This window comes from Streptomyces kronopolitis, assembly GCF_050953795.1.
Lineage (GTDB): Bacteria > Actinomycetota > Actinomycetes > Streptomycetales > Streptomycetaceae > Streptomyces > Streptomyces kronopolitis_A.
The window spans coordinates 6,158,496-6,387,257 of the sequence record NZ_CP191850.1; the positions used below are offsets into that span (position 1 = coordinate 6,158,496).

A 228,762-nucleotide genomic window follows, 5' to 3' on the forward strand; every position below is an offset into this window, starting at 1 on the left:
GGTGCGTACGGCCGCCAGCGCCGCCACCAGACGCTCCGGGTCCCGCGTCGACAGATAGGCGTAGGGCGTGGGGTCCCCGGGGTCGGTGATCTCCACCCGCACCGCGGTGCGGACATAGCTGCGCAGCAGCATGAACGCGCGGGCATCCGCCTTGTACGTACGCCAGGCCAGCGCCTCGTCCGCGTCCAGCGCCCGCGCCTCGCCCAGCGCCGACCCGGGGATCTTCGCCTCGCCGGCGATCAGCGCGCCGCCCACCACCCGGATCCGCGCCGAGCCGTACGTGCTCACCGCCACCGCGGACAGCGCCGCCCCGCCGATCAGCCCGCCGAGCATCGGCAGGGTCCCCACGGGGAGCAGCATCAGGGCGCAGGCGACGCCGATCAGCGCGGCGATCACCCACCAGGAGCGGGGCGCGGTGAGACGTTCTTCGTACGACTGCATGGCTCCAGCTTGGCACGGCGGCGCGGGCCCGTGACGTGCGCGGGTAGGGTCTGCACTCGTGAGTGGAACTGACAGAACGAGGGCGGAGCTGACGCGGCTGACGCCACCGAAGGACGCCGTCGCTCCGGTCCGGCACCCCGACGCGCCGGCGCCCGGAGAGCTCCTCGGCGCGCACTACGACCGGTGCTTCGGCTGCGGCACGGGCCAGCCCCACGGCCTGCACCTCGAGGCGCGGGCCGGCGAGGGCGTGAGTGTACGGGCGGAGTTCACCGTCAAGGAGGCCCACCAGGGTGCGCCCGGCCTGGCGCACGGCGGGGTGCTGGCCACCGCGCTGGACGAGACGCTCGGCTCGCTGAACTGGCTGCTGCGGGTGATCGCGGTGACCGGCCGGCTGGAGACCGACTTCGTACGGCCGGTGCCGCTGGGCACGGTGCTGCATCTGGACGCGCGGGTCACCGCGGTCCACCGGCGCAAGATCTACTCGTCGGCCGTGGGCCGCATAGGCGGTCCGGACGGCCCGGTCGCGGTGCGCGCCGAGGCCGTCTTCATCGAGGTGAAGGTCGACCACTTCATCGACAACGGAAGGGCCGAGGAGATCCAGGCGGCGATGGCCGACCCGGACCAGGCCAAGCGCGCGCGTGCTTTCGAGGTGAACCCGTGAGTCAGGGACGTGAACCCGTCGGGGTGCTGCTGCGGCGACTGGACCCGGAGGTGCCCGTTCCGTCGTACGGGCATCCCGGCGACGCCGGCGCGGACCTGGTGACCACCGAGGCAGCCGAGCTGGCGCCGGGGGAGCGCACCGTGCTGCCCACCGGGGTGTCGATCGCCCTTCCCGAGGGCTATGCGGCGTTCGTGCACCCGCGGTCCGGGCTGGCCGCCCGGTGCGGACTGGCACTGGTGAATGCCCCCGGGACGGTCGATGCCGGGTACCGTGGAGAGATCAAGGTGATCGTGGTCAATCTGGACCCGCGCGAGAGCGTGCGGTTCGAACGATTCGACCGGATCGCCCAATTGGTCGTCCAGCAGGTCGAGAAGGTGCGCTTCCACGAGGTGGCGGAACTTCCCGGCTCGGCGCGGGCCGAGGGGGGATTCGGTTCCACCGGCGGTCATGCGGCGGTGGACGGCTCCACGGGCGGGAATGAATACGCATCGGTCGGTGCCGACCGGGAAGGACAGTGACGTGTTCGGACGTCGCAAGAAGAACGAGGCTCCTGAAGAGTCGGCCAGGGACACCACGCTCGCCGACGGGCAAGCGGTGAGCGACGCCGACGAGGACGAGGCGGCGGCACAGCAGCGGCTCAGTCTTCCGCCCGCGCCGCGGCCCGACGGCCCCTGGGACGCGGCGGAGGTCTCCGAGCCCGGTGAGGGCCGGGTGGACCTCGGCGGCCTGTTCGTGCCCGGTGTCGAGGGCATGGAGCTTCGGGTGGAGGTCGCCGGTGACGCCATCGTCGCCGCGACCGTGGTGCTGCAGGACAGCGCCGTGCAGCTGCAGGCCTTCGCCGCCCCCAAGAACGAGGGGATCTGGGGCGAGGTCCGCGAGGAGATCGCCTCCGGCATCACCCAGCAGGGCGGCGTCATCGACGAGGTCGAGGGCCCGCTGGGCTGGGAGCTGCGCGCCCAGGTACCCGTGCAGCTGCCGGACGGCACGAACGGGGTGCAGGTCGTGCGCTTCGTCGGTGTCGACGGCCCCCGCTGGTTCCTGCGCGGCGTGATCTCCGGCCAGGGCGCGGTGCAGCCGCAGGCCGCGGGCGTGCTGGAGCACATCTTCCGGGACACCGTCGTCATCCGCGGTGAGTCCCCGATGGCGCCGCGTGACCCGATCGTCCTGAAGCTGCCGGACGACGCCCAGATGGTGCCGGACGGTGTGCAGCAGGAGCCGGTCGAGCAGTCGCGCTTCGGCGGCGGTGTGGAGCGTCTGGAACGCGGGCCGGAGATCACCGAGATCCGCTGACACGGACGGCGGCCGGGCGGCGCGAGGGCGCCCCGGTAGCGGCTGGATCCTGACGGTCACATGGGCCCGTACTCCCCGACAGGGGGTACGGGCCCTTGTCGTCCGCCCAGGTCAGGCCGCAGGGCGTAGAGATTGCGTCAACGGGGCGCCAATGGCCGTAAGGGAGGCGTCAACGGCGGTCGCGGGCGGCGGGAAGGGCGCTTTGCTCTAGGAGTCCCTACCTCCTCCTCCCTCTAGGAGCGCCCGATGGCCGACGTGGCCTTCGTCGTCGTCACCCTCGCGGTCTTCGCCCTGGTGGCTCTCGTCGCCAAGGGGGTGGCGAAGCTGTGACCGTCGAGAACACCGTCGGGCTGCTCGTGGCCGTCGCCCTGCTCGGCTACCTGGTCCTCGCCCTCGTCTTCCCGGAGAGGTTCTGAGGTGTCCACCGCTGTTGTCGCGGCGGGCCCGATGAGCCCCGCCCTCGCCGGCGTGCTCCAGCTGACCGCGCTCGCCGCGGCGCTGGCCCTGGCGTACCGCCCCCTCGGCGACTACATGGCCGCCGTCTACAGTGCGCCCCGGCACCTGCGCGTCGAGAAGGTCCTCTACCGCTGCATCGGCGCCAACCCGGACGCCGGGATGCGCTGGCCGGCGTATCTGCGCGGCGTCCTGGCCTTCTCCGCGGCGGGCGTGCTCCTCCTGTACCTGCTCCAGCGCGTCCAGGGCGGGCTGCCGCTGTCCCTCGGCTTCGCGTCGATCAGCCCGGACCAAGCGTTCAACACCGCGGCGTCGTTCGTCACCAACACCAACTGGCAGTCCTACAGCGGCGAGCAGGCCATGGGCCACGTCGTACAGACCGCCGGCCTCGCGGTGCAGACCTTCGTGTCCGCCGCCACCGGCATGGCCGTCGCCGTCGCACTGGTCCGCGGCTTCGCCCGGTCCCGCACCGGCGAACTCGGCAACTTCTGGGCCGACCTGGTCCGCGGCACGGTGCGGGTGCTCGTCCCGATCGCGGTCGTCGGCGCCCTCGTCCTGGTCGCCTGCGGTGCCCTGCAGAACTTCTCCGGCATCCACGAGGTCGGCCAGTTCATGGGCGGCGCCCAGCAGACCAACGGCGGCGCGGTCGCCTCCCAGGAGGCCATCAAGGAACTGGGCACCAACGGGGGCGGCTACTTCAACGCCAACTCCGCCCACCCCTTCGAGAACCCGAACGCCTTCAGCAACCTCTTCGAGATCTTCCTGATCCTGGTCATCCCGTTCGCGCTGACCCGCACCTTCGGCAAGATGGTCGGGAACGTGAAGCAGGGGTACGCGATCCTCGCCACCACCGTCGTCATCTGGCTCGGTTTCACCGCGCTGATGATGTGGAGCGAATTCACCCACGGCGGCCCCGCCCTGCAGGCCGCGGGCGCCGCCATGGAGGGCAAGGAGACCCGCTTCGGTGTCGGCTCCTCCGCGATCTTCTCGGTGGCCACCACCCTGACCTCCACCGGCGCGGTCGACGCCTTCCACTCCTCGTTCACCGCCTTCGGCGGCGGCCTCCAGCTGCTCGGCATGATGCTGGGCGAGATCGCCCCCGGCGGGGTGGGCTCCGGGCTCTACGGCATGCTCGTCATGGCGGTCATCGCGGTGTTCCTCGCCGGCCTGATGGTGGGCCGCACGCCCGAATACCTCGGCAAGAAGATCGGCACCCGCGAGATCAAGCTCGCCGCCTGCTACCTCCTCATCACCCCGACGCTGGTCCTCGGCTTCACCGCGGCATCGATGGTGCTGCCGGACGCGCTGGGCTCGATGCTCAACACCAAGGCGCTGGGCGCCGGTTCGCACGGCTTCTCCGAGGTCCTCTACGCGTTCACCTCCGGCGCCAACAACAACGGCTCGGCCTTCGCCGGACTGAACGCCAACACGCCCTGGTACAACACCACGATCGGCCTGGCCGTGCTGCTCGGCCGCTTCCTGCCCATGGTGTTCGTGCTCGCCCTCGCCGGCTCGCTCGCCGAACAGCAGCCGGTCCCCGAGACCGCGGGCACCCTGCGTACCGAAAAGCCGCTCTTCGCCGGGCTGCTCGTCGGCACGATCCTGATCGTCACCGGTCTGACCTACTTCCCGGCGCTGGCCCTCGGCCCGCTGGCGGAGGGGCTGTCATGACCGTCCCCGTGAAACCGGAGGAGCCCGGCACCATGGCCTCCCGCTCGACACTCACCCCGGCCCGCGCGCCGCACCAGGACGCCCCCGGCGGGCAGCAGCCCGGCGGCGGCCGCGTGGGCGGTGGACTCTTCGACCCCCGGCAGCTGATCACCTCCCTGCCGGACGCGCTGCGCAAACTCGACCCGCGGGTGATGATCAAGTCCCCCGTGATGTTCGTGGTCGAGGTCGGCTCCGTGCTGACCACCGTCTTCGCCTGCACCTCCCCGGCGGACTGGTTCGGCTGGGCGATCGCCGCCTGGCTGTGGCTGACCGTGCTGTTCGCCAACCTCGCCGAGGCGGTCGCCGAAGGCCGCGGCAAGGCGCAGGCCGACACCCTGCGCAAGGCCAAGACCGATACCGTGGCGCGCCGCCTCACCGACGGGAGCGAGGAGCACGTACCCGGCACCGCTCTGCGCATCGGCGACCTGGTGGTCTGTGAGGCCGGCGACATCATCCCCGGTGACGGCGATGTCGTGGACGGCGTGGCCTCCGTCGACGAGTCGGCCATCACCGGTGAATCGGCCCCGGTCATCCGGGAGTCCGGCGGCGACCGCTGCGCGGTGACCGGCGGGACGAAGGTGCTCTCCGACCGCATCGTCATCAAGATCACGACGCGGCCCGGTGAGACCTTCATCGACCGGATGATCAACCTCGTCGAGGGCGCCGCACGGCAGAAGACCCCCAACGAGGTCGCGCTGAACATCCTGCTCGCCTCGCTCACCATCATCTTCCTGCTGGCCGTCGTCACCCTCCAGCCGTTCGCGATCTACGCGGGCGCCGAGCAGCCCATGATCGTGCTGCTCGCCCTGCTGGTCTGCCTGATCCCGACGACGATCGGCGCGCTGCTCTCGGCCATCGGCATCGCCGGCATGGACCGGCTCGTGCAGCGCAACGTCCTGGCCATGTCCGGCCGCGCCGTCGAAGCCGCGGGCGATGTATCGACATTGCTGCTCGACAAGACCGGCACCATCACCCTCGGCAACCGACGGGCAGCCGAGTTCGTCCCGGTACGCGGCACCACCGCGGCCGAGGTCGCCGACGCGGCCCAGCTGTCGTCACTGGCCGACGAGACCCCCGAGGGCCGCTCCGTCGTCGTCCTCGCCAAGGAGACGTACGGACTGCGCGAACGCCACCAGGGTGAGTTGACGGGCGCCGAGTGGATCCCGTTCACCGCCCAGACCCGGATGTCGGGCGTGGACGTCGACGGGCGCAAGGTCCGCAAGGGCGCGTCCGGCGCGGTCATCGCCTGGGTCCGGGAACGCGGCGGCCCCGTCGCCGAGGACGCCCGCCGGCTCACCGACGCCATCGCCGAGGCCGGCGGCACCCCGCTGCTGGTCGCCCTGGAGGACGAGAGCGGTCCGCGGGTCCTGGGCGTCATCCACCTCAAGGACGTCGTCAAGGAGGGCATGCGCGAACGCTTCGTCGAACTGCGGCGGATGGGCATCAAGACCGTCATGATCACGGGCGACAACCCGCTGACGGCCAAGGCCATCGCCGAGGAGGCGGGCGTGGACGACTTCCTCGCGGAAGCCACCCCCGAGGACAAGATGGCGCTCATCAAGCGCGAACAGGCCGGCGGCAAGCTGGTCGCGATGACCGGTGACGGCACCAACGACGCGCCCGCGCTCGCACAGGCGGACGTCGGTGTGGCGATGAACACCGGCACCTCGGCCGCCAAGGAGGCCGGGAACATGGTGGATCTGGACTCCGACCCGACCAAGCTCATCGAGATCGTCGAGATCGGCAAGCAACTGCTCATCACCCGGGGCGCGCTGACGACCTTCTCGATCGCCAACGACGTCGCGAAGTACTTCGCGATCATCCCGGCGATGTTCGCGGTGGCCTACCCGGGCCTGGACACCCTCAACATCATGCGGCTCTCCAGCCCCAACTCCGCGATCCTCTCGGCGATCATCTTCAACGCGCTGGTCATCGTCGCCCTGGTGCCGCTCGCCCTCCGGGGCGTGCGGTACCGGCCGGTCAGCGCCGACCGGATGCTGCGGCGCAACCTCGCCGTCTACGGACTCGGCGGCCTGATCGCCCCGTTCCTCGGCATCAAACTCATCGACCTGCTCCTCTCCCTCATCCCCGGAATCGGGTGACCGCCGTGAACCACCCCGTACGCAACACCGCCCGCTTGATGGGGGCGGGCCTGCGCGCCCTGCTCGTACTGACCGTGGTCTGCGGGGTCCTCTACCCGCTGGTGGTCACCGGCGTGGCCCAGGCGGCGTTCCCCGGCCGGGCCAACGGCTCCGAGGTGAGCTCCCAGGGGAAGGTCGTCGGCTCCTCGCTGATCGGCCAGCGCTACGACAAGGGCAAGGACAAGCAGGGCAATCCCGTCCCGGACCTGAAGTTCTTCCAGCCGCGCCCCTCGGCGGGACTGGGCAGCAACCGGACCAACGGCGTCAATACGCGGTACGACCTCCAGGTCTCCGGCGCGTCCAACCTGGGCGCGACCAACACCGACCTGGTGAAGGCGGTCAAGGAGCGCAAGCAGTGGGTCGCCGAGACGTACGGGGTGCCCGCCTCGGAGGTCCCGGCCGACGCCGTCACCTCCTCGGGCTCCGGCCTCGACCCGGACATCTCCCCGGCCTACGCCCAGCTCCAGGCCGACCGCGTCGCCAAGGAGAACCACCTCCCCGCCGACCGGGTCCACCGGCTGGTCACGGACCATACGGACGGCCGCACCCTGGGCTTCATGGGCGAACCCCGGGTGAACGTACTGGAGTTGAATGCCGCGCTGAGGGAGCTGGCGCGGGGGCGGGGGGCCTGACGGGGAAGGGTGTGGTGCTTGCGGCGGGGGTGGGGCGCTGGACCTTGCGGGGCCCAGTCGCCGCAGGTGTGGCCTCCCGCTGTTGCGGCCCTTGTGGCCGGCGCGGCGGGAGGCTGAAGTGCGCCTGCATCACGGGTCGTTGCGGGAGTTGTCCACAGGCGTTGCCCGCCGTGTCGCGCCGTACGCAATACTGACGCGACCGGCAGTATGGCCGGCCCCAGCCCCAGCCCCGCCCCAAGGCCAGCCCCCCCTGCTTCCTGCCCCCGCGCCCTCCACCCCGCCCAAGGCCCCCTGCCGTCCCCCTGTGTCTCCCGCCCGCCTCGATCTACCAGACGTCCCCGTCACGCCAGTCGCAGGTGAGGTCGGTGTCGAGGTCGAGTGCCGTGGTGGCGGTCGGCAGGACGTAGATGCAGCCGTCCTCGTCGGCGGTGCGCCGGATGCCGTACGGGGTCAGCGCCCAGGAGTGGCCGCGCCACAGTTGCCAGCCGCGGGCCGCGTAGAAGGAGGCGGCCTCGTCGGAGGCACCGAGTGCGCCGAGGTCGTAGCCGCCGCGGACCACCCGCTCCAGCGCGTCCATCATGGCCGCGCCGTGGCCGCGTCCGCGCCGGTCCGCACGGACGCCCACGCCCTCCACGTACCCGCAGCGCAGCGCCCGGCCGCCGTGCAGCAGACGCCGCTGGATCACGGAGGCGTGCCCGATCACCTCGCCGTCCTCCTGGACCAGGGCGTGCAGACCGCCGAGCGCGTGTTCCCAGTCCTCCGCGGTCATGTCGTCGAAGACGTCGTAGAGGAGGGCGCGGACCGCCTTGAGGGTGGCGGTGTCCAGGCCGGAGGTGTGGGCGATCCGTACGCCGGGGATGCGGGGCGTGGTCAGCTGTGCCTCGGTCATGCCGGTCATCGTTGCAGCCGTGCGGTGGCCGGGCGACGGCTTTTCCCGTCCGTCCGCGGTTCCTCACCGCCCGGTCGGCGCGGTCGTGTGCCGTCCACCTTCCGCGGTCCGTCCGCGTCCCGCCCCGGGACCGACCGACCGGACGTCCCGCCCCTCCCGAGCCCCCCATCAGAGTCCCGTCAAGACCTGTCGTGAAGTCGTCCGCGGAGGCTTTTGTGCCCTTGTCGGGTCGTAGGGTCGCAGCAGGGTCAGCCCGGTGGGGGCGGCCTTCACGTAAGACAATGGGGCCATGGCACGCGGCAAGCTACGGATATATCTCGGCGCGGCACCGGGCGTCGGCAAGACGTACGCGATGCTGTCCGAGGCGCACCGGCGTGTGGAGCGGGGCACGGACCTCGTGGTGGCGTTCGTCGAGCATCACGGCAGGCCCCGTACGGAGGTCATGCTGCACGGACTGGAGCAGATCCGGCGCCGGGAGCTGGAGTACCGCGGCGCGCTTTTCACCGAAATGGACGTGGACGCGGTGCGGGCCCGCGGGCCGGCCGTGGCGCTGGTCGACGAGCTGGCGCACACCAACGTCCCCGGGTCGCGCAACGGCAAGCGGTGGCAGGACGTCGAGGAGCTGCTGGAGGCCGGGATCGATGTGATCTCGACGGTGAACATCCAGCATCTGGAGTCGCTCGGGGACGTCGTCGAGGCCATAACGGGGGTGCGGCAGCGCGAGACCGTACCGGACGAGGTGGTCCGCCGGGCCGACCAGATCGAGCTTGTCGACATGTCACCCCAGGCGATCCGCCGGCGGATGGCGCACGGCAACATCTACCAGTCCGACAAGGTGGACGCCGCCCTGTCCAACTACTTCCGGCCGGGCAACCTCACGGCGCTGCGCGAGCTGGCGCTGCTGTGGGTCGCCGACCGGGTGGACGAGTATCTGCAGGAGTACCGCGCGGAGCACTCGATCCGCTCCACCTGGCAGGCGCGCGAGCGCATCGTGGTCGGGCTCACCGGCGGGCCGGAGGGGCGGACGCTGATCCGCCGTGCGGCCCGGATGGCCGCCAAGGGGTCGGGCAGCGAGGTGCTCGCCGTCTACATCGCCCGCAGTGACGGGCTGACCTCGGCCTCGCCCAAGGAACTCGCCGTCCAGCGCACGCTGGTGGAGGACCTGGGAGGAACGTTCCATCACGTCATCGGCGACGACATCTCCGGTGCCCTGCTGGAGTTCGCGCGGGGGGTCAACGCCACCCAGATCGTGCTGGGGTCCAGTCGCCGCAAGGCCTGGCAGTACGTGTTCGGGCCCGGTGTGGGCGCGAGCGTGGCCCGGGATTCCGGACCCGATCTCGATGTGCACATCGTCACCCACGAGGAGGCCGCCAAGGGCCGGGGGCTTCCGGTGGTGCGCGGGGCACGGCTGGGGCGGGCCCGGATCATCGCCGGCTGGCTCGTCGGTGTCGTCGGCCCGGTGCTGCTCTCGCTGCTGCTGACCGGCATCGCCAACGGACCCGGGCTGGCCAACGACGTGCTGCTGTTCCTCTTCCTGACCGTCGTGGCCGCGCTGCTCGGCGGGCAGCTGCCGGCGCTGGCGTCGGCCGCGGCCGGATCGCTGCTGCTGAACTTCTACTTCACCCCGCCGACGCACACCCTCACGGTCAGCGACCCGGAGAACCTCGTCGCGATCGTGATCTTCTTCGCGGTCGCGGTGTCGGTCGCCTCCGTGGTGGATCTCGCCGCCCGGCGCACCCACCAGGCCGCCAGGCTGCGTGCCGAGTCGGAGATCCTCTCCTTCCTGGCGGGCAGCGTGCTGCGCGGTGAGACGACGCTGGACGCGCTGCTGGAGCGGGTGCGCGAGACCTTCGGCATGGAGACGGTGGCGCTGCTGGAGCGGGCCGGCGACGTCGAGCCGTGGACCTGCGCGGGCCGGGCCGGCACCGACCACGGCGCGCCGCTGCTGCGCCCCGAGGACGCCGATGTCGACATGCCGGTGGGCGACCACATGGCGCTGGCGCTGCGGGGCCGGGTGCTGCCCGCGGAGGACCGCCGGGTGCTGGCCGCGTTCGCCGCCCAGGCCGCCGTCGTACTGGACCGGCAGCGGCTGGTGGGCGAGGCGGAGCGGGCCCGGGAGCTGGCCGAGGGCAACCGGATCCGCACGGCGCTGCTGGCCGCCGTCAGCCACGATCTGCGCACCCCCCTGGCGAGCATCAAGGCCTCCGTGACCTCCCTGCGCTCCGACGATGTCGCCTGGTCCCGGGAGGACGAGGCGGAGCTGCTGGCCGGCATCGAGGCGGGCGCCGACCGGCTGGATCATCTCGTCGGCAATCTCCTGGACATGTCCCGGCTGCAGACCGGCACCGTCACCCCGCTGATCCGCGACATCGACCTCGACGAGGTGGTGCCGATGGCGCTGGGCGGCGTCCCGGAGGGCAGCGTCACCCTCGACATCCCCGAGGAGCTGCCGATCGTCGCGGTCGACCCGGGGCTGCTGGAGCGTTCGGTCGCCAACCTCGTCGAGAACGCCGTCAAATACAGCCCGGACGGGCGGGCGGTGCTGGTCTCGGCCAGCGCGCTCGGCGACCGGGTGGAGCTGCGGATCGCCGACCGCGGTCCGGGGGTGCCGGACGGCGCCAAGGACCGGATCTTCGAGCCCTTCCAGCGCTACGGTGACGCGCCGCGCGGCGCCGGCGTGGGGCTGGGACTGGCCGTGGCGCGCGGCTTCGCGGAGGCGATGGGCGGCACCCTCGCCGCCGAGGACACCCCCGGCGGCGGGATGACCATGGTGCTCACCCTCCGGGCCGCCCCCGGCGGGCCGCCCGCCAGGCCCGGTCTCCCGGCGCGGGCCACGACATGATCCCGGCCGCCGGGATCACCCCCACCCCACCTCCGGCGGGCCCGGCCCGCCGGGGGACGACACCGCGAGGAGAACGCCAGTGAACCGGGTGCTTGTGGTCGATGACGAGCCGCAGATCGTCCGCGCCCTCGTGATCAACCTGAAGGCGCGCAAGTACGAGGTCGACGCCGCCCCCGACGGGGCCACCGCGCTGAAGCTCGCGGCCGCCCGTCACCCCGATGTGATCGTCCTCGACCTCGGCCTGCCCGACATGGACGGCGTCGAGGTGATCAAGGGCCTGCGGGGCTGGACGCGGGTGCCGATCCTGGTGCTCTCGGCGCGGCAGACCTCCGACGAGAAGGTGGAGGCGCTGGACGCCGGCGCGGACGACTACGTCACCAAGCCGTTCGGCATGGACGAGCTGCTGGCCCGGCTGCGGGCGGCGGTGCGCCGGGCCGAGCCGACCGGGCCGGCAGACGACGAGGTGATCGTCGAGACCGCGGGGTTCACCGTCGACCTCGCCGCGAAGAAGGTCAACCGCGGCGGGCGGGACATCCGGCTGACCCCCACCGAGTGGCACCTCCTGGAGGTCCTGGTCCGCAACGCGGGCCGGCTGGTCAGCCAGAAGCAGCTGCTCCAGGAGGTCTGGGGCCCCTCGTACGGCACGGAGACCAACTATCTGCGGGTGTACATGGCCCAGCTCCGCCGCAAGCTGGAGGGCGACCCCTCGCACCCGGAGCACTTCATCACCGAGCCGGGCATGGGATACCGCTTCGAGCAGTAGTGCCCGCGGCGGCCCACCCGGCCGGGCGCGGCTTTGTCAGGCGGGGACGAAGTCCCTCTGCGGGCCGTGATCCGCCGCCCCGGCCACCGGTACGCTGGGCGCATGAGTGCTGGGACCCGATCCGAGAAACCGGCCGGTCGCTTCCGCCGGATGCTCGACCGGCTGTCCTCCTCCGAGGAGGAGCTGCAGTCCGCCGAGCTGCAACAGGATGCGCAGAACGCGGGGTGCACCCGTATCTGCGACTGCGACGACCGCCAGATAGTCAAGGTCACCGGCACCCTGCGGCATGTCACGCTGCGGCCGCGCGCCGGAGTGCCCGCGCTCGAGGCGGAGCTGTTCGACGGCTCCGCGGCGCTCGACGTGGTGTGGCTGGGACGCCGCTCCATCGTCGGGATCGAGCCGGGCCGCAAGCTCATCGCCTCGGGCCGGGTCTCGCTGAGCCACGGACGCCGGGTGCTCTTCAATCCGAAGTACGAACTCCGACCGCTCGGACAGGAGTAGCCGGTGACGTCTTACGACCGACCGACCACTGACGCGCATGCCCATCCCGATCCCTCCGCAGGCCCCTCGCCCGCTCCGTCCGGCCAGGGCGCCGAGGACGCCCCCGACGGCAGGCAGCTGACCGAGGCCGCGCTGTTCGAGGCGTTCGGCGGCGTGCGCGGCATGGTGGAGACCGTGGTCCCCGGCCTGCTGTTCGTCACGATCTTCACGATCAACAAGGATCTGCACGTCTCGGCGATCGCCGCGCTGGTGGTCTCGCTGGTGCTGGCGGCCGTGCGCCTGGTCCGCAGGGACACCGTCAAGCACGCGTTCAGTGGTGTCCTCGGGGTGGCCTTCGGCGTGGCCTTCGCGATGATGACCGGCAACGCCAAGGACTTCTACCTGCCGGGCATGCTCTACACCCTCGGGCTGGCCGCCGCCTACCTCGGCACCACGCTCGCCGGCGTTCCGCTGATCGGGCTGATGCTGGGGCCGGTGTTCAAGGAGAACCTCTCCTGGCGCACCCGCAACCCCGGCCGCAAGAAGGCGTACGCCAAGTCCAGCTGGGCCTGGGGGCTGATCCTGCTCGCCAAGTGCGCGATCCTCTTCCCGCTGTACTGGTGGGCCGACACCACCCAGCTCGGCTGGGTGCTGATCGCGCTGAAGATCCCGCCGTTCCTGCTCGCCGTCTACCTCACCTGGATCTTCCTGGCGAAGGCCCCGCCGCCGATCGACGTCTTCGCCGAGATGGAGGCGAAGGAGAAGGCCGAGGAGGAGGCCGCCGAGCGCCGCCGCGGCGAGCGCGCCGCCGCGGACCGGGGGGCCGGCGAGCCGTACGGGGACCTCGCGGCGCCGGCCGCCCCCGAGCGCCCGCAGGGGCCGCGGCACCGCCGCTGACTCCGCCGACGCACCGAACGCTGTGGCCCGGGAACCGTACGGTTCCCGGGCCACAACGTTCAGCGGGCCGAAGCGGCCGGCGCTAGGAGCCCTCGTGCCGCACCGACAGCAGGTCCTCCAGCTGCTCCTCGCGCGACTGCGCCGCGACGAACAGCAGCTCGTCACCGGCCTCCAGCGCGTCCTCCTTGTTGGGCGTCAGCACCCGCGTGCCGCGGATGATCGTGACGAGGGAGGTGTCCTGGGGCCACTCCACGTCGCCGACCCGGGTGCCGGCCAGCGCGGCCTCCGGCGGCAGCGTCAGCTCGACGAGGTTGGCGTCGCCGTGGCTGAAGCGCAGCAGCCGCACCAGGTCACCGACGCTGACGGCCTCCTCGACCAGCGCCGACATCAGACGCGGTGTGGAGACCGCGACATCGACGCCCCAGGACTCGTTGAACAGCCACTCGTTCTTGGGGTTGTTGACCCGCGCGACCACCCGCGGCACGCCGTACTCGGTCTTGGCGAGCAGCGAGACGACGAGGTTGACCTTGTCGTCACCGGTCGCCGCGATGACGACGTTGCACCGCTGCAGCGCCGCCTCGTCCAGCGAGGTGATCTCACAGGCGTCGGCCAGCAGCCACTCGGCCAGCGGCACCCGCTCCACCGAGATGGCGGTCGGCGCCTTGTCGATGAGCAGGATCTCGTGACCGTTCTCCAGGAGCTCGCCGGCGATGGAACGGCCCACCGCGCCCGCGCCCGCAATCGCGACCCTCATGACTGCGCCCCCTCGGGACCCGTGGCGAATGCCGCCTCGACCTTCTCGACCTCGTCGGTGCGCATCATCACGTGCACCAGGTCGCCTTCCTGCAGCACCGTCTGCGAGGTCGGCAGCATCGCCTCGCCCAGCCGGGTGAGGAACGCGACGCGGACGCCGGTCTCCTCCTGCAGCGTGCTGATCTTGTGTCCGACCCAGGACGGGTCGGTGTGGACCTCGGCGAGCTGGACGCCGCCGCTCGGGTCCCGCCACAGCGGCTCCGCGCCCGAGGGCAGCAGCCGGCGCAGCATCTGGTCGGCCGTCCAGCGGACGGTGGCGACGGTGGGGATGCCCAGGCGCTGGTAGACCTCGGCGCGGCGCGGGTCGTAGATACGGGCCGCGACGTTCTCGACGCCGAACATCTCGCGGGCCACCCGGGCGGCGATGATGTTGGAGTTGTCACCGCTGGAGACGGCGGCGAAGGCGCCCGCCTCCTCGATGCCGGCCTCGCGCAGGGTGTCCTGGTCGAAGCCGACGCCGGTCACCCGGCGGCCGCCGAAGGACGACCCCAGGCGACGGAACGCGGTCGGGTCCTGATCGACCACCGCGATGGTGTGACCCTTGCTCTCCAGGGTCTGCGCGAGCGCGGAGCCCACGCGCCCGCACCCCATGATGACGATGTGCATGCTGATTACCCCGTGCCCTGTACTAGCGCGATGACCTGCACAAACACCCTGCTCACTACTTCCTTCTCCCAGTACCGGCGACACGAGGCCACGGCTCGCGACACGGACCCGGCGGGGTTGGCGGGAGCGCCGCCCGCGCCGTGGTCCGGTACAACCGTAGCCGCAATGCCCACCCCGGTAGGGGGCGCGGTGGGCGCCATTCGGATGGGGCCCCGCCCGGCGGCGTGAGCGCCTCCCGCACCGGGCTGCGCCGCGCCGCTCCCGTAGGGCACGCTGGGCGATGTGCCCAACCTGCCTCTCCAGCCCCAACAGGGCTCCTACACCTCGCACATGGTGGTCTGCGGCGACGACGCGCTCGCGCGCCGGCTGGCCGCCGAGCTCCGGGACGTCTACGGCGAACGGGTGACGCTGGTCGTCCCCTCCGCCCGGGAGCCGCACCGCCCCCGCATCCCGCCGCCGGCCCGTGCGCTCGACCGGGCGACCGCGCTCCTGGGCCGGGTGTCCGCGGCGGTCGCCCGTACCCCGCCGGCGCCGTCCGAGGCCCTCGGGGACGGCACGGAACCCCCGGAGGAGGCCGTCCGGATCGTGGAGGCGGCGCAGCCGGACGACCTGGCGCTGGCCGAGGCGGGCGTCGCCACGGCGGGCGCGCTGGCACTCGTCTATGACGACGACGAGCTCAACATCCACGCCGCGCTGCGTGCCCGCCGGCTCAACCCCCGCCTGCGGCTGGTCATCCGGCTCTACAACCGCAAACTCGGCCAGCACCTGGAGGAGTTGCTCGACCAGGCCGCGGCGGTCGCCGCCCTGGACACCGCCGGCGGCGGGGACGCGGGGGCTTCCGACGCCGCCGATGCCTCAACGACGGTGCTGTCCGACGCCGACACGGTGGCCCCCGCGCTCGTGGCCACCGCGGTCGCCGGGACCAGCAAGGTCATCGAGGCGGACGGGCTGCTGCTGCGGGCGGTGGAGCGGATGCCGGTGCCGCCCGGCCGGCCCGGTGACCCCGGCCTGTGCACCCTGGCGCTGTTGCCCGCCGCCGCCAACGACCCCGGCCAGGAGCCGGGTTCGGGCCACGGCGGCGACGAGGGGCCGCTGCTGCTGCCCGACGACGCCGCGGTCGCGGGGGCCGCCGGCTGCGGCACCGTCGTCCTGGAGACCGTCTCCTATACGGGGCGGCCGGTACGCCCCGCGCGGCTGCGCGGCCGGGGCGCGCCGCTCGCCTCGCTCTTCTCCCGGCGGCTGCGCTGGTCCCTGGCCGGCGTCGTCGGCGCGGTGCTGGCGCTGGCCGTCGCCTCCTGGCTCACCACGGGGCTGGACCCGGTGCACGGCGCCTACCTCACGCTGCTGGACCTCTTCGCGATCAACGATCCGGCGCTCGGCCAGCCGCTGCCCCGCAAGATCCTGCAGCTGCTGTCCGGGCTGACCGGGCTGTTGCTGCTGCCGGTGCTGGTCGCGGCGGCGTTCGAGGGGCTGGGCACCTTCCGCAGCGCCTCCGCGCTGCGCCGCCCGCCGCGCGGCCTGTCGGGGCACGTGGTGCTGCTCGGCCTCGGCAAGGTCGGCACCCGCGTCCTGGCCAGGCTGCACGAGAGGGGCATCCCCGTGGTGTGCATCGAGGCGGACCCCGAGGCGCGGGGCATCGCACTGGCCCGCCGGCTGCGGGTGCCCACCGTCCTGGGTGACGTCACCCAGGAAGGGGTCCTGGAGGCGGCGATGATCGGCCGGGCGGCCTCCCTGCTCGCCCTCAGCAGCGCGGACACCACGAATCTGGAGGCCGCCCTCTATGCCCGCAGCGTCACCCCGGGGCTGCGGGTCACCCTGCGGCTGTTCGACGACCGGTTCGCCACCGCCGTCTACCGCACCCTGCGCGCCGCCCACCCGGGGGCGCTCACCCGCAGCCGCAGCACCTCCTTCCTGGCCGCGCCCGCCTTCGCCGGCGCGATGATGGGGCGTCAGATCCTGGGGGCCATCCCCGTGGAGCGCCGGGTGCTGCTGGTCGCCCGGGTCGGGGTGCGCGGCAATCCCGCGCTGGAGGGCCGCACCGTCGCCGAGGTGACGCGGCCCGGGCGGCTGCGGGTGCTGGCCGTCGACACCTCCGCGCCCGACGAAGCGCAACCGCAGGCCGCGGCCGCCGCGCCACCCCCGGACACCGAGCGCGAACCGGCCCGCCTGGTACACGAACTCGGCGACGACTACGTCCTGCGGCCGCAGGACCGGGTGCTGTTGGCGGCCACCCGGCAGGGGCTCGGTGATCTGCACGTCCGGCGGCCGCGCACCCCAGGAGCCGGAGCCGCGGCCCGGCAGGGCTGACCCCGGGGCGGGGGAGCGGGCGGAGCCCTGACCGCTTCCCCGCCCCGGGGCCGCACCGTGACCCCCGCGTCGCACCACGTCACCGGTGTGATCACTGTGTGACGGCTCCACTCGTTCCCGTGACGACTGCCGGCGGTGCGTGACGAACGACACAGGCCGGGCCGCCGTGTCCGGCCCGTGCGTGCGACGTGCGGATCCTGTGCGGGCACCGCCTCGTGGAACGCCCGTCAGCAGGCCGGATGTGCCCCACGGGGCCCGGCGCGCTCCCGGGGGTGGGCACCGGTGCGGGGAGCGGGTGGGCGCGGGCCTTGACGAAGGCTTAGCATCCTCTGCGTGTCCAAACTGACCGACGTGCCCAAACGGATCTTGATCGGGCGCGCACTGCGCAGCGACAAGCTCGGGGAGACCCTGCTTCCCAAGCGCATCGCACTCCCCGTCTTCGCCTCCGACCCGCTCTCCTCGGTGGCCTATGCGCCCGGCGAGGTGCTCCTCGTCCTGTCCGTCGCGGGTGTCTCTGCGTACCACTTCAGCCCCTGGATCGCGGTCGCGGTCGTGGTGCTGATGTTCACGGTCGTGGCGTCGTACCGGCAGAACGTGCACGCCTACCCGAGCGGCGGCGGCGACTACGAGGTCGCCACCACCAACCTCGGCCCCAAGGCGGGTCTCACGGTCGCCAGCGCCCTGCTCGTCGACTACGTGCTGACCGTCGCGGTCTCCATCGCCTCCGGTGTGGAGAACCTGGGCTCCGCGATCCCCTTCGTCGTCCAGCACAAGACCCTCTGCGCGATCGCCATCATCGTGCTGCTGACGCTGATGAACCTGCGCGGCGTCAAGGAGTCCGGCAAGCTCTTCGCGATCCCGACGTACGTCTTCGTGGCCGGCGTCTTCATCATGATCGCCTGGGGTGTGATCCGCGCCGTCGTCATGGGCGACACGATGCAGGCCCCCACCGCGGGCTTCACCATCCACGCCGAACAGGGCGGACTGGCCGGCTTCGCACTGGTCTTCCTGCTGCTGCGCGCCTTCTCCTCCGGCTGTGCCGCGCTCACCGGCGTCGAGGCGATCTCCAACGGCGTCCCGGCCTTCCGCAAGCCGAAGTCCAAGAATGCCGCGACCACCCTGGCCCTCATGGGCGGCCTGGCCGTCACCATGTTCTGCGGCATCATCGGCCTGGCCATGGCCACCCACGTCCGGATGGCCGAGAACCCGGCCACCGACCTGCTCCAGAACGGCAAGCCGATCGGCTCCGGCTACACCCAGAACCCGGTCATCTCGCAGGTGGCCGAGGCGGTCTTCGGCAAGGGCAGCTTCCTCTTCGTCATCCTGGCCGCCGCCACCGCGCTGGTGCTGTTCCTCGCCGCCAACACCGCCTACAACGGCTTCCCGCTGCTCGGCTCGATCCTCGCCCAGGACCGCTATCTGCCGCGCCAGCTGCACACCCGCGGCGACCGCCTGGCGTTCTCCAACGGCATCGTCCTGCTGGCCGGCGCCGCCGCGATCCTCGTCTACCTCTACGGCGCGGACTCCACCCGGCTCATCCAGCTCTACATCGTCGGTGTCTTCGTCTCCTTCACGCTCAGCCAGATCGGCATGGTCCGTCACTGGAACCGTCATCTGCGCTCGGAGACCGACCCCGCCAAGCGCCGCCGGATGCACCGCTCGCGCGCCATCAACGCCTTCGGCGCCTTCTTCACGGGCCTGGTCCTGGTCGTCGTCCTCCTGACGAAGTTCACCCACGGCGCCTGGGTCGCACTGCTCGGCATGGTCATCTTCTTCGTGACGATGTCCGCGATCCGACGCCACTACGACCGGGTCGCCGACGAGATCGCCGCCGAGGAGACCCCCGACGACGAGGTGGTCCGCCCCTCCCGGGTGCACTCCCTCGTCCTGGTCTCCAAGGTCCACAAGCCCACCCTGCGCGCCCTGAACTACGCCAAGCTGATGCGCTCCGACAGCCTCGAAGCGGTCAGCGTGGACGTGGACCAGGCCGACACCAAGGCCCTGCGCGAGGAGTGGGAGCGGCGCGGCATCGAGGTGCCGCTGAAGGTCCTGGCCTCCCCGTACCGCGAGATCACCCGGCCGATCATCGACTACGTCAAGTCGCTTCGTAAGGAGAGCCCGCGCGACGCCGTCTCCGTCTACATCCCCGAGTACGTCGTCGGCCACTGGTACGAGCACCTCCTCCACAACCAGTCCGCGCTGCGCCTCAAGGGCCGCCTCCTGTTCACCCCCGGCGTCATGGTCACGTCCGTGCCCTGGCAGCTGGACTCCTCCGAGGCCGCCAAGCTGCGCGCCCGCAAGCGCGCCGAGTGGAACGCGCCCGGCGCCGTCCGCCGCGGACCGGTCAGCCAGCCGAAGAAGGAAAAGTCGGCCACCAAGAAGTAGCCGCCGGCCCCCGGACCCGCGCCACGGCCGGGTCCGGGCGGCACGGCCGCCCAGACGCCCGGGGAGGACGGGGCGCCGGGCACCGCACGCCGGGCCGTAGACTTGACGGTCGGCGTCCCGCCGCACCGCCCCGGCACCACCCCATCTCAGGAGCCCTCCCGCCATGCAGGCAGAACCGAAGAAGTCGCTGGTCGGCGAGGAGTACGAGGTCGAGGTCGGCCCGGTCGCGCACGGCGGTCACTGCATCGCCCGCACCGGCGAGGGCCAGGTCCTCTTCGTCCGGCACGCCCTCCCCGGTGAGCGCGTCGTCGCCCGCGTCACCGACGGCGAAGAAGGCGCCCGCTTCCTGCGCGCCGACGCCGTCTCCGTCCTCGACGCCTCCAAGGACCGCGTCGAGGCCCCCTGCCCCTTCTCCGGCCCCGGCCGCTGCGGCGGCTGCGACTGGCAGCACGCCGCGCCCGGCGCCCAGCGCCGTCTGAAGGCCGCGGTGATCACCGAGCAGCTCCAGCGCCTGGCCGGGCTCACCCCCGAGGACGCCTGCTGGGACGGCACCGTCGAGCCCGCACCCGGCGACAAGGTCGCCAAGGGCGAGGTGCCGGCCTGGCGCACCCGCGTCCAGTACGCCGTCGACGCCGAGGGCCGCGCGGGCCTGCGCAAGCACCGCTCCCACGACATCGAGCCGGTCGACCACTGCATGATCGCCGCCCCCGGCGTCTCCGAACTCGGCATCGAGCAACGTGAGTGGCCGCAGATCGCCACCGTCGAGGCGATCGCCGCCACCGGCTCGCACGACCGCCAGGTCGTCCTCACCCCCCGCCCCGGCGGCCGCCTGCCGATCGTCGAACTCGACAAGCCGGTCTCCGTCCTGCGCGTCCACGAGAAGGACGGCGGCGTGCACCGCGTCCACGGCCGCCCCTTCGTCCGCGAACGCGCCGCCGACCGCACCTGGCGCGTCGGCAACGGCGGCTTCTGGCAGGTCCACCCGAAGGCCGCCGACCTCCTCGTCGAGGCCGTCATGCAGGGCCTGATGCCCAAGAAGGGCGACATGGCCCTCGACCTGTACTGCGGCGTCGGCCTCTTCGCCGGCGCCCTTGCCGAACGCGTCGGCGACAAGGGCGCGGTCCTCGGCATCGAATCCGGTAAGCGCGCCGCCGAGGACGCCCGCCACAACCTCGCCGACCTCGACCGCGTACGCATCGAACACGGCAAGGTCGAGGCCGTCCTCCCCCGCACCGGCATCACCGACGTCGACCTCGTCGTCCTCGACCCGCCCCGCGCCGGCGCCGGCAAACAAACCGTCACCCACCTCGCCTCCCTCACCCCCCGCCGCCTCGCCTACGTGGCCTGCGACCCCGCCGCCCTCTCCCGCGACCTCAAGTACTTCGCCGAGGCGGGGTACGTACCGCGGCGGATGCGGGCGTTCGATCTGTTTCCGGTTACGCATCATGTGGAGTGCGTGGTCATCCTGGAGAAGGCGGTTAAGGGCGCCTGAGCTGGCCGCGTCGGAGGCGTGCGTGGCTTATGGCTTATGGGCGACGCCGCCGGCGATGCAGCGCTGGGCTGCGTTCTTCTCCTTGAGTTGAGGGCCGTCCGGCCGCCAGTCGCCGCACGGAACCAGGTATGGGGGGACCATCTCCAGGCCGTTGAAGAGCTCCTGCAGTTCGGCCCTGGTGGAGAAGGTGCCACTTCCCATCCTGCTCTGCAGGAACTTCTCCTCCATCTTCCGGGCGGCCTGGCTGTGCTCGTCCTCCGGATCGAGGAAGTGACTGATCGCCACGTAGGAGCCCGACGGCAGCGCGTCGATGTAGGCGCGCATGATGTCCTTGCGGGAGCGCGTGACCTCGTTCTTGTAGTGGTGCAGCGTTCCGATGTGCAGCAGCGCGATGGGCTCGTTCCAGTCCAGCCTGGACCGCACGATGTCATTGTGTAGCAGCTGTTCCGGTTCGAAGATGTCCTCGGAGACGAGGACGGTGTGCTCGTTCTCCTCCAGCAGTGCGCGGCCGTGGGCCAGCACCGCCGGGTCGTTGTCCACGTAGACGACCCGCGAGTCCGGGTCGACCCGCTGCACCACGTGATGGGTGTTTTCTGCGGTCGGTAGGCCCGAGCCGCAGTCCAGGTACTGGGTGATGCCTGCCCGGCCTGCCAGGAACCGGCAGGCGCGGATCAGGAAGGCGCGGTTCTCGACTGCCAGGTCCTGGACCTCCGGAACGGCCTTCTGCACACTCCGAACTACCTCGCGGTCCACCTCGTAGTTGTCGTTGCCGTTGAGGAAAGCGTCGTACACCCGCGCGATACTGGGTCGTGTCGTATCGATGTATGCAGGCGCGGAGTTATCAGACGTGGCGCTGGACATCGGGCACCTCATAGGAAGTCTCTTGGACGGGACGGGCATTGCGCAGCGCGATGCTGCCACCGTCTGGCGGACGGGGCCGGTCGGTCAACGGATTCCGCCCGCCGTAAGTACTGAGCACTTCCATGATTGCCGGTAAAGGCCGTACCCATCCCTTCGCGTGGTCTGGAGCAACACACGGCGGCCGCTCGGGTTGTGAGATCGGAAGCAGGCCATGCGTGCGTCGCCTCCTCGGCCACTGGACATTTCCGCACGGGGCGGTGCTCGGCCCGGGCACCGTCACCGGGTCGAGACTCTCGGGGACGACCTCACGAGCGCCATCCCCGACGTTCGCGCAGGGCATCGATCAGCTCAACTGCCGCAGATTCAGATGCTCCTGAGCGAACGGGACCTCCAACATGCTCGATGGTGGCCGATGGATGCCGTAGCCGTTCAGCGGCCGTACGCGGCCCGTGCGATCTCGGCGAACGAGTGGATCAACGGGTTGGTGTCGCCGGTGTTCCATGCCGCGACCACTTGGCTCGGTGTCATGTCGGTCAGCGGTACGGCGGTCAGGTTCGCGGGGAGGTCGTGGCCGAGGGGGGCCAGGCCGACGGTGCCGTTCCAGAGCACGGCGTGCAGGCATTCGTGGACGACGCGTACGACCGGGCCCTCGCGTGGTGTGCCGCCGTTCCAGTACGACTGCCAGGCCGGGTCGGTGCCTTCCGGGAACTGGAACCAGCGGCGGTCGGCCAGGTCGGCCAGTGTCAGGTGGTCGCGACGGGCCAGCGGATCGTCGGCGCGCAGGACCGCGCCGACCGGATCCGTACGCAACTGACGCACCGTCAAGGCGGTGTCGTCGAACGGTGCGCGGGTCAGGGCGATGTCGACCAGTCCGGCGCGCAGCCCGCAGGTCGGGTCGGTCAGGTCGGTGTCGCGGATGCGGATGTCGACACCGGGGTGCTTGCGGCGGAAGGCGGCCGCCAGCCTGGTGACGCCGGGGTCGGTGCCGTCGCCCAGGATGCCGAGGGTGAGGGTCGCGGTGCCGGCCGCCGCGCGGACGCGGGTGCGAACGCGTTCGGCCCGGTCGAGCAGGGGCCGCGCTTCGTCGAGCAGCACGGCTCCGACCGGGGTGAGGGAGACGCCGGCGGGCGAGCGGGCGAACAGCAGGGCACCGATCTCCGTCTCCAGCTGCTTGATCGCCCGGCTCAGCGGCGGCTGGCTCATGTGCAGTCGGGCGGCGGCCCGGCCGAAGTGGAGTTCCTCGGCGACCGCCACGAAATAGCGCAGGGTACGTAGCTCCACGCTGCCACGATACCCACGAGGTATCGGGGTGCGAGAACCGGTCTTGGACACGCGCAGGGTCCCGGCGGTGCACTCAAGACATGACCGAAGACATGACCGAAGACATGACCGATGAAGCGAAGAGCAGTGCATCGCAGGCCAGTGAACCGCAGGCCGTGCCCGCCGTGTCGGTGGTGGGGCCCGATGACGGCGAGCGGATCGTTCTGGGCACCACGCGCATGCGCGTCCTCGAGGACGGCAGCCACACCGGGCACCGGCTGGGGGTCACCGAGTCCGTCCTCGCCCCGTACACCCCCGGACCGCCGCAGCACCGTCACGCCGAGCACGACGAGGGTTTCTACATCGTCTCCGGCACGGTGCGGTTCACCGTTGGGGACAAGAACCACGACGCGACCGCGGGCACGTTCGTGACGGTCCCGCCCGGAGCCCCGCACACCTTCGCCAACGTGACGGACCGACCCGCCGTCATGCTCAGCGTGTTCACCCCCGACCTGTACGTGCAGTACTTCCGGGACCTGCAGAGCATGACCGCCGACGGCAGGCCGCTGACACCCGAGGAGGGCATGCACGTGATGAGTCGTTACGCCACCGAGCCCGCCGCTGACTTCGGCTGAGTCGACGGGGTGCCCCCGCCCGGCGGCCCGCCCGGTTGTTCGCCCCGGACCAGCACCGCCGAGGCGCTCCCGTCACTCGGCACGCGGGGCCGCTCACGCGCTGCGGTGCACCCGAGCAGTGAGGACCGTCAGGTGCGTCCTGTTCAACGTCGCCTCCTCGCCACGGCGAAGGTGACCGTCTGGTCGGCCATTCCGTGAATCAGATCCCACCCGCGCCGGTGTGACACAGCGCCATGGATCAGTGCGTGGCCGTGGCCGTGTCGCTGTCCGGGTGGAGGGTGAAGATCTGGTCGAGTCCCACGATCCGCAGGACGCGGCGGGTGTTGGCGGGCACGGCGGCGAGTGTGATGTCCGCCTGGGCGGCTTGGGCGTGGCTGCGGGCCGCGATCAGGGCGGTGATGCCGCTGGAGTCGCAGAAGTCCATGCCGCCCAGGTCCAGGACGAGGCGCTGGCCAGGGCTGAGGGCGATGGTGGGGATGAGGGCACGCAGGTCGGCGGCGGTGGCGTGGTCGAGGGCGCCGAAAATCTCCACGACGGGACCGGTCGCGGCGTCTCGGGTAGTGATCTTCAGCGGGTTCATCGTTCGTTTCTCGTTCGGGGGTCAGGGGTCGGGGCGCCCAGTGCGAGCAGTGCGGTGTCGTCGTCGAGGCCGTCTCCGAGGCTGTCCAGCAGGCCGGTCAGGGCCTGGATGACGGCGTGTGCGGGTTTGCCGGCGTGTTCGGCGGCGAAGGCGCGCAGCGCGTCGTCCCCGTACAGGTCGGCGCGGTCGGTACCGGTGCGCGCCTCGGTGAGGCCGTCGGTGTAGAGCAGGAGGGTGTCGCCGGGGGAGAGGACGGTGGTGGCGGTGGTGAAGCGCGCGTCGGGCAGGACGCCGACGAGGAGGCCGCCGGGGGTGGGCAGGTAGTCGGCGGTGCCGTCGGCGCGCAGGACGAGGACCGGCGGATGGCCCCCGGACGCGAGATGGATCGTGAGCTGTCCGGTGGCGGCGTCCGGTGCGAGGGTGCCGAAGACGGCGGTGCAGTAGCGCGGGTCGCCGGTTCCGGAGTAGCGCGCGTGGAGGACCTTGTTGAGGGTGGTCAGGGCGGAGACGGGGTCGGGGTCGTGCAGGGCGGCGGCGCGCAGGGTGTAGCGGGTCAGTGAGGTGACCGCGGCGGCCCGTGGGCCCTTGCCGCACACGTCCCCGAGGAAGAAGCCGAAGCGATCGCCGTGGAGGGGGAAGACGTCGTAGAAGTCGCCGCCGAGCCGGTCGGGCGAGGCGGTGTGGTAGTGGGCGGCCGTCTCCACTCCCGGTATCGCCGGCAGGGCGTCGGGCAGCAGCGACTGCTGGAGCACGGCGAGGGCGTCCTGGAGCCGGGCGCGGTCGGCCTCCGCCTGTACGCGGGCTTCCTCGGCCGCCTGCCGGCCACGCAGCAGTTCTTCCTCGTAGGCGCGGCGTTCGCGGGCGTCGAAGACGGTGGTGCGGATCAGCAACGGCTCGCCGCCGTCACCGTGCTTGACCACGGAGGAGGCCAGCACCGGCAGTCGGCCGGCGCCGGACGACTTGATCTCCAGGGCGATGCCGCTGATCTCGCCCTGCATGCGCAGCAGCGGCGCGAAGTGCGTCTCGTGGTACAGCTTGCCGCCCATGGTCAGCAGGTCGGGGAACCGCAGCCGGCCCACCACCGCCGCCCGCTCCAGGCCGAGCCAGCCCAGCAGCGTGGTGTTGATCTTCGCGATGGTGCCGTCCATCAGCGTGGAGAGGTAGCCGCACGGCGCGCTCTCGTACAGCTCCTCGGCGCTGTCCTCCAGCAGGGCGGCGAAGTCGGCGTTCGCCGTCTTCTCGTCGTCGGCGTCCTGCGGGTCGGGCTGCTGCCCGGTACGGCACATCACCGCAGCCCTGCCAGGAAGCTGGTCAGCGCCTCGTTGGTGGCCTCGGGCGCGGAGAGGTGCGGGCAGTGCCCGATCGCGTCGAGGGTGACCAGTGTCGAGCCGGCGATCGCCTGGTGGACGAACGCGCCGACCTCCCTGGGGGCGATGACGTCCTGGCTGCATTCCAGCACCAGCGTCGGCACCGTCACCTTCTTGAGGTCGTCCCGGGAATCCGACAGGAACGTGGTCCGGGCGAAGACGCGCGCCATGTCCGGGTCGGTCGCGCAGAAACTGTTCTTCAGCTCCTCGCCGAGCTCCGGCCGCTCCGGATTGCCCATGATCACCGGTGCCATCGCCGCCGACCAGCCGAGATAGTTCGACTCCAGCGACGCCAGCAGCTCGTCGATGTCCTCGCCGGTGAACCCGCCCCGGTAGCCGTCGTCGTCGATGTACCGCGGGGACGGGGCGACCATCGCCAGCGCCCCGATCCGCTCCGGAGCCATGGCGGCGGCCAGCACGCCGATCATCGCGCTGACCGAGTGCCCCACGAACACCGCGTCGCGCAGGTCGAGCGCCGTGCACACCTCCACCACGTCCCGGGCATAGCCGTCGAGAGAGGCGTAACGCTCCTCCGAGAACGCCGACGGGTCCGCCCGGCCCGCACCCACGTAGTCGAACAGCACCACCCGGTACTCCTCGATCAGGGCAGGCACGGTCAGCCGCCACATGTTCTGGTCACAGCCGAACCCGTGCGCCAGCACCACTGTCGGCCCCTGCGCATTGCCGGTGACGGTGACGTTGTTCCTGCGAGCGATGTCCATACCGGTCAGTCTCTCAAGTGCTGGCGGCCGGGCCGCCCGGGCCACGATGCCCGCTGGCCACGATCATCCGGAGGCGCTCGGCCTGCGGAGGGGATGTGACATGCCGTCAGTCGGCGTAATGGCCCGACGGGGTCGTCCGGCCGCGACAGGCTGTGGGTCTTGATCACGGTCGTGTCGGGAGCCCGTGTGGACAGGTCGGGTCAGTGGATCTTCGAGCGGATCGGCCGCGACCGCCGGCCGGACCGGGGTCGTGCGGGCGGGCGGCTCACGGCGATCGTCGACGACAGCGGCTTCGAGGTGCCCCGTCCGCCCGCGTGGATGCGCTGGCTGCCGCTGGCGTATGTCGTGTGGGTTCTGCTGCTGGAATTCGTGACCCCCACGCCTTGGGCGGTGAGTTTCCTGCTCATCGCGCTGCCGGTCACCGCCGCGTACACCCTCGGCCCCCTCGCGGTCGCGGCGATCACCGTCTTCGCGATGGTGCTGGAGGGCGTGCTGGCCGGCACGCCGTGCTGCACGGGACACAACGTGCACCAGCTGTGGGAGAACCATCATGTCGCCGCCTATATCGCCACCGGCCTGGTCGGCATCGTCGGTGTGGCACTCGCCGCCCACCGCCGGCGCCAGGAGCAGCAGTTGGTCCGTGCCCATTCGGTGGCCGAGGCGCTGATGCGCACACTGCTGCGGCCGGTGCCGCACCAGGTCGGGCAGGTGCGGGCGGCCGGTCTCTACCGGTCCGGCGAGGTCGGCAGCATGGTCGGCGGCGACCTCTTCGACATCCGCGCCACCCCGGCCGGGGAGCGCGCGCTCATCGGCGACGTCCGCGGCAAGGGGCTCCAGGCCGTCCGTACGGTGGCCGACCTCCTCGGCAGCTTCCGCGAGGCCGCCTACGACCAGGTGGACCTGAAGGCGGTCGCCGCCCGGATGGAGCGATGCCTGACCCGCGAGGCCGAAGAGGTCCCCGACGACGAACTGTTCGTCACCGCCGCCCTGGTCGAGTACGACGCCATCGCCCAGCAGGTGACCATCGTCAACCACGGGCACATCGAGCCGGTGCTGATCTCCGGGGGTGAGGTGACCGCGCTCACCGGGCCCCCTGCGCTGCCGCTCGGTCTGGGCAACCTGGACGACGAGGACCCCGTCGCCTACACCCATCCCTTCACCCACGGCGACGTCCTGCTCCTGTGCACCGACGGCCTGATCGAGGCCCGCGACCAGAACGGGGCCTTCTACCCGCTCCTCGACCGCCTCCGGTACCGCTTCGCCGGCCGTCCCGCTCCCGGCCCCGTCGACGTCATCGACTTCCTCAACACCGACCTGCCGCGCCACACCCGGGTCTTCCATGACGATGTCGCCCTGTTGGCGCTGGGGCCGTCTGACGTCGGTGAACCGTAGGTCTCCCGGAGCCCGTCCCGTCCGCGGCGTCCCCCGGCTCATGCGTCAGACGCCCGTCCGGCCGTCGAGCCGCTCGCGGAGGAAGTCGGCGTGGCCGCAGTGGCGGGCGTATTCGGCGATCATGTGGGTGTAGATCCAGCGCAGGGTGACCTGTCCGCCCAGGAAGGGGCTGGTGTCGTCGAGGGAGTGGACGGCGCAGCGGGCCCGGGCGCGGTCGATCTCGGACTGCCAGAGCGGGAGCGCCTGTGCGTAGGTGGCCCCCTCGGGGAGGTCGAAACCGCCGTCGGTGCCCTCGGTGACATCGGGTCTCCCGCTGTCGGCGCCGGGCGGGAAGACCGGCGGGGTGTCCTGCTGGGCCAGCACCCGGCAGAACCAGTTCCGTTCGACCTCGGCCATGTGCCGGACGAGGCCGAGCAGCGTGAGCGGTGAGGGTGCCACCGCCGCCTCGCGGAGCTGATGTTCCTCCAGGCCGTCACATTTCTGCGCGAGGGTGGCGCGGTAGAAGTCCAGCCAACTCTCCAAGGAGGCGCGCTCATCGGCGTCCGGAGGCGGCATGACACGTTCGGGAGTGCTCATGTCGTCATCGTGGCAGGGGGGTCTGACAATGCCCGGTGACCAGCGGAAAGGCGAGCTGGAGGGCGAGCGGGGGGAGGGGGCCGGTCGAGCCGGCGGGTCGAGCCGATGGTCTCGACCGTCCCGGGCGGGCTTCGCGTCACTCCTGCTGGTGGGCCGAGCGCGCCGCCTCCACGAAGTCCTCCAGCGCCGCCCAGAACGGGCGGAAGGCGGCGTCGAATGCGAGCAGGTCGGTGGAGTCGTGACGGTCGCCGGCGTCGTGGGACAGGGCCGAGGTCACGGCCGTGTAGAAGGGGCCGGTTGCCTGCTGGAGGGCGAGCGCCGCGGCCGCCGCCGAGGGCGGGCCCTCCAGCTCGACGACGCGTGCGCAGCGCCGGATCCTGGCGTACTCGGCGACCTCGCGCTCCCGCAGCTCGCCGAGGGTGGCCGTACGGTCCGGGGAGCCGGGCTGCCGCAGCGTGGCGGAGATCTCCCAGAGCAACTCGCCCATGTGATGGGTCTGTTCGATGAGATCCAGGTAGGCCGCGCGCCGGCTCTCCCGCAGGCGTTCGGCCCGCTGGGCGCGGGCGGCGATCTCGGCCTGGACCCTGGCGGCCTGGGTGCTGCCGCGGCCGGTGACCCAGCCGGCGAGCACCGCCGTGCCGCCGGTCACCGCCGCGATCGCCAGAGTCCATACCGTGCTGTCGCCCACGTGTCGCCACGATACCGAGCCGTGACGGAGCCTCGTCAGCCGACCGCAATGCCGGCCTCGGCGGCCGGCCACAATGCCCGCCCTCAGCGGCCGACCACTACGGACGGCCTCGACCGTTGCCCCGCCGCGACCGCCACCCCGTCACGAGGGGAATTCGGCCGGTGGCACCGTGCTCGTGGTCGCATTGCCGCCGACGACCTTGTTGAGGGTGAAGGTCAGCACCGTGTACTGCGTCCCGCCGGTCACCCGCACCGTCTTGAAGTGCGCCTGGTCGTCGAACTTCTCGAAGCTGCACTCGCGGGTGAAGGACCTCTTCCGGCTGTTCCAGTCCTCGCCGGTGGTGAAGTACACGGTGTAGAAGCCGTTGTTGACGCTCCGTATGGTCGCGTGCGACCCGTGGCGTACATAGACGGAGAACGCGGTGTGCTTGCCGCGGGTGAGCGCCACGACCGCATCGCGGGCCGTGCCGTTCCTGACGGTCAGCCGTCCCAGGCCGGCTCGGCTGCCGTCGCGGACCAGGGCACCGTTGGCGAGCCGCCGGTGCTCGGCCCGTTCCGTACGCGGCAGGTGCAGCGAGGCGTCGTAGCCGAGGGCGGTGAGGGCGCGCCCGGCGGACGTGACGCTCTGCGGGCTCTGCGCCCGCCCGAGTTCGACGCGGGGGGCCGTGGCGCAGCGGCCGCCGTCACCGCGGGCGCTCTTGAGGTCCTACCCCAAGGCCCTTAGCGCGGAGACGAGTTGACTGTTGACGGATGAGGCGTCGTCGGGTGCTGCGGTCATTTGCAGGGTGTCGGCCGCCCTGTCGGCGCGGGACGACGCCGTGTCCAGGGCGGCGTTCAGGGCGCTGCCCTCGTGTGCCTTGTCCACCGCGCGCAGTGCCCGGTCGAGCGGTTCGAGGGCGCCGGTCAGCGTGTGGCGGTAGGTGGCCCGGTCGACGGAGGGCGCCGGGTTGGGGGACGAGCCGGCCGCCGAGCCGGCCGTGACGTCCGACGGGGCCCCGCTCGCGCCGTCCGGGGAGCAGGCCGACAGGGGTAGCGCGAGGGCGAGGGCCGCGGCGGCGAGGCCCGCCGCCCGGTGCGTGGTGCGCAGGCGGCGCCCCGGGCGCGGCAGCGATGCGGGCGCGCTGCGAGCCGCGTCGTGCGCCGGGCCCCTGACCTCGTCGTACGGGGGACTCCCGCCCTCGTCGCGGGTCGGAATCCCGCCGTCGTGGATTGGTCTCCCGTTCCTGGCCGGCGGTGTCCCGCCCGTCGCGCGCGCAGACGTGTACGCCCTCATGAGTCCCCCGATTCCCCCGGTATCCCCCGACATCCGGCAACCGCCGGAAGAACCAGGTTTCTCCGACCGTCAGGGACTGTCAAGGTCGTTGAGGGGGGCGGTAGTTGTGCGACGGGACCGCCGATTTTCCGCTTCCGTGGGTGGGATCCGGTCAGGCGCGTCTTCGGCGGAGCCTCCAGGCATTGATCGCCCCGGGTGACCCTCTCCCGGGGGTGGCTGCATCGCTCGACGTCCCGTAGGTGGCCCTCCGCAGGGGGTGCCGAGCCGTCCGTCTTACCGGCCATGGGGCCCGTGCGGCAGGCGGGACCCCGGGTACGCCGTTAGAGCCCCCATCCGGCGTGCGTCCTCCCACTACCTCTCACTCAGAGCTAAAATTGGGGCATGGCTGCAGGGGAGTTCCCCGACTCGCTCGTCGAGGTGCTGGCCGGTGTCCAGCGGCTGATCAGGCGCCGGCTGCGGGCCGGGCTGACCGCACCCCGGCTGCGCGGCGCCGAGGTGGAGCTGCTGCGGCTGGTCGCGGACCGGCCCGGGATACGGGTGTCCGCCGCGGCCAGGGAACTCTGTCTCGCCGGGAATTCGGTCTCCACGCTGGTCAATCAGCTCGGCCGGGCCGGATTTCTGCGCCGTGAGACCGCCGCCGACGACCGGCGCTCGGCCCTGCTCTACCCCACCCCCGAGGCCCGGTCCCGGCTGCGTGACTGGGAGACCCGCCGCAGCGCCCTGGTGAGCGAGCAGCTCGCGCGCCTCCCCGAGGCCGACCGGGCGGCGCTGGCCGCGGCCCTCCCGGCGCTGCGCCGGCTCGCCCACAACCTGCACGAGGAGGCGGCGGGTCCATGACCACCGACGACGGCGGACGGCCGGGAGCCGGGCTGCCCGGTACCGGCGGCCCGGACCGCGCGCCGCGCACGCCCGCTGCGCCCGCCCCTGGCGCCCCCGGCCCGTCCGCGCCCCCTCCCGACGCGGTGACCTGCCGTGGTCTGCGGTACGCCTTCGGCGAGACCCGGGCCGTGGACGGCGTCGACCTGGCCGTCCGCCCCGGGGAGGTCTTCGGGCTGCTGGGGCCGAACGGAGCGGGCAAGACCACCGCGATCCGCTGCATCACCACCCTGCTGCCCGTACCGGACGGCATGGTGCGGGTCTTCGGGCATGACGCGTCCCGGGAGCGGATGGCGGTGCGCCGGCTGCTGGGGTACGTGCCGCAGCAGCTGTCCGCGGACGCCGGACTGACCGGCCGCGAGAACGTCGCGCTCTTCGCCCGGGTCTTCGATGTCGCACGCCGTGAACGAGCCGCCCGCGTCAGCCAGGCGCTGGCGGCGGTCGGCCTCGCCGACGCGGCGGGCCGGCTGGCCAAGACGTACTCCGGCGGCATGATCCGCCGCCTCGAACTCGCCCAGGCGCTGGTCAGCGCGCCCCGTCTGCTGATGCTCGACGAGCCGACGATCGGCCTCGACCCGATCGCCCGTACCAGCGTGTGGGAACACATCAACGCCGTACGGGCCGCCACCGGCATGACCGTCCTGGTGACCACGCACTACATGGACGAGGCCGACCAATACTGCGACCGTCTCGCGCTGATGCACCATGGCAGGATCCGCGCCCTAGGCACACCGGACGAGCTCCGCGCGGCCCTGAGCGCCCGCCGCCGCGCGGCCCGCACACCGGCCCCGCCCACCGCCACCGCCTCACCGGGCACCCCCGCCACTTCTCCTGCCTCTCCCGCCCCTTCCTCATCGGCCCCATCGCGCCCGTCCGAGACCGCACCGACACTGGAGGACGTCTTCCGGGACGTCGCCGGCAGTGGCCTCGACGAGCAGTCTGGAGACTTCCGCGATGTCCGAAGCACCCGCCGCACCGCCAACCGAGTCGGCTGAGCCGGCCGCCGTCACCGGACGGCTGGACATGCTGCTGACCCCGCCGCGCGCCCGCCCCGGCTGGCAGGTGCTGCCCGCCAGGGTCGTCGCGATGTGCGTGGTCGAGCTGCAAAAGCTGCGCCACGACCGGACCGAGCTGTACACCCGCGCGGTCCAGCCCGCCCTGTGGCTCCTGATCTTCGGTGAGACCTTCACCCACATCAAAGCCATTCCGACCGGCGGCATTCCGTACATCGACTTCCTGGCGCCCGGCATCATCGCCCAGTCGGCCATGTTCATCGCGATCTTCTACGGCATCATGATCATCTGGGAACGGGATGCCGGCATCCTCACCAAGCTGCTGGTCACGCCGACCCCGCGGTCCGCTCTGATCGCCGGCAAGTCCTTCGCCGCCGGGGTCAAGGCGCTGATCCAGGCCGTCGTGGTGATCGTGATCGCCGCGCTGCTCGGTGTGGCGATGACCTGGAACCCGCTGCGGCTGCTCGCCGTCGCCGTCGCGGTGGTCCTCGGCTCGGCGTTCTTCTCCTGCCTGTCCATGACGATCGCCGGCATCGTGCTCACCCGCGACCGGCTGATGGGCATCGGCCAGGCCATCACCATGCCGCTCTTCTTCGCCTCCAACGCCCTCTACCCGGTGGCGGTCATGCCGGGCTGGCTCCAGGCGGTCAGCAAGGTCAACCCCCTGAGCTACCAGGTCGATGCCCTGCGCGGACTGCTCCTGGGCACCCACGCACATCTGGCCCTGGACTTCACGGTCCTGACCCTGGCCGCCGCCGTGGGCATCGCCGCCGCGGCCTCACTCCTGGGACGCCTGGCACGCTGAGCGGGACGTGCGGGACGAGCGCGTTGAGCCGGACGCCGGGGTGGGACCGGTCCGTTCGCGTACCTGACCGCACCCCCACCTCGCGACCGAATCCCCGCCACTCACCCGCGCTTCCGAAGCCAAGCCACCAGCGCCACCAGCCCCACGGTCAGCGCGACGGCCGCCTTGGCTGCCAGAGGCGGACTATAGAGGCGCCTTCACGAACTACCTCGTTCAGCATCGTTCATCGCCGACGGCCAATGAGCCCTCAAGGGCCACTCAGCAGAGGCCACTTCACCTGCCGGAACCACCGTGGCGACAGTCCGACCGCCGCCGCTCCGATACACGCACCAGGGCAGGAAGAACTGCGTGATCGGGCCGACCGTGAGGGCGTAGAGGACGGTGCCGATGCCGGCGGTGCCGCCCAGCAGCCCGCCCACGGCGAGTACGGCGATCTCGACAGCCGTGCGGACGAGCCGCAGGGAACGTCCGGTCGCGCGGGACGCACCGGTCATCAGCCCGTCCCGGGGGCCGGGGCCGAAGCGGGCGCCGACATAGACCGCGACCGACAGCCCGTTGAGGAGGACACCGCCGACGAGCAGGCCAATTCGGGCGGTCAGGCCGAGATGGGCGGGGAGGAGCGCAAGTCCCAGGTCGGAGGAGCAGGCGAGGACGACGATGTTGGCGAAGGTGCCGAACGTCGGCCGCTGCTTGAGGGGGATCCACAGCAGGAGCACGAGGACACCCAGGAGGGCGCTGACCGTGCCGAAGCTCAGGTCGGTGCGGCGCTCCAGGCCCTCGGTGAGCACGCTCCAGGGGTTGACCCCCAACGACGCCCGGACCAGCAGCGACAGGCTCCATCCGTACAGCGCGAGACCGGTGAACAACTGGGGCAGGCGTCTTCGCGGATGCTCGCCCAGGGGCAGGTAGGTGAGCGGTGGCGGTGACGGGCGCGTCACGGAGGGCCTCCGAGCTGTTGGGGTGCACGGCGAGCTGTGCCGGGCAGCTGACGGACGCGAGTCTGTACAGTGATTGGCCCGGCCGGCATGGCCAATTCCGGGGGAGTGGTATGGCCGACTCGCATGCATCGCGGCCCATGGACGGGGCCGCCCGCGCCGGGCGCACGCTGGGGAGCCGGCAACTCGCCGCGCTGCTGCCCGACCCGGCAGGGATGCGGCCCGCCTATCGTCATCTGGCCCAGGCGATCAGCGCGTTGATCCTGGACGGGCGGATCGCGTTGCATGTCAGACTGCCTGCCGAGCGGGAGCTGGCCACCGCTCTGCGTACCAGCCGAGCCACCATCACGGCCGTGTACGACCTGCTGCGCGAAAGCGGCTATGCGCACAGCCGGCAGGGCTCCGGCACCTGGACGGCCCTTCCGGAAGGCCGCACTCCGAAGGCGGTCAGCCGGCTTCTCGGACCCCAGGACACCGCGATCGACCTGGCCAGGGCGGCTCCCGGGCTGCCGGAACAGGTACTCACCGAGACGCTCTTGCAGGTCGCCCCTCAACTGGGGGAGCACGCGCACACCCCCGGCTACCACCCGTACGGCCTGCCGGAGCTGCGCGCCGCCCTCTCCGAACGGTTCACCCGGCGCGGATTGGCCACGCTGCCCGAACAGATCCTGGTGACCTCCGGCGCTCAGCACGCACTCACGCTGGTCCTGGGCCTGCTGTGCCGCCCTGGTGACCGGGTCGTGGTGGAGGCCCCGTCGTACCCCAACGCACTGGAGGCCATGCGGCGTGCCCAGCTCCGCACGGTGTCGGTTCCGGTGACCGATGCCGGCTGGGACATCGAGATCATCGAATCGACGTTTCGCCAGGCCGTGCCGCAACTGGCCTACCTGATACCCGACTTCCACAATCCGACCGGCTGCCTCATGCCGGAGGAGGAGCGGGCGCGCACCCTGCGGGCCGCGCGGCGTTCCGGCAGCTGGCTGGTCATCGACGAGACCATGACCGACCTCGCCCTCGACGTGCCCGCCCCGCCACCCTTCGCCGCCCGCGCCGCACCCGACACCACCGGGCGGCTCATCACCCTCGGTTCGATGAGCAAGACCCACTGGGGCGGCCTGCGCATCGGCTGGCTGCGCGCCCCCTCGCAGCTGGTCACCGAACTCGCCGGGCAGCGGGTCGCCACCGACATGGGCGGCTCGGTCCTGGACCAGCTGCTGGCCCTCGCGCTCCTGGACCGGGCCGGGGAACTGCTGCCGCCCCGACTGACGCAACTGCGCGAGCAGCGCGCCGCCCTGACCGCTGCCTTGTGCGAACACGCTCCGGCCTGGACCTGGAAACTGCCGTCCGGAGGGTTGTCGTTGTGGGTGGACCTGGGGCAACCCGTCGCCTCCGCGCTGGCCGAACGGGTCCTGGACTACGGAGTGCGGATCGAGGGGGGCGCCTACTTCGGGGCCGACCCCGGCCTCTTCGAGCAGCGCCTGCGCATCCCGTACACCACGACCCCCGACACCCTGCGCGAAGCCGTGCGTCGCATGGCCCTCGCGCTCGCCGACGGGCTTCCGCGCTCGTCCGCCACCCGGCGACCTCACTGGGTCGTCTGAACGTGTTCCGGTTTCGGTTGCCGACATAGCAGCACGGCCGGGGCGCGGGGTTCCGAGGTAACGCTCGTCAACGGAGCCGGGCGCGGATCGCATTCACCGCCGCAGGACCGGACGGCGGGTAAATGACGAATAAGAACAACACTCGCTTCTTGAACTCCCTTACAGTGAAATGAGTATGGCGTATGGGGAATCACCTAGCCGCCCCTCTGGCAGGGTGAAGGGAGCATCGGCGCGCCAGAAGAGCGCCGGTGTCGCTCCACGGACTTTCGTGGCCTTCCCTGAAAACAGGGTGCCCTCGTGTGTCCGCCCAACCTTGCCTTCGGGTACGGCCGCCGGTCAATCGGCGGCGGAATCCACGGAGGCGAAGTATGCGCCTACCTGCGCTCTGCCACCGGAGGGGTTAGTGAGGTCGACCGGACCGCGGCTCGCGGTTCAGCCGGGCCGCCACCGCAGCGATTTGCGGCTCCTCGGCGCCCGGAGGGGCCTTTCCTCCCGGCATTTAATACCGCCTGGGCGCGCGGGACGGCGCGTCATCGCGCGCTTACGGGGCCGACCGCCCGGCGCCCGCTCCAGAGCTCCACCGGACCCGCCGCCGCCCGTGAGACTGCCGGGCGTGTGCCCCTTCCGCCCTGTCGTGTGACCGAGACGCGACTTCCGCCGGTGTCCCAGGAGTTTGACAATGCAACGAGCCGACGAATCCGCCACGGTGGCCCTTCGGCCCTACATCAAGGCCCACTATCACTTCCAGTTCTTGAGCGCAGCCTTTCGCTTCGGCCTCTTCGAGATCCTCGAAAAGGACCCGGGGCTCACGGTCAAGGACATCGCCCTGCGACTGGATTTGAACGAGCAGCCCACCCGCATCCTGCTGCTCGGCTGTACCGCGACCGGTCTTCTGCACAAGGATGGCGACGGCTATCACAACACCGCGCTCACCCGCCCCCTCGCGGAGAACCTCGACCAGGCGCCCGCGGCGTACATTCCCTGGGAGAGCCAGGGGATCTACCGCGCCATCAGCTGGTTCGCCGAGGCGCTCGACGAGGACTCGAATGTCGGCCTGCAACGGGAAATCCCCGGCACCGCACCGACCCTCTACGGACGGCTCGCCGAAAACCCGGAGCTGGAATCCGCCTTCCACACCATGATGGGTTCGGTGAGCCAGCTGGTCGCCGAGGAGATCGTGGAAAAGGTCGACCTCTCGGGCCATCGGCATCTGCTCGACGTCGGCGGTGGCACGGCCGTCAACGCGGCGAACCTGGCCAGGAAGTGGCCCCACCTGCGGATCACCATCGGTGACCTGCCCTCGATCGCGACGCTCGCCGAGGAGAAGATCGCGGACCTGGGCCTGGCCGACCGGGTGGACGCGGTCAGCCTCGACGCCTTTCACGACGAGTTCCCCTCCGGCCCCGACGCGGTGCTCTTCGCCCACTTCCTCGAAATCTGGTCGGCCGACCGCATCCGCGACCTGCTGGCCCGCGCCTCCCGCCGGCTTCCGCCCGGGGGCGGTCTGTTCGTCGTCACTCCCTACCAGAACGACGACGAGACCGGCCCGGAGCGCTCCGCCTACCTCTCCGCGTACTTCCACACCATCGCGTCCGGCGAGGGCATGGTCTACACGCCCAAGGAGTACGAACAGTGGTTCACCGAAGCGGGCTTCGCCCCCACCCGGCGGGTGCTGCTCGGCCCGGACGCCGTGGTGATCTGCGGCCGTAAGCTCTGAGCCCCTCCGCCTGCCGGGGCCGGGGCCTCCGGTGCGGGAGACCCCACAAGGTCACCGCGCCGGAGGTCTTCCCCGCACCGGGTCGGGCCGGCCTCCCCGGAGCGGGCGGGTGGCCCGATCGCTCAGAGCCAGCCCCGCCGTTTGAAGACGATGTACAGGCCCGTGCAGACCATCGCCATGAGCACCACAGCGAACGGGTAGCCGAGCGCCCAGTGCAGCTCCGGCATGCTGTGGAAGTTCATGCCGTAGATCGTGCCGACGAGTGTCGGTGCGAAGAGGATGGCGGCCCATGCCGAGATCTTCTTGATTTCCTCGTTCTGCTCGAAGCCGGCTTCGGCCAGCGCCCGCATCTCCGCGTTCTGCTGCTGGTTCACCAGGGTCGCGTTGACGGTGAGGATGTCCTGCAGGGCCTGCCGGAAGCCGTCCACGCGCTCGGTGGTGTGCAGTGCGTGGTCGGCCACGTCGCGCAGATAGCGGCGCAGCTCCTCGTCGATGGCGTACTTCTCGAAGCCCGCGGTCAGGTTCTCCAGCATGCCGTTGAGCGGGCGGGTGGCGCGCTGGAACTCGACCACCTCGCGGGAGAGTTCGTAGATCCGGCGGGAGACGCCGGGGTCGCCGCCGAAGACCTCGGTCTCGATCTCGTCGATGTCGTTCTGCACCCCGTCGACGACCGGTGCGTAGCCGTCCACGACGGCGTCGAGGATCGCGTAGAGGACCGCTTCGGGGCCGCGCTTGAGCAGTTCGGGGGTGTCCTCCATGCGGTGGCGTACCGCCGAGAGGTCGGGGGCGCCGCCGTGCCGCACGGTGATCACGAAGTCGCGGCCGACGAAGACGTGCAGCTCGGCGAAGTCGACCTCTTCGGCGTCGTCGAGATAGCGCGCGGCGCGCAGCACGACGAACAGGGTCCCGCCGTAGCGCTCCAGCTTGGGACGCTGATGGGCCTCGAGGGCGTCCTCGACGGCGAGCGGGTGGAGGTCGAACTCCGATGCCAGGGTGACCAGTTCGGCCGGGGTGGGCCGGTGCAGGCCGATCCAGGCGAGGGTGCCGGCGGCGGCGCGCTGCTGTTGGAAGGTGTCGGCGAGCGTGTCGTGGGTGCTGACGCGGTGTCCGTCGCGGTAGAGCGCGGCGTGGATGACGCTGTCGCCGGTCTCTGCCGGGGGTTCGGGGGTGCGGGAGTCGTCCGGGGCGGTGGCGGGCGGGGGACCGGCGGGCCGCTTCTTCGCGGGTTTGCGCAGGCCGCGCAGGCCACGCAGCCGACGGCCGGGAGGCTCAGAACTCACGGCAGAACCGACCTCCGTCACAATGGGGATGAACAGGCACACAGAATCTCGACGCAGGATATCTGCCGCGGATGTCAGCACAGGTCAGGGGCCATGGTGCAGGATGGAAGGAGCGGGGACGCGGCGTGTGTCGCGTCCGCCGAGCTTTGTATGTTTATCTCTAGAATTGTGCGATGCAGATACCGCAGACAGCCAGCGCTCCCCTGGGTGAGGTGATTCGGTGAACGGCCCCGATGCCACCGACGAGCAGTGGGAAGGGCTCGCCGAGGTCGTCCCGCTCCGCAGCAGCCACGAATGGCCTTCCTGGCCCGACCACCGGGCCCTGCCCGAGGACGAACCGGCGGAGCAGCTGCGGCGCTTCATCGTCATCCGCGTCCAGACCTTCGCCGACGCCCGCGAGGTCGCCGAGTATTTGATGTCGCAGATCCCCGTCCTGCTGGATCTCAGCAGTGCCGACGCCGATGTCGCCAAGCGCATCCTGGACTTCTCCAGCGGCGTCGTCTTCGGGCTGGGCAGCGGGATGCACCGCGTCGACACCAACGTCTTCCTGCTGGCCCCCGTCGGCACCGAGGTCGAGGAAGAAGCGGCGGGCGCCATCCCCCGTTCGTAGGAAGAGCTGTTGGGCGTAACGGTTCTCCGCTCGGAGTACTGCTTAGCGTCCGTATATGAATACCGACAGTGTGCGGCCGGCGGTCACCGAGTTACGGCTGTCCGCGTTCAAGACCCATCGAGGCGTCACCCTGCCGCTCGGCCCGCTGACGCTGCTGAGCGGCGGGAGCGGCAGCGGCAAATCCAGTGCGCTGCAGGCGTATGCGATCCTCGCCCGGCTCGGCAGCGGGGAGTCGCTCGCGCGGGCCCTGGCGGAGGTGGCCGGCGGCCCCTCGGCGTGCGTGCCGGCGGGGGCGCGGCCTGACGAGCAGGGGCGGCGCGGCTTCCGTATCGGGTGCACGGTCGACGGCCCGGCCGGCCCCGTCTGCCTCGACCTCGCCGTACAGGCCGAGCCCGAACTGCGCATCGTCGGTGAGCGGTTGACCGGCTGCGGCGAGACCTTGCTGACCACTGCCCTCACCGACCCCACCCGCCCCGCGGTCCAGGCGGCCTGGCACACCGCGGGGGCGACCCCGGTGACCCGAGCGCCGCTTCCGGACGACCGGCTGGGCACCTCTCTGCTGCCGCTGCGTGTCGCCGGTAAGACGGCGGGCCAGCGGCTGGTTCTCGCCGCCGCGGAACAGGTGGTGGTCGCGCTGCGGTCGGCGTTCGTGTGCGATCCGCGGCCGGAGGTCATGCGCTCCGTGGGGGCGGTCGGTGCGGCGGAAGGGCCTGGTGGGGGTGGCGGTGGTGGTGCGGCCGGGCGTGGGGGCGGTGCCGGGGCACGGCGGAGTGGGCGTGCGCGGAGCGGGGCCGCGGGTGGCCCTGCCGGTAAGGCCGCGGGCGCACCCGGAGGGACCGGTGGGGCTGGGGCCGCCGGTGCCTGGGGCGTCCGGGGGCGCAAGGGGAGCACGGGAAGTGGTGCGGCGGGCGGCTGGGGCGACGGCGCACCGGAGCGGCACGACGAGGGACGGCTGCGCTCCGCCTGCGACAACCTGCCCACGGTGCTGGCGCGTACCGGCCGGGAGTGCGCGCGGCGGCATGCCGTGCTGGTGGCGGCGGTACGGGAGGCCTGCGTCGGCCCCGTGGAAGGGCTGCGTACGGTGCCGCACCCGCCGGGCGGAGCGGGAGCGTCCGTTGCCGGAGCGGTGGCGGGAGGCGGTGACGGCGCGGGCTCGCCGGATGTGTGGGCCACACCGGGTGCGGGGGGTGTGGAGCGGGTGCGGGCCGTCCTCGACCGGGGCGAGCTGGGAGAGCTGCCGGTCGAGCAGCTCGGCGACGGTGAGCTGCGGTTCCTCGCGCTGGCCCTGGTGTTGCTCACCGGGCCGGACGTGCTGGCCATGGATCCGGTCGGGGAGGTGCCGTCGGCCCATCAGCAGATGACGGTGCTGGCGGACGGGATGGACCGCTGCATGGACCCCCGGCAGGCCCGTGAGCTGGTGTCGCTGGCCGTGCGGATGACCGAGCGCGGCCACGTGCGGCTGCTGGGGACGGTACGTGATCCGGCGGTCGCCGACGGACTGCCCGGCGTGCAGGTGCTACACCTGGGGGCATGAGTGAGGATCTTCAAGCGCTGCAGCGACGGCTGGCCGAGTTCGCGGCCGCGCGGGACTGGCAGCAGTACCACACCCCCAAGAACCTGGCGGCGGCGCTCAGCGTCGAGGCCGCCGAACTCGTCGAGATCTTCCAGTGGTTGACGCCGGAGGAGTCGGCGGCGGTGATGTCCGAACCGCGCAAGGCCGGCCGGGTCGAGGACGAGGTCGCTGACGTCCTGGCCTATCTGCTTCAGTTCTGTGAGGCGCTGGGGATCGATCCCCTGACGGCGCTCGCGGCGAAGATCGAGCGTAATGAGTCGCGCTTCCCGGCGGTCCGCCAGGCGCGCCCGGACCGGGCGCGGGAGGACGAGGGGGAGTAGGAAGAGGAACTGAGGGGCGGGCTGCGACGGGCCCGGCGGGCCGGGTCGGCCGGCCGGGCGCCGGGTCAGTTGGTCTGCGGCGGGGGCGTGGGTCCCCGCCCCGCTGCGCGAGGTGAGCCCCGGCGCGGCGCGTACCGCCGTTCTCTGGGGCCGGCCCAGGGGCCCGTATCCGCCCGGACATGCCGGTCTTGAGGCCTCTCCGCCCCGACCCTCGCTCCTCTCTGCCCGCTCCCTCAACGCCCCTCCCGGCGTTCCCTTCGGCGTCCCTCCCGGCGTTCACCTCGCCGTTCATTTCGGGCATCTTGCGTGACATGTGCCGGTGGTGTGAGGCGTGGGGAGGTCGTGGCGCGTGAGGAAGGCGCGCGGACGAAACGGTCCTTCCTCACTCTATGGAGTCATGGATCTTTCCACATCGCCTTGGTTGTCCACAGATTTGCGAATTCCCCTAGCTTTTTTGGGTGTTGGCCCTCACTCTGGGTAGTGAAAAGAGTGCAAGGTGCATGCGATTGATGAGGGGAGGAGGGAGCGGATGGACGCGGTGCGGATCATCGAGACGAGCCGACGCGGTGTGGCGGAGGCCCACACGGTTCAGGGAGTGATCGTCGAAGCCTGGCAGGCGCAGACCCTGGCGGAGGCGATAGGCAGCCACCTCGCGATATTCGGGCCGTACGAAGTGCGGTCCAGGGCCAGGGGGCTGGGCGATGCGGGCGGGCGGTTCAGCGGGGGACTGCTGTGCCCGGCATCGGCCACCGGCGGGCCGCGGGCGGGTCAGCTGTCCGAAGTGCGCGACGTCAAGGAGGCATTAACCGGGCTGTGCCGATTGCTGCGGGAGGTGTGTGAAGCGTTGGTGGCCGTGGTGCTGCTGGCGGACGAGGACAGCATGTACTGGACGTGTGTCGAGGCGATGGACACCGTCGACGAATCCAGGGACCGCGTCGCCGGAATACTGGAGAAGCTGGAGGTGCGCGACCGGAACCCCGCCTGATGCGGGGCCGCCCCACCACGACCGCGTCCCCGCGGAATGCGCCCCGAGCGGCACGTCACCGCCACCGGGAGGCACTGCCCCCACGCCGATGAGCCACAGCCTGCCCGGCCGTCGTGCCCACCTGCCCCTGGGCCGGCCGGCTCCCGTCCCCCGTCACCGTTCGACTGTCTCCCTGTCACCGCTGCTCGCCACCCGGCCGCGCGCCCGGCCCGGGCCCGGGCCGACTCAACCGGTCCGACATCCCCCGACTCCCTCCGCGAAGGCGTCGGAGCGGCCAAGATGGGTGGATGGGATTCCAAGTCGACTCCGAGGCCGGGCGGCTGCGCCGGGTCATCCTGCATCGCCCCGATCTGGAGCTGAAGCGGCTCACGCCCTCGAACAAGGACGCCTTGCTCTTCGACGACGTGCTGTGGGTGCGCCGTGCGCGGGCCGAGCACGACGGGTTCGCCGATGTGCTCCGGGACCGTGGGGTGGAGGTGCACCTCTTCGGGGATCTGCTGGCCGAGAGCATGCAGATTCCCGAGGCGCGCAAGCTCGTCCTGGACCGGGTCTTCGACGAGAAGGAATACGGACCGCTGGCCACCGACCATCTGCGGGCGGCGTTCGACGAGCTCGCCGTCCCGGAGCTGGTCGAGGCGCTGGTCGGCGGCATGACCAAACGGGAGTTCCTGGAGCGCCACCCCGAACCGACCTCGGTGCGCTTCCATGTGATGGATCTGGACGACTTCCTGCTCGGACCGCTGCCCAACCACCTTTTCACCCGTGACACCTCCGCCTGGATCTACGACGGGGTGTCGATCAACTCCATGCGCTGGCCCGCCCGGCAGCGCGAGACCATGCACTATGAGGCGATCTACCGGTACCACCCGCTGTTCCGCGGTGAGGACTTCCACGTCTGGTCGGAGGGGCAGGCGGACTTCCCCTCGACGATCGAGGGCGGGGACGTCCTGGTGCTCGGCAGCGGCGCGGTCCTGATCGGGATGAGCGAACGCACCACGCCCCAGGCCGTGGAGCTGCTGGCGCGGGGGCTGTTCGCGGCGGGATCCGCCCGCACGATCGTGGCGCTGGACATGCCCAAGCGCCGGGCGTTCATGCATCTGGACACCGTCATGACCATGATCGACGGGGACACCTTCACCCAGTACGAGGGCCTGGGGATGCTCCGCTCGTACACCATCGAGCCGGGGTCGGGTGACCAGGACCTCAAGGTCACCGACCATCCGCCGGAGCACATGCACCGGGCCATAGCGGCCGCGCTGGGCCTGTCCGACATCCGGGTGCTGACCGCGACCCAGGACGTGCACTCCGCCGAGCGGGAGCAGTGGGACGACGGCTGCAATGTGCTGGCGGTGGAGCCCGGCGTGGTGGTGGCCTACGAGCGGAACGTCACCACCAACACCTTCCTGCGCAAGCGCGGCATCGAGGTGATCACGATTCCGGGGAGCGAGCTGGGGCGCGGTCGCGGCGGGCCGCGCTGCATGAGCTGTCCGGTGGCGAGGGACGCGGTGGCGGGGTCAGCCTGAGGTGATCCGTACCCTTCGGTGGCGGGGAGTGGTCCCCGCGCGGACAGGGGCTCCGTATAGGGATACGAGCGTTCGTATACAATTCCAATATTCGAGTCCGTCCCGACTGCCGCGAACCAGGAGCCCACCCATGGCGATAGACCTCAGGGGCCGACATTTCCTCAAGGAGCTGGACTTCAGCGCCGAGGAATTCTGCCGACTGACCGACCTGGCGGCCGAGCTGAAGGCGGCCAAGCGCGCCGGCACCGAGGTCCCCCGCCTCCAGGGCAGGAACATCGCCCTGATCTTCGAGAAGACCTCGACCCGGACCCGCTGCTCCTTCGAGATCGCGGCCGCCGATCAGGGCGCCTCCACCACCTACCTCGACCCGTCCGGCTCGCAGATCGGGCACAAGGAGTCGGTGAAGGACACCGCCCGGGTGCTCGGCCGGATGTTCGACGGCATCGAGTTCCGGGGCAGCCGCCAGTCCGACGTCGAGGAGCTGGCGGCCCATGCCGGGGTGCCCGTCTTCAACGGGCTGACCGACGAATGGCACCCCACGCAGATGCTCGCCGACGTGCTGACCATGATCGAGCACGGCGGGGGACGTCCGCCGGCGGAGACCGCCTTCGCCTACCTCGGCGACGCCCGGAACAACATGGGCAACTCCTACCTCGTCACCGGCGCCCTGCTCGGCATGGACGTGCGGATCGTGGCGCCCCAGCAGCTGTGGCCCGAGGAGTCGGTCGTCACGCGGGCACGCGCGCTCGCCGCGGAGAGCGGCGCCCGGCTCACGCTCACCGACGACGTCGCCGAGGGCGTGCGCGGCGCGGACTTCGTCACCACCGATGTCTGGGTCTCCATGGGCGAGCCGAAGGAGGTGTGGGACGAGCGGATCACGCTGCTGGCGCCGTACGCGGTGACGATGGACGTGCTGCGCGCCACCGGCAAGCCGGACGTGAAGTTCCTGCACTGCCTGCCCGCGTACCACGACCTCGGCACGGCGCTCGGCCGGGAGATCCACGACCGGCACGGACTGTCGTCGCTGGAGGTCACCGACGAGGTCTTCGAGTCCGCGCACTCCGTCGTCTTCGACGAGGCGGAGAACCGGATGCACACCATCAAGGCGGTGCTGGTCGCCACACTCGCGCGCTAGGCGGTGGGTGCGGCACGGCCTCGCCCGTGCCGCACGGCGCTTCGCCGCGAAGGGCGATCATGCAGGTCAAGCGGTTACCATCGAGCCGCTCGCGGGGTTCGGACCCACCGGTCCGGACCCCGCCTTCGTGTGTGGCCCACCCGCGCCGCGCGCACCGCACCACCAGAGAGAGAACCGCCCCATGCGCCCGCCCGTCTCCCGCCGCCGCCCCCCGGAGGCGCTGCGCGCCGCACCTCCCGCGGCCTTGTCCGGACCGCGGATCAAGTCCCCCGACCTGCTCATCGCCGAGTCGGGTGCGGACCTCGAAGGCCACGGCCTCCGCCGCAGCATGGGGCTCTTCCAGCTCATCTGCTTCGGCATCGGCGCGATCGTCGGCACCGGCATCTTCGTCGGCCTGTCCGACACCGTCGCCGCGGCCGGTCCCGCCGTCCTCGTCTCCTTCCTGCTGGCGGCCGTCACCTGCGTCTTCACCGCCTTCTCCTTCGCCGAGCTGGGCGGCGCGATACCGGTGTCCGGCAGCTCGTACTCCTACGCCTACGCCACCCTCGGCGAGCGCACCGCCTTCCTCGTCGGCTGGTGCCTGCTGCTCGAATACGGCATCTCGATCTCGGCGGTCGCCGTCGGCTGGGGCCAGTACCTCAACGAACTGCTCGGCAGCCTGACCGGCTGGCAGCTGCCCGCCGCGCTCTCCAGCCCGCCCGGTGACGGCGGCATCGTCAACGTCCCGGCCGTCGTCGTGATGCTGCTCGCCGCCCTGCTGCTGGTCCGCGGCGTCCGGGAGAGCGCCCGGGCGACCGCCGCGATGGCCGTCCTCAAGCTCGCGGTTCTGGTCGTGTTCTGCGCGATCGGGCTCAGCGCCTTCCGGGCCGGCAACCTCACGCCGTTCGCCCCGGAGGGCATCGCCGGCATCACCTCCGGCGCCTCGGTCGCCTTCTTCTCCTACATCGGCTTCGACGCGATCACCACGGCCGGTGAGGAGGTCAGGAACCCGCGGCGCAACATCCCCCTCGCGATCATGATCTGCATCGGCCTGGTCACCGTCCTGTACTGCCTGGTCGCGGCCTCCGCCATCGGCGCGCTCTCCGCCGGCGACGTCGCCGGCCGGCCCGCCGCGCTGTCGCTGATCGTCAACCGGGTCACCGACTCGGCCCTCGGCGGCGGGGTGATCGCCTTCGGCGCCGTCGTCGCCATCGCCTCGGTCGTCCTCGCGGTGATGTACGGCCAGACCCGCATCCTGATGTCGATGGCGCGCGACGGGCTGGTCCCGCGGATCTTCGAGCGGGTCTCGCCCCGGACGTCCACCCCCGTCGCCAACACCTGGATCGTGGCGGCGGTCTTCGCCGTGCCGGCCGCGGTCGTGCCGCTGGACGCGGTGATGAACCTGTCGACCATCGGGACGCTGGCGGTCATGGTGGCGGTCAACCTCAGTGTGATGGTGCTGCGCCGCACCCGCCCCGATCTGCCGCGTCGCTTCCGTGTGCCGCTCTTCCCGCTCAGCCCGCTCCTGGGCATCGCCTTCTGCCTGTACCTGGGCTACGGCACCGGCCCGGCGACCTGGCTCCAGTTCGCCGCGTTCCTGCTGGCCGGGGCGCTGCTCTACACCTGCTACGGGCGGCGCCGTTCGCGGCTGGCGTCCTGACCGCTCAGGGGCGGCGGGGCGGTCCGGTCACCGGAGAACGGGTCGCCCCGCTCCCCGCCGGCCTCATCGCGGGCGCCGGTGGGGCAGGTCGGGAAGGGTGAACCAGACGGCCTTGCCGCACGCGGTCGGGCGGCAGCCCGCGTCGGAACTCAGCGAACGGAGCAGCAGCAGGCCGCGGCCCTGCTCACCGTGGCCGTGCGCGTCCCGGGCGGCCGCCTCGGCCGCTTCGGCGGCCGCCGCGGCGTCGATGAACGAGGTGCCGGGGGCCCGCGCCTCCGTGGTCAGGGCGCCCGCCCCCGTGCGCTCCCCGGCGTCGTCGCCGACCTCGTTCCCCTCCCCGTTCCCGACCTCGGTGCCGTCCCCGGCCTCGTCGCTGATCCCGGTGCCCCCCGCGCGCTGCCCCGGAACCCGGTCATCGGCTGCCCGCTGAGCGCCCGCCGCCGCGCCCCGCGGCGCCTGCCCGGAGCCGTCCGCCGCTACCGCCGCCCGCGCCTCGACCGGCCCGGTACCGCCCGCCGCGACCGCCGCCGCGGCATCGACCGGCTCCGCCTCGTCCGCCTCGGTCTCCGGCGCCCCGGCCGCTCCCGCCTCGTCCGGTGTTCCCGGAGCCGGGGCCGGGCCGTCGAGCAGGTCGTCGATGAGCATCGGATCGCTGTCGTGCACCTCGATCCGGCAGCCCTGCTTCGCGCGCTCGACCACCAGCCCGATGGGGTGCGTACCGCAGGTGTGCTTGAGGGCGTTGCTCACCAGCTCGCCGGTGAGCAGCTCCGCGGTCGTCCGGTCGGCCGTTACCTGGAGGTCCTGCAGGGCGGTACGGACCATCGCACGGGCGACGGGGACGGCCGTCTCGCCGCGCGGCAGCGTGACGCGCCAGATCGTAGGGGGCGGGGATTCCAGCATGGGCCGTTGTTCCGTTCGCAAGAAGCCAGGTCGGCCGTCCGAGAGGTCGATCCGTACGTCGCCCCAGCTTAGGAAGCACGGGGGCGCCGGGGGAGGGGCCTGCGACGGGGACCGGGCGTGCCGGAGGTCGTGCCCGGTCGGGACTTTCGTCCCGTTCCCGTGCGCCTCCGGGGCGGCGGACGGCGACGGCCGTGGGACGTTTATCGCGTCCTCGTGACGACAGTCATGAACAGGTGATAGCTTCGAGGGGCATCCGGAACAGCATCCACCGGCCGACCGGTCAAAGGGGGCAGGCAGCCCGATGAGCCCGTTCGCAGGATCCGCCCGCAGTACCGAGCCCTGGCAGCACCTCCGCGTGACCAGGAAGAACGGGATCGCCACCGTCACCCTCGCGCGCCCGGACAAGCTCAACGCCCTCACCTTCGAGGCCTACGCCGACCTCCGCGACCTGCTCGCGGAACTCTCCCGGGAACGCTCGGTGCGCGCCCTCGTCCTCGCCGGGGAGGGGCGCGGGTTCTGCTCGGGTGGCGACGTCGAGGAGATCATCGGCGCCACCCTGGGCATGGACACCGCGCAGCTGCTGGACTTCAACCGGATGACCGGGCAGGTCGTCAGGGCGCTGCGGGAGTGTCCGTTCCCGGTGATCGCGGCCGTGCACGGGGTCGCGGCCGGGGCAGGTGCGGTCCTCGCGCTGGCCGCGGACTTCCGCGTCGCCGACCCCTCCGCCCGCTTCGCCTTCCTCTTCACCCGGGTCGGGCTGTCCGGCGGTGACATGGGCGCGGCCTATCTCCTGCCGCGCGTCATCGGACTCGGCCATGCCACCCGGCTGCTGATGCTCGGCGACGCCGTCCGCGCCCCGGAGGCCGAACGGCTCGGGCTGATCAGCGAGCTGGCCGAGGAAGGACGGGCCGACGAGGCGGCCGCGGCCCTGGCCAAGCGGCTCGCCGAGGGCCCGGCCCTGGCCCACGCCCAGACCAAGGCACTGCTCACCGCGGAGCTGGACATGCCGCTGGCCGCCGCCGTCGAGATGGACGCGGCCACCCAGGCGCTGCTGATGAACAGCGAGGACTACGCGGAATTCCACGCCGCCTTCACCGAGAAGCGGACGCCCAAGTGGCAGGGGAAATAGCCATGCGGGTCGCCGTCGTCGGCGGGGGGCCGGGCGGGCTGTACGCCGCGGTCCTCCTCAAGCGCCTCGATCCCGCCCGGCAGATCACCGTATGGGAGCGCAACGCGCCCGAGGACACCTTCGGATTCGGGGTGGTGCTCTCCGACGAGACCCTCGGCGGCATCGAGCACGCCGACCCGGAGGTCTACCGCGCCCTCCAGGCGGAGTTCGTCCGCTGGGACGACATCGACATCGTGCACCGCGGCCGCACCCTGACGTCCGGCGGGCACGGCTTCGCCGCGCTCAGCCGGCGCCGGCTGCTGGCCGTCCTCCACCGCCGCTGCCGCGACCTCGGCGTCGAGCTGCGCTTTCGCAGCGAGGCCCCGCCCGCCGCCGAACTCGCGCGTACCCACGACCTGGTGATCGCCGCCGACGGGGTGCACAGCGCGACCCGCACCGCGCACGCCGAGGTCTTCGGCCCGCGGCTGACCACCCACCGCTGCCGCTACATCTGGCTCGCCGCCGACTTCGCCCTCGACGCCTTCCGCTTCGAGATCGCCGAGACCGAGCACGGCGTCGCACAGCTCCACGCCTACCCCTACTCCCGGCCGACGCCCGGCGGGACCGCGCCGGGGCCCGCCGGGGCGGAGGGGTCCCCGGGCGCCAGCACCGTCATCGTCGAGATGCGGGAGGAGGTCTGGCGTGCGGCCGGGCTCGACCGCTGCGACGAGCGCGAGTCGGCGCAGTGGTGCGCCAAGGTCTTCGCGGACGCGCTGGGCGGCCGGTCGCTGCGCGCCAACAACTCCAGCTGGATCGCCTTCCGCACGGTCGTCAACGACCGCTGGTCGCACGGCAACACGGTGCTGCTGGGCGACGCCGCGCACACCGCGCACTTCTCCATCGGCTCCGGCACCAAGCTCGCCGTCGAGGACGCGCTGGCGCTGGCCGCCTGTCTCCAGGAGCAGCCCGACACCGCCTCCGCGCTGGCCGCCTACGAGGAGGAGCGCCGCCCCGTCGTCGCCTCCACCCAGCGCGCCGCCCGCGCCAGCCTCGCCTGGTTCGAGGAACTGGCCACCTACCTGGACCAGCCGCCTCACCAGTTCGCCTTCAACCTCCTGACCCGCAGCCGCCGGGTCACCCACGACAACCTGCGGCTGCGCGACCCGGGCTTCGTCGCGGCGGTCGAGCGCGAGGCGGGCATCGAGGCCACCACGCCGCCCATGTTCACCGCGTTCCGGCTGGGCGGGCTGACCCTGCGCAACCGCGTCGTGGTCTCCCCGATGGACATGTACTCCGCCGCGGACGGCGAGGGCACCCCGGGCGACTTCCACCTCGTCCACCTCGGCGCCCGGGCCCTGGGCGGCGCCGGGCTGGTGATGACGGAGATGGTGTGCGTCAGCCCCGAGGGGCGGATCACGCCGGGCTGTACGGGGCTGTACGCACCGGGCCACGAGACGGCCTGGCGCCGGGTCACCGACTTCGTCCACACCTCCGCGCCCGGCACCGCCATCGGCGTGCAGCTCGGGCACTCCGGCCGCAAGGGCTCGACCCGGCTGATGTGGGAGGGCATCGACCAGCCGCTCCCGGAGGGCAACTGGCCCGTCGTGGCGGCCTCCCCGCTGCCCTACCGCCCCGGCGTCAACCAGTCCCCGCACGCCCTGACGGAGCCCGAACTCGCCACCGTACGCGAGCAGTTCGTGGCCTCCGCCGAGTCCGCCGCGCGTGCCGGCTTCGATCTGCTCGAACTGCACTGCGCGCACGGCTATCTGCTCTCCGGCTTCCTCTCCCCGCTCACCAACCGGCGCACCGACGCCTACGGCGGCGATCTCACCGCCCGGCTGCGCTTCCCGCTGGAGGTCTTCGACGCGGTCCGTGCCGTCTGGCCGGCCGAGCGCCCGATGACGGTCCGGATCTCCGCGACCGACTGGGCGGACGGCGGCACCACGGCCGACGACGCGGTGGCCATCGCCGAGGCCTTCACCCGGCACGGAGCCGACGCCATCGACGTCTCCACCGGGCAGGTGGTCCCGGACGAACGCCCCGACTTCGGCCGCTCCTACCAGACCCCGTTCGCCGACCGGATCCGCAACACCCTGGGGGTGCCGGTGATCGCGGTGGGCGCGCTGTCCTCCTGGGACGACGTCAACTCCCTGGTGCTGGCCGGGCGCGCGGACCTGTGCGCGCTGGCGAGGCCGCATCTGTACGACCCGCACTGGACGCTGCACGCCGCCGCGGACCAGGAATACAGCGGGCCCGGCGCGCCCTGGCCGCTGCCGTACCGGGCGGGCAGCCGCACCCCGCCCACGGGGCGCACCGACGCACCGAAGCCCCGCCTCACACTGCGGTGACGGGGAGGCCGGGGCAGTGGGGCGGGGCCGTATCGGGGCCGGGCCGGCGAACGGCCGGGCGGCCGACGCGGGAGCGGTGCGCTCTCAGCGGGCCGAAGGGCCGGCGAAGCGGCCGGTCAGGGCGTCGGCACGCTGGTGATCCGGGCCGAGACGACGGGCTTGTCGTGCTGTTCGACGGTGACGGTGGACTGCCGGCTGCCGTCGTCGGCCCGCTCGGAGGTCCGTGCCTGCACCCAGGACGGCGCATCGAGTTCGGCATAGCGCGCGAACGTGCACTCCAGCGAGGCGGGGAGGGTGTCGTCGGGCGTCACGGCCCGCGCGGCCTGCCGGGCGGCCTCGATCATCAGCATCCCGGGCGCGTGGTCCACGGGGTGGTCGAAGAGCACCGGGTGCGAGGTGTCCACCCGCAGCTGCCAGCGGTCGGCGTGGTCGGTGGGGGAGAGCACCACGTCACGGTCGTGCTCCCGGGCGACCAGCCGCGGCTCGACGGCCTGCGGCACGGGCAGCTTCCGGGAGTTGGCGAGGTCGAGGTCGCAGTACTCTCCGCGGAGCCGGCGGTAGACCGCCGGGCTGTGACAGGAGTAGTCGAGGGCCGCCGTGGCCAGCTCGGCGCCGTCGCACAGGATCCGGAATTCCTGGCGGGCGGTGGCCAGCCGCTTGCCGCGGAAGACCATGTCGTGGTCGGTGACGTGCAGTTCGATCTCGGCGGGGCGGCCGGTGGTGCGCAGTGCCTCCGGTAAGAGGTCGTAGCGCACCCGTTGCCAGATGATGGGGTGGTCGAGCGGCACCTGGTGGGCGACATGGCTGAGTAATATCCCGGCCTGCCGCATGGTCTCTATCAGCAGGATCGGATCGTGCAGACCGTCGCGCGGGCCGTAGAAGGTGTGGGCGCGCGGCCACTGGGCGCTGATCACCCAACTGTCGGAGGTGCCGGGGCGCCAGTCGGTCAGGAACACCTCGGAGATGGCGGTGCGGTGCACGTACTCCCGCGGCACCGTCGTGGTGAGAGCGGACGGTCGGCTTCCGTTGTCGGCCTCGCCTCCGATGTCAGGGCGCTCATCGCGCACCTGCGGCGCGAGCGTGGCGCTGGCCATAGATGTTCCTCTCTGAAGTGCGGCTCCTCGCGCTCCGGCGGGCTGAGCCTCTGTCACCGTCCTGGCACCCTAAGATACGGACCATGTGGTTTGTTTTCCAGTCCCGTACGGGCCCCGGCTGCGAGCGGGGCGGTGAACGGTGGGGTCATACCGGGATCGTCACACAGCGGCCGTGCGGATCCAGATGGCTCAGCGCGCCGGGCGACGCCAGACCCGGCAGGGTGTGCTTCCACAGCGCCGTGACGCGCTCCGGGAGGTCGGCCCGGTTGGTGGCGGCCCGGGAGAACAACTGGACGCCCATGTAGGCCGCGACGAAGAACTCGGCCGCCCGGTCCGGGGCCACGCCGGGCAGTAATTCCCCGTTGTCCCGGGCCTCGGTGAACATCGTGGTGATGATGTCGGTCCAGGCCTGGTAGGGCACCAGCGGGTTCTCGCTGAAGGTCGTCTCCACCGCGATGCGGGTGCCGGCCTGCAACAACGGATCGCTGCGCAGGGCCAGCGCCACCTGGTGGGTGAAGTCGATGGCGTCCTGCAGCCGAGACTCGCTGACCTGTGGCAGAAAAGGATCGGTCTGCTCCGTGATGACCGCGCGGGCCAGTGCGTCCTTGGACGTGAAATGGAAGTACACGGCGCCCTTGGTGACCCCGGCGCGCTGGATGATCTCTGCCATCGTGGCGGCCTGGTACCCGCGGGTGCCGATGACATGAGCCGCCGCTTCGAGGACGGCCCGTCGGGTGCGCACTGCGCGTTCCTGCTTGACCACCGATCATCCTCCGTATGCTCTCTTGGAGTTGTTGTGCCTGAGTGCGACCCGCCGCCCGTGGCCGCGCAGTCTATTTCCGCATCATAAAGAAGCCAACCATGCGGTATTGATTCGCGCCCGCTCCGGTGGCGCGATCCCGCGTCGTGGTCCGGTACGGCACCGAAGAGTGATACGAGCGCGAGGAGCTGTCCGATGTCCCCCACCGTCGTCCCCGCCATACCGGCCGTCCACCGCGAAGTCCGCCTCGCCGACCAGGCCGGAGGCGAAGTGACGACAGGTCACTTCACGATCGCCGAGGTCCCGGTGCCGGTTCCCGGGCCGGGGCAGGTACTGGTGCGTACCCGGGTGATGGCGGTGACCGCTGCGATGCGGACGCAGATGACCAAAGTGCCGCTGCCGATGCCGTCATTCGTCCCGGGGGAGGCGCTGTGGGGCGCCGCGGTCGGCGAGGTCGTGAGCGCGTCCGACGGGCGCTTCACCCCCGGGGAACTGGTCCACCACCCCTACGGCTGGCGGGAGTTCGCGGTGGTCGAGGAGTCGCGTGTGCGACGGCTCGACCCGGACGCCCTGCCGACCGCCGCCGCGCACCTGTCGCAGGGGGCGACGGCCTGGGGCGCGCTGCGCCGGGCCGCGGAGGTGCGGCCGGGGGACACCGTCTTCGTCACCGGCGCCGCCGGCGGCGTGGGCAGCCTGGCCGGGCAGCTCGCGCGCCGGATGGGCGCCGGCCGCGTCGTGGGCAGCACCGGCTCGGAGCGCAAGGCGGCCCGGCTGCGCGCCGAGTTGGGGTACGACGACACCATCGTGCGCGGCGCCGGGCCGATCGAACGCCAGCTGCGCCGAGCCGCGCCGGGCGGGATCGACGTGCTGCTGGACACCGTGGGCGGCGAGCAGCTCCCGGCGGCGCTGGCGGTGGCCCGCCCCGACGCCCGCTTCGCCCTCGTCGGCGCGCTCTCCAGCCAGTTGGGCGGCAGCGGTGGCGCCCTCACCCCGCTGGAGCTGGACACCGGGCTGATCATCACGCGCCGGGTGACGCTGCGCGGCTTCGGGCTGCACGCGCACCCGGATCTGCCGCAGGAGTGGACCGAGGAGTTCGGGCAGGGCCTGCGGGACGGCTCGCTGATTTTCCCGCACACCCTTCTCCAGGGGATCGAGCAGGCGCCACAGGCGCTGTGCGAACTCACGCAGGGGCGTCACATCGGGGCCGTGCTGGTCGAGTTGTGAGGGCGCGGAGCGGAGTCCGGGGCGCTGCCGGCCGGGCCGGCGGCACGGCTCCCGGTCAGCCGGCCGCCGGGAGCTGGGCCGGCTCCGGGATGCCGGCGGCCGCGATCCGGGCCGGCGCGGCCGGCAGCAGCCCCCACATGCCGGTGATCGACTCCTCCTCCCACCACGTCCCGTCCTCGCTTCCCAGGTGCAGCAGACCCACCACGAGCGAGGTCAACAGCTGGGCCGTGCGGCGCGGTTCGGCGTCCGGTGCGTGCGAGCCGGCCGGGCCGCACGGTCCGCAGGTCACCGCCTTGTCGAGGAAGAGCGCGTACCAGCGCTGCTCCAGGGCGTAGATGCCGAGTCCCGGCGCGGTCTCCGGCCGCAGCCGCAGTCCGGCGCGCAGTACGGCGTCCGTGCGCACCCGGCCGAAGAGTTCGACGGTGAATTCCCGTACTGCGGTGGTCAGGGGCTGCGGGGAGCGGGTGAAGGCGTCCTCCACCTCCTGGAGGGTGGCGAGCGCGGCGTCCCGCACCGCGAGGGTGAGGTCGTCCTTGGACGTGAAGTGGAAGTAGAGGGCACCTTTGCTCAGCCGGGCCCGCCGGCTGATCTCGACCATGCCCGCTGCGGGAACCCCCTTCTCCAGGAAGGTCTCTGCGGCCGAGCGGATGAGTGCCTGGCGACTCTGGATGGCGCGATGCTGGGTGGGCACGGTGTCCGTCCCGTCTCTAGTACGGCTGCGAGCTCAGTGCAGTCTACATAGAAAACCAACCATGCGGTTCGGTATGATTCCCCGGATTGGCCGGAACTGGCGCTCGCTGACGCGAAGCTGACGCCCGGTCGTCAGTTCGGATCTTTGCGGGCCCAAGGGGCGCGATGCGTACCCAGTCTGGCCGTGCCCCGGAGCGTTGTCGACCCATCAGGAGCGACAACGATGCATTGACAAACAGCGCAGGCGGTTTTTAAATCTCCGAAGGCGGTAAACGGGACGAGGTCTTCCGACGCAGCCGCCGCGACGGTCGCGTACCGCTGGACGGTGGTGCGCCATGGCGAGACCGCCTCTGCCCTCATCAGTCGTCGACCGCAGGCCGCCCGACCAGCCGAGCCAGCAACGTCACCCGAGCCCCTGCACCCCATAGGAATCCGGAAAGGTCTCAGCCATGCGCGTAGCAACGGAAGTCGGCGAACGTCCCGTGAGAGGCGCGCGGGGCGCCGGCGGTGAAACCATCAGGGCCGCGGTCTTCGATCTGGACGGCACCCTCGCCAACACTCTCCCCGCGATCAGCAAACTTCTCGTCAAGGTCGCTTCGGAGCAGGGCTGTGCGGTGACCCCGCGACAGGCCGCCGCCGCGATCGGCAAGCCCCCCGGCCCCGCGTTCGGCCGGCTGCTGGGTCTGCCCGAGGAGGACGGCCGGGTACAGACCGCCATCTCCCGCTACCGCGAGCTGTTCTCCTACGAGGTCCTGTGCCAGGGGCCGCAGCTGCTCTTCCCCGGCGTGACCGCGGGGCTGTCCGCGCTGCGCGCCCACGGCGTCGAACTCGCCGTCGCCACGTCCAAGACGACCCGCAGCGCCGAGGCGCTCCTCGACGTCATGGGCATCCGTGACCTGGTCGGCCCGGTCATCGGCCAGGACATGGTCCGGCGCGGCAAGCCGCACCCGGAGATGGTGCTGCGCGCCGCCGGCCGGCTCGGCGTCGCGACGTGGCAGAGCGCGTACGTGGGGGACACCGTGGGGGACATGCGGATGGCCGTCACCGCGCGCATGGAGCCGGTCGCGGTGACCTACGGGGTCGGCAAGTTCGGCGAGCTGGCGGGGGTCGCCGGCACCCGGATGTGCAGCTCCTTCAAGGACGTGGTCTCCGTGATCGCCGCCGCCAGGCCGCGGACGGGCGTGCCGGTGGGGGCCCAGCAGCGCCGTCGCTGAGACCCGGGGGGAGGGGGCGCTAGACCCCGGTCGTCAGCTCGTGTGCGTAACGGGCCCCGGCGGTGTGCAGTTTGGCGTGCAGCAGGCCGAACACCTCCGCCGCGCGGCCGCCCGGCCAGTCCTCGGGCAGGAGGGGAGAGGGCAGTCCGGGATCCGCATAGGGCAGCTGACGCCAGGCGTCCAGCGCCAGCAGGTAGTCACGGTAGGCCGCCTCGGGGGGAACCGGGCGGCGCGGTGACCATCGGCGCAGGACGGGCTCCTGCGCGGCGAGGAAGGCGCGGTGCGCCGCGGCCACGGCATCGAGGTCCCACCACCGCGCCACCGCGTCGGCCGTGGGGGCGAAGCCGGCGTGGGTGCCGGTGAACAGGTCGACGTACGGGTCCAGTTGCAGTCGCCGGAGGGTGTGCCGGGTCTCCTCGTAGAGCTGGGCGGGGGCGATCCACACCCCCGGCGCCGCGGTGCCGAAGCCCAGCCGCGCCAGCCGGGAGCGCAGCAGATGCCGTTTGTGCCGCTCTTCCTCGGGGACGGAGAAGACGGCCAGCACCCAGCCGTCGGACAGCCGCGCGGCCGGCCGGCCGAAGATCCGGCGGTCGCCGTCCTCCAGGAGCTGGCGGGCGTCGTCGGACAGTCCGTAGGCCGCCGCCCCGGTGTCCGTGCGGGCGGGGACCAGCAGCCCGCGCCGCTTGAGCCGGGAGACCGCGGAGCGCACCGACGGCGGATCCACCCCGAGCGCGCCGAGCAGCCGGATCAGCGCGGCGACCGGCACCGGAGCGGCCCCGCCCGCGTCGCCGGGCCCGCCGCGGCCGTAGGCCCCGTAGAACGTCACGATCAGGGACCGTGGGGTGCGCTGCGTCTGCTGGTCGTTCACCGGGTCACTCTAGGGCGCCCCGGCGGGGGTCGCGCAGCCGGAAGCGCTGGAGCTTGCCGGTCGGGGTGCGCGGCAGGGAGGGGTGGAAGACGATCTCGCGCGGGCACTTGTAGGGCGCGATCCGGGTCTTGGTGAAGGCGCGCAGGGCCGCCACGGTCCCGTCGTCGGGGGCGACTCCGGCCCGCAGGACGACATGGGCGACGACCACCTGTCCGCGGTGCTCGTCGGCCCGGCCGACCACCGCCGCCTCGGTCACATCGGGGTGCCGCAGCAGCGCGTCCTCCACCTCCGGCCCCGCGATGTTGTAGCCGGCCGAGATGATCATGTCGTCTGCGCGGGCGACATAGCGGAAGTAGCCGTCGGGTTCGCGGACGTAGGTGTCGCCGGTGATGTTCCAGCCGTCGCGGACGTACTCGGTCTGCCGGGCGTCCGCGAGGTAGCGGCAGCCGGTCGGCCCGCGGACGGCCAGCAGTCCCGGCTCGCCGTCCGGCAACGGGGTGCCGGCCGCGTCCACCACCCGGGCCTGGAAGCCGGGGACCGGCAAGCCGGTCGTGCCGGGACGGATCGCCTCGTCGGCGGCCGAGATGAAGATGTGCAGCAGCTCCGTGGCGCCGATGCCGTTGATGATCCGCAGGCCGGTCGCCTCGTGCCAGGCCTGCCAGGTCGCGGCGGAGAGGTTCTCGCCGGCCGAGACGCAGCGGCGCAGGGAGGAGACGTCGTGCCCGGCGAGCTTGGGGAGCATCGCGCGATAGGCGGTCGGCGCGGTGAACAGTACCGAGATGCGGTGCGCGGCGATGTCGCCGAGCAGCCGCTCCGGGCCGCCCCAGTCGGCGAGATAGGCCGAGGCGCCGGCCCGCAGCGGGAAGATGACCAGCCCGCCGAGGCCGAAGGTGAAGCCGAGCGGCGGGCTGCCGGCGAACACGTCGTCCGGCTCGGGGCGCAGCACCTGTGCCGAGAAGGTGTCCGCGATGGCGAGCACATCGCGGTGGAAGTGCATACAGCCCTTGGGGCGCCCGGTGGTGCCCGAGGTGAAGGCGATCAGCGCGACGTCGTCGGCCGCGGTCGGCACCGCCGGATACGGCGCCCCGCCCGGCCGGGCGAGCTGCCGCAGGTCGTCCGGGCCGTCCCCGCCGAAGGGGGTGATCCGCAGCTCCGGGACGCCTGCCTCGGCGAGATCGTCGACCGCGCGGACGTCGCACAGCGCGAACCGCACCCGGGCGAGGTCGCAGATCGTGGCCAGCTCCTCGGGGCGCTGCGCGGCCAGCACGGTCACCGCCACCGCCCCCGCCTTCATCACGGCGAGCCAGCAGGCGGCCAGCCACGGTGTGGTGGGGCCGCGCAGCAGTACGCGGTTGCCGGGCCGTACGCCCAGCGGGCCGGTGAGGGCGTGGGCGATGGCGTCGACCCGGTCCCGCAGCCCGCCGTACGTCCATACCGGCCCGTCGGCGTCACGGATCGCGGGGCGGTCGGGGCCGAGCCGGGCGATGGTGCCGTCCAGCAGCTCGGCGCCGCAGTTCAGGCGGTCGGGGTAGCCCAGATCGGTGAGGTGTGGCCACTGCTCGGGCGGTGGCAGCCGGTCGCGCGCGAAGGTGTCGGCGTGCGCCGAGGGCCGTAGCTCCATGGCGGGTGCCCCCTTGGGCGGGTGGCCGACGGGCGGCCGGGGGTGGGAGGGGGGACTGTGGAGGCCGGTACGGAACCGGTGGGAAGGCTCGGGTGACCGCTCGTTCCGCGGTCGGGTACTGCCGTTCGGATCCTTCGTCAGCGTAACGTGTTCGTGACGGCAGTCAACAGACCGCGATAGAGGACCGTTACCAGGGAGCCGCCTCGTGACCGTATTCGCGCTGGGACCGGATGAGCGCACGTGGTGTGCCGAACTGCGGGCGCTCACCGCCGAACGGCTGCGGCCGCTGGCGGAGAAGGGCACCGAGGGCCGGGTCAACCGCCCGCTCGTCGCCGCCCTCGGCGAACTGGGCCTGCTGCGGCGCCTGTTCCCCGCCGACGGCGCCCTGCGCGCCCTGGACCTGTGCCTGCTGCGGGAATCCCTCGCGCAGGAGTGCACGGAGGCGGAGACCGCGCTGGCGCTCCAGGGGCTGGGGGCCTATCCGGTCGTGCAGTCGGGGACGGCGGCGCAGCGTGCGCGCTGGCTGCCGGAGGTCGGCGCGGGCCGGGCGGTCGCGGCCTTCGCGCTCAGCGAGCCGGGCGCCGGCTCGGACGCCGCGGCGCTGTCGCTGGCCGCCGAGCCGGACGGGCCGGACGGTTGGCGGCTGACCGGCGAGAAGTGCTGGATCTCCAACGCCCCCGAGGCCGACTTCGCCACCGTCTTCGCCCGCACGGGCGGCGGCGCCGGCGCCCGCGGCGTCACCGCCTTCCTCGTCCCCGCCGACCGCCCCGGACTGACCGGCGAGCGCCTGGACATGCTCAGCCCGCACCCCATCGGCACCCTCGTCTTCGACGGCACACCGGTGACCAGGGCCGACGTCCTGGGGGAGGTGGACGCGGGGTTCGCCGTGGCGATGGGCACGCTGAATCTCTTCCGGCCCAGCGTGGGCGCCTTCGCGGTCGGCATGGCGCAGGCCGCCCTGGACGCGGCACTGGCACACGCCGGCGCGCGCACCGCGTTCGGCGGCCCGCTGAAGGACCTCCAGTCCGTCGGCCACCAGCTCGCCGAGATGGCCACCCGGGTCGAGTCCGCCCGGCTCCTGGTGTACGCGGCGGCCTCCGCGTACGACACCGGGGCCCCGGACATCGCGCGCCGTTCGGCCATGGCCAAACTGCTGGCGACCGAGACCGCCCAGTACGTCGTCGACGCGGCCGTGCAGATCCACGGCGCCCGCGCGCTGCGCCGCGGCCACCTGCTGGAACACCTCTACCGGGAGGTCCGTGCGCCGCGCATCTACGAAGGTGCCACGGAGGTGCAGCGCTCGATCATCGCCAAGGAGCTGTACCGGGAGCGGAGCTGAACCACGCTCCGGCCCCCTTCTCGACCTTGTGCCGACCCGGTGAGCGGGACCGGGGCCCGGCCCGGCCGACGGGCGGGTGTCAGTGCCGGATGTCAGGCTGAACAGCAGAGAGGATCCGCGAAGGGAATCGCCATGATCACTACCGACCCCGTCCCCGGCTCCCCCTGCTGGCTCGATCTCGGCGCCCCCGACGTCGAGGTCGCCGCGGCGTTCTACCGCGCCGTGTTCGGCTGGCAGTCCGCGTCGCGGGGCGGCCAGGAGGCCGGCGGCTACACCCTCTTCCGGCTCGACGGCAGCGCCGTCGGCGCGGTGGGTCCCCTCACCGAGGACGGCGCCCGCTCCGCCTGGACGCTCTACTTCCACACCCCCGACGCGGACGCCACGGCCAGGGCGGTGGAGCGGGCCGGCGGCGCCGTGCGGGTGGCCCCCGTCGAAGTCGGCGCGGACGACGGATGGTTCGCCCTGTTCACCGACCCGCAGGGGGCCCGATTCGCCGTCTGGCAGCCCCTGAAGGACCCGGGCCTACAAGCCGCTGACCTCCCCGGCACGCTGTGCTGGACCGAGTTGTACACCACCGACGCGGCCGCCGCGCAGACCTTCTACTCCACGGTGTTCGGCTGGTCCACCCGGGACATGCCGCTCCCCGGCGGTGGCGGCACCTACACCCTGCTCACCCCGGCGAACCGCGGCGAGGACCGGACGCACGGCGGCCTCATGGAGGTGGCGGCCGATTTCCTCGGCCGCGGCGGAACGCCGTATTGGCACCCGGTGTTCGCCTCGCGGGACTGCGATGCCACCGCCGGCCTGGTGACGGGCAACGGCGGCGTCCTGTCGATGGGCCCACAGACCGTCGAGGGCGTCGGCCGCCTCGCCGTCTGCACGGACCCCGCGGGCGCGGAGTTCGTGGTGCTGACACCGGAGGAGGAGACGACGGGGTGAGGGGGAGGCGCGGGGGGTGCGGCCACTGAGCGCCTGACGTTGCGGCGCCCCCCGGCTCAGCCGTCGGTGTGCTCCGCGTCGGGAATGTGCCGCGCCGAGCGGTCGGCGACGTCCTGCAGGGCCGCGAGGTGGGCCTGCAGGGCGAGATGACCGGTGCGGCTGAGGTTCAGCCAGGTGCGCGGGACCTTGCCCACGTGGCCCTTCTTGACCTCGACGTACTCGCGCTTGCTCAGCGTGCTGATCTGCTTGGACAGGGCCGAATCCGACAGGCTCAACGCGTCGCGGACGAACTTGAACTCGGCCCACCGGGTGGCGGCCAGCAGCGCCGTGATCGACAGCCGGGTGGGGTCGAGCAGCAAGGCGTCGAACTCGCCAGTGGTCACGCGTGGGCGCCGTTCCTGCTCAGCCGCTGGAGCCAGTCGAACCGGCGGGGCGACGGGAACGCCACCGACAGCCCCAGCGCCAGCCCCAACAGCAGCCGCCAGCCGGGAACGTACGACAGCAGCCAGGCGCTCACCAGACTCGCGACGCCCACCGCGCCCACCACGAGGAGGAATCCGGTCCAGGGGGAGCCCTGCCCGGGCGCCGGCTTCCCCACGGGCAGGAAGCCCCGGGGCCGCAGCTCCGGCGGCAGACCGAACAGGGTGCGTCCCCGGCGGGTGAACCGGCCGAGGAGCAGCACCGCGGTCAAGGGCCCGAGGATCCCCATCCACCAGGCGGCCCACCGCTCCAGGTGGAGCAGGGGCAGCAACTCCGGTGTGGCGAAGGTCAAGAAGAGGTCGGCACCCCAGACGAGCGCGAACCACCGGGGCGGGCGCTGGGCCGCAATCGCCTGGCTGCGCCGGTGCTGGACGTCCGCCAGCGCGCGGGCCGCCTGCTCGGCGTCGGGTTCCTGGGGCATGGGCCACCTCCGGGACGTGGGGGAGGGCAAGCGGAAGCACTTGCCTGAGAAGAAAGTACTCAGCGTTTTCCGCCCAGGCAAGTGCTTGCCTGCCGGGGAAGGTGATCGGGCGCCGGGCCGGTCCGCAGCCTCCGGCGGGCGCGGTGCCGGGGCGCGTTGATCGTCCGGTAAGTGATTGTTGATCGCCTTCAGGCACTCTGCGGCTATCTGCCAGAGGGGGACGAGATGAGGAACGCCCATGCCCCAGAAACGTGTCACGGTGACCGTGTACGCCTCCGACCCGATCAGCCGGGCCGGCGTGGTCAGTCATCTGCAACTGGAGCCCTCCGTCGAGGTCGTCCCGTACCAGGGCGGCCTGACGGACGGGGAACGGGGTGACGGGGCGAGAGGGGAGACGGCCGGGGCCGTGGCCGTCACGCTCGTCGACCGGTTCGACGAGTCCGCCGCGGCCGAGCTGCGGCGCCTGGTGCGCGGTGGCGAACAGCGGGTGGTGCTGATCGCGCGTGAGCTGCGCGAGCAGGACCTGCTGACCGCCGTAGAGTACGGCGTACGGGCCATTCTCTGGCACCACCAGGCCACCCCGCGGCGGCTGTTACGGGCGGTGCAGAGCGCGGCACGCGGTGAGGGCCATCTGCCGCCGGACCTGATCAGCACGCTGCTCGCCCAGATGGGCCGGCTCCGGCGGTCCGCGGTGGCCTCCACCTCGGTCGGGCTGATGCCGGCGCTCGGCATGGCCGCGCGCGAGGTCGATGTGCTGCGGCTCATCGCCGAGGGGCTGGACACCCGGCAGATTTCCGAGAAGCTCGCCTACTCCGAACGTACCGTCAAGAACGTGCTGCACGGCCTGATGACGCGGCTGCACCTGCGCAATCGCGCGCACGCCGTCGCCTACGCACTACGAGAGGGATACATCTGATGCGCTCCGGAGCGGCTGCGGAAGCAGGGAAGACGGCAGGCGTCGCGCACGCCCGCCCGCGGACGGGGGAGCGGGCATGATGCACGAGGTCGACGAGGCGCTGCGGCGGGTGCTGCGCCGCGGTGCGCTGCCGGACGGGGCGGGGGACGTCGCGTTCGAGGCGCCGAGCCGGGACTGGGCGGCGCGGCGCAACACCCCCACGCTCAACGCATATCTCTACGACATACGCGAGGACGTGGCCCGCCGCGAGCGCGGGGCGATCGCGGAGCGGGACGCCCGCGGCGTGGTGGTGCGCAGACGTCAGCCGCCGCGCTGGTTCCGGCTGTCCTACCTGGTCACGGCCTGGACCAGCCGCCCCGAGGACGAGCACCGGCTGCTGTCGGCCGCGCTGGGCTGCCTGCTCGGGCAGGAAACTCTGCCCCCGGAGGCACTGACGGAGGCACTGCGGGCACTGGAGGCGACACTCCCGCTCACGGTCGCGGTGCCGCCTCCCGAGTCACGCTCGATCGCCGACATCTGGTCCGCGCTCGGCGGCGAACTCAAGCCGTCCCTGGACGTGGTGATCACCGTGCCCTTCCCGGTCACGCCCACGTACGAGGTGGCGCCCCCGGTCACACAGGGAGCGGCGGTGGTCGTCCGCGGCGTGGACGGCACGCCGGACGACTCCCGACTCCGCATGCTCCGGCCGGCCACGGAGGCCGAGCCGTCCGGGACGCGTCCCCGTGCGGGTGAGCGGTGAGCGAGACGACGCTGCGGGCCGGCACCGCGGTGGGCGAGGACCCGAGCGGTGCGCTGCTCGGGCGGCTGGCGCGGCTGCGGGAGCGGGTGGCCGGACTCGTCGAGCGGCGCAGCGCCGGCGACCCCACGGCCTCGGATCCGCTGCGGGGGCTGTACGTGACCCCTGAGACGGCCCGGCAACTGGCCGCGCGGCCCGTGGAGTTCGCCACGCCGAAGGAGCCCGACGACGAGGCGGGTGCGGGACCGGCGGACGAGGGGACGCCGGACCGGTCCGGGCTGCTCGCCCGGCAGTTCGGGCTGTCCGCCCTGGACCTCGCCCTCCTCCTGGCCGCGCTCGCCCCCGATGTGGACCGCAGCTTCGAGCCGCTCTACGGCTACCTCAACGACGATGTCGGGCGCCGCCGCGCCACCGTCGCCCTGGCGCTGGACCTGGCCGGCACCGGCCCGCACGAGCCGTCGGCGCGCGCCCGCTTCCACCCCGCCGCGCCCCTGCGCGCCGGTGGGCTGCTCGTCGTCGAGGACGAGGACCGGCCGCTGCCCGGCCGAGCGCTGCGGGTGCCGGAGCGGGTGGTGGCCCATCTGCTGGGGGACGAGGGGATCGACCCGGAACTGGCCGTCGAAGGCGTGGAGTTGCTGCCGCCCGGCGAGGGGTCCGGTCAGGGCAGGGACGGCGACGGGCAGGCGTTCTTCGGGCGGCTGGCGGCCCTCGCGGGGCAGCGGCCGCTCGCCGCGTATCTGCGGGAGCGCCGTCCCGGTACCGCCGCCGGGCCGGTGTGCGACGCGCTGCGGGGCACCGGCCTGCCCGTGCTGCGGTACCGGCCGGAGAGCGGCCCGGACGGTGGTGCGGGGCCGCCGGTCGCGCTGCTGCGGGAGGCACGGTTGCGGTGCGCGGCGCTCGTCGTGGGACCGCTGCCGGAGCGGCCCGGAGGGCTCGTCCGCGCACTGGCGGGCCGGGAGGCGCCGGTGGTGTTCCTGGGGAGCGAGCCGTACGACCCCGGATGGGCGCCCGAGGCGGGGCTGCTCGCGCTGGACGCGCCGCACGGCGCGGTGGCACCGTCCGAGGTGTGGCGCCGCGAACTCGGGTCCGTGGAAGCCGCATTCGACCTCGGCGCGGCCGTGGCGCCCTACCGGCTGGGCGCCGGGCAGATCCGCCGCGCGGCCCGCGCGGCCACCGCCCTCGCCGCCTTCGACGGGACGCCGCTGACCGCCGCCCACGTCCAGCGCAGCGCGCGCCAGCAGTCCGCCCCGCTGCTGGACCGGCACGCCCGGCGGGTGCGGCCCGCCGTCGGCTTCGACGGGCTGGTCCTGCCGCCCGAACCCCTGGAGCTGCTGCACGAGCTGGTGCAGCGGGCCCGCCACCGTGAGCAGGTGCTCGGCGCGTGGGGGTTGCGCACCGGCGGCGGGCGCGGCAGGGGCGTGGTGGGCCTGTTCGCCGGGGAGTCCGGCACCGGAAAGACGCTCTCCGCCGAGGTCGTGGCCGGGGAACTGGGCCTGGACCTCTACGTGGTGGAGCTGTCCGCGGTGGTGGACAAGTATGTGGGGGAGACGGAGAAGAACCTGGAGCGGATCTTCTCCGAGGCGGACCGCACGGACGCCCTGCTGCTTTTCGACGAGGCCGACGCCGTCTTCGGCAAGCGCTCGGAGGTCAAGAGCTCTCACGACCGCTACGCGAACCTGGAGAGCGCGTATCTGCTCCAGCGGCTGGAGGCGTTCGACGGGATCGCCGTGCTCACCACCAACCTGCGGGCCAACATCGATGATGCCTTCAACCGGCGGCTGGACCTGGTGGTCGACTTCCCGTTCCCGGACGCCGAGCAGCGGATCGCGCTGTGGCGGTCCTGCCTGACGGCCACCCCGTGCGCGGACGACCTCGGGCTGGAGGCCTGCGCCGAGGAGTTCGAGCTGTCCGGCGGGGCGATCCGGTCGGCGGCGGTGACCGCGGGATATCTCGCCGCGGGCCGTGGCGCGCCGGTGTCGGCCGAGGACATCCGGGCCGGCGCGCGGCGCGAGTACCGCAAGATGGGGCGGCTGGTGCCGGACGCGTCGCCGTTGTGGGACTGAGGCGCGGGGGAGGGGCGAGTCGGCCGGGCCGGGAATGTTTCGGCCGGGCGGCTCGTTGGCCCTGAGCCCGTTCACGCCGACGCCCCTGGGAGCATCGTGCACGAGTCCACGCCCACCGCCACCCCCGCCGCTCTCCCCGCCCTCCCGGCACTGCGCACGCAGGCCGCGCTCCTGGTCGAGCGGGGAGTGCACACGATAGCCGGACTGTCCGCCGCCGACCTGCACGCTTTCGCCGAGGCAGCCGAGGCAGCCGAGGCAGCCGAGGCAGCCGAGCCAACTGAGACAGCCGATACCGCCGGGGCCGCCGAGGCTCCCGCGGGCGGCGGGCGCGCCGGCGCCCTGCTCGCCGTCCACCCGGACCGCGCCCCGGCCTCCGCCCTCGCGCCGCTGCTGCGCCGCGAGGGCACACCGGGCTTCGTCGTCACCGACATGCAGGACGTCGACCGCTTCGCGCCGCTCGACACCCTCGCGCTGCCGGACACGCCGCTCTACCTCGTCACCGGCCCCGACCGCGGCGACGAGCTGGCCAACCGGAGCCCGAACGAGGCGCTGCCCGTCCTCACCGCCCGGGCCCGTACCCCGCTGCTGCTCACCGAGGGCATCCACTGGGTGCTGCAACAGCCCGCCGTCCTGGCCCGCAACCACTGCTTCATGACCATCGGCTCACGCCTGCGCAAGGCAGACGGCGCCCTCGACGCCCGCACCCCGGCGGTCTGGATCAGCAACGGCACCGGACGGGACGGCCGCGTGCGCCGAGGCGCCCCCAAGGTCGGCTGGTGCTGGGCCGGCAACCGGCACACCTGGCTGGGCTTCGCCTCCGCGACGGGCCGCCGCGGAGGGAGCTGAGCGCACGCGCTCACTGCCCGTCGGCGATCTTCCAGTCCTGCCGCTCGTCGGGACCGTCGCTGCACGCCCAGGTGATCGCGCCCTTGTCGTTCTGCATATCGGTGAGGCACTCGTTGTTGGCCGTGTTGATGACGCGGGTGCGGCCGTCGTTCGTGTCCTCCAGCCGCCACTTCTGGTTCGGGGGCAGCTTGCCCGAACCGAGGTCCTCCGCGGAGACCGCCTCGATCTGGACCTCGTTGGTGTTGTCCTTCACGTCGACGACGCTGCCCGGGGCGCCGGCCGCCTCCAGGGCGACGGTGTTGTTCTCGGGGAAGTGATGGAGGACCCACCACTGGTTGCGGCCGAACTCGTCACCCGTCCACTTGGGGTTCTGGCCGACCTGCGTGCCGTCGGCCTGATTCCCCTGGTTGACCTGGAGGTACCAGCCGCCGCCCGCGGCGCTGCGGAGCGTCTGCGCCTGCGGACCCTCGTCCTTCTTCTCGTCGCCGCCCTCGGGCGCCTTGTTCTCGGGCTCCTGCGTGGGCGACGCGGCCTGTGAGGGCTGCTCGGACGGCGCCGGGGGCGCAGGCTTCTTGGGAGGTTCGATCGGGCGGGCGGCCTGGCCGGCCTTCTCCTTCGCGGCGGTGGTCACCGAGGGCTGGGCCGTGAACCACAGCACCACGAACGCCAGCACCGCCGCCATCAGCAGCGAACACAACGCCATCGCCCAGCGCGGCAGCACGGACAGCTGGAGGTAGGTGCCGTGCAGCTCCGTGGGCTCCGGCACGCCCGCGCGCAGCGCGGAGACGGTGAAGGGGTGCTTGTTGCTGCCGCCGATCCAGCTGACCGTACCGGGGCGGATCCGCAGCTGCGCGAAGGCGGCGCGGCCCGGGGCGACCTGCACCGAGCTCGGCTGCGCCTCGACGCTGAGGGCGTCACCGTTCTCCCGGCCGGACAGCGAGACCGTCAGCGGCTGGTTGCCGAGGTTGTCGACGGCGACCGCCGCCTTGGCGCGCCACCGGCCGCGCACGGCCAACGGGACCAGCTCGCAGCGGAGTTCGGTGAACGGACCGACCGTGACCTGGCCCTCGACCACATCGCGGAGCTCCGGATGCTCGGCCGGCTCGACGCGGATGCCGAACGGCGTCGGCCCGGCCACCGCGTCCGGGGTCCGCGGGGGCTCGAACGTGACCTGCGCGGTGCCCTCGGCCCCCGGGTACAGCCGCAGCACCTCCGGCTCCACCCGCGTCCACCCCGCGGGGTCGCCCACCGGCCGCAGCCGGTACTCCTCGACGGTGTCGCCCGTGTTGCGGATGCGCAGCCGTACGCTCGCGGCGGCACCCGGGTCAACGGTGATCCCGGCCGGTTCCAGTGAAGTCCACATACTCACCCGGGCAGTCAACCCGCCCGGCGGGCACGGGGCAGTGTCCGCGAGGGCAGAACGGGGGGCAGAGCCCGGTGTCCTGACGGTCGGCCAAGGGGGCGGGGACTCTTGGGCCGGAGCGGCGAAACGCCACCCCGGCACCCGGGACATCGCAGCTCAGGCCGCCTTCGGGCGGGACCCCGCCGGCCCCGGCCACCGGCCCGACGGCCCCTTGGTGACCGAACGGGCAGCCCGCTCTGCCCCCGCCGGCGCCCGTTCGTCTCTACACCGGGGCCCGCCCGGGCGCGAGGATCGACAGCGTACGAACGGGAGCACGTGGCCGGCGGTGACCAGCGCGGGTCGGCAGTGAGCGGGACGGGGGAATGTCATGCGGTCGCATGACCGGCGGCCGGAGTCCGGACGCGAACAGGGACAAGCGGCCCCCGCCGCGCGCACGACCACGGACGCGGCGGCCCGGACGGCCGCGGCCGGCGGGGCCGGACATCTCGCCCCGGAGGCCGTCGCCGTCCTCCAGCGGACCGCGGGCAACGCGGCGTTCTCGGCCGCCCTGGCGGCCGACGACCAGCACCGGCACGGTGCGGGCTGCCAACACCCCGCACCGTCCGTGCAGCGCTCGCCCGTCGAGGACGTGCTGCGCACCCCCGGCCGCGCGCTCGACGAATCGGTGCGGACCGACATGGAGTCCCGCCTCGGCGCCGACTTCTCCGACGTGCGCGTCCACACGGACGCCGCGGCCCACGAGTCGGCCGCCGCGGTCCAGGCCCACGCGTACACGTCCGGTGCGCACATCGTCTTCCAGCGGGGGCGCTACGACGGCGCCTCGGCGGCCGGCCGCCACATGCTCGCCCATGAGCTGACCCATGTCCTCCAGCAGCGCTCCGGGCCGGTCGCGGGCACCGACCGCGGCGACGGGACCAGGGTCTCCGACCCCGCCGACCGCTTCGAGCGGGAGGCGGAGGCGAACGCCTCACGGGCGATGAACAGCACCGCGCCCGTGCAGCGCAGGACGGGGCCGTCGGAGCCGGCCGGGCCCGCGGTGACCGGCCACGACGCCTCCGTACAGCGGGTGGCGGTGGGGCCCCTGGCCGGGCAGCTGGCCGAGCCGTGCGCCGACACCGACCTCCAGCAGCGCATCGAGGCCTACGACGCACTGAGAGACCAGCGCCCGAAGGAGCGGCTGCACCTCCTCGGGGAGATCGCCGACCTGCTGCACCGGCACGGCGACCAGGAGCAGCTGCCGCAGCTGCGGAAGGCCGTCGAGGGGGAGATGGAGCGGCAGTCCGCGCGGCTGTCCCGGCTGATCCGCGCCACCGCCGACGAGGACGGCCCGTACGAGCTGATGACCGAGGAGGGACTTCTCTGGAACTCCCCGGACTTCGCGCACAGTACCGGCGCGCTCGGCCTGACCGGGCAGAGCTACGTCGCCGAACTCTCGCAGCGCAACCTGGCGTCCATGCGGTCGGAGAACAGGGAGCGGGGGCAGAAGAAGTTCTTCGCGAAGGAGCGCACGGAGCCCGCGTGGATGGAGCCGGTGCGCCAGAAGCTGCGGCAGGCGCTGCTGGGCGCCGAATTGCACCACTACACCCCGAGCAAACGCGCACGGGCCATGCTCACCGACGGCGCCGTGCAGGCGAAGACGAAGCTGGAGCTGGAAAAGCCGGTATTCGCGCACAACACGACGGCCTATGACGAGGCGGGACTCGCCAATACCGGATTCGTCTTCTTCGTCATCGAGGCACCCGACGCGTTCCGCGGCACCCGCTTCGCCAAGGACCCGGACGACGCGGTCGACACGTCCGCGTGCGTCCATCTTCCCCTCCAGGAGTCGGGTCTGCTCAGCAGCGGCTGGGTGATGCTCTCCGACTTCGCCCAGCGTGAGTACCCCGAGATCTGGTCGACCAGGGAGAACCGGGCCGACACGGTCTCGACGCTGCCCACGCGCGACCTCAAGGACCCGGACACCCACACCCGGCCCGTCCGCAAATTCACCCTGGGCATCGGCGCCATCGAGGCGGAGGACTTCGTCGCCATGGCCGGCCGCCCGGACACCGAACGCGCGGCATCCTCCCTCGTCATTCCGCAGGTGCGGGGCGATGAGGAAAGCAGACAGAGCTACTACGACGACGAAGGGAAGGCCGTTTCGTACAAGGAACGGCTCTTCCAGAACGTCCTGCACGGCCCCGACATCATCCCCGGTCTCACCGAACGCGCCGTGATGGAGATCGCGCGCTTCGAGCAGAGCAATCCGAAGCTGGCGGACAGCTTGAAGGGCATGAGCGGCGAGGCCTTGATGCATTACCTCCTGAAGCACTTGCTGAGGCCGCAGGCCATGCTGCCGAAGTCGGCGCGGATCGCCGAGGAAAACATCTCCTACGACGTTTCCACCTGAGCGCCGACGCGCCGCCATCACGTACCACCCCCATGCCGACTAGGAGCAACGTTCCATGCCCAATTACCTGTCGCCCGGCGTATACGTCGAGGAGGTCGCCAGCGGATCCCGGCCCATCGAGGGGGTGGGAACATCCGTCGCGGCCTTCGTCGGACTGGCGCCCACCGGCCCGCTGAACGAGCCGACGCTGGTGACGAACTGGTCCCAGTACGTCGCGGCCTTCGGTGAATTCACGGACGGCTACTACCTGGCGCATTCCGTGTACGGCTTCTTCAACAACGGCGGCACGGCGGCATACGTCGTGCGCGTGGGGGGCGCCGCCGACGGCCCGCAGTCCGCCGGGGCCCCGGAAGCGGCGCCCAGGGCACTGACCGCCGGGGAGCCGGTGGCGCTGGGCACCTTCAAGGTCGCCGCCCTCGCGCCCGGTTCCGCCCCGGGCGGTGCGCTCACCGTCGAGGTGCAGGAGCCCGAGGGCGAGGGCGGCGCCGACCGCTTCAAGCTCGTCGTCAAGGACGGCGAGAAGGTCGTCGAGAGCTTCGACGTCAGTGCGAAGAAGAGCGCCCGGAACTACGTCGTCGCGCAGGTCAAGCAGCGGTCCAAGGCGATCGTCGTCGAAGAGGCCGTGGCGGCCGCGCAGCTGGCGAAGCCGGACGCCCAGAGCGTCACGCTGGCCCCACCCGCCCCGGCGCCCGCCGCCCCCGCCGCGCGCGGCGCCGTCGAGCGGCTGGACTCCGGCCGGTTCATCGGCGACTCCGCGGACCGCACCGGCTTCGGCGGCCTGGAGGCGCTCGACGAGGTCAACATGGTCGCCGTGCCGGACCTGATGGCCTGCTACCAGCAGGGCCTCATCGACGAGGAGCAGGTCAAGGCCGTCCAGCTCGGGCTCATCGCGCACTGCGAGCTGATGGGCGACCGGATGGCCGTCCTCGACCCGCCGCCCTCGCTGAACGCCCGCGACATCCGTAAGTGGCGCCAGGAGACCGCCGGTTACGACTCCCGCTACGCCGCGCTCTATTACCCCTGGCTCAAGGTCTTCGACCCGACCTCCGGCCAGTCGCGCGTGGTCCCGCCGTCCGGCCACATGGCGGGCGTCTGGGCCCGCAACGACTCCGAGCGGGGTGTCCACAAGGCGCCGGCCAATGAGGTCGTCCGCGGGGCGGTCGACCTGGAATTGCAGATCACCCGCGGTGAGCAGGATCTGCTCAACCCGGTCGGTGTGAACTGCATCCGGTCCTTCCCCGGACGCGGAATCCGGGTGTGGGGCGCGCGGACCCTGGCATCCGATCCGGCGTGGCGCTACCTGAACGTCCGGCGCTACTTCAACTACCTCGAAGAGTCGATCCTCATCGGGACGCAGTGGGTGGTGTTCGAGCCGAACGACGAGGCGCTGTGGGCCCGTATCCGGCGCAACATCTCGGCCTTCCTGGTCAACGAGTGGCGCTCGGGCGCACTGTTCGGCCAGCGGCCCGAGGACGCCTTCTATGTGAAGTGTGACGCGGAGGTCAACCCCGTCGAGTCCGTCGACCTGGGAAGAGTCATCTGCGAGATCGGTATCGCGCCGGTCAAGCCCGCCGAGTTCGTGGTCTTCCGACTGGCGCAGTTCTCCGGAGGCGGCGGAGAGCTGGAGGAGTAACCCTCCCTCTCGTCCCTCGCCCTTTCCTATCGGCACCCTTACCGCAACAGGAGTGAACTCTCGTGGCCTTTCAGCCCGGCGATGCAATTGCCACACACAATTTCGGCCTGCAGATCGACGGTGTCATGGTCGAATACCTGCAGGAGGTCAGCGGCCTGACCATGGAGCAGGACGTCATCGAATACCAGCAGGTATCGGCGGCCGGAAAGCCCGTGGTGAAGAAGATGCCCGGCACGAAGAAGGCCGGCGAGTGCACGGTGACCCGCGGTATGACGGAGAGCTCCGCGTTCAGCGAATGGATCAACAAGTCCATCGCGGGTGACATGGGTTCCGCCCGCAAGAACGCCACCATCATGATGATGGACTACCAGAACAACCCGGTGAAGCGTTACAACATGCGCAATGCCTGGTGCAGCAAGGTGGAGACCAGCGGGGTCAAGGCGGGCGACGCGGCCGCACTGACCGAGCAGGTCACCATCGTCTTCGAAGAGCTGGTCATCGAATAATGCGGCGCGCAGGCCCGGGAGCGCGGATGGCCGCCCCGGCGAATACGGCACAGACCGCGGACGCCGCACGGACGCCGGAGACGGCGGGCACGGCGGCCGCGTCCCCTGCGGCGGTGCGTGAACCGTTGCGGACGGAGTTCGAGTTCGAGCTGCCGCGCGGATTCGTCGACGAGTCCGGCACCGTCCACCGAAATGGCGCGATGCGTCTGGCGACGGCGCGGGACGAATTGATTCCGCTGCGGGATGTGCGCGTACGCGAGAACCCGGCATATCTGTCGGTCGTGCTGCTCGGCCGGGTCATCACCCGGCTCGGCACGCTCGGGTCCGTCCACGACGGCACGGTGGAGAACATGTTCGCCTCCGACCTGGCCTTTCTGCAGGACTTCTACCGGCAGATCAACGCCGAGGGGCACACCCGTGCCGCCGTGGCCTGCCCGCGTTGCGAGGAGTCCTTCGAGGTGGAGCTGGCCGGGAGCCGCCTGGGGGAATCGTGACGTACGCGGCCGGTCGCATCGAGGAGGAAGTCGCCTATCTGGCCTACCACTTCCACTGGGGGCTGGACGACATTCTCGACCTCGAACATGCCGACCGGCGCGCGTACGTGGCGCAGAGCGCGGCCTTGGTCGAGCGGGCCGAAGGGAAGCAGTGACGGGGGATGGGCGTGTTGGGGTGGCTGCGGGGGCCGCGGGGTGCGCGGGGCGCGGAGCGTGCGCAGGAGCCGGAGTCCGGGGCGCAGGCGGACACCGCCGGGAGCGACGGGATCCGGGCGAGGGGGGATGACCGGCGGAGCGGCCGGGCGGGGAGCTGGGCTGCCCTGCCTCCCGTCCAGCGGGTCCTGGGAGTGCCCCGTACCGTCTCGGAGGCCGGTTTCGCCGCGTCGCTGAGCGCGCACCGCGATCCGTCCTTCGGAGGCGAACTCGGCCACGACGTACGCGCCTCGGCACCCGCCGGGATGCTCCACGGCGTCCTCACCCCCCTCCCGGCAAGCGGTGTGGGGGCCCCGGTCGGGCTCGACCTGCCGGCTCTGCGACTGCCGGTGGCGGCGCGGGGCGGGGAGGAGCCCGAGGGGGAGGCGGGAGCGTTCGGTGAGAGGAGCGGGGGCGGCTCGTTCGCCGGGGGCGGTACGGGGCCGGCACGCCGGGTGTCGAAGCGGTCCGTGGACGTGCAGCGTGTGTCGTCGGCCTCGTCGGCCTCGGCTTCTTCCGCCGGGTCTGTGCCGTCGGGGTCGTCTCCACCGGTGGTCAGGGTGCGGGAGTCGGTGCGGCCCGCGTTGATGTCGGCGCCGCGAGCGGCCGGTTTGCCGGTGCGCCGGGTGCGGGCGGTGGGCAAGGGGAGGGCCCCCTCGGCCGCGCCCGGACCTTCGCCGTCGGCTGCCACTGCGCGCACGCCGGTTGCCCCAGCGCCGGTGTCGGTTGCCGGGGAGTCGGCACCGGTCATCGGGGCGTCGGCGCCTGTTGTTGCCGACCCGGCACGCGTGGCCGATGACCGGCCCCCAGCTGTCCCGGGCCCGATCCCCCTGCCGGGAGCCGGGACACCCGCCGCGCCCTTGGGGAAGGCGGCGGTGACGCCGGCCCCCGTCGCTGTACCACCCGATACTCCCGTGCGGGCAGTACAGCGACGGGCGGCCGTGCGCCGGGCGCAAGGGGCCGCACCGGAGTCGGGCGGTGCCCCTGTGGTCGTCCCCGAGGTGCGTGGTCCTGGTCGTGGCCCGGATCGCGTGACCGCGTCGCCGGGCAAGCCAGGTGGTGAGGGTGCGCCTGAGCCGGTGCCGGCGTCCGAGTCTGCGAGGGGGAGGGCCGCGGAGTCTGCGCCCGGGCCTACGCCGGCGCCCACGTCTACGCCCACGCCTAAGTCGTCGGCTGCGCCTGGCTCCCCGTCCCGGGCTGTGTCGGCTTCCGCGCCTGCGCCGGCGTCCCGGCCCGCGCCGTTGTCCGCGCCTGCGCCCGTTTCCGCGCCCACCGCGGCAGCCCCTTCCACGTCTACGTCTACGGCCGCTCCCACGCTCGCGAACGCGTCCCCGCCCCCGACCCCGTCGAAGTCCCTCCCCATCGTTCGGCCGGGCGGGCAAGAGCCGCGGACGGAGCGGCCGCAGGCGGGCCATCCCGTGCAGCGGGCGACGTCAACGCGACGGCTGCGGGCGGGACTTGGGGCACCGATTCAGTCTTCCGGCAGGCCCATCGAGCCGGCGAGGTCGCCCGAGACCGGCGGCTCGGAGGTCACCGCCGCGCGGAGTGAGGTACGGACGCGGGCCACGGCCCAGGACAACGTGCCCGCAGACGCCCCTGCCTCCGCCCCTGCACCCGTAGCCCCGAGTCCTGGTCCCGTCCGCAATCCGATGCGCGCCACGCCCGGTGGCGAGCGTCGGGAGGTGCAACGGTCGGCGAGTGCCGATGCGTCCTCGGGACCGACGCGCGGTGGGAACCCCTTGACCGCACCGTCCACCGGTCGCCGGCGCCCACTGATCGGCGCACCGTTGGTACCCCGTGAGTCGTCGGAGGGCGCGGAGGATGCGACGGCTCCGACACCCGTCCAGCGGGCGAACGTGCCGTCAGCCCTGTCAGCCCCCTCGCCCGCGTCGGCCACGTCGCCGCGTGATGCGTTGCAGCCGCCAGCTGTCCCCAACGTGGTGACGCCCGTCCAGCGCGCGAGCGCAGCCTCGGCGGCGTCGTCGCGCGACGCCGCCGTCCCGCCCGCTCCCCACGAACTCGGCGCCGCACCCGTTGGACCGACACCGGACGACACCTCCGGCCAGGCCGTCGTACAACGCGTCGCCGCACGCCCCGCACCCCAACTCGCACACGTCGAGGGCGCGAGGGACACGTCGGCTCGGCAGGTCTCGGTCCGGGACGCCGGGGCATCCCGCGCCCCCGCACCGACGGGCGAGGCGGCGAGGAGGAGCAGCACCGCGCCTGCCGCTTCCGGACCACAGCCGTTGCCGCGCACGGCGGTTGAGGCCGCCCCGTCCCAGCCGCTTTCCCGGCCGGGTGTGCGGCATGCCCCGCTCGCGACCGCTCGGCCGCTGGTCTCCCGGGAGTCCGGCCACAGCAGCGGCGGACACCCCGGAGGCGGCGCAACACCCAAGCCGTCCGCCGGGCCTCGCCCCACGCCCGCCGTACCGCTGCGTGCACGGCCCACCAGCGCACCCGCCCATCCTGGGAGCCCCACGCAGCAGTCATCGGCTCCGCACCTTCCGTCTCCGCAGCCACTCACCTCACCACGAACGCTCCAGCGAGCATCAACTGCCGTGCCCTCAGCCCCGTCACTCGCCCCGGCCTGGGCACCGGCCACTGCCCCCGTCCCGTCGATGCCCCCTGCTTCGAGCATGACTTCGGCGACTGTCCCAACCCCCGCCGCACCGGCCCCAGCTCCGATGTCCCTCACACCCCTCACATCCCCCACACCGGCCCCGGCAGCACATTCCGCCCCCGCCATGCCCTCCACCCCGGCGGTACAACGACGCACCCTCACGTCATCGATGGCGCCAGCATCGACAACGTCACCGATAGCGCCGGCGCCCACAACGGCACCCAGGTCACCGACATCGCCGACCTCAACACCACAACCGGCTCCACCGATCGCCCCTTTGGTCGTGCCTGCCTCCCCCACCCCGCTCGTAACTGCCCGCCCGCCGCACCCCGTGCAACGCACCCACCACGCCACCCCGCCAACCCCGACAGCCACTTCAGCCGGCGCCCCCACAAGCGCCCTGCCGGGCGTCACGCCTCCACCCCCCGCCCCCCTCCAACGCACCCCCGCCACCCCCAACCGCCCCTCCACCACCCGCACGTCCACCACACCACCCGCACCCCCCGCTAACACCTCAGCCTCAGCACGAACCTCAGCCCCAACCCCAGCCGCGCCCTCCTCAGCCCCCTCGGCTCCCTCAACCCCTTCAACCCCCGCCGAGCTGGACGAGTTGGCCCGGCGGCTCGTGACGCCGCTGTCGCGGCTGCTGCGGGCCGAGCTGCGCAGTGACCGGGAACGCATCGGCCGACTGCGCGACCGTGGCCGCTGACCGAACCGGCCGGAGCCGGACGCCACCCCGGAACACCAGCCCCCGCGATCCCACTGCCCACATTCACCTCACCCGCCTCACACACCACACCCGCCTCAGCCACCCACCCAGAAAGCCACCCCATGCCCGCGACCCAGGACCCCGGATCCACCGTCTTCTTCAAGTTGTCCATCGACGGCCAGGACCTCGGCCTGTTCAACGGCTGTGACGGGCTGGCGTCCGAGGTGGAGGTGGAGCAGCGGCAGGAGGGCGGCAACAACGGGTTCGTCTGGCAGCTGCCCACCCGCGTCACGCACTCCACGATCCGTCTCACCCGCCCGCTCACCGCCGACACCTCCCGCGTGGCGGCCTGGATCTCGTCCATCGCCACCGGTATCCGCCGGCCCACCGCCCAGATCGCCGCGCTGCGCGCCGACGGTTCGATCGTCGCCCAGTGGGGGCTGGTGGAGGTGCTGCCCGTGCGGTGGCAGGGGCCGAGTCTGGACCCGGCCAGCCCGGGGGTGGCGACCGAGACGCTGGAGATCGCGCACCACGGCTTCACCGACGCGGGAGGTGCCTGAGATGCCCGCGCCGACCGGCGGCAAGGCGGGCGCCAGCCTCGTACGGGCCGCGCTCGCGATCCATCAGCCCCCCACCGACCTCGGCGGCTCGCTCGGCGGCCGGATCGGTGAGGTGGAGTTCCAGTTCAACCCGACCCAGTTGCAACTCGGGCGGACGGCGGAGTGGCACACCCAGGCCGCGGTCGCCTACACGCGCGGCGCCCCGCCGAAGTTCACCGGCGCCCGGCCCGCCACGCTCCAGCTGGAGGTGTTCCTGGACGCCTCCGGCACCCCCAACGCCGGGAAGGTGCAAAAGCAGGTGGAGCTCCTGCTCTCCTGCTGCGAGGTGACCCCGCAGAGCGTCAGCTCCAAGCGTCCCTCGCCGCCGTGGGTCCGCTTCTCCTGGGGTGCGTTCAACACCGTGCAGTTCGTCGCGTACGTGACGAGCGTCAGCGCCACCTACACGCTGTTCAACCCCACCGGCGAGCCGATCCGCGCCACCTGCTCGCTGTCCCTGACCGAGGTGGCGATGCCCACCAAGGGGCAGAACCCCACCTCCGGCGCGCTCTCCGCCCGCCGTATCCACCGCACGGTCGCGGGTGACTCGCTCGCCTCGCTGGCCTGGCGGGAGTACGGGGACGCGACCCGCTGGCGGCTGATCGCGGAGGCGAACGGGATCGACGACCCGATGCGGCTGCGGCCCGGCACCGAACTGCTGCTGCCCGCCGCCGACGAGGGCCCGCCCGAGGGCGGCCCCGTACACGGCCCCACCGGGCACCCCACGCTCCAGGAGGCCCAGCGATGAGCGAGAAGACGTACACCAGTGTGCTGCACGTCGAGATCGGCGGCACGGTGCTGCCCGACCGGCTCGCCGCCCTCCTCACCGAGGGCTGGGTGGACGCCAGCGTCAACGTCCCGTCCGCGTTCCAGCTCACCTTCTCCGACCGCGGCTCCGACATCCTCCAGACCTTCCCGCAGATGAAGATCGGCGCGAAGGCGGTGCTGTCGCCGTTCACCGACGGGCAGCGCGGCACGCCCATGCTGACCGGCGAGATCACCGCCCTCGAAGTCGACGCGGACGCGGGCGGCAAGTCCCTGGTGGTCCGGGGCTACGACCCCGGGCACCGGCTGCTGCGCAACCGCCGGGTCGCGGGCTACCCCCACATGACCGCGAGCGACATCGTGCGCCGCCTCGCCGGCCGCAACAAGCTCGCCCTCGGCACGGTGGAGGCCACCCGTACCGTCTACGAGCTGGCCACCCAGCCCAACATCACCGACTGGGACTTCCTGCTGCGCCTGGCCCAGGAGAACGACGTCCACCTCTCCTTCGACCCGCAGGGCAAGCTGCGGTTCGCCAAGCTGGCCCCCGCCTCCTCCGCGCCCGCCGACACCACCCCGGCCGCGCAGAGCCCCTACGTCCTGGAGTTCGGCCACAACGCGCTGCACAGCCGGATCGCCGTCACCGCCGCCGGGCAGGTCGCCAAGGCGGGCGCGCGCGGCTGGGACATGCGCGCCAAGCGCGCGCTGTCCGCCGAGTCCCCTGCCACGACCAGCAAGGACATCGTCGCCGACCTCGCGCCCGGCGCGCTCAGCAAGCCCTTCGGCTCCTCCGAACTGACCGCCACCGACACCCCGTTCACCACCCAGGCCCAGGTCACCCACGCCGCCCGCGCGCTCGCCGACGACGTGGCGGGCTCGTTCGCCGAACTGGAGGTCGCGGTCACCGGGAACCCGCAGCTGACCCCCGGCCGGCCGGTCGCGCTCAAGGGTGCCGGCTTCCCCTTCGAGGGGAAGTACACCGCGACCGGCGTGCGCCATGTCTTCGAGTCCGGACGGCAGTTCACCACCTGGCTGACCGTCTCGGGCCGGCAGTTCCGGTCGCTGTACGGGCTCGCGTCCGGCGGCGCGGAGGCGGCGCCGCCGATGCCGGGCGTGGCGATGGCGCTGGTGACCAACGCCAAGGACCCGCTGAAGCTCGGCCGGGTCAGACTGCGATTCCCCTGGCTGTCGGACACCTACGAGAGCGACTGGTGCCGGGTGGCGCAGCTGGGCGGGGTACGGGGCGGCGGGCTGATCCTCCCCGAGGTCGGTGACGAGGTGCTGTGCGCCTTCGACCGGGGCTCGCTGGAGCATCCGTACGTCCTCGCCGGGCTCTACAACGGCAGGGACAAGCCGACCCCCGACCCCGACGGGCTGCCCGCGGTGGACCCGACCAGCGGCCGGGTCAACTGGCGCTCCCTCGCCTCGCGCAGCGGCCACACCGTCGAACTCGTCGATGCCAAGTCCCGGATGAAGAGCGGCATCCGGCTGCAGACCGGCAACGGCCGGCTCACCGTCCACCTGGACGAGACGCGCACCCAGGTCACCATCCGCAGCGACGGTTCCGTCTCCATCACCGGGACGAGGAACGTGAGCATCAAGGCGGGCGGCAATCTGTCGCTGACCGCGGGCGGCTCGCTGACGATGAGCGCCGGCGGGGCGGTCGACATCAAGGCGGGCGCGAAGTTCGGCGTGATGGCGGGCGCCGTCGCGGACATCAACGCGACCGGCGCCATCAGCCTGAAGTCGGCCGGCGCGGTGGCCGTCAACTCCGTCGGCGCGGTCTCCGTCAGCGCGGTAGGCGCGGTGGCCGTCAACGCCGGCGCCGCGGCGGCCATCAACTCGCCGGCCACGGTCACGCTGAACGCACCGGCCGTCCTGCGCAACGGCATTCCGTTCTAGGGGGCGTGAGGAAGTTGAGGCACGTGCATCTCAAGGGGGGCACCGGACATGAGTGAACAGTTCGTCGGCGCGGGCTGGACCTTCCCGCTGCGTACCGACCCGGCCGGCGGCATCGCGCTGGCCCGCCGCGAGCGCGAGATCGAGGAGTCGATCCGGCTCGTGCTGGCCACCGCGCCCGGCGAGCGGCCGATGCGGCCGGAGTTCGGCTGCGCCGTGCACGACATGGTCTTCGCGCCGGTCAACGAGGCGACGGCCGGCCGCATCCGCTACGAGGTGCGGTCCTCGCTCGACCGCTGGGAGCCGCGCATCGAGGTCCAGGACGTCGAGGTGAGCCCGGCGCCCGACGAGCCGTCCGTGCTCTTCATCGACGTGCGCTACAGCGTGCGCGGCACCAACAACCCTCGCAGCCTCGTCTTCCCCTTCTACGTGATCCCGTCCTCGGAATCACCGTCCACCGAAAGCGACGCCTGATGGCTCTGCCCGCACCCCACCTCGACGACCGCCGCTTCCAGCAGTTCGTCGACGACGCCAAGCGCTATGTCCAGCAGCGCTGCCCCGAGTGGACCGACCACAACGTCTCGGACCCCGGTGTGACCCTCATCGAGGCCGTCGCGCACATGGCCGACCAGATCGTCTACCGCCTCAACCGGGTGCCGGAGAAGAACCACCTCGCCTTCCTCGACCTGCTCGGCGTCACCCTCTTCCCGCCCTCCGCGGCCCGCGCCGACGTCACCTTCTGGCTCTCCGCCCCGCAGCCCGAGCCGGTGGTGCTGGCCGCCGGGACGGAGGTGGCCACCGGCCGCACCGAGACCGAGGAGGCGGTGTCCTTCGCCACCGAGGACGACCTGACCGTCGTGCCCTGCGAACTGGACGCCGTACTGCGGCAGGAGGCCGGGTCCACCCCCGCGGACTGCAGCCAGGACATCTTCGCCGGCAGCGATGTCGCCGTGTTCACGGCCGCCCCGCAGCCGGGGGACTGCCTGCTGTTCGGGCTGTCGGCGGCGGTGCCGCGGTGCGCGGCCGTCCTGCGGCTGGACAGCCGGGTGGACGGGGTCGGCGTCGACCCGCGCCAGCCGCCGCTGGTCTGGGAGGCGTGGACCGCCGACGGGTGGCTCGCGTGCCAGCTGGCGGAGGACTCCACCGGCGGCCTCAACCGGCCCGGCGAGGTCGTGCTGCACGTCCCCACGGGGCACCTCGTCTCGCGCGTCGGCCGCACCGACTCCGCCTGGCTGCGCTGCCGGGTCGTGGAGGCCGCACCCGGTCAGCCCTTCTACAGTGCCTCGCCCACCGTCCGGTCCGCGTCCGCGTTCACCATCGGGGGCACCACCACCGTCGCGCACGCCGAGGTGGTGCGCGACGAACCGCTCGGCGAGTCCGCGGGCGTGCCCGGCCAGCGGCTGCGCCTGGCGCAGGCACCCGTCGTCGCCGACCGCCCGCCGCTCAGGCTGGAGGTCTCCGACGGGGACGGCTGGCAGGAGTGGCAGGTCGTCCCCGACTTCGCCGCCTCGGGCCCGTACGACCGGCACCTCACCCTCGACGCGTCGACCGGCGAGATCGCCTTCGGCCCGGCCGTCCGCCTGCCGGACGGCGAGGTACGGCAGTTCGGGGCCGTGCCGCCCAAGGGCGCGGTGCTGCGGGCCGCGCACTACCGCACCGGCGGCGGGCGCAGCGGAAACGTGGCGCGCGGCGCGATCCAGGTGCTGCGCAGCTCCATCCCGTTCGTGGCGCGGGTGGAGAACCGGGAGGCGGCGCGCGGCGGGGTCGACGGCGAGACGGTGCAGGAGGCGAAGGTGCGGGCGCCGATCGCGCTGCGCGCCCAGGAACGGGCCGTGACCGCCCGCGACTACGAGGAGCTGGCCCGGCGCGCGGCCCCTGAGGTGGCCCGGATCGCCTGCCTCGCGGTCGACCCCGCGGAGCCCACCGCGGGCGGAAGCACCGGCACGGCGGGACAGGGCGGCGCGGCGGTCCGGACCGGTGAGAACGCCGTGCGCGTCCTGGTCGTCCCGCAGGCCGTCCCCGACCGCGGCGGACGCCTGCGCTTCGAGCAGCTGGTGCCCGGCGAGGAACTCCTCGGCCGGATCACCGGGTTCCTGGACGAGCGCCGCCCCCTGGGCACCCGCCTCGCCGTCGGCCCGCCCTTCTACCAGGGCGTCACGGTCGTCGCGACGCTGCACTCCTTCCGCGCGGCGCATGCCGAGCGGGTACGGGCCGAGGCCCTGGACGCGCTCTACGCCTACCTCGACCCGCTGACCGGTGGCGCGCACGGGGAGGGCTGGCCGTTCGGCCGCCCGCTGCGCTCCGGTGAGATCTTCGCGGCGCTGCAGCGCGTGCCCGGGGTGGAACTCGTCGACGAGGTCCTGCTGCACCCCGCCGACCCGCTCACCGGCCGCCGCGGCGACGCCACCGACCGCATCGAACTCGCCCCGTCCGCCGTGCTGTTCCCGTTCGACCACCGCGTCCGCGTGATCGAGGCACGATGAGGGGCACCCCCGCGGCGTCGGTGACCCCGCACCCCCTGGGGGCGGCGCTGCCCGCCGTCTACGCCGACGACGACTTCACCCAGCGCTTCGTGGCGGGCCTCGACGTGGTCCTCGCCCCGCTCTTCCACGTGCTCGACTGCCTGGAGAGCTACTTCACGCCGGCCCTCGCCCCGGAGGACTTCGTCGACTGGCTGACGACCTGGGTCGGCACCGAACTCGACGGCACGGAGCCGCTGGCCACCCGCCGCCGCGCGGTGGCCACGGCTGTCTTGCTGCACCGCGTGCGCGGCACCCGGCGCGGTCTGTCCGAGGCGGTCCACCTGGCCTTCGGGGTACGCCCGGAGATCACCGAGAGCGGCGGCGCGACCTGGTCCGCCCGCCCCCTTGGCCCGTTCCCCGGCACGCCAGGCCCCGGCCTGCGGGTGACCCTGCGGGTCCGCGACCCCGCCGGCACCGACCCGCACCGCCTGCACGCCGTCGTCGCGGCGGCCCGCCCCGCCCACCTCCCCTTCACGGTCGAGGTGACCGGGCCCCTCGCCCCCTGAAGCCCGCCCCTCGTCTGCCGACGCCACGCCCGAAGCCCTCTTCGAAGGAACCTGCCTCATGGCCACCGATCACACCACCTGCCCGGACTGCGGCGCCCCGGCCCCCCAGACGGGCCAGTCCTTCTGCGACTCCTGCGGCGCCTTCCTCCGCTGGGACCGCCCCACCACCCCCACGACGCCCGCGAGGTCGCAGCCCACGCCCCCGCCACCGGCACCCGCCTCCCCGCCGGACGCGGCCCGTTCCCACCCTTCGACGAGCGGCCCGGACGCGACGCCCGGGCGCCCCGCCGCCCCGCACCACACCGCCCGGCCCACCGCCACCGGGCCGCGGACCGGCGCACCCGCCCCCGGAGGCACCACCCCGCCCGCCGCCCCGCACCCGGCCGGCGACGAGGACCCGACCACCCCCCTCCCGGCCACCGGAGCCACCGCTCACGAGGCGGCGCCCCACCCGCCCCGGCCCGCCACGAGACCCGCCCCGCCCGGCGAACGCCAGGTCTCCGAGACCGGCATCCGCGCCCTCCTGGTCCCCGTACCCGACGCCGTGCCCACGGCGCCCCCGGAGGCGCCCGGCGGTGTACTGCCCGGCCGGCCCGAGGCCGCCCGGCCCCGCGTCCGTACCCCGCACGCCACCCCCGAGCCCGAGAACGCGCTGCCCTGCCCGACCTGCGCCAAGCCCAACGCCCCGGGCCGCCACTTCTGCCACAGCTGCGCCACCCCCCTCACCCCCTCCACCCGCCCGGGGGCCGAGGGCCCGTACGCCGGGGAGCGCCCGCGCCTGCACCGCGACCGCACCCGGTGGATCACCCGCGCCGTGGTGGCCGCCGCCCTCGCCGCCGTGGTGGTGGGCGGCATCATCGGCGGACCGCCGGCCGCCCGGGCCGTCCAGGACCACTTCTCCGACCGCGTCCAGGTGCCCGCCGCCACCTGGAAGGCCTCGCACTCCGGCCCCGAACACGGCGCGAAGCTCGCCTTCGACACCTACTCCAACACCTGGTGGGGCACCGGCTATTCGGGCGCCTCCGACGGCCAGTACCTGGAGGCCGGCTTCGGCCAGCCCACCGACCTGCTCAACGTGGTGATCACCCCCGGCGCCTCCCCCCGCACCCCCCAGGCCGCCGACCCGGCACGCCCCCACGAGTTCGACGTCCTCGTCACCGACTCCGCCGGCAAGCAACACCTCTCCCACTACCGCCTCAACGACGGCGGCCCCCAGAACATCGACGTCCACGTACGCGCCGCCCTCACCGTCCGCCTGATCCTCCACTCCGCCTACGGCACCACCGACAAGAAGCAAGTAGCCATCGCTGAGGTGGAGTTCTTCGGGCGGTCGGGGGGTTGAGGACGGGTGCCGCGGGGCGCGCCCTCCTGCCCCTTTCGCTGCAAGTAGGGAAGGAAGGGCGCGGCGGTCTCTCCACGGCGGCCGCATGAGGCGCATGATTTCGTAGTGCCTCTGGGATGGATGGAGAGTCCGAAGACCGAAGGTGAGGAAGGCGGCACTGGTTGCCCTGTCCGGATCGCCCGACGACATCAAGGAGTTCCTCACCACGGGACAGCACACGGCACAGGCTGACGACTACCGTGTCGAGATTCTGCGGCTGATGAAGGACGGCGGGCCCTCGGTCAACGAGCGGGGCAGCGCAGCCATCGATGCCGGGACCGTCGACCGGTTGCGGGAGTTCCTCGACGTAGGCCAGTACGCGGCTCGCGAAGTGGACGACCGTGCCGAAACCTTACGGATCATGCACCAGGGCGGTGCTCGTGTGAAGGCCGCTGCCGAGGTCGCGCTGGCCGGCCCGCCGTCCATGCTGCGGGACTTCGTCGGCGTCGCCCACTTGAAGGCGGCCAAGCAGGACTTCGACGCCGCGGTCCATGTGGCGGAGGTCAACCGCCTGGTCGCCAACGCGCAGCGCTCCGCCGCGACGGCCAAGAAGAATGCCGCGCAAGCAGCCGAAGCCGAAGCCAGGGCCCGGCATGCGGCGGACGAGGCGAACAAGTACGCCAAGCAGGCACGGGACTCGGCCACCGAGGCCCAGGGGCATGCCGACGATGCGAAGAAGTCGGCGCACGACGCCGATGTGTCCGCCGAAAGCGCCGCCGACTCCGCCCGCCAGGCCAAGCAGGCTGCCGCATCCGCGGGCAGGGCGGCAGTTGCCGCCACCGCTTCCGCCAACCAGGCGTCGTCGTCCGCGGCTCAGGCCCGCACCTACGCGGACCTGGCCTACGCCTCCGCCGAGTCGGCCCGCAAGTCCGCCCGCGACGCGAACAAGGACGCCGCCGAAGCGGCCAAGGCCGCCACGGAAGCCGTCGAAATCGCGGCCGAGAAGTGGCGCAAGGAAGACGCGGAACGACGCAAGGACACCTCCGAGCCCTCCGGCGGCAAGGGCGCCGGGACCGTGGACGCCCTCAAGGACTATGAGAACGGCTCGGCCCTGTTGTCCTTCGACGGCACCTGCTACCTCAATGGCGTCCCGCTCCCCGACAAGCTGGGCATCGGCTCCTGCGAGGCGCTGGCTGCGGACTTCGACAGGTGGATGGGGGACAACGCCGACCACCTCAGGATGGACACCTTCAAGGACCGCGACGACGCGGCCGCGATGCTCCTGGCCGGGTACTGCTCGTGGACGAGCAACAGCATCTTCTCCGACGAGGGAAACAGCGATAAATGCGGCCCGGAGCTGATGAAGCAGCTCCAGAACACCCCGGCCGTCGAGCCGTACCTGGAAAACGGCATCGGGTCCGGACTGGCCAGACTGTTCAAGCCGCTTGGCAGGAAGCTCGGTTGGAAGTGGTTGGGAGGGTTCTCGCGCCCGTTGGGCCAGTTGGCGCACAACAGGTACCTTCACGAGGCATACAAGGACATCTTGCGGGCCGAGATGCAGAAGCCGCAGGTGGGTAACGAGAAACTGCAAGAGTTTATGGATGTGCTGTGGCGCAAGAACGCCGTTATCGGCAACGGGAGCACCGCAGCTGCCGTCCGGTTCACCAAGCTCACCGGTAAACTCGTGGGCGGGTCGGACCACATCCAGAAGGCTGAGGAAGCCATCGTATTCCTGAGCAAATGGATCCGAAATAATCCCGAGGCGGCGACATCCGACCGTCTTGCTGCGGAAAATGTGATGCGTGATCTGCAGAATTCTTTGGAGGGCAAGCCCTGATGTCTACACCTGCCTGGTGGAGTGAACTGCTTGGTGCGAGCGAGGTGCTCGCCGAGAGCGACCGTGCGGAAGTCCGCGAGTGGCGGAACGAACCTGATAATGAAGACCTGGTTGTTTCCACGGAGCGGGACGAGGAAGACGTTCCGCCGCTGACCGCACGCCTGGGTTTGCTCGCCGGCGCATTCCGTAGAAATGTCCCCACGATGTCCGTGGAGGAGCGCAGGAATGTTCTCGGAGTCCTGGAACGTATTATGGCCACCGAAGGCCACGAGGACCGCACCGCGGTGGGAACCGGTTTCCTCGAGCCGCTGCTGATGGCTTGGGACAGAGGCTTTGATCTTCACCTGATCTGGGGGGAACTGGGCCGGGAATCCCGTTCTTTCTGCCTGGCACTCAACGAGTTCTGGGGCGTGAAAACGCCCGACTGGATGCGCGGGGAGTAATCCTTCGCGCAACGGAATGACGCCTTCATGGGCGCCGGGAGTCCTTGGTTTCCGTCGCCCATGAGCTGACCACAAGGGCTGCCCCGTGATCCCTGATGCCTGAGGGATCGGCACGGCGCCGTAGCCGTCGCCGTGCACCCGCCAGAGGGGGCGTTGATCTTGACCACCGGACGGGGCGCCGGGCCCGGCACCTTCACGACTCGGAGGGCTTCGCCTTCGCATCCCCCATAGCGACTGCGGAGAGAGGAGTCGGCGCACCCGGGAGCCGGGTGCGCCGACTGCCGGGAACGGGGGGATCCTTGGCTATGTCCGGGAGCCGCCGCCCTCCCGGCCTTACTCCCGCACCCCAACGGCCCGCGTCCGCACCATGACGGAATGCTGACTTCCTGCAAGGGGCGTTGACGCGAGGCCGGGGGCATTTTCTGCCCGCGCTGGTACACGTCAGAAACAGAGCAGCGGCCTCCGCAGAACCGCCCTCAGGTATCCCGGAAGAGACCAGGGGGCCGCGTGACCTGCCGCGCTTGATTCGCCAGAGCCTCTGAGCTGCGCAAGTTTCCTTTCGGCTGTTTCATGGTCATGCCCGTTGATCCGGCCGGAAGTCCCAGAAAAGTCCCAGGAGACTCCTTCGGTGTGTCTGCCTGCTGTGACTCGGCTGAACCGGGCGACTCGGCTGCAGAGCTGGATCGGGCAGCCGATGAGGCTGTTGTGCTCACGCTCTGCGAAAATGCCATCGGTTCATCGCGGAGAGACACATGCATCGTTCTGCCTGGCCGTCACACCAAGGCTTCGCCACTGTGGCCGAAGAGGAGAGCAACCTGTGTTGCGGGCTTTCAGTCGGCCGCCGCCCGGAGCCCCACGACACGTGAGGGCAGGGGAAGCACGTCTGCGCTGCTCTCCGCAATTCCGATGACCTCGACAGTCACCCCCCGTGCCGCGAGGGCCTTCGCGGTCTGGGTGAGGGGCGTGGTCAGGCGATCGCTGAGCGACGCCCGCCCACGGGGGGATACGGGAGGGCGGCGCAGCCTCCTGGCACATGTTCGCGGAACGGCAAGGCCGTGGGGTAGCCGAATCACCCGGCCCGGGCGGAACGCGCGGTGTGCACGAGCCCGCAAGGAGCACGCCGCGTGGGATTCATGCAGTAGCGCAACTATCAGGCCTCAAAGGGGGGTGAGAGGGGACGCGTACGGACAGCGCCCCAACGGGATCGCCAAGTCCGCATCGCTTCAAGGTCCTGTGCTGCCGCCTCAACCTCACGCTGTGTCCGTCTGCAGCGCGTTAACGTCGGACTTGCAGCGTCAGATCGTCCGCTGCAGACATCGTCGCCTCTTGTCGGCTTGCTGCGGAGCGAGGCCCGACGTCCCAGAGAAGTCCCACAGGTGCCGCCGCACCCCCTCCTGACCCGCATCACTGCAGGTCAGGAGGTATGCGGCGGCATCAGTTGGTCAGATATCCCGAAAAATCTCGATCTGCGCCCCGATCGAGTTGAGGCGTTCCGCCAGGTCCTCGTAGCCGCGGTTGATGACGTAGACGTTGCGCAGGACGGAGGTGCCCTCGGCGGCCATCATGGCGAGGAGGACGACGACGGCGGGGCGCAGGGCCGGGGGGCACATCATTTCCGAGGAGCGCCAGCGGGTGGGGCCGTCGAGGAGTACCCGGTGCGGGTCGAGGAGTTTGACCTGGGCGCCGAGGCGGTTGAGGTCGGTGAGGTAGATGGCGCGGTTGTCGTAGACCCAGTCGTGGATGAGGGTCTGGCCCTGGGCGCTGGCCGCGATGGCCGCGAAGAAGGGGACGTTGTCGATGTTCAGGCCCGGGAAGGGCATCGGGTGGATCTTGTCCAGGGGGGCCTGGAGCTTGGAGGGGCGGACCGTCAGGTCGATCAGGCGGGTGCGGCCGTTGTCGGCGGCGTACTCCGGGCTGCGCTCGTGGTCCAGGCCCATCTCCTCCAGGACCGCCAGCTCGATCTCCAGGAACTCGACGGGCACGCGGCGGATGGTGAGTTCCGACTCGGTCACCACGGCCGCGGCCAGCAGGCTCATGGCCTCGACCGGGTCCTCGGAGGGGGCGAAGTCCACATCGCGTTCGATGTGCGCGGCGCCGTGGACGGTGAGGGTGGTGGTGCCGATGCCGTCGACCCGGACGCCCAGCTCCTCCAGGAAGAAACACAGGTCCTGGACCATGTAGTTGGAGGAGGCGTTGCGGATGACCGTGACGCCGTCGTGGCGGGCGGCGGCCAGCAGCGCGTTCTCGGTGACCGTGTCGCCGCGTTCGGTCAGCACGATCGCGCGCTTGGGGGCGACGGTGCGGTCCACCTCGGCGAGGTAGGTGCCGTCGGTCGCGGTGATCTCCAGACCGAAGTGGCGCAGCGCCGTCATGTGCGGGGTCACGGTCCGGGTGCCGAGGTCGCAGCCGCCCGCGTAGGGCAGTTTGAAGTGGTCCATGCGGTGCAGCAGCGGGCCGAGGAACATGATGACGCTGCGGGTGCGGCGGGCCGCCTCGGTGTCCATCGCGTCGAGGTCGAGTTCGGCCGGCGGCACGATCTCCAGGTCGTTGCCGTCGTTGATCCACCGGGTCCGGACGCCGATGCTGCCCAGCACTTCGAGGATGCGGTAGACCTCCTCAATGCGGGCCACCCGGCGCAGAGTTGTGCGGCCGGCGTTCAGCAGCGTGGCGCACAGCAGCGCCACGCAGGCGTTCTTGCTCGTCTTCACGTCGATGCCGCCGGACAGCCGGCGGCCGCCGACCACCCGCAGATGCATCGGCCCGGCATAGCCGAGCGAGACGATTTCGCTGTCGAGGGCCTCGCCGATTCGAGCGATCATCTCAAGGCTGATGTTCTGATTCCCGCGCTCGATGCGGTTGACCGCGCTCTGGCTGGTGCCGAGCGCCTCCGCGAGCTGTGACTGGGTCCAGCCACGGTGCTGCCGCGCGTCACGGATGAGCCTGCCGATGCGTACGAGGTAGTCGTCTGCCATGAGGTGAACGTATCTCAGATATGAGATGGCCGCGCAATTGCTGCTGCTTGTGTTGTTCTACTACTATGCAAACAATTGACAGAGTGTCATGAGGGCAGTTCCCGGGTCCCAGGGGGGAGTCATGAAAAGTGTGTCGCGTGCCCTTCCGCCGTCGGCCGGCCGCCGGCGGGCCGTGGTCGCCGCCGGTCCGTTCCTCGTCGTGCTGCTCGTGTCCGCCGGAATCTGGACGACGGTGTGGGGGCGGCTGCCCGACCCGCTCGCCACCCATTTCCGGGCCGCCGGCCGGGCCGACGGCTTCACCTCCGCAGAGGGCTTCGCGGCCGTGTCCCTCGCCCTTCTCCTGCTCTTCGGTGCCGCGGTCGGCTCCTTCGTCCAGCTGCGGCCGGACGCCCCCGAGGTGCCCTGGGTGATAGCCCTCGGCTACGCCCTCGCCGCCGTGTGCGGTTACGCCGTCTGCGTGACGCTGCTGAGCAACGCCGACGTGGCCGACGTGTCCGCCGTTCGGGTGTCGCCGTGGGTCCTGGCACTGAGCCTCCCGGTGGCGCTGCTCGCCGGGGCGCTGGGGCGGCTGCTCGCCGGAGCGGCACCCGCCGGGCCCCACCGGCCGCGCGGAGCGGTGTCCCGGCTCGACCTTCCGCCGGCCGAGACGGCCGGCTGGTCGCGCACCATCAGCTCGCGCCCGCTGTTCGCGCTGGGCGGCCTGCTGCTCGGTGCCGGGCTGCTCGTCGGCCTCCTCGCCGACTGGGTCGGCGGCGTGGGCCTGCTGTTCGGCGCCGCCGTGACCCTGCCGATGGCCTCCGTCCGGGTCACCGTGGACCGGCGGGGGCTGACCCTCTCGCCGACGCTGCCGGCCGCGCGCTGCCGCTTCCGGCGGATCACCCCCGACCGGATCGCGGAGGCCGGGAGCCGGCGGATCGCCTGCTTCGCCGAGTTCGGCGGCTGGGGCTACCGCATCCGCGCCGGCCGCAGCGGCTTCGTGCTGCGCTCGGGAGAGGGCATGGTGGTACGGCTGACCAACGGCAGGGAGTTCGTGGTGACGGTCGACGACGCCGCGACCGCCGCCGCACTGCTCAATACGTACGCCGACCGCGCCCGTTCGCACCAAGGAGGCTGAGGTGCTCTTCCGCGTCGACCCCGGCTCGTCCGTCCCGCTCGGCGACCAGATCGCGGCCTGCGTCCGCGGCGCCGTCGCCGACGGCACGGTGGACGCAGGCGAGCGGCTGCCCGCCGCCCGCGAACTCGCCGCGTCGCTCGGCGTGAACGTCCATACGGTGCTGCGGGGCTACCAGCGTCTCAAGGAGGAGGGCCTGATCGAACTCCGCCGCGGCCGCGGCGCGATGGTCACCGGCTCCGCCTCCCCGGCTCGCGCCCGCCTGGGCGAGACCGCCGAGCGCCTGATCGCCGAGGCCCGCCATCTGGGCCTCTCCGACGAGGAGATCGTCACGGTGGTACGGACGGGGCTGGCGGGACGGTGAGGGCCGGGGTGCCGAACGGCCCCTCGCCCGCCCTCCCTCCGTCGTCGAGGAACGTCAGGTCCAGCCGCCGCAGCCGTGCCGGTTCGGCGAGAATGTTGATCTCGACGACCTTGCCGTGGGCGAGGGTGAAGCCCATTACCGACAGCGGCCCCCCGCCCGGCGCCGTGACCAGCCCGGGCGCGCCGTTGACCAGCACGAGCCGGGCGAACGGCGCGAACCCCGAGAACAGCAGGGCCCGTTCGACGACCGCCCGCGCTCCGCGCACCAGCTTCGACATCCCGCCGCGCGCGGTCCCGCCGTCGGCGCGCAGCACCGGTCCACCCGGTCGACGACGGACCCGGCGAAGAGCCCCAGGGCGAGGAGCGGTACGGCCCCGGCCAGGCCCACCGCGCCGGTCCAGGCGGTGCTGTGTGTCGTCTGCCAGACCTGGTACATCACGGCGACGCGCGTCATCTGGCTGCCGAGCCGGGAGAGCGCCTGCCCGCACCAGAGCCTCCGGTACGGCGCCGAGGAGCGCAGCGGGCGCACATCGAGAAGGGCCCGCCTCACTCCCACGCGGGGTCCGCGGCCAGCTTCTCGGTGATCCGGTCGTGGAAGCTCTTGCGGTCGAGGGCCCGCTCGATGTCGGTGACGACCCGGCTGAGGGGATAGGGGATCTCCGCCTCGATCTCGGCGAGCGCGGCCTCGGTGGCCCGCCACTCCGCCGCCAGCCGGCCGGCCACCCGGCGCGCCTCGTCCGTGAGCGTCACCTTCTTGCTGCGTCCGTCGTCGCCCGGCACGGTCCGGACCCAGCCGGCCGCGCGCATCGCGGCCACCTTCTGGCTGAGCGCCGAATGCGTCCGCGCGACCGACGCGGCCAGCTCCGTGATGGTCATCGGACCCTCGGCGTGCAGCCGGAGCAGTTCCATGACGTAGCTCGGCTTGAGCCCGTCGATCTGCTTGTCCGCGTAGACCCGGGCGATCTCCGCGTCCATCGAGGCCTGGAGCAGCCGCAACGGCCGCCAGCGGCTGTGGTGGGTGGGGTCGGGTGCGGGATCCGTCGTCGCCATGAGGGGAATGTAACAGCATTTATATAAGTGCTGTCAGGATTTCACCGCTGCGGTTCTGTCGTGTGCGCGAGGGGGTGGCGGGCAGGTCGGCGAGCCGTCGTGTGGCGCGGTGTGACGGAGGCGGTCGAGGTCAGGGCATGACCCCGCAGCGGCAATGTATTAGAGTTATCTCGACATCGAGATATCTGCCGAGAGGCGTACCGCTGCCGCGCCAGTAGGAGCATGTCCAACTTAGGCTTACCTTAGTGGATGGGGCAAGGAGCTGTGACGGCAGCATTGCGGTGGTACGCGCGAATTCATGCATGAAGGAGACTGTCGTGTCGGCGAACAGCTTCGACGCCCGCAGCACGCTGCAGGTGGGCGACGAGTCGTACGAGATCTTCAAGCTGGACAAGGTCGAGGGGTCCGCCCGTCTGCCGTACAGCCTGAAGGTGCTGCTGGAGAACCTGCTCCGTACCGAGGACGGCGCGAACATCACCGCCGACCACATCCGGGCGCTCGGTGGCTGGGACTCGCAGGCCCAGCCCAGCCAGGAGATCCAGTTCACGCCGGCCCGCGTGATCATGCAGGACTTCACCGGCGTGCCCTGTGTCGTGGACCTCGCCACCATGCGTGAGGCCGTCAAGGAGCTCGGCGGCGACGCCGACAAGATCAACCCGCTGGCCCCGGCCGAGCTGGTCATCGACCACTCCGTCATCGCCGACAAGTTCGGCACGACGGACGCCTTCGGCCAGAACGTCGAGCTGGAGTACGGCCGCAACAAGGAGCGCTACCAGTTCCTGCGCTGGGGCCAGACCGCCTTCGACGAGTTCAAGGTCGTCCCGCCCGGCACCGGCATCGTCCACCAGGTGAACATCGAGCACCTGGCCCGTACGGTCATGGTCCGAGGCGGCCAGGCCTACCCCGACACCCTCGTCGGCACCGACTCGCACACCACCATGGTCAACGGCCTCGGTGTGCTGGGCTGGGGCGTCGGCGGCATCGAGGCCGAGGCCGCGATGCTCGGCCAGCCGGTCTCGATGCTCATCCCGCGCGTGGTCGGCTTCAAGCTGACCGGTGAGCTGAAGCCCGGCACCACCGCCACCGACCTGGTGCTGACCATCACCGAGATGCTGCGCAAGCACGGCGTCGTCGGCAAGTTCGTCGAGTTCTACGGCGAGGGCGTCGCCGCCACCTCGCTGGCCAACCGCGCCACCATCGGCAACATGTCGCCGGAGTTCGGCTCCACCGCCGCGATCTTCCCGATCGACGACGAGACCCTGAACTACCTCCGTCTGACCGGCCGCGACGCCCAGCAGGTCGCGCTCGTCGAGGCGTACGCCAAGGAGCAGGGCCTCTGGCTCGACCCGGCCGCCGAGCCCGACTTCTCCGAGAAGCTGGAGCTGGACCTCTCCACGGTCGTCCCGTCGATCGCCGGCCCCAAGCGCCCGCAGGACCGCATCGTCCTCGCGAACGCCGCGCAGCAGTTCGCCGTCGACGTGCGCAACTACGTCGCCGACGACGAGGAGGCGGGCAAGGAGTCCTTCCCCGCGTCCGACGCGCCGGCCTCCGCCAACGGCGTCCCGTCGAACCCGGTCACCGTGACCGCCCCCGACGGCTCGACCTACGAGATCGACCACGGCGCGGTGACGGTCGCGGCCATCACCTCCTGCACCAACACCTCGAACCCGTACGTCATGGTCGCCGCCGCGCTGGTCGCGAAGAAGGCCGTGGAGAAGGGCCTGACCCGCAAGCCGTGGGTCAAGACCACCCTCGCCCCGGGCTCGAAGGTCGTCACCGACTACTTCGACAAGGCGGGCCTGACGCCGTACCTCGACAAGGTCGGCTTCAACCTCGTCGGCTACGGCTGCACCACCTGCATCGGCAACTCCGGCCCGCTGCCGGAGGAGGTCTCCAAGGCCGTCAACGACCACGACCTGGCCGTCACCTCGGTGCTCTCCGGCAACCGCAACTTCGAGGGCCGGATCAACCCCGACGTCAAGATGAACTACCTGGCGTCCCCGCCGCTGGTCGTCGCGTACGCGCTGGCGGGCTCCATGAAGGTGGACATCACCAAGGACGCGCTCGGCACCGACCAGGACGGCAAGCCGGTCCACCTGGCCGACATCTGGCCGACCGAGTCCGAGGTCAACGACGTCGTGGCGAACGCCATCGGCGAGGACATGTTCAACAAGTCCTACCAGGACGTCTTCGCGGGCGACGCCCAGTGGCAGGCGCTCTCGATCCCGACCGGCAACACCTTCGAGTGGGACGCCGAGTCGACCTACGTCCGCAAGCCCCCGTACTTCGAGGGCATGACGATGGAGACCACCCCGGTCTCCGACATCTCCGGCGCCCGGGTGCTCGCCAAGCTGGGCGACTCGGTCACCACCGACCACATCTCCCCGGCCGGTGCGATCAAGGCCGACACCCCGGCCGGCCAGTACCTCACCGAGCACGGCGTCGAGCGTCGCGACTTCAACTCCTACGGCTCGCGCCGTGGTAACCACGAGGTCATGATCCGCGGCACCTTCGCCAACATCCGTCTGCGCAACCAGATCGCGCCGGGCACCGAGGGCGGCTTCACCCGCGACTTCACGCAGGGGGACGGCCCGGTCTCGTTCATCTACGACGCGTCGCAGAACTACCAGGCGGCCGGCATCCCGCTGGTCATCCTGGCCGGCAAGGAGTACGGCTCCGGCTCGTCCCGCGACTGGGCCGCCAAGGGCACCGCGCTGCTCGGCGTCAAGGCCGTCGTCGCCGAGTCCTACGAGCGCATCCACCGCTCGAACCTCATCGGCATGGGCGTCCTGCCGCTCCAGTTCCCGGAGGGTCGGACCGCCGAGTCCCTCGGTCTGACCGGCGAGGAGACCTTCGCGGTCTCCGGCGTGACCGAGCTGAACGACGGCACCACGCCGCGCACCGTCAAGGTGACCACGGACAGCGGCGTCGAGTTCGACGCGGTCGTCCGCATCGACACCCCCGGCGAGGCGGACTACTACCGCAACGGCGGCATCATGCAGTACGTGCTGCGCTCGCTCATCCGTAAGTGAGCCGGGCCGCCGGCTGACGGCCGGCGGTGGCGACGGGCCGCACCCCCTCGGCCGAGGGGGTGCGGCCCGTCCGCGTTCCGGCGGCACCGGGCGGCTACGGCGACCCGAGCAGCTCCACCTCGGCGAGGGTGCCCCCGTGGTCGGGCACCAGCCGGTAGTGGCGGTAGCGGCCCGGCCGGGCGAGGGCGAAGACGCGGGTCTGGCGGTCCCAGGTGAAGGACTCGCCCTCGCGGCGATCCAGCCGCGTCCACCGCTCCCCGTCCGCGGACCCCTCCAGCGTCCAGCCGGACGGTGCCGCGGCGCGCTGCGCCGAGGTGAGGGTGTACGACCCGGCCTCGGCGGGCCGGGCGAGGTCCACCGGGGCGCCGGTCAGGCCGGCGGAGGTGTCGGAGGTGTTGTCGTAGAGCGGACCGGCGCCGGGGTCGGTCAGGTCCCGGGGCGGGTCGGGGACCTTGTCGTCCCGGGTGATCGAGGTCGGCGCCGCGTGCGGGCCGCTGCCCCAGGCGGACGGCCGGGGGCCCATGGTGAAGTCCAGGGTGCCGCCGCGGGCCAGCAGTCGGTGCGGCAGGGCGGTGGAATTCCACGGCTTGCCGTCGAGCGTGAGCTTTTGGACGTAGATGTTGCGCGCGGAGTTGTGCGGGGCGTTGACGGTGAGGTCGCGGCCGTTCTCCAGATGGACCGTGGCCTTGGTGAACAGCGGTGAGCCCACCGCGTATTCACCCTGTCCCATCACCAGCGGATAGAACCCGAGCGCGCTGAAGACGTACCACGCGGACATCTCGCCGTTGTCCTCGTCGCCCGGGTATCCCTGGCCGGACTCGCTGCCGAGATAGAGCCGGGACATCACCTCGCGGACCTTCTCCTGTGTCTTCCAGGGCCGGCCGGCCGCGTCGTAGAGATAGGCGATGTGGTGCGCGGGCTGATTGCTGTGCCCGTACATGCCCATCCGGGTGTCGCGGGCCTCGGTCATTTCGTGGATGACATCGCCGTAGGAGCCGGCGAATTCCCGGGTCGCGGTCTCCGGGGTGGAGAAGTAGCCGTCCAGCTTGCGCGCCAGGCCGTCCCGGCCGCCGTAGAGGTTGGCCAGCCCCCGGGTGTCCTGCGGGGCGGCGAAGGCGAAGGTCCAGGCGTTGGTCTCGGTGTAGTCGTAGCCCCAGACACGCGGGTCGAACCGGTCCGGGGGCAGCCGCCGGTCACCCCGGGCGTCCCTGCCCTGGAAGAAGCCGACCCTGGAGTCGAAGAGCTTGACGTAATTCTGGGCGCGGCCCAGGAAATACGCCGATTCCTCCTTGTAGCGGGGCTTCTTGGTCTTCTCGTACAGCGCCCGGCCCATGCGGGCGATACCGAAGTCGTTGAGATATCCCTCCAGGGCCCAGGACATTCCCTCGCGGGTGTCGGTGCTGGTGTAGCCGAGGAACGGGGCGGTCGCCATGCCCTTGCGGCCGACGCCGGGGCTCGGCGGGGCGACGGTGGCGTTCTTGACCGCCGCGGCATAGGCGGCCTCGGCATCGAACCCGACACCCTTGGCATAGGCGTCCGCGAAGGCCACATCGGAACTCGTCCCGGTCATCAGGTCCGCATAACCGGGTGAGGACCAGCGGGAGATCCAGCCGCCGTCCTTGTACTGCTGCACGAATCCGTCGACCATTTTCCCGGCCCGCTCCGGGGTGAGCAGGGAATAGGCGGGCCAGGTCGTCCGATAGGTGTCCCAGAAGCCGTTGTTGACGTAGATCTCACCGTCGACGATCTTCGAGCCGGTGCGCTCCGGGGTGTCCGGCCCGGTCTGCGGGGAGAACGGACTGGCGTAGCGGCGCCGCGAACCGACCTGCTCGAAGCCGGAGTTGGGGTAGAGGTAGAGCCGGTAGAGGTTGGAGTAGAGGGTGGTGAGCTGGTCGCGGCCGGCGCCCTGGACCTCGATCCGGCCCAGCAGGTCGTCCCACTGCGCCTGTGCCCGGTCCCGGACGCCGTCGAAGGTGGCCCCGGCGGGGATCTCCCGGTCCAGATTCGCCTTCGCCTGGTCCACGCTGATCAGCGACGTCGCGATCCGCATGGTCACGGTGCGGTCCGCGCCGGGCCGGAAGCGGAGATAGCCGGTGACGTCCTTCCCGCCGCCGCCCCCGAGCCGGCCGCCGCCGGTCACCGGGGCGTCGAAGACGCCGTAGACGAAGAGCCGGGTGGCGCCGACCGACAGCCCGCTGCGGACGTCCGAGAAGCCGGTGACGGCGCCGTGCTCGGTGTCCAGGCTCAGGCCGCCCTTGTCGTTGACGTTGTCGAAGATCAGGCTCGCCCGGTCGCCGGGGAAGGTGAAGCGCATCAGCGCGGCGTGATCGGTCGGGGTGATCTCCGTCTTGAGGCCGTTGTCGAAGGTCACGCCGTAGTAGTGCGGCTTCGCGACCTCGTTGCCGTGGTGGAAGGGCAGCGCCCGGCCGGTGCGCGAGGCGTCCGGGGTACCGTCCGCGACGGACGGCATCACCTGGAAGGTCTGCCGGTCGCCCATCCACGGGCTCGGCTCATGGCTGGCGCTGAAGGCCTGCAGGGTGGGCAGGTTGTCGGTGTTGTTCTTCCGCGCGTACTCGTACAGCCAGTCGGCCGAGCCCGCGTTGGTCACCGGGGTCCAGAAATTGAAGCCGTTGGGGACGGCCGTGGCGGGGAAGGTGTTGCCGCGCGAGAAGCTGCCGCTGGAGAGCGTGCCGCGGGTGGTCAGGGCGTAATCGGAGAGATGGGCGAGCGGCTTGTCCGGGGGCGCGGGGGCCAGGTCGATGTCGTCGACCCAGCCGCGGAAGGCCGCGGCGGTCCGCGGGGCCCTCGGCGCGTCGTAGCCGACCAGGATGCGGGCGACCGTCTTGCCGGCGGCGACCGCGCCGATCCGTGCGGCCCGGTGGTTCCACTGGTTGGCGTAGAGCGTCTTGGAGGCCCCCTGCCCCTGCGGCGTCAGCGGCGCGCCGTGCTGGTCGGCGGCGGACAGCTCGCTGAGGTAGGTGCCGTCGGTGAAGGCCAGATCGACGGCGGCGTGGGTGGCCGGGTAGTCCGGATCGCTCCGTGCCATCTCCGGGAAGATCTCGTAGGAGAGCGAAGTGGCCGCCGTGACGGGGACGCTGACCTCGAAGATCTTGTCGTACGCGTAGCCGTGGCCGTCGGCGGTGTGGGTGCCGGCGTAGCGCAGCGCATGGCGGCCGCTGAAGCCGGCGTGCGCCTTGGCGGTGGGGGAGTCCTCGGGTCCGGTGTCGGTGCGGGTGCTCATGCCGGGCGCGGCGGGGGTGGTCTGCGGGGTCACCCCGGCGGCCCTGGGGCGTCCGTCGGGGCCGCTCTCGACGGTGTCCGTCCAGTCCGGTGCGGGATCGCCGGGCTCGAAGGAGGAGTGGAACTCTGTTGTGCCGTACGGGCTTCGGGGTGGTGCGGCCTGGGCCGTGCCGGTGGGCAGGGGGCCGGTGAGAACGAGCAGAGCGGCCGCCACGAGGGCGGCGGGGCGGGCGAGCGCCCGCGCTGGACGGTGCCGGTGTCTGAGCCGCACGCAAGCCCTCTCAACCAGGTTGACATCGTTGTCGGTTGGGTGGCGCCAAGGTAAGGCAGAGATAAGTAACGTGTGTGCGGGCCGTGGTGTCAAGGGTGACGCCGGGAACGGTGGGCCGGTCGGGTCACCGGGGAGCCCCGTGGCGGCGGCCGGAAAATCCTCCGCATGGCGGGGAGGTCTCAACTAGGGAAAGACTGCCGCCCGGCCCTGCGCTCGATCTTGCCCCTGCGACCGGAAGTGGACTATACCTGTCGGCGTCCGGCCGGCCGTGCGACACGGCCGTGGATCCGGGGGGATAGCGGGGTACGGATGACCTCTCCGCACGTCCCTGGCGAGCCCGGTGCACATCCCGCACAACTCAGCTTCATCTGACCCGCGGTGCCGGGGTGGCTCCGGTACACCGCCTGAGTCCTGAAGAAGGCGAGGACTTGAGCATGGGATCCACCTCTTCATTCAACCGTCGCGATCTGGTCAAACGAGCCGCTGCCCTGGGAATCATCGCCGTACCGGCCATGGGAACGCTGTCGGCGTGCGCCACCGGAGGCGGTGGCGGCAACGACGGCAAGGGCGCCAAGAACAAGGGCGCGACCTCGGCGAAGAATCCGCTGGGCGTGAAGAAGGGCGCCCCCCTGGAGGCGTTCATCTTCAAGGGCGGACTGGGCGATCAGTACGCCAAGGACGCCGAGGCCGACTTTGCCAAGACCTATGGCGTCACCGTCAAGCACACCGGAACGCAGCAGGTCGGGCCGAAGCTGCAGCCGCGCTTCGCCGGCGGGAACCCCCCGGACCTCATCGACAATTCCGGCGCCGACCACCTGGACATGAACAAGCTCTCCGCACAGGGGCAGTTGCAGGATCTGACGGAGCTGCTCGACGCGCCGTCGCTGGACGATCCGAAGAAGAAGGTCCGGGACACGCTCTATCCCAGCACCCTGGAAAAGGGCAGGCACAAGGACGCGTTCGACGTCTTCTACTACGCGTTCACGGTCTACGGCACGTGGTACTCCCAGAAGCTGCTGAAGGACAAGGGCTGGGAGTACCCGGCCTCGTTCGACGACATGATCAAGCTCTGCGGCGACATCAAGAAGGCGGGCGTGGCGCCCTGGACGTATCCGGGCAAGTACCCGTACTACGTCCACTTCAATTTGTTCGCGCAGATCGCCAAGATCGGCGGCCTCGACAAATGGATCGCCATCGACAATCTGGAGCCCAAGGCCTGGACGTCGAACGACGCGGTCCGGCAGGTCGTCGAGCACTATGCGGAGCTGGCCGCCAAGGGCTATTTCCTCCAGGGCAGCCAGGGCCTGACGCACATCCAGTCGCAGACCGCCTGGACCCGCGGCAAGGCCGTCTTCATCCCCAACGGCTCCTGGGTGGAGAACGAGGCCTCGCCGACCACACCGAAGGACTTCGCCATGGCTGTCGGCCCGCTGTTCAACGGCGGCAGCGGCGACAAGATGCCGCACGGCACCCTGCGTGCCGAGCCCAGCGAGCCGTTCATCGTGGCGAAGGACGGCAAGAACCCGGTCGGCGGAATGGAGCTGCTGCGCATTCTGCTCTCGAAGAAGCACGCGCAGAATTTCGCGACGAAGGTCCGCTCGCTCACCGCCGTCAAGGGCGCGACCGAGGGCATGCGCCTCTCGCCGGGGCTCTCCTCGGCCGCCGAGGCCGTCACGGCGGGCGGGCAGAACCTGCTGATGATCCAGCTGCAGGAGTGGTACCCGAAGCTGACCGACGAGAAGCTGGGCGGGCTCACCAGCCAGCTGCTGACCGGTGACATGAAGGCAGCGGAGTGGATCAAAAAGGCCCAGCAGTACGCGGACGAATTCGCCAAGGACGACTCCGTCACCAAATTCCACCGCGAGGCCTGACCACACACGCCAGCTGACGAGGGAGGGGCCGGGGAGCGCCATGCAACACGGCAAGTACCGATTCATCGTGGGGTTCCTGGCCCTGCCTCTGCTGTTCTACGGGATCTTTGTGATCTCGCCGTTCCTCCAGGCATTCCAGATCTCGACCACGGAATGGAGCGGCCTGCGCGGCGCCGCCAAGAACATCGGTCTGGCCAACTACGACAAGCTGCTGCACAGTGACGAGTTCTGGAACGCGCTGCGGCACAACGTGGTGATGCTGGTGCTCGTCCCGATCGCCACCCTCGCCCTGGGGCTGTTCTTCGCCTTCATGCTCAATGTCGGCGGCCGGGCCCGCCGCGGCGCCCTCATCACCGGCGTCCGCGGGGCCTCGTTCTACAAATTCGTCTACTTCTTCCCGCAGGTCATCTCGATCACCATCATCTCGGTGATCTGGTTCAACATCTACAACCCGGATCCGCACGACGGGATGCTCAACTCCCTGCTCGGCGCGGTGGGTCTGGATTCGCTGCAGAGTTCCTGGCTGGGCACCCGCAGCATCGCCCTCGCCTGCATCATGGTGGTGATGGTCTGGGCGAATGTCGGCTTCTACGTCGTGCTCTTCTCCGCCGCCATGGCCTCGATTCCGCGGGAGATCTACGAGGCCTCGCTGCTGGACGGGGCCAACCGGCTCCACACCTTCTTCCGGATCACCCTGCCGCTGCTGTGGGACACCGTGCAGACCGGCTGGGTCTACATGGGCATCATCGCGATGGACGCCTTCGCCCTGGTGCAGATCATGTCGGTCAACATGGGCGGGCCGGACGGCGCCACCGATGTCGTGCCGCTGCGGCTCTACCAAACCGCCTTCCGTGACAGCCAGTTCGGCTATGCGGCGGCGATGGGTGTCGCCATGCTCGTCGTCACGCTGTTGTTCGCCGTCCTCACGATGCGCTTCGCGCGCCGTGAGCGGATCGAGTTCTAGGGGCAGGGCGCATGACGACACAAACCAATGCGGTGGAGAAGCTGCCGGCGGCGGCCGGGCGGCGGTCCGAAGGACGCAAGGGCGCCCGGACGTCCCGCGGGGGCACCGAGCGCGGCGTGCTGAACGTCTTCTCGCACGGCATGCTCCTCGTGTGGGCGCTGATGGTGGGCATGCCGCTGCTGTGGGTGCTGTGGAGCTCCTTCAAGAGCAGCGGGGACATTCTCAGCACGCCCTGGTCGCTGCCGGACCGGCTGCACTTCGAGAACTGGAGCAACGCCTGGGAGAAGGCGAACATCGGCAAGATGTTCCTCAACACCCTGATCGTGGTGGGTGGTTCGGTCACCGGGACGATGGTGCTCGGCTCCATGGCGGGCTACGTGCTGGCGCGGTTCACCTTCCCGGGCAACCGCGTCCTTTACTACCTCTTCGTGGCCGGGATGTCCTTCCCGGTGTTCATGCTGGTCATCCCGCTGTTCTTCGTGATGCGGGACTTCCCCGGGATCCCGCTGCTGGCCACCTACCAGGGGCTGATCGCGGTCTACATCGCCTACTCGCTGCCGTTCACCGTCTTCTTCATGACGTCCTTCTTCCGCACCCTGCCGACCTCGGTGGCGGAGGCGGCGATGATCGACGGTGCCTCGCACGCCAGGACGTTCTTCCAGGTGATGCTGCCGATGGCCAAGCCCGGCCTGATCAGCATCGGGATCTTCAACTTCCTGGGCCAGTGGAATCAGTACCTGCTGCCGATGGTCCTCAACCAGGACGAGGACAAGTACGTGCTGACGCAGGGCCTGGCCAACATCGCGCTCCAGCAGGGCTATGAGGGGGACTGGGGCGGGCTGATGGCCGGCATGATGATCGCGATGCTGCCGGTGCTGCTGGTGTACTTCATCTTCCAGCGGCAGGTGCAGGCGGGCCTGACGGCGGGGGCGCTCAAGTAGGACCCCGGCCGCAAAACCGGCTCTCTGTTCGTACCGGCGATTGTTTCACGCCATCCTGGCAGCTGCCTGTCAGCGCTCCGACGTGCGCATCCCGGGGCGGCTCCGCGGTGACGGAGCCGCCCCGCGGCCTTTCCGCCGGGCCGGCCGTCGATCATGCCGGGCTCAACGCCTTGACGGGACTTCCCGGCTGGAGTTCTGCTTAGGGTTCACATGTTGAATCGACGGCCGCCCCCCGACGGTGTGGGTGCGGTCGGCCGGAGGTCGTCGCGCCTCCCCGGTCACCGCTGGGGGAGCCCGGCCCGAGACGGGAGAATGAGTCAATGGAGACTCCGGGGTCGCAGTCCTCGCTGCACCGGGCCAATCTGGAGCGGGTCGTCCGCGCGGTGCGGATGGCGGGCTCGCTCACCCAGGCGGAGATCGCCCGGAGCACCGGGCTGTCCGCGGCCACCGTTTCCAACATCGTTCGTGAGTTGAAGGACGGCGGGACCGTTGAGGTGACCCCGACCTCGGCGGGCGGGCGGCGGGCCCGCAGCGTCTCGCTCTCCGGCGACGCGGGCATCGTCGTGGGGGTCGATTTCGGGCACTCCCATCTGCGGGTGGCGGTCGGCAACCTCGCCCATCAGGTGCTCGCCGAGCAGTCCGAGCCGATCGATGTGGACGCCTCCGCCGCGGAGGGCTTCGACCGGGCGGAACAGCTGGTCAACCGGCTGGTCGAGGCCACCGGGATCGGCGCCGGCAAGGTCATCGGCGTCGGGCTGGGCGTGCCCGGGCCGATCGACGTGGAATCCGGGACGCTGGGCTCGACGGCGATCCTGCCGGGCTGGTCGGGGACGAACCCGGGCCGGGAGCTGTCCGGGCGCCTGGGGGTGCCCGTCTACGTCGACAACGACGCCAACCTGGGCGCGCTGGGCGAGCTGGTGTGGGGCGGCGGCCGCGGGGCCTCCGACCTGGCCTACATCAAGGTCGCCAGCGGGGTCGGCGCCGGCCTGGTGATCAGCGGCCAGATCTACCGCGGGCCGGGCGGCACGGCGGGCGAGATCGGGCACATCACGCTGGACGAGTCCGGTCCGGTGTGCCGCTGCGGCAACCGCGGCTGCCTGGAGACCTTCACCGCGGCCCGGTACGTCCTCCCGCTGCTGCAGCCGAGCCACGGCCCGGACCTGACCATGGCGCGGGTGGTGCAGCTGGCCCGCGAGGGCGACCCCGGCTGCCGGCGGGTCATCGCGGACGTGGGCCGTCATATCGGCAGCGGCGTGGCGAATCTGTGCAATCTGCTCAATCCCAGCCGAGTGGTGCTCGGCGGTGACCTCGCCGAGGCCGGCGAGCTGGTCCTCGCGCCGATCCGGGAGTCGGTCTCGCGCTACGCGATCCCCAGCGCGGCACGGCAGTTGGGGGTCGTCCCCGGCACCCTCGGCGGCCGCGCGGAGGTGCTGGGCGCGCTGGCGCTGGTGCTGAGCGAGATGGGCGATTCCTCCCTGCTGGACGGCGGGCAGCCGGCGGACGCCCCGGCCCTGGCCTGACAGCTCTGAGTTCATACAGCTAACGCATGGCACCGTTGTCATCTCGTTAAGGATTTACTCCTTGACGGTCGGCTGGTGTCCGAGTTGACTTCCAGCCACCTCGGCCGCAACGACGCGGCCACGTCAGGGAGGCAACCCCAATGAACGTATGGACGCGTCGCGTCGTCATAGGCACTGCCGCCGTTTCGATGGCGCTCTCCGTGGCCGCGTGTGGCAAGGCCGGCGGCGGCAAGGCCGCCGGTGGTGGCGAGAACAAGACCATCGGTCTGCTCCTGCCGGAGAACAAGACCACGCGTTACGAGACCTTCGACCGTCCGCTGATGGAGGCGAAGATCAAGCAGCTGTGCAGCGACTGCACGGTGCGCTACAACAACGCGGCGCAGGACACCGAGACCCAGAAGAAGCAGTTCGACGCGCTGATCACCCAGGGCGTCAAGGTGATCATTCTGGACGCCGTCGACTTCAAGGCGACCAAGTCCTGGGTGAACCAGGCCGCCAAGAAGGGCGTGAAGGTCGTCGCCTACGACCGGCTGGCCGAGGGCAAGCTCTCCGCCTACGTGTCCTACGACAACGAGAAGATCGGCCGTCTCCAGGGCCAGGCCCTGGTCAAGGCGCTCGGCGACAAGGCCAAGGACAGCAATGTCGTCATGATCAACGGTTCGCCGACCGACCCGAACATGCCGTTCTTCAAGAAGGGCGCCCACAGCGTCCTCGACAAGCAGGTCAAGAAGATCGCGTATGAGCAGGACATCCCTGACTGGTCCTCGGACGAGGCGAACAAGAAGATGAGCGCGGCCCTCGACTCGCTCGGCAAGGACGGCATCCAGGGCGTCTACTCCGGCAACGACGGCATGGCCGGCGGCATCATCACCGCGCTCAAGCAGAAGGGCGTCAAGGTCCCGGTCGGCGGCCAGGACGCCGAGCTGGCGGGTCTGCAGCGGGTCCTCAAGGGCGACCAGGCGTTCACGATCTACAAGCAGATCAAGCCGCAGGCCGACTCCACCGCCGAGATCGCCGTCAAGCTGCTCAAGGGCGAGAAGATCGGCTCCCTGACGGACCGCACGGTCGACAGCCTCAGCGGCGAGGTCAAGGGCATCCCCGCCAAGCTCTACGACGCGCAGATCGTGACCAAGGACAACATCGAGTCCACGATCATCAAGGACAAGGTCTACAAGGCCGGCCAGATCTGCACCGGCGACGTCAAGAAGGCCTGCGCGGCGGCCGGCATCAAGTAAGGCCCCGCCGGTCCGCGGCCCACGGGCCCGGGCCGGCAGATCCCGCCCCTCCCGGCCGCAGGCCTCCGGCGCCCCCGCGCCCCGGCCTCGGCACCCCGGTCACACGGGGCCGCGCGGCACCGCCCCGCGGCCCCCGGACCGGCCCCTGTCCCGACCCGCTCCCCGCCCCGGTCCGGCCCCCGGTCCACCCGCGCCGCCGCCCCGCCGCCGCGCACCCGGACCGTCCCCCGCAAGCCCCCTGCTCCACGCACCACATCCCCGCCGTTGTGACGGCGGCGAAGGAGATGATTCACGTGTCCGCTACGCCTGTGCTGGCGTTGCGCGGAATCTCCAAGCGGTTCGGCGCCGTCCAGGCACTCACGGACGTCACCCTGGAGATCCACCCCGGTGAGGTGGTCGCCCTCGTCGGCGACAACGGCGCCGGCAAGTCCACCCTGGTCAAGACCATCTCGGGCGTCCACCCGGTCGACGACGGCACCATCGAGTGGGAGGGCGGCGCGGTACGCATCGGCAAGCCGCACGACGCCCAGGAGCTCGGCGTGGCCACCGTCTACCAGGACCTCGCGCTCTGCGACAACCTCGATGTCGTCGCCAACCTCTTCCTCGGCAACGAGATCCGCACCGCCGGGGTCCTCGACGAGATCGCGATGGAGAAGCGCGCCAAGGAGCTGCTGGACACCCTGTCCATCCGCATCCCCAGCGTCCGCATCCCGGTCGCCGCGCTCTCCGGCGGTCAGCGCCAGGTCGTCGCGATCGCCAGGGCACTGATCGGCGACCCGAAGGTCGTCATCCTCGACGAGCCCACCGCCGCCCTCGGCGTCGAGCAGACCGCGCAGGTCCTCGACCTCGTCGAGCGGCTGCGGGAGCGCGGTCTGGGTGTCATCCTCATCAGCCACAACATGGCCGATGTGCAGGCCGTCGCGGACCGGGTCGCGGTGCTGCGGCTGGGCCGCAACAACGGTGTCTTCGACGTCGAGGGCACCTCCCACGAAGAGATCATCGCCGCCATCACCGGCGCCTCGGACAACGCCGTCACCCGCCGCCAGGCGCGTACGGACCAGGTGAAGAAGGAGGCCGGGGCATGAGTGACCTCACCAAGCAGCCGGCGAACGACCCCGCGAAGGACGCACCGGCCGCCGTGGACGCCACCCCGCCGGCCGCCGTCGACCCCCGGCTGCTCGTCCGCGAGCAGGGCATCGCCGGCTACCTAGGCGACTTCAAGCGCCGGGTGCGCGGGGGTGAGCTGGGCTCGCTGCCGGTCGTCATCGGCCTGGTCGTCATCGCGATCGTCTTCCAGTTCAAGAACAGCAGCTTCCTGTCCGCGGACAGCCTCGCGAACATCGGCGTCTACACCTCCGGCCTCGGGATCATGGCCGTCGGCATCGTCTTCGTGCTGCTGCTCGGCGAGATCGACCTGTCGGTCGGCTCGGTGGCGGGCGTCGGCGCGGCCGTGTGGGCCGTCCTCAGCGTCACCAAGGGCGTCAACGACTGGCTCGCGGTCCTGATCGCCATCGTCGCGGGGCTGGCCATCGGCGCCCTGCACGGGTTCTTTTTCGCCAAGATCGGCGTGCCGGCCTTCGTCGTGACCCTGGCCGGATTCCTCGGCTGGAGCGGCCTGCAGATCTGGATGATGGGCAACGAGGGCTCCATCAACACCCCGAGCGGCAGCGTGGTGGAGAACCTCACCGGCTACTACTTCGAGGACAAGGCCGCCGGCTACGGCCTGGCGCTGGTCGCGGTCCTCGCCTACGCCGGCTCGCTGCTGCTGGACAGCCGGCGCCGCAAGGCCGCGGCCCTGCCCGCGCGCCCGCTCAGCGAGATCCTGCTGCGCACCGGCGTGGTCACGGTGATCGCCTTCGCGGTCGCCTACGTCCTGAACGAGCCGGCCGGCGCCCGCGGCCTGCCGCTGGCCCTGGTGCTGTTCCTCGCGGTCCTGCTCCTCGCCGACTTCGTGGTGCGCCGCACCACCTACGGCCGGCAGATCTTCGCGGTCGGCGGCAACGCCGAGGCGGCCCGCCGGGCCGGCATCAACGTGCACCGGATCCGGATCAGCGTCTTCGCCATCTCCGGCATGCTCGCGGCCTTCGGCGGACTGTTCATCGCCAGCCTCTCCGGCGGCGCCACCAAGAACCTGGGCTCCGGCAACACCCTGATGAACGTCATCGCGGCGGCCGTCATCGGCGGCACCAGCCTCTTCGGCGGCCGGGGCAAGATCTGGTCCGCGCTGCTGGGCATGCTGGTCATCCAGTCCATCCAGCAGGGCCTGAACCTGCTCGGCATGGCGAGCGAGATCCAGTACATGATCACCGGCGCGGTGCTGCTGGCCGCCGTCGTGATCGACTCGGTCTCCCGCCGGACGCAGAAGACCGCCGGCCGTACCTGATCACGGCAGCCGTTCGACGGCAGCGGCCCCCACCGGGCATGATCCGGTGGGGGCCGGTCCGTGTACGCGGCGGGGGAAAACGGTGTGCCGCGGCCCGTGTCACCCGAGTGACATACATCGCAAGGCCCGGGCGTCGCCGCGTCGGACGCAACATTAGACTCATCTGATCGGCAAGCTCGATCCACGGCAGCAAGCAGCGAGCAGCAAGCAGCAAGGAGGCAGGGGTGCAGGAGGTGCCGCGCAAAGCGAGTCCGGCCGGGGCGGTGGCGGGCGACGGGAGGGCGCTGCTTTCCCGTATCGAGGGACCGCGCGATCTGGACCGACTGGGCCCGGAGCAGCTCGTGCAGCTGGCCGGGGAGATCCGCACCTTCCTTGTCGACGAGGTGTCCAAGACCGGCGGACATCTCGGCCCGAACCTCGGTGTGGTCGAGCTGACCATCGCCCTGCACCGCGTCTTCGACTCGCCCAAGGACAAGGTGCTCTTCGACACCGGGCACCAGTCCTACGTACACAAGCTTCTCACCGGCCGTCAGGACTTCACCAAGCTCAAGGCGAAGGGCGGCCTGTCCGGCTACCCCTCCCGCGCCGAGTCCGCGCACGACGTGATCGAGAACAGCCACGCCTCCACCGTGCTGGGCTGGGCCGAGGGCCTGGCGAAGGCCAACGAGGTCCGCGGTTCGGCCGACCGGGTCGCCGCCGTCATCGGTGACGGCGCGCTGACCGGCGGCATGGCCTGGGAGGCGCTGAACAACATCGCCGCCGCCAAGGACCGCCCGCTCGTCATCGTCGTGAACGACAACGAGCGCTCCTACGCCCCGACCATCGGCGGCCTCGCCAACCACCTCGCCACGCTGCGCACCACCGACGGCTACGAGCGCTTCCTGGCCCGCGGCAAGGACCTGCTGGAGCGCACCCCCGTCCTGGGCAAGCCGCTGTACGAGACCCTGCACGGCGCCAAGAAGGGCCTGAAGGACTTCATCGCCCCGCAGGGCATGTTCGAGGACCTGGGCCTGAAGTACGTCGGCCCGATCGACGGCCACGACATCGAGGCGCTGGAGTCCGCCCTGACGCGCGCCAAGCGCTTCGGCGGCCCGGTCATCGTCCACTGCCTCACCGAGAAGGGCCGCGGCTACCAGCCCGCCCTCCAGGACGAGGCGGACCGCTTCCACGCCGTCGGCAAGATCCACCCCGACACCGGCCTCCCGCTGTCCTCGGGCGGCAAGGACTGGACGTCCGTCTTCGGCGACGAGATGGTCGAACTGGGCAAGGAGCGGGACGACATCGTCGCCATCACGGCGGCCATGCTGCAGCCCGTCGGACTGGACAAGTTCGCCAAGGCCTTCCCCGACCGGGTCTACGACGTCGGCATCGCCGAGCAGCACGCGGCGGTCTCCGCGGCGGGCATGGCAACCGGCGGCCTGCACCCGGTCTTCGCGGTCTACGCCACCTTCCTCAACCGCGCCTTCGACCAGGTGCTGATGGACGTGGCGCTGCACAGGTGCGGGGTCACCTTCGTGCTGGACCGGGCCGGGGTCACCGGCACCGACGGCGCCTCCCACAACGGCATGTGGGACATGTCGATCCTCCAGGTCGTCCCCGGCCTGCGGATCGCCGCGCCGCGCGACGCCGACCAGGTCCGCGCCCAGCTGCGCGAGGCCGTCGAGGTCGATGACGCGCCCACCGTCGTGCGCTACTCCAAGGGCGCGGTCGGCCCGGCCGTCGAGGCCGTCGGGCGCGTCGGCGGGATGGACGTGCTGCGCGAGCCGGCCGACGGCGTCAAGCGGCCCGATGTCCTGCTGGTGTCGGTCGGGGCGCTCGCCCCGATGTGCCTGGAGATCGCCGACCTGCTCGACAAGCAGGGCATCTCCACCACGGTCGTCGACCCGCGCTGGGTCAAGCCGGTCGACCCGGCGCTGCCCGGGCTCGCCGCCGCCCACCGCGTCGTGGTCACCGTCGAGGACAACGTCCGCTCCGGCGGCGTCGGTTCGGCCGTCGCCCAGGCCCTGCGGGACGCCGGCGTGGACCTGCCGCTGCGTGACTTCGGCATCCCCGAGCGGTTCCTCGACCACGCCTCCCGCAAGGAGGTCATGGCGGAGATCGGGCTCACCGCGCCGGACATCGCGCGCCAGGTGACCGGCCTGGTCTCCAAGATCGACGGCCAGTCGCAGTCCCCGCTCCGTTCGGACGCCCCGCAGGGCGCGGCCGAGCCGGCCGAGGCCGCCCGCGACTGATTCCGCAGCCGCCGCCGATGGGCCGGCCGGTCATCCGTACGGATGTTCCGCCCGGCCCATCGGCATGAGCGCGGCCGCACCCCATCGGGTGAATCCCCACCGCCCGGAGGCCCGCCGAAGCTGACTGTTTCCCGGCATTGCGGAGACTCGGTCAGTTCAGGAGAGTTGCGAGGGTCGTCCAGGCGGAGGTTCGCCCATGAGCACACAGCACGGCACACCACACGATTCACGCCGCAATCGCGGTCTGTTCCGGACGAAGACTGTGGAGCAGTCGATCCTGGATACCGAGGAGCCGGAGCACGCACTCAAGAAGTCCCTGTCGGCACTCGATCTGACCGTGTTCGGGGTCGGTGTCGTCATCGGCACCGGCATCTTCGTCCTCACCGGAAAAATCGCCAAGGAGCAGGCCGGGCCGGCCGTCGCGCTGGCCTTCGTCGTGGCGGGCGTGGTCTGTGCGCTGGCCGCCCTGTGCTACGCGGAGTTCGCCTCCACCGTGCCGGTGGCCGGCTCGGCCTACACCTTCTCGTACGCCTCCCTGGGGGAACTGCCGGCCTGGATCATCGGCTGGGACCTGATCCTGGAGCTCGCCCTGGGCTGCGCGGTGGTCGCGGTCGGCTGGTCGGGCTACATGCGCGAGCTGCTGGGCAGCGCGGGATGGCAGCTGCCGACGATCCTGTCCGGCACCCACGAGGGGCGGTTCGGCTTCGACCTGCTGGCCTGCATCCTCGTCCTGGTCCTGACCGGCATCCTGGTGCTCGGGATGAAACTGTCCTCGCGGGTGACGGCGGTGGTCGTGGGCATCAAGGTCACCGTGGTCCTGCTGGTCATCATCGCCGGTGCCTTCATGATCACCGGCGCCAACTACCACCCCTTCATCCCGCCCAGCCGGCCCAGCGAGGCCGGCGGCGGACTGTCCGCGCCGCTGGCGGAGCTGATCTTCGGCTTCACCCCGTCCACCTTCGGGGTCATGGGCATCTTCGCCGCGGCGGCCGTGGTCTTCTTCGCCTTCATCGGCTTCGACATCGTTGCCACCGCCGCCGAGGAGACCCGCAACCCGCAGCGTGACGTGCCGCGCGGCATCCTCGGCTCGCTGGCCATCTGCACGGTCCTCTACGTGGCCGTGTCGGTCGTCGTCACCGGCATGGAGAAGTACAGCAAGCTGTCCACCGACGCCCCGCTCGCCGACGCCTTCAAGGTCCTGGGGCACCCCTTCTTCGCCGGTGTGATCAGCTTCGGCGCCGCCGTCGGCCTGACCTCGGTCTGCATGATTCTGCTGCTCGGCCAGAGCCGGGTGTTCTTCGCGATGAGCCGGGACGGTCTGCTGCCCCGGGTCTTCTCCCGGGCCCACCCGCGGTACGGGACCCCCTACCGGTCCACCATCGCGCTGGGCGTCGTCGTCGCCATCGCCTCCGGCTTCACCTCGATCGACGTCCTGGCCGAACTCGTCAACATCGGCACCCTGTTCGCGTTCGTCGTGGTCGCCGTCGGCGTCATCATCCTGCGCCGCTCCCGGCCCGACCTGCCCCGCGCCTTCCGCACCCCGTGGGTGCCGGTGGTGCCGGTGCTGTCCGTCCTGGCCTCGGTGTGGCTGATGCTCAATCTGCCCGCGGAGACCTGGCTGCGGTTCGCGTTCTGGATGGTCGCCGGCTTCGTCATCTACTTCCTCTACGGCCGCTCGCACAGCCGCCTGGGCATCCGCAACCGCCGGCCCGCCGAGGACTGACGCCCCGACACCCACGGCCCCTCCTCCCGGCCCCGTGTGCCGCGCCCGTCGCGGCATGCGGGGCCGTGCGCTGCGGGGTGAGGCCGGGCGCGTCAGTCGAGGGTGTACGCCTCGTAGCGGACGGCGCCGGCGGTGCGGGCGCCCGTGGCCACGGCCAGGGTGCGATTCAGCCACCGGTAGCGTTCGTCGCCGGTCTCGAAGCGGCAGAAGAGCCGGAAGTAGTACGCGGCGGGGTCCACCGCCTCTCCGGCGGCCGGCCTCCGCAGCACCTCGGGTGAGCCGTGGCGTACGCCGCTGGTGGCGAGGTAGAGCAGCGCCCCGTCGTGCGTGCGCAGCGTGGAGCGGGTGTCGATGCCGGCCGTGCCGTCGTCGGGGTGCAGCACCTGCCAGTCCGCGCCGCCCGGCAGGATCACCCCCGACAGCCGGGGCCCCTCGAACGTCCCGCCGACGATGTTGATCACTCGGCGGCGGCCCCACTGCGAGTCGCCGAGGTCGAGCACCGGGGCCACTTCCACCTCGAAGACGGCGAGAGGCGTCAGGTTCACCGCACGCTCCACGACGCGCGCTCGTTGAGCAGGGCCGGGTCGAAGCCCGCGGTCCGTTTGTACGCGGCGGCGATCTCCGCGCGCTCCGCGAGCGGGACGACCTGGTCGATGTCCGTGAAGCCACCGGGCGCCCGCTCGTGGGCGAGCCGCATGACGACGTCGGGCCCCTGGCGCCGGTTGGCCAGTTGCAGCGCCGTGGTGACGGGCCGGCGGTTCTCCTCGTACGCGGTGGTGGTGCCGGTCGTGGCGAGCGAGTGGGCGAGCACCCGGGCGTCGATGATCGCCTGGGAGGCCCCGTTGGAGCCGACGGGGTACATGGCGTGGGCGGCGTCGCCCAGGAGGACGGCGTCACCCCGCGTCCAGTACGGCAGCGGCTCGCGGTCCACCATCGGGTACTCGAAGGCCGCCTCCGCCCCCGCGATGATCCCCGGCACGTCCAGCCAGTCGAACGTCCAGTCCGCGAAGTGCTCCACGACGGAGGCCAGGTCGGCGGGGCGGTTCCACCGTCCGCGCTCGGGTGGTTCGCCCTCCATCGGCCGCTCGGCGATCCAGTTGATCAGCCGTCCGTCCCCGATCGGGTAGGCGACGAATTTCTGCCTGCCGTCCCCGGCCATGATCATGGACCGGCCGGTCAGGAACGGTGCGCCGTGGGTCGTGCCCCGCCACAGCATGAGCCCGTTCCACGGCGGTGCCCCTTCGCCGGGGAAGAGCGCGGACCGGACGGCCGAGTGGATGCCGTCGGCGCCGACGAGCAGGTCGGAGTCGTGGCGCAGGCCGGTGAGCCGGCTCCCGGTGCGCACGGAGTACGCGCCCAGGCGCTCGCGGACGGCGTCCAGCAGCAGCATCTGCAGCCGTCCCCGGTGCACCGAGTACTGCGGCCACCGGTAGCCGGCGTCGAGCCCGCGTGGTTCGGACCAGATCGCCTGCCCGTACCGGTTGACGTAGGCCAGCTCGGCGGTGGGGACACCGATCGCGGCCAGCCGGTCGCCCAGGCCGAGTTCGGTCAACTCCCTTACCGCGTGCGGGAGGAGGTTGATCCCGACGCCGAGCGGGCGGATCTCCGGGGCCGCTTCATGGACGACGAGGTCGTCGAGTCCGGCCGCGTGCAGGCTGAGCGCCGTGGCGAGCCCGCCGATCCCGCCTCCTGCGATGGTGATCCGCACAGCATCCTCCCGCGAAGATTGTTATGGCCGTAACAATCTCTCAACGGGCCCGCCATGCGCAAGACTCTGTCCGTGGACCGACCAGATCTCAGATACGCCGCCTACGCCCGCGACCGCCTGGCGGGCATGCCCGCACCGGCCGACCCGGAGGCCTTCGCCCTCGCCCACCAGCTGCTCCACCTGTCCTACCTGGTCGTCGGCGACCTGGAGAGCCGCATCCACCGCCCGCGCGGCTGGACGCTCCCCGGCTTCCGGCTGATGTTCAAGCTCTGGCTGCTGGGCCCCACCCGGCCCGCCAGGCTCGCCGAGATCTCGGCGATGTCCCGCTCGGCGGTCACCAACGCCCTCAACACCCTCGAACGGGAGGGCCTGGTCGAGCGCCGGCCGGTCCCCGACGACCGGCGCGCGGTCGCCGCCGCCCTCACCGCCACGGGCGAGGACGCCGTCCGCGAGACGTTCGCCGAACAGACCCGCCGCGAGCAGCAGTGGTTCGCCCCCCTCGATGTCGAGGAACGCGCCACCCTCACCGACCTGCTCACCCGCGTCCTGGCCGCACGGCCCGAGGACGCGGACTAGGAGGACTTCTTTCCGTGGTTCGTGCCGGGGCGGAGCACGGGCCCCGGGCACAGGGGGCCGGGCCGTGCGGCGCCGGCGGAACGGGTCACTGCGCCAGTCCTCAACTCCCGCCGCGCGACGGCCCCCACACCGCCCGTGGCCCCGTCACCCGCGCGCCCAGCGCCTCGACGCGCCGCCGCAGTTCGCGGTCCGCGGTCACCACCAGGCAGTCCCGTCCGCCGGATTCGTCGGCCACCAGCCGTACGATCCGGTCGTCGCCGCTGCCCTCGGCCGCCACCACCCGTACGCCGTCGACGGATTCCACCCCGCGGGCCGCGCCCTCCACCACCAGGACCAGTTCCAGGGGCGGCGCCATCAGCCCCGGCAGGCCGTCCGTGGCGTAGCCGGGCAGGGCGTCGCGCAGCCGCTCGGCCGCGCCGTGCCGGTCCCGCCACCAGCCGTCGGGCACCGAGCCCACGACGTTCGCGGCATCGACGATGACCAAGGAATCCATGCCGCCACCCTCCCACGGCGCGGCCTGCCCGCGCCCCGCGCACACACAAGCGCGGGCCGGCTCCGCCGAGCCGGCCCGCGCTTCCTGCGATCAGTACCCCGTTACGCGGGGACGCTCGCGATGCCCGGGGCCAGGAACTTCTTGCCCCGCACCCGCTCGGAGACGCCCGCGCGGTCCAGGTACGGCGTGATGCCGCCCAGGTGGAAGGGCCAGCCGGCGCCGGTGATCAGGCACAGGTCGATGTCCTGCGCCTCGGCGACCACGCCCTCGTCCAGCATCAGGCCGATCTCCTGCGCCACGGCGTCCAGGACGCGGTCGCGCACCTGCTCCTCCGTCAGCACCGAGTCGCCCTGCTTGAGCAGCGCCGCGACCTCGGGGTCCAGCTCCGGCTTGCCGGAGTCGTAGACGTAGAAGCCGCGCTTGCCGGCCTCGACGACGGCCTTGAGGTTGGGGGAGACCGTGAAGCGGTCCGGGAACGAGCGGTTGAGCGTCTCGGAGACGTGCAGACCGATCGCCGGGCCGACCAGCTCCAGCAGCACCAGCGGCGACATCGGCAGACCGAGCGGCTCGATGGCCTTCTCCGCGGTCTCGACCGGGGTGCCCTCGTCGATGACGTTCTGGATCTCGCCCATGAAGCGGGTCAGGATGCGGTTGACGACGAACGCCGGGGCGTCCTTCACCAGCACCGCGGTCTTCTTCAGCGTCTTGGCGACACCGAACGCCGTGGCCAGCGAGGCGTCGTCGGTCTGCTCGCCGCGCACGATCTCCAGCAGCGGGAGGATCGCGACCGGGTTGAAGAAGTGGAAGCCGACGACCCGCTCGGGGTGCTTCAGCTTCGATGCCATCTCGGTGACCGACAGCGAGGAGGTGTTGGTGGCGAGGACGGCGTGCGCCGGGGCGACGGCCTCCACCTCCGCGAACACCTGCTGCTTGACGCCGATCTCCTCGAAGACGGCCTCGATGATGAAGTCGGCGTCGGAGAAGCCCTCGGCCTTGTCCAGCACACCGGAGACCAGGGCCTTGAGGCGGTTGGCCTTGTCCTGGTTGATCCGGCCCTTGCCGAGCAGCTTGTCGATCTCGGCGTGGACGTAGCCCACACCCTTGTCGACGCGCTCCTGGTCGATGTCGGTCAGCACGACCGGCACCTCGAGGCGGCGCAGGAAGAGCAGCGCGAGCTGCGAGGCCATCAGACCGGCGCCGACGACACCGACCTTGCTGACCGGACGCGCGAGCTTCTTGTCCGGGGCGCCGGCGGGGCGCTTGGCGCGCTTCTGCACCAGGTTGAACGAGTAGATGCCGGCGCGGAGTTCACCGCCCATGATCAGGTCGGCGAGCGCCTGGTCCTCGGCGTCGAAACCGGCCTGCAGGTCACCGCTCTTGGCGGCGGCGATGATGTCCAGCGCCCGGTAGGCGGCCGGGGCGGCGCCGTGCACCTTGCCGTCGGCGAGGAACCTGCCCTTGGCGACGGCCTGGTCCCAGGCCTCACCGCGGTCGATCTCGGGGCGCTCGACGGTCACGTCGCCCTTGAGGACGCCCGCGGTCCAGATCAGCGACTGCTCCAGGAAGTCCGCGCCCTCGAAGATCGCGTCCGCGATGCCGAGGTCGAAGACCTGCTTGCCCTTGAGCTGCTTGTTCTGGTTGAGGGAGTTCTCGATGATGACCGAGACGGCCTTGTCCGCGCCGATGAGGTTCGGCAGCAGGGCGCAGCCGCCCCAGCCCGGGACGAGACCGAGGAAGACCTCGGGCAGCGAGAAGGCCGGCAGGGCCTTGGAGACGGTGCGGTAGGAGCAGTGCAGACCGGCCTCGACGCCACCGCCCATCGCGGCACCGTTGTAGTACGCGAAGGTCGGCACGGCGAGCTTCGAGAGCCGCTTGAAGACCTCGTGGCCGCCCTTGCCGATGGCCAGCGCGTCCTCGTGGTTCTTCAGCAGCTCGACGCCCTTGAGGTCGGCGCCGACGGCGAAGATGAACGGCTTGCCGGTGAGGCCGACGCCGACGATGTCGCCGTCCGCGGCCTCCTTCTCGACCTGGTCGATCGCGGCGTTGAGGTTCGCCAGCGAGCCCGGGCCGAAGGTGGTCGGCTTGGTGTGGTCGAAGCCGTTGTCCAGCGTGATCAGCGCGAACCTGCCCGCGCCGTACGGCAGGTCGAGGTGGCGGACGTGCGCCGACGTGACGACCTCGTCCGGGAACAGCTCGGCCGCACCCTTCAGAAGTTCGGCGGTGGTGGTGCTCACTTGCTGCCTCCGGCGTCCTTGTGGTTCGGGTTCTCCCAGATGACCGTCGCGCCCATGCCGAAGCCGACGCACATGGTGGTCAGGCCGTAGCGGACCTCCGGCTGCTCCTCGAACTGCCGGGCCAGCTGGGTCATCAGCCGGACGCCGGAGGAGGCCAGCGGGTGGCCGAAGGCGATGGCGCCGCCGTACTGGTTGACGCGCGCGTCGTCGTCGGCGATGCCGTAGTGGTCGAGGAAGGCGAGCACCTGCACGGCGAACGCCTCGTTGACCTCGAACAGGTCGATGTCGCCGATGCTCAGGCCCGCCTTGGCGAGGGCCTTCTCGGTGGCCGGGATCGGGCCGTAGCCCATGACCTCGGGCTCGACGCCCGCGAAGGCGTAGGAGACCAGGCGCATCTTGACCGGGAGGTCGTGCTCCCGGGCGAAGTCCTCGGAGGCGAGGATCGAGGCGGTGGCGCCGTCGTTGAGCCCCGCGGCGTTACCGGCCGTGACGCGGCCGTGCGTACGGAACGGCGTCTTCAGACCCGCGAGGTTCTCCAGGGTGGTCCCCGGGCGCATCGGCTCGTCGGCGGTCACCAGGCCCCAGCCGGTCTCGCCGATCTCGGCGTTGGTGTTGCGCACCGAGATCGGGACCAGGTCCTGCTGGATCTTCCCGTTCGCGTACGCCTTCGCCGCCTTCTCCTGCGAGCGCACGGCGTACTCGTCGGCGCGCTGCTTGGTGATGTGCGGGTAGCGGTCGTGGAGGTTCTCCGCGGTCATGCCCATGAACAGCGCGGACTGGTCGACGAGCTTCTCGCTCACGAACCGCGGGTTCGGGTCGACGGCCTCGCCCATGGGGTGGCGTCCCATGTGCTCGACACCGCCGGCGATGACGGCGTCGTACGCGCCGAAGGCGATGGAGCCGGCGGTGGCGGTGACGGCGGTCAGCGCACCGGCACACATGCGGTCGATGGAGTAGCCGGGGACCGACTGCGGCAGGCCGGCGAGGATGCCGGCGGTCCGGCCGAGGGTCAGGCCCTGGTCACCGATCTGGGTGGTGGCGGCGATGGCGACCTCGTCGATCTTCGCGGGGTCCAGGGCCGGGTTGCGGCGCAGCAGCTCCCGGATGGCCTTCACGACGAGATCGTCGGCGCGGGTCTCGTGGTAGATGCCCTTCGGGCCCGCCTTGCCGAACGGGGTGCGGACGCCGTCGACGAAGACGACGTCCCTAGCGGTACGAGGCACGTTGGCTCTCCTCCAGGTGCGGGATGGCACTGCTGCGGGGCGCCCCGGGGGACGCTTCACACCGACATGCTACTTACGGGTAACCAAGCTGCACACCCCCACCGGCCGGAGCGGTGAAGGTCACACCGGATGGCGGCGTCGCCCGCCGTTCGGGACCCCGGCGCGCGATCCCCGGAGTGGGACGAAAGGGGCCGAATGTCTGTCGAATAAAGGCCAAAAACTGTCGGGTCTTGGCGCAATTCGACCCAATGCGCACTTAAAGTGACCGCATGGAGACGAAGAGGAGTGATGTCGTGACCCGGCGCGCACCGCTGGCGGTGCCGCGCACGATCGGCCTGGTCTGTGCGGTCGCCGCCGCCGGTGCCCTGGTGTCGGGCTGCGGAAACTCGCCCGAGAAAGACACCGGAAGCCCCAGGCGCCCGGTGCCCGCCTCGGCACCCGCCTCGCCGAGCAGCTCGCTCAGCGCGGCCCAGGCCCAGCGCAAGGCCCTGATCCCCGCCGCCACGGTGGACTACGCGCAGGCGATGAAGGCCGCGGTCGCCGCGGTCCCGGCCTCGGAGCCGATCGCCGCGGAGCTCAAGGGGACGCCCACCAACCCGTACTGGAACACCGCGGTCGCCACGTCCGACGGGACGGTGAGCGACGTCCGCGTGGACGCGCGCTCCGGCAAGGCGGGAGCGCCGCAGACCGAGTCGGACGACTCCGGCGACAAGCAGCAGCTCGCCGCCCGCCTGTCCAAGGCCACCGTCACCGCCCAGCAGGCCGCGCAGACCGCCACCGAGAAGACGAAGGGCACCGTCACCTCCGTCGAACTCGGCGACTCCGACCACGGCAACAGCGACACCCCGGCCTGGGCCGTGGGCGTGGTGAGCACCAGCGACTGGAACGAGACGTCCTACGAGATCGACGCCACCAACCGCAAGGTCCTGTGGATGCACGCCGAGCAGAGCTGACCGGCACACCACGCGTCCCGGGCCGGGTGAGCACCCCGGCCCGGGACGCGTGCGTCAGTCCGCGTCCGCCTGCAGCGCCTCGGTGAGGATCGGCGTGACCTGCTCGATCTGCCAGGGGCGGGCGCCGTGGCCGGCCAGCACCTCGGCGACCGATTCCGCCGTCGGCAGCTCCGGCGGCTCCCAGCACAGCCGGCGCACCGTGTCCGGGGTGATGAGGTTCTCCTGCGGGAGATTCAGCTGCTCGGCGAGCGCCGTGACGGACGCGCGGGCGGCCGACAGCCGGGCCGCGGCGGCCGGGTCCTTGTCGGCCCAGGAGCGGGGCGGCGGCGGCCCGTTGAGCGGCTGGCCGGGCTGCGGCAGCTCGCTCTCGGCCAGTGCCCGGGCGCGGTCGACGGCGGCCTGCCACTGCTCCAGCTGACGGCGGCCCATGCGGTGACCGAAGCCGGGAAGCGCGGCCAGCGCATGGCTGTTCGGCGGCAGATTCAGCGCCGCCTCCACGATCGCGGCGTCCCCGAGCACCTTGCCGGGCGAGACGTCCCGCCGCTGGGCGACCTGATCACGGGCCGTCCACAGCTCGCGGACGACCGCCATCTGCCGGCGCCGGCGGACCTTGTGCATCCCGGACGTACGGCGCCAGGGGTCCTTGCGGGGCGGCGGCGGGGGAGCGGCGGCGATCGCGGCGAACTCCTGCCGGGCCCACTCCAGCTTCCCCTGCCGGGTCAGCTCCTCCTCCAGCGCGTCGCGCAGGTCCACCAGCAGCTCGACGTCGAGCGCGGCGTAGCGCAGCCACGGCTCGGGCAGCGGGCGGGTGGACCAGTCGACGGCGGAGTGGCCCTTCTCCAGGGCGAAGCCGAGGACGTTCTCGACCATGGCGCCCAGGCCGACCCGGGCGAAGCCGGCCAGCCGTCCGGCCAGCTCGGTGTCGAACAGCCGGGTGGGGACCATTCCTATGTCACGCAGGCACGGAAGGTCCTGGGTGGCGGCGTGCAGCACCCACTCGGCGTCGCCGATCGCCTCCCCCAGCCCCGACAGGTCGGGACAGCCGACCGGGTCGATCAGTGCGCTGCCGGCCCCCTCGCGGCGCAGCTGCACGAGGTAGGCACGCTGGCCGTAGCGGTAGCCCGAGGCACGTTCGGCGTCGACGGCCACCGGGCCCGTGCCGCCCGCGAAGGCGGCCACGACCTCGGCGAGTGCCTCGTCGGTGGCGACCACCGGGGGGATGCCCTCGCGGGGCTCCAGGAGAGGGACCGGCGCCGGTCGGGGGTCCGGAGGCGAGTCTCCGGGTGCTCGCAGTGTCGTGTCTGCTGCGGTGTTTTGGGCGTCGGTCACCAGTCAAGGGTATCTGTGTATGCACGTCGCCCGTCGAGGGAACGTTCCCTCGACGGGCGGGCCGGTCGGGTGAGCGGTCAGTGGATGATGCCGGTGCGCAGTGCGACCGCCACCATTCCGGCCCGGTCCCCGGTGCCGAGCTTGCGGGCGATGCGGGCGAGGTGGCTCTTGACGGTCAGTGCCGAGAGCCCCATCGAGACGCCGATGGCCTTGTTGGACTGGCCCTCCGCCACCAGCCGCAACACCTCGACCTCACGGCCCGACAGCTCGCGGTAGCCACCGGGGTGCCCCGGGGCACCCGGGGGGCGGCGCTGCATACGGGCCGCGTTGGCGCCGATCGGCGAGGTGCCGGGACGGCCGGGGATGCCCAGATTGGTACGGGTGCCGGTGACGACGTAGCCCTTGACGCCGCCCGCCAGGGCGTTGCGCACGGCGCCGATGTCGTCGGCCGCGGACAGCGCGAGGCCGTTGGGCCAGCCCGCCGCCCGCGTCTCGGACAGGAGGGTCAGGCCGGAGCCGTCGGGAAGGTGGACGTCGGCCACGCAGATGTCGCGCGGGTTGCCGACGCGGGGACGGGCCTCCGCGATGGACGACGCCTCGATGACATCACGCACTCCGAGGGCCCACAGGTGGCGGGTGACGGTGGAGCGGACGCGAGGGTCGGCCACGACGACCATGGCCGTCGGCTTGTTCGGGCGGTAGGCGACCAGGCTCGAAGGTTGCTCGAGGAGAACAGACACCGGGCCTCCTGGGGGGAGTGGCGAGGACGGAGCCGGCAGGGGGGAGCCGGAATGATCCGTGTTTGAAGGGTCACTGACCTCTTCGGCAGCAATCCGGCGGGACTTTAGACTTTGATCACGATTTAGTTAGGGGCAATTCGGGCAAATCGGATGCGTGATCGATCACAGATGCGCATCCGGTGTGCACGAAGATGATCAAAGCCGTACGCGATGCGCCCCGGCATGGCCTCCGCGTCGTCCACACACGACGGCCGGACGGGCGCGAGGCCCGTCCGGCCGTGGACGCTGACCCCGGGCGGTTTCGCGCAGCGCTTGCGGCGCGCACCGGACCCGAGGGAGAAGTGCAGCTCAGCGGGGCTGTGCGCCGCGTCGCTGGGGGAGCGGGACGACCCCGCCGCGCGGGGGCATGTCGAGCGTGGCCGGCGGCAGGCCCGCCACCTGGCACAGCAGATCGCACCACGCCGCCAGATGCGCCGCCAGATCCGGCACCCCGCCGGCGCCCTCGCTCGGCGTCCACGAGGCCCGGATCTCGATCTGGGTCGCGGGTTCACGCGCCGCGAGCCCGCCGAAGTAGTGCGAGCCGGCCCGCGTCACCGTTCCGCTCGGCGCGCCGTAGTGCACCCCGCGCGCGTCCAGTGCGCCCGTCAGCCAGGACCACGACACCTCCGGCAACAGCGGATCGCTGCCCATCTCCGGCTCCAGCTCCGCCCGCGCCAGGGTCACCACCCGGAAGGCGCCCTGCCAGGTGTCGTCCCCGGCCGGGTTGTGCAGCACCACCAGCCGTCCGTCCGCCAGATCCCGGTCCTCGCCGTCCGGACCCGCGCCGCGCTCGACGACCGCCGCCTCCAGGGCGTACGCGAACGGGGCGAGCCGCTTCGGCGCGGGCGTCGGATCGATCTCGATCTCCGGCCGCAGTCGGGCCGCGCGGAGCGCTTCGACCGCCTGACGGAAGGGGATCGGGGCTTCGTCCGCGCCGTCCGCGAGGTGTTCATGAGCCGCAGCCATGCCCGGAAGATTAGGCGGAACCGGCCCCGCATACGGGGAGGACACCCGGTGCGCGCGTCGCCCGTTCGGAGGTGCCTTCGGGCACATGCGGAGATATCGACCACCTGTCGAAATCCGCCGCCGGCCCGGCGTGCGAAGATTTGGGGCGTGAGCGCCAACCACCAGGCCACGGGCCAGCAGCAGACCGCTACATACGACTCGGCTTTCCTCAAGGCGTGCCGACGGGAGCCGGTGCCGCACACCCCGGTGTGGTTCATGCGCCAGGCCGGGCGCTCACTCCCCGAGTACCGCAAGGTCCGCGAGGGCATCGCGATGCTCGACTCCTGCATGCGGCCCGAGCTGGTCACCGAGATCACGCTGCAGCCCGTGCGCCGCCACAACGTCGACGCCGCGATCTACTTCAGCGACATCGTCGTCCCCCTCAAGGCCATCGGCGTCGACCTCGACATCAAGCCCGGGGTCGGCCCCGTCGTCGAGAACCCGATCCGCACCCGCGCCGACCTCGCGCAGCTGCGCGACCTGGAGCCCGGCGACGTCTCCTACGTCACCGAGGCCATGGGCATGCTCGTCCGCGAACTCGGCGGCACGCCCCTCATCGGCTTCGCCGGCGCGCCCTTCACGCTCGCCAGCTACCTCGTCGAGGGCGGCCCCTCGCGCAACCACGAGCGCACCAAGGCCCTCATGTACGGCGACCCGCAGCTGTGGGCCGACCTCCTGGACCGGCTGGCCGACATCACCTCGGCCTTCCTGAAGGTCCAGATCGAGGCCGGGGCGAGCGCGGTGCAGCTCTTCGACTCCTGGGTGGGCGCGCTCTCGCCGGCCGACTACCGCCGCAGCGTGATGCCGGCCTCCGCCAAGGTCTTCCGCGCGGTCGAGGGCCTGGGCGTCCCGCGCATCCACTTCGGCGTCGGCACCGGCGAACTCCTCGGCCTGATGGGCGAGGCGGGCGCGGACGTCGTCGGCGCCGACTGGCGCGTCCCGCTGGACGAGGCGGCCCGCCGCGTCGGCCCCGGCAAGGCGCTCCAGGGCAACATCGACCCGGCCGTGCTCTTCGCGCCCCGCGAGGCCGTCGAGACCAAGGCCCGCGAGGTCCTCGACGCGGCCGCCGGCCTGGAGGGGCACATCTTCAACCTCGGCCACGGCGTGCTGCCCACCACCGACCCCGACGCGCTGACCCGCCTCGTCGAGTACGTCCACACGCAGACGGCCCGCTGACCGGAGGGCCGCCCCTCCGGCCCCCCGCCCCACCCCCGCCCCTCGCACCCGCGCCCGGCGACCGTCAGTCCCCGGCCTCCCGTACGGCCCTGGTCGCCTTGCGGGCGGCCACCAGCACCGGGTCCCAGACCGGCGAGAACGGCGGGGCGTACCCGAGGTCGAGGGCGGTCATCTGCTCCACGGTCATCCCGGCCGTGAGCGCGACCGCCGCCACGTCCACGCGTTTGCCGGCGCCCTCCCGGCCGACGATCTGCACACCCAGCAGCCGCCCCGTACGGCGCTCGGCGAGCATCTTGACGTGCATCGGGCGGGCGCCGGGGTAGTACCCGGCGCGGCTGGTGGCCTCGACGGTCGCGGTGACGAAGCGCAGCCCGGCGGCCTCCGCGTGACGCTCCAGCAGCCCCGTCCGGGCGATCTCCAGATCGCAGACCTTGCTGACGGCCGTACCGACGACGCCGGGGAAGGTCGCGTAGCCGCCGCCCGCGTTGGTGCCGATGACCTGCCCGTGTTTGTTGGCGTGGGTGCCCAGCGCGATATGGCGGGTGCGGCCGGAGACCAGGTCCCACACCTCCACGCAGTCCCCGCCCGCCCAGATGTGGTCCTGGCCGCGGACCCGCATCGCCAGGTCCGTGAGCAGCCCGCCGGACTCGCCCAGCGGCAGCCCCGCCGCGCGGGCGAGGGTCGTCTCGGGGCTCACCCCCATGCCCAGCACGACCACGTCCGCCGGGTACTCGGCGTCCTCGGTGGTCACTGCGCGGGCCCGGCGGTCCGTACCGCTCAGCACGCCGGTGACGGTCGTGCCGCACACGGTCTCGATGCCCATCGCGCACATCGCCTCGTGGACGAGCGCGCCCATGTCCGGATCGAGGGTGGACATCGGCTGCGCGGTCCGCTCCAGCACGGTCACCTCGTAGCCGCGGTGGATCAGGGCCTCGGCCATCTCCACCCCGATGTAGCCCGCGCCGACCACCACAGCGCGGCGGCCCGCCGAGGCCTCCAGGGTGTCCAGCAGCGCCTGTCCGTCGTCGAGGGACTGCACGCCGTGCACCCCCGGCGCGTCGATCCCCGGCAGCCGGGGCCGCCGCGGACGCGCCCCGGTCGCCAGCACCAGCTTGTCGAAGCCCGTCCAGGTCTCCCGCCCGCCGTCGTCCAGCTCCCGGGTACGCACCCGGCCGCGGTCCAGGTCGAGTTCGGTCACTTCGGTGCGCATCCGCAGATCGATGTCCCGCGCCCGGTGCTCCGCCGCCGTACGCGCGATCAACGCCTCCGGACCGTCGACCTCGCCACCCACCCAGTACGGAATCCCGCAGGCCGAGTACGACGTGAAGTGGCCGCGCTCGAAGGCCGTGATGGCCAGCTCACCCGACTTCCGGAGCCGCCGCGCCTGCGAGGCCGCGGCCATCCCCGCCGCATCACCACCGACGATCACCAGGCGTTCCGTGGTCATGCCGGCCCCCTTGCCGTCGTACCGTCCGCGCTCCGCCACGCGCCGCGCGTCCTGCCGTTCCCTTGCCTGCCTTCGCCACGTTACGGCCCGCCGGCCCCACGCGCGGGCCCTGTGGAAAACCCCGCGCCGTCCGCCGGGCCGGGGCACCCTGCCGCCGGGCATCAGCGGTGATCTGACGGATCCGACGGCCCGAGACGGCGCGCCGCGGCCTCGCGGGCGCGGCCGCGAGGTCGTCTTCGGGCGCTGTCGCTCAGCGCTCCAGGACCAACGCCAGCCCCTGGCCCACCCCGATGCACAGGGCCGCGAGGCCGGTGCCCGAGCCGTGGGTGGCGAGCTGGTGGGCGACGGCGCCGGCGAGGCGGGCGCCGGAGGCTCCCAGGGGGTGGCCGATGGCGATGGCGCCGCCGTGCGGGTTGACCACCGACGGGTCGAGTTCCGGCCACTGGGTGATGCAGCCCAGGGCCTGGGCCGCGAAGGCCTCGTTGAGTTCGAAGGACGTGAGGTCGGTGAAGCCGCGGCCGGACCGCTCCAGGGCGCGGCGGACCGCCTCCACCGGGCCCAGGCCGAACAGCTGCGGCTCGACGCCGGTCACCGCGCTGGCGCGGATGCGGGCCAGCGGCTCGCGGCCCGTGGCGCGCAGGCCCTCCTCGTCCACGAGGAGCAGGGCCGCGGCGCCGTCGTTGAGCGGCGAGGAGTTGCCGGCGGTGACCGTGCCGCCGGCCGCACGGAAGGCCGGCTTCAGCTTCGAGAGGGACTCCAGGGAGGAGCCCTCGCGGATCGTCTCGTCGCGCAGCAGGTCCACGTCCGGCAGCGGCACGACCTGCGCGTCATAGGCGCCCTCGCGCCAGGCACGGACCGCCTTCTGGTGGCTGGCCAGGGCGAAGACGTCCTGCTGTTCGCGGGTGATGCCGTACTGGTCGGCGATGAGCTCGGCACCCTCGCCGAGCGAGACCGTCCACTCCGGGGCCATCCGCGGGTTGACCATCCGCCAGCCCAGCGTCGAGGAGAACATCTCCTGGTGGCCCGCGGGGAAGGCGCGTTCCGGCTTGCGCAGCACATAGGGCGCGCGGCTCATCGACTCCACGCCGCCCGCCACCGCGATGTGCGCGTCGCCGTGCGCGATGGCCCGGGCCGCCTGGATGACCGCCTCCAGGCCCGAGCCGCACAGCCGGTTCACGGTCACCCCGGGGACGGTCATCGGCAGCCCGGCCAGCAGCACCGCCATCCGGGCCACATTGCGGTTGTCCTCGCCGGCGCCGTTGGCGTCGCCGAAGCAGACGTCGTCGATCCGCGCCGGATCGAGGTCCGGGGTGCGGTCCACCAGGGCCTTGAGCACATGGGCGGCGAGATCGTCCGGACGGGTGCCGGCCAGCGCGCCGCCGTACTTGCCGACGGGGGTCCGTACGGCATCGACGATGTACACATCCCGCAGGCGTGGGTCGGTCATCAGGCGCTGTCCTCGCTGTCCCGGGCTCGGCGTGCGGCGGGCGCCACGAAGATCGCCACCCACCGACCCCGAGTCTTTGCCCGCCACAGCCCGCTGTCAACGGGGGCTCTCGGACACCTTGGCGGCCGCGGCGTGGTCCGGGCGGCGACCGCGAACGACGGCGACGCCCCGGGGCGTTGCCGCACACGGGCCGTCCGGCGGCCGCGGCACACGGCTCTGAGAGAGTGGAGCCATGAGCGCAGCGCACACCCCCGCGGGCCGCGGGCCCGGTCATGCCGTCGTCATCGGTGGAGGCATCTCCGGGCTGGCGGCCGCGCACCGGCTGCTGGAGGGCGGCGCCCGGGTGACCGTCCTGGAGGCCTCCGGCCGGCTCGGCGGCAAGCTGCGCGCGGGCGAGATCGCGGGCGTCCCGGTCGACCTCGGCGCCGAGTCGATGCTGGCCAGGCGCCCGGAGGCGGTGCAGCTGGCCCGTACCGTCGGGATCGGCGACCGGCTGCAGCCGCCGGCCACCGCCACTGCGGCCCTGTGGACCCGCGACGCGCTGCGCCCGATGCCCAAGGGCCACGTCATGGGCGTTCCCGGGGACCTCGGCCCGCTCGCCGCCTCCGGGGTGATCTCTCCCGAGGGCATGGCGCGGATCGCCCAGGACGAGACCCTGGCCCGTACGGAGACCGGCGAGGACGTCGCGGTCGGCGAGTACGTCGCCGCGCGGCTCGGCCGGGAGGTCGTCGACCGGCTCGTCGAGCCGCTGCTCGGCGGGGTCTACGCGGGTGACGCCTACCGCATCTCGATGCGCGCCGCCGTCCCGCAGCTGTTCGAGGTCGCCCGCACCCGGCGCTCGCTGACCGAGGGCGTACGGGACCTCCAGGCGCGCGCCGCAGCCACCGCTCCGCAGAACGGGCAGGCCGGCCCCGCCCCGGTGTTCATGGGCCTCGACGGCGGGATCGGGACCCTGCCGGCTGCCGTCGCCGAGGCCGTGCGCCGGGCCGGCGGCGAGATCCGCTCCGGGGCCCCCGTGGACGCGCTGCACTGGACCGCGGAGGACGGCTGGCGTCTGCGCACCGGCGACCGGACGCTCACCGCCGACGCGGTCGTCCTGGCCGCCCCCGCGGGCGCCGCCGCGCGGCTCCTGCGCGCGGGCTGCCCCGCGGCGGCCACCGAGCTGGCCGGCGTCGACTACGCCTCGATGGCGCTGGTGACCATGGCCTTCCGCCGCGCCGACCTGGACCGGGTGCCGGGCGGCAGCGGCTTCCTCGTACCGCCCGTCGACGGCCGCCGGATCAAGGCCTCCACCTTCTCCAGCCACAAATGGGGCTGGCTCGGCGACGCCGACCGGGACCTGTTCGTGCTGCGCACCTCCGTCGGCCGCTACCGGGACGACGCCGACCTCGGGCGCGACGACGCCGAGCTGGTGGCGCTCTCGCTCGCCGACCTCGGCGCGGCGGTCGGCCTGTCCGCCCGCCCGGTGGCGTCCGCCGTCACCCGCTGGGAGGGCGGACTGCCGCAGTACGCCGTCGGCCATCTGGAGCGGGTCGCCAGGATCCGCGCCGCGGTCGCCCGGATGCCGGGTGCGCTGCGGGTGTGCGGCGCGGTCTACGACGGCGTCGGGATCCCGGCCTGCATCGGCTCGGCACACCGCGCCGCCGACGAGATCCTCGGGACCCTGACGGCGGACCGGGCCCCGGGCGAGTGAGAATGGACGGCATGACAGACGCTTCCACCCCCGCTTCCGCGCCGCAGACCCCCGCGGCGCCCGAGAAGACCCCGAACGCCGGCAAGAAGGCCAAGGACCTCAACGAGGTCGTCCGCTACACCCTCTGGTCGGTCTTCAAGCTGCGTGCGGTCCTCCCGGAGGACCGCAGCGGCTACGCCGACGAGGTCGAGGAGCTGTTCGCGCAGCTCGCGGCCAAGGACGTGGTGGTCCGCGGCACGTACGACGTGTCCGGCCTGCGCGCCGACGCCGACCTCATGATCTGGTGGCACTCGGAGAGCTCGGACGCCCTGCAGGAGGCGTACAACCTCTTCCGCCGCACCCGTCTGGGCCGCGCGCTGGAGCCGGTGTGGTCGAACATGGCGCTGCACCGCCCCGCCGAGTTCAACAAGTCGCACATCCCGGCCTTCCTGGCCGACGAGCAGCCGCGCGCCTATGTGAGCGTCTACCCCTTCGTGCGCTCCTACGAGTGGTATCTCCTGCCGGACGACGACCGCCGCCGGATGCTGGCCGACCACGGCAAGATGGCCCGCGGCTTCCCGGACGTGCGCGCCAACACCGTGCCCTCGTTCTCGCTCGGCGACTACGAGTGGGTGCTGGCCTTCGAGGCCGACGAGCTCTACCGCATCGTCGACCTGATGCGTCATCTGCGCGGCTCCGAGGCGCGGATGCACGTCCGCGAGGAGGTCCCCTTCTACACCGGGCGCCGCAAGCCGGTCTCCGAGCTGGTCGCCGGCCTGGCCTGATCCCGCGGCCCCGGGACAGCACCGCGGGCCGCCCCTGGGGGACGGCCCGCGGCGGCGTGTGCGGTTACTTGCCCGGCAGCACGTGCTGCGACCGCTTCATCTGCTGGCCGGGCGCCGGCTCCGGACGCGGTGCGCAGTAGACGCGGCGCGCCGGGACCTTGCCGTGCAGCAGATACGCCTCGGCGTAGGTGTTCACACAGGCGTTGTCGCTGAAGGCGATGCCGTGGGTGCCCGCCCCGTTCTCGGTGACCAGCGAGGAGCCGGGCAGCCGCTGCTGGAGCTCCAGCGCGCCCCGGTAGGGCGTCGCCGCGTCCCGCTCGGCGGCCAGCAGCAGCACCGGCGGCAGCGCGCCCGGCCGGGTGCGGACGTCCAGCGGACGACGCGGGCCGTGGAGCACGCCGTCGACCTCGGTTTCGGCGCTGCGCCCGGCGGCGTTCACCAGGTCCTGGGCGGCGCCGGAGCCGTCCGCGCGGTGCGCCGCCGCGGCCAGCGCGGCGTCGGCGGTCTCCGCCCGGTCGGGCCAGAAGGCGCACGGCAGGTTCATCCAGGCGTTGTCCCAGGTCTCGAACGGCGCGGTCCGGGCGATCTCGGTGTTGTCGCGGTTCCAGGTCCGCCAGCTGTGCGGCCAGCGGGCGTCGTTGCACTCGATGGCGGTGTACACGGCGGCGCTGTTCTCCTCGGCGGCCGCGCCCGCTGACTGGGGCAGGGCCTGGGCGATCAGCGGCTTGGGGTCGCCGTGCAGATAGGCCGCGAGCGCCTCGGCGCGCATCGGCCAGAAGGCGTCGTTGTAGCCGTTCTTGAGGAAGGCCGACTGGAGCTGTCCCGGGCCGATCTTTCCCTCCAGGGGCGCGCGGCGCAGCTTGCCGACGGCGGTGTCGTAGTGACGCTGCACCGCCTGGCGGGTGGTGCCCAGGTGGTACTGGCGGTCGTGCCGGGCCACCCAGCGCAGCCAGTCGCCCCAGCGGCGCTCGAAGGCGATGTCCTGGTCGAGGTTGTTGCGGTACCAGATCTGCCGGGGGTCCGGGTTGACCACGCTGTCGAAGATCATCCGCCGGACGTGGCCGGGGAAGAGCGTCGCGTAGACCGCGCCGAAGTACGTCCCGTACGAGGCACCCATGAAGGTCAGCCGCCGCTCGCCGAGCGCGGCCCGCAGCATGTCCAGGTCGCGGGCGTTGTTGACGGAGTTGTAGAAGGGCAGCGCGGACCCGCCCCGGCGGACGCAGCCCCGGGCGTAGGCCCTGGCCTGCGCCACCTTCCTGCGCTTGAAGGCCGCGTCGGGGTGTACCTGGGTGTCGGTGGGCACCTTGGCGAACTTCTTGGGGTCCTGGCACGACAGCGGCGCCGAGCGGCCGACGCCGCGCGGCGCGTAGCCCACGAAGTCATAGGCGCGCGCCAGCCTGTTCCACTTGGGCAGCCCGCCGTACAGCGGGAACTCCATGCTGGACGCGCCCGGCCCGCCGGGGTTGAAGACCAGGGAGCCCTGCCGCTCGCCGCGCGCGGTGGCCCGGGCCCGGCTGACGGTGAGGTGGATCTTCCTGCCCTCGGGGTGCGCGTAGTCGAGGGGGACGGTGAGGGTGCCGCACTCCACGGACGACGGCAACTGCTCCACCGGCGCGCAGCGGCCGAATTCGAGGCGGTGCGCGACCGGCGCGGGTGGCGCACCGGCGGTCCCCGTGGCGCCGCCTGCCGGGGCAGTGGCGAGGGCGGTCACCACCAGCGACCCGATGGTGCCGTACAACGCGAGTGCTCTCACTGGCCGTCCCTTCGTGTGTGCATACAAAAGGGATAGTTGGGGCGCGCATTGTCGATGTAAAGCACCGGGGACCGGTGTCGGAGGCTATGCCCCGGAAGAGTGGAGCGCGGCGCGCAAGGAGGGGTCGGTGAGGGCGATGGGGCCGCGGAGGGCGAGTGTGATCAGTGAGCCGGAGGGGGTGGCAGGGACATCGGGGGTGCCGCGCGAGCCGGCTCTTCCGGGCAGCCGCCGCTCGCCCGCGACGGTGGCCCAGTCGCTGTACGGGTGCAGCTCGAAGCGGGCCACGGCCCAGAGGCCGAGGGTGAGGATCTGCGGCAGCGTGAACCAGAGCAGCACCGCCCCGGTGTCCGCGCCGGGCGCCGCCATCCAGTAGGTCGCCACGGCGGACAGCAGCACCACGAGGGCGGCGCCCTGCACCAACCGGACGGCACCGCCGACGCCCGGCCGGACCGCGGCCGGCTGCGCCAGCCCCTGTGTCTCCAGCCGGTCGGCGACCCGCCGCACCGCCTCGTCGCCCACCAGGGCGTTCCGTACGGCCGGTATCCGGCGCTGCCCCTCGGGGCCTATCGCGGTCAGGGCGGCGCGCTCGACGGCGTCCGTGCCGACCGGGTCGACGACGGTGGCCCAGCCGGTGTCGGCGAGCAGCAGCCGCCGCTTCTGCGCCATCAGCACCAGCACCACATCGGCGAGCCGCTGCGGTCCGCCGGACAGATAGGCCATCTCGTACAGGGTCAGCCCGGAGGCGGGGCGCTCGGCGGCGCACGGATCCGGGAGGGTCGCCGCGGCCGCCTTGGGGGCGGGCGGAACGGCGCGGGCGGCGGCGAGCGCGGCCCGGCACAGCAGCGCACAGGAGAGGACCGCCGCCGAACAGGCGACAAGGAGGAAGAGCAACGGCATAGCCGGTTTTCTACGGTACGGACCGGTCCGTCGCCACACGGTTTCTCAGCATGTGAGCAGCCCCACGCGGTACCGCACGTTCCGCCGCCGCGGCCCGAACCGCCCCCGCCCCGCCCCCCGGTGCACGCGGCGCCGCGCTCACCCCGGGAACAGCGCCTGCCGCAGCGCGCGCACCAGCCGGGCCAACGGCCGCGCGGACGGCGGCCGCCGCCGCGCGCGCTCCCGCCACCAGCGCTGCAACTCCCGCCGGGCCGCCGGGTCCTCGGGGCGCCCCCGGTCCAGCAGATACGCCGCGAACTCCATGGCGTCCTGGCGGTAGCCGCCCCCCATGGGGCGGTGCCGGGCGTAGCCGAGGAACGCCTCCCGGTAAGCCGGGCCGAGGATGCCGGGCAGCTCCGGCGCGACCCTGGCGACGACATCGGCCCGCTTGGCGGTCAGCGCCCGGCTCTGCACCCGCAGCCGGGCGCGGTCGAAGCCCTCGGGGTCCGGCGTCCCGGCGAGCAGCGCCGACAGCAGCGCGGTCTGCGCCAGCGCCAGACGCTGACGTGCCGCCTCGGTCGTGGTGTCCGCGCCGCCGGGAACGGCCGCGGCCGGCCGCCCGACGGGGCCCGCCGCCACCGGCCCGGTCGCCGGCTCAGGCCGCTTCGGCACGGCAGGCCTCCTTCAGCACGCGGCGGATCGCGTCGAGTTCACCGGCCAGCTCCCCGTACCCGGGGAAGTCCTCGTCCCGCTCCAGCAGCACGCCGGGCGGGGCGGTCCGGGCGCACAGCGCGGCCAGCACGTCGAGCACCGGCCGGGTCACCGGGTGGGCGTGGCTGTCGTGCCACACCCCGTCCCGCTCCACGCCGCCGGCGACATGGACGTAGGCGAGGGCCTCCAGCGGCAGCGAGTCCAGGGCCACCACCGGGTCCTCGCCCCGGTTGACGTGGTTGGTGTGGAGGTTGGCGACGTCGATCAGCAGCCGCACCCCGGTCCGCTCGACCAGCTCCGTTAGGAACTGCCCCTCGGTCAGCTCCTCGCCCGGCCAGTTGATCAGCGCGGCGATGTTCTCCAGCGCCAGCGGCACCGGCAGCGCGTCCTGGGCGATCCGCACGTTCTCGCACAGCACGTCCAGCGCGTCACGGGTACGGGGCACGGGCAGCAGATGCCCCGCCTCCATCCGCGGCGAGGCGGTCAGCGGCCCGCCGGCCCGGACGAAGGCGATGTGCTCGCTGACGAGCGGGGCGTCCAGCGCCGTGGCGCGCTCGGCGAGCGCGGTCAGCCGGCCCGCGTCCGGACGGTCGGCGCCGCCCAGCCCGAGCGAGACGCCGTGCGGGATGACGGTGGTGCCCCGGGCCCGCAGCTCCCGCAGGGCGTCCGGCAGATGGCCCGGGCAGATGTTCTCCGCCACCACCTCGACCCAGTCCACCCCGGGCAGCTCCGCTATCGCGTCGGCGATCTCCGGCCGCCACCCGATCCCCGTACCCAGGTGCTGCATGGCTCCCCCTACTTCCGTGGTGGGGGACTCCTCACCACGACCGGGCGGCCCGAATCCTGTACCGGCCGGTTTCAGAGGTTGATTTGAGCTTGACGGGCGCGCTCGGGCGGACGGCGCGGCGCGTCCGGGCGGGCGGCCTCGGGGGCGTGCGGACCGGCGCCCCGGCCGAGCCCGCCCGGCCGCGTCAGCCGGCTGCGGCTCCGGGGGCGTGCAGGGTCCGGCGCACCGCGCCGCGGAGCCAGGCGTGGCCGCCGTCGGCCGCGTGGCGGGGGTGCCACGCCATGCCGACGGTCAGCGGTGGCAGCGGCAGCGGGATGTCGAGGACGCGCAGGCCCAGGGTGGTGGCGGCCTCGGTGAGAGGGGAGGGGGCGTCGCCGCGGGGCGCGGTGGGGACGAGGCAGACGATGTCGCTGCCGGCGGCGAGGGCCAGCGCGGCCAGGTGGCCGGGGAGGACGACCGCGACCCGCCTTCGCAGGCCCCGCTCGGCCAGGGCGGTGTCCAGCGGGCCGGTGAACCGGCCGCGGCGGCTGACCACGACGTGCGCGGCGGCCGCGAGCCGTTCCGGGGTCAGGTCCCCTTCGGCGAGGGGGTGGCCGGGCCGGACCGCCGCCGCCATCCGGAGGGTGACCAGCTCCTCGACCCGGGTCTCGGGATCGACGTGGTCGATGGCCCCCACCTCCAGGTCGATCCGCCCCTCCCGCAGGGCCGGTCCGGCCTCCCACTCCTCGGCCCGGAACCGCAGCGAGACCCCCGGCGCCTCCTGCCCCGCCAGCCGCAGCAGCCCCGGGGCCAGTGCCGCGCCGAGCAGGTCGGCCGCCTGGACGGTGAAGGTGCTGCGCAAGGTGGCGAGGTCGACGCCCGTGCCGGGAGTGAGCAGAGTGCCCAGGCGCCGCACCACCTCGGCGGCCTCGTCGCGCAGGGCGTGCGCGCGGGGCGTGGGGACCATGGTCTGGCCGGCCCGGACCAGCAGCGGGTCCTGGAGGAGGCGCCGCAGGCGCGCGAGGGTGCGGCTCATGGCGGCGGGGGAGGTGTGCAGGCGGGCGGCGGCGCGGGTGACGCTCTGCTCGGCCAGCAGGGCGTCCAGGGCGACGGCGAGTTGGGCGTCGATGACGGGGTCGGGACTGCTGCTCACGGCGTTATTCCATTTCAGGCAATGATTGCTTGCTCAAGTTCCCATTGTGGCAACACCGTTGGCCTCCGCAGGATGAGGGACGTACCGATCCGGCACGACCCACGAGGTTTTCATGATCGTCATCACCGCTCCCACCGGGAACATCGGCCGCCGTCTGCTGCCCCTGCTCCTGGAGTCCGCCCCCGCCCACGGCGAGGAACTGCGCGTGATCGTGCGCGATCCCGCCCGGCTCCCCGACGCGGTGCGCGCACACGTCGAGGTGATCACCGGCTCGCACGGTGACGCCGCAGTCGTCGACCGGGCCTTCGAGGGCGCCGACGCCGTCTTCTGGCTCGTCCCCCCGGACGCCTCCCTGGCCCCCGACGACGCCTACCGCGGCTTCACCGGCCCTGCCGCGAAGGCCCTCGCCGCGCACGGCGTCGGCCATGTCGTCGGTGTCTCCGCGCTCGGCCGCGGCACCCCGCTCGCCGACCGCGCCGGCCTCGTCACCGCCTCCCTCGCCATGGACGACCTCCTCGCCGGCACCGGCGTCGCCTACCGGGCCCTGGCCTGCCCGTCGTTCTTCGAGAACCTCCTGGAGGAGGCCGAGTCGATCCGGGAGAACGGCGTCTTCACCGACGTCGTCGACGGCGACCGCAGGGCTCCCCTCGTCGCCGTCGCCGACCTCGCTGCCGTGGCCGCCGGCCTGCTGCTGGACCGCTCCTGGACCGGCACCGACAGCGTCCCGGTCCTCGGGCCGCAGGACCTGTCCCCCCACGACCTCGCCCGCATCATGACCGAGCAGCTCGGCCGCCCCGTCCACTACGCACGCCAGCCGCTCGACGAGCTGTACACCACCCTCGTCGGCCACGGCCTCCACGAGGCGTTCGTCCGGGGCATCGCCGACATGAAGCGGGCCAAGGACGAGGGCCTGGACGCGGGGGTCACCCGCACCCCGGACACCGCGTCCTCCACCACCTTCACGCAGTGGTGCGCCGAGACCCTCAAGCCCGCCGTCCTCTCCTGACGACCCACCCGCCCGCCGCAGCACCATCCGCCCCGTTGAAGGAGCCCGACATGCCCACCGCGGAAACCGCACCGCCCGTCACCGCGTTCATGCTCATCAAGACCACACCCGAGTGGCTCGCCATGACCCCCCGGGAGCGGATGGACGCCTTCGCCACCCGGGTCGTCCCCGCGATCGAGGCCAGGACCACCGGCGTCCGGTCCCGCTTCTACGACACGGAGTTCTACTCCACCCGCGTCACCGACGTCTGGCTCTGGGAAGCCGACGACCACGACGCCTACCAGCGCCTCATCGACGCGCTGCGCGAAACCCCGTTCTGGGACCGCTACTTCGAGATCGTCGACCTCCTCGTCGGCACCGAGAACGGCTACGCCCGCACCTACGGCCTCGACCCCGTCGCGACGATCACCACGTGATAAGCGGGTTGGCGAGGGTGAGGCGGTGTCCTCCGGTCCCGGGGGCGGAGGAACACCGGTCGGACCTGCCGCCGGCCGTACTCGCCGATCTGAACAGGGGGCTTTGCGATCTGCATGTTCGACCTGTGAGTGCGTGGCCGGGGGCTCAGGGCGGTCCCGCCTTCCGCCCCGCCGCACGGCGCCTACGCGTGCTCTGTCGGTGGGCGCCACTCGGCCACGAGGGTGGGGCCGGGCGCGATCTCCGTGAATCCGGCATCGTGCACCACGGGGCGGCCGCTTCGGGTGAGTGCCTCCCATTCCGCGGGCGGCGCGGCCCGTACGGACAGGGGGAACCCGGCCGCGCGCCAGGCAGCCCGCTCCTCGGTGGACAGTTCCCACCACGCCAGCTGCGCGGCGTGTCCGGCCTGTGCCATCTCCTTGCCGGCCGTCATCTCCAGCCCGGGGTTGAGCCACAGCACCGGGCGGCCGGGGGCCGGTGGCCCGGGGGGCTCGGGGTCGTCGAGTTCGGTGCCCGAGACCTGGAGGCGCGCCAGCTCCTTCGGCCAGCCGTCCAGCGGCACCGGCGGGAAGACCCGCACCTCGGCGCCTTCGCCGGTGACCGTGATGCCCGGGAGCGCGGTGGCGCGCCGCCACTCCGCGCCGCGGGCCCGCCGCACCACCTTCCGGATCCGGGCGTCCTGCCAGTCCCGCACCGCGGCGGCCCACTCGCCGTCCCCGGCCGACCGCTCGTCCGAGAGCAGTACCAGCACCGCCCGCGCCGCCGTCTCCAGCGCGTCGGTGCGCGCCGGCGGGGCGTCCTTCTCGATGTGTGCGACGAGGGGCAGCACGTACTGCGGCGCCGCGTCCCGGTCGTGCGCGGCCTCGGTGAAGGGGCTGTCGGAGCTGTTGCCGGGCTGCCCGGTGGTCTCGGTGCTGGTCACCCGACCAGTCTGCCAGCCACCACCGACAGCCCCCGGCCGCGGCTCCCGCCGCAGCCGCGTGCGCCTCCGCGCGGGCGCTCGGCCTGCCGGCTGGCTATGGTCGGGGCGGCGGAGTCGCCGGGGGACCACGGACGCGGAGGGGCGCATGAGGCTGGACGGGGTGGGGCGGCGCTACGGGGTGCGGGGCTCGTGGGTGCTGCGGGACGTGCGACTCGACGTGCCCACGGGCGCGCTGCTGCGCGTCGAGGGGACCAACGGCAGTGGGAAGTCCACCCTGTTGCGGCTGCTGGCCGGGATCGACCGTCCCACCACCGGACGGATCACCGGCCGCCCGCGCAGCGCGTATGTGCCCGAACGCTTCCCCGGCGCGCTGCCCTTCACCGCCGCCGGCTATCTCACCCACCTCGCCCGCATCCACGGCCTGCGCGGCCCCGAAGCGGGCCGCCGCGCCACCGAGTGGCTCGAACGCTTCGGGGCGGCCGGGCACGCGCGCACCCCGATGGCCGAGCTGTCCAAGGGGACGAGCCAGAAGGTCGCGGTCGCCCAGGCACTGCTCGCCGGGCCCGGGCTCCTGGTGCTCGACGAAGCCTGGACGGGGCTGGACGGCGGCGCGCGGGAGGTGCTCGACCGCGCGGTCGCCGAGCGGGTCGCGGACGGCGGCACCGTCGTGTTCGTCGACCACGACCCGCGGCGGCTGGCCGGTGCGGCCGACGCCTGCTACCGGGTCGAGGGCGGGCGGCTGCTGTCCCGGGACGCACGCCTCCCGGCGGCGGACCCGGTGTCCGTGACCGGCCCCCGGGTGGTCATCGAGGCCGAGGGCCCTCCGGGCGCCGCGCTGCCGGCCGGGCCGGACCGCGTTCCTGACGGGGCGCCACCGCTGCCCGCCGGAACCGAGAGCGCGCCGGGACCGGACGGCACGACCCGGCTCACCGTCCCGGCGGTCCACTCCGACGCCGTGCTGCGCGCCCTGCTCACCGCCCGCCCGCCGTGGCACATCCGCGCGGTCACCGCCGCCCCGGGGCCGGCCGGCGACGCCGTCCCCGCGGCGAGGGCCGGCGAACGTTCCGCCCCCGAGGAGGCTCCCCACCCGTGACCGCTCTCCTCCGCTACCAGGCGGCCCTGCTCCTCGGCTCGCACCGCGCGCTGCCGCCGGTCATCCTCTACGCCGCCTGGCTGGCCGTCGGTGTGCAGATCGGCAACCCCCTGCTCGCCACGCTCGGCTACGCCGCCGGCGGGCTGCTGCCGGCCGCGGCCTGGCTGACCCGGATCTGCGTCACCAACGAGCCGCCGGCCGCCCGCGATTGCGCCGCCGCGGCCGCCGGCCCCGAACGGGCCCACCTCGCCGCGGTGCTGACCGCGGCCGGCACCACGCTGCTGCTCGCGCTGCCCGGCGTGGCGCTGGTCACGCTGCTGTCCGAACCGCGCTCCAACGACCACCAGGTGGCCGTCCCGGTCCTGCCCGCGGCCGTGGCCGGGCTGCTCACCGCGCTCGCCTGCCTGTTGATGGGCGTCGCGATCGGCGCGCTGAGCAGCCGGCCGGTGCTGCGCAGTGCCGCCTGGGGCATCCCGGTGAGCCTGACCGCCGCCGTGCTGCTGCTCGCCCTGAGCCCCTCGCCGGTCAACGCCGCCCTGTCGGGCATGGTCACCGGCTCCGTCAGTGGCACGGTCCACACCCCCTGGCTGCCGGCCGCCGCAACCGCCCTGCTCGCGGCCGCCGCCACGGCCGCGGCCTGCGCCCTTACCGCCCGGCGCAGTTGAACGAGGCGGGTTCGGGGGCCCTCGCGTGCTCCCGCGTCAGGGCTTGATCTTGGTGTGCCACCCACCGCGGGCGAGGACGGTCGTCCCGTCGGGCTTGACGAAGACCTGGGCACCGCGCACGGGCAGTTCGCCGGTGGCGAGCCAGTCGTGCCGTACCTCGTCGAGGATTTCCCACAGGCGGCGGGGGCCGCCCTGGTGGACGGTGGGGCGGTCGGTGCCGTGGGCGGTGGCGCGTGCCCATGAGCCGTCGGGGTGCGTCATGAGCGCGGTGCGCTGCTCGTCGTCCTCGCGGTAGTCGTGCTCGATGCCGGGGGCGGTGAGATCGAGCATGCTCGCGAGGTCCCAGACGTTGGCGACGTCAACGACCGGGTACGGGCCCTTGCTGATGTCGTCGCCGTCGTGGTGGCGGGCGGCGGCGAGCAGTTCGTCGTCGCCGGGCGGGTAGTTGCTGCCGGTGCGGGTGTGCATGAAGCCGGCACGGTCCCATTCGACGCGACCGGTTGCCCCTCCGTCCTCGTCCTTCTCCGCAGTGATGAGCAAAGAGGTTCCGGCAAGGGTGGTGACCAGCCGGCCGCCACGGCACAGAGCCGTGAGCCAACTCTCGGGGATGGGGCGTACGGCGACGGTGGACACGATGCGGTCGGTGCCGCCGGGCGGGAGGGGAAGGGGGCCGGTGCCGTCGGTCGCCAAGAGGGTGGGGTGCAGCCCGATGTCGGCGAGGCGGTGGCCGGCGGACTCGACGAGGTAGGGGTCGACGTCCACGCTCGTCACCTGCCCCGAGCTGAACCGGCAGGCGGCGAGCGCGTCGGTGTAACCGGATCCGGTGCCGATGTGCAGCAGGCTGTCGCCCTCGTCGATCCGGGCGTACTGGAGCATGCGCACGACGAGGCTGGGCAGGGTCGCCGACGAGGTCGGGCGGCCGATCGGGTGATCACCGGGCGTCGCGTGGTCGGCGTGCAGTGGGCCGGCGCGGGTGATCAGGGACGTGTCGCGGTATGCGACGTCGAGCCAGTGCTGCTCGTTGTCGGCGCCGACGTGTAGCTCCCATCCGGTCCGGGAGCGGCTCCACCAGCGGGGGACGAAGAGATGCCGGGGGACGGTGGCGATCGGCTCACGCCACCGTGAGGTGCGGTGCATCACCTCGTCGGCCGTGGAGTTCCCACGTCATGCGGAGGCTCCCAGGATCGAGGCAGGGGCGAAGTAGGCAGGGTTGCAGGCCGTGGTGTTGGCCGGGTTGCAGTCGCTGGAGTCGTCGGGGGGACAGTCACCCGCGCGCGGCAGGGGAATCGTGGCGGTGAGCTCCGCCCATCGTTCGCTGCTGAGGATCTCGCCGAGCCGCTGCTGCCGGACGTTCCCGGCCGGCAGGAAACGGGAGAGGATGCAGCCGGATACCGCGCCGTCGGGGGAGACGGTGACGCGGTGCCGGCAGCAGCGCCCGCACAACTCGCCCACGCTCGGCGTCGCCTCGGCCGGGGCGGCGGCGCGGCCGACCTTGCGCATGCGGTCGATGCGGAAGCGCTCGACACCGAGGGCGCGCAGCTCGGCCTCGGCCTGCTCGACGCGTTGCTCGTCGAGAACCTGGACGACGCCGGCGCGCAGCGGGATTCCGCGGCGTACGGCTTCCACGATGTTGGCGCGGGTGCGGGCGTGACTGCCACGGCCCTTGGTGATCTGCTCGTGCTCGTCGGCGTGGTCGCTGTAGTAGCTGGTCGCCAAGCAGACCCCCTTGCGGTCCATGGCGTTCCACAGCTTCGGGCGGATGTGGACGAAATTGGAGTAGACCTCGACGTTGAGGCCCAGGGCGAGGGCCTGGTCGATGAACTGGGGCAGGTGCGGGCTGAGCGTCGGCTCGCCGCCGATGAACTGCACTGCGGGAATGCCGAGTTCGGCGATATCGGCGATGGCCTGGTGCCAGTCGTCACGGGTCATGGCGCCGGCCGGGGCCTCCGGGCTGGATTCGGTGCAGCAGTGCGTGCACCTCGTGTTGCATTTACCGGTGATCTCCAGCTCGACCGAGAGAATGGTGCGTAAGGCGGTCGTGGTGCTCATCGTGTTCCCTTCGTCGGTGAGGGTGGTACCCACGGGGAGGCCGCAGGGAAGTCGGTGGAATTCCAGGGGCCGCTATGGGAGCCGGCGTTTGTCGCAGGGGTATTACGTCGCCCGGGGGGCGCGTTCGGCCGGGTGGTCCAGCTTGATATGGCGCCGCAGCAGCACGTTGCAGTCGGTCACGGCAGCCATGTCGCGATGGCGCCGAGCGGTGGTGCGCTGTTCGTCGAGCTCCCGGCAGCGGGTGCAGTGGGGCTGCGGCTCGGGTTCAGTCGGCCATGCGGGGGGCGGGGTGTAGGTCACTGCAATGCCTGTCGCTTGTGCGTGGTTCTGGATCGCTTCGCGCAGCTTGTCCGCCTGCTCGAACAGATCCTCAAGGGTGGGGAGGTCGTCCCTGCTGGGCGGCTTCTTGAGCTCGGGCTCTTCGGGCGATTTCTGTGGCGTCGACATAGGCGTGCCCCTTCCGGGACGTGAACTGGCGAGGTGCCAATGCCAGGCAGGACAGGGCCGGTTGTGCCTGCTCAAGCGAGGCCGAGTTCTTAGACTGCCTGCCGATCCGAGCGCAATGCAAGGCTACATTTCGTGGATTCGATTTATAGCTATCGAACGCTTGACTTGCATTGCGGGGCGAGTCAACGGAGCACTACATTGCGGGTGTTGGGAGTGCTTCAAAATGGAGGGGGAAGGGGGATCCGTGGCTGAGGGAACGACAGGATCGACGGTGCCGAGGCGGCAACTCGGGCGCTACCTACGCGACCTGCGGGGGCACGCTCGTCTGACGGTCAAGGCGGCGGCGCGGAAGCTCGAATGGTCCGAGCCGAAGATCTGGCGCATCGAGACCGGACGGACTTCGCTGCGCAGCCTCGATGTCAAGGCAATGTGCGAGATCTATGGCGCTTCCGAGGACTTGACCGAGGCGCTCATGGGGCTCGCCAAGGAGACCAAGGCCCGCGGCTGGTGGCATGCCTACGGCGACGTCATCCCCGAGGGATTCGACGTCTACGTCGGCCTTGAGGAAGCGGCGGCGAGTCTGTCGTCATACGAGAGCGACATCGTGCCGGGGCTGCTGCAAACCGACGGGTACGCACGAGAGATCACCCGTACGCACATTCAAGGGATTGGCGATGCGGACCTCGATGGACGCGTGCGCCTGCGCATCGAGCGTCAGGCGCTCCTCACCCGCGTCACCGAGCCACCGACGCTGCATGTCGCGCTGAGCGAGGCGGTGCTGCGGCGCCCCGTCGGCGGCCGTGAGGTGATGACGGAGCAGCTCGCCCACCTCGTCTACGTCTCCGAGCTGCCGAACGTCTCGATTCGTGTCGTGCCCTTCGCGGCCGGCATGCACTCGGGAGTCGTCACAGGACCGTTCGTCATCCTGCGTTTCCCGGTGAACGGTGACGGGGTCGACACGGAACCGCCGACGGTCTACGTAGACGGCTACACGGGAGGCTTGTACCTGGACAAGCCACGGGAGGTTGAGCAGTACGAGACAGCATTCACAGGAATTCAAGACGCAGCACTCGACGAGCAGGCATCGCGACGCCTGCTCTCTGACGTGGCGGGGAGCCATGAACACGGTTGATGACGCAGCGTGGTTCAAATCGAGCTACAGCAACGGGAACGGCAACTGCGTCGAGGTGGCTTACCTCGATGAGGCAGTCGCCATGCGAGACAGCAAGCAGCACGGAGCGGGACCGGTACTGACCAGCACCGCCGAAGGGTGGCGATCGTTCATCGCGAGTGTTGCCAACGGCGAATTCGGCGAGCTGTGATCCTCCGCAACGACTACTAGCAGCACAGAACGCGCCCCCTGTACGGCCCTCGCAGGCCGTACAGGGGGCGTCCGCGTGGGACGAGCCGCCCCACTCTCAGCCGTCTACCGGGACCCCTCCGCCACCAGCGCCCCCGCGTCACGCGCCAGCGCCGTCAGCCGGGAGATCGCCCGGAAGTACTTCTTGCGGTAGCCGCCGCGCAGCATCTCCTCGCTGAACAGCTCGTCGAAGGCCTTGCCGGAGGTCAGCACCGGGACCTCGCGGTCGTAGAGCCGGTCCGCGAGGACCACCAGGCGCAGCGCCGTCGACTGGTCGGGCACCGCCTGGACATCGGTGAGGCAGACCGCCTCGATGCCGTCGCACATCGCGCCGTAGCGGCTGGGGTGCACCGTGGACAGGTGCTCCAGCAGGGAGGGGAAGTCGTCGAGCGAGGCACCGGGCGTGCGGTACGCCGTACGGGTGACCGTCTCGTCGTCGTACGGGGCGGGTGCCTCGGGCAGTCCGCGGTGACGGTAGTCCTCGCCGTCGATGCGCAGCGGACGGAACTGGGCGCTCAGGCCCTGGATCTCACGCAGGAAGTCGGCGGCGGCGAAGCGGCCCTCGCCCAGCTTGCCGGGCAGCGTGTTGGACGTGGCGGCCAGCGCCACACCGGCGTCCACCAGCTTGCCGAGCAGGGTGGAGACCAGGACGGTGTCACCGGGATCGTCCAGCTCGAACTCGTCGATGCACAGCAGCCGGTGCTCGCCGAGCGTGCGCACGGTCTGCTGGAAGCCGAGCGCGCCGACGAGGTTCGTCAGCTCGACGAAGGTGCCGAAGGCCTTGCGCTCCGCCGGGGCGGAGGTCGCGTGCCACAGGGAGGCGAGCAGATGGGTCTTGCCGACGCCGTAGCCGCCGTCCAGATAGACGCCGCGCGGGCCGGTGGGGGCCGCCGGCTTCCTGGCGAACCAGCGCCGCTTCCCGCCGCCCGCCGGGGCGTCGCCGATGCCGTCCGCGAAGTCGCTCAGGACCTGGACGGCCTCGGACTGGCTGGGCTGCTTCGGGTCCGGGAGGTAGGTGTCGAACCGGGCGCCCTGGAAGCGCGGCGGCGGCACCATCTCGGCCACCAGGAGGTCGGCCGGGACGTGCGGGGCGCGGGCGGTCAGCGCGGCGGGGGTCGCGTCGTCACCGCCGGCCGGGGGACCGGCTGTCGGGTCGGGCTGCGCGGAGGAGGGCTGGGAAGATGACACAGCCGTCCAGCCTATCTCCTGTGCGGTGGCCGCCGGTCCGGTGAGCGAGGCATGTCACACTGCCGCCATGCGACGCCTGTTCCCCCTCCCCGCCCCGCCCGCACCGACCCCCGACACCGCTCCCGCCGACGCGACGGCCGGCCCGGTGGACCGGCAGTGGACGGTGGACGAGTTGGCGGAGGCCTACGCGTACCCGGCGGCGGACGACCCGGTGCGCGCGGGGCGCACCGGCTGGCTGCGCGCGAACATGGTGTCCTCCCTGGACGGGGCGGCCCACCACGAGGGCCGCTCGCAGCCGCTCTCCGGGCCGGCCGACATGCGGATCTTCGGGGTGCTGCGGGGGCTCGCGGACGCCGTGGTGGTGGGGGCGCAGACGGTGCGCCAGGAGGGGTACCGCCCGGCCCGCGCCCGCGAGGTGTTCGCCGCCCGCCGGGCCGCCGCCGGCCAGGGCCCGGCCCCGGCCATCGCCGTGGTCAGCGCCGGTCTGGCGCTGGACTTCACGCTGCCGCTGTTCACCGAGCCGCTGGTGCCCACCCTCGTACTGACCGGCGCCGGCGCCCCGCCGGACCGGGTGGCGGCGGCCCGGGCGGCGGGCGTCGAGGTGCTGTTCGCCGGGGAGGGCACGGGCGCCGATCCGGCGCGGGTGGCCGGGGCGCTGGCCGGACGGGGGCACACCCGGCTGCTGACGGAGGGCGGGCCCAGGCTGCTGGGACAGTTCGCCGCGGCCGACGCGCTGGACGAGATGTGTCTGTCGCTGGCCCCGGTGGTGGCGGTGGGGGATGCTCAGAGGATCATGAACGGTCCGGCCGTCCCGGTTCCGGAGCGCTTCACCCTGGCATCGGTGTGGGAGGAGGAGGGATTCCTCTTCACCCGCTACCGCAGGGCGTGACAAACAGCGGAATTACCTGTTCCGCTTAGCTTCCGTTGGGCACACTAAAGGCCAGCAGGCCCCGTGTGGCGACGGGGCAGGATGGTTTCTGTGGGGCTCCGTGCGATGCGGTGTCCCGAGGAGAAGAAGGGCGTCCGTCGTGTTCACGAGCGTATTGATGATCGAGAAGCCTCTGACGCCTGCCGACGTGGAGTTCGTGACCACGCTGCACGGCGACGACCGGATCTCGTTCGTCGTGCTCATGCAGCCGCGCGGCAAGCAGGACGTGCTGCTGCGGGCCATCGACGACGTCGCCCTCGGCGAGTTCGACGACGCCGTACGGGAGGGCGAGGAGCCGGGCGGCGACCGGGCCGAGGCGCCCGCCGAGGTGGCGCTGGCGCACACCCTGCGGGCCCTGCGCGCCACGGGTGCGGAGGCGGTCGGCCAGGTGGTCGAGGACCACCCGCTGGACCTGCTGCGGTCCATCGTCGAGGAGACCGGGGCGGACGAGGTCATCGTGCTGACCACCCCGCACTTCGTCGAGGAGTTCTTCCACCGCGACTGGGCCTCCCGCGCCCGCCACATGGTCGGCGTCCCGGTCCTCAAGCTCTTCTCGCACGCGGCCGACGACCAGCCCCAGGACTCCGCCGGGAGCTGAGCCGTCGCGCGGCGGGATCAGCGACCGGCGCCGGTCCGCAGGCGCAGCCGGCCGTCCCGCACCTCGGCGACCTCGTCGGCCGCGTCCAGATGCGCCGGGTCGTGGGTGACCAGCACCGTCGCCGTGGCGCGCTGGTGGGTGAGGGCGAGCAGCAGATCGAGCACCGCGGCGCCCCGCTCGCGGTCCAGGGCGCTGGTCGGCTCGTCCACCAGCAGCACCGCCGGCTCGTTCATCAGCGCCCGCGCGATGTTGACCCGCTGCCGCTGGCCGCCCGACAGCTGGTGCGGCCGCCGCCCGGCCAGCCGCTCCAGGCCGACCGCGGCCAGCAGCTCCCGGGCCCGGCCGCGGGCCTTGCGGGGCGAGCGGCCGTCCAGATGGGCCATCACCTGGAGCTGCTCGGCGGCGGTCAGCGACGGGAGCAGGTTCGGCTGCTGGAAGACCGTGCCGACCGTGGTGCGGCGCAGCGCCGTCAGCTCCGCGCGGCCGAGTCCGGTGGTGTCCGTGCCGTTCAGCACCACCCGTCCGCTCTCCGGGCGGATCAGCGTGGCGGCGACCGCGAGCAGGCTGGACTTGCCGGAGCCGGACGGCCCGATCACCGCCGTCAGACAGCCGGGGGCCACGGCCAGCGAGACCTGGTCCAGCGCGGTCAGCCGGGCGTCGCCGTCGGGGTAGGTGAGGGTGACATCGGTCAGTTCGAGGCTCATCGGGCACTTCCCAGGGCGGTCAGCGGGTCGACGGAGGTGATGCGGCGGACGGCCAGCGCGGCGCCGGCGGCGCCCAGCGCGGTCATGATCAGGGCCGGCGTCAGCACGGTGGACGGGGCGAGCACGAAGGGAACCGCGGAGCCGAGGCCGGCGCCCACCGCGGCCACCACGGCGCTGCCCAGGCCGGTCCCGAGCAGCAGCAGGACGAGGGCCTGGCCGAGCGCGTCGCGCAGCAGCGAGCCGGTCGAGGCGCCCAGCGCCTTCAGCACCGCCACCTCGCCGCTGCGCTGGATCGTCCACACCGTGAAGAACGCCCCGATGACCAGCGCGGAGATCGCGAAGAGGAAACCGCGCATCAGCTGGAGGGAGCCGTTCTCCGCGCGGTAGGAGCCGATGGCCTCCAGCGCGTCGCCGGTGCGGACGGTGCGGGTGCCCAGCCGCGCGTCGGCCGCGGCGACATCGGCCGCGCCCGTGGCGGACAGGGCGAGCACGGTCGCGCCCGGCCCGCCGGCCGCCCCGGGGCCGCCCGCCAGTCCCCGCCAGTCGTCCAGCGACATCCAGACCACCGGCGTGTGGCTGTACATCGCCGTGCCCGACACCGCGGCGACGGTGCGGGTCCGGCCGCCCAGCGTCAGCGTCCCGCCGGCCCGTACGCCCAGCTCCTCGGCGGCCTTCCCGGACAGCACCACCGCCCCGTCCTCGACGCCCGCCGGCGCCGGCCCGGAGCCCGGCCGCACCCCGAACGCCGACACCGCCGCGCTCCGGCCGTCCGCCGCGGCCTTCGCCGGCGCGATGCCCAGCGGCGCGGCCTCCCGTACGCCCGGCACCCGCTCCCAGGCCGCCACGGTCCGCGCGGACAGCCGCGAGTCGGTGAAGGAGGGGCCGCTGCCGCCGGCCGGCGCCGAGAACACCAGGCGGTCGGCGGGCAGCCCGGTGATCGCCGAGGTGTTCTCCTGTCCCAGGCCCGCCGTCAGGCCGGACAGCAGCCCCACCAGCACGGTGATCAGTGCGATGACGGTGCCCATCAGGGCGAACCGTCCCCTGGCGAATCCCAGGTCCCTCCAGGCCACGAACACGGGCGCTGCCCTCCTTGCGTGCGGGTGCCGGGCCCGGTGCCCGGCGGCGGAGTCCACCGTCGCCTTCCGGGCGGGGCCCGGGCATCGCGCGGGGGAGTGGTCCGCCGGCGCCCAAAGGTGCGCCCCGCAGTCAACCCTTCGGTTGATGCCGCAGGTGAGGGCGCCAATTAATCTGAGGGGGCCGTGACCGAAGAAGCCATGACCGCACACTCCCTCACCCCCGTCCTGCGGGTCCTGCGCAGCTGTCTGCACCTGCTGGTGGCCGGGCTGCTCGGGCTCGCCGCCGTACGGGCGGTGGCCGGGCACGCCCCCAACGCCCCGGCGGTCCTCGCCACCGCCGTCGTGCTGCTCGCCCTCTACGCCCTCGGACCGCGGCTGCCCCGGGTGGGCAGCTCACCGCGCGCCGCGGCGCTGTGGCTCGCGGCCGTCGCCCTGGTGTGGCTGGCGCTGCTCGCGCTCACCCCGGACGGCGTCTGGCTGGCGTTCCCGCTGTTCTTCGTCCAGCTGCATCTGCTGCCGCCGCGCCGGGCGCTGCCCGCCGTCGTGGCCACCACCCTCGCCGCCATCGCCGGATTCGCCTGGCACACCCACACCCTCGGCGTCGGCACGGTCATCGGGCCCGCCCTCGGCGCCGCCGTCGCGGTCGCCGTCGTCCTCGGCTACCAGGCGCTCTACCGGGAGAGCGAGCAGCGCCGCCGGCTCATCGAGGAACTCACCGCCACCCGCGGCGAACTGGCCGCCGCGGAGCGCGCCGCCGGCCGGCTCGCCGAGCGCGAGCGGCTGGCCCGCGAGATCCACGACACCCTCGCGCAGGGGCTGTCCAGCATCCAGCTGTTGCTGCGGGCCGCCGAACGCGTGCTGCCCCAGCAGCCCGCGGCGGCCCTCGGACACGTCCGGCAGGCCCGCACCACCGCCGTCGACAACCTCGCCGAGGCGCGCCGCTTCGTGCAGGCGCTCAGCCCGCCCGCCCTGGAGTCGGGGTCGCTGCCCGCCGCGCTGGAGCGGCTCTGCGCCACCACGGCCCGCAGCTCCGGTCTCACCGTGCACTGCCAGGTCTCCGGCGCGCCCCTCGCGCTGCCCACCCCGCACGAGGTCGCCCTGCTGCGCATCGCCCAGTCCGCGCTCGCCAACACCGTCCGGCACGCCGCCGCCGGCCGCGTCGAGCTGACCCTCAGCTACATGGACACCGAGGTCGCGCTGGACGTCGTCGACGACGGGGCCGGGTTCCGGCCCGCCGAGCTGCCCGCACCGGGCTCCGCCGCGGCCGGCGGCACCGGCTTCGGCCTCGCCGCGATGCACGCCCGGGCCCGCGCCCTCCAGGGGACGCTGGCCGTCGAGTCCACCCCCGGGGAGGGCACCGCGGTCGCCGTCACCCTGCCCTGCCCCGCCGCCGCGCCCGGCGCCGCCCCGGAGGCCGCCTCGTGACCGCCCCGTTCGCCCCGGACTCCCGCGTCCGGCTGCTGCTCGCCGACGATCACCCGGTCGTCCGCGCCGGGCTGCGCGCCGTCCTGGAGACCGAACCGGACTTCGAGATCGTCGCGGACGTCCCCACCGCCGAGGAGGCGGTCCGTCTCGCCGAGCGGTGCGACGCCGACGTGGTCCTCATGGACCTCCAGTTCGGCGGCCGGATGCTGGGCTCGCAGGCCACCGCCGAGATCACCGCCCGCCCCGGCGGCCCCCGCGTCCTCATCCTGACCACGTACGACACCGACGCCGACATCCTCGCCGCCATCGAGTCAGGCGCCACCGGCTACCTCCTCAAGGACGCCCCGCCCCAGGAGCTGGCCGCCGCGGTCCGCACCGCCGCCGCCGGACGGTCCGCGCTCGCCCCCACCGTCGCGCTTCGCCTGATGGACCGGCTGCGCACCCCCGCCAGCGCGCTCTCCCGGCGCGAGACGGAGGTCCTCCAGCTCGTCGCCGAGGGGCTGTCGAACGCGGCGGTCAGCAAGCGGCTCTTCCTCAGCCAGGCCACCGTCAAGTCCCACCTGGTCCACATCTACGCCAAGCTGGGCGTGGACTCCCGTACCTCCGCGGTCGCCGCCGCCACCGCCCAGGGCCTGATCCGCCGCTGACCCCCGGCCGCAAGGCCCGGGCGCCCCCCCCGCCGGGGTCCGCGGGCCGGGGCTGTCGGTGCCGGGTGCGAGAATCATCGACAGCACGACCGAACGGCAGCACCACCGCTCGCGATGATCGACGATCAGGGAGACGCACCATGGCACCCGCCATCCCAGCCTCGATGGACCGGCCGCACTTCATCGGCATCGGCGGAGCCGGTATGTCGGGCATCGCCAAGATCCTCGCGCAGCGCGGCGCCCGGGTGGCGGGCAGCGACGCCAAGGACTCCGCGACCGCCCAGGCCCTGCGCGCCCTCGGCGTCACGGTCCACCTCGGCCATGCCGCCGGGCATCTCGCCGAGGACGCCACCAGCGTCGTCGTCTCCTCCGCGATCCGCCCCGACAACCCCGAGCTGGCCGCCGCCCACGAGCGCGGCATCCCGGTCGTGCACCGCTCCGACGCGCTCGCCTCCCTCATGGACGGCCTGCGCCCCGTCGCCGTCGCCGGCACCCACGGCAAGACCACGACGACCTCCATGCTCGCCGTCTCCCTCGGTGCCCTCGGTCTGACGCCGTCCTACGCCATCGGCGGCGATCTCGACGCCCCGGGCTCCAACGCCGAGCACGGCGCCGGCGAGATCTTCGTCGCCGAGGCCGACGAGAGCGACCGCAGCTTCCACAAGTACGCCCCCGAGGTCGCCATCGTCCTCAACGTGGAGCTGGACCACCACGCCAACTACGCCTCCATGGACGAGATCTACGAGTCCTTCGAGACCTTCGTCGGCCGCATCCGCCCCGGCGGCACCCTGGTCATCTCCGCCGACCACCCCGGCGCCCGCGAGCTGACCGCCAAGATCGCCGGCCGCCATGACATCGAGGTCGTCACCTACGGAGAGTCCGCCGACGCCGACGTCCGCATCCTCAAGGTCAACCCCCGCGGCCTGACCAGCGACGTCACCGTCACCCTCAGCAGCGGCAAGATCCTCACCTTCACGGTCTCCGTCCCGGGCCGGCACTACGCCCACAACGCCGTCGCCGCCCTGGCCGCCGGCATCGCCCTGGGCATCCCGCCGCACAACCTCGCCTCCGCCCTCGGCAAGTACACCGGCGTCAAGCGCCGCCTCCAGCTCAAGGGCGAGGCGGCCGGCGTCCAGGTCATCGACTCCTACGCCCACCACCCCTCGGAGATGAGCGCCGATCTGGACGCCATCCGCGGCGCCGCCGACGGCGCCCGGGTGCTGGTCGTCTTCCAGCCGCACCTCTTCTCCCGCACCCAGGAGCTGGGCACGGAGATGGGCCGGGCGCTCGCCCTCGCCGACGCCTCCGTGGTCCTGGAGATCTACCCGGCCCGCGAGGACCCGATCCCGGGCGTCACCAGCGCCCTGATCATCGATGCCGCGCGCGCCGCCGGCGCCGATGTCACCGCCGAGAGCGACCAGGCGGCCGTGCCGGACGTCGTCGCAGGAATGGCCAAGCCCGGCGACCTTGTTCTCACCATGGGCGCCGGTGATGTGACCGACCTCGGCCCCGCCATCCTGTCCCGCCTGGACAGCTGAGCCAAGGAGCTTCGATGCCGTACGAGATCGACAAGCCCGACGAGCAGTGGCGCGCCGAGCTGACCCCCGCGGAGTACCGCGTCCTGCGTGAGGCCGGCACCGAGCCCGCCTTCGTCGGCGAGTACACCGACACCACCGACGAGGGCGTCTACTCCTGCCGCGCCTGCGGCGCCGAGCTGTTCCGCTCCGACACCAAGTTCGCCAGCCACTGCGGCTGGCCGAGCTTCTACGACCCCAAGGACTCCGACGCGGTCGAACTCATCGAGGACCGCACCCTCGGCATGGTGCGCACGGAGGTCCGCTGCGCCAGGTGCGGCTCCCACCTCGGCCACGTCTTCGAGGGCGAGGGCTACGCCACCCCCACCGACCAGCGGTACTGCATCAACTCGATCTCGCTGCGGCTGGCGCCGGACGGGGGCTGAGGGGCGCCCGCCGAGCCCGTGCCGGGTGCCGCGCACCCGGCACGGAAGGCGTCAGGGCGGGGCCGGCGGCCGGATCCAGCCGAGCGACCGCTCGACGGCCCGCTTCCAGTTCTCGTACTCCGACCGCCGCCGCCCGGGGTCCATGTCCGGCAGCCACTGCGCGGCCCGGTGCCAGTTGCGGCGCAGGACCTCCAGGTCGGGCCAGTAGCCGGCGGCGAGCCCCGCGGCATAGGCGGCGCCCAGGGACACCGTCTCCACGGCCATCGGACGCACCACGGGCACGTCCAGCACATCGGCGAGGATCTGCATGAGCAGGTTGTCGGACGTCATGCCGCCGTCCACCTTCAGCTCCTTCAGGGTGAGCGAGGAGTCGGCGTTCATGGCGTCCACGACCTCCCGGGTCTGCCAGCCGGTGGCCTCCAGCACGGCCCGGGCCAGATGCTCCCTGGTGATGTACGAGGTGAGGCCGACGATGACCCCGCGGGCGTCGCTGCGCCAGTAGGGCGCGTAGAGGCCGGAGAACGCCGGGACGATGTAGCAGCCACCGTTGTCCTCGACGCCGCGCGCGAGGGTCTCGATCTCGGGGGCGCTGCCGATCAGCCCCAGCCGGTCGCGGAACCACTGGACCAGCGCGCCCGTGACCGCGATCGGGCCTTCCAGCGCGTACACCGCGGGCCGGTCCTCGATCTTGTAGGCGACGGTGGTCAGCAGCCCGTGCCGGGACCGCACGAGGTCGGTCCCGGTGTTGAGCAGCAGAAAGCTGCCGGTTCCATAGGTGCACTTCGCCTCGCCGGGGCCGAAGCAGGTCTGCCCGAACAGCGCCGCCTGCTGGTCACCGAGCGCCGCGGTGATCCGGACGCCCGGCAGCACGGAACGGGCGGTTCCGTACGTCTCGGCGGACGGGCGGATCTCCGGGAGCATCGCGCGGGGGACCCCGAAGAACTCCAGCAGCTCCGCGTCCCAGTCGAGAGTGCCGATGTTCATGAGCATGGTGCGGCTCGCGTTGGTGACGTCGGTGAGGTGCAGGCCGCCGGCCGGCCCGCCGGTGAGGTTCCAGATCAGCCAGCTCTCCATCGTCCCGAACAGCACCTCGCCGTCCTCGGCGCGCTGCCGCAGCCCGTCGACATGGTCGAACAGCCACCGGATCCGCGGGGCGGAGAAGTACGTGGACGGGGGCAGGCAGCAGCGCCGGAGGAAGAACTCGTCCCCGGGCCGGCCGCGCAGCTCCTCGACCAGCGGGGCCGTCCGCGTGTCCTGCCAGACGATCGCCCTGCCCAGCGGGTCGCCCGTACGCCGGTCCCACAGCACGGTCGTCTCGCGCTGGTTGGCGATCCCGATGGCGGCGACCTCGTCGGGCCGGACGTCGGCGTCCGAGAGCGCCTGCGGCACCACGCGCTCCAGGGTGTGCCAGATCTCGGCGGCGTCGTGCTCCACCCACCCGGGCCGGGGGAAGTACTGCTGGTGCTCCCGCTGGGCCACCGACACCAGCCGCCCCTGGTGGTCGAAGAGGATGCACCGGGTGGAGGTGGTGCCCTGGTCGATGGACATCACATACCGCTCAACCATGATCAGCCTTCCGTTGCGGTGCCCGAGGGCGGGGGCTCACCAGCGGGTGGCCCCCAGATCTCTGGAGATCGCCCGGGCGGCATGGCGGACCTGGGTGACCAGGCCCGGCAGCGGGACCCCCTGGGAGTCGCAGATCCGCTCGACGGTGCCGGAGACGCCGACGGCACCCACCACCAGGCCGCCGTGGCCCCGGATCGGCGCGGCGATACCGGCCTCGCCCGTGATCATCTCCTGTACCTCGGCGGCCCACCCGAGCTCCCGGACCTCGGTGAGCGCCCGGGTGAGGCGCTCCGGGGCCACCAGGGTGTGCCGGGTGTACGCCTCCAGCCCGGCCTCCACGGCCGGCTCCACGGTCAGGCCGCCGAAGGCCAGTAGCACCTTGCCGAGCGAGGAGGCGTGCGGCGGCAGCAGCGCGCCCACGTCCAGCGTCTGGAAGGTGTCGTCGGGCCGGAAGACGTGGTGGACGATGAGCACTCTGCCCTCCAGCGGAGCGCCCAGCCGGACCGCCTCCCCACTACGGGCGGCCAGGGCGTCGGACCAGTTGATGGAGCGCGAGCGCAGCTCGTTCACGTCGAGGTAGCTGGTGCCCAGGTGCAGCAGTGCCGCCCCGAGCTGGTACTTCCCGGTCGCCGGATCCTGCTCGACGAAGTCGATGTGCTGCAGCGTGCGCAGAATGCCGTGGGTGGTGCCCTTCGCCAGACCGAGGGACGCGGCCACCTCACCCAGTCCGAGCCGACGGGGCCCACTGGCGAGCAGACGGAGAATCGCCGCCGCCCGCTCGATCGACTGGACCGGGCCGGCCATGACCCCATCGTAGTTCCGAGGTCGGCATCGGCAGGGCCTGAGCGCCTCCGGCTGCCACCGTTCGGTAATGCCGACCGCTGTTCATTGACCGCCCGCGGCGTTCCCTCCTAGCGTCCGTCTCAGGCACGGCATCCCGCCGGCCGGGGGCTGCCTCCGAGGAGGAGACATGACGGCACAGCTCGACACGGTGGTTCCGGGGGCGGACGACCATGTCTGTCCGCTGTCCCACCTCCCCGAGGCCGTCTCCGTCGTACGGAGGCGGGTGCGCGCGGTCCTGGCCGACTGGAACCTGGCCCCCGGCCTCGCCGAGGACGCCCTCCTCGTGGTCTCGGAGCTGACCACCAACGCCGTCGTCCACGCCCTGCCGCCGGCGGTGCTGCGGCTCTCCCGGCTCGGCGGCGACCGGCGCGGTGCCCTGCGCGTCGAGGTCACCGACGCGGGACCGGCGGCGCACGGCCGGCCGGCCGTCGATCCCTGCCCGGACGAGCACGGCCGCGGACTCGGCATCGTCACCGCCCTGGCAACCGAGTGCGGCACCCACGTCCACGCGGGCGGCATCACCCGCTGGGCCGAACTCCCCGCCGCCTGAGACCGGCGGGCCCCGGCCGGCGGCTCAGCGACAACTGATCAGCGGCCGGCCCCAGTCGGCGTGGTCGGAGTTGTTCCCGTTGCCGCCGTCGGTGACCACGAGCCGCAGCACGCCGCCGCCGGTGAGGTCCGCGGTGAGGTGCCGCGCGGGCTGCCCGACCGTCATCAGCCCGCTGTCGGCCACCTCCGTGCCGTCCCGGTAGATCTGGAAGACCACCGAGCCGTTCGCCCCCACCTCGTCGTCGACCCCCACGTCCACGCCGAGGCGCGAGCAGGTGCCCCCCAGCTGATAGACGATCTCGCTGGGCGCGTGGGCTCCCAGGCCTTCGGCGAACCCGGCTCCCGCGATGGTGAGGGGACGCCCGTCGACACTGAGGTTCTGCCCCACCGGCCCCCAGCCGTTCGAGCTGGCGCTCCACGGGCGGGCGGTCAGCGGGGTGGTCCGGGTGGGCGGCGGCTTCCGCTCCGGTGCGGCGGGCGAGGGCCTGGCCGGCGACGAGGGCCGCGCACGCGGGTGCTTCGACGGCTTGGCGGGGCTCGCCGACGGCGACTTCGACGCCGAACGGGAGGCGCTCGGCGCGCTCTTGGCGGACGCCGTCGGCGACCGGTGCGTGGTGGGCGCCGACGGGAATCCGGAGTGTCCGGGCGCATCGGCCGAGGTCTCGTGCCGTGCCGGGCCGAGCAGCGAGCCGACGGAGAGGGCGGCACCGGCCAGGACGGCCACGGCAGCGGCGGCGAGCAGCGCGAGACGCGCGGACCGCGCGCCCCGGGACCGCTTGGGCGCGGCGGACGGATGCAGCTCGACCGGGCGCACGGAGGCGGCGAACCCGTCCCCCAAGAAGCCCCCCGGCCCGTCCCCGTACGTGCCGGACCGATCCCCCGTCTCCCGCCCGGCCGGCCGGTCCGCGAACCCCTCGCGCAGCTCGGTCCTGCGGGAACCCTGGTGCCAGACGTCGGCGGTACGGTCGACCGCCGCCAGCAGGCTCTCCCGCCAGCTCCCCCCGGGCGCCTCACCCGGATCGGGGGAGTGCAGCACGCTCTCGATCGCCTCCGCCGCCAGGTCGGCCGCGGCCTGGGAGGATCCGCAGCAGGCACGGGCGGCGGCCAGCACGGCGGCGTAGTGCCGGCGGTGGAACTCGTCGAGGGCGGCCTCGGCTTCCCCGGCGGCGGCGTCCGGAGCGGCCGCGCCGCCCTGAGCGGGTACGCCGCCCGGACCGGCCGCCGCCCGGCCGTCGTCGGGCCGGGCGGACGCACGGATGCGCCGGACCAGTTCGGTGTCGGGCAGTTGTGTCCCACCGATGGGGTCGAATTGCTGGTGCATAGGTGCGCTGCTGACCCTTCCACGTCCTGACGGTCCATGAAATTACCCCAAGACGTGGGCGTTTCCGGCGCCCGGGCCCTCGTTTGTCACATACTGATACGTAACACAGGCCGCCGCGCCGTGACGTGGGAGGACATCGACGAGACGTCATCCCCTCGCGTCTCAGCGGTGGTTGCCGGCGGGCGGGGAGGCACAGCCCCCCGGCCCCTCACACCGGCATGGCGATCGCCGTCACCACCAGCCCCGAGCCGATCAGCCAGCGGCCGTGGAATTCGGTGACCTCGTGGCCGTCGACGACGGGGCCCGGGACGAGGAGGCGGGCGGTGAAGGTGGCGTTGGTGGGGTCGAAGGTCAGCTCGGCCTCCTGGAAGTCGAGCCAGCGGCGGGTGAGGGGGTACCACGCCTTGTAGACGCTCTCCTTCGCGCTGAAGATCAGGCGGTCCCAGCAGACCTCGGGCTGCACCGCGGCGAGTTGGGCGAGCCGGGGGCGTTCGGCGGGGAGGGTGACCAGATGGAGCACCCCGGGGTCGTTCAGGGGCAGATGGGGTTCGGCGTCCAGGCCGATGGTCCGGAACTCCGTCGAGCGGGCCACCGCGACGGCGCGGTAGCCGGCGCAGTGCGTCATCGCCCCGACGACGCCGGCCGGCCACTGCGGCTCCCGGGCGGGGCCGGGAAGCAGGGGCGCGGGGGCGAACCCCAGCTCGGCCAGGGCCTCGCGGGCGCAGCCCCGTACGGTGCCGAACTCCTTCTGCCGCTTGGGAACGGCCTTGGCCACCAGCGCCCACTCCTCCGGGAACATCTGCGACAGCGGGGCGTCATGGAAGGCCTCGGCGGTCACCACCGGGGCCGGCAGCAGTTTGTCGATCATGCGGGGGTCCCCGTGGTGTCGCCGGCCGCCACCGCCGCGGGCAGGATCCGCACCGGCCGTCCCGGGACGCGGGAGCGGCGCTGCCACTCGCGCGGGTAGCCGAGCGACACCTCCTGGTGCGGCACGCCGTCGCAGACCAGCAGCCGGGGGATGTGGAGATGGCCGTAGACCACGGTGGCCGCCCGGAACCGCACGGGCCAGTCCGCGGTCGCCTCCGTGCCGCACCACAGCGCGAAGTCCGGGTACCACAGCGGGTCGGTGGGCTCGCGCACCACCGGCCAGTGGTTGATCAGCACCGTCGGCAGGTCCTCCGGCAGGGCGGCGAGCCGGGCCTCGGTGGCGGCCACCCGCGCCCGGCACCACGCCTCCCGCGTCGGATAGGGGTCCGGGTGCAGGAAGTGCTCGTCGGTGCACACCACTCCGGCCTTCTCGGCCCGGGCCAGCGCCTCGCGCGTGGAGGTCACGCCGGGCTGGCGGAAGGTGTAGTCGTAGAGGAGGAAGAGCGGGGCGAGGACGACCGGGCCGCCGTCGCCCTCCCAGATCGGGTACGGGTCCTCGGGGGTGAGGACGCCCAGCTCCCGGCAGAGGGCGACCAGATGCTCGTAGCGCGCCACCCCGCGCAGCTGTACCGGGTCGTCGGCCGTCGTCCACAGTTCGTGATTGCCGGGCACCCACACGACCTTCGCGAACCGGCTGCTGAGCAGTTCGAGCGCCCAGCGGATGTCGGAGACCCGCTCGCCGATGTCGCCGGCCACCAGCAGCCAGTCGTCCTCGGACTCCGGCTTCAGCCCCTCGACGATGTCGCGGTTCTCCTGGTAGCGGACGTGCAGATCGCTGACGGCCACCAGGGTGCCGCCGCGTCCGCCGCCCCGGGCGGAGCCGGCCGGGGGCGCGGTGACGGAGGCGGTGGTGCCGGGCGGGAGGGGGCGGATCTCGTAGGTCATCCTCGAAGTAAAAACGGTGGCGGGGGGAGAGCGAAAGCCAAAAAGGACTAGTGGGGGCGTGTCACCGGCCCGCAGACGGGGGAGCCGGCCGGCCGCCGGGGCCCGCGGCGGGGGCGCCGCCGCGGCGGATGCGGGTGGCCAGCCAGAGGTCGAAGCGGTCGTCGGGGTCGTCGAGGCGGCGGCCGGTCAGCTCCATGACCTTGTCCAGGCGGTTGCGGACGGTGTGCCGGTGCACGCCGAGCCGCCGGCTGGTGGCGTCCCAGGCGCCGCCGGTCTCCAGCCAGGCCGCGAGCGTGGCGAGCAGCTCCTCCGCGTGGTCCGCGAGGTCGAGCGGGCCCAGCACCGCGTCGGCGTAGCCGTGCAGCGTACGGCGGTCGGCAAGGTCGAGCAGGAGCCGGCCGGCCTGGCTCTGCCGGGCCTGGGCGGGCTCCCCGCTCGCCCGGCTCACGGCGAGCAGCCCGGCCGCCTGGTGGAGCGAGACCCGGACCGCCTCGGGTCCGGTGGCGGGGCCGATCCCGGCCGGGCGGTGCGGGGCGAAGCGGGCGAGCACCTCCCGGATGTCCAGGTCCTCACCGGCCACCGCCTCGATGACCGGGCCCGCCGCCCCGTCCACGACCCGCACCAGGCCGCCGGGCAGCGCCAGCGCCAGATCGGCGGCCATCTCCTGCGCCGCGCCCTCCGCGCTCCCGTCCTGCGCCGGATCCGCCGCCGTCCCGTCCCGGGCACCGCCCGGCGCCTCGACCACGACCCCCCGCACCCGCTCGGCGGTCAGCCCCGCCGACTGCAGCACGTCCCGGGCCCGCCCCGCGGACGGGTCCTCGTCCGCCAGCAGCTCCGAGAGCAGCGCCGACCTGCGGCGCCGCTCCGGCTCGTCGCGCAGATGACGGCGCTCCAGCTCCAGGGAGAGCAGCGAGACCAGACCCGGGACGACCGAGCGGGCGGCGTCGTCCGGGCGGCCGGTGAGCAGCAACAGCCCGCGCAGCCGCCGGGCCCCCAGCGGCTGCACCTCCAGCTGCTGCCCGGCGGCCGTACTGGCGGCGCTGCCGCGCAGGCCGTGCGCGGCGACCCGGGCGAGCAGCTCCCGCGCCTGCGGGGGTGGCGTGCGCTGTGCGGCGCCGCCCGCCGCCAGCAGCCGCCCCAGGGGGTCGAGCACGGCCGCGCCCACGCCGGTGGCGGCCGTCCACTCCGCCAGCATCGGCCGCAGCCCGTCGCCGGCCGCTGCGGCCGTCAGCCGCCGCTGGGTCGCGAACGCACGTTGCAACAGTTCGCGCTGTTCCTGGGCCCGCGCGTCGAAGACCGCCTTGGTGACGGCGATGAACGGCACCCCGTCCGGCACCGTCAGCAGCGGCAGCCCGGCCTCCTCCGCCGCCGTCACCAGCGCCTCGGGCGCCTCCTGGTACGGCAGCCCCTGCCCCAGTCCGAGCGCCAGACACGCCGCTCCGCCCCCGGCCACGTCCCGGACGTACGCCCGGCAGGCGGCCGGCTCCTCGGGCAGCAACAGCCCGATGGTCATGAGGAGTTCGCCGCCCTCCAGCCACTTCCCCGGCTCCGGCAGATCCGACACCGTCGCCGCCTCGACCGTGCGCGCCAGCAGCCGCGGCGGCACGTCGTAGGCGACGGAAAGGCCGAGATCGGGCCGGGCCAGGAGGTCGGAGAGATGCAACGGCATGTACACAGTGTCCAGCACAACGGCGGGGAGTGGACGATCGGGCGAGCGGGCTCCCGGCGATCACGCCTGGCCAGGGGCCTCGCGACGTACCTCCGCAGGCACCTCCGCACGCAGCTGATCACGCGCCTGTGCACGCGGTCGGCGCCAACGCACCCGACGGCCCCGGGAGAGCCTCGGCCGGGCCCGGTCCGCGGGGAGCGGCCCGGCAAAGAAGTGTCCGGCGCCCCGGGCCGTTATGGTCGGACGTGGGAGCGCGGGCTTCCTCGCTCCCCGACCCGACGAAGGGACGTGAGCGCGGAATGCAGGCGGCGTTTCTGGTGGCCCCGGAGGGCACCGAAGAGGTGGAGCTGACCCAGCCCTGGCAGGCGGTGGTCGCCGCGGGCGGTGGTCCGAGCCTGGTCTCCACCCACGCGGGAAAGGTCCAGGCGTTCCACCACCTGGACAAGGCGGCCACCTTCCCCGTCGATCTGACGGTGGACGAGGCCACCGCGGCGGACTTCGACGGCCTGGTGCTGCCCGGCGGCGTGGCCAACCCGGACGCCCTGCGCCTGGACCCGCGGGCCGTGGCGTTCATCAAGTCGTTCTTCGACGCCGGCCGGCCGGTGGCCGCCATCTGTCATGCCCCGTGGACGCTCATCGAGGCCGATGTGGTGCGCGGCCGCACCCTGACCTCCTGGCCGAGCCTGCGCACCGACATCCGCAACGCGGGCGGCACCTGGGTCGACGAACAGGTCGCGATCTGCACCGCCGGCCCCAACACCCTGATCACCAGCCGCCGCCCCGCGGACCTGGACGCCTTCTGCGCGGCGTTCGTGTCTGAGTTCGCACACTAGGGGCTGCCGGGCCGGCCGCTGGAGGCCCCGGCCCGGCACGGTGAGCGTCGTGGCGCACACCCCGGCCGGCAACAGCAACCCCCTGCCGTACGTCTACGACCCGTTCTGAGCCCGTGCGGCAGCACCCGTCTCGGGCAACTACGGCCCCAGCACCACCGCCGACTCCGGTGGCAGCCGCAGGACACCGTCCGTGCCGGGGAGCACCGCGCCGGGCCAGCCGGCGAGCGCCCGCAGTCCGGGCCCGTCCCGCCCGGCACCGTCGACGGGGACGGCTGCCGTGGCGTCCCGGGCGAGGTTGACCGCCACCCGCAGCGGGCCCCGCCGCAGCAGCAGCCAGCGGGCCTGCTCGTCGAAGCGGACGGCGGTGCGGCGCGGATCCGGATCGGTCAGCGGGGGCAGTTCACGGCGCAGCGCCAGCAGGGTGCGGTGCCAGGCCAGCAGCGTGGCGTGCGGCTCGCGGGCCGGCTGTGCCCAGTCCAGGACGCTGCGGTCGCGGGTCGCCGGGTCCTGCGGATCGGGCCGGTCCCCGGCCCGGCCGCCCCATTCGTGCACCGCGAACTCGCGCCGCCGCCCGGCCCGTACCGCCTCCGCCAGCTCCGGGTCCGTGTGCGAGGTGAAGTACTGCCACGGTGTGGTCGCGCCCCACTCCTCGCCCATGAACAGCATCGGGGTGAACGGCGAGCACAGCACGAGGGCGGCGGCGCAGGCGAGCAGGCCGGGGGAGAGCCCGGCGGCCAGCCGGTCGCCGAGTGCGCGATTGCCGACCTGGTCGTGCGTCTGGGCGTAGGCCAGCAGCCGGTACGCGGGTGTCACCCGCAGGTCGAGGGGTGCGCCGTGGGTCCGGCCGCGGAAGGCGGAGGGGGTCCCGTCGTGGAAGAAGCCACCGGTCAGCGTCTTGGCGAGGGCGGCGAGCGGGGCGCGCGCGAAGTCGGCGTAGTAGCCCTGGGACTCGCCGGTCAGCGCGGTGTGCAGGCTGTGGTGGAAGTCGTCGTTCCACTGGGCGTGCAGACCGTGCCCGCCCTCCGCGCGCGGTGCGGTGGTGCCCGGGTCGTTGAGGTCGGACTCGGCGACCAGGAACAGCGGCCGTCCCAGCTCCCCGGCCAGCGCGTCGACGGCGGCGGAGAGTGCGGCCAGGAAATGCGGGGTGCCGTCGTCGTGCAGGGCGTGGACGGCGTCCAGCCGCAGCCCGTCGAGCCGGAAGTCCCGCAGCCAGGACAGCGCGCTGCCCAGGAGGTAGCCGCGCACCTCGGCGGACCCGGGGGCGTCGAGGTTGACCGCCGCTCCCCAGGGGGTGTGGTGGGTCTCGGTGAAGTACGGCCCGAACGCCGGGAGGGGGTTGCCGGACGGGCCGAGGTGGTTGTGCACCACGTCGAGCACCACGCCCAGGCCGTGGCCGTGCGCGGCGTCCACGAACTCCTTGAGGCCGTCCGGCCCGCCGTACGGCTCGTGCACCGCCCAGGGCGCGATGCCGTCGTACCCCCAGCCGTGGTCGCCGGGGAAGGGACAGACCGGCATCAGGGAGACATGGGTGAGGCCCAGGTCGGCGAGGTGGCGCAGCCGTGCGGCGGCGGCACGGAAGGTGCCCTCGGGGGTGAAGGTGCCGATGTGCAGCTCGTAGAGCACGGCGCCGGGCAGCGGCCGGCCGGGCCAGGGGTGCCGCCACCGGAACCGGTCGTGTTCGACGACCGCACCCGGCCCGCCCGGGCCGTCCGGCAGCCGGACGGCCCGCGGATCGGGCAGCGGCGGCCCGTCGTCGAGGCGGAAGGCATAGCGGTCGCCGTCGCGGGCCGGGGCCTCGGTGCGCCACCACCCCGCGCGGCCGGGGTCGCGCTCCAAGACGGCCGGCGGCTCCCCGGCGCGGTCCCCCGCCCACTGGAGAGCGACCCGTCCGGCATCCGGCGCCCACACCTCGAACAGCACGGCCGTCCTCCTTCGTTCGCGGTCCCGACGAAGAAAGCATGCCCGCGCACCGCCGGGCAGTCCCGCGCCCGACACCGTCACCTCGTGCCGTCCCGGGGTCCGCCGCCGCGCCCCGCCCGCCCACCTGCGCCGTCCCGCGGCAACACCGCCTGGACAGGGGCTCGCGGGGGCCCGAGAATCGCGGTATGACTTCGCTCGAGTTCCCCGCGCGTCCGGCGCGCCCGTCGGACGCGGACCGGGAACGCGCTCTTGATCTGCTGCGCGAGGGCGCGGCGCAGGGACGCCTGTCCCAGGACACCTTTCTGCGGCGACTGGAACTCGTGCTCACCGCCCAGCAGCAGTCCGAAATCGATGTGGTCACCGCCGATTTGGCGAGCCGCGGCAAGGTCCAGGGCACCGTCCTGCGGATGGTGGGCCGGGCCTCGGCCTTCCACATCCGGGTGCGCCGTGCCTGGCGCCGGGAGCGGCTGCCGAAGCTGCTGCTGCCGGTGCCGGGCCCGCTCCCGCTGCTCATCGGTCGGGCGCCCGGCGTGGGCCTGCGCCTCAACCACGACACGGTCTCCCGCGCCCACGCCGAACTCCGCAGCGCCGGCAAGGGCTGGGTGCTGCGCGACCTCGGCTCCACCAACGGCACCTGCGTCAACGGCCGCCGGGTGGTGGGCGAGGTGCCGGTCGGACCCGGCGACCACATCACCTTCGGTCAGGTGGACTACGTCCTGACGGAGCGCTGAACGGGGCGGCGCGGCGGGGCCCGCGCCGGTCTCCCGCGCCCGCCCGCCGCGCCGCCGCCTCAGCCCTCCCGCCCCGTGCCCCGCGTGCCCCGCCGCACCGGCCGGTCGCCCGACGGATACGACATCCACACCCCCTCACCCTGCGTCAGCCCCGGCAGCAGCCCCTGCATCCGCGGGACGTGACGGGCCGGCAGGAAGCCGCTGATCAGGCAGGAGTGCGGTCCGCCGGAGGTCTCGGCGATCTCGGCGTCCAGGGCCGAGAGACGGGCGGTGACCGCGGCCGGGGCCGCGAGCGGGATCTCGGCCTCGAAGGCGTGGTACGGCTCGTAGACCCGGGTGCCGGCCCGCCGCAGGGCCTGTCGCAGCACGGGGGCGGTGACCGTACGGAAGTCCCGGGTGGTGCTGAGCGGGCCGATGAAGCCGGAACGGGTCAGCACCACGCGGCAGTCCGTCACCGCCAGGCCGTGCGGCCCGCACCGCAGGGTCGCCAGCGCGGTCTCCTCGACGGCCTGGTGGAAGCCGTGCGGCAGCGCGCCCAGTTCGGTCTCGTAGGTGAAGACCGGTCCCGAGCCGCGGGCGCCCGGCTCCACCCGGAGTCCGACCGTGGCCCAGGGCCCGGTGTGGCCGTACCTGGCGATCTCCGCGCAGGCCTCGCCGACCCCGGCCGGCCGCTCCACGCACACCACCCGGCTCGGCGTGCACGCGGCCTCGATGCCGTACTCGCGCTCCAGGGTGGCCGCGAGGACCTCCTTCTGCACCTCGCCGTGCAGCAGGACCGAGGTCGCGCCGTCCGGCGCGGGGCGCGCCTGCAGCAGCGGATCCTGGTCGGCGAGCGTCAGCAGCGCGGCGCGCAGGGCGGCGGCGTGGGCCGGGCGGCGGGCCCGGACCACGGTTTCGAGGGTGGGGGCGCCGAACAGCGCCGGCCCGTCCGCGGCGTCGTCGGCCGGGCCGAGCCGGTCACCGGTGCGGATGCCGGGCAGCCCGCGCAGCACCGCGATGCCGCCCGCGGTGAGCGGCCCGGTCTCCCCGGGCGGCCGGCCGACGACCTCCAGCGAGGTGATCCGGCCGGTCACCGAAGCGCTCGTGCCGTCCGGCCCGGTCCGGTGCAGCGTGATCCGCTGCCGCGGCCGCAACTCACCGCCGTAGAGGCGCAGGTGGGCGGTCCGTTCGCCGTGCGGCGGCTGGTGGACGGCGAAGACCGTGCCCCGCGGCGCGGTGTCCCTCGCGGGCGGCGCCGGCGGGATCAGGCGGACCATGCCGTCGACGAGCGCCCCGACGCCCTGTCCGCCGAGCGCGGAGCCGAAGTACACCGGGTGCAGCGAGCCGTCGGCGGTGCGGGCGGCCAGTGCGGCACGGAGCCGGCCGGCGGACGGCGGCGGCCCGCCGGGGGCCGCGGCGACCAGCTCCGCCAGGACCGACTCGTCGGCGTCGGCCACCCTTTCGGCGATCCGCTCACGCAGGAGCGGGTCGTCCAGGTCGTGCGCCACCGCGTCGGCCCGTGCGGTGCCGAGGCCGGTCACGGAGGTCATCGGGACGGGTACCGGCACCAGCAGCCGGCGGATGTCGTCGAGCAGCGCCTCGCCCCGGGCACCGGCCCGGTCGATCTTGTTGACGAACAGCAGGGTGGGCAGCCGCAGTCGCCGCAGGGTCTTCATCAGCACCCGGGTACGGGGCTGCACGCCCTCCACCGCGGACAGCAGCAGCACGGCGCCGTCCAGCACCCCCAGGGCGCGCTCGACCTCGGCGATGAAGTCGGCGTGGCCGGGGGTGTCGATGAGGTTGATCCGGACCCCGCCGGCGGTGAAGGGGGCGACCGCCGAGCGGATGGTGATGCCGCGCAGCCGCTCCAGCTCGCCGGAGTCCGTAGAGGTGTCACCGGCGTCGACGCTGCCGAGCCGGGCGAGGGCGCCGGCGTCGAACAGCAGCCGCTCGGTGAGGCTGGTCTTACCGGCGTCGACGTGGGCGAGAATCCCGATGTTCAGGGTGTGCGAAGGAAGCATGGAAGGTGAAGTCCTCAAGAACTGTCGTCCGGTCGGGGCGATGAGTAGTTCCGAGGAATCCGCGCATTCCGTTGCTCCTTGCCGAGGTGGGTCGGGTCTGCCGAGGGGAAATCGGTCGTACACGGACATGCTGCCAGCCCTGCGGGGAGCCGCAACCGAATTTCCGGGGCGGGCCCGAAGCGCCGCCCCGCCGCCCCTCACTCCCTGACGAACAACGCCACCGGAGACTCCGCCAGCAGCTCGCTCAGGCCCACCACCGCGCCCTCCGGAACGGTGCGGCCGGTCAGGATCTCGCGCCAGGGGCCGCCGGGGGGCAGGCGCAGGAGCGTGTCCCACCAGCCGCCGGTCTCGACCAGGCGCAGGGCGAGGCGGGTCACCACCGTCAGGGTCCGGCCGCTGCGGCTGAAGGCCACACAGTGCTCGGCCGCCGGGCCCTCCGCGTACACCGGCTCGTAGGTCGCCCCGGCGCCGAACCACCGCGGACGGTCGCGGCGCAGGCGCAGGACCGCGGCGGTCAGCCGGAGTTTCTCGGCGGACAGGTCGTGTGGCGCGGCTCCACCGTCCAGCGCGTCGAGCAGCTCGGGGCGGAAGCGGGCCGGGCGCCGGTTGTCCGGGTCGACCAGTTCCGCGTGGAGGTGTTCGGTGCCTTGGTAGAGGTCGGGCACGCCGGGCATGGTCAGGTGCAGCAGGGCCGCACCCAGCACGTTCGCGCGGACGAACGGCGCGAGGTCGTCGGCGAGTGCGGCGAGCGGGGTGGCCGTGGGGCCGCAGGGGCCGCCCCGGACGAACTCCTCGACCGCCTCCTCGTAGCCGCTGTCCGGCTCCGTCCACGTGGTGCGCAGCCCGGCCTCGCGCACCGCCTTGAGGACCGCGGGCACCACCCGGTCCGCCGCCGGTCCGCCGGCCGTGGTGCCGAGGCCGAACGCGGTCTGCCAGGCCAGCCACGACACCATCGGATCCCTCGGCCCGGCGCCGCCCGCACGGTCGCCCGCGATCTCGCACACCGCGGTGCCGGGCATCGCGCCGAGCACGTCCCGCCACCGGTCGGGGCACTCCGACAGCACCGCGATCCGGGCCCGCACGTCGGCGCTGCGTTTGGTGTCGTGCGTGGAGAGCACGGTGCCGGACTCCGGCCGGTCGCGCTGCATGCGGGCGCAGTACGCGTGGAACGCCGCGGGGGAGAGCGCCGGTGTCCCGGGGTCACCGCCCACCTCGCAGGCCGACAGCAGCACCGGATAGCGGTAGAAGGCGGTGTCCTCCACGGATTTGGCGCGCAGCGCGGAGGCGGTCTGGGCGAACCGGGCGGTGAAGTCGGCGCAGTCCGCGGTGTCGTGCCCGGGGTCGTCGGTGAGCCGGCCGAGCGCCAGATCGTGGACGAGGTCCACCGCGCGCGCCTCCTCGGGCACCCGGAAGGCGGTGCGCGCCCCGGCGGCCGCCGCGCCCAGCATCGCCGCGTCGTGGACGGCCTGCCCCGGCTCGGCGGCGTAGGGGCGGTAGACCGGCAGCCGCACCAGCAGTTCGCGCAGGGCCTGGCGCAGCGCCCATGGCGCGTGGTCGCCCGGCGCGGGGACGCGCGCGCTGATCCGGGCGGCGGTCCGCACCAGCCGCTCGACCTCGGCGGCCAGCTCGTGGGTGACGACCTCGTACGCGGCCCGGCGCACCGTCTCCTCCCAGTCGCCCCCCTCGTCGGCCAGCGGCGTGACGAAGTCCCGGTAGTGGGAGAACAGCCGCCCCGAGCCCTGCGGGCAGACGAACAGCCCGTCGATGTGCCGCAGCGCGTCATAGCCCGTCGTGCCCGCGCAGGCCCAGCCGGCCGGCAGCCGCTCCGCGCCGCTGAGGATCTTCTCCACCACCGTCCAGCGGCCGCCGGTCCGCTCGTGCAGCCGGGCCAGATAGCCGCCGGGGTCCACCAGCCCGTCCGGGTGGTCGATGCGCAGCCCGTCGATGACGCCCTCGTGCAGCAGCCGCAGCACCGTGCCGTGAGTGGCCTCGAAGACCTCGGGGTCCTCGGCACGGATCCCGATCAGCTCCGAAATGGTGAAGAAGCGGCGGTAGTTCAGCTCGCTGCGGGCCAGCCGCCACCAGGCGAGGCGGTACCACTGGGCGTCCAGGAGGCGGGGCAGCGGCAGCTCCTCCGTACCGGGACGCAGCGGAAAGACGTGCCCGTGATAGCGCAGCACCTCGCCGTCGACGCGCAACTGCGCGGTCTCCTCGCCGAGCCGGCCGCCGAGCAGCGGCAGCAGCAGCCGGCCGCCGTGCCCGGCGTCCCAGTCGATGTCGAACCACCGGGCGTACGGGGACGCCGGGCCGTCGCGCAGCACCTGCCACAGCGGCCCGTTCAGCCGCAGCGGCTCCGGCACGGCCATGTGGTTCGGCACGATGTCGACGATCAGCCCGAGGCCGTGCGCGCGGGCCGTGGCGGCCAGCGCCCGCAGCCCCGCCTCGCCGCCCAGCTCGGCCCGCACCGTGGCGTGATCGACCACGTCGTAGCCGTGCGTGGACCCCGGCACCGACTCCAGCACCGGCGAGAGGTGCAGATGGGAGACGCCGAGGGCGGCCAGATGCGGGACCGCCCGCTCTGCGGCGGCGAACGGGAAGTCCGGCTGGAGCTGCAGCCGGTAGGTGGCGGTCGGCGACGGACTCGAGGGCTGCGTCATGGGAACACCCGTACCCCGCCGGCGGCCCGTTGTGTCATCCGTCTCCGGCATTGGTGTCCGGCGGTCCGGCGCGTCGGCGCGCCGTGGGGGCACCCGCGGCCGCGGGCACTCCGCCGGCGCACCTGGCAGGTGCCGTGCGGGGCGGGCCGGACCCGCGGGCCGTCATCGGACGGCACGCCCTACGCCTGCCGCCGCAGCACCAGCAGGCTCCGGCCGATGAGGGTCAGCCGGTCGCCGGCCTTGACCTTGGCGCCCCCGCCGTCCGCCACCGCCCCCGGCCGGTCGGTGTCCACGACCACCTGCCACTGCCGCCCCAGATGCTCCGGCACGGCGAACTCCGCTTCCTGGTCGTGGGCGTGGAACATCAGCAGGAACGAGTCGTCGGTGACCGTCTCGCCCCGCGGGCCGGGCTCGGAGAGGGAGCTGCCGTTGAGGAACACCGTCAGCGACTTGGCGTGCACCGACTGCCAGTCGCGCGGGCCCATCTCCTGACCGTCCGCCGTGAACCAGGCGATGTCGGACAGCTCGTCGCAGGTGCCCTCCCTCGGATGGCCCTGGAAGAACCGCCGCCGCCGGAAGACCGGATGGTCGCGCCGCAGCCACACCATCTGCCGGACGAACTCCAGCAGCGCCGCCTCCTCCGTGTCCCCGTCCGCCTCGTCGGCCTCCGCCGCCTCGTGCGCGTCGTCCGCCGCCCCGCCCGGCCCGTCGGCCCCGGCCGCCCCCCGGGGTTCCGGCCAGCGCACCCACGACAGCTCGTTGTCCTGGCAGTAGGCGTTGTTGTTGCCGCCCTGGCTGCGCCCGAACTCGTCGCCCTGGCTGAGCATCGGCACGCCCTGCGAGAGCATCAGCGTCGCCAGGAAGTTGCGCATCTGCCGGGCCCGCAGCCGCCGGACCCCGGGGTCCTCGGTCGGCCCCTCGGCGCCGCAGTTCCAGGACCGGTTGAAGCGCTCGCCGTCGCGGTTGTCCTCGCCGTTGGCCTCGTTGTGCTTGTCGTTGTACGAGACGAGATCGCGCAGGGTGAAGCCGTCGTGGCAGGTCACGAAGTTCACCGAGGCCAGTGGCCGCCGGCCGTCCTCCTGGTAGAGGTCGGAGGAGCCGGTCAGCCGGGACCCGAACTCCGCCAGGGTGCGCGGCTCGCCCCGCCACAGATCGCGCACGGTGTCGCGGTACTTCCCGTTCCACTCGGTCCACAGCGGCGGGAAGTTGCCCACCTGATAGCCGCCCTCACCGACGTCCCACGGCTCGGCGATCAGCTTCACCCGGCTGACGACCGGGTCCTGGTGCACCAGGTCGAAGAACGACGACAGCCGGTCCACCTCGTGGAACTGCCGGGCCAGCGTCGCCGCCAGATCGAAGCGGAAGCCGTCCACCCGCATCTCCTGCACCCAGTAGCGCAGCGAGTCCATCACCAGTTGCAGCACATGGGGGCTGCGCATCAGCAGCGAGTTACCGGTGCCGGTGGTGTCCATGTAGTACTGCCGGTCCTCGCACAGCCGGTAGTAGGAGGCGTTGTCCAGGCCCCGGAACGACAGCGTCGGGCCCAGATGGCTGCCCTCGGCGGTGTGGTTGTAGACGACATCGAGGATCACCTCGATACCGGCCTGGTGCAGCGCCCGTACCGCCGTCTTGAACTCCAGCACCTGCTGGCCGCGGTCGCCCCAGGACGCATAGGCGTTGTGCGGGGCGAAGAAGCCGATGGTGTTGTAGCCCCAGTAGTTCGTCAGCCCCGCGTCCACCAGCCGGTGGTCCTGGACGAACTGGTGCACCGGCATCAGCTCCAGGGCGGTCACCCCGAGCTTCGTCAGATGGTCGATGATCGCCGGGTGCGCCAGCGCGGCATAGGTGCCGCGCAGCTCCTCGGGCAGCTCCGGGTGGCGCATCGTCAGGCCCTTGACATGGGCCTCGTAGAGCACCGTCTCGTGATACGCGGTGCGCGGCGGACGGTCGTCACCCCAGTCGAAGTACGGGTTGACCACCACCGACGCCATGGTGTGCGGCGCCGAGTCCAGGTCGTTGCGGACCTCGGGGCGCCCGAAGTGGTAGCCGTAGACGGCCTCGTCCCAGTCGATCCGGCCGCTCATGGCCCGGGCGTACGGGTCGAGCAGCAGCTTCGCGGAGTTGCAGCGCTGCCCCCGCTCCGGTTCGTAGGGGCCGTGTGCCCGGAAGCCGTAGCGCTGCCCCGGCATCACGCCCGGAAGGTAGGCGTGCCGCACGAAGGCGTCGCTCTCGCGCAGCTCGACGGCGGTCTCCGACCCGTCGTCGTGCAGCAGACACAGTTCGATGCGCTGCGCGGCTTCGGAGAACACCGCGAAGTTGGTGCCCGCCCCGTCATAGGTGGCACCCAGCGGATACATCTGTCCCGGCCAGACCTGCATGGGGTAGACCCTTCCACTTTCTCGGCGGGCGCTGCGGCGACTCCACGACACACCTCAGCGGAACAAAACGGAATCCTCGCCCAACTTTTCGCAACTTGTCGCACACGGAGGGCTTTTCGCGAGATCTCCGCTGAATGGTGGGCAACCTGTCGCGATGTCGGATCGTCCTATGAGTCGTCCTACTGGAGGACCGACGGGGGACCGACATGCGTGTCACGGAACGTGACAGCAGGGGGGAACTGTGCACCAGCTGATGCACCGCCACCTCGGCAAGATCGTCGCGGGCGCAGCGCTCGCCCTCACGGGAACCGCCGCCATGGCCGCGATCACCTTGCCGTCCGACGCCGGAGCCGCCGGCAGCGGGAACGACGGCCGCCCCGCAGCGGCCGGCGCCCCCGCCCCGGGGCGCGACGGGGGACCGCCGCCGCCCGGCGTCGTCGAGAAGGCCCCTGCGCAGGAGAAGCGCGGCACGGGACGGGACCCGCTCACCGACGACGAACTCCGGCGCGCCGAGGCCCTGGCGCTGCCGCGTACACGCCATGGCGCCGTCGCGGACGTCACGGGGAAGCCGGGGCTCGAACGCCTCACCACCGACCTGGTCGAGGTCACCCCCGCGGAGACCGGCCTCGCCGACCCGCCGCGCCGGGCGAGGGTCTCGTTCTACGACTACCGCAGCGACAGCTACCTCACCACGACCGTCAACCTCACGACCTCGGCGGTGGAGTCGGCCGACACCCAGCACGGCGTGCAGCCCCCGCCCGGCCACGACGAGGCCGTGGAGGCGGCCCGGCTGCTGATCGCCGACCCGCTGGGAGCCGGTCTGCGCCAGGACTACCGCGACGCCACCGGGCACACCCTCACCGGCCCGGACCCGCTGTCCGTCACCGGCTTCGTCTACCGCGGCCGGGCGGAGGGCGAGGCCCCCGGAGCCCTCGGCGACTGCGGGAAACACCGCTGCGTCCGCCTCTTCACCAAGATCAAGAACGGGCAGTGGATCGACACCCGCCGCTTCGTCATCGACCTCAGCGCCCGCACCGTCGCCCGTCTGGGCTGAGCGCGCCCGCCCCCCGCCACTCCTTCGCACAGGAGCCTTCGTCATGCCCGAAAGCCGCCTCACCGGTGCCCGCTCCCGCGGCCCGCGCCGTCGCACCACGGCACTCGCCGCGGCCGCACTGCTGTGCGCCGCGCCCGCCCTGCTGACCGCTCCGGCCGCCCAGGCCGCCCCCACGGCTCCCGCCGCACCCGCTCCCCGGTGCAGCGCCGCCTACCGCCTCACCCAGACGCTCGACGGCGGCACCGTCTGGCGCATGTGCTGGCACTACGAGGGCAACGCCGGCCTCGTCCTGGACGACATCTCCTACCAGCCCAAGGGCGAACCCGCCCCGGTCAAGGTGCTCACCACCGCCAAGCTCGCCCAGATCCACGTCCCCTACGACGACGGCACCAACGAGTACGACGACCTCACCGGCCAGGGCTTCGCGCAGGGGCTGCAGCAGCTCGATCCGGCCGAATGCCCCGGCGGCACGATCAAGACCGTGCGGGTGCCCGGCGCCTGGGACCCCGCGCACCCCGACGTCAGCGGTCTGTGCGCCACCACCCGAGCCCGCGGCCACGCCTACCGCAAGGGCCCCTACCCGGGCGAGAGCGCCCGGACCTACCAGCTCCAGGGCAAGGACCTGCTGGTCTACACCGTCAACAAGGTCGGCTGGTACGAGTACATCACCGAGTGGCGGTTCGCCGGCGACGGCACCATGACCATGCAGGTCGGCGCCACCGGCACGGTCTCCCCGGGCGACTACGACGCCGGCGACGGCCGCGGGATGCCCCTCGGCAAGGGCGCCAAGGACTACGCCACCAGCCACAGCCACAACGTCTTCTGGCGGCTCAACTTCGGCCTGGACGGCTCCACCACCAACAAGGTCGAACAGTTCGACTCCGCGCTCACGGCCCGGTCCGGCGGCCGCACCCCCACCATCCGCACCACCCGCACCCCCGTCACCAAGGAGCTGGCCGGCGACGCCGGGCCGCTGCGCTGGTGGCGGGTGGTGAGCGACACCGGAAAGAACAAGGACGGCCACCCGCGCTCGTACGAGATCGTCCCGGGCCGCTCCACCAAATACACCGGCCGCGGATACACCCGGCACGACCTCTATGTCACCGACTACAAGGCATGTGAGCAGTTCGCCAGCAACAACCTGGCCAACTGTGGGGAGAAGGCCGGCCGGAGCGTCGACACCTGGGTCAACGGCCAGCCGCTCAAACACCCCATCGCGTGGGTCAACATCGGGTTCCACCACATCGCCAGGGACGAGGACCAGGAGCCGATGCCCGTGCACTGGCAGGGCTTCCAGCTGGTGCCCCGCGATGTGACCGCTATGAATCCGCTCACTCCGCCCGCGTTGTCCGGCCACAACGGGCACTATGGATAAGGGGAGTTGCCGACCGACTCGACCCATCCTGCTGCACCGCCTCCCGCACCGCAGTAGTCTGCCTTGATCGTTGGCACGGGGGTTCGGAAGGCGGTGGCAGGTGAGCGGCGGGCTGGAGTTGCCCCCTGGTGACGAGAGTCATGAGGGCCATGAGGGCGGCTCCGTCGACGCACCGCCCGGCGCGGTGTCCCTGGCACGGCCGCTGGAGATCGGCGCTGAGCTGGACTGGGGCGCCGACGCCTGGAGCGAGGTGCGCACCCGGGCCCGCCGGGCCGGGCGCGCCTACATCTGGCTGAATCTCGTCGAGCAGCGGCTGCGGGCCGTCGTCGCGGCCGTCCTGCGGCCCATCTACGAGCCGGTGCACGGCGACGAATGGGTGATCGCCGCCGCCGGCCCGGCCGGCCAGGAGTGGGTCCAGCGCGCGGTCGCCGTACGCGAGGTCAGCCGCCGCAAGGGATACCTCCTCGACCCCGCCGACGACAACATCGTCAGCTTCCTGACCCTGCCGCAACTCCGCGAACTGATGGTCCAGCACTGGCCTTGCTTCGAGCCGTATTTCGACGACCGCCGCGACGTCGAGCTGGCCCTCGACGAACTCGAGGTCGCCCGCAACATCGTCTCCCGCAACCGCGCGCTGTCCGAGACGGTGCTCGCCCAGGCCGAGCGGGCCTCCGCCCGCCTCCTGGACATACTCGGCTCCGGTGTCGGCACCCGTATTTCCGGTCGGCTGCCGATCGACGCGGTGGAGGACCTGGTCGGCGACCGCTACGCCGATGTCATCGGAGTGCACTCCGACCGGGTGCGGCTGCAGCGCCAGCTGCCCGCCGAGGACCTCTTCGGCGGCGCCCGCCGGCTGGACGCCGTGGGCATAGGACTGAACCTCCTGGTCCAGAACTACTCGGGGCGGCGGCTGGTCCGGCTCGCCGAGTCCGGCTGCCGGGTGCGGCTGCTGTTCCTCAACCCGGCAAGCAGCGCGGTCCGCCGCCGGGAGCGCGAAATCGGCCTGAAGAAGGGCGAGATGAGCCGCTCCATCGAGATGAACATCCTCCACATGCGGCGGGTGCGCGCCCGACTGCGCGACCCCGGCGCCTTCGAGATCCAGGTCTTCGACGAGACCCCGCGCTTCACCGCCTACCTGGTCGACGGCGACGGCTCGGACGGCGTGGCCGTCGTCCAGCCCTACCTCCGCAAGAGCCGCGGGATGGAGTCCCCGGTCCTGGTCCTGCGCGGCGGCGGCCGCGAGGTCGTCCGCCAGGACGCCCGGGAGGGCCGCGACGGGGACCACGGTCTCTTCGAGACCTACCGGGAGGAATTCGAGAGCATGTGGGCGGATTCGCGGCCGGTCTCCTGACCGGACGGCACACCGCGGACCGGGGAAGGGGCGACGACGGGCGGGGCGCCCCGGGTGGGAACGGCGCCCACTACGGCGTTCCCGTGATGCCCCCGTCGACCCGCAGTTCGATCCCGTTGACGTAATCCGCCAGCGGGCTCGCGAGGTAGGCGACCGCGGCCGCGATGTCCTGCGGCCGCCCCAGCCGCCCGCTCGGGTTCGGCGCGTACTCCGCGGCGATGTCCGCTTCGTCCCGCCCGGTCCCCTCGTCCGCCTCGGCTGCCGCGCGCTCCTCGATCATCCGGTACATGGAGGGGGTGACGATGACCCCCGGGCTCACACAGTTCGCGGTGACGCCCGTTCCGGCGAGATGGCGGGCCAGGCTGGTGGTCATGTTCACCACGGCGGCCTTGGCCGCGGAGTACGTGACCATGTGGGGCAGCGGCGTCCGTACGGCCCGGCTGCCGATGGTGATCACCCGGCCCCAGCCGTGCGCGCGCAGCGAGGGCAGCAGCGTCTGGCTGACCCGTACCGTCGGGAGCACATTGCCCTCGAAGGCGGCCCGCCAGTCGGACGGCTGGGAGCTGTCCCAGTCGTGTTCGGCGAACGGACCGGCGTTGTTGACGAGGATGCGGGCCCCGAAGTCCCGTGCGGTGAGCGCGACCTGCTCGGCGACGCCCGGCTCCGTCAGATCCCCCAGCACCACCTCGGCGCGCACCCCGCGGGCCGCGACCCGCTCGGCGACGGCGGCCGCGGCCCCCGCGTTGCGCCCGTGCACGAGGACCTCGCATCCCTCGTCCGCCAGCATCTCGGCGATCGTGGCGCCGATGCCCGCACTGCTGCCCGTCACCAGCGCGCCCTGTCCAGCCAGCCTCAGGTCCATGGCGGCAGCCTAGTGTCCCGGGGCGGGCGAGGGGTGCGGCTCGGCGGCCGGCGGCCGGTGGCGGGGGCTCGGGGCCGCCGGGCGCGTCGGGTGGCCGGTCGGTTGTCAGTGGTGCGTGCGAGAGTGAACGGGCAACGGGGGAAGTACCACCGAAGGAGGCCACATGAGCTGGCATCAGGGGCTGCTGGTCAGCTTCGATCTGGAGACCACCGGCACCGACGTCGAGCAGGACCGCATCGTCACCGCGGCCCTGCTCCGGCTGGAGGGGGACGGGCGGGCGGCCTCGCAGCGGACCTGGCTGCTCGATCCGGGCGTGCCGATTCCGGAGGAAGCCGCGGCCATTCACGGCATTTCGACCGCATATGTCCAAGAACACGGACGTCCGCCGGCGGAGGCCATAGAGGACATCACCGAGGCGCTGGCCGACGCACTGCGCGCGGACATACCGCTGGTGGTGATGAACGCCCGCTACGACCTCTCGCTGCTGGACCGCGAATGCCGGCGCCACGGCCTGCGGACCCTGACCGAGCGGCTCGGCCGTGCCCCCGCCCCGGTCATCGACCCCCTCGTCCTGGACAAGCACGTGGACCGCTTCCGCAAGGGCAAGCGCGCCCTCCAGGCCCTGTGCGCTCACTACGGCGTCCGGCTCGACGGTGCACACGAAGCGGGCGCCGACGCCGCGGCCGCCGCCGGGGTCGCCCGGCGCATCGGGGAGAAGTACCCGGCCGTCGCCCTCCCGTCGCCCCGTGCGCTGCACGCCCTCCAGGAGCAGGCCGCCGCCGACCAAGCCGCCTCGTTCCAGGAGTATTTGCGGCGTACCGGCGATCCCCGGGCGATAGTCGAGCCGGCCTGGCCGCTGATCCCGTACCAGGCCGGCGTCTGAGCGCTGCGGCTCCCGCCGTCGTTCCGCTACCGCCGGGGCCACGGCTTCCGCCGGCCTACAGCTACCGCTGGTCTTCCGGCCGCCCGGGTGCCCCGGCCGTCCGGCTCAGAAGGGGTACCACCGCACGGTCGCGTCCTTCTCGCGCAACGAGGCGATCCGGCGCGCGAATTCCGTGCGCGCCGCCGGGTTGCCGGGCGCGTGCTGGGACACCCAGGCGCAGCTCGCCGTCTCCCGCGCCCCGCGCAGCACGGCACAGCCCTCCCAGTCCCGTACGTCCCAGCCGTAGGCGGACACGAAGCTGTCGTAGGCCTCCGGGGACAGGCCGTAGCGGTCCCGGCTCAGCGCCATCACGACCAGATCGTGCTCCCGCAGATCAGAGGAGAAGGTCTCCAGGTCGACCAGCACCGGCCCGTCCGGCCCGATGTGCACGTTGCGGGGCAACGCGTCGCCGTGCAGGGGGCCGCGGGGCAGCCGCGGTTCGAGGGCCGAGGCGGCTGCCGCGAAGGCGTCCCGCCGCCCGCGCAGATAGTCCGCGTCGGCGGCCGACACGGCGTCGCCGGCCAGCCGCAGCCAGCGCTCGACGCCGCCGAGCAGCTCACGCCGGGGCAGCGCGAACGGCGGCTCCGGCAGCGCGTGAACCAGCTTCAGCAGGGTGGCGAGATCCTCGGGCGAGGCGGGACGCCCGGCCGCCGGGAGCCGCTGCCAGTAGGTGACGGGATGTCCGTCGACGAGCGTGGCTACGGGCTCCGCGGCCCGTACGGCCGGTACGCCCTCGGCCGCCAGCCAGCGCGCCACCGCCAGCTCCCGCTCGGCCCGCTCCAGGAGTTCGGCGCTGCGGCCCACCCGCACGACGGGCCCGTTCGCGCCGAGGGCGAAGACGGCGTTCTCGCCGAGGGAGAGCAGCTCGGCGCCGGTCGCCGCTTCGGGCCGGCCGGCCGCGGCCAGTACGTCCCGGGCACGCGCCTCCGTGAAGGCGGCGGGGCTCGGTGCGGTCATCGGATGCCTCCTGCGGTGCGGGAACGCGACCAGTGTCGCAGGTCCGCCCGGCGGATCCCGGCGCGTGCCGGGGTCGTCCTGGCGTCGTCCCCGTGCCGTCCCGGGCGGACGGCACGCCCCGGAACCGCGGCCGGCGATCCGACCGGCGATCCGTTCGCTGCCCCGCCGGGCGGATCCGGACGGCATCTTGGCGCCGGTCGCTCTGTGCGGCCCGCCTGTGTGACTTCGTCCCAGCGGCCCGCCGTTAGAGGCCAACCACGGACGTGGTCCGTGGGCCGCCGAAGCTGGTGCGGCCCGCTCCCCTCGGCGCCCGCGGATCCGCCTCCCGCCGGCCCCACCAGCCCTACCGAAGCCAACTAGGCCCTCGCAAAACGCCGTTCACGGCCACGGAACTCGGCCCCCATTGCCGCTATGTAAACGGAGTTGAGTCACTCGGCTTCAACTCCGCGGTCTTTTTGACCACTTCTGAAACCTTTCCCTTTTTGCGGAGCTTGTTGCTTATCTCACACGCCGCAGCTGGCCTTGAAATCGGACTGATCAATCAGACAGGGTTTCGAGCCAGTCCGGCGGAGATCTTCCGGTCTCCCCGGGCTATTGCGCAACGCTTTCCCCCCCACACCACGAACGAGGAGAACCCTCGCAATGGCTCACAAGCGTTCCAGCAAGAAGCGGCTGGTCACGGCGATAAGCGCCGCGGTCGCCGCTACTGGTATCGCCACCGTCACCGCGGTCACCGCGGGGGCGTCCCCGGCCGCCGAAGGCAAGATCTACGGAGCCGAGGCCAAGGGTGCCGTCAACGGCAGCTACATCGTCATGCTGAAGAAGTCGATCCGTACCGCGGAGAGCGGCGACCTCGCCGCCAAGTACGGCGGCAAGGTCAAGCGGAAGTTTTCCTCCGCCATCGACGGCTTCTCCACGACCGGGCTGAACGGCGAGGAGGCCAAGCGCCTCGCCGCCGACCCGGCCGTCGACAAGGTCGTACAGAACAAGAAGTTCCACATCGACGCCGGCCAGGCCAACCCGCCGTCGTGGGGCCTGGACCGCATCGACCAGGCGGACACCAAGGGCGACAAGAAGTACACCTATCCCGCCGCCGCGGGGCAGGGCGTCACCGCATACGTGATCGACACCGGCATCCACATCAGCCACAAGGACTTCGGCAGTCGCGCCTCGTACGGCTACAACGCCATCGACAAGAGCGACAAGGCCGAGGACGACAACGGCCACGGCACGCACGTCGCGGGCACCATCGCCGGTACCGAGCACGGCGTCGCCAAGAAGGCCAAGGTCGTCGCCGTCAAGGTCCTCGACGGCCAGGGCTCCGGCACCACCGAGCAGGTCGTCGCGGGCATCGACTGGGTCACCAAGAACCACAAGGGCCCCTCGGTCGCCAACATGTCGCTCGGCGGCGGCGTGGACGAAGCACTGGACACGGCCGTGAAGAAGGCCATCGACGCCGGTGTCACCTTCGGTGTCGCGGCGGGTAACGACGGCGCCGACGCGGGCCAGAGCTCCCCGGCGCGGGTCAAGGAAGCCATCACGGTGGCCTCCAGCACCAAGGACGACCAGCAGTCCGACTTCTCCAACTACGGCAGCGCGGTTGACCTCTACGCGCCCGGCTCCGACATCACCTCGGACTGGAACACCGGCGACGACGCCACGAAGACCATCTCCGGTACCTCCATGGCGACCCCGCACGTCGTCGGCGCCGCCGCGGTCTACCTGGCCGGTCACAAGGACGCCAAGCCCGCGGACGTGCAGAAGGCCCTCACCGACGGCGCCACCTCCGACAAGATCACCAACCCCACCAAGGGAACCCCCAACAAGCTGCTGAAGGTCGTCGAGTAACCACCTCGCCCCTCGGTACCTCATCTCCCGTCGCCTGCCGCGCTCGCCCCCACGGAGCGCGGCGGGCGACGGTGCTTCCGGCCTCTCATCGACTTCGCTTCCTCAACTCGGCTCACCGGCGGCCGGGTTATCCACAGGAGGAAGCCTCCGGAACCATCTGACGGTCTCTCCCCCTACCGTCGGTGACATGCACGGAGGACTGCCGTTCATCGGCATCAGCACCATTGTCTACGGCCTGATCGGACTGATCACAGTCGTAGCCGGCGCGATCCGCAAGACAGGGGGAGATCGAGTTGCACACCATCACCGTCATCGTGCCCGCTCACAACGAGGAGGAGGGGCTGCCGGCCACGCTGGAGTCCCTCGCAGGGCAAACCGTCCGGCCTGACCGGATCCTGGTCGTGGACGACGCCTCCACCGACCGGACCGGCGACGTAGCGGCGTCACACGGCGTGACCGTACTCCGTCCGCCACACAACCTCGGCAGCAAGGCCAAGGCACAGAACTACGCACTCCCGCAGTGCACCACCGACCTCGTCCTGGCCGTCGACGCGGACACCGTCCTCGCGCCGGACTACATCGAGACCGTCCTGCCCGTCTTCGACGATCCCGAAGTCTCCATCGCCGCAGGCACGGTCCGCACCCGCCATACCCGCACCCTCTGGGAACGCGGACGCTCCACCGAGTACCTCTTCGGCTTCCACTGGCACCGTCCCATCCAGGCGCGCGCCAACAGCCCCATGGTGTGCTCGGGTTGCTGCTCCGTCTTCCGCCGCGACGATCTGATGGCCTTCGGCGGATTTCCCGAACGCACCATCGTCGAGGACATGGACTACACGTGGGCCCAGCAGATCGCGGGCAGACGCGCGGTCTACGTGTCCGACGCGGTGGCCCTGGCCGCCGATCCGGAAGAGCTGACGTACCTGCGCAAACAGGTCTGGCGATGGATGGCCGGCTTCTGCCAGAACGTCCGGCTGCACCTCGGGCGGCTGATCGTCCACAAACCCCTGCTGGCGGTGTGGGTGCTCCTCGCACTCCTGGAGATCCTCACCGCACCGCTCTGGTGGGCGACCCCGTTCGTGCTCGCCGCGACCACCGACCAACCACCCGCCCTCGCCTTCGCCTGGTGGGCCGGAGCCGAACTCCTGCTGACCACACCACCCCTCCTCTACGCCGCCCGCCGACGCAAACTCCCGCTCACCACGGTGCTGTTGAACATCCCCTGCGTCTACGCGACCAAGGCCGTCAACCTCGTCTACGCCTGGAAGGCCCTCATCGTGGAACTGCTGCTGGTCCCCCTCCATCTGGCACGCGGCCTGACGGTCTACGAGAAGGGCCGGGCCGACACCCCAACCGCCCGGCCGGCATTGCCTGGAGTGGGATGACGGGAAAGGGGAGGACCGGTGACGTCACTCTTCACGTGAAGGAGGAGTAGCTCAACCCGCGCCTGACGAGGCAGGGAGAGGAGCCCTCCCTGCCTCGTCAGGCGGATATCCCAACTCGCAATGCCCGCAGCACCCGCCGGTCACGTCTACGCATTGCCCGAGTCCACGTCCACGTCCACGTTCTAGTTCGTGTCCACGACGGCTTCCATGCCGGGGTCGAGGTCCGAGTCGAAGTGAATGAGGGGCTTGATGATTCCGTCTTCCTTCGTTTCCATCATCCGGAATGCTCGCTCGATCTCGGTGAAGCTGAATTCATGGGTGGTCATCGGGGTGGGGTCGACCTTTCCCGTTTCCATCAGCCGGAAGATGCGGCGCAGCCATCCGCGTCCTCCGCGGTTGAAGCCGCCGTAGACCTGCTTGTCCGACATGCCGTAGCCGAAGGGTTCCAGGGGGATCTTCAGGGGCTCGTGTACCTCCCCGTGATACCCGACGTTGGAAATGCGGCCTCCCGGCTTCGTGACCCGGAAGGCGGCCTCCCAGGTTTCGGGGGCGCCGAGTGCCTCGATGGCCGCGTCGACCCCCTGGCCGTCCGTCAGCTGCAGGATGCGCTCCACCGGATCGCACTGTGTGTGGTCGACGATCAGATCGGCGCCGAAGCGGCGGGCGAGGTCCTGGCGGGCGGGGACCGACTCGACGGCGATGATGAGCCCGGCACCGAGGAGCCGGCAGCCGATCGTCGCCGACAGGCCCACCGCGCCCTGCGCGAAGATCGCCACGGTCTCGCCCAGTTCGAGTTCCGCGTGTTCGGCGGCGACGAACCCGGTGGAGAGCATGTCGGTCGCGTACAGCGCCTGGTGGTCGGAGAGTTCGTCGGGGATGGGTGCGAGGTTGGCCTCGGCGTTGTTGACAAGAAAATACTGAGCCAGGGTCCCGTCCCGCTGGGTGGTGAATTGGGCGCCGCCCAGCATCCGCCCATGGCACTGCGAGGAGAACCCGCGCTGGCAGGAGTCGCACTGGAAGCAGGGCGTGATTCCGGCGGCCGCGACCCGCTGGCCCTTGACCAGCCCCTCGATGGCCGAGCCGAGCGCATGGACGACACCGACCGCCTCATGCCCCAGTGTCACGTCCGGCTCGACCGGGATCACGCCCCTCATGACGTGCACGTCGGTCGTACAGACCAAGGCCGCGGTGGTGCGCACGACCACGTCATTGGGGCCGGGCTCGGGAACCGGCTTCTCGATGACGCCGACCTCGCCGAGCCTGTGGAGCACAAAGGCTTTCACCGTGGGCCGCCCTCCCATCGGTGCGGGAGGCCGGGCACCTCGCCGGTCGGCGGGAGCCGCCGGGGCACTCCGGTGGGAAGGCCGGGGGCGTTGCCGGGCGGGGCGGCTCTGGGGGTGGGCGTGTGGCTCATGCCATCGCCCTTCCCGCGGACGGGACCGGAGGACGGCGGTCGGGCCATCTTCCGCCCGTTCAGCCGAGGCGGCGGTATGCCCGTGTGGTGCGGCCGCGCGGTGCGGCGTGCGGTGCCTCGCGTCGGGCCACGGTGTGGCAGTTGCCGGGACCGGCGGAGCGAGGACCACCCGTCACCCGCCACCGGCTATCCAGTACCGATTACCCCCGCCCGCCGACCGGTGACTACCGCCCACCTGAACGTCGGCTACCGGCCCCGGCCGCCGAGCGACTACTGTCCCCCAGCTGCCGGCTAGCGGCCGCAGACCGTCGCCGGTACCGGGGGCGGGGTCGGTGTGCCGCCGTTCAGTTCGGCGAGGGACTCGTCCAGCGCTTCGACGAGGTGGTCCTCCTGATGTGGGGTCAGCAGGGCATGGCAGGGGAGGTTCAGGTGCTGCTCGAACCAGCTGCGTTCAGCGACGGGGCACTCGCCGCGCAGGTGGCCGCGGTGGCGCCACTGCGGCAGCAGATGCTGGGGGAAGTAGCGGAGCTGAATCTCCACGCCCCGGCGGTCCAGGCTCAGGACGAGGCGGTCGCGCAGTTCCTGGTGGGAGGTGAAGCAGGTGTAGAGGTGGTAGGCGTGCGTGCTGTGGGCGGGCGCCGACTGGGGCGTCATGAAGGGGTAGCGGGCCAGCACCTCGTCCAGCCGCGCGGCGAGCGTGCGCCGCCGGACGGTGGCGGCCGGGAGCCGGGCCAGCTGGGCCTCGCCGAGCGCCGCGACCATGTCCGGCATCGTCGCGTCCCCGCCCGGCCGCCGGGTCCGGCCGCGGTGGAGCGGGATGGTGTGCGGGGTCCACAGGGCGGCATTCGGTGTGGCCGTCCGGTGCGGCAGCAGGTGCGCGCTCCGCGCGTCGGTGTCCTCGGCACGCAGCCGGTGCAGGCGCTCGGCCCAGTCGTCGCGGTCGCAGGTGATCAGCCCGCCCTTGCCGAGGGCGCTGTCCTTCCGGGAGTTCCGGAGGCTGAACGTGGCGATGTCCGCCAGTGACCCGGCGCTGCGTCCGCGGTAGCGGGTGCCCAGCGCGTGGGCGCAGTCCTCCAGCACCAGAAAGCCGTGGCGGCGGGCCAGCGCCATGACGGTGTCCATCTCGGCGGGGCAGCCGCCGTAGTGCACCAGCAGCAGTGCCTTGGTGCGCGGGGTGATCAGCGACTCCAGTACGGCCGGGTCGACGGCCAGGGTGGTGGGGTCGACATCGCAGAACCGGACCTGTACGTCGTAGTCGAACAGCGGCCGGACGGTGGCCTGGTGGGTCTGCGGGGTGGCGATCACCTCGTCGCCGGGGGTCAGCCCGAGCATCCGGACCGCCAGTTGCAGGGCGACCGTTCCGCTGGTCACCGAGACCGCGTGCCGGCTGCCGACCGATGCGGCGAAGGAGCGCTCGAACCGTTCCCGCCGCACACCCGTCGGCAGCGGGGTGCTCTCGTGGAGAAGCTCGGCCCGTACGGCTGCCTCGGTGTCGGCGGGCAGTGCCCCCCGCTTTCCCCAGGGCACGACGTAACTCTTGTCCAGCATCAGGTCCCCCCAGATGGTCGCCGGCGCACCGATGGGTGCTCTACCCATGACAGCCGAAGGACGGCACGGGGTGAAGAGCGGGCGGTGGTCAGCAAGGTCAGTTCGGTCAGGTTGGGCGTCGGTGTCGTGCGCATTGTCCCTGCCGGGTGCGTCGGGAGTCGGGGTCCGGTCCGAAGGGTTGCCGGATGGTTGCCCGGCGGTTCCGACCGCCTCACTTCGACCGCCTCACTTCGACCCGCCTCGCTTCGGCCCGTCTGACTTCGACCCGCCTCGCTTCGACCGCCCCCGCTTCGACCCGTCTGACTTCGCCCCTCTGGCTTCGGCTCCCTGGCGCTTCGTGCAGCGGAGGACGACCCGCGCCTGCCCGGAGTCCTGGGACTCCAGTGACCTTCCAGGGCGGTCGCTGTCCGATACCGGAGGATGACGCGCACGAAGGGCCCGGACGCGCCGGGTACGTGCCTGACGCGTCCCGGGCGGCACGCGGGCGGCACCCGGCGGCACGCGGCGGCACGCGGGGGTGCTTCGGCCGGGCCGGGTGGCGTCGTGACACAAGTCAGGCAGCGGACGGAATCGTGAGGTGGTGACCGGTGACCGACGTCGACGCGGCAATACTCTTCGCAGATCTCTCGTTGATCCTTCTCATGGCCCGGGTGGCCGGACGGGTCGCGCAACGGCTCGGCCAGCCGGCGGTCATCGGTGAGATCGTCGGGGGCGTCCTCCTGGGCCCCACGCTGTTCCACGGGGCGCTCGCACACACGCTGTTCCCCATGGACGTCCGGCCCTACCTGAACGCACTGGCCGACCTCGGGCTCGTGCTCTTCATGTTCGTGGTGGGTCTCGAGGTCGACTTCGGCAGGCTCCGGGGCTGTGGGCGGATCGCCGCAGGCACCGTGCTCGGATCCGCCGCCGTGCCGTTCGCCCTCGGTTCGCTGCTCGCGCTCCACCTGCTCCGCGAGCGGCACCCCGCAAGCCGGGCCGGCTTCGTCCTGTTCCTTGCCGTGGCCGTGTCGGTGACCGCCTTTCCGGTACTGGCGCGCATCCTCACCGACCGGTCCATGAGCGGCACCTGGCTGGGCACGATCGCGCTGACGTCGGCGGCCGTGTGCGACCTCTTCGCGTGGGTGGCTCTCGCCGGTGTGCTGGTGTCGGCCGCGGTGACCCAGGCGCTCGGTCTCCATTTCGTGCTCGGGGCGTTTCTGTTCGGTCTGGTCATGCCGAAGGAAGTCGCCGGCCTCAAGAGCGTCCTGCTGCCTCGTGTGCAGTTCACGACGACGCTGCTGCTGCCGGTCTACTTCATCGTGGCCGGGCTGAACGCCGACCTCTCCCGGATCGGGATGTCGGGGCTGGGGGACCTCGGCCTCATCCTGGCCGTCGCGGTCACCGGGCAGTTCGCCGGTACCTGGATCAGCGCCCGCTCCCAGGGGCTCGGGGCCCGCGCTGCGCGAGCGGTGGCGCCCGCCGGGCACGTTCACCGCATGGCTGGCAGGCATGTGCAGGTGTTCCGCTGACCCCGGGGGAGTTCCGGCCCCGCTCGCCACCAAACGGACACGGGTCACGGCCGCAGGAAAGGAGTTGGCGACAGCCTTGGCGGATGTGCGAGCGTCCGTCTCCCCGCACCCCGCCGAGGAGAGGCCGATGATCCGCGACGACGCTCTCGAGCAGCTCCGTCACTTCGCGCACGAGAGGGCATTCGGTAGCCAGATCGGGTCCGACCAGCTCATCCAGGTAGGGCTGGACGCACTGATCGCCGGGGTGGACAGCCCCTCCCTCGGCATGCTGGCCGGCCTTCCCCGGCACGAGGAACCCGAGGCGCCAGCGCTGTCGGCAGGAAAGCGGTAAAGGCGGCGAACCAGCTCTTGAGCAGCCGGTCGCAGACGGCGGCGCAGAGCTGACGGCCGGCCCACTCCCGCTCTCGGCGCCGCTCCCCGCAGAGGGCGGGACTCGGCAGCGTCCGCACCGCTCATTTCTGGGCGGCTGTCCGCGCCGGTCCGCCCCAGCGGTCATCAGACGGCCGGGGCGGGGAGAAGGAGCGTGCCGGCCGGCCGCGGCAACGGCGTTGTGGTCCGTGGCCGCCCGGAGGGGCGTCCGACCGTCGCGATCAGGCGAACTGCAGCATGGCCTTCCAGGTGTTGCCGCCGTAGGGAACGGTGGTGGCCGAGGTGATGCCCCCCTTGCCGTCGCCCTTGTAGAGGTGGAGGGTGCCGTCGGTCCAGATGGCCATGAGGTCGGCGATGCCGTCGCCGGTGTAGTCGCCGGCGGTCAGCTGGCGAATCGTGCCCCAGGTGTTGTCGCCGACCGGGACAGGAGTCTGCGTGCCGACCTGTCCGGTGCCGCTTCCGGAGTAGAAGTGGAGGGTGCCGTTGTCCCAGACGGCCATGAGGTCGGCGATGCCGTCGCCGTTGAAGTCTCCGCCGGGCAGCAGCCGCACCGTGCCCCAGGTGTCGCCGCCCGTGGTCACCTTGACCTGGGGTTGGAGCTGCCCGTCGCCCTTGCCCCGGTAGAGGCGCAGGGTGCCGTCGCCCCACACCGCCATGAGGTCGGAGATCCCGTCCCCGTCATAGTCGCCGGCGGTCAGCTGCTTCACCGAGCCCCAGGTCCTGCCGCCCTCGGCGACGGTGGCTCCGGCAGCGAACTTGCCCTTGCCGTCGCCCTTGTAGAGGTGGAGGGTGCCGTCGGCCCAGATGGCCATGAGGTCGGCGACGCCGTCGTTGGTGAAGTCGCCCTTGGCGAGCTGCTTCATGGTCTTCCAGCCGGTGCCGCCGAGCTGGGAGAGGTTCTGTCCGCCCAGCCCCTTGTTCACCTCGCCCGGGTAGAGGTGCAGGGTTCCGTCGTTCCAGACCGTGGCGAGGTCGGCGATGCCGTCGCCGGTGACGTCGTCCTGGACGCGGAAGGCGGTGCGGCGGATCCAGTCCGAAAGGTCGTCGACGCGCACGTCGACCGCATCGGTGCGGGTCTCCTTGGGATCCGTGCCCAGGCAGCCGCCCTGCCAGGAACGGCTGTTGAGGGCGACGAGCTCCGGTATGCCATCGGTGAGGCGCAGAGCGGGGCCACCGGCATCGCCCTGGCAGATCACGGCCTGGTCGGACCCTTTCAGACCAACGTCGGATCCGGCAGCGGAGGTGACGGTGAAGGAGGCGGAGTGCAGCTTGTCGGGGACCCAATCGGTCGTGGTGCGGCCGAAGCCCGTCACGGTCAGCTGCTCGCCCGCGGCCGGGCCCTCGGCGGCGAGGTTGACCGGGGTGATGCCCAGCGCACGGCGGGCGAGCTTGACCATCACCACGTCCCGGTCGGCGTGCGGGACGAGTTCGACCGCCTCCACCACCTTCCCGTCGTTCCGGGACAGGTCGGTACGGCCCACGGTGACGGTGGTCTTGGCTGCGGGCTTGCCGGCCTGAGCAGGCTTGCCGCCGTCCGCGAAGCAGCTGGCCGTGGTGAGCACCCACTGGGGGTCCACCAGCACTCCCGAACAGGCCTGGTGCTCGGCGACATTGATCTTCGCGGTGAACGCGTAGGTGGCGTCGGGGACGTCGGCACCCGCCAGGGCGCCGGCCGGCGCCGCGGTGACAAGGCTGGTCGCGGCCGTCGTGGTGGCAAGGAGAGCGGCAGCCCACGCGGTGCGTAAGTGCTTGGCAGACATGGTGGTCCTTGAGTATGTCGGAGTGTGGAGGAACAACTGAGCCTCGGCGTGGGGCTCTCTGACGCCGCACAGCAGCGTGGGCCGGCATCGCCGACGGCCGCCGTGGGTGGAGAACCGACCTGCGCGCTCCGCAGGGGTGGTGCGGATGCCGTGCTGTGCGGGCCTACTTGCTGGTGCGGATCTCGACCAGGGTGTACTCGCGACGTTGCGGATCCGTGGGCTCTCCGACCGGCGTCCATTTGCCCTTGGGGACGGCGACTTCCTGCGGCTGGGCCGTGGGTTCCGTGAGGGTGACTTCAGCGGCGTGGTCGGCTGAGCCCTTGATGGTGTGAACCGAGGGGATTTCCAGGGTGAGGTAGCCGAAGGTCCCGCTGGTGCGGAAGCAGACCCGGGAATCGTCCCGCGACCACACCTCCATCAGTCCGGCGGCCGAGGAGCAGTCCGCGAGAGTGATGTGGCCGTCGCCCCGCTTGAGGATGATCCCCTTCTCGTCCTTGATCTTGGCGGCGTCCGGGTAGTCGAAGTGCTCGACAACGGAGCCGGGTTGGGCTTCGGCCACCGTCAGTGGAGCGTCGGAGCCGGCGGCGGGGGAGGAGGCGGAGGTGGCGATGGCTGCGGCAGCGCAGGCTACGGCAGCCGCGCCGGTGGCGATGATCCGCCGTAAGTGATTCATACAAGGCCCCTCGTCCGAAAGATGAGTTGCGACCTGCGGCGCCGGCCTGCTCGGGCAGGTGGTGCTCGGCTGGCCACGGAGGGGTCGAATTCAAACAGGTGCACCCATCCCACGCCAGTCAAAAAAAGTGGACAATTAGGGAGAAAGTGCAATAAAGATCCTTTGTGGTCTTTCTCATCTCATTACTTTGACCAATCAGTAGCCAATGCGTTCTTTACCTGCATATGGTCACAGCTTGCGCGCCGGTCGCGTCCTCTGAACTCGCACACCGTCGCGGGGACATGGCGACGGCAGCGTGACGTTGTCTGTCCGGGGGAGCCGCCACAGGTGTGCCACCGCCGGGCACCGACCCGAAGGATCACGTTGGACACCACTTTTTGGAGCAGACGGCGTGTGCTGGGCACGCTGACGGCCGCCACCGCGGCAGTTGCCGTCTCCAGCCTCGTCCTGAATCCGTTAGCCGCCCACGCCGATGCTCCACCGGATGACGGCGATGACGGCGACCCGTTCCGCTTACCCGACACCGACCGGGCGAAGGTCGTCAAGGCGTGGCTGCTGGGTGGCAAGGCCGCGCGCGCCGGTGCGGAAGCAGCGCTGCTCGGCTCCGATGCCGACGTCCAGACCTTCCTGAGTACCGAACTCCCCAGGGCGACGGCGGAGGACAACCGCGTTGCCATCGCCACCTCTCTTGCCGCAGGCGGTAAGGGCACTCGACGCGAGGCCTCCAGAGCGCTCGATGACGGCGATGCCGCCATCGCCGACTACCTCCAGGGCGGCTTCGAGGCCGGCATGATGGAAGACCTGCGGGTCGCCACCGCGACCGTGATGGCCGCGGGCGCCAAGGGTGTGCGACGCGAGGGCGGCGCCGCTCTGGACCTCGGCACCCGGGCCGCGTTGGAGAAGTACCTCACCGACGGCCAGTACACCGCCCGACTGGAAGACATGCGCGTCGAGGTCTCCACGCTGCTGGTACAGGCGGGGCCGGAGGTGAAGAAGTACGCCTCCCGGGCCCTGGACGGTACGGGCAGTGACATCGAATGGTTCCTCGACACCGGCCAGCACATCGCCCGCGCCCGCGACCAGGAGTCCGCGACGATCGAGGAACTCGTCGCGGTCGTCGAGCGCGAGGGCAACAAGGCCGACGCGAAGACGAAACAGGCCCAGGAAGCCGCCGCCCGCGCGGAAACAGCCGCAGCTCAGGCCAAGAAGGCGGCGCAGGAGGCTGCGGCCGAGGCGAGCGCGGCCCAGGACGACGTGGTGAAGTGCGGCCGGGCGGCCCGCAAGGCAGCCGGGGCCGCGGAGGGGGCGGCCGACTCGGCGCGTGTCGCCATCCGCGCCTCGCACGCCGCCGTCCAGGCCTCGCGCCGCGCCGCCTACGCCGCCATGGCGGCGAGCCAGGCCGCCGCCCTCGCGGGGTCCGCCGCCGCGCGGGCGTACGGTGCCGCCATCGCCGCCTCCAAGGACGCGTCCAAGGCCTCCGTCGCCAAGGACGCCGCCGTCGCCGCCCGCAACGGCGCGGCCAAGGCCCGCAGCGCGGCGAAAGCCGCCGACTTCGCCGCCGCCGCCTCGGCCCAGGCCGCGGATGCGGGGTCCGCAGCCGCCTCGGCAGCCCGTAACGCCTCCGCTGCCGCCTCCGCCTCCGCCACGGCCGCTTCCGCCGCGGGCAGCGCGCAGACCCAGGCGGCGGAAGCCACGCGGCAGGCGCGGATCGCGAGTGCCAACGCCTCGATCGCCACCAACGCCGCCGGGACGGCACAAGCGTTGGCGAACACGGCGGCGGCAGCCGCCCGCAGCGCACGCGACGACGCGAACAGCGCAGCCGATCACGCGGAGAAGTCCGCGGCGGCCGCCGACTGGGCCGTCAAGTACGCGGGCCGGGCTGTTGACCACGCGAACAAGTCCACCGAGTTCGCCAACGGGGCCACCAAGGCCGCCAATACCGCCAGCAGTGCCGTCACCCGGGCGGTCGACGTGGAGAAGAAGGCGCGGGAGGCCGAATGGCAGCGGCTGGACGAGGACCTGAAGCAGGCGTCTGAAGAGGCCCGACTGCTCGCGCAGATCGAAGAGGAGGAGAGGGCGGAACTCGCCGGCCGTCGTACGCAGGCCGAGCAGACCGAGCAGGCCACCAAGGACCTGATCTCCCAGGCCGATTCGGCACTGAAGGCCGGTGAGTTCGACCACGCCGCCGCCCTCGGGCGCAAGGCGGCCCTGGCGCTGATGAACTCCCACGGTGCCTGGTCACGTGAGTCCGCCCGGTTCGCCCTGGCCGGCGCGGACACCGACATCCACGCCTGGATCGACACCGACCGGCAACTCGCCCAGCGGCAGGACGACCGCGAGACCCTCCTCTACCTCGCCCAGATATCCACCCCGGATGTCGCCGAGGCCGCGACCGCGGCACTGGAGAGCGACGATCCGGACGCCGCCACGAAGTTCCTCACCACGGGTGTCATCGAGGCCGCCGAGGACGACAACCGTGTCGCCATCGCCGCGATCCTGGCCGACGGCCCCGGCAAAGCGGTGGAGAAAGCGGCAACCGACGCCCTGGACGCCGGAACCGCCCAGAGCATCTACGCATTCCTCAGCGGTGCCTTCGAGACAGCTCAGCGGGAGGACGACGCGGTGGCCGCCTCCACCATCCTCGCCACCGCGGGTCCCTACACCAAAGCCCATGCCGAGGCCGCCTTGGACGGCCCGGCATGGATGCGCCGCAACTTCGTCGCCTCCGTCCAGTACAAGACGGCGCAGCTCGATCACGACTCCGCCACCCACATCGCCGCCATCCAAGGCGCGATCGCCGCCGCCGCGAAGATCGCTCACAAGGCCCAGGAAAGCGCCGCCCGTGCTCAGGAGGCCGCGGCCAGGGCCCGCGACCTCGCCACCGAGGCAGCCAAGTGGGCCGACAGGGCGAAGAATGCAGCCGCCCAGGCCGCCACCTCCGCCCAACAGGCCGATGCGAAGGCGGATGCAGCCGAGCAGTCAGCCAAGGACGCACAAGCCTCGGCCAACAAAGCCAAGCAGGCAGCCTCCACCGCCCGTACGGCCGCCCGTTCGGCCAACTACTCCGCCAACCGCGCCGTGGACGCCGCCGGCCGCGCGGTGGCCTCCGCCAACTCGGCCCAGTCTTCCGCCGCCTCCGCCCGTGCCTCCGCCCTCCAGGCCGGGAAGGACGCCAAGACGGCGGCCGCAGCCGCCACCCAGGCCCACCGGATCGCCACAGCCAAACGCCAGGCCGAAATCGCCGCCGCGGCAAAGAACGCAGCCGAGGAGGCCCGGAAGACCAAGAAGGCCGGGAAGAACCCCGCGGATACCCCCGAGAACGACAAGGTCAAAGATGGCCTCCCCTGGTGGAAGGAGAGCGCACAGTGGCTGGCCACCACCACCAACTGGGCCAGCATCATTGCTGGATTCCTCTCTGCTGGGGTCGGCGTCATCGGCCTAGGGGCGGGTATGGTATTCCCGCCCGCTGGGGCGGCACTTGAGCTGCTTGCGGGCCACTTGGGGGCTGCCTCCCTAGCATTTTCCGGACTGAACGTACTGTTCACCGGAATCGGCCACGGATGGACAAGCGGAGACTTCAGGTCATCCCTCGCAAGCGCCGCACTCAGCGTGATCACCTTCGGCCAGTCCAAGTGGATCGGAGCACTCGGCGGATCCCAGATCGCCACGAAGATCACACAGATCGGACACGACCTCGTATCCCCCATCACCGGCTTGCTGGGATCCCTCGGATTCTGACGAAGTGCTGTAGAAATCACGCACAAGGATCGGCGGCGCACCAGCCGGCGGCCCTCGTGCGCTGTGGAAAGGACCCGGCATGCTCGCACGGCTGCCCCTCCCCTACCTTCTGCTCATGGCAGCTTTCGCCACGTTCGTCTTCTGCCTTTACATGGACAGATGGCTGAAGATGCCCAAGGTGACGGTGATGTCCTTCGTTATTTCCGTCGGATGCTGCGTCGGCATGATCGTAGTAGGCGGCCTCCAGTACCGACCCTGGAGCCCTGAGCAGATGCTGGTTGCCTACTCCTTTGGGTGGGTCGGTCTCACGATCGGCCTCATTCCATCCTGGAAACCCGTTCTCAAGTACGGCGAGGAATGGCGTCAAGGTGTCAGGAGGGAAAAATACGAGTATTCGAAATGGTGCGCAATGGCACCGGTCATTTCGGTCACCCTTACGGGATTCTTGGGATTTATTCTTGCGACCTGACGGCCATGCCCCGCCCTCCATGTGGAGTTCCGGGCGAGGAGACCAAGGTGCGGGGACCCTCGTGAGGGAGGTGACCGACGTTCCAAGTGGGCCCGGTGCACGTCGCTCCGCCCCGGCCATCGCGAGACGGCCGGGGCGGTGGCGGGGCCGGTCAGCCGTGGGGGACCCCGATCTGGGTGACGCAGCGCAGGAGGCTCTGCCGGAAGGCGCGGACGAAGCCGTCGATGCTGTCGGTGTCGCGTGGTGAGTTGAGGTAGGGCTTCAGGCGGCGTTCCACCTCCTGGACGCCGGGCTGGGCGGCCATGTGACGGGCGACGGCGTCGAGGTCGCCCTCGTACTCGATGACCCGCACCAGCGTCGCGTCGCGCAGGAACACCGCGGTGGACAGGAGGCGGGCGGGCGGTGCGGTGCCGGGGGCCGAGGGGGAGCCGATCCGGCGGAAGCCGGCGAAGACCTCGGCCACCTCGTCCTCGCGCCCCGGCCGGATGGCGTAGGTCAGCGCGGCGAACGGCACTGCTTGCCGCCGGCGTCATCGCCACCGGGGCGCTGGATGCGATGAGCCCGGAGCAGGCCGAGGCGATGCGCGCCCGCTACGGAGCCAAGACGGCCCTCGGCCGGCTCGGCACCCCCGACGAGATCGCGGCCGCGGTGCTCTGGCCGGCCAGCGACCTCTCCAGCTATGTCACCGGCGCCACCCTCGCCGTCGACGGGGGGATCTCCTGATGGGCGGGGCGGCGCAGCCGTTCCGGGTGATGCTGCGGATGCAGATCAGGCCGGGCATGGAGCAGGACTTCGAGAAGGTCTGGCGGGACGTCGGCGCTTCGGTCACCTCCCACCCCGCCAACCTGGGGCAGTGGCTCTCCCGCAGCCTCGACGAGGAGGGCGTCTACCACATCGTCAGCGACTGGGTGGACGAGCCCCGCTTCCGGGAGTTCGAGACCAGCCGGCGCCACCTCGACCACCGAAGCCATCCGCACCCCTTCCGCAGCGACGGCTCGATGACCACGATGACCGTCGTCGCCCACCTCACGGCGGACCCGGACGCGGCGGCGGGCCACCACGACTGGGAGGCCGCGGGATGAGCGAGGAGGTCCGGGTGGTCGTGCGGCACGTCGCCGAGGACGCCGCGGCGATCGAGCGCGCCTACCACCGGGACAGCACCTCACCGCTGCGCCCGTTCCGGGACCACGACGGCGGCCGCCCGTTCGAGATCTTCCATGTCACCGCGGCCTACTGACCGCGGTGGACGGACGGCAGCGGACGGGGGCCCCTGGCGCGCCGTGGGGCGCGCCGTGCTGACCATGCTGGCCTCGCTGGGGCACTCCACCGGATGGCTGGTCGGCGTACCGCTGCTCCCGCCTCCGCCGGAGGAGGAGCCGGAATCCGGCGACCCGCGCGCCCCGTGACCGGTCCGGAACACGCGGCGCACCCGCGTGTTCCGGACGACGCGCGAGGCGTCCCGGCCGCCCGGTGGGTCAGTCCTCGTCCTCGCGGCCGGCACCGCGAAACGAGCTCTCCGCGAGGACCATCTTGCGCTTGACCGGCGGCAGATGGTTCATCGTGCGCATCGCGGTGCGCATGCCCGTGCGGGCCAGGGTGCCGAGCAGATCACCCTTGTGCATGACGGAGTGACCGTCCATCTGGGCACGGGACTTGATGACGGCGTCCCAGGCGTAGGACGTCATCGTCGACTCGTACCCGCCCACCGCGTCCAGGGGGGACAGCTCCCCGCGGCTCGCGGCGGCCAGCTTGCGGGTGAGCAGCCGGGCGTCGCGCAGCGCGGTGTTGGCGCCCACCCCGCGGCCGGGCGTCATGGTGTGGATGGCGTCCCCGATGAGCGTGACGCTGCTGGGCTGCCACGGGTCGATCGGCTCGGACGTGCGGATCACCAGCGGGAAGCTGCTGTCCGGGTCGCCGAGCGAGAAGATGCGCCGGAAGTCGGGGTGCCACGTGCTCGTCTTCTCCGTCACGAGCTGCTGGATCCGGGCGCCGCGCAGCTGCGTGACGTCCTTCGGCAGCCACTTCTCCGACGCGGCGAAGCCCCACATGATGTAGTCGCGGCTGTTGTCGTAGAGCATCCCCGGCCAGGCGCGCAGCGCCTCCGCGTCGGTGCTGCCGATGCCCACCTTCGGCTTGCCGTCCTCGTCCCACTTGAAGCGCATCACATGCAGGATGCACATGAACCCCTTGGGGCCGTGCACCATGGTGACGCCCTCCGTCACCTCCTTGGGCAGCAGCGCCCGGGTCTCGTCGGTGAGCGGGGTCTTGCCGGTGATACCGATCAGCCCGGTGTCGACGAGCTTGGCGTGCGGCAGATACTGCCGGCGGACGGGGGAGTTGGCCCCCTCGGCGCCCACGAGGACATCGCCGGTGGCGGACTCGCCGTCGGCGAAGAAGGCGGTGACGCGTCCGTCGTCGTGCTGCTCGTAGTGGGTGAAGCTCTTGTCGAAGTGGACGACGTCCTCCACGCCGCTCAGCAGGACCTGGCGCAGCGTCATACGGCTCACCGACTCGTCGGCGTCATCCTCCGACGGCTGGTCCTCCGCCTTCAGCACCTCGGGTCCCGCCGAGAAGAGGAACTTCTTCTCGTGCGTCATCTGGTTGCCGTACAGGGGGCGTTGGGCGCAGGTGGTGAGGAAGGTGTCGTACAGCTCCGGTGACAGGTTGGCCCGCAGCGCCCGCTTGCCGTCGGCGTCGATGCCGACCCGGTAGCCCTGCAGACCGTCGCGGCGGGTGCGGTCGCGCTCGTAGACCGCGACGCTGACGCCCGCCCGCTTGAGGCCCTGCGCGAGGCAGAGCCCGCCGGTGCCGGCGCCGATGATGATGACATGCAAAGGTAAACCGGGCATGGTGGTCCCCCATTTCGTCATGGTGGCGGCGCGTCGGCGCCGTGGTCCGGGGCGTGCCGCACACGCCGCGGACGGGTCCTAGCGGGCGTGGGCGGCCGCCATCGCGGCCAGCCACTCCTTGGTCCAGGTGATGCGCCCGGAGTGCAGGTCCGCGATCACCGATTCCACCCACTGCAGTTCCGCGGCGGTCGTGGCCCGCATGCACTCCATTTCCAGGGTGAACAGCCGGCCCCATTCGCCCGACGCCGCGATCTGCGTGTCGAGCCGGGCCAGTTCGGTGGCGAGGTTGGTCCGGCGCTTCTCCAGCTGTTCGGCCACCTCGCCGGGTTCGAGGAGGGGGACGAACGCCATGGCGGCCAGGAACTCCGGGTACTCGCGGGTCGGAGCCGCCAGCGCGTCGAGCATCCAGTCACGCCATACGGCACGCCCCTCGTCCGTGAGGGCGTAGAGCGTGCGCTCGGGGCGGTTGTGCTCGCGGCTGCTCTCCCGTACTTCGATCAGCCCCTTGCGGTGCAGCCGGTCGATGGTGCGGTAGAGGCTGGCCCGCTGGCCCACGTTGACCACTTCACCCTTGCCGCGGTCCTTCATCAACCGCTGCATCTTGTAGGGGTGCATGCCGGGCTGCTGCTGGTGGTCCACCTCGGCCAGCAGGGACAGCACCGCCAGAGCCAACGTTGAGCGCCTGTACGTCATAGTTTCCAGGTTACTAGTGAGGGGGTAACTCATCACCCCTCTGTTCCCTCCCGCTCGCGGGGACGTGGTGCCGGAAGGGTCTCCATCGGTGTATGCGGGGCGGCGTCGTCGGGGGGCGTCACCGGCTCTCGGCCGACGACCGCGGGCCACTCGACCGGTGCGCGGCGTGGCGGACCGTTGGCGATGACGTGCCGGCCGGGGCGCCCCGCGCATGGTGGACGCGGTGCTCGAACGCCGAGCCTCTCCGGGACTTGCCGACGAAGACGACGTGTACGACCAGCGGGATGTTCAGGTCGACGCCTTCACCGCGACGTGTCGGTCATGGAGGCCGTGGACCGTGATGCACGAGAGCGAGGAATTCGTCTGCGCTGTTGTCGTGACGGAGTCGCACCGGCTTGGGGGGCCGACGTCAGCGAAATCGCGGTCGCCCCCGGTTGCCGCTTCCGCTTCGTGACCAGGAGGACGGGCCCCGCCTCAACTCCCCGTGGGTGGCGGAGCCGTGCTGCCGCGGGGGACGAGTTCGGTGGGCAGGACGATGTGGCGGGCGTGGGCGCCGTCGGAGTCGTCGATCACCGCGCGGGTGAGGGTTATGGCGGTGCGGCCGAGTTCCACGGCGGGCTGGGCCAGGGTGGTCAGGCCCATGACCCCCGCCATGACGTGGTCGTCGAAGCCCATCACCGAAACCTGCCCGGGAACCGAGACGTTGGCCGCGCGCAGCGCCGCCAGCAGCCGGAACGCCAGGTCGTCGGTCTCGGTGAACAGCGCGGTCGGCGGGGCCTGGAGGCTCATCAGCCGCCCCACGGCCGTGGCCATGCCGCTGCCCTTCCAGCCGGGCACGCTCATCACCAGGGAGGGGTCGTGCTCCAGCCCGGCGTCGGCGAGGGCCCGCAGGTGGCCGGCGAGCCGGTTCTTGCTGCTCCAGGCGAAGCCGGTCTCGTCGAAGGTCTGGAGGAAGGCGATCCGCCGGTGGCCGAGGTTGAGCAGATGGCGGGTGCCGCGCAGGGCGGCGTCCTCGTCGTCGACGTAGACACTGGGGCGCCCCGGTGCGTGCTGGCTGACGAAGACCAGGGGCATCCCTAGATCGTCCAGCCGGGCGCGTTCGGCGGGGGTCAGGGCGAAGCTCACCACGAGGAGCGCGTCGGCGTTGCGGCGGGCGGGCAGCCGGTCGAAGAAGTCGGCGCGTTCGTGGACGTCGCTCACGCTGTAGACCAGCAGGTCCAGGCCCGCCTCGCGCAGCGCGGGCGCCATCCCGGACAGCGCCGAACTCAGGAACCACGAGGCCAGGTTGGGCATGAGGACGGCGACCCGGCCGGTACGGCCGGTGACGAGGCTGGAGGCGCTGCGGGTGATCGCGAACGAGAGCTCGCGGGCCGCGGTTTCGACGCGGGCGCGGGTGGTGTCCGAGACGGTGGACAGCCCGCGCAGCGTGCGCGACACCGTGGACACCGAGACCCCCGCCCGATGGGCCACATCGGCCATCGTGGCCTCGCTCCGAGCTGAGGACATGCCGGGACGCTAGCACAAAATCGCGATGACAGCGTTGCCAAGGGAATTGTCCCCGAAATCTGTTGTTCACCACCCGTTGACCTGGCGACAAGGCCACTTCTAGCCTGCAAGCGCTGTCATCGAAGTCAGCCAAGACGTGAGGAGCACGTATGGCCTTGCGCCGCAGAACCCTGCTCGCGAGCGGTATCGCCCTCGGAGCCGGGTTCCTCAGCGGTTGCGCGGGCAAGCCCCTGGACACCCTGCTGACCCAGGCTGCCCACACCCCGCGTACCCCGGCCACGCTCACCTGGTGGGTGTCCGAAATCCCCTCCAGGAACGGCCCGGTGGTGGCCGACCTGATCATTCGTGCCTTCCAGCGCCGCTATCCGAATATCCGCGTCCGGAAGTCGAACGCCCTGAGCGCCACCGACGCCAATCGCGCCGCCGTCACCACTCAGCTCGCGGGCGCCTCACCCACTCCGGACGTCTATCTCGGCGACACCACCTGGCCCGCCCAGTTCGGCGCCAACTCCCTTGCCCTACCGTTGCAGAAGCTGCTGCCCAAGGATTTCTGGGAGGGCTACCCGCCGGCGCTGCGCAGGGTCAGCGAATACCGCGGCGCCGTCTACGCGCTGCCCTTCTACACCGACAGCGCCTACCTCTTCTACCGCAAGGACCTGCTGGCCAAGCACGGACTGCCGGTGCCCCGCACCTGGGAGGAACTGCTGCGCACCTCCCGGAAGATCCAGCGGGCCGGTGACGCCGCCTACGGCTTCCTCTGGCAGGCCACCGTCTCGGAGTCGCTGACCTGCAATGTCGCCGAGTTCCTGGCCGACGCCGACGCCCCCGTGCTGGACGGTTCGGGCGGTGTGGCGCTCAACGGCCCGGGCGCGGAGCGGGCGTTCGCGCTGATGCGGGAGTTCACCGAGACCGGAGTCTCGCCCGCCACGGTCACCACGTACGTGGAGGCGGACTCGCAGGACGCCTTCGTCGGCGGCCGCGGTGTCTTCCTGCGCAACTGGTCCTACGCCTGGGGCAACGCGGCCGACCGCTCGGTCTCCAAGATCGCGGGACGGGTCGGCGTCGCCCCCCGGCCGGGCTTCGACGGCGGCGGCCCGCCCGGGGTGAGCTGCGCCGGCGGCTGGAGCAACTTCGTCAACCCCAACTCCCACAACCTCGGGGCCGCGGTCGCCTTCGCCCGCTTCTGCGCCGGCGAGGAGGCCCAGATGATCCTGCTGAAGAACGCCGGGGTGATCCCGGCCATGCAAGAGGTGCTCACCAGGCCCGCGGCGCACCAGGCCGGCGACCCCACGCTCACCATGGCGCACGGGCTGCGCCTGGTCGCCCGCCCCGTGCAGACCCCCTACTACTCCCAGGTCAGCAAGGCGCTCTACACCCAGGGCAACGCGGTGACCGGCGGCCGGACCTCCCCGGCCCGGGCCGTGCGCGCCGCCCGCGACGACATCCGCACCGCGCTGGAAGGCAGGGCCCTGTGACCGCCGTGCCCTCCGCCGCGACCGTGTCGCGGGACACCGCCCCCGGACCGGCCGGCCCGCCGAGGACACCGGCCGCGCGCGACGGCGGTCCGGCCCGTACGAGCCGCCGCCGCAAGGCCCGCACCGGCTGGCTCTTCGCCTCGCCGGCGCTGCTCACCATCGCCGCGGTGACGGTCGTCCCGGTGCTCTTCTCCGTGCTGCTGAGCTTCGCCGAGGTCCGCCTGGAATACGGCGGGTTCCGCATCGCGTCCCTGACGGGTGACCACTACGCCGCCGTGCTGAGCAGCCCGGAGTGGCGCGAGGCGCTCCTGTTCACCTTCGGGTTCACCGTCGTCACCGTCGTGCTGGAGCTGGTGCTGGGCACGGTGGCCGCGCTGGTGCTGGAGCGGCTGGGCGCCGCCCGCGGCGGGGTCCTCGCCGTGCTGCTGCTGCCCTGGGCGCTGATCAATGTGGTCGCCGCCCAGTTGTGGGGATATCTCTACAACGGCACCTACGGCGGACTGACCTGGCTGTTCGCGCAGGTGCTCGGCCACCAGCCGGACATCCTGGGGCAGCCCGCCTCCGCCATGGGCGCCATGGTGGTGGTCGACGTGTGGAAGACCACGCCCTTTGTCGCCATTGTCGTCCTTGCCGGGCTGATGCTGATTCCCGGCGACGTCTACGAGGCGGCAGAGATCGACGGCGCCAACGCCTGGACCACGTTCTGGAAGGTGACGCTGCCGCAGCTGCGCCCGATCATGGCCATCGCCGTGCTCTTCCGCATCCTCCAGGCCTTCGGCATCTTCGACCTGCCCTTCGTGCTGACCCAGGGCGGCCCCGGCACCGCCACCCAGTCCCTGGCGATCCTGGGCTACAAGACGCTCTTCCAGAATCTCGAAATCGGCCGGGGCGCGGCGGTGGCGACCACCACCGCGGTCATCGTGATCGGCTGCTGTCTGCTCTTCCTGCGGCTCTTCAAGGCCCAGGCCGACGAAGGGGGGCGGGGATGAGCCGCCGTGTACCGGCCACCGGCATCCGCCGGTACCTCAACGCCGTCAACCTCGGCGGTCTGGCGATCGTCGTGCTGTCGACGCTCCCGCTGTACTGGATGCTCGCCTCGTCCTTCAAGGGCCCGGGGGAGATCAGCGCGGCCCCGCCGACCCTGGTCCCCAAGTCGCCCACGCTCGGCAACTACACCGAGGCGTTCGTCCGCAACGGCATCGGCCACTATCTGCTCAACAGCGTGCTGGTGGCCTCGGTGTCGACGGTCCTCGTCCTGGGGCTGTCCTTCTTCGCGGGGTACGCCCTGGCCCGCACCCCGCTGCGCGGCCGCGGCCCGCTGATGACCGCGCTGCTGATGCTGTCCGTCTTCCCGCCGATCGCGCTGGTCGTCCCGCTGTTCCTGCTGGAGCGGCAGGTGGGACTGCTCAACAGCTACGCCGGTCTGATCGTGCCGTATGTCGCGCTCAACCTGCCGTTCGCCATCTGGATCATGCGCAACTACCTGGTCGGCATCCCGCAGGAACTGGAGGAGGCGGCGACCGTCGACGGCGCGGGGCCGCTGCGCACCGTGCTCACCGTCATCGCCCCGCTCGCCCGGCCGGGGCTGTTCACCGCGGGCATCTTCACGTTCACCGCGACCTGGTCGGAGTTCCTGCTGGCGCTGACCTTCAACAGCGAGGACGCCCACCGCACCGTTCCGGTCGGCATCGCCCTGTTCACCAGCCAGTACACGGTCCCCTACGGGACGCTCTTCGCGGGTGCCGTCGCGGCCACCCTGCCGATCGGCATCCTGGTCCTGATCTTCCGCCGCTCGATCGTGTCCGGCATGACCTCGGGGGCGGTCAAGGGATGAGCCCCCGGCCCCGCGACCGGCGCTGCCGGTCCCGCCCCGTCCCACCGCGCGCGGCGCCGCACCGCGCCGCCTCCCGCTCCACGTCCTCCACGGCAAACGCCACCGCACCGAAGGGTATCCACGTGACCGCACAGCACCTCGGCTCCGACAGCAACACCACCGACTGGTGGCGGCAGGCCGTCGTCTACCAGGTGTATCCGCGCAGCTTCGCCGACCTCGACGGTGACGGTCTCGGTGACATCCCCGGCGTGACCTCCCGGCTGCCCTACCTCGCCGACCTGGGCGTGGACGCCGTCTGGCTCAGCCCCTTCTACCCCTCACCGCTGGCCGACGGCGGTTATGACGTCGCCGACTACCGCGACGTCGACCCCCGGCTGGGCACCCTGGACGACTTCGACGCCATGGTGGCCGAGGCCCACCGCCTCGGCATCAAGGTGATGGTCGACATCGTGCCCAACCACTCCTCCGACCAGCACGTCTGGTTCCAGGAGGCGTTGCGCGCCGCCCCCGGCTCCGCCGCCCGGGAGCGCTACGTCTTCCGCGAGGGCCGCGGCGAGCGGGGCGAGGAGCCGCCCACGGACTGGGTCTCCTGCTTCGGCGGCCCGGCCTGGACCCGGCTGCCCGACGGCTGGTGGTACCTCCACCTCTTCGCCCCCGAACAGCCCGACTTCAACTGGGACAACCCCGAGGTCCGCGCCGACTTCCGGCAGACCCTGCGCTTCTGGTCGGACCGCGGCGTCGACGGCTTCCGGGTCGACGTGGCCCACGGCCTCGCCAAGGACCTGGCCGCCCCGCTGCGCGACATCGGCGGCGTGGAGAGCTACCGGCCGGAGGACCTGCCCGAGGACGGCAGCCACCCCTTCTGGGACCGGGACGGGGTCCACGACATCTTCCGCGAGTGGCGCAAGGTCTTCAACGAGTACGACCCGCCGCGCGTCGCCGTCGCCGAGGCCTGGGTGCGCAACTCCCGCCGCACCGCCTACGCCACCCCCCAGGAGCTGGGCCAGGCCTTCAACTTCGACTTCCTCAAGGCGAAGCTGGACGCGCCCGAGCTGCGGGCCTCCATCGACAGCGCGCTCGCCGACGCCCGGTCCGCCGGTGCCACCGCCACCTGGGTGCTCTCCAACCACGACGTGATCCGGCACGCCTCGCGCTACGGCCTGCCGGACGGCCGCGACGAGGAGGCCTGGCTGCTCTCCGACGGCCAGGAGCCGTCGCTGGACCGGGACTTCGGGCTGCGCCGCGCGCTGGCCGCGACCCTGCTGATGCTGGCGCTGCCCGGCTCCAGCTACGTCTACCAGGGCGAGGAACTGGGCCTGCCCGAGGTCGCCGACCTGGCCCGCGAGAGCCTCCAGGACCCGGTGTCGGTCCGCAGTGCGGGCCGGCTCAAGGGGCGCGACGGCTGCCGGGTGCCGCTGCCGTGGCGGCGCGAGGGCAGCTCGTACGGGTTCGGCGACGGCGGCGCATGGCTGCCGCAGCCCACCGGCTGGGGCGAGTGGTCCGTCGAGGCCCAGCAGGGGGTGGCCTCCTCGCCGCTGGAGCTGTACCGCGCGGCGCTGGCCACCCGCCGCCGGCTGATCGCCGACGAGGCGCTGGAGTGGACCGACGACGGGGCGGCCGCCGAGGCGGGGATTCTCCACTTCCGCCGCTCGGGCGGCTGGGAGTGCGTGGCCAACCTGTCGGACGAGGCCCGGCCGCTGCCGGCCGGCGAACTCCTGCTGTCCTCCGCGCCGGTCGACGGCGGTCAGCTGCCGCCGTGGACCACGGTCTGGCTGCGCACCGCGGCGGGCTGACCGGCACCCCGCGCGGGGCCGGTCAGGCGCTCAGCGCCGCCCGGTCCCCGCGGGCCCGGTCCGCCGCCGCGTCGTCGTAACGCCGCAGCAGCAGCCGGGCCATCTCCGGCGCGGCCCCCAGGGCCGGCGCCAGCACATCGGCGCCGGCCTCGCGGGCCCCGGCGGCGATCCGGTCCGGGAGAAAACCGGGGGCGATGACGTACGGGGCGACGGCCACCCGCTCGACGCCCTCGGCGCGCAGCTCCCGCACGGCGTCGGCCGTACGGGGCAGGGATGCGGAGGCGAACGCAGGCCGCACGGCACACCATCCAGCGGTGCGCCGCCACTCCCGCGCGGTTTCAGCGAGCACTGCGCCCGCCTCCGGGTCTGAGGAGCCCGCCGAGGCCAGGACGACCCCGGTCGAGCGACGCTCGCCGGGCCGCAACCCGGCTTCCTCCAGCCGGCGCTCCAGCGCGGCGGTCAGGAGGGGCGAAGGGCCCAGCACGTCGGCCTGACGGATGGTCAGCAGGGGCAACCGGGTGGCGGCCTCCCGCAGCACCGCCGGGATGTCGGACTTCGCGTGGAAGGCCCGGGTCAGTAGTAGCGGCAGCGCCACCACGTCCCTGACCCCCTCGGCCGACAGGCGCTCCAGCACTCGCGACACCCGGGGGGCGTTGAAGTCGAGAGAGCCGACCTCGACGCGCAGCCCCGGCCGCAGCGCCCGCACCCGCGCGCAGAGTGCGGAGACGGTCGCCGCGTGCCGCGGGTCACGGCTGCCGTGGGCGATGACGACGAGCGTGGGGCGTGGGTCCATGGGTCAGCCCTTGACCAGCAGGCCGCGGCTGCGCAGCACCCGGCGCTCGATCGGGGCGAAGATCAGCAGCTCGATACCGATGCCGACGATCAGGATCAGCAGGATCGCGGCGAGCACCCAGGACATGTCCTGCAGCTCACGGCCCTGTTCCAGCAGCTGCCCCAGGCCGGTGCCCAGATCCGGCGCGTTGACGATGAGTTCGGCGGCCATCAGGGAGCGCCAGGAGAACGCCCAGCCCTGCTTGAGGCCGGCGATGTAGCCGGGCAGCGCGGCCGGCAGCAGCACGTGCCGTACGCCGGCGAGTCCCTTCGCGCCGATGGTGCGGCCGGCCCGCAGGGTGAGCGGGGAGATCTGGTCGACGCCCGCCACCAGGCCGTTGGCGATGGAGGGGACCGCGCCGAGCAGCACCACCGCGTAGATCGTGGCGTCGCTCAGCCCGAACCAGATGATGGCGGCCGGGACCCAGGCCACCGAGGGCAGCGACTGCAGACCGCTCAGGATCGGCCCGATCGCCGCCCGGACGGCCCTGACCTGCGCGACGATCAGTCCGAGGACGGTCCCGATGGCGACCGAGGTCACGAAGCCGAGGGCACCGCGCGAGACGCTGGTCCACACGAAGCTCAGCAGCGTGCCCTCCAGCCACTTCTGCCGCAGCGAGCCGAACACGTCCGCGGGACCGGGCAGCAGATAGTGCGGCTTCAGCTCGAAGTGGTAGGCCAGCTGCCACAGGCCGAGCACGATGACGACGGCGACGACGGGCGGCAGCGCCTTCGCGGCGGCGGCCCGCAGCCACGGCTGCCGGTCGACGACCCGGGATTCGAGCGCGTCGAGCCCGGCCTCCAGCCCGGCGAGGTCACCGGAGGTGTCGCCTCCCCCGGCGGTGGCGGTGGCGGTGGCGGAGGCAGTGGTGGTGGCGGCCGTGGTGCCCCCGCCGTCCGGGGCGGTGGCGGGGCCCTCGGTCTCAGTGCTGGCCATGGCGGCGGATCTCCCCCCGGAGCTGTTCGGTGATCTCGACGGACAGGTCGGCGACCGCGGCGTCCTCGATGCGGCGCGGCTGCGGGATGTCGACCTGCCACTCGCGGGCGATCCGGCCGGGCCGGGAGGACAGCAGGACCACCCGCTCGGCGAGCCGCACGGCCTCGCGGACGTTGTGGGTGACGAAGAGGACCGAGAGGTTCGTCTCGCGCCAGATGCGGGTCAGTTCGTCGTGCAGGACATCGCGGGTGATCGCGTCCAGCGCGGCGAACGGCTCGTCCATCAGCAGCAGCTTGCTGTCCTGGGCGAGTGCCCGGGCCATCGCGACGCGCTGGCGCATCCCGCCCGACAGCTCGTGCACCCGCTTGCCGTGTGCGCCCTTGAGCCGGACCAGCTCCAGCAGCCGCTCGGCCTCGGCGCGGCGCTCCGCGCGCGGCACCCCGCGCAGCCGCAGCGCCAGTTCGATGTTGCGGCCGGCGGTCAGCCACGGGAACAGCGCGTGCTCCTGGAACATCAGGGCCGGCCGGCCGCCCGGCGTCGCGATGGCGCCGGCGGACGGCGCGTCCAGGCCGGCCACGAGGTTGAGCAGGGTGGACTTCCCGCAGCCCGAGGCCCCCAGGAGGCAGACGAATTCGCCGGGTGCCACGTCGAGGGTGATGTCCTCCAGGACGTGCTGCTGGGCGCCGGTGCGGCCGAACGACTTCGAGACGTGGTCGATGCGGGCCGCGTAGGGCACGGTGGTGCCCCCGTCCGTCGCGGCGGGCTGCTTGGCGAGTGTGGTGGTCGTCATCGGTGTCACCTCCTGGGGGTGCGGTGCTGCGGGCTACTTGCTGCCGAGTCCGGCATCGTCGACCGGCTTCTTGCCCTCGGACCTGAGCACCTTGTTCAGCAGGGTCAGGTCGTATATGCCCTTGAGGTCGGGCTTCTTCAGCAGGCCCGCCTTGACCGCGTGATCGGCCTCCTGCTGGAGGGTGGCGGCGAGCGGGTCATCGGTGATCTGGACGTTCCGGAACGCCGGGTCGATGACGTTGCCGGGCAGCGCCTTGCCGGCGATGTCCGGGGAGGCGAGCTTGTCGTTGAGATCCTTCTTCGCCTGGGCGGGGTGCGAGCGGATCCAGTCGTTGGTCTCGACCGAGGCGCGCAGCACCGCCTCGACGGCCTTCGGGTGCTGCTTGAGGAACTTCTGCGAGACGATCATGTTCGTGATGACGAACTTGCCGTCCTTCCACAGCTTCTTCTCGTCCAGCAGCGTCTTGCCGCCCTCCGCGACGAGCTTGGACGCGGTGGGCTCGGGCACCCAGGCGCCGTCGATGGAGCCCTGCTGGAAGGCGGTCGGCGTCACCTTGTTGTCGGTGCGCTGGACGGTGACATCGCCCTTGCCGGTGGTGGGGTCGACCTTGTAGCCCTTGCCGCTCAGGTAGTTCAGCAGCGCGACGTCCTGGGTGTTGCCCAGCTGCGGGGTCGCGATCGTCTTGCCCTTGAGATCGTCCAGGCTCTTGATCTTCTTGGGGTTGACCACCAGCGACACCCCGCCGGACGCCGAGCCCGAGATGATCTTCAGGCTCTTGCCGTGCGACTTGACGTAGCCGTTGATCGCGGGGGAGGGGCCGATCCAGCCGATGTCGACGGCGCCGGAGTTGAGCGCCTCGATCTCGGCGGGGCCCGCGTTGAAGACGGAGGACTTCACCTTCGTGCCGCCCAGTTCCTTCTGGAACCGGCCGCTCTGGAGACCGATCAGGGGGGTGGCGTGCGTGGTGTTGCCGAAGAACCCGATCGTCAGGTGATCGAGCCCGTCGGTCCTGGGCCCCTTCGGGGCGACGCCGGCCGCTGTGTCCTTCTTGGCCTCGGAGCCGTAGCCGCAGGCGCCCAGCGCCCCGGCCAGCAGCGGGACGGTGACAGCGGCCGCCAGCAGGCGGTGTCGAACGGCAGACACGGAAGGCGTTCCTCTCAGAGGGCCGGGTCGCGGTGTGCCCCTAGGGCACGCCCGGCAGAGCGAAGGATCTTCGGGGGAGGGTGACGGCGGAGCGGGGAAGAGCGGGAGCGGAGCGGTACGTCAGCGCACACATCGGCCGACTCCGCCCTGCCCGCTGCCCAGGGCGCCGCTGCCGATGCGGCCGCCCTCCTTCGCGAAGGTCGAGAACACGTCCTGGAGCATGGTCAGAAGTCCCATCCCTCGTCCTCGGCGCCCTCGCCACCGCCGTCGGTCGCGGCCTCGGCCGCCGCCTGCGCGAAGGCGTGGCCGGCCATGCCGGCGGTGAGGGTGGTGCCGTCGGCCGGGTCGATCAGCAGGAACGAGCCGGTGCGGCGGGAGTCGGCGTAGGCGTCCAGGGGCAGCGGCTCGGCCGTGCGCACGACGATCCGGCCGATGTCGTTGGCCACCAGCTCGCCGGGCTCCGGGTGCGGGGAGAGGTCGTCCAGCGTCAGCCGGGAGGGGATCTCCTTGACGATCGCCTTGACCGTGCGGGTGGCGTGCTTGAGCAGCACCCGGTCGCCGACCTTCAGCGGACGGTCCGCCACGTGGCAGATGGTCGCCTCGATGTCCTGCGAGACGGCCGGCGCGGTGGCGCTCGGGGCGATCAGGTCACCGCGCGAGACGTCGATGTCGTCGGCGAGGCGGACGGTGACCGACTGCGGCGCCCAGGCCGCGTCCACGCTCCGCCCGAGCGCGTCGATCGCCTCGATGGTGCTGGTGCGGCCCGAGGGAAGCACGGTGACGGCGTCGCCCACGCGCAGCACGCCGGAGGCGATCTGGCCCGCGTAGCCGCGGTAGTCGGGGTGCTCGGCGGTCTGCGGGCGGATGACGTACTGGACCGGGAAGCGGCCCGGGTCGTCCGAGGGGTCGGCGACGACCGACACCGTCTCCAGGTGCTCCAGCACCGTCGGGCCGCCGTACCAGTCCATGTGGGCGGACGGCGCCACGACGTTGTCGCCGGCCAGCGCCGAGATCGGGATCGCGGTGATCTCCGGGACGCCCAGCGAGGCCGCGTAGGTCGTGAACTCCTCGGCGATCGCGGCGAAGACGGGCTCGGCGTAGTCGACCAGGTCCATCTTGTTGACGGCCAGCACCACGTGCGGGACGCGCAGCAGGGCGGCGACCGCGGCGTGCCGGCGGGTCTGCTCGACCACGCCGTTGCGGGCGTCGACCAGCACCACGGCCAGCTCGGCGGTGGAGGCACCGGTGACCATGTTGCGGGTGTACTGCACGTGCCCGGGGGTGTCCGCCAGGATGAACCGGCGCCGCGGGGTGGCGAAGTAGCGGTAGGCGACATCGATGGTGATGCCCTGCTCGCGCTCGGCGCGCAGCCCGTCGGTCAGCAGCGCCAGGTCGGGCGTCTCCTGCCCGCGGCCCAGCGAGGCCCGCTCGACGGCCTCCAGCTGGTCGGCGAGCACCGACTTGGAGTCGTGCAGCAGCCGGCCCACCAGCGTGGACTTGCCGTCGTCGACGGATCCGGCGGTGGCGAACCGCAGCAGCGAGGCGGCACCCGCGTCGACGGTCTCGCCCGCGCCCGCGTTCGTGGTCGTGCTCATGGTTAGAAGTACCCCTCGCGCTTGCGGTCCTCCATGGCGGCCTCGGACAGCTTGTCGTCGGCCCTGGTCGCGCCCCGCTCGGTGAGCCGGGACGCGGCGATCTCCGCGATGACCGCCTCGATGGTGTCCGCGTCGGAGTCGACGGCACCGGTGCAGGACATGTCACCGACGGTGCGGTAGCGCACCCGCCGCATCTCCAGGCTCTCGCCGTCCTTCGGGCCGCCCCACTCACCGGGCGCCAGCCACATGCCGGCGCGCGCGAAGACCTCGCGCTCGTGGGCGTAGTAGATGGCCGGCAGTTCGATCTCCTCGCGGGCGATGTACTGCCACACGTCCAGCTCGGTCCAGTTGGACAGCGGGAAGACCCGCACATGCTCGCCGGGGGAGTGCTTGCCGTTGTAGAGCTGCCACAGCTCGGGGCGCTGGCGGCGCGGGTCCCAGCCGCCGAACTCGTCGCGCAGCGAGAACACCCGCTCCTTGGCGCGCGCCTTCTCCTCGTCCCGTCGGCCGCCGCCGAAGACCGCGTCGAAGCGGCCGGTGCCGATGGCGTCCAGCAGCGGGACGGTCTGCAGCGGGTTGCGGGTGCCGTCCGGGCGCTCGCGCAGCTCACCGCGGTCGATGAAGTCCTGCACGGAGGCGACGTGCAGCCGCAGCCCGTGCCGCTCGACGGTGCGGTCGCGGTAGTCGAGGACCTCGGGGAAGTTGTGCCCGGTGTCGACGTGCAGCAGCGAGAACGGCACCGCGGCCGGCGCGAACGCCTTCAGCGCGAGGTGCAGCATGAGGATGGAGTCCTTGCCGCCGGAGAACAGGATCACCGGCCGCTCGAACTCACCCGCCACCTCACGGAAGATGTGCACCGCCTCGGACTCCAGGGCGTCCAGGTGGGAGAGCGCGTAGGGGTTGTCGGCGTCCCCGGCGCTCTCGGTCACGGCAGTGACGGTCGTCATGCGACGCCCCTTTCGGTGAGCAGCGCGTGCAGCGCCGCCGCGGACTCCTGCACGGTCTGGGTGTGCGACGCGATGCGCAGATCGGGCGACTCGGGGACCTCGTAGGGGTCGTCCACGCCGGTCAGCCCGGAGATCTCGCCGGCCGCCTGCTTGGCGTACAGCCCCTTCACATCCCGCTCGGAGCAGACGTCGAGGGGGGTGGCCACATGCACCTCCAGGTAGGTGGTGCCCTCGGCCCGATGGCGCCCCCGCACCGCTTCCCGGCTGTCCGCGTAGGGCGCGATCACCGGCACCAGCGCCTTGACGCCGTTGCTGGCCAGCAGCTCGGCGACGAAGCCGATGCGCTGGACGTTGGTGTGCCGGTCCTCGCGGCTGAAGCCGAGGCCCGCGGAGAGGAACTCGCGGATCTCGTCGCCGTCGAGCACCTCGACACGGTGCCCCTCGCCGCGCAGCCGGCCGGCCAGCTCGTGCGCGAGGGTCGTCTTGCCCGCGCTCGGCAGCCCGGTCAGCCAGATCGTGGCGCCCGTCATGGCTCTCTCCTGGTCCGTCATCCGTGCAGCCCGCACTCGGTCTTGTCGCTGCCGGCCCAGCGGCCGGCCCTGGCGTCCTCGCCCTGCAGCACCTGCCGGGTGCAGGGCGCACAGCCGACGGAGGCGTAGCCGTCCATCAGCAGCGGATTGGTGAGCACCCCGTGCTCGGACACATAGGCGTCCACATCGGCCTGCGTCCAGCGGGCGATCGGCGAGATCTTGACCTTGCGCCGCTTGGGGTCCCAGCCGACGACCGGGGTGTTCGCCCGGGTCGGCGACTCGTCCCGGCGCAACCCCGTCGCCCAGGCGTCGTAGCCGGCCAGTCCCTCTTCGAGGGGCCGGACCTTGCGCAGCGCGCAGCACAGGTCGGGGTCGCGGTCGTGCAGCTTCGGTCCGTACTCCGCGTCCTGCTCGGCGACGGTCTGCCGGGGCGTCAGGGTGCGGACGTTGACGTCCATCACCTCGGCGACCGCGTCCCGGGTCCCGATCGTCTCGGGGAAGTGGTAGCCGGTGTCCAGGAAGACCACATCGACGCCGGGCCGGGCCCGGGCGGCCAGATGCGCGACGACCGCGTCCTCCATGGAGGAGGTCACACAGAAGCGGTCGCCGAAGGTGTCGGCGGCCCATTGCAGGATCTCCAGGGCCGGGGCGTCCTCCAGTGCGCGGCCCGCCCGCTCGGCGAGCTGCTGAAGACCGGCTGCGGTGGTGGTGGTCACGACTCGCCTCCGTCGGATGCGGCAGCGGAGGTACCGGTCAGCCCCTGGGACAGCAGACCCAGGAACGACAACCGGAACGCCCGGCTGCAGGAACGGCATTCCCAGGCGCCACGGCCCTCCTCGGAGGGCTGCAGGTCCTCGTCGCCGCAGTAGGGGCAGTAGAAGGGCGCGGCACGCTCGCTCACCGGACCCCCCGCTCAGCCACGGCGCGCTCGGACGCGCCGGCTTCCCTCGTCACTGCTCGTTCCTTCGTCACTGCGCGGCTCCTCGGTCCGGCCGGCGCCGCGCGCCGCGGCTCGCTCACTTCAGCGCACCCTCTTCCGCACGGGCCGCCCACGTGGCGAACCGCTCGTCCGCCGTGCGCTGTGCCTCGAAGTTGCGCAGCACCCGCTCGACGTAGTCGGGGAGTTCGTCGGCGGTGACCTTCAGCCCGCGGACCTTGCGGCCGAAGCCCGGCTCCAGGCCCAGCGCGCCGCCCAGGTGCACCTGGTAGCCCTCGACCTGGTTGCCCTCGTCGTCCAGGACCAGCTGGCCCTTGAGGCCGATGTCGGCGACCTGGATGCGGGCGCAGGCGTTGGGGCAGCCGTTGAGGTTGATGGTGACCGGCTCCTGGAAGTCCGGCATCCGGCGCTCCAGCTCGTCGATGAGCCAGGAACCGCGGCCCTTGGTCTCGACGATGGCGAGCTTGCAGAACTCGATGCCGGTGCAGGCCATCGTGCCGCGCCGGAACGGCGAGGGGGTGACCTGGAAGTCCAGTGCCTCCAGCCCGGCGACCAGGGAGTCGACCTGGTCCTCGGCGACGTCGAGGATGAGCATCTTCTGCTCGACGGTGGTGCGCAGCCGGTCGGAGCCGTGGGTGGCGGCCAGTTCGGCGATCTTGGTCAGGGTGGTGCCGTCGACCCGGCCGACGCGCGGGGCGAAGCCCACGTAGAAGCGGCCGTCCTGCTGCCGGTGCACCCCGATGTGGTCGCGCCAGCGGGAGAGCGGCTCCTCGGGCGCGGGGCCGTCGATGAGCTTGCGCTCCAGGTACTCGTCCTCCAGCACCTGGCGGAACTTCTCCGGGCCCCAGTCGGCCATCAGGAACTTCAGCCGGGCGCGGTTGCGCAGCCGGCGGTAGCCGTAGTCACGGAAGATGCCGACGACGCCGGCCCACACGTCCGCGACCTCGTCCAGCGGCACCCAGGTGCCCAGACGCCGGGCCAGCTTCGGGTTGGTGGACAGGCCGCCGCCGACCCACAGGTCGAAGCCGGGGCCGTGCTCGGGGTGGACGACACCGACGAAGGCCACGTCGTTGATCTCGTGGACCACGTCCTGGACGGGCGAGCCGGAGATCGCCGTCTTGAACTTCCGCGGCAGGTTGGAGAATTCCTTGCTGCCGATGTAGCGCTCGTGGATCTCGTCCACGGCGGGGGTGCCGTCGATGATCTCGTCCGCCGCGATGCCGGCCACCGGGGAGCCGATGATTACCCGCGGGCAGTCGCCGCAGGCCTCGGTCGTGGACAGGCCCACGGCCTCCAGCTTCTCCCAGATGGCGGGGACGTCCTCGATGCGGATCCAGTGCAGCTGGATGTTCTGCCGGTCGGTGATGTCCGCGGTGCCGCGGGCGTACTCCTCGGAGACCTCGCCGATGGCGCGCAGCTGGGCCACGCTCAGCCGTCCGCCGTCGACGCGCACCCGCAGCATGAAGTGCTTGTCGTCCAGCTCCTCGGGCTCCAGGATCGCGGTCTTGCCACCGTCGATCCCGGGCTTGCGCTGGGTGTACAGGCCCCACCAACGCATCCGTCCGCGCAGGTCGTTGGGGTCGATGGAGTCGAAGCCGGCCTTGGAGTAGATCGTCTCAATGCGTGTCCGCACATTGAGACCGTCGTCGTCCTTCTTGAACTGCTCGTTGCCGTTCAGCGGGGTGTGGTGGCCCACGGCCCACTGGCCCTCGCCGCGGTGGCGGCCGGCCTTGCGGCGGGTCGTGGCAGCTGCGGGCGATTCCGGGGTGGCGGCCATGGATGTCTGTCCTTCTGGGCGGGCTCGAGGGGGCGGACGGGTATGCCGGACACCCGTCCGGCCAGCGCGGACACACCGACGGGCGGCGCGGACACACCGACGGGCGGCGCGTGGCGACGCGTCGGTGACGGTTGCGGGACAGGGGGTGTCAGGACGTCCGCGACAGTGGGGACGAGGGTCGGAAATACGGTGGTGCTGAGTGCTGCCAAGGGCCAAAGGCCCTGGTGAACGCGACCTCAGCCCGCCCGACAAATGGCGCTGGACATGCGGCCGAGGTCGACGTGCCGCCGACTCACCAAGGCAATTCCAGCTCGAGACATGACGGAAGCCTGTCACGGCGTTCTCCGGCCAGTCCACCGTCATCCAGAATTTGGACAACTCTGTCCCGCATGGCGAGACAGTGTGCTGCCCGTCACTCGCCGGCCGCCGCGGCCGCCGTGAGCGGCCCCGCGCCGGGCCAGGGGCCGGGGGACGCCACATCGGGCTCGTCGGCCACCGTGGTGTCGTAGACCCGGAAGCCGCGCCGCAGATAGTTGGCCTTCGCGTGCCGGCCGTCCTTGCTGCAGGTGTGCAGCCACACCCGCTTCGTCGGGGCCGCGTGCGGCCACCGCTCGGCGAGGTCCCAGGCCCGTTCGATCCCGTGCGCCAGGAGCAGCCCGCCGATCCGGCGCCCCCGGAAGGCCGGGAGCAGCCCGAAGTAGACGATCTCCACGGACCCGTCCGGGCCCGCCTCCAGCTCGATGAACCCGGCGGGGGTGCCGCGCTCGTACGCCACCCAGGTCTCCACGCCCGGCCGCCCGAGGTACTCCGCCCACCGCGCGTAGGGCCAGGTCAGCCGGTCGGTCCAGGTGACGTCCCCGCCGACCGCCGTGTAGAGGAAGCGGCTGAACTCCGGCGCGGGCACCTCGGCGCGGACGATCCGCACGTCCTGCCCGGACGGCGGTCCCTCGACGGGGGCCAGATCGGCGCGCGAGGTCTGCTCGAGGTACCAGGTGGTGACCGAGATGCTCATGCGGTCAGCACATCACACCGGCCCCGGGCCCGGCCACGGACCGGGGGCGGGGGCGCAAAGCGCCTGGCCGGCCGGGCGGGAGGGTGTCCGCATGATGAGATGTGCCCCCGCCGGTCCCCCGCCGCTCCCCGGCCGCGGCCCGGCTATGCGGTGCCCGTCATCCGGGCGAAGACCACCACGTTGCCCGCGTAGCCGGAGCCCGCCGCGTAGGGGCCGCCGCAGGTCAGCACCCGCAGCTCGGGGCGGCCGGTGGCGCCGTAGACCTTCCGGGCGGGGAACTTCCGCTTGTCGAAGACCTGGATCCCGTAGACCTCGAAGACCGCGGTCCGGCCGTCCTTGCGGGCCACCCGGATCGTCCGGCCCTTCTCCAGGGCGCCCAGGCCGTAGAACACCGCGGGCCCGGCGGCGCTGTCGACATGCCCCACGAGGACGGCGGTGCCGTTCTCCCCCGGGGCCGGGGCGCCCGCGTACCAGCCCGCCAGCCGGGGCTCCCCGGCCGGCGGCGCCTCGATCCAGCCCTGCCCGTCCAGGCCCAGCGGCAGCAGCGCCGCCGACACCCCGAGCGAGGGAATCGCCACCCGGGAGGGCGCGGAACGGGGCAGCGGCGGCGGCGCCGGGCCGCTGGGCGGAAGGTCGCCCGGGAAGAGCGCACTGCCGGCCGCCGGCTGCGGCGGCCCGTCCGCCTGGCCGGACAGCCCCTGGCGCACCATGCCGAGGCCGATCAGCCCGGCCACGGCCAGCACGCCCCACCGGGGCCGGCGCGCGGCCGGCTCCCCGGGCGCCGCGTCGGGCGGGACTGCCGTGCTCATCGCTCACCTCCCGCGGCCGCGCGCCCGCGGTGCACGCCCCGCAGTCGGCACGCTAGGCGCGCCCGTACGCCGGCGGCGAGCGCAGCCGGCCGAACGGGTGGCGGGCGACCGCGCCCCGCCGCGCACCACGCTCCGCACACCGCCCCGGCCCGCCCGGCCCGCCCCGCCTCGCGCCGATGGCTCCGCCCCGCCCCGCCCGCTCACCCCCGGCGCGCCGCCGCCACCGCGGGCGCCGACGACCGGGGCAGGAGGTGTGCCCGTACCGACGGCAGGCGGAGTTCCACCTCCACGCCGTCCGTGAAGCGGTACGGCCGGTGCGCCAGGACGCTGCCGAGATGGCGGCGCAGCCGGGAGAGTTCGGCCCGTACCGTGACGGCGCGGCCCGGGTCGCCGAACAGGTCCCGGGCGAGTTCGGCGGCGCTGCGTCCCCGCGGGTGCGCGGCGAGGACGAACAGCAGCTCGGCATGGCGCGGCGTCAGCTCGTGCGTCCAGCTGCCGGCCGGGCCGCTGACCGTGACCGCGGGGCCGTCCGGGCCGCCGACGTCCAGCACCACCCGGCTCGGCGCGAGGTCCGGTTCCCGGCCGCCGACCCGGATCAGCCAGCCGCCGGGCAGCGGCTCCAGCGCGCACCTGCCGTAGCGCGGCAGCCACAGCGGCCCGGCCCGGGGCGCCTTGGGCAGCGTCACCCGGTCCGGCGGCGTCAGGCCGGTGACCCCCACGACCCAGCCGCTCGGGTCGACGGCCAGCGCCCGCCCGCCGACCCGGGCCAGCACCGGCGCCGCGCTCGACCGCAGCCGCTCCAGGGTCAGCTGGTGGCGGGCGCGCAGCTCGCCCTCCGCGAGCCGGGCGACCGCGGACACCAGGGAGAGCGTCGTGGGGTGGAAGGAGGGCGCCGGACCGCTGATGTCCACCGTGCCCAGCAGCCGCCCGTCACGCGGATCGTGGAGCGGCGCCGCGGCGCACGTCCACTGCTGGTGGCTGCGCACGAAGTGCTCGGCGGAGTGCACCAGCACCGGGCGGCGGGCCACCAGCGCGGTGCCGATGGCATTGGTGCCGACGACGCCCTCCCGCCAGTCGGCGCCCTTGTCGAAGCCCAGCCGGTCGGCCATCCGGCGGACCGGCGCGCTGCCCTCGCGCCACAGCACCCGGCCCTCGGCGTCGGTGACGACCATGATCTGCTGCGCGGCGTCGGCGGCCGGCAGCAGCCCCTCGTGGAGCACCGGCAGCACCGCCGCTAACTGCGAGGCCTGTCGCCGCTGCTCCAACTCCGCGACAGGCAGCGGGCTTTGCGGCCGGTCCCGGTCCGGGTCCACCCCCGAGAGCAGCGCCCGGCGCCAGGATTCGCCGATCACCGCGCGGGGTGCGGCGAGCGGGGCACCACCCGTCGCCCCGCCCGTGAGCGCGGCCTCGTGGACCCTGGCGAGACGGCGGGCGGTGGCGCGGAAGTCCCGGTCCGACCGGATGGCGCCGTCGATCGGTGTGTCGCTCACGCTGCTCTCCGTTCGGCACGTCTCCGGGCGCCGCCCGGCGTGCCGTCATCGGGCCGTCCTGGGCGCACCATTGTTCCGGTCCGCCGCAACGCACTGCAACGCATTGCAACCGTTGTGACCCCCGATGCCCACCGGGGAATCTGTTGTCGGCGGCCGATGGCGCCTCGCCACCGCGGGCTCACCGGTCACCCGTCGGAGACCCCGCCGGTCGTCGCCGGGACTCCATCGGCCGCCGCACGATGTCGGCACGGTGCGGGAGGGGCTCACCATGGTCTCCGCCGCCCCGCGCCTGGTGGTGCTCGGTGCGCACGAAGGGGTGCGCGTCGTGCGTGCCGTCCGGCTGGCCGCCCACTACGGCGTCCCCCGGCTGCCCGCGGCCGACCTGCTGAGCCGGCGTCAGCCGCTGCCCCCGGGCGGCTATGTCCTCGACAGCGCCCCCCAGCTCCTCGACGGGCCGACCGGCATCGGCTCCCTGCGCCCCGCACTGGCCTTCGCCGACCTCGTCGTGCTGCTGCGCGGCGCGGAGTGGACCGGCGCGGACGAGTCCTGCCGGGTGCTGCGCTACTACGAGGCGCGCGGGATGCTGGCCGCCTTCGCACCGCAGGCGCCGGACGGCGACCTCATCGTGGCGGTGGACGCGGTGCTGCGCGGGCGCGACCGGGATCCGCCGGACGGGCCGCGGGACGGCCCCTGAGACCGGGAGCGGTGCCGAGTCGGCGCGGCACCGCTCCCCGCCCGGAGCGGCGGGTCACCGCTGCCGTCAGCCGCCGGTCTCCGGCCGGGCCCGCGCCACCACCGCCGCGAGGTCCAGCGTGTGGGGAAGCGTGCCGAACGCCGCGCCCGCGTCGCCGCCGAGCCGGGAGGCGCAGAACGCGTCCGCGACCTCGGGCGGCGCGTGACGCACCAGCAGCGAGCCCTGGAGCACCGTCGCCATCCGCTCCACCAGCCGTCGGGCCCGGGCCTCGATGCCCTCCAGATCGGCGAGTTCGGTGAGCATCGCCCGGATCGCCCGGTCCAGCCGGTGGTCCGCGCCGCGCGCCGCCCCGATCTCGGTCAGGAACGCGTTCAGCGCCTCCGGTTCGCGCCGCAGGGCCCGCAGCACGTCCAGCGCCTGGACGTTGCCGGCGCCCTCCCAGATCGAGTTGACCGGTGCCTCGCGCAGCAGCCGCGGCAGCCCCGAGTCCTCCACGTAGCCGTTGCCGCCCAGGCACTCCAGCGCCTCGGCCACCAGCGGGGTGCAGCGCTTGGTCACCCAGTATTTCGCCGCCGGGACCGCCAGCCGCAGGAAGTGGCGGTCCTGCGCGGTGCCGCCGTCGTACGCCGCCGCCAGCCGCAGCGCCAGCGTGGTCGCCGCCTCCGACTCCAGCGCCAGATCGGCCAGCACATTGCGCATCAGCGGCTGGTCGGTCAGCCGGCGGCCGAACGCCTCCCGGTGGGCCGCATGGTGCGTCGCCTGCGCCACCGCCTGCCGCATCAGCGCCGCCGACGCGGTGACGCAGTCCAGCCGGGTGGCCGCGACCATCTCCAGGATCGTGGCCACCCCGCGGCCCTCCTCGCCGACCCGGCGGGCCCAGGTCGCGCCGTCGAACTCCACCTCGGCCGAGGCGTTCGAGCGGTTGCCGAGCTTGTCCTTGAGCCGCTGGATGCGCAGCGCGTTGCGGCTGCCGTCCGGCAGCACCCGGGGCAGCAGAAAGCAGGTGAGCCCTCCCGGCGCCCGGGCCAGCACCAGGAAGGCGTCCGACATCGGCGCCGAACAGAACCATTTGTGCCCGGTCAGCACGTATTCGCCCGGTGCGGCCAGCGGCTCGGCGCGGGTGGTGAGCGACCGCACGTCGCTGCCGCCCTGCTTCTCCGTCATGGCCATCCCGGCCAGCGCCCCGCCCTTCTCGGCGGCCGGCCGCAGCTCCCGGTCGTAGATCGGCGAGGTCAGCAGCGGCTCCCACACGGCCGCCAGCTCCGGCTCGGCGCGCAGCGCGGGCACCGCCGCATGGGTCATCGACAGCGGACAGCCGTGCCCCGCCTCGGCCTGGGTCCACACCAGGAAGCCGGCGGTGCGCCGTACATGGCCGTCGGGCCGGCTCCAGGCGCCGGTGAGCCCGGCCGTCACGGCGTGGCCGAGCAGCCGGTGCCAGGCCGGGTGGAACTCCACCTCGTCGATGCGGTGGCCGTAGCGGTCATGGGTGTGCAGGACCGGGGGGTGGGCGTTGGCCTGTTCGCCCCACTGCCGGGCCTGTGCGGAGCCGGCCGCCCGGCCCAGGGTGTCCAGCTCCTCGCGGACCTCGTCGCGCCGCGACGCGGAGACGTGCCGGGCGATGCCCTCGGTGAGGACCGGGTCGCTCGCGAAGACGTTGTATCCGACCAGCGGCGGGGGCTGGTTCGTGACGGTGTGAGTGGTGGCTGCCATGCCGGATACGGTAAGGAGGTGCAGCCGGCAAACGAACCAACCGAGCGGCCCGCGGGGCGCCTGACCAAGGCCCGTGCCCTCTACCGCAATGTCTCCAAGCGCCGGCTCGCCTGGCTTCTGCTCAAGGACACCGTCGACTCCTGCATGAAGTACCGCGTCACGGGGCTGGCCGCCGAGGCCGCGTTCTGGAGCCTGCTCTCGCTGCCCCCGCTGATCCTCGGGCTCCTCGGTGTGCTGGGCTACACGCAGGAGTGGATCGGGCACGACACCCTCGACAACGTCCGCCGGCACATCCTGGCCGGCGCCGGCACCGTGCTCTCCGGCCGCGGCGTCAACGAGATCGCCCGGCCGCTGCTGCACGACGTGTTCACCGGCCGCCGCCCGGACGTCATCTCCATCGGCTTCGCCATCGCCCTGTGGTCCGGGTCCCGGGCGATGAACGTCTTTGTCGACACCATCACCATCATGTACGGCCTCGACGGCCGCCGCGGCATCGTGCGGACCCGGCTGCTGGCGTTCGCGCTGTACCTCGCCGCGCTCGTCGTCGGCGCCGTCGCCCTGCCGCTGATGGTCGCCGGCCCCGACACCGTCGTGAGCTGGCTGCCGGCCGGCGAACAGATCATCCGGGCGCTGTACTGGCCGGTCGTCCTGCTCCTGTCGGTCGCCTTTCTGACCACGCTTTACCACGCGTCCGTGCCGGTGCGTTCGCCCTGGCCGGAGGACATTCCGGGCGCGGTGGTCGCCCTGGGCATGTGGGTGCTCGGCAGCTTTCTGCTCCGCCTCTACCTCACCTCGACGGTCGAGGGCCCCACCATCTACGGCTCGTTGGCCGCGCCGGTCGCGGTGTTGCTGTGGATCGGGGTGTCCGCCTTCGCGGTGCTGGTCGGCGCCGCGATGAACGCCTCGCTGGACCGGGTGTGGCCCTCGGTCGCCACGGCCGCGGCCCGCGAAGAGGCCGCCCGCCGTCTGGAGGCCAAGGCGGCGAAGGCGGGCGCGGGGGAGTCAGGGAAGGGCGCGGGCGGCGGCGAAGGGCACCGCGACGGCGGACGGGACGGGGCCGGCGGCAAGGAGCCCGGCACGGACGAGGACCCCGGCGGGCGCCGCGACGGCTGAGCCGGACGCGGGCGTACCGGGCACCGCGCGGCAGGCGGGAGGGTGACGACAGGGCCTCGACCCGGCCCGCTCCGGGCCCCGAACGGGGTCAGAACTCCTCCCGGTGGCGCACCAGCAGCATGGCCGCGTCGTCGTGCAGCGGGCCCTCGGCGTGTTCCACGAGGTCCTCGCGCACCGCGCGCAGCGCGGCCTCCGGATCGGGGTCCTTCAGCAGGGCGGCGCGCTCGTCGAGGGGGTAGAAGCGGCCCGCCGCGTCGCGCGCCTCGGTGACCCCGTCGGTGTAGAAGAGCATCTGGTCACCGGGCGCGAACGGCACCGCGTAGGGGACCGGCGCCCCGGCGCCCGGGAGGGTGAGGCCCAGCGGGAGGGCGCGGTCGGGCGGCGCGGCGAAGGCGACCGTGCCGGCCGGGCGGACCACCAGCGGCGCCGGGTGGCCGAAGTTCAGCAGCGTGGCCCGCGGACCGTCACCGATCTCGGCGAGCACCGCGGTGACGAACCGTTCGCCCGCCAGATGGCGGTTCAGCGCCCGCTCGACCCGCTCCCCGACGGCCGGCAGATCCGGTTCGTCGTGCGCCGCCTCCCGGAAGGCGCCCAGCACCACCGCCGCGCTCTCCACGGCCTCCAGGCCCTTGCCCTGCACATCGCCGACGATGATCCGGACCCCGGCGGGCGAGGTCACCACCTCGTACAGATCGCCGCCTATCCGGGCCTCGGCCACCGCCGAGGTGTAGGAGACCGCGATCCGCAGCGGGCCCGCGCCGCGCGGCACCGGCCGCAGCAGGACCCGCTGGGCCACCTCGGCGATCGAACGGACGCTGGCGAGTTCGGCCTCACGGCGCTGGCGCATCACCGCGGCGACCACCCCGGCCGCCGTCACCCCGGCCACCGACAGCAGGGCGGTCAGCCCGCGCCGGCTCTCGAACAGGCCGTTGTAGACGCCCAGACCGACGCAGAGCACGAAGGCCGTCAGCCCGACCACGGCGGTGCGCCGCCAGCCGCCGACCAGCCCGGCGAACGCCGGCCCCAGCGACACCAGGGGGAGGAACCCGACCCCCGGGCCCGCGGTGAGGTCGACCGCGCTGACCACGGCCATCACCGCGTAGGGCAGCACGGCCAGCACACGGGAGCCGGCGCACTGCTCCCCGTTCTCCACGGCCAAGGTGTTCTCCGACGGTGTCATGTGAGGTGGGCGGACAGGGGACCGCCGGCCGTCGGACCGTTCGCACCGTCCGGAAACTTCCCCCGACCCCCGGCCTGAGCATATGCAGCATATGCCGTACCGAAATACCTCGAATGCGCCCTGTTACCGAATCGCAGTGGCCTGGGGGGCCGGTGTGCCCGCGCCGCGCGGGCACGGATCTTACGGACCCATGACACGGGGCTCCGTACACGGGCCGGAAGGGCCACCGCCGCTTAGCGTGACCGGCATGCGTGTATTGGTCACCGGCGGCGCCGGCTTCATCGGATCGCAGGTCGTCGAGGCGCTTCTCGCGCGCGGACACGAGCCCGTCGTGCTCGACGCGCTGCTGCCCTCGGCGCACCCCGTCCCCCCGCCCGAGCCCCCGCCCGCACACGCGGCCGTGCGGCGGATCGTCGCCGACGTCCGCGACCGGGCGGCCGTCGACGCGGCGCTCGACGGGGTGCAGGCGGTCTGTCACCAGGCCGCGATGGTGGGCCTGGGCAAGGACTTCGCGGACGCGCCCGACTACGTGAGCTGCAACGACCTGGGCACCGCGGTGTTGCTCGCCGCGATGGCCGGGGCCGGGGTGCGCCGGCTGGTGCTGGCCGGGTCGATGGTGGTCTACGGGGAGGGGCGCTACACCTGCCCCGTGCACGGCACGGTGCGCCCCGGTCCGCGGGCGGTGGCCGAGCTGGCCGCCGGACGGTTCGAGCCGCGCTGCCCGCAGTGCGGCGCGGAGCTGCGTCCGGGGCTGGTCGGCGAGGACGCGCCCACCGACCCGCGCAACGTCTACGCGGCGACCAAGCTCGCCCAGGAGCACCTGGCCGCCTCCTGGGCGCGCGCGTGCGACGGCCGGGCGGTCTCGCTGCGCTACCACAATGTCTACGGGCCGGGCATGCCGCGCGACACCCCGTACGCCGGGGTGGCCTCGTTCTTCCGCTCGGCGCTGGCCCGCGGGCAGTCGCCGACGGTCTACGAGGACGGCGGCCAGCGCCGGGACTTCGTCCACGTGCGGGATGTCGCGGCGGCCAACGCGGTGGCGCTGGCGGCCCTGCCGGACCGGGCGCCCGGCACCCTGACCGCGTACAACACCGGCAGCGGAGTGCCGCACACCGTCGGGGAGATGGCACAGACCCTGGCCGCGGCGTGCGGCGGGCCGCCGCCCGTGGTGACCGGGGAGTACCGGCTCGGCGACGTACGGCACATCACCGCCTCCTCCCGGCGGATCGCCGAGGACCTCGGCTGGCGGGCGCTGACCGGATTCGCCGACGGCATGGCGGAGTTCGCCCGCGAGGGCATGCGGGCGGCCCGGCCCGCGGCGTCCGCGTGTCCCACGCCCCCGATGTCCTGATGGCCCGCTTCCCCGCTGTAGGTGACGGCATGACCCCTCCCCCTTCCCACGACTCCCGGCCCGGTTCGGTGGACGTCGTGCTGCCCTGCCTCGACGAGGCCGCCGCACTGCCGTGGGTGCTGGCCCGCATCCCGGCCGGCTGGCGGGCGATCGTCGTGGACAACGGCTCCACCGACGGCTCCGCGGAGATCGCCCGCGGCCTCGGCGCCACCGTGGTCCACGAGCCGCGCCGCGGCTTCGGCGCCGCCTGCCACGCCGGACTGCTGGCCGCCGACGCCGACATCGTCTGCTTCTGCGACTGCGACGCCTCCCTCGACCCGGCCCTGCTGGCCCCGTTCGTCCGGGCCGTCCACGACGGCGACAGCGACCTGGTGCTCGGCCGCCGCCGCCCCGAGTCGGCCGGCGCCTGGCCGCTGCACGCCCGGCTCGGCAACATCGCGCTGGCCCGGATGCTGCGCCGGCGCACCGGGCTGCGGCTGCACGACCTCGGCCCGCTGCGCGCCGCGCGGCGCACCGGACTGCTCGGCCTGGACCTGACCGACCGCCGCAGCGGCTACCCGCTGCAGATGGTGGTCCGGGCCGCCGACGCCGGCTGGCGCGTCGAGGAACGCCCGGTTCCCTACCTGCCGCGCGCCGGCCGCTCGAAGGTCACCGGCACCTGGCGCGGCACCTGGCACGCGGTACGCGACATGCGCGCCGTGCTGCGGCAGCCGCCGCTGCCCTTCCGTACCGGGGAGACCGTCCGATGACCGGGTCCGCGGCGCGGGCGGTGCCACCGGGGCCGACGACGGTCCTGGTCATCGCCAAGGAACCGGTGCCCGGCCGGGTCAAGACCCGCCTCACCCCGCCCTACACCCCGCACCAGGCCGCCGGGCTGGCCGAGGCGGCGCTGTACGACACCCTCCAGGCCGTCCGTGTGATGCCCGCCCGGCGGCGGGTGGTCGTCCTGGACGGCCGCCCGGGGAGCTGGCTGCCGGACGGCTTCGAGGTCCGGCCGCAGTGCGCCGGGGGCCTCGACGAGCGGCTGGCCGAGGCCTTCGCCGGCAGCGCCGGCCCCACCCTGCTCATCGGCATGGACACCCCCCAGGTCACCCCCCGGCTCCTCGCCCCCGCGCTGGAACCCGGCGCCTGGGACGACTGCGACGCCTGGTTCGGGGCGGCCGACGACGGCGGGTTCTGGGCACTCGGCCTGGCCGCCCCCGACCCCCGGCTGCTGCGCGGCGTCCCGATGTCCACCGACCGCACCGGCGCCGCCCAGCGCGCCCGGCTGACCGCCGCCGGACTGCGGGTGCGGGAACTGCCGCCGCTGCGCGACGTCGACACCGCGGCCGATGCCGTGCAGGTCGCGGCCGCGGCACCGGACGGACGCTTCGCCGCCACCCTGGCACGCCTGACGGAAGGCACCGGACGATGAGCACCGCCGTACCGCCCACCACCCGCACCGACCGCCACCACCCGGTCTCCTGGGGCGCGGACCCCTACGCCGACGCGCTGCGCAGCGGCCGCGGCCCGCTGTTCCTGCGCCGCACCGACGGCTGGCTGCTGCCGCTGGAGGTCGAGCGCTGGTGCGCCCGGCCGGACGCCGCCGATCTGTCGGCGCTGCAACGCTGCGAGGGCGCCGTCCTCGACATCGGCTGCGGACCCGGCCGGCTGGTCGCCGCGCTCCTGGCCCGTGGCCGGCGCGCGCTCGGCATCGACGTCAGCGCCGCGGCGGTGGCCCGCACCCTGGCCACCGGTGGCGCGGCGGTGTGCCGCTCGGTCTTCGACTCCGTTCCGGACGAGGGGAGTTGGGGCACCGCGCTGCTGCTCGACGGCAACATCGGCATCGGCGGCGATCCCGGCGCGCTGCTCGCCCGCAGCGCCGAACTGGTCGGCCGGGGCGGCCTCCTCATAGTGGAGACCACCCCGGCGGACGTCGACGAACGGGTCCGGGTCCGGGTCGAGGGCGGCCCCCACACCCCGGGCGGCACGCCCCGCACACCGGACGACACCTTCCCCTGGGCCCGGGTGGGCACCCCGGCGCTGCTGCGGTACGCGGCAGCGGCCGGGTGGACACCGGTCGAGCAGTGGACCGTCGCCGGTCCGGCGGATCAACTGCCGACTGCCGAGCGCTGCTTCGTCGCGCTGCGCCGCCGGGACACCGCGCGCAGCCGCTGCTGACCCGTACGGCACAGCAGCCACAGCGCGGACAGCGCGAACAGCCCGGCGGTGAGCAGCAGCCAGCGCGCCAGGAACTCCCCGCCGGGCAGCCCCGTCGTGGCCTCGTAGTGCGCCACCCACGCGGGGTCCGTCGAGCCCGCGATCAGCGGGAACCACACCAGCAACAGCAGCCCGGAGACCGCGGCCGGGACCCGGACGTACCCGGTCCGGGTCCGGTGCCCGGCCCGCGCCGGCAGACAGCGGACCAGCACCCGGTCGGCGGCCGCGTAGAGCGGCAGCAGCACCACGTCGTGCAGCAGCGCCGCCCCGGCGAACCACGCCAGTACCAGCGGCCACTGCCCGCCGGCCAGCAGCCGCAGTCCCGCATAACCGGCGAGCGCGAACGAGGCGAGCATCAGCAGCAGATGCAGCGGCCCCTCGCCGTACCGCGGCCGGCGACGCGGCGCGTCCCCCGCCCCGGCTCCCCGCGCACGCCACGCCATGACCCGCTCACGCATCCTCACCACTCCCCGAACGTCAGCCGCGAGACCCACTTGGTGTTGAGCACCCCGGGCGCCGCCGGGACGATGATCCGCGCCGGATAGCCGTGGTCCGCGGACAGTTCCGCACCGCCCACCCGCAGCGCGAGCAGCGAACGCGGGTCGCGCACCTGGTTGTCGCGCAGCGCGGCCCGGCGGAACGCCCCGTGCAACTGGAGCGATTCGACCAGCACTCCGGGCGGCTCGGCCTCGTGCCCCACCAGCGCGGCGAGGTCCCGCAGCCGCACCCCGCTCCAGAGCCGGTCATCGGTCGACCAGCCCTCGACGCAGGCGATCGGCAGCGCCGCCTCGTGCTGGGGCAGCGCCAGCAGGTCGGCGCGGCCGAGCCGCACCCGGCGCCCGCCGCCCTCGATCGTCAGCCGCCAGTCCTCGCCGGTGTCCCGGGCCCGGATGCCGACGGCCGCCGCCGTCTTGTTGATCTGGAAGGCGTTCGGGCCGCTGCCCGGCTCACCCGCCCCGTGCGGCGCCAGCAGGGCCGTGCGCCGCCACCAGCCGCCGACGCTCTGCCCTGCGGTCGTCACGAACAGCGCCAGCGAACCGGCGCCGACCAGCCCCAGCGCACCCCGCCGGGACACGGTCGGCCGGTCCGGGCGGGCCGCCACCAGCCCGGTGTCGTCGGCCGCCGCCACCGGGTCGCGGCGCTCGCGCAGCGCCCGCACGGTCCGCGGCAGCCGCAGGACCACATGGGCGGCGAACGCCCCCATGAACACCCACGCGCCGTAGAAGTGCAGCGGATAGAACGAGCCCGGGAAGAGGTACTCCAGCTGGACGTTGAGCACCCCCGTGACGCACTCGAACAGCACCCCGCCGACGAGCAGCAGCAGCGAGAGCCGCTCCAGCGCGTGCCCGGCGGAGCGCACCGGCGGCAGCGTGAACAGCTTGGGAATCACCGACCACAGCTTCGCCAGCACCACGGGCACCAGCGCGACGCCCACGGTGACGTGCAGCCCCTGGGTGAGGCGGTAGAGCCAGTGCGGACCGGTCGGCCAGGGGAAGAGGTAGAGGCCCAGCAGGCCCTTGCCGGGTGTCCTGTCGTTGAGGCCGCCGGCCAGATCCGGGTTGTACGCGGCGTACGACAGCAGACCGGTCACGAACAGCAGTGTGATGCCGGCCAGCAAAACGGTGCCGAGCACCGCGGTCAGCCACGGTCCGCGCAGCGGACTGCGCCAGAACGACGGCGATGTCGGGGGAGTGAACGGGGGATGGGCACCCATGGTGTGTCCTCGGCGGTCGGTGCGACGGCGGTCCGTCGCGCGGGAACTGCCCGGCGGATGACGGCCGGACGACCTGCCGTCGACGGTATGCCGCGACCGGGGTGCCCAGGGGGCCGGGACGGATGACGAAACTCTGACATCGGCGCCGGCGTGCCGCGGCGCCCGGAGAATCTGACGGAACGGTGACGGCCCGGCCGCCGCACGGCCCGGGCCGCCCGCCGGCGCCTAGCGTGCCGCTGTGAACTCCCGAGTGACCACCGAAGAACGCGCCCCGCACCGCGCCGATCTGCGGGCCGCCGCGGCCGGCGCCCTGCTCGTCGCGGCCGCCGCCGTCATCGGCACCGTCATCGAACGCACCCGCGGCAGCCTGCACGTCAACTGGCCCCCGCTGTACGCCTCGTGGTTCCCGCACGTGGGGCCCGGTACCCCCGCCGCGCTCGCCGTCGCCGCCGCCGTGATCCTCCACGGGCCGTCCCTGGCGGCCCGCCTGCCCTGGCGCCGCCTCGTCCTGGCCGGCTGGGCCGCGGCCATGGCCTGGACCTGGTCGCTGGCCCTGATCGACGGCTGGCGGACCGGCATAGCCCGCCGCCTGACCACCGCCTACGAGTACCTGACCGTCATCCACCGCTTCGACGAACCCGGCACGGCGCTGCGCGACTTCACCCACCACCTCCTCAACAACGGCCCGGCGCCCTGGCCCGCCCACGTCGCCGGGCACCCCCCGGCCGCCGTGCTCACCTTCGTCGGACTGGACCGCCTCGGTCTGGGCGGCGGTGGCTGGGCGGGTGTCTGGTGCCTGACCGTGGGCACCTCCGCGGTAGCCGCGGTCCTCGTCGCGCTGCGCGCCCTCACCGACGAGCCGACCGCCCGCCGGGCCGCTCCGTTCCTGGTCCTGGCCCCGTCCGCGGTCTGGGTGGGCACCTCGGCCGACGGCTACTTCGCGGCGGTGGCCGCCTGGTCCCTGGCCCTGCTCACGCTGGCCGCCACCCGCCGCACCCGCCACCCGGCCGCCGCCGCCCTCGCCTCCGGGCTGTTGTTCGGCCTGACCTGCTACCTCTCCTACGGCCTCACCCTGATCGCGCTGATCGCCGCCGCGGTCCTGCTGCTCACCCGGACCCTGCGCCCGCTACCGCTCCTGGCGGTCGGCGCGGCGGCCGTCGCGGCCGCCTTCACCCTCGCCGGATTCTCCTGGTGGGAGGGGTATCGGCTGCTGGTCGAGCGCTACTACCAGGGCGCCGCCGCGGTCCGCCCCTACACGTACTGGGTGTGGGCCAACCTGGCCTGCACCGTGCTGATCACCGGCCCGGCGGCGGTGGCCGGGGTGCGCCGCACCCTCGCGGCGGCCCCCACCGCCCTGCGGGAGCTGCGGCCGTCCGCCGCGGGGCGGCCCGGACCCACCGGCCGGCTGGTCGTGCTGGTGCTGGCCGTGCTGCTCGCCGTGCTGGCCGCCGATCTCTCCGGGATGAGCAAGGCCGAGACCGAACGGATATGGCTGCCGTTCGCCGTATGGCTGCCGGCGGCCTGCGCCCTGCTGCCCGCGGTCCGCCACCGTCACTGGCTCACGGCGCAGGCCGTCCTGGCGCTGCTGCTCAACCACCTGCTGTACACCGGATGGTGACGGGGACGGCTCCGGCGGGGACGGCTCAGGCCAGGTAGGGGCGGGTCGAGTCCACCCGGCCGGGGCGCAGGATCCGCAGCGGTCCGCGATTGCAGGACGGGCACTCGGCACGGGTCAGCGGGGAGGCGACGCGGGCGCCGCGGGTGAAGTAGTCGGCGCGCCGGTGGCCCGCCGGATCCGTGGTGTGCCGGATCTCGTACTCCTCCTCCCAGCCGTGCCCGCAGTGCAGACAGACGAAGGAGTACGCCTCGTGAACCGTCTCGGTGTCCCGTTCCATGGTGCTCACGTCCTCTCCCCGGCCCGTCCGCGCGGCGGGGCCGGATGCATGCCGCACCTTCCATTATGGCGCTCGGCGACGGCCGGCGGGCGGCCGCGGACCCGGCCCGTCATTCGCCCGTGAAAGCGCCCGCGACCAGGCACGATGTCCGCACCGGGTACAGGCGGGAGGCCGGCACCGGGTATAAAGGCGCCATGGGGCACGAGGCGCACGGCACACCACGGGCGGCCGGGGTGGCCGCGCCCGGCGAGAATCTCGACGACGACGTCGAGGAGGTCATCGCCGCGGTGCTGACCGCCTCCCGGCTGCTGGTCGCGATCTCCGCCCGGGCACTGGGCCGCACCGCCCCCTCCCTCACCCTGCCCCAGCTGCGGGCCCTGGTGGTGCTGGACAGTCAGGGGCCGGTCAAGCTCGCCGCGCTGGCCGGGGCGCTGGGCGTCAATCCGTCCACCGCGATGCGGATGGTCGACCGGCTGGAGGTGGCCGGCAGCGTCACCCGCCAGGCCAACCCCGGCAACCGCCGCGAGGTCGTGCTGAGCCTGACGGCACGCGGCCGCGCGCTCGTCGAGGAGGTGCTCGCCGGCCGGCACGCGGAGATCGCCGCGATCGTGTCCCGGCTGCCGGCCGGCGAACGCGCCGGGCTGATCGGCTCGCTGCGTGCCCTCACCGACGCGGCGGGCGAACCGCCGGTGGCCCCACGGCCGGCCCCGCCCCCGGAGTCGGCCGCGCCGTAGCCGGCCAGGCCGTCAGCTCAGGACCGGCTCCAGGGCCTGGTACACCGCGCGGACCAGCCCGGCGTTGCGCGGATCGTGGCCCGTCGTGCCCCCGCCGTACTTGTTCATGGTGTACGCGTACGACAGCCGGTTCTCCGGGTCCGCGAAGGCGAACGAGCCGCCCGCGCCGCCGTGCCCGAACGCCCGCGGGTTGGGCCCCGCCTGGCCCTGGTGATTGAGCATGTAGCCCACCCCCCAGCGGTGTTCGTAGCCCTGCGGGGCGAGCGCGCCGAGGGTCAGGTCCCCCTCTCCCGGCAGGCTCTGCGACCGGCGCATCTCCTCCAGGGTGGCGGGCTTGACGAGGGAGCCGCCCGCCAGCGCGCCGTAGACGGTGGCCAGCCCGTGGGCGGACGCGTGCGCGTTGCCCGCCGGGATCTCCGCCGACCGGTAGGCGGCGCTGTTGACATCGCCGGTGGGAACGTACGTCAGCGCCAGCGCCACGACGGCCTGCGGGTGGTCACGGAGCGCCGTGAACGGTGGCTTCGGCAGGCCGGGGAACTGCCGGGTGAGCCGCGCCTCGTCCAGCTGCCCGACCATGTCGGCGCAGCGGGCGTGTTCCTCGGCGGGGGTGCCGATGAACACCCGCGCGCCCAGTGGCCCGGTGATCTCGCGGCGCAGGAAGGTGCCGAGGGACTGCCCGGTGATCCGCCGGACGACCTCGCCCACGAGGTAGCCGAAGGTCACCGCGTGATAGCCCTGCGCGGTGCCCGGCTCCCACCACGGCGGGGTGGCCGCCAGGGCGGCGCACACCCGCTCCCAGTCATAGGCGTCCGCCGCGGACAGCCGCTCCCGGGGCGCGATCAGACCGGCCCGGTGGCTGAGCAGCCAGCGCACCGGCAGCTCCCGCTTGCCGGCCTGCGCGAACTCGGGCCAGTAGTGGGCCACCGGGGCGTCGAGGTCCAACTCGCCCCGGTCCACGAGGAGATGGGCGCACAGGGCGGTCATTCCCTTGGACGTCGAGTAGACGTTGACGAGGGTGTCGTGCTCCCAGTCGCGGGTGGCGGCCGCGTCCGCGTGGCCGCCCCACAGGTCGACCACGGCCTCGCCGTCCACGGTCACGGTGACCGCCGCGCCGATGTCGCCGTGCGTGGAGAAGTTCCGGACGAAGGCCTCCCGTACGCCGGCGAACTCCGGTGCGCAGTGGCCGTAGACGGTGGCTGGTTCCACGGTGGCTCTCCTCGCGTCGTCCGTGTGCGGTCATCCCGTACGTGCGTGCGGCGTACGTATCGGATGATCCGCCCGGGTCGATGCCCGTGGCAACCATGTGAGGCCGGACGGCCGAGTGCCGGCGTGGTGCGGGGGTGCGGCGGCCGGGCCAGGAGGGGTTTTGGGTGCCGCCGTGACGGGTGAAACCGCAGGCCGGCGGCCCGTGTGCGTGGCACGGGGCCGGGACGGCGGCGGGCCGGGGCGCGGCCGCGGGAGGGCGGCGGCCGGTAGCGTCGGCTGCGACGACGGGGCCCGCCCTGCTGCCCAAATCCGTGCCGGGTCATCGCGTCCCGACCGATGAATCGGCGCCCCGGACGGCGTCTACCTCACCGAAACCGCAGGTCCCACCACCGGAGGTCGCCATGTCCGAGAGCCCGCCGCCCGCCCCCGCCGCCGTCCAGCCGGTGATCGTCACCCCCGATCTCGACCGGCTGCGCGACTTCTACCGTGAGCTGGCCGGCGCCGAGGAGTTCACCCGGGTGCCCGAGGAGGGGCCGGCCTTTTTCGTCGGGCTGCGGATCCGCGAGGCGGAGCTGGGCCTCGTCGCGGACCGGAGCGTGGAGACCGGCACCCCGACCCGCATCTTGCTGAGCCTCGCCGTGGACGACGTGGACGCCCTCCTGGAGCGGGTCGAGCGCCTCGGCGGAGCCGTGCTCGGCCCGGCCAACGACATGCCCTGGGGGCAGCGGGTCGCCCACATCAGGGACCCGGACGGCAACGCCGTCAACCTCACCCAGCAGCTCTGACCGGGCCGCGCCTGCCCGCTCAGTCCCGGTTCTGCTCCAGGGCCGTCAGATAGGCGTCCATGGCGTGGTCGCGGATGCCGTCGGAGGCGGGCGCGAGGGCGTCGGCGGTGAGGCCGCGGGCGTGGTCGAGCATGCCGCTGAGCAGCGGCATGGTGTGGTGGATGGCGCCCTTGGCGTCGATGTAGCGCAGCGCGGAGACGTGGTGGAAGGTGGGCTCGGGGGGCAGCTGCGGCACGATGTCGTTGTGGTTGACGAAGCGGTACATCCGGTCGGAGAAGGCCGTGTTGAACTCCTTGGACAGCTGCCGGTCACAGGTGCGCGGCTGGCCGAAGGTGTAGACGCCGTTGGCCGTCACCCGCGGCTCCTCGAAATGCAGCCGGGCGCCCGCCAGCATCGCCAGCGCCCCGCCCAGGCCGTGGCCGGTGAACCACACCGTCTGGCCGTTGTCGCGGAACTCGTCGACGGTGGCGCCGACCTGCGGCCAGACGGCTTGCAGGGCCTCGGCGAAGCCGTGGTGGACATACCCCTTGCCGCCGGGTCCGGGCCACGGCGGGGTGGTGGCGTCGGAGAGCCAGTCGCGCAGCTCGGCGGGCTCCGTCCCGCGGAAGCTGGTGATGATCATGCTGTGGCCGCCGAGGGTGCACGCCTGGGTGTCCTGCAGCGGGAACGGCGGCCGGAACGTGGTGTGGTGATGGCGCACCCGGTCGAAGCCCCAGGTCCGGGCGGTGGCGTCGATGGTCGCCTCGTCCTGGTAGGCGAGCGCGGCGGCGCGCGCCATCGCGAGCGCGTGGCGCACGGTGTAGCCGGTGGCTTTCTGGTCGATCGCGGTGCTGGTCAACGAAGGCTCCTGGTGGTCGACGGTGGATGCGGTGGGTGCCGGGCGAGGCGCGCACTCCGCCTCTGATTACAGAGAGCTTGCACTGGCTACACAGCGTAACTCCGGCGTCGGGGGCCGGGCCCCGACGCCCGTTCAAACCACTCGTTCGAGCCTCCGGTCGCACACACCGGGCCGCCGGGCGAGCCTGGAAGCGTTCGGCTCCCGGAGGACGGCCCACGAAGGAAGGCGGCCCCACAGTGAACGGCGCACAGCAGGCGGCACACGCGGAACACGTACCGGCCGAGGTGACGGTGGAACTCGAGAGCTGTGCGGCGCAGGACGCACACGCCGTCTTCAGCGCGCTGCGCACCACCTTCCGCTCCGACCGGGAGGCGGACGACGTGCCCGAGGAGATGGCCGGACCGGGCGCGACCGTGTGGACCTCGACCTTCGACGTGAGCGACCACAGGGCGGCGGCCGAGCCCCGCCGGCTGTCCACGCCCGTCGTGGTCAGCCTCCAGGGCGGCTACTGGGCGGTCGACGAGCTGTGCCGGGGCCTGGAGACCGCCTTCGCGGTGCACGTCCTCGGCACCGCCGCCGGCGACCAGGAGAAGGAGGTCGAACTGCGGCTGGAGACCCGCTAGGCGGCGGCCCGGCAGGGGACGGAGACGGGGGAGCGGGACCACGACCACGATGACGCCCCGGGCACGCACCACCCGCCCCGGGACGCGGAAAGGCAGGAGCGAGTGGAGTCCACCCGGCACCCGGCGGACGGCGGCGGCACGGCGCCGGCCACCGAGCCGCGATCCGCACTGACCCTGCACGTCAACGACGTGGCCCGCACCCTGACCGTCGACCACCGCACCACGGTCCTGGACCTGCTGCGCGAACACCTCGGCCTCACCGGCGCCAAGAAGGGCTGCGACCACGGACAGTGCGGCGCCTGCACGGTGCTCGTCGACGGGCGGCGCGCCAACAGCTGTCTGCTGCCGGCCGTCGCCCAGGACGGCCGGCGGATCACCACCGTCGAGGGCCTGGCGGACGGGGAGCGGCTGCACCCGCTCCAGGAGGCCTTCCTGGAGCGGGACGCCTTCCAGTGCGGCTACTGCACACCGGGCCAGCTCTGTTCGGCCGCCGGGATGCTGGCCGAGGCCGCGGACGGCTTCCCGTCCCACGTCACCCCGGCCACCGCGGACCCCGCGGCCCCGGCCGAGCTCACCGCCGAGGAGATCCGCGAGCGGATGAGCGGCAACCTGTGCCGCTGCGGCGCCTATCCGCGGATCGTGGAGGCCGTCGCGGACGCCGCGGCGCACCCCGGCGGGACCGCGGGGCCGGAGCACCGGGAGGTGACACCGTGAAGCCGTTCGGATATCTGCGGCCGGCCGGCGTCCAGGAGGCGGTACGGGCCGCCGCCGAGGCGCCCGGCGCCCGCTTCCTCGGCGGCGGCACCAACCTCGTCGACCTGATGAAACTCGGCGTGGAGACGCCGCGGTTGCTCATCGACGTCACCCGCCTGCCGCTCGGCGGCATCGAGGAGCTGCCCGACGGCGGGCTGCGGATCGGCGCCACGGTGCGCAACAGCGATCTCGCCGCGGCCGCCCCCGTACGCGAGCGCTACCCCGTCCTGTCGCAGGCGCTGCTGGCCGGCGCCTCGGGGCAGTTGCGGAACACCGCGACCACCGGCGGCAATCTGCTCCAGCGCACCCGCTGCCTGTATTTCCAGGACGTCACCAAGCCCTGCAACAAGCGCTCCCCGGGCACCGGCTGCCCGGCCCGCGACGGCATCCACCGCGATCTGGCCGTCCTGGGCCACTCCGCGCACTGCGTCGCCACCCAGCCCTCCGACATGGCCGTGGCGCTGGCCGCGCTGGACGCCGAGGTGCTGCTGACCGGCCCCGACGGG

The 228,762-nt window shown here is 72.5% G+C and carries 202 protein-coding genes and 2 pseudogenes (2 of these 204 running past the window's edge); 113 read left to right on the forward strand and 91 right to left on the reverse strand.

All coding sequences use genetic code 11. The annotated features are described in order from the left end of the window. Positions 1–441 carry the 5' portion of a DUF3093 domain-containing protein gene (locus ACQP17_RS27255; RefSeq protein ID WP_364875268.1) on the reverse strand. It extends 3 nt beyond the left edge of the window, so the window shows 441 of its 444 coding nt (coding positions 1–441); it begins with the start codon at positions 439–441; its stop codon lies off the left edge, out of view. A 58-nt stretch (positions 442–499) separates the two neighbouring features. On the opposite strand from ACQP17_RS27255, the gene ACQP17_RS27260 reads away from it, so the two are divergent. The 7 genes from ACQP17_RS27260 to kdpC all read left to right on the forward strand — a co-directional run bounded on the left by ACQP17_RS27260 (position 500) and on the right by kdpC (position 7,328). Further along, complete coding sequence (locus ACQP17_RS27260) at positions 500–1,102, forward strand: PaaI family thioesterase (RefSeq protein ID WP_433858620.1); 603 nt, start codon at positions 500–502, stop codon at positions 1,100–1,102. Beyond that, positions 1,099–1,620, forward strand: a complete 522-nt coding sequence (gene dut / locus ACQP17_RS27265; protein WP_433858621.1) for a dUTP diphosphatase — start codon at positions 1,099–1,101, stop codon at positions 1,618–1,620. The genes ACQP17_RS27260 and dut overlap by 4 nt, the downstream gene beginning before the upstream one ends. A gap of 1 nt (position 1,621) precedes the next feature. Next, on the forward strand, positions 1,622–2,392 hold the full coding sequence (locus ACQP17_RS27270) for a DUF3710 domain-containing protein (RefSeq protein ID WP_433858622.1): 771 nt from the start codon (positions 1,622–1,624) through the stop codon (positions 2,390–2,392). Between the two features lie 326 nt (positions 2,393–2,718). Further along, entirely contained in the window at positions 2,719–2,808 is a 90-nt protein-coding gene (gene kdpF / locus ACQP17_RS27275) for a K(+)-transporting ATPase subunit F (protein WP_040898161.1), read from the forward strand. Positions 2,809–2,839: 31 nt separating this feature from the next. Next, positions 2,840–4,516 carry a potassium-transporting ATPase subunit KdpA gene (kdpA, locus tag ACQP17_RS27280; protein ID WP_433860020.1) on the forward strand — a complete coding sequence of 559 codons (1,677 nt, stop codon included), beginning with the start codon at positions 2,840–2,842 and terminating at the stop codon, positions 4,514–4,516. Further along, entirely contained in the window at positions 4,513–6,657 is a 2,145-nt protein-coding gene (kdpB, locus tag ACQP17_RS27285; RefSeq protein WP_433858623.1) for a potassium-transporting ATPase subunit KdpB, read from the forward strand. The genes kdpA and kdpB overlap by 4 nt, the downstream gene beginning before the upstream one ends. A gap of 5 nt (positions 6,658–6,662) precedes the next feature. Beyond that, positions 6,663–7,328 (forward strand): potassium-transporting ATPase subunit KdpC, encoded by a 666-nt coding sequence (kdpC, locus tag ACQP17_RS27290; protein ID WP_433858624.1) that lies wholly within the window; start codon positions 6,663–6,665, stop codon positions 7,326–7,328. A 325-nt stretch (positions 7,329–7,653) separates the two neighbouring features. Here kdpC and ACQP17_RS27295 read toward each other — a convergent pair whose 3' ends face one another. Beyond that, complete coding sequence (locus tag ACQP17_RS27295; protein ID WP_433858625.1) at positions 7,654–8,226, reverse strand: GNAT family N-acetyltransferase; 573 nt, start codon at positions 8,224–8,226, stop codon at positions 7,654–7,656. Positions 8,227–8,506: 280 nt separating this feature from the next. Here ACQP17_RS27295 and ACQP17_RS27300 point away from each other — a divergent pair, with 280 nt between their 5' ends. From ACQP17_RS27300 to ACQP17_RS27315, 4 genes are all read left to right on the forward strand, one after another. After that, complete coding sequence (locus tag ACQP17_RS27300) at positions 8,507–11,059, forward strand: ATP-binding protein (protein WP_433858626.1); 2,553 nt, start codon at positions 8,507–8,509, stop codon at positions 11,057–11,059. A 79-nt stretch (positions 11,060–11,138) separates the two neighbouring features. Further along, complete coding sequence (locus ACQP17_RS27305) at positions 11,139–11,822, forward strand: response regulator (RefSeq protein WP_433858627.1); 684 nt, start codon at positions 11,139–11,141, stop codon at positions 11,820–11,822. A 102-nt stretch (positions 11,823–11,924) separates the two neighbouring features. Continuing rightward, positions 11,925–12,323, forward strand: coding sequence for an OB-fold nucleic acid binding domain-containing protein (locus ACQP17_RS27310; RefSeq protein WP_189096321.1), 399 nt, complete (start codon positions 11,925–11,927; stop codon positions 12,321–12,323). A 3-nt stretch (positions 12,324–12,326) separates the two neighbouring features. After that, positions 12,327–13,199 (forward strand): DUF3159 domain-containing protein, encoded by an 873-nt coding sequence (locus ACQP17_RS27315; protein WP_433858628.1) that lies wholly within the window; start codon positions 12,327–12,329, stop codon positions 13,197–13,199. An 82-nt stretch (positions 13,200–13,281) separates the two neighbouring features. On the opposite strand, the gene ACQP17_RS27320 is transcribed toward ACQP17_RS27315, so the two are convergent. Together ACQP17_RS27320 and ACQP17_RS27325 are read right to left on the reverse strand one after the other, a co-directional pair. Further along, positions 13,282–13,953, reverse strand: a complete 672-nt coding sequence (locus ACQP17_RS27320; RefSeq protein ID WP_249637036.1) for a potassium channel family protein — start codon at positions 13,951–13,953, stop codon at positions 13,282–13,284. Continuing rightward, on the reverse strand, positions 13,950–14,618 hold the full coding sequence (locus tag ACQP17_RS27325; protein WP_189096324.1) for a potassium channel family protein: 669 nt from the start codon (positions 14,616–14,618) through the stop codon (positions 13,950–13,952). Before ACQP17_RS27325 ends, ACQP17_RS27320 begins: the two co-directional genes overlap by 4 nt. Before the next feature lie 330 nt (positions 14,619–14,948). Between ACQP17_RS27325 and ACQP17_RS27330 the strand changes: the two genes are divergently transcribed. The 3 genes from ACQP17_RS27330 (at position 14,949) to ACQP17_RS27340 (ending at position 20,802) form a co-directional block, all read left to right on the forward strand. Further along, a complete protein-coding gene (locus ACQP17_RS27330) occupies positions 14,949–16,925 on the forward strand; it encodes an NAD-binding protein (protein ID WP_433860021.1) in 1,977 nt (658 codons plus the stop codon). 333 nt (positions 16,926–17,258) lie between these two features. Beyond that, positions 17,259–19,310 carry an APC family permease gene (locus tag ACQP17_RS27335; protein ID WP_433858629.1) on the forward strand — a complete coding sequence of 684 codons (2,052 nt, stop codon included), beginning with the start codon at positions 17,259–17,261 and terminating at the stop codon, positions 19,308–19,310. 163 nt (positions 19,311–19,473) lie between these two features. Further along, on the forward strand, positions 19,474–20,802 hold the full coding sequence (locus ACQP17_RS27340; RefSeq protein ID WP_433858630.1) for a class I SAM-dependent RNA methyltransferase: 1,329 nt from the start codon (positions 19,474–19,476) through the stop codon (positions 20,800–20,802). A gap of 27 nt (positions 20,803–20,829) precedes the next feature. Here ACQP17_RS27340 and ACQP17_RS27345 read toward each other — a convergent pair whose 3' ends face one another. Together ACQP17_RS27345 and ACQP17_RS27350 are read right to left on the reverse strand one after the other, a co-directional pair. After that, positions 20,830–21,702 carry an SAM-dependent methyltransferase gene (locus tag ACQP17_RS27345; protein WP_433858631.1) on the reverse strand — a complete coding sequence of 291 codons (873 nt, stop codon included), beginning with the start codon at positions 21,700–21,702 and terminating at the stop codon, positions 20,830–20,832. A 390-nt stretch (positions 21,703–22,092) separates the two neighbouring features. Further along, on the reverse strand, positions 22,093–22,944 hold the full coding sequence (locus ACQP17_RS27350; protein WP_433858632.1) for a LysR substrate-binding domain-containing protein: 852 nt from the start codon (positions 22,942–22,944) through the stop codon (positions 22,093–22,095). A gap of 104 nt (positions 22,945–23,048) precedes the next feature. On the opposite strand from ACQP17_RS27350, the gene ACQP17_RS27355 reads away from it, so the two are divergent. Continuing rightward, positions 23,049–23,558, forward strand: a complete 510-nt coding sequence (locus ACQP17_RS27355) for a cupin domain-containing protein (RefSeq protein WP_433860022.1) — start codon at positions 23,049–23,051, stop codon at positions 23,556–23,558. 238 nt (positions 23,559–23,796) lie between these two features. On the opposite strand, the gene ACQP17_RS27360 is transcribed toward ACQP17_RS27355, so the two are convergent. Genes ACQP17_RS27360 through ACQP17_RS27370 form a run of 3 tightly spaced genes read right to left on the reverse strand, consistent with a single transcriptional unit; the run spans position 23,797 to position 26,227 of the window. After that, positions 23,797–24,138, reverse strand: a complete 342-nt coding sequence (locus ACQP17_RS27360) for an STAS domain-containing protein (RefSeq protein WP_433858633.1) — start codon at positions 24,136–24,138, stop codon at positions 23,797–23,799. Further along, positions 24,135–25,424 (reverse strand): PP2C family protein-serine/threonine phosphatase, encoded by a 1,290-nt coding sequence (locus ACQP17_RS27365; protein ID WP_433858634.1) that lies wholly within the window; start codon positions 25,422–25,424, stop codon positions 24,135–24,137. The genes ACQP17_RS27360 and ACQP17_RS27365 overlap by 4 nt, the downstream gene beginning before the upstream one ends. Next, positions 25,424–26,227, reverse strand: a complete 804-nt coding sequence (locus ACQP17_RS27370) for an alpha/beta fold hydrolase (RefSeq protein WP_433858635.1) — start codon at positions 26,225–26,227, stop codon at positions 25,424–25,426. Before ACQP17_RS27370 ends, ACQP17_RS27365 begins: the two co-directional genes overlap by 1 nt. A 186-nt stretch (positions 26,228–26,413) precedes the next feature. Here ACQP17_RS27370 and ACQP17_RS27375 point away from each other — a divergent pair, with 186 nt between their 5' ends. Next, positions 26,414–27,619, forward strand: a complete 1,206-nt coding sequence (locus ACQP17_RS27375) for a PP2C family protein-serine/threonine phosphatase (protein ID WP_433858636.1) — start codon at positions 26,414–26,416, stop codon at positions 27,617–27,619. 45 nt (positions 27,620–27,664) lie between these two features. On the opposite strand, the gene ACQP17_RS27380 is transcribed toward ACQP17_RS27375, so the two are convergent. From ACQP17_RS27380 to ACQP17_RS27395, 4 genes are all read right to left on the reverse strand, one after another. Beyond that, entirely contained in the window at positions 27,665–28,195 is a 531-nt protein-coding gene (locus tag ACQP17_RS27380; protein ID WP_433858637.1) for a DinB family protein, read from the reverse strand. A 136-nt stretch (positions 28,196–28,331) separates the two neighbouring features. Further along, a complete protein-coding gene (locus tag ACQP17_RS27385; protein WP_433858638.1) occupies positions 28,332–28,883 on the reverse strand; it encodes a hypothetical protein in 552 nt (183 codons plus the stop codon). A gap of 141 nt (positions 28,884–29,024) precedes the next feature. Then, positions 29,025–29,330: a hypothetical protein gene (locus tag ACQP17_RS27390; RefSeq protein WP_433858639.1), complete on the reverse strand. Its 306-nt coding sequence runs from the start codon at positions 29,328–29,330 to the stop codon at positions 29,025–29,027. A 258-nt stretch (positions 29,331–29,588) separates the two neighbouring features. After that, positions 29,589–30,155 carry a hypothetical protein gene (locus tag ACQP17_RS27395; protein WP_433858640.1) on the reverse strand — a complete coding sequence of 189 codons (567 nt, stop codon included), beginning with the start codon at positions 30,153–30,155 and terminating at the stop codon, positions 29,589–29,591. Between the two features lie 381 nt (positions 30,156–30,536). Between ACQP17_RS27395 and ACQP17_RS27400 the strand changes: the two genes are divergently transcribed. Genes ACQP17_RS27400 through ACQP17_RS27410 form a run of 3 tightly spaced genes read left to right on the forward strand, consistent with a single transcriptional unit; the run spans position 30,537 to position 32,849 of the window. Further along, a complete protein-coding gene (locus tag ACQP17_RS27400) occupies positions 30,537–30,992 on the forward strand; it encodes a MarR family winged helix-turn-helix transcriptional regulator (protein ID WP_433858641.1) in 456 nt (151 codons plus the stop codon). After that, positions 30,989–32,026, forward strand: coding sequence for an ATP-binding cassette domain-containing protein (locus tag ACQP17_RS27405; RefSeq protein WP_433858642.1), 1,038 nt, complete (start codon positions 30,989–30,991; stop codon positions 32,024–32,026). Before ACQP17_RS27400 ends, ACQP17_RS27405 begins: the two co-directional genes overlap by 4 nt. Then, the gene (locus ACQP17_RS27410) at positions 31,986–32,849 is read left to right on the forward strand and encodes an ABC transporter permease (protein ID WP_433858643.1); all 864 of its coding nucleotides are present in this window, start codon (positions 31,986–31,988) and stop codon (positions 32,847–32,849) included. Before ACQP17_RS27405 ends, ACQP17_RS27410 begins: the two co-directional genes overlap by 41 nt. Before the next feature lie 197 nt (positions 32,850–33,046). Here the strand turns inward: ACQP17_RS27410 and ACQP17_RS27415 are convergent, their stop codons facing one another. After that, positions 33,047–33,787 carry a YczE/YyaS/YitT family protein gene (locus ACQP17_RS27415; protein ID WP_433858644.1) on the reverse strand — a complete coding sequence of 247 codons (741 nt, stop codon included), beginning with the start codon at positions 33,785–33,787 and terminating at the stop codon, positions 33,047–33,049. A gap of 110 nt (positions 33,788–33,897) precedes the next feature. Between ACQP17_RS27415 and ACQP17_RS27420 the strand changes: the two genes are divergently transcribed. Then, the gene (locus ACQP17_RS27420; protein ID WP_433858645.1) at positions 33,898–35,385 is read left to right on the forward strand and encodes a PLP-dependent aminotransferase family protein; all 1,488 of its coding nucleotides are present in this window, start codon (positions 33,898–33,900) and stop codon (positions 35,383–35,385) included. Between the two features lie 679 nt (positions 35,386–36,064). Beyond that, complete coding sequence (locus ACQP17_RS27425; RefSeq protein WP_433858646.1) at positions 36,065–37,102, forward strand: methyltransferase; 1,038 nt, start codon at positions 36,065–36,067, stop codon at positions 37,100–37,102. A 122-nt stretch (positions 37,103–37,224) separates the two neighbouring features. Here ACQP17_RS27425 and ACQP17_RS27430 read toward each other — a convergent pair whose 3' ends face one another. Beyond that, positions 37,225–38,382 (reverse strand): magnesium and cobalt transport protein CorA, encoded by a 1,158-nt coding sequence (locus ACQP17_RS27430; protein WP_433858647.1) that lies wholly within the window; start codon positions 38,380–38,382, stop codon positions 37,225–37,227. 220 nt (positions 38,383–38,602) lie between these two features. On the opposite strand from ACQP17_RS27430, the gene ACQP17_RS27435 reads away from it, so the two are divergent. The 7 genes from ACQP17_RS27435 (at position 38,603) to ACQP17_RS27465 (ending at position 46,167) form a co-directional block, all read left to right on the forward strand. Then, positions 38,603–38,992: a cell division protein SepF gene (locus ACQP17_RS27435; RefSeq protein WP_364875322.1), complete on the forward strand. Its 390-nt coding sequence runs from the start codon at positions 38,603–38,605 to the stop codon at positions 38,990–38,992. Positions 38,993–39,047: 55 nt separating this feature from the next. Beyond that, positions 39,048–40,526 (forward strand): biotin transporter BioY, encoded by a 1,479-nt coding sequence (locus ACQP17_RS27440; protein ID WP_433858648.1) that lies wholly within the window; start codon positions 39,048–39,050, stop codon positions 40,524–40,526. After that, complete coding sequence (locus ACQP17_RS27445; protein WP_364875326.1) at positions 40,523–40,885, forward strand: nucleotide pyrophosphohydrolase; 363 nt, start codon at positions 40,523–40,525, stop codon at positions 40,883–40,885. Before ACQP17_RS27440 ends, ACQP17_RS27445 begins: the two co-directional genes overlap by 4 nt. Positions 40,886–41,414: 529 nt before the next feature. Then, positions 41,415–41,870: a DUF6099 family protein gene (locus ACQP17_RS27450; RefSeq protein WP_433860023.1), complete on the forward strand. Its 456-nt coding sequence runs from the start codon at positions 41,415–41,417 to the stop codon at positions 41,868–41,870. 287 nt (positions 41,871–42,157) lie between these two features. After that, the gene (locus tag ACQP17_RS27455) at positions 42,158–43,393 is read left to right on the forward strand and encodes an arginine deiminase (protein WP_433858649.1); all 1,236 of its coding nucleotides are present in this window, start codon (positions 42,158–42,160) and stop codon (positions 43,391–43,393) included. Positions 43,394–43,523: 130 nt separating this feature from the next. Continuing rightward, entirely contained in the window at positions 43,524–44,528 is a 1,005-nt protein-coding gene (gene argF, locus ACQP17_RS27460) for an ornithine carbamoyltransferase (RefSeq protein WP_433858650.1), read from the forward strand. Between the two features lie 181 nt (positions 44,529–44,709). After that, a complete protein-coding gene (locus ACQP17_RS27465; protein ID WP_433858651.1) occupies positions 44,710–46,167 on the forward strand; it encodes an amino acid permease in 1,458 nt (485 codons plus the stop codon). A gap of 63 nt (positions 46,168–46,230) precedes the next feature. Here ACQP17_RS27465 and ACQP17_RS27470 read toward each other — a convergent pair whose 3' ends face one another. Beyond that, positions 46,231–47,067 (reverse strand): ATP-binding protein, encoded by an 837-nt coding sequence (locus ACQP17_RS27470; protein WP_433858652.1) that lies wholly within the window; start codon positions 47,065–47,067, stop codon positions 46,231–46,233. Between the two features lie 301 nt (positions 47,068–47,368). Between ACQP17_RS27470 and ACQP17_RS27475 the strand changes: the two genes are divergently transcribed. After that, positions 47,369–48,196, forward strand: a complete 828-nt coding sequence (locus tag ACQP17_RS27475) for an enoyl-CoA hydratase family protein (protein ID WP_433858653.1) — start codon at positions 47,369–47,371, stop codon at positions 48,194–48,196. 2 nt (positions 48,197–48,198) lie between these two features. Then, entirely contained in the window at positions 48,199–50,523 is a 2,325-nt protein-coding gene (locus ACQP17_RS27480) for a bifunctional salicylyl-CoA 5-hydroxylase/oxidoreductase (protein WP_433860024.1), read from the forward strand. Positions 50,524–50,639: 116 nt separating this feature from the next. Here ACQP17_RS27480 and ACQP17_RS27485 read toward each other — a convergent pair whose 3' ends face one another. Both ACQP17_RS27485 and ACQP17_RS27490 read right to left on the reverse strand, forming a co-directional pair. Beyond that, entirely contained in the window at positions 50,640–51,617 is a 978-nt protein-coding gene (locus ACQP17_RS27485; protein WP_433858654.1) for a ScbA/BarX family gamma-butyrolactone biosynthesis protein, read from the reverse strand. 145 nt (positions 51,618–51,762) lie between these two features. Beyond that, the gene (locus ACQP17_RS27490) at positions 51,763–52,380 is read right to left on the reverse strand and encodes a ScbR family autoregulator-binding transcription factor (protein ID WP_189096402.1); all 618 of its coding nucleotides are present in this window, start codon (positions 52,378–52,380) and stop codon (positions 51,763–51,765) included. Between the two features lie 192 nt (positions 52,381–52,572). On the opposite strand from ACQP17_RS27490, the gene ACQP17_RS27495 reads away from it, so the two are divergent. Next, positions 52,573–53,601, forward strand: a complete 1,029-nt coding sequence (locus ACQP17_RS27495; RefSeq protein ID WP_433858655.1) for an MDR family NADP-dependent oxidoreductase — start codon at positions 52,573–52,575, stop codon at positions 53,599–53,601. 55 nt (positions 53,602–53,656) lie between these two features. Here ACQP17_RS27495 and ACQP17_RS27500 read toward each other — a convergent pair whose 3' ends face one another. Next, positions 53,657–54,292: a TetR family transcriptional regulator gene (locus ACQP17_RS27500; RefSeq protein ID WP_433858656.1), complete on the reverse strand. Its 636-nt coding sequence runs from the start codon at positions 54,290–54,292 to the stop codon at positions 53,657–53,659. A 448-nt stretch (positions 54,293–54,740) separates the two neighbouring features. On the opposite strand from ACQP17_RS27500, the gene ACQP17_RS27505 reads away from it, so the two are divergent. Next, on the forward strand, positions 54,741–55,505 hold the full coding sequence (locus tag ACQP17_RS27505) for an HAD family hydrolase (RefSeq protein ID WP_433858657.1): 765 nt from the start codon (positions 54,741–54,743) through the stop codon (positions 55,503–55,505). Between the two features lie 19 nt (positions 55,506–55,524). Here the strand turns inward: ACQP17_RS27505 and ACQP17_RS27510 are convergent, their stop codons facing one another. Together ACQP17_RS27510 and ACQP17_RS27515 are read right to left on the reverse strand one after the other, a co-directional pair. Further along, entirely contained in the window at positions 55,525–56,373 is an 849-nt protein-coding gene (locus tag ACQP17_RS27510) for a PaaX family transcriptional regulator (RefSeq protein WP_433858658.1), read from the reverse strand. A gap of 4 nt (positions 56,374–56,377) precedes the next feature. After that, on the reverse strand, positions 56,378–57,994 hold the full coding sequence (locus tag ACQP17_RS27515; protein ID WP_433858659.1) for an AMP-binding protein: 1,617 nt from the start codon (positions 57,992–57,994) through the stop codon (positions 56,378–56,380). Positions 57,995–58,199: 205 nt separating this feature from the next. Here ACQP17_RS27515 and ACQP17_RS27520 point away from each other — a divergent pair, with 205 nt between their 5' ends. Both ACQP17_RS27520 and ACQP17_RS27525 read left to right on the forward strand, forming a co-directional pair. Beyond that, the gene (locus ACQP17_RS27520; protein WP_433858660.1) at positions 58,200–59,333 is read left to right on the forward strand and encodes an acyl-CoA dehydrogenase family protein; all 1,134 of its coding nucleotides are present in this window, start codon (positions 58,200–58,202) and stop codon (positions 59,331–59,333) included. 132 nt (positions 59,334–59,465) lie between these two features. Further along, entirely contained in the window at positions 59,466–60,272 is an 807-nt protein-coding gene (locus ACQP17_RS27525) for a VOC family protein (RefSeq protein ID WP_433858661.1), read from the forward strand. A gap of 56 nt (positions 60,273–60,328) precedes the next feature. Here ACQP17_RS27525 and ACQP17_RS27530 read toward each other — a convergent pair whose 3' ends face one another. After that, positions 60,329–60,655: a transcriptional regulator gene (locus tag ACQP17_RS27530; protein WP_433858662.1), complete on the reverse strand. Its 327-nt coding sequence runs from the start codon at positions 60,653–60,655 to the stop codon at positions 60,329–60,331. After that, a complete protein-coding gene (locus ACQP17_RS27535) occupies positions 60,652–61,173 on the reverse strand; it encodes a hypothetical protein (protein ID WP_433858663.1) in 522 nt (173 codons plus the stop codon). The genes ACQP17_RS27530 and ACQP17_RS27535 overlap by 4 nt, the downstream gene beginning before the upstream one ends. 238 nt (positions 61,174–61,411) lie before the next feature. On the opposite strand from ACQP17_RS27535, the gene ACQP17_RS27540 reads away from it, so the two are divergent. From ACQP17_RS27540 to ACQP17_RS27555, 4 genes are all read left to right on the forward strand, one after another. Further along, a complete protein-coding gene (locus tag ACQP17_RS27540) occupies positions 61,412–62,089 on the forward strand; it encodes a LuxR C-terminal-related transcriptional regulator (protein ID WP_433858664.1) in 678 nt (225 codons plus the stop codon). 76 nt (positions 62,090–62,165) lie between these two features. Beyond that, entirely contained in the window at positions 62,166–62,828 is a 663-nt protein-coding gene (locus tag ACQP17_RS27545; RefSeq protein ID WP_433858665.1) for a DUF4255 domain-containing protein, read from the forward strand. Continuing rightward, a complete protein-coding gene (locus ACQP17_RS27550) occupies positions 62,825–64,888 on the forward strand; it encodes an ATP-binding protein (protein WP_433858666.1) in 2,064 nt (687 codons plus the stop codon). Before ACQP17_RS27545 ends, ACQP17_RS27550 begins: the two co-directional genes overlap by 4 nt. 96 nt (positions 64,889–64,984) lie before the next feature. Further along, positions 64,985–65,734 carry a DUF5701 family protein gene (locus ACQP17_RS27555; RefSeq protein WP_433858667.1) on the forward strand — a complete coding sequence of 250 codons (750 nt, stop codon included), beginning with the start codon at positions 64,985–64,987 and terminating at the stop codon, positions 65,732–65,734. Between the two features lie 10 nt (positions 65,735–65,744). Here ACQP17_RS27555 and ACQP17_RS27560 read toward each other — a convergent pair whose 3' ends face one another. After that, the gene (locus ACQP17_RS27560; RefSeq protein WP_433858668.1) at positions 65,745–67,103 is read right to left on the reverse strand and encodes an RICIN domain-containing protein; all 1,359 of its coding nucleotides are present in this window, start codon (positions 67,101–67,103) and stop codon (positions 65,745–65,747) included. Between the two features lie 361 nt (positions 67,104–67,464). On the opposite strand from ACQP17_RS27560, the gene ACQP17_RS27565 reads away from it, so the two are divergent. The 14 genes from ACQP17_RS27565 to ACQP17_RS27630 all read left to right on the forward strand — a co-directional run bounded on the left by ACQP17_RS27565 (position 67,465) and on the right by ACQP17_RS27630 (position 85,526). Next, complete coding sequence (locus tag ACQP17_RS27565; RefSeq protein WP_433858669.1) at positions 67,465–69,486, forward strand: eCIS core domain-containing protein; 2,022 nt, start codon at positions 67,465–67,467, stop codon at positions 69,484–69,486. Positions 69,487–69,541: 55 nt separating this feature from the next. Then, positions 69,542–71,119 carry a phage tail sheath subtilisin-like domain-containing protein gene (locus ACQP17_RS27570; protein WP_433858670.1) on the forward strand — a complete coding sequence of 526 codons (1,578 nt, stop codon included), beginning with the start codon at positions 69,542–69,544 and terminating at the stop codon, positions 71,117–71,119. A gap of 62 nt (positions 71,120–71,181) precedes the next feature. Continuing rightward, positions 71,182–71,625 carry a phage tail protein gene (locus ACQP17_RS27575; protein ID WP_189096416.1) on the forward strand — a complete coding sequence of 148 codons (444 nt, stop codon included), beginning with the start codon at positions 71,182–71,184 and terminating at the stop codon, positions 71,623–71,625. Further along, a complete protein-coding gene (locus ACQP17_RS27580; RefSeq protein WP_433858671.1) occupies positions 71,625–72,119 on the forward strand; it encodes a hypothetical protein in 495 nt (164 codons plus the stop codon). Before ACQP17_RS27575 ends, ACQP17_RS27580 begins: the two co-directional genes overlap by 1 nt. After that, positions 72,116–72,274, forward strand: coding sequence for a DUF6760 family protein (locus tag ACQP17_RS27585; RefSeq protein ID WP_189096418.1), 159 nt, complete (start codon positions 72,116–72,118; stop codon positions 72,272–72,274). The genes ACQP17_RS27580 and ACQP17_RS27585 overlap by 4 nt, the downstream gene beginning before the upstream one ends. 3,488 nt (positions 72,275–75,762) lie before the next feature. Further along, positions 75,763–76,200 (forward strand): phage tail protein, encoded by a 438-nt coding sequence (locus tag ACQP17_RS27590; protein WP_189096420.1) that lies wholly within the window; start codon positions 75,763–75,765, stop codon positions 76,198–76,200. Between the two features lies 1 nt (position 76,201). Next, on the forward strand, positions 76,202–76,984 hold the full coding sequence (locus ACQP17_RS27595) for a LysM peptidoglycan-binding domain-containing protein (RefSeq protein ID WP_433858672.1): 783 nt from the start codon (positions 76,202–76,204) through the stop codon (positions 76,982–76,984). Further along, complete coding sequence (locus ACQP17_RS27600; protein ID WP_433858673.1) at positions 76,981–78,900, forward strand: VgrG-related protein; 1,920 nt, start codon at positions 76,981–76,983, stop codon at positions 78,898–78,900. The genes ACQP17_RS27595 and ACQP17_RS27600 overlap by 4 nt, the downstream gene beginning before the upstream one ends. 48 nt (positions 78,901–78,948) lie before the next feature. Next, on the forward strand, positions 78,949–79,371 hold the full coding sequence (locus tag ACQP17_RS27605) for a GPW/gp25 family protein (protein ID WP_189096423.1): 423 nt from the start codon (positions 78,949–78,951) through the stop codon (positions 79,369–79,371). Then, complete coding sequence (locus ACQP17_RS27610) at positions 79,371–81,380, forward strand: putative baseplate assembly protein (protein WP_433858674.1); 2,010 nt, start codon at positions 79,371–79,373, stop codon at positions 81,378–81,380. The genes ACQP17_RS27605 and ACQP17_RS27610 overlap by 1 nt, the downstream gene beginning before the upstream one ends. Next, positions 81,377–81,925 (forward strand): phage tail protein, encoded by a 549-nt coding sequence (locus tag ACQP17_RS27615; RefSeq protein ID WP_433858675.1) that lies wholly within the window; start codon positions 81,377–81,379, stop codon positions 81,923–81,925. The genes ACQP17_RS27610 and ACQP17_RS27615 overlap by 4 nt, the downstream gene beginning before the upstream one ends. 58 nt (positions 81,926–81,983) lie before the next feature. Further along, positions 81,984–83,267: an NADase-type glycan-binding domain-containing protein gene (locus tag ACQP17_RS27620; protein ID WP_433858676.1), complete on the forward strand. Its 1,284-nt coding sequence runs from the start codon at positions 81,984–81,986 to the stop codon at positions 83,265–83,267. Between the two features lie 142 nt (positions 83,268–83,409). Further along, positions 83,410–85,083, forward strand: a complete 1,674-nt coding sequence (locus tag ACQP17_RS27625; protein WP_433858677.1) for a hypothetical protein — start codon at positions 83,410–83,412, stop codon at positions 85,081–85,083. Continuing rightward, a complete protein-coding gene (locus ACQP17_RS27630; RefSeq protein WP_433858678.1) occupies positions 85,083–85,526 on the forward strand; it encodes a hypothetical protein in 444 nt (147 codons plus the stop codon). The genes ACQP17_RS27625 and ACQP17_RS27630 overlap by 1 nt, the downstream gene beginning before the upstream one ends. A 1,442-nt stretch (positions 85,527–86,968) precedes the next feature. Here ACQP17_RS27630 and ACQP17_RS27635 read toward each other — a convergent pair. After that, a complete protein-coding gene (locus tag ACQP17_RS27635) occupies positions 86,969–88,498 on the reverse strand; it encodes a helix-turn-helix domain-containing protein (protein WP_364875409.1) in 1,530 nt (509 codons plus the stop codon). A gap of 121 nt (positions 88,499–88,619) precedes the next feature. Here ACQP17_RS27635 and ACQP17_RS27640 point away from each other — a divergent pair, with 121 nt between their 5' ends. Beyond that, the gene (locus ACQP17_RS27640; protein WP_433858679.1) at positions 88,620–89,612 is read left to right on the forward strand and encodes a DUF1648 domain-containing protein; all 993 of its coding nucleotides are present in this window, start codon (positions 88,620–88,622) and stop codon (positions 89,610–89,612) included. Position 89,613: 1 nt separating this feature from the next. Continuing rightward, on the forward strand, positions 89,614–89,973 hold the full coding sequence (locus ACQP17_RS27645) for a GntR family transcriptional regulator (RefSeq protein ID WP_249635780.1): 360 nt from the start codon (positions 89,614–89,616) through the stop codon (positions 89,971–89,973). On the opposite strand, the gene ACQP17_RS27650 is transcribed toward ACQP17_RS27645, so the two are convergent. The 3 genes and pseudogenes from ACQP17_RS27650 to ACQP17_RS27660 all read right to left on the reverse strand — a co-directional run bounded on the left by ACQP17_RS27650 (position 89,939) and on the right by ACQP17_RS27660 (position 91,022). Further along, a complete protein-coding gene (locus tag ACQP17_RS27650) occupies positions 89,939–90,286 on the reverse strand; it encodes a hypothetical protein (protein ID WP_433860089.1) in 348 nt (115 codons plus the stop codon). The two genes, ACQP17_RS27645 and ACQP17_RS27650, sit on opposite strands and share 35 nt — an antisense overlap. Further along, a pseudogene (locus ACQP17_RS27655) lies at positions 90,286–90,528 on the reverse strand (MFS transporter); the annotation flags it as partial. The gene ACQP17_RS27650 and the pseudogene ACQP17_RS27655, both read right to left, overlap by 1 nt. Continuing rightward, on the reverse strand, positions 90,519–91,022 hold the full coding sequence (locus ACQP17_RS27660) for a MarR family winged helix-turn-helix transcriptional regulator (protein WP_433858680.1): 504 nt from the start codon (positions 91,020–91,022) through the stop codon (positions 90,519–90,521). The pseudogene ACQP17_RS27655 and the gene ACQP17_RS27660, both read right to left, overlap by 10 nt. 317 nt (positions 91,023–91,339) lie before the next feature. On the opposite strand from ACQP17_RS27660, the gene acnA reads away from it, so the two are divergent. After that, positions 91,340–94,054, forward strand: a complete 2,715-nt coding sequence (gene acnA, locus ACQP17_RS27665; protein ID WP_433858681.1) for an aconitate hydratase AcnA — start codon at positions 91,340–91,342, stop codon at positions 94,052–94,054. A gap of 94 nt (positions 94,055–94,148) precedes the next feature. Here the strand turns inward: acnA and ACQP17_RS27670 are convergent, their stop codons facing one another. Beyond that, complete coding sequence (locus ACQP17_RS27670; RefSeq protein ID WP_433858682.1) at positions 94,149–97,565, reverse strand: GH92 family glycosyl hydrolase; 3,417 nt, start codon at positions 97,563–97,565, stop codon at positions 94,149–94,151. A 434-nt stretch (positions 97,566–97,999) separates the two neighbouring features. Between ACQP17_RS27670 and ngcE the strand changes: the two genes are divergently transcribed. The 9 genes from ngcE to ACQP17_RS27715 all read left to right on the forward strand — a co-directional run bounded on the left by ngcE (position 98,000) and on the right by ACQP17_RS27715 (position 110,433). Next, positions 98,000–99,436, forward strand: a complete 1,437-nt coding sequence (ngcE, locus tag ACQP17_RS27675) for an N-acetylglucosamine/diacetylchitobiose ABC transporter substrate-binding protein (RefSeq protein ID WP_433858683.1) — start codon at positions 98,000–98,002, stop codon at positions 99,434–99,436. 40 nt (positions 99,437–99,476) lie between these two features. Further along, positions 99,477–100,400: a carbohydrate ABC transporter permease gene (locus ACQP17_RS27680; RefSeq protein WP_364875429.1), complete on the forward strand. Its 924-nt coding sequence runs from the start codon at positions 99,477–99,479 to the stop codon at positions 100,398–100,400. A gap of 11 nt (positions 100,401–100,411) precedes the next feature. Continuing rightward, positions 100,412–101,341: a carbohydrate ABC transporter permease gene (locus tag ACQP17_RS27685; protein ID WP_364875431.1), complete on the forward strand. Its 930-nt coding sequence runs from the start codon at positions 100,412–100,414 to the stop codon at positions 101,339–101,341. 320 nt (positions 101,342–101,661) lie between these two features. Beyond that, complete coding sequence (locus tag ACQP17_RS27690) at positions 101,662–102,861, forward strand: ROK family transcriptional regulator (RefSeq protein WP_433858684.1); 1,200 nt, start codon at positions 101,662–101,664, stop codon at positions 102,859–102,861. Between the two features lie 140 nt (positions 102,862–103,001). Next, entirely contained in the window at positions 103,002–104,096 is a 1,095-nt protein-coding gene (locus ACQP17_RS27695; RefSeq protein WP_433858685.1) for a substrate-binding domain-containing protein, read from the forward strand. A gap of 284 nt (positions 104,097–104,380) precedes the next feature. Further along, complete coding sequence (locus ACQP17_RS27700; protein ID WP_433858686.1) at positions 104,381–105,181, forward strand: ATP-binding cassette domain-containing protein; 801 nt, start codon at positions 104,381–104,383, stop codon at positions 105,179–105,181. Further along, positions 105,178–106,479 carry a sugar ABC transporter permease gene (locus ACQP17_RS27705; RefSeq protein ID WP_433858687.1) on the forward strand — a complete coding sequence of 434 codons (1,302 nt, stop codon included), beginning with the start codon at positions 105,178–105,180 and terminating at the stop codon, positions 106,477–106,479. The genes ACQP17_RS27700 and ACQP17_RS27705 overlap by 4 nt, the downstream gene beginning before the upstream one ends. 224 nt (positions 106,480–106,703) lie before the next feature. Then, positions 106,704–108,710, forward strand: coding sequence for a 1-deoxy-D-xylulose-5-phosphate synthase (gene dxs / locus ACQP17_RS27710; RefSeq protein ID WP_433858688.1), 2,007 nt, complete (start codon positions 106,704–106,706; stop codon positions 108,708–108,710). 196 nt (positions 108,711–108,906) lie between these two features. Beyond that, positions 108,907–110,433 carry an amino acid permease gene (locus tag ACQP17_RS27715; protein WP_433858689.1) on the forward strand — a complete coding sequence of 509 codons (1,527 nt, stop codon included), beginning with the start codon at positions 108,907–108,909 and terminating at the stop codon, positions 110,431–110,433. A gap of 92 nt (positions 110,434–110,525) precedes the next feature. Here the strand turns inward: ACQP17_RS27715 and ACQP17_RS27720 are convergent, their stop codons facing one another. Next, positions 110,526–110,978 (reverse strand): DUF3237 domain-containing protein, encoded by a 453-nt coding sequence (locus ACQP17_RS27720; protein WP_433858690.1) that lies wholly within the window; start codon positions 110,976–110,978, stop codon positions 110,526–110,528. After that, entirely contained in the window at positions 110,975–112,141 is a 1,167-nt protein-coding gene (locus tag ACQP17_RS27725) for a flavin-dependent oxidoreductase (protein WP_433858691.1), read from the reverse strand. Before ACQP17_RS27725 ends, ACQP17_RS27720 begins: the two co-directional genes overlap by 4 nt. A 72-nt stretch (positions 112,142–112,213) precedes the next feature. Between ACQP17_RS27725 and ACQP17_RS27730 the strand changes: the two genes are divergently transcribed. Next, on the forward strand, positions 112,214–112,717 hold the full coding sequence (locus ACQP17_RS27730) for a MarR family winged helix-turn-helix transcriptional regulator (protein ID WP_433858692.1): 504 nt from the start codon (positions 112,214–112,216) through the stop codon (positions 112,715–112,717). Positions 112,718–112,817: 100 nt separating this feature from the next. Here ACQP17_RS27730 and ACQP17_RS27735 read toward each other — a convergent pair whose 3' ends face one another. The 3 genes from ACQP17_RS27735 to ACQP17_RS27745 all read right to left on the reverse strand — a co-directional run bounded on the left by ACQP17_RS27735 (position 112,818) and on the right by ACQP17_RS27745 (position 116,667). Continuing rightward, positions 112,818–113,210: an NTP pyrophosphohydrolase gene (locus ACQP17_RS27735; RefSeq protein WP_433858693.1), complete on the reverse strand. Its 393-nt coding sequence runs from the start codon at positions 113,208–113,210 to the stop codon at positions 112,818–112,820. Positions 113,211–113,311: 101 nt separating this feature from the next. Then, the gene (locus ACQP17_RS27740) at positions 113,312–115,444 is read right to left on the reverse strand and encodes a 3-hydroxyacyl-CoA dehydrogenase NAD-binding domain-containing protein (RefSeq protein ID WP_433858694.1); all 2,133 of its coding nucleotides are present in this window, start codon (positions 115,442–115,444) and stop codon (positions 113,312–113,314) included. Further along, positions 115,441–116,667, reverse strand: coding sequence for a thiolase family protein (locus ACQP17_RS27745; protein ID WP_433858695.1), 1,227 nt, complete (start codon positions 116,665–116,667; stop codon positions 115,441–115,443). Before ACQP17_RS27745 ends, ACQP17_RS27740 begins: the two co-directional genes overlap by 4 nt. 269 nt (positions 116,668–116,936) lie before the next feature. Here ACQP17_RS27745 and ACQP17_RS27750 point away from each other — a divergent pair, with 269 nt between their 5' ends. After that, complete coding sequence (locus tag ACQP17_RS27750; protein WP_433858696.1) at positions 116,937–117,620, forward strand: PepSY domain-containing protein; 684 nt, start codon at positions 116,937–116,939, stop codon at positions 117,618–117,620. A gap of 54 nt (positions 117,621–117,674) precedes the next feature. Here the strand turns inward: ACQP17_RS27750 and ACQP17_RS27755 are convergent, their stop codons facing one another. The 3 genes from ACQP17_RS27755 to ACQP17_RS27765 form a co-directional block, all read right to left on the reverse strand. Beyond that, positions 117,675–118,949 (reverse strand): HRDC domain-containing protein, encoded by a 1,275-nt coding sequence (locus ACQP17_RS27755; RefSeq protein ID WP_433858697.1) that lies wholly within the window; start codon positions 118,947–118,949, stop codon positions 117,675–117,677. 77 nt (positions 118,950–119,026) lie between these two features. After that, positions 119,027–119,689: a response regulator transcription factor gene (locus tag ACQP17_RS27760; RefSeq protein ID WP_006602452.1), complete on the reverse strand. Its 663-nt coding sequence runs from the start codon at positions 119,687–119,689 to the stop codon at positions 119,027–119,029. A 348-nt stretch (positions 119,690–120,037) separates the two neighbouring features. Further along, positions 120,038–120,694 (reverse strand): DUF3000 domain-containing protein, encoded by a 657-nt coding sequence (locus ACQP17_RS27765; RefSeq protein ID WP_433858698.1) that lies wholly within the window; start codon positions 120,692–120,694, stop codon positions 120,038–120,040. Positions 120,695–120,841: 147 nt separating this feature from the next. Here ACQP17_RS27765 and hemE point away from each other — a divergent pair, with 147 nt between their 5' ends. Further along, positions 120,842–121,909 (forward strand): uroporphyrinogen decarboxylase, encoded by a 1,068-nt coding sequence (hemE, locus tag ACQP17_RS27770; protein WP_433858699.1) that lies wholly within the window; start codon positions 120,842–120,844, stop codon positions 121,907–121,909. A gap of 64 nt (positions 121,910–121,973) precedes the next feature. Here hemE and ACQP17_RS27775 read toward each other — a convergent pair whose 3' ends face one another. Together ACQP17_RS27775 and ACQP17_RS27780 are read right to left on the reverse strand one after the other, a co-directional pair. Then, the gene (locus ACQP17_RS27775) at positions 121,974–123,356 is read right to left on the reverse strand and encodes an FAD-dependent oxidoreductase (RefSeq protein ID WP_433858700.1); all 1,383 of its coding nucleotides are present in this window, start codon (positions 123,354–123,356) and stop codon (positions 121,974–121,976) included. Between the two features lie 250 nt (positions 123,357–123,606). Then, the gene (locus ACQP17_RS27780) at positions 123,607–124,803 is read right to left on the reverse strand and encodes a thiolase family protein (protein WP_433858701.1); all 1,197 of its coding nucleotides are present in this window, start codon (positions 124,801–124,803) and stop codon (positions 123,607–123,609) included. A gap of 232 nt (positions 124,804–125,035) precedes the next feature. Between ACQP17_RS27780 and hemG the strand changes: the two genes are divergently transcribed. Further along, positions 125,036–126,496, forward strand: coding sequence for a protoporphyrinogen oxidase (hemG, locus tag ACQP17_RS27785; protein ID WP_433858702.1), 1,461 nt, complete (start codon positions 125,036–125,038; stop codon positions 126,494–126,496). A 2-nt stretch (positions 126,497–126,498) separates the two neighbouring features. Then, a complete protein-coding gene (gene hemQ, locus ACQP17_RS27790; RefSeq protein WP_433858703.1) occupies positions 126,499–127,260 on the forward strand; it encodes a hydrogen peroxide-dependent heme synthase in 762 nt (253 codons plus the stop codon). A gap of 64 nt (positions 127,261–127,324) precedes the next feature. Here the strand turns inward: hemQ and ACQP17_RS27795 are convergent, their stop codons facing one another. The 4 genes and pseudogenes from ACQP17_RS27795 to ACQP17_RS27810 all read right to left on the reverse strand — a co-directional run bounded on the left by ACQP17_RS27795 (position 127,325) and on the right by ACQP17_RS27810 (position 132,519). Continuing rightward, positions 127,325–129,013: an alpha/beta hydrolase gene (locus ACQP17_RS27795; protein WP_433858704.1), complete on the reverse strand. Its 1,689-nt coding sequence runs from the start codon at positions 129,011–129,013 to the stop codon at positions 127,325–127,327. Between the two features lie 84 nt (positions 129,014–129,097). Beyond that, positions 129,098–129,910, reverse strand: a complete 813-nt coding sequence (locus ACQP17_RS27800; RefSeq protein ID WP_433858705.1) for a TIGR04222 domain-containing membrane protein — start codon at positions 129,908–129,910, stop codon at positions 129,098–129,100. Between the two features lie 138 nt (positions 129,911–130,048). Then, positions 130,049–131,387 (reverse strand): annotated as a pseudogene (locus ACQP17_RS27805) (DUF692 domain-containing protein). A gap of 184 nt (positions 131,388–131,571) precedes the next feature. Further along, on the reverse strand, positions 131,572–132,519 hold the full coding sequence (locus ACQP17_RS27810; protein ID WP_433858706.1) for a LysR family transcriptional regulator: 948 nt from the start codon (positions 132,517–132,519) through the stop codon (positions 131,572–131,574). Between the two features lie 112 nt (positions 132,520–132,631). Here ACQP17_RS27810 and ACQP17_RS27815 point away from each other — a divergent pair, with 112 nt between their 5' ends. Continuing rightward, complete coding sequence (locus tag ACQP17_RS27815) at positions 132,632–133,525, forward strand: NAD(P)H-binding protein (protein ID WP_433858707.1); 894 nt, start codon at positions 132,632–132,634, stop codon at positions 133,523–133,525. Positions 133,526–133,575: 50 nt separating this feature from the next. Then, entirely contained in the window at positions 133,576–133,941 is a 366-nt protein-coding gene (locus ACQP17_RS27820; protein ID WP_433858708.1) for a darcynin family protein, read from the forward strand. Positions 133,942–134,123: 182 nt separating this feature from the next. Here ACQP17_RS27820 and ACQP17_RS27825 read toward each other — a convergent pair whose 3' ends face one another. After that, positions 134,124–134,861 carry a peptidyl-tRNA hydrolase gene (locus tag ACQP17_RS27825; protein WP_433858709.1) on the reverse strand — a complete coding sequence of 246 codons (738 nt, stop codon included), beginning with the start codon at positions 134,859–134,861 and terminating at the stop codon, positions 134,124–134,126. 145 nt (positions 134,862–135,006) lie between these two features. Here ACQP17_RS27825 and ACQP17_RS27830 point away from each other — a divergent pair, with 145 nt between their 5' ends. Beyond that, positions 135,007–135,954 (forward strand): ATP-binding cassette domain-containing protein, encoded by a 948-nt coding sequence (locus ACQP17_RS27830; protein WP_433858710.1) that lies wholly within the window; start codon positions 135,007–135,009, stop codon positions 135,952–135,954. Continuing rightward, entirely contained in the window at positions 135,951–136,619 is a 669-nt protein-coding gene (locus ACQP17_RS27835) for an ABC transporter (protein WP_433858711.1), read from the forward strand. The genes ACQP17_RS27830 and ACQP17_RS27835 overlap by 4 nt, the downstream gene beginning before the upstream one ends. 36 nt (positions 136,620–136,655) lie before the next feature. Here ACQP17_RS27835 and ACQP17_RS27840 read toward each other — a convergent pair whose 3' ends face one another. The 3 genes from ACQP17_RS27840 to ACQP17_RS27850 all read right to left on the reverse strand — a co-directional run bounded on the left by ACQP17_RS27840 (position 136,656) and on the right by ACQP17_RS27850 (position 139,115). Continuing rightward, a complete protein-coding gene (locus ACQP17_RS27840) occupies positions 136,656–137,756 on the reverse strand; it encodes a methyltransferase domain-containing protein (RefSeq protein ID WP_433858712.1) in 1,101 nt (366 codons plus the stop codon). A gap of 27 nt (positions 137,757–137,783) precedes the next feature. Beyond that, a complete protein-coding gene (locus tag ACQP17_RS27845) occupies positions 137,784–138,668 on the reverse strand; it encodes a radical SAM protein (RefSeq protein WP_433858713.1) in 885 nt (294 codons plus the stop codon). 102 nt (positions 138,669–138,770) lie between these two features. Then, on the reverse strand, positions 138,771–139,115 hold the full coding sequence (locus ACQP17_RS27850) for a hypothetical protein (RefSeq protein WP_433858714.1): 345 nt from the start codon (positions 139,113–139,115) through the stop codon (positions 138,771–138,773). Positions 139,116–139,359: 244 nt separating this feature from the next. Between ACQP17_RS27850 and ACQP17_RS27855 the strand changes: the two genes are divergently transcribed. Both ACQP17_RS27855 and ACQP17_RS27860 read left to right on the forward strand, forming a co-directional pair. Beyond that, entirely contained in the window at positions 139,360–140,247 is an 888-nt protein-coding gene (locus ACQP17_RS27855; RefSeq protein ID WP_433858715.1) for a helix-turn-helix domain-containing protein, read from the forward strand. After that, entirely contained in the window at positions 140,234–140,437 is a 204-nt protein-coding gene (locus ACQP17_RS27860) for a DUF397 domain-containing protein (protein WP_433858716.1), read from the forward strand. The genes ACQP17_RS27855 and ACQP17_RS27860 overlap by 14 nt, the downstream gene beginning before the upstream one ends. A 104-nt stretch (positions 140,438–140,541) precedes the next feature. Here ACQP17_RS27860 and zapE read toward each other — a convergent pair whose 3' ends face one another. Further along, positions 140,542–141,663, reverse strand: coding sequence for a cell division protein ZapE (gene zapE / locus ACQP17_RS27865; RefSeq protein WP_433858717.1), 1,122 nt, complete (start codon positions 141,661–141,663; stop codon positions 140,542–140,544). A gap of 67 nt (positions 141,664–141,730) precedes the next feature. On the opposite strand from zapE, the gene ACQP17_RS27870 reads away from it, so the two are divergent. Both ACQP17_RS27870 and ACQP17_RS27875 read left to right on the forward strand, forming a co-directional pair. Further along, on the forward strand, positions 141,731–142,552 hold the full coding sequence (locus tag ACQP17_RS27870; RefSeq protein ID WP_433858718.1) for a pyrimidine reductase family protein: 822 nt from the start codon (positions 141,731–141,733) through the stop codon (positions 142,550–142,552). Between the two features lie 139 nt (positions 142,553–142,691). Beyond that, a complete protein-coding gene (locus ACQP17_RS27875) occupies positions 142,692–143,189 on the forward strand; it encodes an indole-3-glycerol phosphate synthase (protein ID WP_433858719.1) in 498 nt (165 codons plus the stop codon). Positions 143,190–143,206: 17 nt separating this feature from the next. Here the strand turns inward: ACQP17_RS27875 and ACQP17_RS27880 are convergent, their stop codons facing one another. Both ACQP17_RS27880 and ACQP17_RS27885 read right to left on the reverse strand, forming a co-directional pair. Next, entirely contained in the window at positions 143,207–143,893 is a 687-nt protein-coding gene (locus ACQP17_RS27880) for an ABC transporter ATP-binding protein (RefSeq protein ID WP_433858720.1), read from the reverse strand. After that, positions 143,890–144,969, reverse strand: coding sequence for an FtsX-like permease family protein (locus ACQP17_RS27885; RefSeq protein ID WP_433858721.1), 1,080 nt, complete (start codon positions 144,967–144,969; stop codon positions 143,890–143,892). The genes ACQP17_RS27880 and ACQP17_RS27885 overlap by 4 nt, the downstream gene beginning before the upstream one ends. 198 nt (positions 144,970–145,167) lie before the next feature. Here ACQP17_RS27885 and ACQP17_RS27890 point away from each other — a divergent pair, with 198 nt between their 5' ends. The 4 genes from ACQP17_RS27890 (at position 145,168) to msrB (ending at position 149,001) form a co-directional block, all read left to right on the forward strand. Next, positions 145,168–146,394: a sensor histidine kinase gene (locus ACQP17_RS27890; protein ID WP_433858722.1), complete on the forward strand. Its 1,227-nt coding sequence runs from the start codon at positions 145,168–145,170 to the stop codon at positions 146,392–146,394. Continuing rightward, entirely contained in the window at positions 146,391–147,041 is a 651-nt protein-coding gene (locus ACQP17_RS27895) for a response regulator (RefSeq protein ID WP_433858723.1), read from the forward strand. Before ACQP17_RS27890 ends, ACQP17_RS27895 begins: the two co-directional genes overlap by 4 nt. A 140-nt stretch (positions 147,042–147,181) precedes the next feature. After that, the gene (gene murC, locus ACQP17_RS27900) at positions 147,182–148,579 is read left to right on the forward strand and encodes a UDP-N-acetylmuramate--L-alanine ligase (RefSeq protein WP_433858724.1); all 1,398 of its coding nucleotides are present in this window, start codon (positions 147,182–147,184) and stop codon (positions 148,577–148,579) included. Between the two features lie 14 nt (positions 148,580–148,593). Continuing rightward, the gene (msrB, locus tag ACQP17_RS27905; protein WP_364875512.1) at positions 148,594–149,001 is read left to right on the forward strand and encodes a peptide-methionine (R)-S-oxide reductase MsrB; all 408 of its coding nucleotides are present in this window, start codon (positions 148,594–148,596) and stop codon (positions 148,999–149,001) included. Between the two features lie 51 nt (positions 149,002–149,052). On the opposite strand, the gene glpK is transcribed toward msrB, so the two are convergent. Both glpK and ACQP17_RS27915 read right to left on the reverse strand, forming a co-directional pair. After that, a complete protein-coding gene (gene glpK / locus ACQP17_RS27910) occupies positions 149,053–150,567 on the reverse strand; it encodes a glycerol kinase GlpK (protein WP_433858725.1) in 1,515 nt (504 codons plus the stop codon). Positions 150,568–150,603: 36 nt separating this feature from the next. Beyond that, positions 150,604–151,371 carry an IclR family transcriptional regulator gene (locus tag ACQP17_RS27915; RefSeq protein ID WP_433858726.1) on the reverse strand — a complete coding sequence of 256 codons (768 nt, stop codon included), beginning with the start codon at positions 151,369–151,371 and terminating at the stop codon, positions 150,604–150,606. A gap of 166 nt (positions 151,372–151,537) precedes the next feature. Between ACQP17_RS27915 and ACQP17_RS27920 the strand changes: the two genes are divergently transcribed. Continuing rightward, entirely contained in the window at positions 151,538–151,960 is a 423-nt protein-coding gene (locus ACQP17_RS27920; RefSeq protein ID WP_433858727.1) for an ATP-binding protein, read from the forward strand. Between the two features lie 24 nt (positions 151,961–151,984). Here ACQP17_RS27920 and ACQP17_RS27925 read toward each other — a convergent pair whose 3' ends face one another. The 4 genes from ACQP17_RS27925 to ACQP17_RS27940 all read right to left on the reverse strand — a co-directional run bounded on the left by ACQP17_RS27925 (position 151,985) and on the right by ACQP17_RS27940 (position 156,761). After that, on the reverse strand, positions 151,985–153,280 hold the full coding sequence (locus ACQP17_RS27925) for an NPCBM/NEW2 domain-containing protein (protein WP_433858728.1): 1,296 nt from the start codon (positions 153,278–153,280) through the stop codon (positions 151,985–151,987). Between the two features lie 208 nt (positions 153,281–153,488). Continuing rightward, the gene (locus ACQP17_RS27930) at positions 153,489–154,148 is read right to left on the reverse strand and encodes a 4'-phosphopantetheinyl transferase family protein (protein ID WP_433858729.1); all 660 of its coding nucleotides are present in this window, start codon (positions 154,146–154,148) and stop codon (positions 153,489–153,491) included. Next, the gene (locus ACQP17_RS27935; RefSeq protein ID WP_433858730.1) at positions 154,145–155,092 is read right to left on the reverse strand and encodes a metallophosphoesterase family protein; all 948 of its coding nucleotides are present in this window, start codon (positions 155,090–155,092) and stop codon (positions 154,145–154,147) included. Before ACQP17_RS27935 ends, ACQP17_RS27930 begins: the two co-directional genes overlap by 4 nt. Positions 155,093–155,153: 61 nt before the next feature. Next, the gene (locus ACQP17_RS27940; RefSeq protein WP_433858731.1) at positions 155,154–156,761 is read right to left on the reverse strand and encodes a PucR family transcriptional regulator; all 1,608 of its coding nucleotides are present in this window, start codon (positions 156,759–156,761) and stop codon (positions 155,154–155,156) included. A gap of 299 nt (positions 156,762–157,060) precedes the next feature. Here ACQP17_RS27940 and ACQP17_RS27945 point away from each other — a divergent pair, with 299 nt between their 5' ends. After that, entirely contained in the window at positions 157,061–157,594 is a 534-nt protein-coding gene (locus tag ACQP17_RS27945; RefSeq protein WP_329145291.1) for a type 1 glutamine amidotransferase domain-containing protein, read from the forward strand. 138 nt (positions 157,595–157,732) lie between these two features. Here the strand turns inward: ACQP17_RS27945 and treZ are convergent, their stop codons facing one another. Further along, positions 157,733–159,514: a malto-oligosyltrehalose trehalohydrolase gene (treZ, locus tag ACQP17_RS27950; protein ID WP_433858732.1), complete on the reverse strand. Its 1,782-nt coding sequence runs from the start codon at positions 159,512–159,514 to the stop codon at positions 157,733–157,735. Positions 159,515–159,699: 185 nt separating this feature from the next. On the opposite strand from treZ, the gene ACQP17_RS27955 reads away from it, so the two are divergent. After that, positions 159,700–160,245, forward strand: coding sequence for a DUF1707 and FHA domain-containing protein (locus tag ACQP17_RS27955; protein WP_364875531.1), 546 nt, complete (start codon positions 159,700–159,702; stop codon positions 160,243–160,245). A gap of 59 nt (positions 160,246–160,304) precedes the next feature. Here ACQP17_RS27955 and otr(A) read toward each other — a convergent pair whose 3' ends face one another. The 3 genes from otr(A) to glgX all read right to left on the reverse strand — a co-directional run bounded on the left by otr(A) (position 160,305) and on the right by glgX (position 167,280). Continuing rightward, positions 160,305–162,245: a tetracycline resistance ribosomal protection protein Otr(A) gene (otr(A), locus tag ACQP17_RS27960; protein ID WP_433858733.1), complete on the reverse strand. Its 1,941-nt coding sequence runs from the start codon at positions 162,243–162,245 to the stop codon at positions 160,305–160,307. Between the two features lie 197 nt (positions 162,246–162,442). Then, positions 162,443–164,902 carry a malto-oligosyltrehalose synthase gene (gene treY / locus ACQP17_RS27965; RefSeq protein ID WP_433858734.1) on the reverse strand — a complete coding sequence of 820 codons (2,460 nt, stop codon included), beginning with the start codon at positions 164,900–164,902 and terminating at the stop codon, positions 162,443–162,445. Positions 164,903–165,081: 179 nt separating this feature from the next. After that, a complete protein-coding gene (gene glgX / locus ACQP17_RS27970) occupies positions 165,082–167,280 on the reverse strand; it encodes a glycogen debranching protein GlgX (protein WP_433858735.1) in 2,199 nt (732 codons plus the stop codon). Positions 167,281–167,521: 241 nt separating this feature from the next. Between glgX and ACQP17_RS27975 the strand changes: the two genes are divergently transcribed. The 3 genes from ACQP17_RS27975 (at position 167,522) to ACQP17_RS27985 (ending at position 171,060) form a co-directional block, all read left to right on the forward strand. Further along, complete coding sequence (locus tag ACQP17_RS27975; RefSeq protein WP_433858736.1) at positions 167,522–168,334, forward strand: Tat pathway signal sequence domain protein; 813 nt, start codon at positions 167,522–167,524, stop codon at positions 168,332–168,334. A 43-nt stretch (positions 168,335–168,377) separates the two neighbouring features. Then, on the forward strand, positions 168,378–169,709 hold the full coding sequence (locus ACQP17_RS27980) for a copper amine oxidase (RefSeq protein WP_433858737.1): 1,332 nt from the start codon (positions 168,378–168,380) through the stop codon (positions 169,707–169,709). 100 nt (positions 169,710–169,809) lie between these two features. Beyond that, the gene (locus ACQP17_RS27985; protein WP_381469567.1) at positions 169,810–171,060 is read left to right on the forward strand and encodes an SAV2148 family HEPN domain-containing protein; all 1,251 of its coding nucleotides are present in this window, start codon (positions 169,810–169,812) and stop codon (positions 171,058–171,060) included. 70 nt (positions 171,061–171,130) lie between these two features. Here the strand turns inward: ACQP17_RS27985 and ACQP17_RS27990 are convergent, their stop codons facing one another. Next, complete coding sequence (locus ACQP17_RS27990) at positions 171,131–171,922, reverse strand: SDR family NAD(P)-dependent oxidoreductase (protein WP_433858738.1); 792 nt, start codon at positions 171,920–171,922, stop codon at positions 171,131–171,133. A gap of 163 nt (positions 171,923–172,085) precedes the next feature. Here ACQP17_RS27990 and ACQP17_RS27995 point away from each other — a divergent pair, with 163 nt between their 5' ends. After that, entirely contained in the window at positions 172,086–172,805 is a 720-nt protein-coding gene (locus ACQP17_RS27995) for an exonuclease domain-containing protein (protein ID WP_433858739.1), read from the forward strand. 105 nt (positions 172,806–172,910) lie between these two features. Here ACQP17_RS27995 and ACQP17_RS28000 read toward each other — a convergent pair whose 3' ends face one another. Further along, on the reverse strand, positions 172,911–173,801 hold the full coding sequence (locus ACQP17_RS28000) for a phosphotransferase enzyme family protein (protein ID WP_433858740.1): 891 nt from the start codon (positions 173,799–173,801) through the stop codon (positions 172,911–172,913). Between the two features lie 642 nt (positions 173,802–174,443). On the opposite strand from ACQP17_RS28000, the gene ACQP17_RS28005 reads away from it, so the two are divergent. Beyond that, positions 174,444–175,649 carry a S8 family peptidase gene (locus ACQP17_RS28005; protein WP_433858741.1) on the forward strand — a complete coding sequence of 402 codons (1,206 nt, stop codon included), beginning with the start codon at positions 174,444–174,446 and terminating at the stop codon, positions 175,647–175,649. 293 nt (positions 175,650–175,942) lie between these two features. Then, positions 175,943–177,034, forward strand: coding sequence for a glycosyltransferase family 2 protein (locus tag ACQP17_RS28010; protein ID WP_433858742.1), 1,092 nt, complete (start codon positions 175,943–175,945; stop codon positions 177,032–177,034). A 182-nt stretch (positions 177,035–177,216) separates the two neighbouring features. Here ACQP17_RS28010 and ACQP17_RS28015 read toward each other — a convergent pair whose 3' ends face one another. Continuing rightward, entirely contained in the window at positions 177,217–178,305 is a 1,089-nt protein-coding gene (locus ACQP17_RS28015) for a zinc-binding dehydrogenase (protein ID WP_433858743.1), read from the reverse strand. 434 nt (positions 178,306–178,739) lie between these two features. After that, on the reverse strand, positions 178,740–179,996 hold the full coding sequence (locus ACQP17_RS28020; protein ID WP_433858744.1) for a DegT/DnrJ/EryC1/StrS family aminotransferase: 1,257 nt from the start codon (positions 179,994–179,996) through the stop codon (positions 178,740–178,742). 587 nt (positions 179,997–180,583) lie between these two features. On the opposite strand from ACQP17_RS28020, the gene ACQP17_RS28025 reads away from it, so the two are divergent. Together ACQP17_RS28025 and ACQP17_RS28030 are read left to right on the forward strand one after the other, a co-directional pair. Next, entirely contained in the window at positions 180,584–181,504 is a 921-nt protein-coding gene (locus ACQP17_RS28025) for a cation:proton antiporter domain-containing protein (RefSeq protein WP_433858745.1), read from the forward strand. Positions 181,505–181,580: 76 nt separating this feature from the next. Next, positions 181,581–181,835 (forward strand): hypothetical protein, encoded by a 255-nt coding sequence (locus tag ACQP17_RS28030; protein ID WP_433858746.1) that lies wholly within the window; start codon positions 181,581–181,583, stop codon positions 181,833–181,835. 259 nt (positions 181,836–182,094) lie between these two features. Here ACQP17_RS28030 and ACQP17_RS28035 read toward each other — a convergent pair whose 3' ends face one another. Next, a complete protein-coding gene (locus ACQP17_RS28035) occupies positions 182,095–183,633 on the reverse strand; it encodes an FG-GAP-like repeat-containing protein (RefSeq protein ID WP_433858747.1) in 1,539 nt (512 codons plus the stop codon). Positions 183,634–183,796: 163 nt separating this feature from the next. After that, complete coding sequence (locus ACQP17_RS28040) at positions 183,797–184,306, reverse strand: hypothetical protein (protein ID WP_433858748.1); 510 nt, start codon at positions 184,304–184,306, stop codon at positions 183,797–183,799. 363 nt (positions 184,307–184,669) lie between these two features. Between ACQP17_RS28040 and ACQP17_RS28045 the strand changes: the two genes are divergently transcribed. Continuing rightward, complete coding sequence (locus tag ACQP17_RS28045; protein WP_433858749.1) at positions 184,670–188,044, forward strand: hypothetical protein; 3,375 nt, start codon at positions 184,670–184,672, stop codon at positions 188,042–188,044. A gap of 79 nt (positions 188,045–188,123) precedes the next feature. After that, positions 188,124–188,513 carry a hypothetical protein gene (locus ACQP17_RS28050; protein WP_433858750.1) on the forward strand — a complete coding sequence of 130 codons (390 nt, stop codon included), beginning with the start codon at positions 188,124–188,126 and terminating at the stop codon, positions 188,511–188,513. A gap of 151 nt (positions 188,514–188,664) precedes the next feature. Here the strand turns inward: ACQP17_RS28050 and ACQP17_RS28055 are convergent, their stop codons facing one another. Then, positions 188,665–189,027 (reverse strand): SchA/CurD-like domain-containing protein, encoded by a 363-nt coding sequence (locus ACQP17_RS28055; protein WP_433858751.1) that lies wholly within the window; start codon positions 189,025–189,027, stop codon positions 188,665–188,667. A 41-nt stretch (positions 189,028–189,068) separates the two neighbouring features. Between ACQP17_RS28055 and ACQP17_RS28060 the strand changes: the two genes are divergently transcribed. From ACQP17_RS28060 to ACQP17_RS28070, 3 genes are read left to right on the forward strand one after another with little or no spacing between them, the layout of a single operon-like run. Continuing rightward, positions 189,069–189,236, forward strand: coding sequence for an SDR family oxidoreductase (locus tag ACQP17_RS28060; protein WP_433858752.1), 168 nt, complete (start codon positions 189,069–189,071; stop codon positions 189,234–189,236). After that, positions 189,236–189,595, forward strand: coding sequence for an antibiotic biosynthesis monooxygenase family protein (locus tag ACQP17_RS28065; RefSeq protein WP_433858753.1), 360 nt, complete (start codon positions 189,236–189,238; stop codon positions 189,593–189,595). The genes ACQP17_RS28060 and ACQP17_RS28065 overlap by 1 nt, the downstream gene beginning before the upstream one ends. Continuing rightward, complete coding sequence (locus ACQP17_RS28070) at positions 189,592–189,750, forward strand: hypothetical protein (RefSeq protein ID WP_433858754.1); 159 nt, start codon at positions 189,592–189,594, stop codon at positions 189,748–189,750. The genes ACQP17_RS28065 and ACQP17_RS28070 overlap by 4 nt, the downstream gene beginning before the upstream one ends. Positions 189,751–189,988: 238 nt before the next feature. Here the strand turns inward: ACQP17_RS28070 and ACQP17_RS28075 are convergent, their stop codons facing one another. The 3 genes from ACQP17_RS28075 to ACQP17_RS28085 form a co-directional block, all read right to left on the reverse strand. Further along, positions 189,989–191,362: an FAD-dependent oxidoreductase gene (locus ACQP17_RS28075; RefSeq protein WP_433858755.1), complete on the reverse strand. Its 1,374-nt coding sequence runs from the start codon at positions 191,360–191,362 to the stop codon at positions 189,989–189,991. Between the two features lie 78 nt (positions 191,363–191,440). Further along, entirely contained in the window at positions 191,441–192,055 is a 615-nt protein-coding gene (locus ACQP17_RS28080; protein WP_433858756.1) for a PadR family transcriptional regulator, read from the reverse strand. A gap of 474 nt (positions 192,056–192,529) precedes the next feature. Further along, positions 192,530–193,561, reverse strand: coding sequence for a LacI family DNA-binding transcriptional regulator (locus tag ACQP17_RS28085; protein ID WP_433858757.1), 1,032 nt, complete (start codon positions 193,559–193,561; stop codon positions 192,530–192,532). A 149-nt stretch (positions 193,562–193,710) separates the two neighbouring features. On the opposite strand from ACQP17_RS28085, the gene ACQP17_RS28090 reads away from it, so the two are divergent. From ACQP17_RS28090 to ACQP17_RS28105, 4 genes are all read left to right on the forward strand, one after another. Next, positions 193,711–195,036 carry an extracellular solute-binding protein gene (locus ACQP17_RS28090; RefSeq protein WP_433858758.1) on the forward strand — a complete coding sequence of 442 codons (1,326 nt, stop codon included), beginning with the start codon at positions 193,711–193,713 and terminating at the stop codon, positions 195,034–195,036. Continuing rightward, positions 195,033–196,025: a carbohydrate ABC transporter permease gene (locus ACQP17_RS28095; RefSeq protein WP_433858759.1), complete on the forward strand. Its 993-nt coding sequence runs from the start codon at positions 195,033–195,035 to the stop codon at positions 196,023–196,025. Before ACQP17_RS28090 ends, ACQP17_RS28095 begins: the two co-directional genes overlap by 4 nt. Continuing rightward, the gene (locus ACQP17_RS28100; RefSeq protein ID WP_433858760.1) at positions 196,022–196,870 is read left to right on the forward strand and encodes a carbohydrate ABC transporter permease; all 849 of its coding nucleotides are present in this window, start codon (positions 196,022–196,024) and stop codon (positions 196,868–196,870) included. The genes ACQP17_RS28095 and ACQP17_RS28100 overlap by 4 nt, the downstream gene beginning before the upstream one ends. A gap of 122 nt (positions 196,871–196,992) precedes the next feature. Further along, a complete protein-coding gene (locus tag ACQP17_RS28105) occupies positions 196,993–198,663 on the forward strand; it encodes a glycoside hydrolase family 13 protein (protein WP_433858761.1) in 1,671 nt (556 codons plus the stop codon). Between the two features lie 22 nt (positions 198,664–198,685). Here ACQP17_RS28105 and ACQP17_RS28110 read toward each other — a convergent pair whose 3' ends face one another. The 14 genes from ACQP17_RS28110 to ACQP17_RS28175 all read right to left on the reverse strand — a co-directional run bounded on the left by ACQP17_RS28110 (position 198,686) and on the right by ACQP17_RS28175 (position 211,461). Continuing rightward, entirely contained in the window at positions 198,686–199,456 is a 771-nt protein-coding gene (locus ACQP17_RS28110) for a sirohydrochlorin chelatase (RefSeq protein WP_433858762.1), read from the reverse strand. Positions 199,457–199,459: 3 nt separating this feature from the next. Then, on the reverse strand, positions 199,460–200,431 hold the full coding sequence (locus ACQP17_RS28115) for an ABC transporter permease (protein ID WP_433858763.1): 972 nt from the start codon (positions 200,429–200,431) through the stop codon (positions 199,460–199,462). Next, entirely contained in the window at positions 200,418–201,221 is an 804-nt protein-coding gene (locus ACQP17_RS28120; RefSeq protein WP_433858764.1) for an ABC transporter ATP-binding protein, read from the reverse strand. The genes ACQP17_RS28115 and ACQP17_RS28120 overlap by 14 nt, the downstream gene beginning before the upstream one ends. A 33-nt stretch (positions 201,222–201,254) precedes the next feature. Continuing rightward, positions 201,255–202,364: an aliphatic sulfonate ABC transporter substrate-binding protein gene (locus ACQP17_RS28125; protein ID WP_433858765.1), complete on the reverse strand. Its 1,110-nt coding sequence runs from the start codon at positions 202,362–202,364 to the stop codon at positions 201,255–201,257. A 224-nt stretch (positions 202,365–202,588) separates the two neighbouring features. Next, positions 202,589–203,959, reverse strand: a complete 1,371-nt coding sequence (locus tag ACQP17_RS28130) for a sulfate adenylyltransferase subunit 1 (protein WP_433858766.1) — start codon at positions 203,957–203,959, stop codon at positions 202,589–202,591. A gap of 2 nt (positions 203,960–203,961) precedes the next feature. Next, positions 203,962–204,906, reverse strand: coding sequence for a sulfate adenylyltransferase subunit CysD (gene cysD / locus ACQP17_RS28135; RefSeq protein WP_433858767.1), 945 nt, complete (start codon positions 204,904–204,906; stop codon positions 203,962–203,964). Further along, positions 204,903–205,457 (reverse strand): adenylyl-sulfate kinase, encoded by a 555-nt coding sequence (cysC, locus tag ACQP17_RS28140; RefSeq protein ID WP_433858768.1) that lies wholly within the window; start codon positions 205,455–205,457, stop codon positions 204,903–204,905. The genes cysD and cysC overlap by 4 nt, the downstream gene beginning before the upstream one ends. Then, positions 205,454–206,152 carry a phosphoadenylyl-sulfate reductase gene (locus tag ACQP17_RS28145; protein WP_433858769.1) on the reverse strand — a complete coding sequence of 233 codons (699 nt, stop codon included), beginning with the start codon at positions 206,150–206,152 and terminating at the stop codon, positions 205,454–205,456. Before ACQP17_RS28145 ends, cysC begins: the two co-directional genes overlap by 4 nt. After that, positions 206,149–206,337 carry a hypothetical protein gene (locus tag ACQP17_RS28150; protein WP_433858770.1) on the reverse strand — a complete coding sequence of 63 codons (189 nt, stop codon included), beginning with the start codon at positions 206,335–206,337 and terminating at the stop codon, positions 206,149–206,151. Before ACQP17_RS28150 ends, ACQP17_RS28145 begins: the two co-directional genes overlap by 4 nt. Before the next feature lie 115 nt (positions 206,338–206,452). Next, positions 206,453–208,150, reverse strand: a complete 1,698-nt coding sequence (locus tag ACQP17_RS28155) for a nitrite/sulfite reductase (RefSeq protein WP_433858771.1) — start codon at positions 208,148–208,150, stop codon at positions 206,453–206,455. A 236-nt stretch (positions 208,151–208,386) separates the two neighbouring features. Next, on the reverse strand, positions 208,387–208,470 hold the full coding sequence (locus tag ACQP17_RS28160) for a putative leader peptide (RefSeq protein WP_350257049.1): 84 nt from the start codon (positions 208,468–208,470) through the stop codon (positions 208,387–208,389). A 92-nt stretch (positions 208,471–208,562) separates the two neighbouring features. Further along, positions 208,563–209,162: a GNAT family N-acetyltransferase gene (locus ACQP17_RS28165; RefSeq protein ID WP_433858772.1), complete on the reverse strand. Its 600-nt coding sequence runs from the start codon at positions 209,160–209,162 to the stop codon at positions 208,563–208,565. Positions 209,163–209,305: 143 nt separating this feature from the next. Beyond that, complete coding sequence (locus ACQP17_RS28170; RefSeq protein WP_433858773.1) at positions 209,306–209,971, reverse strand: class F sortase; 666 nt, start codon at positions 209,969–209,971, stop codon at positions 209,306–209,308. A gap of 200 nt (positions 209,972–210,171) precedes the next feature. Beyond that, complete coding sequence (locus ACQP17_RS28175) at positions 210,172–211,461, reverse strand: GAF domain-containing protein (protein ID WP_433858774.1); 1,290 nt, start codon at positions 211,459–211,461, stop codon at positions 210,172–210,174. Positions 211,462–211,729: 268 nt separating this feature from the next. On the opposite strand from ACQP17_RS28175, the gene ACQP17_RS28180 reads away from it, so the two are divergent. Next, positions 211,730–212,155 (forward strand): hypothetical protein, encoded by a 426-nt coding sequence (locus ACQP17_RS28180; protein WP_433858775.1) that lies wholly within the window; start codon positions 211,730–211,732, stop codon positions 212,153–212,155. Positions 212,156–212,221: 66 nt separating this feature from the next. Here the strand turns inward: ACQP17_RS28180 and ACQP17_RS28185 are convergent, their stop codons facing one another. Next, complete coding sequence (locus ACQP17_RS28185) at positions 212,222–213,865, reverse strand: acyl-CoA dehydrogenase family protein (RefSeq protein ID WP_433858776.1); 1,644 nt, start codon at positions 213,863–213,865, stop codon at positions 212,222–212,224. An 18-nt stretch (positions 213,866–213,883) separates the two neighbouring features. Between ACQP17_RS28185 and ACQP17_RS28190 the strand changes: the two genes are divergently transcribed. Then, complete coding sequence (locus ACQP17_RS28190) at positions 213,884–214,978, forward strand: YihY/virulence factor BrkB family protein (protein WP_433858777.1); 1,095 nt, start codon at positions 213,884–213,886, stop codon at positions 214,976–214,978. Between the two features lie 88 nt (positions 214,979–215,066). Here ACQP17_RS28190 and ACQP17_RS28195 read toward each other — a convergent pair whose 3' ends face one another. Further along, a complete protein-coding gene (locus ACQP17_RS28195) occupies positions 215,067–216,158 on the reverse strand; it encodes a PP2C family protein-serine/threonine phosphatase (RefSeq protein WP_433858778.1) in 1,092 nt (363 codons plus the stop codon). Positions 216,159–216,405: 247 nt separating this feature from the next. Here ACQP17_RS28195 and ACQP17_RS28200 point away from each other — a divergent pair, with 247 nt between their 5' ends. The 4 genes from ACQP17_RS28200 to ACQP17_RS28215 are packed head-to-tail and all read left to right on the forward strand — an operon-like array spanning position 216,406 to position 219,669. Next, entirely contained in the window at positions 216,406–217,509 is a 1,104-nt protein-coding gene (locus ACQP17_RS28200) for an NAD-dependent epimerase/dehydratase family protein (RefSeq protein ID WP_433858779.1), read from the forward strand. A gap of 29 nt (positions 217,510–217,538) precedes the next feature. Continuing rightward, positions 217,539–218,258 carry a glycosyltransferase family 2 protein gene (locus tag ACQP17_RS28205; RefSeq protein WP_433858780.1) on the forward strand — a complete coding sequence of 240 codons (720 nt, stop codon included), beginning with the start codon at positions 217,539–217,541 and terminating at the stop codon, positions 218,256–218,258. Then, a complete protein-coding gene (locus ACQP17_RS28210; RefSeq protein ID WP_433858781.1) occupies positions 218,255–218,923 on the forward strand; it encodes a TIGR04282 family arsenosugar biosynthesis glycosyltransferase in 669 nt (222 codons plus the stop codon). The genes ACQP17_RS28205 and ACQP17_RS28210 overlap by 4 nt, the downstream gene beginning before the upstream one ends. Beyond that, the gene (locus ACQP17_RS28215) at positions 218,920–219,669 is read left to right on the forward strand and encodes a class I SAM-dependent methyltransferase (RefSeq protein WP_433858782.1); all 750 of its coding nucleotides are present in this window, start codon (positions 218,920–218,922) and stop codon (positions 219,667–219,669) included. The genes ACQP17_RS28210 and ACQP17_RS28215 overlap by 4 nt, the downstream gene beginning before the upstream one ends. On the opposite strand, the gene ACQP17_RS28220 is transcribed toward ACQP17_RS28215, so the two are convergent. Then, positions 219,600–220,151, reverse strand: coding sequence for a hypothetical protein (locus tag ACQP17_RS28220; protein ID WP_433860025.1), 552 nt, complete (start codon positions 220,149–220,151; stop codon positions 219,600–219,602). The two genes, ACQP17_RS28215 and ACQP17_RS28220, sit on opposite strands and share 70 nt — an antisense overlap. Before the next feature lie 17 nt (positions 220,152–220,168). Next, positions 220,169–221,422, reverse strand: coding sequence for a molybdopterin-dependent oxidoreductase (locus ACQP17_RS28225; RefSeq protein ID WP_433858783.1), 1,254 nt, complete (start codon positions 221,420–221,422; stop codon positions 220,169–220,171). Between the two features lie 238 nt (positions 221,423–221,660). On the opposite strand from ACQP17_RS28225, the gene ACQP17_RS28230 reads away from it, so the two are divergent. Continuing rightward, positions 221,661–223,040 carry a hypothetical protein gene (locus ACQP17_RS28230; protein ID WP_433858784.1) on the forward strand — a complete coding sequence of 460 codons (1,380 nt, stop codon included), beginning with the start codon at positions 221,661–221,663 and terminating at the stop codon, positions 223,038–223,040. A gap of 25 nt (positions 223,041–223,065) precedes the next feature. On the opposite strand, the gene ACQP17_RS28235 is transcribed toward ACQP17_RS28230, so the two are convergent. Continuing rightward, complete coding sequence (locus ACQP17_RS28235; RefSeq protein ID WP_433860026.1) at positions 223,066–223,317, reverse strand: hypothetical protein; 252 nt, start codon at positions 223,315–223,317, stop codon at positions 223,066–223,068. Between the two features lie 194 nt (positions 223,318–223,511). On the opposite strand from ACQP17_RS28235, the gene ACQP17_RS28240 reads away from it, so the two are divergent. Then, positions 223,512–224,051 (forward strand): MarR family winged helix-turn-helix transcriptional regulator, encoded by a 540-nt coding sequence (locus tag ACQP17_RS28240; protein WP_433858785.1) that lies wholly within the window; start codon positions 223,512–223,514, stop codon positions 224,049–224,051. A gap of 12 nt (positions 224,052–224,063) precedes the next feature. Here the strand turns inward: ACQP17_RS28240 and ACQP17_RS28245 are convergent, their stop codons facing one another. Further along, positions 224,064–225,257: a serine hydrolase domain-containing protein gene (locus ACQP17_RS28245; protein ID WP_433858786.1), complete on the reverse strand. Its 1,194-nt coding sequence runs from the start codon at positions 225,255–225,257 to the stop codon at positions 224,064–224,066. 401 nt (positions 225,258–225,658) lie between these two features. Between ACQP17_RS28245 and ACQP17_RS28250 the strand changes: the two genes are divergently transcribed. After that, positions 225,659–226,042, forward strand: coding sequence for a VOC family protein (locus ACQP17_RS28250; protein ID WP_433858787.1), 384 nt, complete (start codon positions 225,659–225,661; stop codon positions 226,040–226,042). A 19-nt stretch (positions 226,043–226,061) separates the two neighbouring features. Here the strand turns inward: ACQP17_RS28250 and ACQP17_RS28255 are convergent, their stop codons facing one another. Further along, entirely contained in the window at positions 226,062–226,880 is an 819-nt protein-coding gene (locus ACQP17_RS28255) for a lipase family protein (RefSeq protein ID WP_433858788.1), read from the reverse strand. Positions 226,881–227,116: 236 nt separating this feature from the next. On the opposite strand from ACQP17_RS28255, the gene ACQP17_RS28260 reads away from it, so the two are divergent. The 3 genes from ACQP17_RS28260 to ACQP17_RS28270 form a co-directional block, all read left to right on the forward strand. Then, positions 227,117–227,503: a hypothetical protein gene (locus ACQP17_RS28260; RefSeq protein WP_433858789.1), complete on the forward strand. Its 387-nt coding sequence runs from the start codon at positions 227,117–227,119 to the stop codon at positions 227,501–227,503. Between the two features lie 102 nt (positions 227,504–227,605). Beyond that, the gene (locus ACQP17_RS28265; RefSeq protein ID WP_433858790.1) at positions 227,606–228,217 is read left to right on the forward strand and encodes a (2Fe-2S)-binding protein; all 612 of its coding nucleotides are present in this window, start codon (positions 227,606–227,608) and stop codon (positions 228,215–228,217) included. Continuing rightward, positions 228,214–228,762 carry the 5' portion of an FAD binding domain-containing protein gene (locus tag ACQP17_RS28270; RefSeq protein WP_433858791.1) on the forward strand. The gene runs 447 nt beyond the window's last position, so 549 of the gene's 996 nt are visible here — the first part of the coding sequence; its start codon is at positions 228,214–228,216; its stop codon lies beyond the right edge, outside the window. The genes ACQP17_RS28265 and ACQP17_RS28270 overlap by 4 nt, the downstream gene beginning before the upstream one ends.

Bases quoted from the DNA above. Each gene is read 5' to 3' on its own strand.
- ACQP17_RS27980 (WP_433858737.1), top strand. From the start codon at position 168,378: ATGCCCGAAAGCCGCCTCACCGGTGCCCGCTCCCGCGGCCCGCGCCGT.
- ACQP17_RS27890 (WP_433858722.1), top strand. From the start codon at position 145,168: ATGACCGCACACTCCCTCACCCCCGTCCTGCGGGTCCTGCGCAGCTGT.
- ACQP17_RS27455 (WP_433858649.1), top strand. From the start codon at position 42,158: ATGGGATTCCAAGTCGACTCCGAGGCCGGGCGGCTGCGCCGGGTCATC.
- ACQP17_RS27300 (WP_433858626.1), top strand. From the start codon at position 8,507: ATGGCACGCGGCAAGCTACGGATATATCTCGGCGCGGCACCGGGCGTC.
- ACQP17_RS28225 (WP_433858783.1), bottom strand. From the start codon at position 221,422: ATGGGTGCCCATCCCCCGTTCACTCCCCCGACATCGCCGTCGTTCTGG.
- murC (WP_433858724.1), top strand. From the start codon at position 147,182: ATGGCACCCGCCATCCCAGCCTCGATGGACCGGCCGCACTTCATCGGC.
- ACQP17_RS27295 (WP_433858625.1), bottom strand. From the start codon at position 8,226: ATGACCGGCATGACCGAGGCACAGCTGACCACGCCCCGCATCCCCGGC.
- ACQP17_RS27590 (WP_189096420.1), top strand. From the start codon at position 75,763: ATGCCCGCGACCCAGGACCCCGGATCCACCGTCTTCTTCAAGTTGTCC.
- ACQP17_RS27935 (WP_433858730.1), bottom strand. From the start codon at position 155,092: ATGACCTACGAGATCCGCCCCCTCCCGCCCGGCACCACCGCCTCCGTC.
- ACQP17_RS27450 (WP_433860023.1), top strand. From the start codon at position 41,415: ATGGACGCGGTGCGGATCATCGAGACGAGCCGACGCGGTGTGGCGGAG.
- ACQP17_RS27470 (WP_433858652.1), bottom strand. From the start codon at position 47,067: ATGCTGGAATCCCCGCCCCCTACGATCTGGCGCGTCACGCTGCCGCGC.
- ACQP17_RS27420 (WP_433858645.1), top strand. From the start codon at position 33,898: ATGGCCGACTCGCATGCATCGCGGCCCATGGACGGGGCCGCCCGCGCC.
- ACQP17_RS28240 (WP_433858785.1), top strand. From the start codon at position 223,512: ATGGGGCACGAGGCGCACGGCACACCACGGGCGGCCGGGGTGGCCGCG.
- ACQP17_RS27565 (WP_433858669.1), top strand. From the start codon at position 67,465: ATGCGGTCGCATGACCGGCGGCCGGAGTCCGGACGCGAACAGGGACAA.
- treY (WP_433858734.1), bottom strand. From the start codon at position 164,902: ATGACGCAGCCCTCGAGTCCGTCGCCGACCGCCACCTACCGGCTGCAG.
- ACQP17_RS28040 (WP_433858748.1), bottom strand. From the start codon at position 184,306: ATGAATCACTTACGGCGGATCATCGCCACCGGCGCGGCTGCCGTAGCC.
- ACQP17_RS27540 (WP_433858664.1), top strand. From the start codon at position 61,412: ATGCCCCAGAAACGTGTCACGGTGACCGTGTACGCCTCCGACCCGATC.
- ACQP17_RS27850 (WP_433858714.1), bottom strand. From the start codon at position 139,115: ATGTCGACGCCACAGAAATCGCCCGAAGAGCCCGAGCTCAAGAAGCCG.
- ACQP17_RS27595 (WP_433858672.1), top strand. From the start codon at position 76,202: ATGCCCGCGCCGACCGGCGGCAAGGCGGGCGCCAGCCTCGTACGGGCC.
- ACQP17_RS27505 (WP_433858657.1), top strand. From the start codon at position 54,741: ATGCGCGTAGCAACGGAAGTCGGCGAACGTCCCGTGAGAGGCGCGCGG.
- kdpA (WP_433860020.1), top strand. From the start codon at position 2,840: ATGAGCCCCGCCCTCGCCGGCGTGCTCCAGCTGACCGCGCTCGCCGCG.
- ACQP17_RS27830 (WP_433858710.1), top strand. From the start codon at position 135,007: ATGAGGCTGGACGGGGTGGGGCGGCGCTACGGGGTGCGGGGCTCGTGG.
- ACQP17_RS27750 (WP_433858696.1), top strand. From the start codon at position 116,937: ATGGAGACGAAGAGGAGTGATGTCGTGACCCGGCGCGCACCGCTGGCG.
- ACQP17_RS27620 (WP_433858676.1), top strand. From the start codon at position 81,984: ATGGCCACCGATCACACCACCTGCCCGGACTGCGGCGCCCCGGCCCCC.
- ACQP17_RS27915 (WP_433858726.1), bottom strand. From the start codon at position 151,371: ATGGCCGGCCCGGTCCAGTCGATCGAGCGGGCGGCGGCGATTCTCCGT.
- ACQP17_RS27360 (WP_433858633.1), bottom strand. From the start codon at position 24,138: ATGAACCCGCTGAAGATCACTACCCGAGACGCCGCGACCGGTCCCGTC.
- ACQP17_RS28060 (WP_433858752.1), top strand. From the start codon at position 189,069: ATGAGCCCGGAGCAGGCCGAGGCGATGCGCGCCCGCTACGGAGCCAAG.
- ACQP17_RS27995 (WP_433858739.1), top strand. From the start codon at position 172,086: ATGAGCTGGCATCAGGGGCTGCTGGTCAGCTTCGATCTGGAGACCACC.
- ACQP17_RS28220 (WP_433860025.1), bottom strand. From the start codon at position 220,151: ATGGCGTGGCGTGCGCGGGGAGCCGGGGCGGGGGACGCGCCGCGTCGC.
- ACQP17_RS27465 (WP_433858651.1), top strand. From the start codon at position 44,710: ATGCGCCCGCCCGTCTCCCGCCGCCGCCCCCCGGAGGCGCTGCGCGCC.
- hemQ (WP_433858703.1), top strand. From the start codon at position 126,499: ATGGACGGCATGACAGACGCTTCCACCCCCGCTTCCGCGCCGCAGACC.
- ACQP17_RS28185 (WP_433858776.1), bottom strand. From the start codon at position 213,865: ATGGCAGCCACCACTCACACCGTCACGAACCAGCCCCCGCCGCTGGTC.
- ACQP17_RS28035 (WP_433858747.1), bottom strand. From the start codon at position 183,633: ATGTCTGCCAAGCACTTACGCACCGCGTGGGCTGCCGCTCTCCTTGCC.
- ACQP17_RS27870 (WP_433858718.1), top strand. From the start codon at position 141,731: ATGCGACGCCTGTTCCCCCTCCCCGCCCCGCCCGCACCGACCCCCGAC.
- ACQP17_RS28170 (WP_433858773.1), bottom strand. From the start codon at position 209,971: ATGAGCACGGCAGTCCCGCCCGACGCGGCGCCCGGGGAGCCGGCCGCG.
- ACQP17_RS27705 (WP_433858687.1), top strand. From the start codon at position 105,178: ATGAGTGACCTCACCAAGCAGCCGGCGAACGACCCCGCGAAGGACGCA.
- ACQP17_RS27485 (WP_433858654.1), bottom strand. From the start codon at position 51,617: ATGGCCAGCGCCACGCTCGCGCCGCAGGTGCGCGATGAGCGCCCTGAC.
- ACQP17_RS28250 (WP_433858787.1), top strand. From the start codon at position 225,659: ATGTCCGAGAGCCCGCCGCCCGCCCCCGCCGCCGTCCAGCCGGTGATC.
- ACQP17_RS27765 (WP_433858698.1), bottom strand. From the start codon at position 120,694: ATGGCTGCGGCTCATGAACACCTCGCGGACGGCGCGGACGAAGCCCCG.
- ACQP17_RS27355 (WP_433860022.1), top strand. From the start codon at position 23,049: ATGACCGATGAAGCGAAGAGCAGTGCATCGCAGGCCAGTGAACCGCAG.
- ACQP17_RS27330 (WP_433860021.1), top strand. From the start codon at position 14,949: ATGGTGGTCTGCGGCGACGACGCGCTCGCGCGCCGGCTGGCCGCCGAG.
- ACQP17_RS28070 (WP_433858754.1), top strand. From the start codon at position 189,592: ATGAGCGAGGAGGTCCGGGTGGTCGTGCGGCACGTCGCCGAGGACGCC.
- ACQP17_RS28235 (WP_433860026.1), bottom strand. From the start codon at position 223,317: ATGGAACGGGACACCGAGACGGTTCACGAGGCGTACTCCTTCGTCTGT.
- ACQP17_RS27700 (WP_433858686.1), top strand. From the start codon at position 104,381: ATGATTCACGTGTCCGCTACGCCTGTGCTGGCGTTGCGCGGAATCTCC.
- ACQP17_RS27920 (WP_433858727.1), top strand. From the start codon at position 151,538: ATGACGGCACAGCTCGACACGGTGGTTCCGGGGGCGGACGACCATGTC.
- ACQP17_RS27545 (WP_433858665.1), top strand. From the start codon at position 62,166: ATGATGCACGAGGTCGACGAGGCGCTGCGGCGGGTGCTGCGCCGCGGT.
- ACQP17_RS27410 (WP_433858643.1), top strand. From the start codon at position 31,986: ATGTCCGAAGCACCCGCCGCACCGCCAACCGAGTCGGCTGAGCCGGCC.
- glpK (WP_433858725.1), bottom strand. From the start codon at position 150,567: ATGGTTGAGCGGTATGTGATGTCCATCGACCAGGGCACCACCTCCACC.
- ACQP17_RS28075 (WP_433858755.1), bottom strand. From the start codon at position 191,362: ATGCCCGGTTTACCTTTGCATGTCATCATCATCGGCGCCGGCACCGGC.
- ACQP17_RS27310 (WP_189096321.1), top strand. From the start codon at position 11,925: ATGAGTGCTGGGACCCGATCCGAGAAACCGGCCGGTCGCTTCCGCCGG.
- ACQP17_RS27695 (WP_433858685.1), top strand. From the start codon at position 103,002: ATGAACGTATGGACGCGTCGCGTCGTCATAGGCACTGCCGCCGTTTCG.
- cysC (WP_433858768.1), bottom strand. From the start codon at position 205,457: ATGACGGACCAGGAGAGAGCCATGACGGGCGCCACGATCTGGCTGACC.
- ACQP17_RS27680 (WP_364875429.1), top strand. From the start codon at position 99,477: ATGCAACACGGCAAGTACCGATTCATCGTGGGGTTCCTGGCCCTGCCT.
- ACQP17_RS27440 (WP_433858648.1), top strand. From the start codon at position 39,048: ATGAATACCGACAGTGTGCGGCCGGCGGTCACCGAGTTACGGCTGTCC.
- ACQP17_RS28050 (WP_433858750.1), top strand. From the start codon at position 188,124: ATGCTCGCACGGCTGCCCCTCCCCTACCTTCTGCTCATGGCAGCTTTC.
- ACQP17_RS27395 (WP_433858640.1), bottom strand. From the start codon at position 30,155: ATGAGGGCGTACACGTCTGCGCGCGCGACGGGCGGGACACCGCCGGCC.
- ACQP17_RS28065 (WP_433858753.1), top strand. From the start codon at position 189,236: ATGGGCGGGGCGGCGCAGCCGTTCCGGGTGATGCTGCGGATGCAGATC.
- ACQP17_RS28210 (WP_433858781.1), top strand. From the start codon at position 218,255: ATGACCGGGTCCGCGGCGCGGGCGGTGCCACCGGGGCCGACGACGGTC.
- ACQP17_RS27600 (WP_433858673.1), top strand. From the start codon at position 76,981: ATGAGCGAGAAGACGTACACCAGTGTGCTGCACGTCGAGATCGGCGGC.
- ACQP17_RS27580 (WP_433858671.1), top strand. From the start codon at position 71,625: ATGCGGCGCGCAGGCCCGGGAGCGCGGATGGCCGCCCCGGCGAATACG.
- ACQP17_RS27815 (WP_433858707.1), top strand. From the start codon at position 132,632: ATGATCGTCATCACCGCTCCCACCGGGAACATCGGCCGCCGTCTGCTG.
- ACQP17_RS28195 (WP_433858778.1), bottom strand. From the start codon at position 216,158: ATGACACCGTCGGAGAACACCTTGGCCGTGGAGAACGGGGAGCAGTGC.
- ACQP17_RS27955 (WP_364875531.1), top strand. From the start codon at position 159,700: ATGACTTCGCTCGAGTTCCCCGCGCGTCCGGCGCGCCCGTCGGACGCG.
- ACQP17_RS28180 (WP_433858775.1), top strand. From the start codon at position 211,730: ATGGTCTCCGCCGCCCCGCGCCTGGTGGTGCTCGGTGCGCACGAAGGG.
- ACQP17_RS27525 (WP_433858661.1), top strand. From the start codon at position 59,466: ATGATCACTACCGACCCCGTCCCCGGCTCCCCCTGCTGGCTCGATCTC.
- ACQP17_RS28100 (WP_433858760.1), top strand. From the start codon at position 196,022: ATGAGCCGCCGTGTACCGGCCACCGGCATCCGCCGGTACCTCAACGCC.
- ACQP17_RS27685 (WP_364875431.1), top strand. From the start codon at position 100,412: ATGACGACACAAACCAATGCGGTGGAGAAGCTGCCGGCGGCGGCCGGG.
- ACQP17_RS27535 (WP_433858663.1), bottom strand. From the start codon at position 61,173: ATGCCCCAGGAACCCGACGCCGAGCAGGCGGCCCGCGCGCTGGCGGAC.
- ACQP17_RS28080 (WP_433858756.1), bottom strand. From the start codon at position 192,055: ATGACGTACAGGCGCTCAACGTTGGCTCTGGCGGTGCTGTCCCTGCTG.
- ACQP17_RS28205 (WP_433858780.1), top strand. From the start codon at position 217,539: ATGACCCCTCCCCCTTCCCACGACTCCCGGCCCGGTTCGGTGGACGTC.
- ACQP17_RS27370 (WP_433858635.1), bottom strand. From the start codon at position 26,227: ATGGACATCGCTCGCAGGAACAACGTCACCGTCACCGGCAATGCGCAG.
- ACQP17_RS27615 (WP_433858675.1), top strand. From the start codon at position 81,377: ATGAGGGGCACCCCCGCGGCGTCGGTGACCCCGCACCCCCTGGGGGCG.
- ACQP17_RS27605 (WP_189096423.1), top strand. From the start codon at position 78,949: ATGAGTGAACAGTTCGTCGGCGCGGGCTGGACCTTCCCGCTGCGTACC.
- ACQP17_RS27860 (WP_433858716.1), top strand. From the start codon at position 140,234: ATGAACACGGTTGATGACGCAGCGTGGTTCAAATCGAGCTACAGCAAC.
- ACQP17_RS27925 (WP_433858728.1), bottom strand. From the start codon at position 153,280: ATGCACCAGCAATTCGACCCCATCGGTGGGACACAACTGCCCGACACC.
- ACQP17_RS27320 (WP_249637036.1), bottom strand. From the start codon at position 13,953: ATGAGGGTCGCGATTGCGGGCGCGGGCGCGGTGGGCCGTTCCATCGCC.
- ACQP17_RS27480 (WP_433860024.1), top strand. From the start codon at position 48,199: ATGCGGGTCGCCGTCGTCGGCGGGGGGCCGGGCGGGCTGTACGCCGCG.
- cysD (WP_433858767.1), bottom strand. From the start codon at position 204,906: ATGACGACCGTCACTGCCGTGACCGAGAGCGCCGGGGACGCCGACAAC.
- ACQP17_RS27845 (WP_433858713.1), bottom strand. From the start codon at position 138,668: ATGAGCACCACGACCGCCTTACGCACCATTCTCTCGGTCGAGCTGGAG.
- hemG (WP_433858702.1), top strand. From the start codon at position 125,036: ATGAGCGCAGCGCACACCCCCGCGGGCCGCGGGCCCGGTCATGCCGTC.
- ACQP17_RS27495 (WP_433858655.1), top strand. From the start codon at position 52,573: ATGTCCCCCACCGTCGTCCCCGCCATACCGGCCGTCCACCGCGAAGTC.
- ACQP17_RS28005 (WP_433858741.1), top strand. From the start codon at position 174,444: ATGGCTCACAAGCGTTCCAGCAAGAAGCGGCTGGTCACGGCGATAAGC.
- ACQP17_RS27425 (WP_433858646.1), top strand. From the start codon at position 36,065: ATGCAACGAGCCGACGAATCCGCCACGGTGGCCCTTCGGCCCTACATC.
- ACQP17_RS27990 (WP_433858738.1), bottom strand. From the start codon at position 171,922: ATGGACCTGAGGCTGGCTGGACAGGGCGCGCTGGTGACGGGCAGCAGT.
- ACQP17_RS28120 (WP_433858764.1), bottom strand. From the start codon at position 201,221: ATGACGACCACCACACTCGCCAAGCAGCCCGCCGCGACGGACGGGGGC.
- ACQP17_RS27345 (WP_433858631.1), bottom strand. From the start codon at position 21,702: ATGCCCGTCCCGTCCAAGAGACTTCCTATGAGGTGCCCGATGTCCAGC.
- ACQP17_RS27570 (WP_433858670.1), top strand. From the start codon at position 69,542: ATGCCCAATTACCTGTCGCCCGGCGTATACGTCGAGGAGGTCGCCAGC.
- ACQP17_RS27660 (WP_433858680.1), bottom strand. From the start codon at position 91,022: ATGGCGACGACGGATCCCGCACCCGACCCCACCCACCACAGCCGCTGG.
- ngcE (WP_433858683.1), top strand. From the start codon at position 98,000: ATGGGATCCACCTCTTCATTCAACCGTCGCGATCTGGTCAAACGAGCC.
- glgX (WP_433858735.1), bottom strand. From the start codon at position 167,280: ATGCAGGTCTGGCCGGGACAGATGTATCCGCTGGGTGCCACCTATGAC.
- ACQP17_RS27820 (WP_433858708.1), top strand. From the start codon at position 133,576: ATGCCCACCGCGGAAACCGCACCGCCCGTCACCGCGTTCATGCTCATC.
- ACQP17_RS27365 (WP_433858634.1), bottom strand. From the start codon at position 25,424: ATGTGCCGTACCGGGCAGCAGCCCGACCCGCAGGACGCCGACGACGAG.
- ACQP17_RS27445 (WP_364875326.1), top strand. From the start codon at position 40,523: ATGAGTGAGGATCTTCAAGCGCTGCAGCGACGGCTGGCCGAGTTCGCG.
- ACQP17_RS27325 (WP_189096324.1), bottom strand. From the start codon at position 14,618: ATGCACATCGTCATCATGGGGTGCGGGCGCGTGGGCTCCGCGCTCGCG.
- ACQP17_RS27930 (WP_433858729.1), bottom strand. From the start codon at position 154,148: ATGATCGACAAACTGCTGCCGGCCCCGGTGGTGACCGCCGAGGCCTTC.
- ACQP17_RS27475 (WP_433858653.1), top strand. From the start codon at position 47,369: ATGAGCCCGTTCGCAGGATCCGCCCGCAGTACCGAGCCCTGGCAGCAC.
- ACQP17_RS28215 (WP_433858782.1), top strand. From the start codon at position 218,920: ATGAGCACCGCCGTACCGCCCACCACCCGCACCGACCGCCACCACCCG.
- ACQP17_RS27640 (WP_433858679.1), top strand. From the start codon at position 88,620: ATGAAAAGTGTGTCGCGTGCCCTTCCGCCGTCGGCCGGCCGCCGGCGG.
- ACQP17_RS28155 (WP_433858771.1), bottom strand. From the start codon at position 208,150: ATGGCCGCCACCCCGGAATCGCCCGCAGCTGCCACGACCCGCCGCAAG.
- ACQP17_RS27840 (WP_433858712.1), bottom strand. From the start codon at position 137,756: ATGCACCGCACCTCACGGTGGCGTGAGCCGATCGCCACCGTCCCCCGG.
- ACQP17_RS27340 (WP_433858630.1), top strand. From the start codon at position 19,474: ATGCAGGCAGAACCGAAGAAGTCGCTGGTCGGCGAGGAGTACGAGGTC.
- ACQP17_RS28115 (WP_433858763.1), bottom strand. From the start codon at position 200,431: ATGGCCAGCACTGAGACCGAGGGCCCCGCCACCGCCCCGGACGGCGGG.
- ACQP17_RS27630 (WP_433858678.1), top strand. From the start codon at position 85,083: ATGTCTACACCTGCCTGGTGGAGTGAACTGCTTGGTGCGAGCGAGGTG.
- ACQP17_RS28200 (WP_433858779.1), top strand. From the start codon at position 216,406: ATGCGTGTATTGGTCACCGGCGGCGCCGGCTTCATCGGATCGCAGGTC.
- ACQP17_RS27800 (WP_433858705.1), bottom strand. From the start codon at position 129,910: ATGCCGTTGCTCTTCCTCCTTGTCGCCTGTTCGGCGGCGGTCCTCTCC.
- ACQP17_RS28110 (WP_433858762.1), bottom strand. From the start codon at position 199,456: ATGGACCCACGCCCCACGCTCGTCGTCATCGCCCACGGCAGCCGTGAC.
- ACQP17_RS28130 (WP_433858766.1), bottom strand. From the start codon at position 203,959: ATGAGCACGACCACGAACGCGGGCGCGGGCGAGACCGTCGACGCGGGT.
- ACQP17_RS27880 (WP_433858720.1), bottom strand. From the start codon at position 143,893: ATGAGCCTCGAACTGACCGATGTCACCCTCACCTACCCCGACGGCGAC.
- argF (WP_433858650.1), top strand. From the start codon at position 43,524: ATGGCGATAGACCTCAGGGGCCGACATTTCCTCAAGGAGCTGGACTTC.
- msrB (WP_364875512.1), top strand. From the start codon at position 148,594: ATGCCGTACGAGATCGACAAGCCCGACGAGCAGTGGCGCGCCGAGCTG.
- ACQP17_RS28160 (WP_350257049.1), bottom strand. From the start codon at position 208,470: ATGTCTCGAGCTGGAATTGCCTTGGTGAGTCGGCGGCACGTCGACCTC.
- kdpB (WP_433858623.1), top strand. From the start codon at position 4,513: ATGACCGTCCCCGTGAAACCGGAGGAGCCCGGCACCATGGCCTCCCGC.
- ACQP17_RS28020 (WP_433858744.1), bottom strand. From the start codon at position 179,996: ATGCTGGACAAGAGTTACGTCGTGCCCTGGGGAAAGCGGGGGGCACTG.
- ACQP17_RS27945 (WP_329145291.1), top strand. From the start codon at position 157,061: ATGCAGGCGGCGTTTCTGGTGGCCCCGGAGGGCACCGAAGAGGTGGAG.
- ACQP17_RS27735 (WP_433858693.1), bottom strand. From the start codon at position 113,210: ATGGATTCCTTGGTCATCGTCGATGCCGCGAACGTCGTGGGCTCGGTG.
- ACQP17_RS27405 (WP_433858642.1), top strand. From the start codon at position 30,989: ATGACCACCGACGACGGCGGACGGCCGGGAGCCGGGCTGCCCGGTACC.
- ACQP17_RS27515 (WP_433858659.1), bottom strand. From the start codon at position 57,994: ATGGAGCTACGGCCCTCGGCGCACGCCGACACCTTCGCGCGCGACCGG.
- ACQP17_RS27400 (WP_433858641.1), top strand. From the start codon at position 30,537: ATGGCTGCAGGGGAGTTCCCCGACTCGCTCGTCGAGGTGCTGGCCGGT.
- ACQP17_RS27380 (WP_433858637.1), bottom strand. From the start codon at position 28,195: ATGAGCACTCCCGAACGTGTCATGCCGCCTCCGGACGCCGATGAGCGC.
- ACQP17_RS27775 (WP_433858700.1), bottom strand. From the start codon at position 123,356: ATGACCACGGAACGCCTGGTGATCGTCGGTGGTGATGCGGCGGGGATG.
- ACQP17_RS27940 (WP_433858731.1), bottom strand. From the start codon at position 156,761: ATGCCGTTGCATCTCTCCGACCTCCTGGCCCGGCCCGATCTCGGCCTT.
- ACQP17_RS28085 (WP_433858757.1), bottom strand. From the start codon at position 193,561: ATGTCCTCAGCTCGGAGCGAGGCCACGATGGCCGATGTGGCCCATCGG.
- ACQP17_RS27780 (WP_433858701.1), bottom strand. From the start codon at position 124,803: ATGACCGACCCACGCCTGCGGGATGTGTACATCGTCGATGCCGTACGG.
- ACQP17_RS28165 (WP_433858772.1), bottom strand. From the start codon at position 209,162: ATGAGCATCTCGGTCACCACCTGGTACCTCGAGCAGACCTCGCGCGCC.
- ACQP17_RS28000 (WP_433858740.1), bottom strand. From the start codon at position 173,801: ATGACCGCACCGAGCCCCGCCGCCTTCACGGAGGCGCGTGCCCGGGAC.
- ACQP17_RS28090 (WP_433858758.1), top strand. From the start codon at position 193,711: ATGGCCTTGCGCCGCAGAACCCTGCTCGCGAGCGGTATCGCCCTCGGA.
- ACQP17_RS27715 (WP_433858689.1), top strand. From the start codon at position 108,907: ATGAGCACACAGCACGGCACACCACACGATTCACGCCGCAATCGCGGT.
- ACQP17_RS27610 (WP_433858674.1), top strand. From the start codon at position 79,371: ATGGCTCTGCCCGCACCCCACCTCGACGACCGCCGCTTCCAGCAGTTC.
- ACQP17_RS27635 (WP_364875409.1), bottom strand. From the start codon at position 88,498: ATGGCAGACGACTACCTCGTACGCATCGGCAGGCTCATCCGTGACGCG.
- ACQP17_RS27690 (WP_433858684.1), top strand. From the start codon at position 101,662: ATGGAGACTCCGGGGTCGCAGTCCTCGCTGCACCGGGCCAATCTGGAG.